Below are 230,686 nucleotides of genomic sequence, written 5' to 3'. Positions count from 1 at the left end.
GTATATGTAAAATACCTTGCGAGTAGGTTCATATAAAATCCGCAGAGTATTCTCATTTTCATTAAAATAATAAAGTGTGAGTTTATTTAAATAAAAGACGTAAGCCAACGCCACCATACTGTTTTCCAGCTTTCAATGTTGTACCCATCCTCGTTTTTAAAGAGAGCATAAAAGGCATATTTTCAATCATTTTTAATCACATCCCCCCTGCTTGTGATGTAAAAACAAATAGTTTTGATTGATGTAATATGAACAAGCTTGAAATGTAAAGAATCTTACGACATTCGGCATTCTTAATTTAATATAAAAAATGATAATTTATCCCTATAAATCAAAGCATTATTAAATTTAGAATACTAAACATGAACACACTTGCACATAATCATTCTAGCTTGCAAACAAATGTGATGCTGTTTTGCTTTCCCTCAAAATCATAATTATTGATATCACTTATAATATTTTGAATGTATATGAATTCATCTCCACAAAACAGATAAAATATACCGTATAATACTTTAATAAGATAATTATAAACATCATTGAAACAGTATTCTTGGTAACATAATATACTAAACATATATTCACTGAATGTGCATCAATTGCGTAGGCTTTACTCATCATGGGTTAATGAAAATGGCTATTAATGAAATTCTTACACTTTTTGGGCTCAAGGTATTGATTTATAATGATAGTTTATAATTTTTCGATTTGAATAAGAACTCTGAGTATTAAGATATTTTTACGCATTCATATTGAATTAATCAAAACTATTTGTTTTTACTTCACAAGAAGGGGGGATGTGAGTAAAAATGATTGAAAATATGCTTTTTATGCTTTCTTTAAAAACGAGGATGGGTACAACATTGAAAGATGGGAAACATAGTATGATGGTATCGGGTTACACATTTTGTTAAGCATAAAGATGATGGCTTTATGAGTTTTATATTATTCATGGGAACTTTTTATTATACATTTACGGGTGCTATTATGGAATCGATTTAGGTCCCTAAAAATATCTTTATCAAAAATTGAAAAATACGTTAATTTATGCGATAAAATTTATACGGTAAATTGTGATAGATTGCTTTTAGGATCTTGACGAATAAATTCAGGAACAATATGATACGCACGGTTTTATGAGATGCATTTGTCTTTGCTTTTGATTAAGGAGCCGATGATGGCGATGGGCGAAAAACCCGTTATAAGCTTCAAGGAGGCTGAAGAGAAAAAGCAAGAAGAGTGTTTTCATTCAGAGGATTTGGAATGTCGTAGTAAGAATTTAAGCGTGGCTTTAATGCACAGGCTTGCACTAAAGAAGCGGCAAGGTAAGGATAAGCGGGAGAAATCACAAGGAAAGATGGCAGATGCTATTAGACTTTCCAGTGAGTTTTTAGCAAGTATTATAGTTGGTGTTGTTTTAGGGGTGGGGTTTGATAAGTTAGTAGATTCATGGCCATGGGGATTGATATTTTTTCTCTTCCTTGGATTTGCTGCTGGTGTATTGAGTATTCTTCGGTCTGTGGGGTATGTTTCCTCCAGCCAATTAGGGAAAAAAGGCGTATTGCGCCAAGATGAACAAAATAAAGGGACCAATGAAAGGTCCGATAAATGAGGTTGAAGTGACAGCGCACGCTCCAGATCCTATTCATCAGTTTGAGGTTTCTCGGCTGATTAAGATTTCCATAGGAAATATGGATTTATCGTTTACGAATGTGTCATTGTTTACAGTTATAACGGTTGTTGTGACGTCTATTTTTCTCTTCATTTCATCCTCAAGTCGTGGATTGGTTCCAACGCGGATGCAGTCTCTTTCAGAAATGGCCTATGAGTTTGTAGCATCAACTCTGCGGGAATCATCTGGCGTGCAGGGAATGCAGTTTTTTCCTTTAGTTTTTTCTTTGTTTACTTTTATTTTGGTTGCTAACTTTATTGGTCTTTTCCCCTATTTTTATACGGTTACATCTCAGATCATGATTACGTTTTCGTTAGCAATGGTGGTGATTTTGACGGTGATTGGGTATGGCTTTTATAAGCATGGGATCAGTTTTTTGAAACTGTTTGTTCCCAGTGGGGTTCCTGTTGTGGTTTTGCCTCTGGTGACAATGATTGAGATTATTTCTTTTCTCTCCCGTCCAATTAGTCTTTCTCTGCGTCTTTTTGCGAATATGCTTGCTGGTCATATTACGCTCAAAGTGTTTTCTGGGTTTGTTGTATCAATGGTTGGGGTAGGGCTTGTAGGTGTTGGTGGTTCGATTTTACCGCTTATTATGACTGTAGCGATTACCGCTCTTGAATTTTTGGTCGCATTTCTTCAAGCTTACGTCTTTACGGTTTTAACTTGTATGTATCTTAATGATGCAATTCATCCAGGACATTAATGGAACTGGCGGTTTTCCGTCGAATAATACAATTTCGCTTTAAAGGAGAATAATATGGAATTAGTGCTTGCAGCAAAATATATTGGCGCTGGTCTTGCTTGTTTTGGTATGGCTGGAACAGCTTTAGGGCTTGGTAATATTTTTGGTAGCTATCTTTCTGGTGCATTACGAAATCCATCAGCAGCAGATAGTCAGTTTGGGCGTCTCGTCTTTGGTTTTGCTGTAACAGAGGCTTTGGGAATTTTTTCATTGCTCATTGCTTTATTACTTCTTTTTGGGGTTTGATCATCATCAAAAGGGTCTATCTGTTCTCTACGTGAGGAGAGATTTACCCTTTTTACTCTTAACCAGAGAGATATTAGTCGGTTATCATCGGTTATAGAGGGCTTTATAAGTTATTTAAAGGATGAAAGAAGATGTTTTTTGCCAGCGCTTATGCACAGAATACTGAAACGTCGATAGAGCATATTAAAAAAGTGGCAGAGAAAGCAGATCGTGTGTTTCCGCCTTTTGATTTTGTACATTTTGGTTCGCATTTTTTCTGGTTGGCAATTTCTTTCGGATTTTTTTATCTTTTTATTTCTCGTGTTATTGCGCCGCGTATTGGTGGTGTTATTGAAACACGTCGAGATCGAATTGCATCTGATTTAGATCAGGCAATGCGTATGAAGCAGGAAGCAGACACTGTTGTTGAAACTTATGAGCGGAAATTAGCAGAAGCGCGTTTAAAAGCTCATGCTATAGCGCAGGCAGCTGGTGAAGAGTTAAAAGGAAAGGTGGAGCTTGAACGGAAGGAAATTGAAGAGAGTTTAGAGAAAAAGCTTGCGGATGCTGAAAAACAGATAGCAAAAATTCGGGATAAAGCGATGCAAAATGTTGGTTCTATCGCTGAAGAAGTATCCATTGAAATTGTGAAAAAATTGATTGATGTCGATATCAGCAAAGAAACTGTTCGTTCAGTTGTTAAAACTGCGGATTATTGAGGAAGGCAAAGATGACGGATACTTTTTGGGCTTTTGTTGGATTAGTTCTTTTTTTGGCTCTTTTAGTCTATTTCAAAATTCCACAGAGGGTTATACATCATCTTGATGCGCGCGCGAAGCGTATTAAAGATGAGCTCGATGAGGCTCTGCGTCTTCGTGAAGAAGCACAGGGAATATTGGCTGAATATCAACGCAAACATGCAGAAGCAGAAAAAGATGCACAAGAAATTATTGCTGCAGCAAAGCATGAAGTTGAATCTGTTATTTCTGAGGCTCGTACAAAAGCAGAAGAATATGTAAAAAACCGCAATAAATTGGCAGAGCAAAAAATCGCTCAGGCAGAAGCAGATGCAATACGCATGGTCTCTTCATCTGCTATCGATTTGGCAATTTCTACGGCGCGTACCCTTATTGCAAGAGAATTAGATTCTAACAAGGCAGATAAACTCATTACAGAGTCTGTTGCGAAAGAATCACTGATCAAAATGAAAACATATCTTAATTAATGGTTTCTTGAAGATAAAGAATTGCTTCTTTAGATGGGTAATTTTTTCAAGATTGAATGCTTTATCTCTTAAATTGTGGTGCGAGGTTCATTTTGTATTGGTTCTGCATTGAGTTTAGAGAGGTGTACTATCGAGCTTAGATTCGTTTTTAATTCTATTCGTGATGATTTATAATACCTATAGAAAGTATCATCATCTTTTTGATTATTAAGTAATAAGTCTGCAGCATTATTGTCTTATTCGCTAAAATTTTGTGGCTACTTTTGTATTTAGCAACTGCTTTTACATTTAGCGTGGTTTATGAGAAACACATTGTTCATTTCTCAAGAGTTTTTATCTGCATATTGATCTCTCTTATGAATACGGTTATTTCTCATAATCGGAGAGTTTAAAGAGAGAGCTTCTTATTTTATTCTATATTCTTATTGAATGTGAAAAATGATAAATTAATATCTTGTTGTGCTGTAAAACACCGTTGTGTAGAGGGGTGATATAAGGCATGAAAATCTTTACATATTGAGTGTTTTAGATATCGTGATCAGTATTCAGGGTAGGGCTTGTCTGTTTCACCTATGAAATGAACCGCATGGTGGTTAGCAGGTGGAACCTGCCGTGAGGAGCTGGGCTGTTGACAGACCAGTAGCTGGTCGGAAACTCCATCCTTTGAGGTGTGGGAGGAGATCAACTTCATGATTTTATCAATTGATAAGATAGTTTAGTTTTAGATGACAAGTTTTGAGAAGCCTGCAACCTCTTGTGTAATAGTGTGAGTACGTTTGAGAAGAGCAAGACGGTTAGCACGAACATTTGGATTTTTATCATTCACCAATACTTTTTCAAAAAATAGATCAATCAATTTTCCAAGTGGCGCTAACGCACTAAGAGCGAGCGATAAATTTGTTGTATTGATGGGGGCAAGAATCTTTCTTTCTACCTCATAGACTGCACGGTAGAGCTGCTTTTCTTCTTCCTCAATAAGGAGTTCAGGATTAATTTCATTCGCTATTGTTGTGCTTTTTTGAAATTCATTTTCAAGAATATTGGCAGTACGTTTTACAGAGGTTGCAAAGCGCATTCCGTCATTTGTATTGATAAAAGCAATAAGCGACTCGACACGACGTGCAACCAATAAAAAATCATCAGAGTCTTTGTTTAAAACTGCTTCAAGGGCATCATAACGAGCACCTTCCTCTTTTAGATAGATCTTCAAACGATCATGAAAAAAGAATAACAGATCTGATAAAATATATTCTGTCTTTTCTGGAAGCAGATTCTGCAATTGAGAATTTTCATCTTTATTTCTTTGTTGTAAAAAAAGATTCGTTGCCAATTGAAACAGTGGCATAAGATTGATTTTACAATCCCGCGAAAGTACAAGCCTAATAATTCCCAGTGCTGCTCGTCTTAACGCATAGGGATCTTTTGAACCCGTTGGCTTTTCATTAATGAGCCAAAAGCCAACGAGCATATCAATTTTGTCGGCTAACATAATTGTTATAGCGAGTGGTTCTTGCGGAAGACGATCTGTTGGTCCTTGAGGTTTATAATGGTCTTCGATTGCGACAGCGACGTGAGGATCTTCCCCTTGAAGAAGGGCATATTTTCGCCCCATTGTTCCTTGCAGTTCAGGAAATTCTCCGACAATTTCTGTTTGTAAATCAGCTTTTGCAAGAACTGCTGCACGTTTCGCTAAGAGAGGATCTGCTTGTATCAAAGGTGCAATTTTTTGTGCGAGTGTAGCGATGCGTTCTACTCTTGCACCTTGTGTACCTAATTTGGCGTGAAAAGTTACATTCAAATGATCAAGTCGCGCCATTCTTTGATCAAGAGGCTTTTTTATATAAAGATCAAATTTTTTTACAGAAGATTCCAATTGTTTAATATCGGGCAAATCACGCTGATCTGTTTTCCAAAAATAGAGTGCATCAGAAAGACGAGCATGGACAACCTTACTATTTCCTTTAGAAATTTCTTTGCCTTCATCATTGGCGAGAATATTAGAAACGAGAATAAAATGATGAGAAAGTTTTATCTTTTCCCCTTGTTTACGGGTGACAAAACATTTTTGATTAGCTCGAATGGTCAAGCGAATAATTTCTGGAGGAATATCAAGGAATGATTTGTCAAAATCACCCATAAGGATAACAGGCCATTCAACAAGGCCAGAAACTTCTTCTAGGAGGGCATTATCTTGAACCAGTTCTAAACCGTTTGCAAAGCAAAGATTTTGAGCATCAGCTAAAATAATATTCTTTCGTCTTTCTGCATCCAGAATGACTTTATGTGTTTCAAGTTGAGTAACATAGTCATCAAAGCGACGCACCTGGAATGGCTTTCCGTCACTTAAGAAACGATGACCATAAGTTAGATTATTGCTCTTAAGAGAACCAATTGTAAACGGAACAACATGTGTTTCGCCAATTTCTGGTCCGAAGATGCAAAGAATATTTTGTAAAGGTCTAATCCACTTCAAAGTACCACTTTGTGCTGAATCTTTTCCCCAACGCATAGATTTAGGCCATGGAAAGTTGCGGATAATATCCGGTAAAATATCGGCAATAATTTCTTCTGCAGCTCGACCTTTTTTAACAATTTTAGCAATATAAAAATGACCTTTTTTATCATCATGTCCAATATGCGCTTCAGAAACATCATTTAATCCTGTTGCACGTAGAAAACCATCAATTACATGCTGTGGTGATTTTATACTGGGACCTTTGCGTTCTTCATGGACATCTTTGGAGCGTATAGAAAGTCCGCGTACGTCCAATGTTAACCGACGAGGTGTCCAATATTCACGAGCGGCTTTATAGGTTAATCCAGCATTCACAAGTTGATCCGTAACAGCTTTTTTAAGATCAGCAGCAGCTTTTCGTTGCATGCGTGCGGGGATTTCTTCACTGAAAAGTTCAAGAAGAAGATCAGACATTAGGCCTCTCCAGTATATATTTGTCCAGCTTCTGTGAGTAAGAAGGCTTCCCCACAACGGCGCGCGAGATTACGAACGCGAAGAATGTAATTTTGTCGTTCGGTTACAGAAATAACGCCACGTGCTTGCAAAAGATTAAAGATATGGCTCGCTTTAATACATTGATCATAGGCAGGAAAAACACAGCGATGGAATACATTTTCTTTATTTGGTTTTCCAGCATCAAGAAGTGCGCTGCATTCGCGTTCTGCATCGATAAAGTGCTGATGGAGCAGTTTTGTATCAGCAAATTCGAAGTTGTAATATGAGTATTCCTGTTCTGCCTGTAAAAAAATATCTCTATAACTTATTTTGTTTTGTCCCTCTAAACCATTAAAGTTAAGGTCATAGACGTTATCAACCCCTTGGATATACATCGCTAGACGCTCAAGACCGTATGTGAGTTCCCCTGAAACTGGAGCGCATTCAATGCCGCACACTTGTTGAAAATAAGTAAATTGAGAGACTTCCATTCCATCGCACCAACATTCCCATCCAAGCCCCCAAGCACCAAGAGTGGGACTTTCCCAATCATCTTCAACAAAGCGAATATCATGCAGTTTTGTATCAAGCCCGATAGCTTGTAGCGACTTTATATAAAGTTCTTGTAGATTGAGCGGAGAGGGTTTGAGAAGCACTTGGAATTGATAATAGTGTTGTAAACGATTTGGATTCTTACCATATCGGCCATCTGTTGGACGTCGAGAGGGTTGGACATAAGCAACTTTCCAAGGGCGTGGCCCTAGAGAGCGTAATGTTGTTGCTGGATGAAAAGTCCCAGCTCCGACTTCCATATCGTAAGGTTGCAAAATTGCACATCCATAGTGTGCCCAATAATTTTGCAAAGTTAAGATTAGTCCCTGAAAAGAACGTTTGGGGTTAAGATGTTCAGGCAGTTTCACGCTTTATACTCTTTATATTGGACTAAACAAAAAAACAAAGTAATTTTAGTTTCTCTATTTATTATTCATGTGGTTTATGGTTAAGCATCGTTTATTGCAAACCAAATTTCAACTTTTCTTGAATTTGTTCAGAATTTTCTGGTTTTCCGTCAATTGCGTGGTTCCATTGAAAGATTGCTTCACGTTTACGTCCAACTTTCCAATAGGCATCCCCTAAATGATCATTCAGTGTTGGGTCTTCAGGTTGTAATCTGACAGCATTTTCTAATATTTGCACTGCTTTATTATATTCTTTTAGTTTATAATAAGCCCACCCTAAAGAATCGAGAATATGACTGTTGTGAGCTTGCAAAGCAGAGGCTTTTTGTAGCATACGGAGCGATTCTTCAAGCTTCTCACCACGTTCCACAAGGGAATAGGCTAAATAATTAAGAACCTGCGGTTGATTTGGGAAAAATTCAAGTGATTTTCGCAAGTCAAGTTCTGCTTTTGGCCACTGTTGTAAACGTTCAAAAGCAATACCACGCTGATAAAAGAGTTTCCAATCGTCTTGTTGAAAGTTTTTTATCTGGGCAATAGCGTGGTCTAGAGTTTTAGTGGCTTCAAGAAATTTATTGTCCTGCATATAGAAAGCAACGAGTGTTATCAAAATGTTACGATCGTTGGGAAATTTTTTATTTAACAATGTAAGTAATTTTATTGCTTCTTTGTAATTATTGTTATTGATAAGTAGGAATGCAAGATGCAGTTGCCCATCTTTATAATAGGGAGATTTGGGGGATAAAGCGCGATAAAGTTTCATTGCTTGATAAGGGTCACCTAATTTAGCAGAAATATGTGCGAGCTGAAACAATGTTGCGTCATTTTGAGGGTATAAAGCGAAAGCTAACTGTTTGAAAATACGTGCAATTCGTCCTGAATTTTTATAGTTTAGGGCAGTTCCAAAATTATATAATACTTCGGCTGCTCCTTGTTGGGGTGTTTTAATAACTCTCTCTAAGAAAGTATTTTTTTCAATTTTTTCTCGAAAGTTTTTAAGGACTTCTCGACCTGACAACATTTGTTCGCCATGCTGGACTGTTTGAAGAGCTTGGTTGCGCATATTACGGCGCAATTGGAATGAGGCATAGGCTATGATAATACGTTCATAGGTATTAGGAGCTATAAGAGTTCCCTGTTTGTTATTCAGTGCTTTAATGAAATATCTTTTTGCATCCTGTGGTCGTTCTGCAAGGTCGTTCATAAGTGCTAAATGATAAGATATAAAAAGGTCATACCAGATAGGACCTTTGAGCTTTTTAAGATCAGCGATTGCTTGAGATTTGTGTCCAGATCCAAATGTAATCCAAGCACTAATTAATTCAGGTATTGGATTATTGGATGTAGGAAGTTCTTTTGATTGCAGAAGAAGCTTGGCATTTTTGTAGTCTTTTTTGATGAGACTTTCTACTGACAACGTTAAGGAAACAAAAGGTGTTATAACATTTTGCTTTTTGAGTTTTTTTGCCTGTTGTACCGCTTCTTTAAAGTTTCCAACAGAGAGCATAGCTTCAAGGAGCTCTTTTTGTGTTTCAACGTTATCGGGTTGATAAACGAGTGCCTGTTTAAAATAATGAATGGCGAGATCTGTTTTATTTTCATGATTTGCAACCCTTCCAGCTAAATAAGCACCTGTAAATGAGTTTGTATGAATTGCAGAGCTTATTTTACTATAGGTGGGGGATGGTATCATCATGATACCCACAATAAAGAGGGTAAAAAGTCGGGATACCGTTGCAGAGCACATGGAGCTAATCCTTTTCAAGATAATCAATTGATGGTGTTGTTTATAGATCATATCTCATTACTTTGTTGAGAAATACTGCGATTCTTGCAAAGAATTCAGTTTACGCGCGCAATACAAAATTCAACAGTCTCAACGAGAGCATTATAAGCAAGATTTTCATTCATGGGAACAAGAGCATCAATTGCATATTTTCCATAGATGCGTGCTTGTTCTATTGTATCTGTGATACTATCATACTTTTCCATTAAGTGTTGTGCGTGTGCGAAGGATTCATCATTATTATTGCCATCTTCAAGTGCCTTTTTCCAGAAATCTTTTTCTAGCATATTCCCACGCTCATATGCGAGAATAACAGGCATTGTGATTTTTCCTTCTCTAAAATCATCCCCTATATTTTTTCCTAAGTTTTGAGCACTACCGCTATAGTCAAGTGCATCATCAATTAATTGGAAAGCTAAACCTAAGGATGTTCCATATTCACGTAATGAAGAACGCTCTTTATTTCCATAGCCAGCAATAATGGGTCCTACTTCAGCGGCTGCTGAAAAAAGTGCTGCTGTTTTTGCATCGATGATTTTGAGATATTCTGAAGGGCTGGTTTTTATATTTTTTGCGGCAGAAAGTTGCATAACTTCTCCTTCAGCAATAATTGCAGCAGCGTTGGCTAGGACAGAGAGCGCTTCTATGGAACCGACATCGACCATCATTTTAAAGGCCTGCCCCAATAGGAAATCACCAACAAGTACACTTGCTTGATTCCCCCAAATCATACGTGCTGTAGATTTTCCACGTCGTAAATTACTTTCATCAATCACATCATCGTGTAGTAATGTTGCTGTATGCATAAATTCAACAGCTGTTGCGAGTTTTATATGCCCGTCACTTTGATAACCGAACATATGAGCAGAAGCGAGCGTAATCATTGGTCGTAACCGCTTTCCCCCTGATGAAATAAGATGGTTAGAAATTTCAGGGATCATCTCAACCTCTGATTTTGCCATAGAGAGAATAAATTGATTTACGCGCTTCATATCTTGTTGAGTAAGATTGATAAGAGATTGAAGAGAAATTTGATTATTTCTTATTTGTTCTGGTTTGATGGCTGCACTCAATGTATTTACTCCTAGAGTATTTCAATGGACATATATAAATTCTATTTTATTGGTTAGCATAAAGGGGGTTTTGTTTTGACTCAAGCCTTTGATGTGGCTTTGAAATGTAAGCTTTGAATGATCTTGTCAAGAAATGTTCTTTAATAAGTGTAATGTTGTTGTTATAAAATGGTAAAAAAAATTAAAATGGTAGCTGAATAGCGAAAGTGCAATTTATACAAGGTGAACATTAGACTTTTAAATGGATAAAGCAACGAATCAGAGTGGTGAAACAATAGACAGTTTTCATCGCGGGAAATTTTATTTGGTTCAACCTCATAAATATGGCCATCGTTCTGGAATGGATGCGATGTTATTAGCTAGTTTGGTTCCAAGTGATTTAAAGGGCAAGGTTGTTGATTTAGGTGCTGGTGCTGGAGCTGCAGGGTTAGCTGTTGCTTCGCGTTGTCTGAAAGTTCATGTTACCTTAGTTGAACGTTCGGCTTTTATGATATCTTATGCTCAAAAAACGCTTATGCTAAAACAAAATAAACAATTTGCTGGCCGCATTTGTTTGCTAGAAGCAGATGTTACTTTCAAGGGGAATGAACGTATAAAAGCAGGTTTGATAGATAATAGCTTTGATTTTGCGATTATGAATCCACCTTTTAATAATCCTACTGATCGCAAGACACCTGATCAACAAAAATCTGAAGCACACGTTATGCCTGAAGCGATGTTTGATAATTGGTTGCGGAGTGCAGCAGCGATTGTCAAGCCAGGTGGATACTTAGGGCTCATTGCACGACCACAATCACTAGTAGATATTTTGCGTGCTTTAGAAGGGCGCTTTGGTGGTATTTGCATCGTTCCTGTGCATGCACGTGCAAAGACAGCAGCAATTCGTCTTTTATTTTACGCAAAACGAGGAAGCAGAGCAGCTTTATCTATTTTACCGGCACTGGTGATACATGAAGATAATGGTCATACTTTTTCACCACGGATTGATGCAATTAATAATGGATATATAAGCTTGTGGGAACTTTTGTAATGGTATCTTGTGTTTTTCAGTTTATTCTTTAAAGTCTACACTTTGTTACTAGGGAGGTTTAGCTTTTGTATGAAATTATATTTCTGGTTGTAATGTGGGGATTGATTGGCGCTTTTGGATGGTATCGCGTTGTTCCTTTTTGTTGTCCTGTCCTCTTTAATTTTTCTTAACTTATAAGGAGATTTTGTTTTGATTGACGTTATCAAGAAACTTGTTCCCCATCGTTTTTCTTCCAATAAATTAGAAATTCCTGTGGTTCGCCTTCAAGGGGCGATTATAGATTCATCAGCATCTATATCTCGTACGCTTTCCCTCAGTAGATGTGCCAGTCTTTTAGAGAAGGCTTTTGCGTACAAAAAAGCACCGGCTATTGCCCTTATTATCAATTCTCCTGGAGGTTCACCTGTACAATCGCGTTTAATCTTCAAGCGTATTCGTGATTTGGCAGAAGAAAAAAATAAAAAGGTTCTTGTATTTATTGAAGATATAGCAGCATCCGGTGGTTATATGATTGCTTGTGCAGGAGATGAAATTTTTGCAGATCCTTCTTCGATTGTTGGTTCCATTGGGGTGGTTTCAGCTTCCTTTGGTTTTCCGGAACTTTTAAAGAAAATTGGTGTGGAACGGCGCGTTTACACAGCAGGAAAGAACAAGGTTACACTAGATCCATTTCAGCCTGAAAAAAAGGCGGATATTGAGCATTTGAAATCTCTCCAACTGGAAGTACATCAAACTTTTATCGATTTAGTTAAAGAGCGGCGTTCTACAAAATTATCAAATGATTTGAATCTCTTTACAGGAATGTTTTGGAGTGGAAAAAAAGGCGTTGAACTTGGTTTGATTGACGGATTGAATGATGTACGTTCTGTTATTAAGGAGCGCTTTGGTAATGATGCAAAACTTCGACTTATTATGCCTCCAAAAAGTTTTTTAAGCCCTAAAACGCCTTCAGGAGTGACTGCTCATACAGTTTATACAGCAGTTGACAGTGCGTTGATGGCAGCAGAAGAGCGGGCACTTTGGCGGCGTTACGGTTTGTGAGGCCAAAAATCATTCGAGAGGAGATTTTATCTAAAAACAGATGATAGAAAAAAAGCTTGAAATGATACGAAAGTTTATTTTGTATAAGCATTCTCCATATTTATTACTTATTTAGAAAACAGTTAAGAATATTTCAAGCTGTTTATAGGGTTTATGCTACAGGTATGAATGAAAGGGGCATATTTATAAAAGAACTCTGTATAGGTTAATATTACGTCATATGATATCACATGTAAAAGCTTCGATCCAAAGACATTCTTATGTATTTACACCCATTAAATTGAATTTGGCTTTGCATGTTGTGGGGCAACGTGCTGATGGTTATCATTTAATAGAAAGTTTGGTTTATTTTAGTCTTAGCGGTGATTGCTTACACTATGCGTCTTGTGAAAGTGACCAGTTTGTTTTAACGGGGCCATTTGCAAAAGGGCTTGTTTCTCATTCAGATAATTTGGTTATTCGTGCACGAGATTTTATGCATAAGACTTTTCCTGAAAGTGCTCAACCTGCGTTTTTTCGACTTGTAAAAACATTACCTGTTGCCTCAGGTATTGGTGGTGGCTCAGGTGATGCTGCTGGGGTTGTAAGCATGTTGTATCAACAGTGGAATCTTGATTGCCCTTATGAAAAATTAGCAAAAATGAGTTTAGTTCTTGGTGCTGATGTACCCATGTGTCTTTTTGCATTAGAATATCAGCAGCCCCTTTTGGTTAAAGGGATTGGTCAAAAGATTATACGATTACAAGAGGCTTGTTCACTGGCAATGGTATTGGTTAATCATGGACAAGAGATTTCAACACAAGCTGTTTTTAAAGCGTTAGAGAAGCGTCATCATCCTTCTTTAAAAATTGATTCAGTCGCTTTAAAGACTGTTGATTCATTGGTTGAGGTTTTACAAGAAACGCGTAATGATCTTTTTTCTCCGGCATTAAAAATGGCACCTCAGTTAGCCGAAGTGTTATCTGTATTAGATGAATGTGGGTCTCTTTTTTCTCGTATGTCTGGAACGGGGGCAACTTGTTTTGGCATTTTTAAAAATCAACAAGCAGCGCAAAAGGCAGCTCTTTTTATCAAATCAATGTACCCAAATTGGTTTGTAAAACCGATCATGACTTTAGGAACTATTTGAGAAATAAAAACTTTTATTTTGTCTTGATTCTACTATACATAATGAAAAGGGTAACTAAAGAAATCTACTTTTTGTTTTTTAAACAAAATGAATACATGCTAGAATAATTTTTTAGAAGAAAAATGGACAATAGGATACTCTTTATCTCATGGTTTGTTTTTATCTTTTGTGTAAGAATTCGCAGAATGTTTGAAAAGCCATTTAAAACTGTAATGCTTGCAAAAAATAAGCAGGTTACAGAAATAAGTGTATATTTGTTGTATTTGTGATTTATCAAAGATGTTTAATTTGCCGCTTCAGCCAAATTTCTTGTGTGAATTGAATTTGCAGAAACAGGGGTTTTTTCATATAGCTGGTGTTGATGAAGTAGGACGAGGACCTCTCGCTGGACCGGTGGTAACGGCAGCAGTTATCTTGGATAAAGGTCATATTCCTGATGGATTAAATGATTCAAAAAAACTTTCTTTTCTTCAACGAAGTAGACTTTATCATGAAATTTTGCAAAGTGCATTGGCGGTTTCAGTTGCTAGTGTTTGCGCTCGTACAATTGATCAATCTAATATTAGACAAGCAACTTTAGAAGCAATGCGTCGCTGTATTAAAGGATTAGCTGTTTCAGCCCACTATGTACTTGTTGATGGACGTGATATTCCCTCTGGGTTGTCTTGTCCCGCAATTGCGTTGATTAAGGGCGATCAGCGTTCGGTTTCAATTGCAGCCGCATCTATTATTGCGAAGGTAACGCGTGACCGGATGATGGAATGTGCAGGACAAGTTTATAAAGGCTATGGTTTAGAGAAGCATGTAGGATATGCAACGTTAGTTCATCGTAGGGCTCTTAATAAATATGGTCCAATCGTAGGATTACATCGTTATAGTTTTGCACCACTAAAAGAACGTTATAGGAATGATGTATCATGACGATTCTACCACTCAATAGCGCTTCAATAAAAGAGGCAATAGCGCTTCTTGAACAAGGGAAGTTAGTAGCGTTACCAACGGAAACTGTTTATGGATTAGCAGGCGATGCGACCAATGGGAGGGCAATTTCTTCTATTTATTCTACAAAGGGTCGTCCGCAAATTAATCCTCTTATTGCGCATGTCAGCGGCATCGAAATGGCGGAACGTTATGTTAAAATCGACTTTCTTTCACGCCAATTAATGGAGGAATTTTGGCCAGGGCCTTTGACATTGGTTTTGCCTTTAAAGGAACAGCATAATATCCATCCTTTAACGACTGCCGGTTTGAATACATTGGCTATTCGTTTTCCAGACAGTCGTTTTGCGGAAGTTGTACAATATTTTGGACGCCCACTTGCTGCTCCTAGTGCGAATCAATCAGGACGTCTTAGTCCTACTTCCGCTGAGGCTGTTTTTGCATCTTTGGGGGAATCTGTTTCTTTGATATTGGATGGAGGATTTTCTAGAATAGGGCTTGAATCAACGATTATTAAGATTTGTGGTGAAAATATTTATCTTTTGCGTCCAGGGGGGCTTGCGGCTGATGAAATTGAAGAAGTTGTGGGGAAGCCTTTAAAACGGATAGATCAAAGGGCGGCAATTGAAGCTCCTGGGATGTTAAAGTCGCATTATGCTCCCAATGCCACGGTTCGTTTGAATGTAGAAAAGGTAGAAAGTGGTGAAGCGCTTTTAGCATTTGGTTCAAAGCGTGTTATGGGGGCTGAAAATGCTGTTTCTATTTTAAACCTTAGCGAAGATGGAAAATTGGAAGAGGCAGCCTCTCATTTATTTCAATATATGAAGGAATTAGATTCATTTAAAGTGAGATGTATCGCAGTAGAACCTATTCCATCATACGGATTAGGGGAGGCTATCAATGATCGTCTTATACGGGCTGCGGCTCCAAAGGAGAAATGAATATGGAGCAGGAATTAATTGAGGGGTTTAGGGAAATTGTTGGAGCCAAGTATGCTATAACAGATCAGACGTTGATTGCACCGTATTTGCTTGAAGAGCGTGGGCTTTTTCATGGAAAAACACCTTTACTTTTACGTCCATCTTCTTGCGCAGAGGTCTCATCGATTATGCAGTTAGCGAGCAAAACGCACACACCGATTGTACCACAGGGGGGGAATACAGGGCTTGTGGGGGGACAGCAACCAGATGAAAGAGGAGAGGGCGTTCTTTTATCCATGGAGCGATTAAATAAGATTAGAGCTATAAATCTTGAAGGAAATTTTGTTGTTGTAGAGGCTGGTGTTATTTTACAGGATTTGCAGAAAAAAGTGGATGAATCAGGTCGTTTTTTCCCTCTTTCTTTGGCATCTGAAGGTTCTTGCCAAGTAGGGGGAAATCTTTCGTCAAACGCTGGAGGGACAGCTGTTTTGGCTTATGGCAATATGCGTGATCTTTGTCTTGGTTTGGAAGTTGTTTTACCGGACGGGCGTATTTTAGATGATTTGCGTTTTGTTAAAAAAGACAATAGCGGTTACGATTTAAAAAATCTTTTTATTGGTGCAGAAGGCACATTGGGTGTTATAACCGCAGCCGTTTTGAAGATTTTTCCAAAAATAAAAGGAAAAGCAGTTGCCTTGGTGGGATTATATAGTCCGGCGAAGGCTTTAGAGTTTTTATCTCTGGCTCAAGAATATGGAGGAGGGATGTTGACAGGTTTTGAGCTTATGTCAAAGCTCAGTTTGCAAATGGCTTTAGATTATAAGATGTGTGAGAAGCCTCCTCTCCAGCAGAAACATGAATGGTATGTATTAATGAACATTTCATCGTTGCAAGGCAATGATGAGGCGTTATCGGTATTGAGTAGTATTTTAGAAGAAGCTTTAAAGAATGCGGTGATAGAAGATGCAGTTATTGCGCAATCTTTAAAACAGCAAGATTTTTTTTGGCAATTGCGAGAAAGTATATCATCGGCACAAAAGTTGGCGGGAGGATCTATTAAGCACGATATTGCAGTACCGCTTGCTTCCATTCCTGATTTTATTGCTGAAGCTGCACTTATTGTTGAAGATATTTCTCCAGGAGCACGGGTGGTTTGTTTTGGACACATGGGTGATGGAAATTTGCATTATAATGTTACACAACCTGTAGGGGCTGATACGACAGTATTTTTGCAGTTATGGTCAACAATGAACCATCACATTCATAGTTTAGTGATGAATTATAAAGGTGCATTTTCTGCTGAGCATGGAATTGGTCAGCTTAAGCGCGAAGAACTTCGTTCTTTTAAATCGCCTGTCGCATTGGATATTATGCAAGGGATTAAAAAAACGCTCGATCCTTTAGGGATAATGAATCCTGGAAAAGTATTATAATTCAAGAATGGTGATCATGCATTTTTGTTTAGATTTTAATAACCAAAAAAGAAACCAGTTGTTTTTTATTCAAACTTTTAATAATCCAATGAGAAAAAGCTGCTAAAGGGTGTATGTTATTTAAGATAAATTGGGATAATGTATATGGCTAATCAATGCTTTAATCAGGCAAAAGCGGTGCTTGAATTTCGGTTAGATCCGTGCCATTTGCCACAAACTACGACATATTTTTCATCCAAAACGGGCAATAAGGTAATTTGTTCGTTAAATGAGCGTGGTGTTTCTTTTAAAACGGATATGCCTTCAAGCTTATCGCATTTAATACCTCCTTACCATTTTCAAGGAATTGCAGCACGTACCGTAAAAACGCGTTCAGGAGAAAGAGCTGTTGCATTAGAATTACTTCATGCAGATGAGGAAGCTTGTATACCGCTTTTGGTTTCCAGAGATTTGAATAATGTTCTTCTGGATTGGCGGTTATGGGCGGATACTTATGGCCTTCCCATGCTTATGATCAATGAAGATAATCGCATTCTGGTTGTAAAAGATCGTTCTGATTTACATCGATTTTTTGGTACAACATCGTATTCTAGACAAAAGCGTTTTTTACTTCGTTATAGCAATCCGTTCGGCTTGCGTTTGGTGATTGCGAATCGAATCGCACTCCAGTGATATTAATATGCATTCATTGTTGTACTACCATCAGCATTTATCTTGTTGTGCCGTAAAACATCGTTGTTTGGGGCGGTAACATAAGGGGTGTAAACTTCACACATGAAGTGTTTTTAGAAGATATGGCGAATATTCTTAAGTTTGCTTGTAGGTCTTTGTGTAAGTGCAGCATATGAGTGGGAAGCAAGAGGACCCCGCTCAATGAGAATCCAGACTTTTACAGACGGGATTTGGTGTGACTTTTGGTTCTTGAAAACAAAGAGGAAGTCAATGATTGTAAATGAGAGTTTTTTGACACCATACATTGGCAGCAGGAATCTATTATGTAAAACGCTTTTTTCGGAGAGGTGAAAACGGCTTTTGTAACAATAGAAACTGTTTTTTGCGGTATAATTTTGGGTTTTTGCCACATTATTAAAACATCAGAAAATTACTGGAAGTGTTTTTAAATTTTTTTTAATAAATCATTTCTCCATTTTGAATGAGAGCTTTGAATATTGCAGAACATTCTTATTTCATCTCTCTTTTATAATCGAAATCATTTAGATAGAAAGGGTTATCGTAATATTGAGAGTTGGAAAATACAAAGATGGTATCGGTTTTTATCTTTATTCCAGAAAGATGGCAGAATGGATTTATACTATTTGCAGGTAGTGTCGTAAAATGGGAGTGATGAGCATGAGAGATATTGTTTAAGAATTTGTATGTGAATAACATAACTATCTTTTTTGGGCATTTTATTTTTCGTAAAAGCGGAATTTCATTAAAAAACGCGATAGATAAAAGAAATGATAGTATATATGTTTTTCTTCAGGATTTTATAAGAAAGAAAGTGTTTATAAAAATGAATGAGAAAATACGTTTAAAGTAAAGATAACAGTAAAATGATCATTTTATATTATATTCTCAGATTCAGAATTTTTTCCTATTTCATCATGAGTAGGTATCCTATTTACAATATTTGATTGTTCAAAGGAAAGCACACTCATTTTTTCAAAATTATGGTCAACGTAAAACAGTGAGAAAATTTGTGTATCATGCTCTTACGTGAAATCATCAAATTGTAAAAAAGAATAGTCAAAGGATTTAGTTTTTTCGCGCAATAGCTCGCCATCCGATATCGCGACGAACAAAACCCTCTGGCCAATCAATATAATCAACGGCTTCATAAGCACGTTTTTGTGCTTGCGTAATCGTTTTTCCTGTTGCTGTTATATTGAGAACACGTCCACCATTTGCAATGAGTTGTCCATTTCGTAATGCTGTACCAGCTTGAAAAACTTTCACATCGGGAAGAGTATCTATTTTATCAACGTTACGAATAACAGTCCCTTTTTGGGGAGAGTCTGGATAACCATTAGCAGCCATAACAACGGTGAGAGCAGTCTTTTCAGACCACTGAAGAGGTTTATTTTCAAGATTTCCTTGAGCTGCGGCAAGAAAAATTGGTAGAATATCATCTTTAAGGCGCATCATTAAAACTTGACATTCAGGATCACCGAATCGTACGTTAAATTCAATTAATTCGGGTCCTTTTTGCGTTATCATCAAGCCGACGAAGAGAATACCTCTAAAGGGGGCGCCCATTTCGTTCATGCTTTTTAAAGCTGGTTCAACAATTTCTTTAAGGGTACGATTCACTATTTCTTGGGTCATGATGGGTGCTGGTGAATAAGCACCCATACCACCGGTATTTGCTCCAGTATCTCCATCTCCTACACGCTTATGATCTTGAGCAGATCCAAAGGGAAGAGCAACTTTACCATCACAAAGGCAGAAGAAGCTTGCTTCTTCACCTTCCAGAAAAGATTCTACAACAATTTTGTTTCCTGCATCCCCAAATGCACTTTTGAAGCAGGCATCAACAGCGTTAAATGCTTCTTCTATAGTTGTTGCAACCACGACACCTTTGCCGGCAGCTAAGCCATCAGCTTTAATAACAATGGGAACACCTTGTTGATGAATGTAGGCTTTGGCTCTAGCGGCATCATTAAAGCATTGGTAACTTGCTGTAGGAATGTTATTCTTATGACATAAATCTTTTGTAAAAGCTTTTGAACCTTCTAGTTGAGCAGCTTTTTGAGTAGGACCAAATACACAGATGTTAGCGCTATTAAGAGAATCTGTTATACCTGCAACCAATGGTGCTTCTGGTCCTACAATCACAAGATCAATAGAATGTGCTTTACAAAAATCAATAATAAGGGGGTGATCATCAATGTCTAAATTAATATTTTCACCAAATTCTGTTGTTGCAGGATTTCCAGGAGCACAATATAACTTTGTTAGCAGTGGTGATGCTGCTATTTTCCATGCTAAAGCATGTTCTCGTCCACCTGAGCCAATAAGAAGAATATTCATTGCTTGCTCCTCTCATAGAAGATGATTAATTTCATCTCCTTCTCATAAGAATGAAATGTCTCTATCGCAAGACTAAAGGTAAATCATTTGATGAAAAAAAATAAAAATATCGCACCTGTTCAGTCCTATAATAGCCAAGGACGGGTTATGGATGCATCTTCCAAACAATGGGTCTATAGTTTACTTCCCTGTTCTTTATGGTTTTATGCGCAATTGGCGCGTTGGGATCGGCCTATCGGATGGCAATTGTTGATGTGGCCTTGTTTTTGGTCAACAACAATGGCTTTTCTCTCTTATGAAATGCATTATGATACTCTTTCATCAATGTTGCTTCATTGGGTTTGGTATCTTTTTCTTTTTTTTCTAGGATCCATCGCTATGCGAGGGGCAGGATGTACTTGGAATGATCTTATTGACCATAAAATCGATTCTCAGGTAGAAAGAACACGTTCTCGCCCATTGCCGACAGGTCATGTGAGTCGGTTTCAAGCAAAAGTTTTTATACTTGTGCAATGTTTGGTTGGTTTAGGCGTTTTATCACAATTTAATAGGTTTAGTTTTTTTCTCGGTATTTCGTCATTGATAGCTGTTGCATTTTATCCTTTTATGAAACGCGTAACATATTGGCCACAGTTTTTTTTAGGCGTTGCATTTAATTGGGGGGCATTAATGGGGTGGGCTGTTGTCTTTGGAAGTTTAAGCTGGTCACCGATTTTGCTTTATGTGGGATCAATCTTGTGGACCATAGGATATGATACAATCTACGCCCATCAAGATAAAGAAGATGACGCTACGGTTGGTGTGCGTTCTACAGCACTTCTCTTCGGTAAAGAAACCAAGCGTGCTTTAGTATTTTTGTATGGTGGTTTTGTACTGTTCGTGAGTTTAGCATTTTATTTAGCTGAAGTCCCTGTTCTCAGTTTTTTTGGGGTTTTTGTGGCAAGTATCCATATGTTTATTCAAATTAAAGTTATTGATATAGATGACAGTGCGCAATGTCTCAGGCTTTTCAAATCTAATTCGCTTATTGGTCTTGTGATTTTTGCTGGTTTAGTATGTGGTGGTATATGGATGATGTTTTATCCTGCAGCTTAACAACAAATTAGATAAAATCATATATTCTGATGATGAGGAGAGGAATGAAAATACAAAGATACTTTCATTAATTTTAAAGTGTATTATTTTTTCATGTTCAAAGCTTTTTGTATTTTATGATTAGTTTTATTCCAGATCTTTCTGGTTTGAAATAATGATTTTTTCAAATTTTATTGAAATAAAAATAGACTTTAGGAGGAATGAACAACTTTTTTAATTGAAAGTGCACTTTCTCTTATCAGAAATTACAAAAGTAAAATCATAATTTTTGCTGAATACCGTGTTTTCTCTTAAAAAAGCTTGTTGCGCATCTATTGTCTTCAAGCAATGCAGTAGGAGATATTATCAACCAACTTTTATAGTGAAAATAAAACTTTTCTATTGAAAGGAAACTAATCATTTTGTTTTAGAAATTTGCAAATAGAAAATAGTCATTGAACCCTTAGGAAGACAAAGTCTTCATAACGATAAAGCTTGAAGGATTAGGGATAAAGTTTTTGTTTTTTCCAATTGCTGTGTTCAACACAATCACGCGTAAAAAGCAGACGATCATGTAAACGAAATGGGCGATCACACCAGAATTCTATAGAAAGGGGTTTAACACGAAAACCAGACCAATAAGGTGGTCGTGGAATATTGCCTACTGCATAACGTGCAGTATATTGAGCAATTGCTTTTTCGAGCACAAAACGATTGTCTAATGGTTGAGATTGTTTAGATGCCCATGCCCCAATTCGACTCCCACGTGGTCGCGATTGGAAATAGGCATCCGCTTCCTGTTGACTTACTTTTTCAACAATGCCTCTAATTCTGACCTGACGACGGAGCGATTTCCAATGAAAACCTAAGGATGCCTTCATTGATTTTAAAATTTCTTGTCCTTTACAGCTTTCATAATTGGTATAGAAGACGAATCCTTGGGGACTGTAGTCTTTGAGGAGAACCATACGAACATTAGGAAGTCCTGTTTCGTCTACTGTTGCGAGTGCCATAGCATTCGGATCATTTATTTCGCTTATTGTTGCCTCTTCAAGCCATTTTGCAAAAAGTTCAAAAGGTTTTTGCATTTGCATAAAATGATCATCTGTTGGGATTTTATCGCTCATAGTGTCTCCAAAAGTCAGCGAGCATGGGTAAGGCATTTTCTTATTTACTTTGTCATCTCGAAGTAAAGTAGCATTTTTTCCTATTTTCAAAAAGTCAATGCTATCGTGTATTTTTATAGTGGTTCCATTATTTTTGTCTTTAGCATAGACGATAATGAGCTATATTAAATAAATATCTCATTTTATCTGGTATTTTAGTTTATTGATAGACATATAAAGAAAGAAGAAATTATTCTCTAGAATAGATTGATAAAGTTATGAGGGATATTGAAAACATATCCGTTGATATTTTGAAAACCAAAAAATTGAAAAGAGGGCAATATGCGTGATCCCTACACGATTCTGGGTGTGGCACGTACCGCAAAATCGCAAGAGATTAAATCAGCATTTAGAAAATTAGCAAAGAAGTATCATCCAGATCACAATAAAGATGATGCAAAGGCTAAAGAAAAGTTTGCTGAAATTAATCAAGCTTATGAAATTATAGGTGATAAAGATAAAAAAGCACAATTTGACCGCGGTGAAATTGATATGGAAGGAAAACCACTTTATCAAGCCTATGGTGCTGGTGAGAATTTTAACAATAAACAAAATCCTTTTTCAGGAAGAGCGAGAGGATTTGATTTTTCCTCTTCAGGTGGTGCAGGTTTTGATGCGAGTGATATTTTTCGCGATCTGTTTGGGGGAGGCGGTAGCTTTTCGAATTCCACACACTATAATCGCCCTCAACAAGGAGCACATATTCGTGCTAATCTTGCCATAACATTAGAGCAGATGGTTGGCGCAGAAAAGGTGGAAGCCGTTTTTCCTAATGGAAAAAAGTTAAAAATTAAACTTCCAGATTATATTGAAGACGGGCAAACTATTCGTTTAAAAGGTCAGGGAGAAGAGGTTCCTCATGGGCAAGCAGGAGATGCATTAATAACCATTCAGATTCAAAAACATCCTCGTTTTCGGGTTGAAGGAAGGGCACTTCATCTTGATTTACCAGTTTCTCTTAAACATGCTGTTTTGGGAGCAAAAGAAGAAGTTGAGACATTGGAGGGACGTGTGGTTTTAACGATTCCTGCTTGGTCAAGTTCTGATCGCGTTTTACGGTTGAAAGGAAAAGGACTTCGTTTAAAAAGTGGTACAAGAGATGATCTTTATGTGCATGTTCGTATTATGTTGCCGGAAGGTAAAAATGTTGCGCTAGAACAGTTTTTGCAAATGCAAAAAGATTAAATTTTAATTTTTTTTATATATAAAGCATAGTTTTTGCTTGATTTTAAACCAATTACTTGAAGAAAAAGTTGACCTGTGTCATAGGCAAATGAATAATATTAATTTTAAGTAACAATGGGGCAGTGCTAATGGCTAAGGGTAATGGTTTATTGTACGGTAAGCGTGGCTTAATTTTAGGGTTGGCCAATAATCGCTCCATCGCTTGGGGAATTGCTAAAGCGGCGAGTAGCGCAGGGGCAGAGCTTGCTTTTACCTATCAGGGTGAAGCCATGAAAAAGCGTGTTGAGCCTTTGGCTGAAGAATTAAAGGGATTTGTTTGTGGACATTGTGATGTTTCTGACAGTGCTTCTATTGATTCAGTCTTTAGAGCCATAGAGAAGAAATGGGGCAAACTCGATTTTTTAGTTCATGCTATTGGTTTTTCTAATAAAGATGAATTAAGTGGTCGTTATGTTGATATCAGCGAATCAAATTTTATGATGACCATGAATATTTCCGTTTATTCCCTAACAGCTCTAACAAAGCGTGCAGAAAAGTTGATGCCGGATGGCGGTTCAATCTTGACACTGACCTATTATGGTGCAGAAAAGGTTGTTCCCAATTATAATGTCATGGGGGTTGCTAAAGCAGCTCTTGAAGCGAGCGTGAAGTATTTAGCGGTAGATTTAGGTCCCAAAAATATTCGTGTTAATGCGATATCTGCTGGACCGATTAAAACGTTAGCAGCTTCAGGTATTGGTGATTTCCGTTATATTTTAAAATGGAATGAATATAATGCTCCATTACGCCGTACAGTAACAATTGAAGAGGTTGGTGATTCTGCTCTTTATTTTCTTTCAGATTTGTCTCGTTCTGTTACTGGTGAAGTTCATCATGTCGATTCGGGTTATAATATCATAGGTATGAAAGCAGTTGATGCACCAGACATTTCTGTCGTTAAAGAATAAAGTTTGGTTTATAGGGTTTTATTGAACAGCGGTAATTTGACCAAATTAAAAGCGGCTGAGAGTATTTTGGAACAAAGAGCTGTCTTGTGTATAACTCAACATATGTTGTCGTTGGCGTATATTTGACAGAGAAACGGATCTTTTTTCATGTCGCATAATACATTTGGTCATTTGTTTCGTGTAACCACATGGGGTGAAAGTCATGGTGCTGCTCTTGGTTGTGTCATTGATGGTTGTCCGCCTGGAATTATTTTTACTCTTGCAGAAGTTCAAGCTTATCTTGACAAACGGAGACCAGGACAATCCGTATATACAACGCAGCGACGCGAATTGGATCAAGTAGAAATTCTTTCAGGAGCTATCGCTCAGGACAATGGGACGGCATTGGTTACAACAGGTACACCAATTTCTCTGTTGATTAGAAATACAGATCAGCGTTCGAAGGATTATAGCTCGATTGCCCATCAATATCGTCCAGGACATGCGGATTATACTTATGATATTAAATATGGCATTCGTGATTTTCGAGGAGGAGGGCGTTCTTCGGCAAGGGAGACAGCAGCACGTGTTGCAGCGGGTGCATTTGCACGTAAAATTGTTCCTGGTTTGGTGGTTCGAGGAGCAGTGATAGCAATTGGTCCTCATAATATTAATCGTGATCGTTGGGATTGGTCAGAGGTTGATAATAATCCTTTTTTTACACCTGACGCAGAGATGGTTCACATTTTTAGTGATTATATCAGTAAACTCCGTAAAGAGGGGACATCTGTTGGTGCGGTTGTTGAGATCGTTGCAGAAAATGTTCCGGCAGGTTTAGGAGCACCTATTTACGCAAAACTGGATCAAGATATTGCATCCTTCCTTATGTCGATTAATGCAGTAAAAGGAGTTGAAATTGGGGATGGTTTTGCGGCAGCCCGCATGAAGGGAGAAGAAAATGCCGATGAAATGCGGATGGGAAATGATGGAAAACCACTTTTTTTATCCAATCATGCTGGTGGTATTTTAGGGGGAATATCGAGTGGACAGCCAATTGTTGCACGTTTTGCTGTCAAGCCTACTTCATCAATTTTAACGCCTCGTCGCTCTATTGATGTTGATGGTCATGATGTAGATGTTATAACGAAGGGACGTCATGATCCATGTGTTGGGATTCGCGCTGTTCCCATTGGTGAAGCGATGGTTGCTTGTGCTATTGCGGACCATTATCTAAGACATCGCGGTCAAGTTGGGTGAGTGAGAAGGTGAATAATGGTGTATGATGAAGAAAAAATTGTTTCTGCACTTAAAGCTTTTGAACGCGGTGAAATTGTTGTGGTGACAGATGATGATGACCGTGAAAACGAAGGTGATTTAACTGTTGCTGCTGTCCATTGTACAGAAGAAAAGATGGCATTCATCATTCGCCACACAACAGGGATTGTTTGTGCACCTATGCCAAAAGAAGAAGCACAACGGTTTCATCTTGCTCCTATGGTGCCAGATAATAATTCAGCACATCGGACTCAGTTTACTGTTACTGTGGATTTTAAACATGGGATAACGACGGGTATCTCCGCACACGACCGCACATTAGCGGTTCGCAATCTTGCTAATCCAAATGCTGGTGCTCACGATTTTATTCGTCCAGGACATATTTTCCCTTTGATTGCGCATGAAGGCGGGGTTCTTATGCGTTCAGGTCACACGGAAGCGGCTGTTGATTTATGTAAATTAGCTGGTTTACCGCCAGTTGGTGTTATTGGTGAGTTGGTCAATGATGATGGCAGTGTTAAACATGGAGATGAAGTTACAAAATTTGCACAAGAACATCGATTGCATATGATAACGGTTGCGGATTTAATCGCTTATCGTCAGCGCAAAGAAATGTTGATCAGGCATGTTGGAGAAATGGCTATTGAAACACCAGTAGGACCTGCTATTGTTCAGAGTTATCAACTCCCTTGGGAAACAGTTCAGCATGTTGCAATCGTTTTTGGTGATCTTGGTGATGGTGAAGATATTCCTGTACGTTTGCATCGTGAAAACATTATGAATGATGTTTTTGGTCAAGCGTCAGATGTTACCGCTATCATGCAGCGTATGATGGAAAAAGAAAAACGGGGTGTTTTTGTTTATTTACGTCAAGGATCAGTTGGTATTGATGAAAAATCAGCTATGAGCATTCAGGAAATGGCAAAAGACGGTTCAGAAAACCATATACAGGCAATTGAACGTGAAGAAGAATGGCGACAAATTGGTTTAGGATCACAAATTTTGAAACATTTAGGAATCAGTTCTGTTATTGTTTACACTTCTAAAGAACGTCATTATTTAGATTTAGAAGGTTTTGGAATTCGTATATCCAGAATAGATATTTTGTGAGGTTCATATGAAAAAAGAAATACAAGAGGGGGATATTACGACCTTAAGTTTTGAGCAAGCGCTGAAGCAACTTGAAGTTATTGTTGAAAATTTGGAACGTGGCGATGTGCCTTTGGAACAATCCATAGATATTTATGAACGTGGTGAAGCGCTTAAAAAACATTGTGAAAAACTCTTGAAAGTTGCTGAAGCTAAAGTTGAAAAAATTCAACTTTCAGAAGGAGGTTCTCCAGAAGGAGTAGAACCACTTGATGCTCAATAATATTAAATATTTTTGGATATTTATTGCGGGATTAAGCAGTGCAATAATCTTATTTATAGAAAGCAAATTTTATTGGTTTCTTTTTTATAAAATAAGTTAAAAATGAGAAAAATCATAAATCATCTCAAATAGAGATTTTTCAGTAAAAAAGATGCAAAACTGTCAATGAAAGAGTAGAGAAGATGTATTTTTATCGTTGCGTTCTCTTAAGTTAAGGTGATAGGAGGGAGTTTTTTTGTCTCATATCTTAACACCATTGCTTGACCGTATTTGTTTCCCGCAAGATTTGCGGGCTTTGCCTGAGTCTGATTTAGTACAGTTGGCTAATGAGTTGCGGGCAGAAACAATTGATGCGGTTTCTGTAACAGGTGGTCATCTTGGGGCAGGACTTGGTGTTGTTGAGCTCACTGTTGCATTACATTATGTTTTTAATACACCAGAGGATAGGATTATTTGGGATGTTGGTCATCAAACCTATCCACATAAGATTTTAACGGGGCGTAGAGAAAAAATACGTACATTACGTCAAGAGGGAGGATTATCAGGTTTCACAAAACGTTCAGAAAGTGTGTATGATCCATTTGGAGCGGGCCATTCGTCTACTTCTATTTCGGCGGGTCTTGGCATGGCGGTAGCGAGTGCTTTGAAGGCAGAGACAAGACGCAATATTATCGCTGTTATTGGTGATGGTGCAATGTCTGCGGGCATGGCTTATGAAGCAATGAATAACGCTGGTGCTTTGGATGCGCGCTTGATTGTTGTTCTTAATGATAACGATATGTCTATTGCACCGCCTACAGGTGCTATGAGTGCACATCTTGCACGACTAGTTTCTCGTCCTGCTTATCGTCATTTGCGTGAACGCGTAAAGATGTTGAGCGAAAAATTGCCAAAGTTTTTTTTGGATAAGGCACGTCGTTCAGAGGAATTTGCGCGTAGTTTTTTGGTTGGGGGAACGTTATTTGATGAGCTTGGCTTTTATTACGTGGGACCCATAGATGGGCACAATTTAGGGCATTTATTACCCGTTTTAAAAAATATTCGTGAATGTCCTAATGGTCCAGTTTTGGTGCATGTCGTCACCCATAAGGGAAAGGGATATCCACCTGCAGAAGCATCTTCTGATAAATATCATGGTGTTAATCGTTTTGATGTTACGACAGGAAAACAGGTTAAAGCATCAAGTAATATTCTACCCTATACCAAGGTATTTTCTGAAGCCTTATCAGAAGAAGCGCGCCATGATGATAAGATTGTGGGCATAACAGCAGCGATGCCAACAGGGACAGGCCTTGATGCTTTTGCAGAAAAATTTCCTGAAAAAATGTTTGATGTTGGTATTGCTGAGCAACATGCCGTAACTTTTGCGGCAGGACTTGCTTGTGAAGGGTATAAGCCTTTTGTTGCAATTTATTCTACTTTTTTACAGCGTGCTTATGATCAAATTATTCATGATGTATCAATTCAAAAATTACCGGTACGTTTTGCTATTGACCGAGCAGGTTTTGTGGGGGCAGATGGTGCAACACATGCTGGAAGTTTTGATATTGTTTTTTTGTCCACTCTTCCTGAGTTTGTTGTTATGGCACCTTCAGATGAGCTTGAATTGATGCATATGGTACGTACAGCTGCAGCCTATGATCAGGGTCCCATTTCTTTTCGTTATCCACGTGGTGAAGGTCTTGGTATAGATTTACCGCAACGTGGTGAGTTATTAGAAATTGGAAAAGGGCGCGTTCTGCGTGAAGGAAATAGGATTGCTTTGGTTTGTTTTGGAACGCGGATGTCAGAAGTGTTGCAAGCTGCTGATGCGTTGGAGGTTGAAGGATTATCTACAACAGTTGCAGATGCACGGTTTGCAAAACCTTTAGATAAGGATTTGATTCGTCGTTTGGCACGTGAGCATGAAGTTTTGGTGACAATTGAAGAAGGTGCAATCGGTGGGTTTGGAGCACACATATTACAATTTTTAGCGCAAGAAGGGCTCTTAGAGCATGGTTTGAAAGTTCGTACACTAAAACTTCCTGATGAATATTTGAGTCATGGTTCACCAGAAAAAGTTCTTTCACGTGTCGGACTTGATGCTATGGGTATTTTAAATACGGTTTTTACTGCTCTGGGACGCGAGATTCGAACGGGATAGAAAATTCAAGTATGAGATGGCTTCCAGAAAAAGGCTCGATATTCTTTTAGTTGAAAGAAACTTTTTTACGACACGTTCACGTGCACGTGATGCAATTATACGCAAAACTGTTAAAGTTAATGGCAAAATAGTTTTTAAAGCTGGGCAAATTGTTTTTGATGATGCAGAAATTTTTGTTTGTGATCCAGCGCAAAATTATGTGTCCCGTGCGGCATTGAAATTGATTTCTGCACTTGATGCATTTCCGATTGTAACCGATAAAGTGACAGCCATTGATGTTGGGGCATCAACAGGTGGTTTTACACAAGTTCTCTTAGAGCGTGGAGCGGCCCATGTCATTGCTGTTGATGTTGGGCATCATCAATTTGATGCACGTTTATTGGGCAACAGGGCTATAACGTTATTAGAAGGCTTAAATGTTAGAGATTTTCAACAGGAACATTTAGGCGGTAGGGAAATTGATCTTATCGTTTCCGACGTCAGCTTTATTTCTCTTAAACTTGCATTGCCTCCCGTTTTATCTTTAGCCAAGAAGGGTGCTCAAGCTGTTTTATTGGTAAAGCCTCAGTTTGAGGTTGGTCGTAAGCACCTTGGAAAGGGAGGAATATTAAATCCATCAAGTGCTAAAAAAACCGCTGAGGCACTTTTTATCTGGTTAGATACTCAAACAGGGTGGCGTGCAAAAGGTTTACTTCCTTCACCCATTACAGGTGGTGATGGCAATGTGGAATATTTACTATTCGGAGAAAAACAAGAGTGAACGATAATGTGATAATCGACTATATTGGAGCAAATGGTTATGGTACTTCCAAGACGTCCCACGGTTTTATTTATGTTCCTTTTACTTTACCGGGAGAGTGTGCTGAAATTACTGTTCATGGAAAATATGCAACATGTATAGCATTAAAAGAAAAATCACCAGAACGTGTTGATGCTCTTTGTCAGCATTTTGGAGAATGTGGAGGGTGTGCTCTTCAGCATTGGCATACTGATGCTTATTGCGTATGGAAACGACAATTAGTTGTTGATGCACTTAAAAAGTATGGACTTAATAATGTTGTTGCGCCTTTAATAGAATGTAAACCCTATAGCCGACGTCGGATGACGTTAACAGCATCCATGACCCCACAGGGGCAAAAAGTTGGTTTTAATCGTTATCTCTCTCATGAGATTATAGCTCTTGAAGAATGTCCAGTGACGCGTTTAGAGATTATGTCTAAACTAGATGATATCAGGTCACTTTGTGCTCTTGTAAGCAATCATGCCAAACGGTTTCATATAACGATAACATCTGTTGAAAACGGTTTAGATATCGCTTTAAGCGGTTGTGTTATACGCGATGAGCGTGTTCGTCAGAAAATGATCAGTGCTGCTCTTTCATATGGGATTATACGTTTATCTGTTGACGGAGAAGTTTTGGTTGAGCAAGAAAAACCATTGGTTTATTTTGGAGATGTCCGTGTTGAATTTCCTTCTGGTGGTTTTCTTCAAGCAACTTGTGAAGCTGAACATATAATGGGCAATATTATTTTGACTCATTTAAAAAAAGCAAAGAATGCTCTTGATTTGTTTTCAGGGGTAGGAACATTTGCCTTGCGTCTGGCAAAAAAGATGAATGTTCATGCAGTAGAAAATAATGAAGATGCATTAAGAAATCTAAATACAGCAGCACGTTTTGCAACTGGTTTAAAAACAGTCACTTGTGAAAAACGTGATCTTTTTCGCCATCCACTTTCTGTAAAGGAACTTGAGTGTTTTGAAAGCGTTGTTTTTGACCCTCCTCGCGCTGGAGCAGAGGAACAAGTACATGAACTGGCAAAGGCAACAATATCACGTGTTGTGGCAATTTCGTGTAATCCCGTTACATTTGCTCGTGATTTATCTTTTCTTGTTGCAGGGGGATATACAGTAGAAAAAATCATACCAATTGATCAATTTTTATGGTCGCCACATGTCGAAGTTGTTGCTGTTTTGAGCAAAAATAAAAAGAAGAAAAGTTGGAAGCTTTAGCCTGAAAGTTTTTTTGACATAGTTCATTTGAGTATTATTATAAAATCTCTCTAAAATTTATCTACAATAATAATCTTTTTCTCGTTGAGTTAACGAGCACTGAATGTAGAAAGTGTTTTTTATTTTAAACTTTTTTATTATGAAACATAAAAGATAGTTGCTCCACTACTCCATACAAAAGACGAATGTATCATAAAGAATGTGTATTTAAGCAAACACCATCGTAATATTGGCCACTTCCTAATGTTGCTATAGCTCTTGGCACTTGAGATGGTTCATTATAGGTATTTTTAGTTCTTTCTTGTACAGTTTTACTCCATGCATTTCCCCCCGCTTGTAACGTACAAACGAATAATCTTAATTGATTCAACAGACACAAATTTAAAATGAGAGAATCTTACGGTGTTCAAGGTTCTAATTTAAATATGAATAACGTTCAATTATCTTTATAAATCAATGTTTGTAGCAAAAATTCATCCTTCACAAGACCATCTTGATAAACGAGAAGGGGCAGTATTGAATATTGGGAAGGAATGAGCAAGCTTACTTCAACGCAGTTCCACCGATTGTCATATTATTAATCCGTAGATGAGGTTGTCCAACACCAACAGGAACGTTTTGTCCTGCTTTTCCGCACATACCAATACCATTATCCAGTTTACTATCATTTCCAATCATTGTGATACGTTTCATAGCATCCGGTCCATTTCCAATAAGAGTTGCGCCTTTAATTGGTGCACCAATTTTACCATTTTCTACTCGGTATGCTTCAGTACACTCAAAGACGAATTTTCCAGAAGTAATATCAACTTGTCCTCCACCAAATGAAACAGCATAGATACCACTTTTAAGTGAAGAAAGGATTTCTTCAGGTGTTTTATCTCCTCCTAGCATGATTGTATTGGTCATTCGTGGCATTGGTGCATAAGCATAAGATTCACGCCGTCCATTTCCAGTTGATTTACCTCCCATAAGCCGTGCATTAAGCCTGTCTTGCATAAAACCAACGAGTTTTCCATCTTCAATGAGAACGTTATATCCTGAAGGCGTCCCCTCATCATCGACAGTGAGAGAGCCACGGCGTTGTGGAATTGTTCCATCATCAACAACTGTAACACCTTTTGCCGCAACTTGTTGTCCTAAAAGTCCAGCAAAAGCAGATGTTTTTTTGCGATTAAAGTCACCTTCCAAACCATGACCTACGGCTTCATGGAGCATAACGCCAGGCCATCCATTGGCTAAGACAACATCAAAAGATCCTGCAGGTGCTGCTTCTGCTTCTAAATTTGTTAAAGCCATACGTAAGGCTTCATCCGCGGCTTCTTTCCAATTGTCTTCACGAATAAATTGGTTAAATGCTTGTCGCCCCCCACATCCATAGAAACCATTTTCACGTCGATTGCCTTCAGCGGCGACCACAGATATAGAAAGTCGTACGAGTGGACGAATATCACGAACCAAATATCCATCTGCACGTAAAATTTCAACATGTTGTAGCGAGCCGGAAAGAGAAACAGTCACTTGATGTAATTTATCATTTTTCGCACGTAAATAGGCATCAATTTTTTGCAAAAGAGCACTTTTTTCTTCAAATGACGGAGCATCAAGGGGATTATGCGGTTGATAAAGTCTCTTGTTTGTTTGTTGAGGTGCTACACTATAAGGTCCAGCATGATTATTATAGGTAACAGCTTTAGCTGCTTCACAAGCACGCTTGAGTGCAGCAGCTGATAATTCATTAGAATGTGCATATCCGGTAGCTTCTCCAGCAACGACACGCAGACCAAACCCCATATCTTGATGGAAAGAGCCGTTTTTAAGCTGTCCATTATCAAATAAAAGAGCTTCGCTTTCTGTATACTCAAGGTAAAGTTCGCCATCATCCGCATGATGAAGCGTTTCCTGTACAAGAGACTGCACTTTAGAGGAAGCAATATCAAAATGATCAATCAGCGATTTCATAAGAATTATCCTATTTTTACGGGGGATGAGAAGATTTTTATTGATCTAAATTAAGGGGCTCTCAAAATATACGATGAGATTTTAATTGTCCAATGTGTGTCGATTTTATTCATGTTGGTAAGGTTGCATAGGCGTCGCTAAGACCCTGAAGGTCAACCAGACCTCCAATTCCTTGCTCTGGAGTTGTGAAGATAAAATAGGTTGCCATTTTTCCTTTTAAAAAGAGTTGTAATATGTCTTCTTTCAGAAAAGCTTCAGCAACACAATTATCACCAAGACAACGACGATATTCCATTCTTCCCATATCTTTATCGTCAATTTTAATGCCAACACCAGGACGTAACTCAACGCGAATCGGAACAAAAACACGCATCAAAGCGCCTTGCTTTTGAGGAAGTTTATAAAAGGTAACGCGGAGGGTAATATCATGACGACCTTGTGTATGGACGTTTTGTACAACTTCACACTGCATATTAGGGGTACCTGGTGGTAGAGCACAAACCTTTGTCCATGCACCATAGGTTTGTGGAGCAGGGACATCTTGTGCATAGGGTGTTTGTGCAAATGCATGACTGATAAAACTACTATAAAGTGTGTAAAGAACAGCACCAATAAAAAAAGTTTTTTTGAGTAATTTATAAAGTATCACAGAAAATCCTATCCGACTCAACACCCAAAACCATGCATAGATTTACATAAAAAAATGAATTCCCCATAAAAAACCATAACACAAAATCAGTATTTACCCAAATATATTAATTCATATGATATATTTTTATGATACATTTGTAATGTGGAGAGAACGTTGATTGAAAAAATGTATTTTTATTGCCAATATTTCCATTTACTTTTAGGGGATACGTGCGAAAGAGATATTTCATATTTTCTCAAAAATACGATTGGTCTTAATTGGTCATTTCCATACGCTAGATAATATTTGTCAGATAATATTGGGTTTGTGAATGACAGAAATGGAAAAGAGCTTTGAGTGGAATGTCAGTTTCAGAAGAGTTATCGGTTGTGAATGGTAAATCAACGCCACCAAAATCCGGTATTGGTGATTACATCACATTATTAAAGCCACGTGTTATGTCTCTTGTGGTCTTTACGGCTCTGGTTGGTTTGCTTGTATCGCCTGTTCCTATCAATCCGTGGTATGGTTTTTTAGCAATTTTATGTATTGCTGCTGGTGGCGGTGGTGCGGGAGCACTGAACATGTGGTATGATGCTGACATTGATGCTGTGATGGAACGGACTAAAAAGCGTCCTATTCCCATGGGTAAAATCAGCTCTCAAAGGGCATTTATTTTTGGCATGGTTCTTTCTATGCTCTCGGTATTGGTTATGGGAAGCTTCATTAATTGGTTTGCGGCATTTTTTCTTGCATTTACGATTTTCTTTTATGTCGTTATCTATACAATTTGGTTAAAGCGTATCACACCACAAAATATTGTTATTGGTGGTGCTTCTGGGGCTTTTCCACCAATGATTGGATGGGCCGTGACAACAGGGACAGTGAGTATTGATAGCTTTTTATTATTTTTAATCATTTTTATGTGGACCCCCCCTCACTTTTGGACTCTTTCTTTATTTTCATCTCTTGATTACGAGGCTGCAGGTATCCCTATGATGCCTAATGTACGAGGTGAACATTCAACAAAAAAACAGATTTTATTTTATGCTATTTTGATGGCATTGTGTGCTGCTGCTCCTTGCTTTACTGGTCTTGGCGGAATTTTTTATGGTATTTTTTCAACAATTTTAAGCATTATCTTTATTTATTTTGCCTATCGTTTGTGGAAAGCTGATACACATAATGAAACTATTTTGATGGCAAAAAAACTATTTTTCTTTTCATTACTTTATTTGGCAGCTATCTTTGGGGTTCTTTTGATTGAATCTCTTGTTTGGTATTTTATCGCTCTTTAGGAGCGTGAAAATATAAAAAACAAATTTTAAAAGAGCTTTCCTACAAGAAGATACTATAAAGTATGTTTTTATGTAAAAGATGGTATTGCACGTTTTTTTGCATTGATTATTCGTGCATAAGGATAAGTTGTTTGATTATGATACTAAAGCTATAGAGATTAAGGATGATTTATGTCTGGACTTCCTCCTTTAACGATACGTCTTTGTGGTCCACGTGGATTTTGTGCAGGGGTTGATCGTGCTATCCAGATTGTTCTTCTTGCATTAAAAAAGTATGGTGTTCCAGTGTATGTTCGTCATGAAATTGTACATAACCGCTATGTGGTTGAGGGATTGCAGCAACGGGGCGCTGTTTTTGTTGAAGAACTTGATGAGATTCCAGAAGAATATCGCACTCAACCGGTTGTTTTTTCTGCCCATGGTGTACCAAAATCTGTATCAAAAGAAGCAAAACGCTATAATTTGTTTTATCTTGATGCAACATGTCCGTTGGTCTCGAAAGTTCACAAACAAGCGATACGGCATCAACGTCACGGTCGTCATGTTATATTGATTGGTCATGCTGGTCATCCTGAGGTGATAGGAACGATGGGACAGCTTGAAGAAGGGGCTGTGACGCTCATTGAAACGATAGAAGATGCTTTGCATTATCAACCAAGGGATCCAGATAAATTAGGATTTGTGACACAAACAACGCTTTCTGTTGAAGATACTGCAGGAATTATCGATATATTACAACAACGTTTTCCTACATTAGCAGCCCCAGCGGCTGAGTCAATTTGCTATGCGACAACGAATCGACAAGATGCGGTTAAAGCCGCGGCAAAAGGGAGTGATTTGTTTTTGATTGTTGGAGCACCAAATTCTTCTAATTCGCGACGTTTAGTCGAGGTTGCTGAAAAGTCTGGTGCGCGACAAGCTATTTTAGTTCAGCGCGCTGATGAAATTAATTTTGAAAACCTAAAAGCTCTTTCTGTTGTCAGTCTTTCAGCAGGGGCTTCCGCTCCTGAAATTATTATTGATGAAATTATTTCAGCATTTCGTGAGCGTTATGATGTCACAATAGAATTGGCTGAAACAGTGGTAGAAACGGAAAAGTTTTTAGTGAGTCGCGAATTACGTGATGTCATTTTAACCTCTCAAGATATGGCTTTTGTTAATGGTCAAGAAAATAGTACAAAAAATGAACATCAAGATACAGACATGTCTAAAATGAAAGCAGAATAATGGCCGTTTATACAGATATTCATCCAAATGATTTAAAAGCGTTTTTAACAGGTTACGCAATAGGGTCGCTTTTGTCTTATCAAGGTATAGAGGAGGGGATTGAAAATTCTAATTTTATGTTAGAGACAACACAAGGACGATTTATTCTAACACTTTATGAAAAGCGTATTTCAAAAGATGATTTACCTTTTTTTTGTAGCTTAATGCAGCATTTAGGACAGCGTGGAATTCCTTGTCCTCAACCTGTTATTCAAAATGATGGCATGATGATCAGTGAACTAGCAGGTCGTCCTGCTGCTATTATTACTTTTCTGGAAGGAGAGTGGATCCGCCAGCCCAATATAGATCATTGTGGTGAAGTGGGGACGGGATTAGCACAATTGCATTTAGCAGGACAGGATTTTACACTCAGTCGTAAAAATACTCTTTCTGTTATGGATTGGCAGCTATTGTGGCAACGTTGTCAAACAAAAGAAGATGCATTATTAAAAGAATTTGGACAAAAAATTGAGTGGGAATTGGTTTTTTTACAAGAAAACTGGCCATTAAATTTACCAACAGGCATTATTCATGCGGATTTATTTAATGATAACGTCTTTTTTGTGAATCATCGTCTTTCTGGGATGATAGATTTCTATTTTGCTTGTAATGACTTTTTTGCTTATGATTTAGCGATCTGTTTAAATGCTTGGTGCTTTGAGCCTGATCATTCCTATAATCTTACCAAAGCACGTAAGTTATTGGAAAATTATCAAAAAATAAGACCATTGATCCCTTTAGAATTGGACAAGATGGTTTTATTAGCTCGTGGTGCATCTCTACGTTTCTTACTCACACGCCTTTATGATTGGTTTAATACACCGCCTCATAGCTTTGTTATTAAGAAAGATCCATGGGAATATTGGCACAAGCTTTGTTTTTTCAGTAATGTAAATTCGCTAAGTGAATTAGGTTTTTAAATTTTATGGCAACTCAACAAAAAGTCGTTGAAATTTATACAGATGGTGCTTGCTCAGGGAATCCTGGAATTGGAGGGTGGGGGGCAATTTTACGCTGGAATGGTCATGAACGCGAGCTTTATGGCGGTAAGGTCCATACGACAAACAATCAAATGGAACTCATGGCGGCAATTTGTGCATTAAAGGCGCTTAAAGAGCCCTGTTTGGTCGACCTTTATACAGACTCAGTTTATGTGCGTAATGGGATATCTAAGTGGATTGAGGATTGGAAAAAGAATAATTGGCGCACCGCATCAAAAAATCCTGTTAAAAATATGGAGCTATGGCAAGCTCTTGAGGATGTTTGTTCTTGTCATACAGTCAGGTGGCACTGGGTAAAAGGGCATGCGGGACATCCAGAAAATGAACGCGCTGATGCACTTGCTCGCAAAGCAATTACGCAATATCGCAACAATGGACATTTTCCAGCATAATTGCTGTTTGAGAGCCTTTCTCTTTTATCACGGAGTTGTAAGAGAGGGGGGCTGCGTATGAAATATGAATGTTCCACTTAAGGCGTGATCTTTAAAAGAAACAGTGTAAAAAATTTTTTGGTTTATTTCTTCTGGTACGAAATAGATCGGAGCACTAAAGAGCGTATATTTCGCGTTATCACTGACTTTTTTTGCTGCTCCAATTTGCATTTCTCCTCCATCTAAAAAGAGAGAGGAAGGAGTTGTTTTGTCGTTATTTTTTATTTTTAGAAGAAGAGTATTGTTATTTTTTTCGGCGCTTATTTTGAGTGTATTCTGCATCATGCGAGGCAAAGAATCTTGGGCATTTTTTAAGAAGGAAAGGGGAAGATGTTTGTTTTTAAGAACAGATGGCGAAAAATCAAAGTTAATAGTCAATGGAAGACAGATTTTATTACATAGTCCGAGAGTGAAAGCCCCACTTAAATTTTTGCTTGAACTAGAAAGATTGAAGGGCAATGTCACTTTATCTTTATAGCCTAATGACCAATCATTTTCTGTTTCAAAAAGCTGTGGCGTCGGATAAAAGATTTCATAAGAAACGTGTTGATTGAAATTAAAAAATGGTGCCATGCCAGAATTACCTGGATTACGCCAGTAAGTTTTCCATCCTGGTTTAAGCACAATTTCAATAATACCTTCTCTTATTCCAGAAAGAGAAGGTTCAGTGATTGCTAATCGGATACGACCACCCTCTGATTCATACCAAGATGTTGCGAAAAGCTGGAGTTTTTGTTCTGTTTGAGCATTTACAGGAATGTTAAGTAATTTTAAAACTAAGAATGTTAAGCATAAAGTAACTAAAAGATTTTTATAAAAGAAAGTTGCGATATTTTGTAAATTTGTAAATATGTGACTTTTTTTCATTGGAGTTTTATTTTCCTAGTGTACTAAATGAACAAACTTTTATCATGTAAATTATGGAGAATAACAGATTAATGAAGCAGTGTAATGGCTTTTTGGGTGGTCAATTACTCATAGCAATGCCTGGAATGAATGACAAACGCTTTATTCGTTCTGTTATTTATATTTGCGCGCATTCTGATGCTGGTGCGATGGGCATTATTCTCAATCAATTACACCATATTGATTTTCCAGAGCTTTTGCTTCACTTAGGAGTAATAGACAGTGGCAAAAAAAAATGTCTTTCTGAACCGATAAAAAATTTTCCAGTTCGCTATGGTGGTCCTGTTGATCCTTCACGTGGTTTTGTCCTTCATTCAGATGATTATGCTTGTGAAGAAACTGTTTTTATTGCAGAGAAGGTCTGTTTTACTGCGACAATTGATATATTAAAAGCGATTAGCTGTGAACAAGGTCCGCAGCATGCACTAGTAGCATTAGGCTATGCTGGATGGAAAGCAGGACAACTTGAGGCTGAAATTTCTACGAATGGTTGGCTAATCAGTTCTACATCACCTAGTTTTCTTTTTGAAAGTGATTTAAGTCGCAAGTATGACGAAAGCTTAACGCGCATGGGGATCAATCCAACCTATCTTGCTTCTGAAATGGGACATGCATAGAGTTTTGTTATTTTCTGAGTTTTTTAACTTTACACGTTATTCTATTCCTTATGTTTTTATTTTATAAGGGAAATAGCTCTGAACGAGAGTGATTAATTCTTCTATGGTAATTGGTTTCGTGACAAGTGTGCTTTGAACATATTTACAGCCTTCTTGACGGAGGAAGATTGCTTCTTTTTCACTTTCTACACCTTCTGCAATAATTTGCAAGTTAAGATCTGTTGCCATATTAATGATAGACTTGAGAACAAGTTTCTTCTTGAGAGAGTCGATTGAGATAAGTGAGCGATCAAGTTTAACCATATCAAATGGATAACGTACAAGATAGGTCAGAGACGAATAACCTGTTCCAAAATTATCGAGTGCGAGATTCATTCCAAGTGTTTTAATTTGTTCAAGAAAGTGCGCTGATTGTTCAGGATTATTTCTTAAGACAAATTCAGATATTTCAATCATTAAGCGTCCTTTGTGGGGCGGATGCCGAAGCAAAGCGGCACGCAATTGACTGATAAAACGAGGATGAATCATTTCTGCGCTTGGTAAATTAATTGAAATAAAGAAAGATTGTTGGGAAAACTTTTCTTGTACATTTATAAGATCGATAATGGCATTATCAATGATAAATTGTGACAAATCCATAACAATTTGTTCATTTTCTACGATTTTTATGAAATCAGAGACATTTAAATTTCCATAAGTGGGATGATGCCATTCTACAATTGTTTCAAAACCAATAATATGTCCGTCTGATAAATTAAGAATAGGATGGTAGAGGATTTTCATCTCATTACGTTTTATTGCATAATGAACATCTTTCTCCAGAGTATTATGTTCGAGACCCAGAGTGCGAAAATTAGGACGAAAAGGTTCAATATGATTTCCACCCATTTGTTTTGCGCGAATCATTGCTAATTCACTATCATTAAAAATATCTTTAGCAGTTGATCGACTTTCACTCCATGTAACCAATCCGATAGAGGTTGAAAGGATTATTTTATTTTCTGAAAGTGAAATAGGTGCTGAAATTGTTTTGTGCAAATGATCTGCAAATGCTGCAATTTTTTGTGGTTCTGTTTCACTGAGTAAAATAATTGCAAAGCGGTCTGCAGAAAGGCGCGATAAGGTATCTTGAAAATTAATGAGACGATTTAAACGACGTGCAATTATAAGAAGTACAGTATCCCCAACAGCGATACCTAATTTGCGATTAATTTGGCGAAAATTATCAAAATCAATCATAAAGACGGTTGGTCTAATTTTGATATTTGCTTTCGCTAAAGAGGTATAATTTTGTAGTCTATCAAAGAAAATTTGTTGGTTAGGAAGTCCGGTTAAGCTGTCGTGGATTGCATCATGCAATAAGCGTTCTTCGGATTTTTTATGGTTAGTAATATTGACAATGGTTCCAATGACACGGGTGATTTTTCCATCTTTTTTCATAGCCGGACGTGCACGAAGAGAAAACCAATGATAATATCCCCCCCCAGAAGAAAGCCGAAAAATTTGATCAATGCGTCCTTTTTTATTTTTAAGAATGATATCCAATACGGCTTGAAAGCGTTCACGATCATCATGGTGCAAGGCTGAAATCCAGTTGCGCATAGGTCCATTGAGGTTATGAATTTCAGTACCAAAAAGGGTTGCCATGTTTGGATGTACAACAATACGGTCACGCTCAATATTCCAATCCCAAATAATATTTCCAGCTCCCTTTGCTGCGAGTACTTGTTGTTCAAGGTCGGAAAATATTCCTTCATGGAAAGCGTCATTAGAAAAAGTTTGTTGCAGGACAGTAAAGCTAATGAGAAGAACAATGAGCACTAATCCCCCCGCTAATGCTGGCTGAATAATATCATTGTTTAAATGTCCAGCTATGCAGGCATAGGCTCCAACACACCAAAAGCTAATGAGCAACCATGTTGGAATCAGCATAATGGCGCGGTCATAGCTTCTGATTGAGAAATAGATGATTAATATTATACCAAGCACAGCGGTAAGACCAAAAGACAAACGCGCAATTCCAGCGGCTCTGATTGGATCATAAATAGCAAAGGCTCCTAGACTGCAAAGGGCAATGGTCCAAGCGATAGCACCATAACTAAAATGATAATGCCAGCGATTAAGGCTGAGGTAGGTAAAAAGAAAAATGAAGAGTGTAGCGGCAAGTGCTACTTCTGTACCAGCACGCCAGATTGGCTGTGTTGTAAGTGTAACTGCAAAGAATTTATTTAAAAAGTTGAAGTCAATACCAATATAAAAAAGCACCGCCCAAGCGACAGCCGCTGTTGCAGGAAATAGTCCTGTCCCACGGACGACGAAGAGAACCGTTAACAAAAGCGCTAAGAGACCTGATATACCAAGAAGAATACCATGATAAAGTGTATAAGAATTAATTGCATCTTTATAAGCTTCAGGTTGCCATAAATAGATTTGCGGTAGATTTGCAGAGTTAAGTTCGGCTACAAATGTAACAACAGCACCAGGATTAAGGGTAATACGAAAGATATCAGAGTTTGCACTCGGTTGACGATCGAGAGAAAAACCTTCACTTGGTGTTATGGATTGAATTCTTGTTGACCCAAGGTCTGGCCAAAAAAATCCAGAACGCGCCATACGGTAATGGGGAGCAACGATGAGACGATCAACTTGTTCATCTGTTGGATTTGCAAGAGAAAAAACGGCCCAATTTCCGGAAAAATTTTCACTTTTTGCCTGCACTTCAATACGCCACACAATACCATCTGGTCCTGGCGCTGTACTTGTTTGAAAGATAGAGTTATTTGTATGGTGAATTTCAATTGCTTTTGAGAGATCAAGAGCAGCATCCTGAGAAGAAATTTTAACTGGTTCAATTGCTTGTGCTGATGTAAGATGGACAAAAGAACTAACGACTACAATGAAAATGATGTCAATTATTTTACGCAAACTCTTCACAATATCCCACTCTCAATATTTTAGGATGTTTAGTTTTCATTTAGATTTTTGAGAAAAAACACCGCCCACCTTTTATAATTTATCTACATAATAGATTGTTATCACTTTTTCTTAAGTTATATGATTTTATATATAAATAAACCACATATCCACTTTCTTCAATGGAACTTGAAGCGAATGGAGTTTTATATTTTAAAAAAACAAAGCTAAACCATGAATTTCTAGATTTCACGGATATATCTTTACTGATTAGAATCTTTATCACATGAAGTATGAATTGGGTAGTTTTGTACACCTTTTTGCCCACTATTTCCAAAACTTATTTAATGAAGAGGGCTTTTGTGGTAAATTTTATGATAAAATATGTTTATGTTATTGTAATGCTGCTTTGATAAAGTAGTTTTTTATTTTAGCTTGTATGAAAGAGTTGACGTTAAATCATCAAAATTCATGAGGGGTCCTACAGGTCCTACAGCGGTTAGTGTTGGAGTCGAATTTGTAAAAAGACGATGCGCTAAATCAGTTAATCTTGTAGGAGTGATGAGATTGAGGCGTTCAATTGTTTCCGATATTGGAATTGGTCGACCATAAAGGAGTATTTGGCGAGCAATGAGATGTGCTTGACTAGAGGGATTTTCCTGTGACATTGTCAGATTTGCACGATATTGCGTTTGTGCTCGTTGCAGTTCGTTGGCGTGAATATTTTTGCTGACCTTGGAAAGTTCATCAAGAATCACAGGAATAAGTTCTTTGAGCCCTTCTTGTCCGGTAGCTGCGTGAACACCAAAAAGCCCAGTATCTGAAAATCCCCAATGAAAAGCATAAATAGAATAGCATAATCCACGTTTCTCTCTTACCTCTTGAAAAAGACGTGAAGACATACCACCACCAAGAATGATTGAAAGAATTTGGGCCGCATAAAAATCACGCGCGTGATAAGCACGCCCTTCAAACCCTAGAACAACTTGTGTATCCATTAAATCGCGATATTCACGAAAGTCGCCACCGACATAATTTGCAAGATTAGTAAGAGGTGCGGTTGAATGGGAGCGAAAAGTACCAAGACGACTTTCAACTTCTCGCAAGAAACTTTCGTGCTTTACAGCTCCTGCAGCAACGACAATCATACGATCTGCACTATATTGTTTATTGATGAAATCATGGAGATCAGTAGATGTAAATGATTGAATAGTTTTAGCGGTTCCTAAAATAGAGCGTCCAAGGGATTGATGACGAAAGGCTGTTTCTGTAAAGTGATCAAAAACAATATCATCAGGAGTGTCATGGGCAGCACCAATTTCCTGAAAGATTACTTGTTTTTCTCGTTCTAGTTCATTGTCGTCAAATTTTGAATGCATTAAAATATCGGCTAAAATGTCTATAGCAAGTGGGATATCGCTTTTAAGTACACGTGCAAAGTAAGCTGTTGTTTCAATACTGGTTGTAGCATTGATTTCACCGCCAACATCTTCAATATCGGTTGCAATTTGAAAAGCGCTACGATTTTCGGTTCCTTTAAAAGCCATATGCTCAAGTAGATGGGCAATACCATGCTGTGTGGAGGTTTCATTGCGTGAGCCCACTTTAACCCATATTCCGAGGGCAACACTATCAATTTGTTGCATTGTATGTGTGGCTATAGTCAAACCATTATTTAGGCGACAGATATCTACATCCATGTATTTACAACTCCATTAAAAAGCTAAATACCTCATTGTTAAGGGCATTAGAATATTCTTGATTTAAATTAATGCTGCTAACTTTAATAAGATGCATGCGATTTTAAAGAAATATAATTTTTTACTATTTTTTCATCATTAGCAAGACTTATAAAGTGTTCTTCGCGTTCCATTACATCATTGAGATGGGGGGGCCATGGGGCATGAAGTCCACAAGCACTTTTGAGAGTATCAGGAAATTTAGCGGGATGAGCCGTGGCAAGGACGATCATTGGAATATGCTGTTTTTTGTTTTCACGCGCTACTTTAAGGGCGACAGCTGTATGTGGATCAATAAGATAGCCACTTTCCTTATAGACACTATCAATTGTTTGTGCTGTTTCATCCATGTTGCTTGTCCCAGCGGAAAATAGGGAACGAATATTTTTGAGATGTTTTTCATCAAGAGAAAAGACCCCCATTTTTTTCAAATTTTCCATTGCATTGCGAATCCACATTGGATCACGATTGCTACTTTCAAAGAGTAAACGTTCAAAATTAGATGAGATTTGAATATCCATAGAAGGTGATGTTGTATGGACGATTGGTTGTGTTTCGTAAGTACCGCTGGTCAATGTACGTGCAAGGATGTCATTATCGTTCGTTGCAATGATCAGTTGAGCAATGGGTAATCCCATACGAGCAGCGACATAACCTGCAAAAATATCACCGAAATTTCCGGTAGGAACAGTAAAGGAAACAGCTCTATCAGGTGCACCTAAGGAAAGAGCGGATGAAAAATAGTAAACAATTTGCGCCATGATACGCGCCCAATTTATAGAATTAACACCTGAAAGCGCTGTTTTTTTACGAAAATTATGATCATTAAACATTGCTTTAACAAGAGCTTGGCAATCATCAAAATTTCCTTCAATGGCAATAGCATGAACATTGGAACATTGATTGGTTGTCATTTGCCGTTGTTGAACAGGTGAGACTCGTCCTTTAGGAAATAAAATAAAAATATCTGAGTGTTCTTTTCCAGCAAAAGCTTGTATTGCAGCCCCCCCTGTATCACCCGATGTTGCAGCAACAATCGTTGCACGTCTATTTTTTTTAGTCAAAATATAATCCATAAGCCGAGAAAGAAACTGCATTGCGACATCTTTAAAAGCTAAAGTAGGTCCGTGAAAGAGTTCAAGGATAAATTCATCTGCTTTAGTTTGTCGTAATGGACAGATTGCTGGATGGTGAAAGGTTGCATAAGATTCAGCGATTATATTTTCAAAGGCTGTATACTCGATTTCGTTATTCACAAAGGGCCAAAGAATAGTTTTAGCAATTGCTGTATAGGATTGTCCACGAAGTGTTCGTAACGCATCAAATGATAATTGCGGAAATTTATCTGGAAGATAAAGTCCACCATCACTCGCCAACCCTGTCATGATAGTTTCCGTAAAGCTTAAAGCAGGAGATTCACCTCTCGTGCTGATATATTTCATAAGTCTTATCCTTTTTTATTTCTGGCAAATTGATGCAGTCATTCATTTCACGTTTTTCATAATATTTAAATTATTAAATGGATAGAAGTTTATTTTCTTCTTTTTAACTCAATAATGAAAAGAAATAGTTTTAAGCATTTTTATTTTTGAGATATAAACGCCACATTTTCACAGAAAATCTGTTATAATCGAAAAATTTCTTTCTATTATAAATTTTACAGCGTGTTTTCACTTATGTACCTTCCTCAATAATGAAATCAAATATATAGAATAGTATTTATTGAATAACTTTTTTGTAAAATTCAATTGTTCATAGTTATTTTATGCTTTTATACTTTATGAAAAATAAATCTTCTAAAATGAATGTTGAGCTGATACATCCCCAGATTCATACTGGAGGATTTATAAGGTAAATTTATGACATTTCGTGCATAAATGTATATTTTAAATAATCTTTGTTGAGTTTAATTGATCATTTTGTATACTAATAGATATTATATTTGTGCTATACATATGGGAACCTAAAGTTTATCCATAGAAAGCATAAAAACAGCCTGCCAAATGATGTGAAGCAGGCTGTAAAATACCCTTATTAAAAATAGAACAAATAACTGAGCAGCTTTGAATTATTTGCCTTTAATTTTTCCTATTGCCCATCCGATTATCGCACTAAATATGGACATAACAGATCCGGTCAAAAATCCAAATCCCAAAGCTCCTATTGTAGAAAAAACTCCTAGAGTAATGGGTTCAAATACTTTTTCATATTTTCCCCCAATGGCAGATTCACTTTTTGTTTTATGAGTGAAACTCGGTACATAAAGAGCAGCTATATTGATCATTTTTGTCTCCCCTTGTTCCATGAAAGAAATAGCTTCCCATGGAGCATCATTTTTCAAATGATTGGCATGAACATTTATAACTTGTGAAAGCAAAAAAGCGACCGCTATAAAAATATTTAATACGTAATTTTTCAATACTTTAATCATCATTTACCTCCAATACTTTTACTGGTGTTTTAGGATAAATTGATACATTGACAGAATTAGTGCCCATTGAAAGAAACAGAAGTATTTAAAGATTTCTTCATGCTTAATGTGATAATTCATTAGTTTTTTATCATTAATAATAGATAAAAACAGAATGTATCTATAGTTTATATTTTATATGAGAAGATCTTATGCTTATAAAATTTCAATTTTAACGAGATTTAAAATAGGATATTATTTTGCTGATTATCCATCCTAAAAACATACCTACCGTACTTGATGCATAACCAAGAGCCATCCCAATACCAAAAGTCCCGAGTGTAAGAGGTTCAACGACTTTTTCAAATTTTCCTTCGATGGTAATTTCATTTTTCATACCACGATTTAGATTTTGTGTATAGAAAGAAACCGTACTGATTGCATCCTTTCTGTTCTGTTCTGTTACAGAAATAAAACTATTCTCACGATGAATATTGTTTTGCAAATAGTTGGCATGTACACTTACAGTCTGTGAAATGTAAAAAGCAGATATTATAAAAATACTTAACATATAATTTTTAAAAAATTTAATCATTCATTTACCTCAAATACTTTATACTATTCAATATATATGTGTAAAATTATATTTTGGATTTTTTGATGTAATTTACAGCATTTATATTTATAGTAATAAAAATATAAGATTCATTATGTAATAAATTTATAATAATTAATAACAACATAATGAAGCTATATATTCTATATTTATACAATAGATTGAATTACTTGAACATCAGTACTATATCCCTTATCCAACTTATTATCGATCCTATAAAACTTATTGTATATCCAGCGAACAATAGTCCCACTCCTACAGTCATGGGTTCAATAACCTTTTCAACTTTTCCTTCAAAGGTTGTCCCATTTTCTGTTCCATAACTTACAGATGGAACATGGAAAGCAGTCATAGAAACTGCGTCAGATTTCACATTCTTTACTTGTTCCATTAGGGCAACAGAAAACTCTTCTTTTGGAGCCTCTTTTTTTAAATAGTTTGCATTAACATTTATGGTTTGTGAAAGAAAAAAAGCGCTTGTTATAAAAATGCTTAAGACATAATTTTTAAATAATTTTACCATAACTTTACCTCAAATATTTTTAATTTAGATATACAATTAAATATACAATATGTGCACATAATTTACTTTATAGATAATAATCTTATGTCATTATGTATTTTTAGTCAATATTAAAAACACATATTAAAAATAAAGCGATAGTTTTTATAAAAATTATTGTAAAAAAGTAACACTGATAATTACAAAAAATATTTTTTAGAATTTATATATGTATTGATATATGTTATTTTATAATTATCATATAGTATTAATATAATTTATAATATTGTAAGACATATTTTAAATATTTCATTATGATATAATTATATAAAATAATACCTAAATATCGTATCTTATTATAAAATAATATTAATATTATTTTTAATAAGTCTTAATAATATAATATAATTAATATAATTGATATTATTTTAATACATTTAGATACAATACAATTTATTAAAATTTTTTATGAAATAAATATATAAATTATATTTTTATTATCTATTTTGTAATAAAAATATATGAAAATGGTGATGTGTTCATGAAGATATTCTTAATAATTAATGTATTAAGGAAAATTCTATAAATTTTATTCGCTATAGGAATGTTATAAATAGTTATTATTATAGAATATGTATTCTGTAGATGGTTTATTCAATAGTTATTTTTAATTATATCATGATAACATAATGCTATTGCTTACTCCTCGCTTAATTATATCTACTTTTATGTTATAGATCCTAAAAGATGTACAGTTCTCTTATAGTGTGAAGTAGAGTGTGAGTTGGATAGAGATAAATGATATTATCTTTCATCTTTTTCACTAAGGTGAACAGCATTACCACGGTGCAAGACAGTGTATAGAAGAATATCAATTCAGACATATTTATGCGTGCCGAAAGACCAGCAAGGGATAATATTTTTCAACATTTTCTTCTATCCAACCTGAAAAGATGTTTTTGTTTTTTAGAAAGAGTATTTTTAAAAAGTTGGATTGTTTTCCAAAAGGTCTGGTTTCATTGCCTATTAAAAAAGTCTATGAAGTGCTCTCAAAAAAATTTGAAGCTTGCTGCTATCTCTTTACGTCATTCAATACTATTTCATATTTATGTGCTTGTTTAAAAAAACTTTCTCAAGGATTTTAAGCCTATTTCATAATGATGCCTTATGATTTTTATAGTATTATAATGATAACCCCCTATAATATAAAAGTCATAGGGCATCACCATCTTTACGTTTATAAAGGAGGAAAATGGCACCATCATACATTTTGCGCGTTCCTCATATTACAACACAGTCTTTGGCACTTGAAATAATTCATTAAGAGGCATTTTAATTCCTTATTTTTCATTGATTCAACATATCCAGATTTGAAATGAGAGCTTCTTAAGATATTTGTTTTTTTAATTTAAATAACGCTAGTTTATTGTTGTAAATCAATATATTGCTTATCAATTGCGTGGTATGGAATTTTTCTATGCAATCACACCCTTTTGTTAGGATGTCTTTTCTTTATCTTTTGTAATTTCAGAGAGGCAGGACTTATTGATGCAGTTTAAATATTGTTTAAACAGCAATATAAATAAACGTTCAACAAGTTTACTAAATTTAGATTAAGGAAGTATAAGCCCTTATAACTCAGCAGGGGTGCTTTTGTTGTTTTCAACAAACTCTTGGTTCCATAGGTTCTGCGAATTTTAATATGTTTCTCCATGATTAAGGCGCACATACCATACAATTTTACTATGACATGTGATTTCTTTGATCAGATGAAGGAGGCATAGCGATTTTCACATCTTATCGGTAGGGAGTTGTGATATTCCTTTTTTGACAAATCTCATAATTTATCAGGATGAGCTGCTGTGGTTGGGACTGGGATATCGGATTTGAGATAGATAAGCAGGGCTTAATTTTTATGAGTTTGCACCCCTGTTTTTTGCTTTTTTTAAAAGCACGTGCAATGGTTAACAGACTTATGATCTCAATGAGGTGCTATATTTTTCTTTCACATTGAGATGCAATTCACCCGTGTCGTGAATTACGCATTTATTGAAGTTATTATAAAAGGAGCAGCGAGAAGAGAAGGACATTTGAATAAAAGTGCTTCTTACAAGAGTTTACAAACTGATATATTCAAGAGATTTCTTATAATAGATCTCGCCATACTGCCATTGCTTCTAAGACTTCTCCTAAATGAGCATGTTTTGCAATAACTGTTTCTGCACCAGCTTCTGCAAGTGCATTAGAGTGGCCAAGATAGCTATGTGATCCTCCCGTAAAGCCGATGACACGCATGCCTGCTGCTTTGGCGGCATGTACACCATGAAGTGAATCTTCTATAACGATAGTGTTTTGGGGCTCTGCCTGTAATTGTTGTGCGGCAAAAAGGAAGACATCAGGGGCCGGTTTCGTTCTTTTTGTTCCAACTTCAGGTGCTGAAAATATTTTACCTCCAAAAAGGTCATAGAGATCAACCGTAGTGAGCATCTCTTTTATATCTACGCTTTTTGCATTAGAGCAGATACAGTAGGGATGACGTGTTTGAATAAGTTCTACTGCTTCTCTTACATCATCAAGAGCACGTAATTCAGTTTTTATTTGTGTACGAAAAATATTTGACATCTGATCTATGAGATGAGCAGAAATTGGTTTTTCTGTTTCCTGTTCAACTTGTTTAAGAATATCACGAAAGATAAGCCCTGCAAAACGTTCACTCAATTCTTCGGGTGAGATTTCATATCCTGTTTGTTTGAGCAATTGAGATCCAATTTTTGCTGCAAGATATTCAGAGTCGACGAGAACTCCGTCACAATCAAAAATAATAAGATCTATTTGAGACATAAAATATTCCTTTACATGTTACGAGATGAACAATTTTTATGAAAACGACATTGAGAGAATCTTATTTCATAAAAATATATTTTGAAAATGATTCTTATTCATTTTACGAAATAAAAGATAGGGGAACAGTATATTGAAAAAAGAAAAATTCATTCAGATGGAAGTTTTTTACTTTAAAAAACAAAAAATAATAATCAATTTTTCGGAACTTTAACGATACGTTTACTCTATTTTGTAAATATGGATTGGTAAAGCGGGCCTATAAACTATTTTGGTTGATTATAGGGCAAATTCAGTTCATTTTGTTGGGTTTTTCATGACAGTTATTCAGCTTCAAAAAGATTTCGTTCGTAATCCCTCCCAGACGCCATGGCGCAATAAAATTTTTAAAGGAGATTGTGTTTCCGTTTTAGAAAAACTTCCAAAACATTCCGTTGATATGATTTTTGCGGATCCACCCTATAATTTGCAATTGGATGGTGCTTTATATCGTCCAGATCATTCGCTTGTTGATGCGGTTGATGATGCATGGGACCAGTTTGAGAGTTTTGCTGCTTATGATGCTTTTACCCGTGCGTGGTTGCTTGCTTGTCGTCGTGTGTTAAAACCTAATGGAACCCTTTGGGTTATCGGATCTTACCATAATATTTTTCGAGTTGGTACGGCATTACAAGATTTAGGTTTTTGGATGCTCAATGATATTATTTGGCGCAAAAATAATCCGATGCCTAATTTCCGAGGGCGACGCTTTCAAAATGCTCATGAGACACTTATTTGGGCTGTGCGAGATCAAAAAGATAAAAAGTATACATTTAATTATGATGCTTTAAAAGCGGCAAATGAAGATCTACAAATGCGTTCAGATTGGCTTTTTCCTCTCTGTACTGGAGCTGAACGTTTAAAGGATGATTCAGGGCGTAAATTACATCCAACACAAAAACCGCAAGCGTTATTAGCGCGTATTATTATGGCTTCTAGTAAACCTGGTGATGTTATTCTTGATCCGTTTTTTGGTTCGGGAACAACAGGTGCTGTTGCCAAGCTTTTAGGGCGTGATTTTGTTGGGGTTGAACGCGAGCAAGATTACATTGATGCGGCATGTGAAAGGATTGCGTCGGTTAAACCTTTAGGACAACCAGAGCTGGCGATTTTAGATAGAAAAAAAGCAGAACCGCGCATAGCATTCAACAGTTTGCTTGAGGCAGGTTTACTTTATCCTGGAGAAGTTCTTTATGATCGGAAAAAGCAAGTATCTGCTATTGTAAGAGCTGATGGTACGATTATGCATGGTGGTGAAGCGGGCTCAATTCACGCAATGGGAAGAAAGGCTCAAGATTCGCAGAGTTGTAATGGTTGGACATTTTGGTATTATGAGGAAAATGGACGGTTAAAGTCCATAGATCATTTAAGAATGATCATACGTTCACAAATGTTAAAAACGGGTGTTTTATGAACTAAGCTGATTGCTTCATTCTATTAATCACCAATGTACCTGATCTCGATTGGGATGGATGCAAGCGCGTTTTATGCTTTTCTTAGATATTTTATATTGAAATACTCACCTCGCTTGTAAGCGGCAAGCGAGTATTTTTCGCTTCTTGTAGAAAAAATTAAAACGAGAAATTTCTACTCTATGTTCTGATTTTAGTTCCAAAATAGTAAAATTTCAATATAATCTTATAAAAATGAAATATCAGAATTAAAAGGTTCATTCAGAAGTTCAAAATTAAGTGCTTTTTTGTACGTGCATCTATAAAGTGCGTAAAATATATTGATTTATCAAGATAATTTAGCGCAACTCATATTGAATTGCCCTCGGAATATCGTCAAACTCTTTTATTTCAAACCTGTTTCATATTGAATCAATAAAAATTACTTACTTGCATGTCATAAGCGGGGTTGGCGTGTGAATAAAAATTGTTAAAGAAAGAACTAAAAGTACCTCTTATGAACCGTTTCAAGTGCCAAGGGTGTCGTAGGGGGTGGGTAAATATAACGATGGTGCCGATTTGCTTCTTCATAAGCGAACAAAGGACAGATCCTGAAATTTAAATCTAAGATTTCTATTCCTTCTTAATTCTCATTGATAGAAAAAATGAGACATTCTACGTGTTTAAATTTTTCTTTGTAAAGATTAAGAAATGGTCATTAGGGATACAAAAGTCTCCATTAGCAAACATGTTTACGAATAAACAAGGTTATTTAAATCTGAAAGAATTGGGAAGTGCTACGGAAATGGCTTTTTTCATAACAGTAGGGAGCGCTTCTTTGGCAAGATGTTGAATGTTGCACCACCAACCATTTTCACAATTCATTTCATGAATATCTTCAGTATAGTAGACATCGAGTTTTAGAGAAAAGTGAGTAAAAACATGCGTAATTTGCCCTTTGAATTGCCAATTGGCAGGAAAGGGGGCGTTTTGGAGCCCATTTTTGTTGTTTATATCAATATTGTTAGGAATTTGGGTCATTCCACCAAGGAGTTTTTGCGTCTGTCGTTTTTCCAAATAAATTTGTTTGTTTTTATTAAGAACCACAAAGGCACTACCTGTTTTTGAAGGGCGTTCTTTTTTAGGGGCTTTAACTGGAAAAGACTCCGGTTGTTGCATCTTTGCCGCTTTGCATAAACTTTGAAGAGGGCAGATATAACAAGATGGTTTGCGTGGAGTACAAATGGTTGCTCCCAAATCCATCATTGCTTGAGCAAAGTCGCCAGGACGATTTAAAGCAGTAATTTTTTGTGTTTTTTCTTTAATTTCAGCTTTTGCTTTTGGTAATATTGAAGCGATAGCAAAAAGGCGCGCTATTACACGTTCGACATTACCATCAACCACTGCCACAGGATGGTTAAAAGCAATTGCGGCAATGGCTGCGGCAGTATACTCTCCAATACCGGCTAGAGTTCGCAATTCTTTTACAGATTGTGGAAATTGTCCTGCGTAGTTTTCAACAAGCTGTCTCGCACATTTTTTAAGATTACGTGCGCGTGAATAGTAACCAAGTCCAGCCCATGCTTTCATAATATCATCTTGTGAGGCTATTGCTAAAGAAGGAAGATCAGGCCAAAATTTCAGAAATTTTTTAAAATAGGGCTTAACCGTTTCAACGGTTGTTTGTTGCAGCATGATTTCAGAAAGCCAAACCTGATAAGGATCAGGACGGATACCTTGTCTTTGCTCTTCGGGGGTAATCCGCCATGGGAGGTTTCTATGATTTTGATCGTACCAAGAAAGGAGGTGCGAAGAAATTTCATACATGATTGTTTTCAAGCATAGAGAGATGTAAAATGCAAAAGAAAAAATATTTATTTTGTAATTCTTTTTTTGCTCTTTTATTGTCGAGACCCTGGTGAGGAGTGGATTTTTATTTTGTTGATATTTTATAAATTAGGGAGACAATTATTTTTAGATAAAACAAATTATTGTAATTAAGTAAACGGTTGAACAATGATCTAAAAATGAGAAAACAACTAAAAAAACGTATCTTTTATTCTCTTTCTGAGACGGTATTCAAAATACTTGATCCCGTTTTGCGCAAACGGACAGGGCTAAATGTAGAGCTTATAGAGCATTGGCCACAAATTGTGGGCCATGATATCAGTGAACATACAATGCCGCTTAAAATTATTTGGAAACGTCGTGCAGATCAAGATGAAGTTTTTCAGCCAGCAACACTTGTTGTCGCATGTGAAGGATTTGCGGCGTTGAAATTAATGCATGAAACAGAGGAATTTCTTCATAAAATTAATGGATTTTTTGGCTATATTGCTATTGATCGCATCAAGATTGAGCAAAGGAGTCTGTCGGTTTTTATGAATCATTTGCCTCTAAAGCCGACTTTGAGTGAACAAGACAAAAAATGCGTGGAGAAAATGCTTGAAGGAATTGAAGATAAAAGCTTACGCCAATCACTTTATAAACTTGGCTGTTGCATTTTCTCGGAAAAAAATAATAAATAGCAAGATATTTTATATATATTTTCTTTAATATATGAGAAAGTATTGGATTCCCATTCGTTTAATAACAACAGAAAAGTATTATTTATGGTAAAATTTCGTTCTTTTTTATCTTTCGGGATAATTTTTCTCTTCATAACGATTGTACAAAATAGTGTAACAGTTGCTTTAGCGCGTGATCTCAAACCAGTGGCAACAGTTGATATGGCTGAGCTTCTCCAATCAAGTAAAGTAAAGGATCGCTTTGAGGGAGAGGCGGATGCACCAGTCATCATTGTTGAGTATGCTTCGTTAACATGTGTTCATTGTGCACATTTTTACAACGATATACTTCCTCAAATTCGTAAAAAATATATCAAAACAGGAAAAGTGAAACTGATTTTCCGAGAATATGCTTTTGATCCTCGGGCAACAGCAGGTTTTATGTTAGCACGGTGTGCACCAGAAGATCGCTATTTCCCTTTGATAGAAGTTTTATTTCAAAAACAAAATGAGTGGGTTTGGGGAAAAGATGCTCTGACACCATTGAAAAAAATTAGCTTAATGGCGGGTTTTTCAGATGAAAGTTTTACTGCGTGTTTGAAAAATCAGACCATTTTAGATGAAGTGAATGCATCTTTTGAGCGTGGTAAAGAACTTGGTGTGACAGCAACGCCTACTTTCTTTATCAATGGTAATAAATATGAAGGTGCTATGAAAGTAGAAGACTTTTTTTCGGTGATTGATAGTTTTCTTAAAAACTGAATCTTAATCTTCTAGAAGATAGATGGTGATGTGGTCATTATCTCGTTTAAGAAGGTTAGGTATTATGCATTTATGAAGCGATCTTTTTTATTTCGCCGATTTTGAATCATTTAAGTTAAGCCTAGGTTGAATGGTGTTTTGATGCTGATATGGGAGGATTTGTACAATGAAAAAATGGGTTTATAGTTTTGGAGATGGAAACGCAGAAGGAAGTGCAAGCGAGCGTAATCTTCTCGGAGGTAAAGGGGCTAATTTAGCAGAAATGAGTAGTCTTGGTTTGCCCGTACCGCCAGGATTTACTCTGACAACAGAAGTTTGTAATTTTTATTACGCACATGACAAATCATACCCAGAAGAGCTACAGGAATCTGTTAAGCAAGCATTAAGACGCGTTGGTGAACAAACAGGACGTGAATTTGGTAATGAGCAAAGACCACTTTTGCTTTCTGTTCGTTCAGGGGCTAGGGCTTCTATGCCAGGAATGATGGATACAGTGCTTAACCTTGGCATGAATGATAAGACTGTAAAAGCTATTGCTTTACAAGCTAATAATGAACGGTTTGCTTATGATAGTTATCGGCGTTTTATCCAAATGTATTCTAACGTTGTTTTGGGGGTAGACCATTCTTATTTTGAAGAGATTCTTGATGAGGTAAAAGAACGCAATGGTTACACTATTGATACAGAAATGACAGCAGATGATTGGAAACATGTTATTGCTTCTTATAAAGCATATATTGAAGAAAAATTAGGAATTCCTTTTCCACAAGATCCTGAACAGCAATTATGGGGGGCAATTGGAGCCGTTTTTTCAAGTTGGATGACAGCACGCGCAGTCACTTATCGTCGTTTACATAGCATTCCTGAAAGTTGGGGAACGGCAGTTAATGTGCAAGCTATGGTTTTCGGCAACATGGGTGAAGATTCGGCAACAGGTGTTGCTTTTACACGCAATCCATCGACAGGAAAAAAAGAACTTTACGGTGAATTTTTAGTTAATGCGCAAGGAGAGGATGTTGTGGCGGGTATTCGAACGCCTCAAAATATTACAGAAAATGCGCGTATTGTTGCTGGTTCAAATAAGCCGTCTTTAGAAAAAATTATGCCTGAGGCTTTTTTGAAGTTATGTCAGATCGCGCAGAAGCTTGAGCAGCATTATCGGGATATGCAAGATCTCGAATTTACCATTGAAAAAGGTAAATTATGGATGCTGCAGACTCGTTCGGGAAAACGTACGGCTCGTGCAGCTCTCAAGATGGCAATTGAAATGGTTGAGGAGGGGTTAATAAGCCGTGAAGAAGCGGTAATGCGTATTGATGCAAAGTCACTTGACCAACTTTTACATCCAACACTTGATCCCAAAGCAGAGCGTTTTGTTATAGGACGTGGTTTACCTGCTTCTCCTGGAGCAGCAACCGGTGAAATTGTTTTTACTTCGGAAGAGGCAGAAACTGTGTCAGCAGAAGGGCGAAAAGTTATTTTGGTCCGTGTGGAAACAAGCCCAGAAGATATTCATGGTATGCATGCTGCAGAAGGAATTTTAACAACGCGTGGCGGCATGACAAGTCACGCTGCTGTTGTTGCGCGGGGAATGGGAAAACCATGTATTTCTGGTGCTGGTAGTGTGCGGATTGATTATAATACAAATACGCTATTTGCTTCAGGAGAAAGCTTTAAAAAAGGCGATGTTATCACGATTGATGGTGGAAGTGGGGAAATTTTCAAAGGGAAAGTTGCAATGTTGCAGCCTAAGCTTTGCGGAGACTTTGCAAAATTAATGGAATGGGCTGATGGGATGCGACGTATAAGAGTTCGCGCCAATGCTGAGACACCGTCTGATGCCCGTATGGGGCGTTCTTTCGGGGCTGAAGGTATTGGTCTTTGCCGTACGGAGCATATGTTTTTTTCTGGAGAACGTATTGTTGCCATGCGTGAAATGATTTTAAGTCATGATGAAAATGGTCGTCGTAAAGCACTAGATAAGCTTTTGCCAATGCAGCGTTCAGATTTTAGTGAATTATTTGAAATTATGTGTGGTTTACCTGTTACCATTCGTTTGTTAGATCCGCCACTCCATGAGTTTTTGCCTAAAACGAAAGCAGAAATTCTTGATGTTGCAACAGCTATGGGGGTTTCTGCTGAAGTGCTGGCTGAACGTGCTCAGCAGTTACACGAATTTAATCCTATGCTTGGATTACGAGGATGCCGTTTAGCTATTACTTATCCTGAAATTGCAGAAATGCAAGCGCGGGCGATTTTTGAAGCAGCAGCAGAAGCTGCCCAAAAATCTGGATCTCCTGTTATGCTTGAAATTATGGTGCCATTGGTTGCGCTTAAATCTGAACTCGATTTTGTAAAAGCGCGTATTGATCAGGTTGCTGAGGAAGTGATGAAAGAAAAGGGAGGTACTATTCAATATATGGTTGGGACGATGATTGAACTTCCAAGGGCAGCGCTTCGAGCAGATGAAATTGCTGAAACTGCTGAATTTTTTTCATTTGGAACAAACGATTTGACACAAACTACTTTTGGGATTTCCCGTGATGATGCTGCTCCTTTTTTGGCAACCTATTTTCAAAAAGGTCTTCTAGAGCAAGATCCTTTCGTATCTATTGACCGTGATGGAGTAGGGGAACTTATTACCATTGCTGCACAGCGTGGACGCTCAAAGCGTGCAAAAATAAAATTGGGAATTTGCGGTGAACATGGAGGCGATCCTGCCTCTATTGCTTTATGTGAAGAAAATAACCTAGATTATGTTTCGTGTTCTCCTTTTCGAGTACCAATTGCTCGTTTAGCAGCAGCTCAGGCCGCAATAGCAAAAAGGATGTAATGGGTTAATATTTTTTTATTTTCTTTAATAAAGGGAATAAAAATGCTTCTAAAATGCACGATAAGTTGTGTTACGCGAAAAAGTGTTTTTTTAGAGGTTTATGAGAGAAAATATAAAGCATGATAGACAAAGATGTATTATTAATACACTTTCAAGTATTGAGGGGCTTCCTCTTTGATAGAGAGCAGCGTGTTATTGTGTGCAGTTAATTTAAACGTTTTCTTTTTAATAGGGTTATGAACTCTCTTCACGCAAAACAGAGCACTCAAAACAAATGCATTTGTTTTGCACATTCATCTGTTGTTTTGAAGAAACATTTCTCAGTGCAAAACTCATTTCATATTGGTATTCGTGGAATGGAATTACGTAAAGTTTCTCGTAAGTTTATACCCTCAGAGTTTATAAAATCCACTGTGCGCTACCATCTTTTACATTTATGAAGGAATATCATAATTATACAAAGAATTGATTTATAATAATAAATTTAATTTCTCATCTTGAATGAGAGCTTTGAATATCATAAGATTCTCTCATTTCAAATTTATTCCATGCTGGATCAGTCAAAATCATTCGCTTTCACATAAGGAATATCGATGTATGCGGGGAAAACATTAAAGAAAAGACTAAACAATGCCTATAATGAACTGTCTCAAGTGCCAAGAGTTGGAGCAACATTAGAGGCAAAGTGGATGGTGCGGGTTTGCTCAAGCGTCAAGATGGTAGCGCACAGTGGGTTTATTATTTATACCATTCACGCATATCATTGTGAAATAGGTTTGGATGCCTTGAGAGTTGTTTCTTTAAAGAAAGCACGTGAATGTGCAACTCAAGTATATTTGGTTTGGGGCGTTCTGTTTTACATGAAGGGACGTGACTTCATTAAAGAAAGTGAGAAAAAAAGCGTGAAGCAATGCGTCATCTCCATTATCTAAAAGAACATTGCTTTAGATGCTTTTGAAAGACGTAAAGCAAAATTAAGAGAAAATGGTAAAGGTGAGAAGTGGTTTCTATTTTTAAAACTTCATATTCTCCCCAAATTAGGCTGCCTCCTCGTTTCAGAGATTAGGCAAACAGAGATACGCAATACCTTTTCTCCCATCTGGCATACCAAAAGCTGCAACAGCAGAAAAAGCACTGAACCACCTTAATATTTGTTTCAAACATACTGCAGCGTTAGGTTTTGATGTTGATTTACAGGCAACAACAAAAGCACATATTTTCTGAGAAAAACAACTCCATAAAATGCAAAATAGACCAGCAATGGATTGGAAAGAGGTTTCCGTCTTTTGTCTAGATACTCAGTCAAACGATAACAATGATACAATTTGGCTTAGCGTTTGCTTATTCTTACAGATGCACGAATTCTTTGCGTTATGTGAAGATCAGATTGATGGGAATATCTGGATAATTCTTGGCTCGAGAATATAAAAGGAAGGCGTGATGCTACAATAGAATTTCGCGTGTCCTTATCATCTGAAGCATTGGAAATTTTAAAATAAACGCGTTTGTTTTCTCGCAATGATTTCTTTTTTCTGCTAGAAGCCTCGATCCCCTTGCCATAAATTGTATGGCTCAATATGTAATATGTAAGAAAACCATTCTGATTGATTGAGTATAAGAGGGCTTGAGATGAAGGAAATTTTTTGTATTCGGAGAGGGTATTCAACAAGAAAATTATCATTATAAATCAAGAGATTGTTTTATAATGTTGATGATTATCTTCAATTTAATAAACCAATTTCACGCATTTTTATTAAAATTGTATGATTAATTTTACCAGTTACAGGAAGATCAAACATTTTTTGAAACTGTTTTAAGGCTTCTATCGTCTTTTGATCTTCTATTCCTGTGACAATAACCTCCTCATGACCAAAAATATGTAAAGCTTTTTGTACCCGTATAATATCTTCAACAGAAGGCTCTAAAACAGCTTCTTTTGAGTGTGTTATATTTCTTTTTGTTTTATTTTCCATTTCTATTTCGCTCTGCTTAATTAATAGCGCAATTTCATCTGTTGTAGGATGAGGTAAAACATTGTTTTGCATTTTCTGAGCAGTTTGTTGTTTCCATAGAGTGATGGCACGGCGTGTTTTAGGTCCTTCCAGTCCATCTAAAGGTCCATCATAAAGTCCTAATTTTGCGAGTTCTTTTTGCTTTTCCAGTATACTTGCTGATTGAGGGGCGAAAGGTAAATTTGTGTAGTGATGACTTTGAGAATGTAGAGAAGTCACACGAGAGAGTTCTTGTGATCTTACTTCTTTTTCGGATAAAGTAGTGCTCTTCCCTATACTTTGAGCGGAGGAAAACTTCATTTGAGTTAAAATATCTTGATGCGTTGTCATTTGCGAAAATAAAGCATTAAATGAAACAAATAAAAAACTAATGGTAAAAAGAACAGATCCAATAAAAAATAAAGTATTTTTTCGCGTATAAAAATAAATACTTTTTACACTCCAAAAAATAAAATGAAAAATTATAAGAAGTAGTGTGATAACCATACTACTATAGTATTTACGGTGTTTTACAGTTTTTTTTCGTGACTTCTTTCGTTTTGTTGTCATTATTTTTATTTTCAGTTGGGTTTATTCTTCATAAAGAAACGAATGTAAATTAATTCTTACTTTTTGCTAAAGAAAAATGCCTTTACATTATTGTTTTTTCCTTTCAAACTCCTCAAATGAATTGATTAATTCTATCAATTTATAAGTTGATCAATCAACAAGAGCTCTTATCAACTTTCATCAATTTCAGATTTTACAAATCTTTAATACGTATAAAGAGAACATCAAATGATTAACGTTCAAGACCATTTTAGTGTTTGCAAACTGCATTATCACATATAATCATCTCAATAATAATATCACGTTATTCTTCATTTTTGGCGCATATGTTTGCTTAATTATTTAAAATCAAGTTAAGAATATTTTCCTATAACGTTAGAAAAATGACAGTCATTATATTCTTTACAATTTACATATATAGAGTTACTTTTCCGTAAATGGTTTGGTGAGAATAATAGTCTCTTAATGTTATTATATTTTAGGGTAAACACCTTCGTATCAATTAAATTGATGTTTACAATGTTATAGAAAAAACTTGCCTTGAGATGGAGTTATAAGAGATGCATCTATTGTTTAATATTTTGATCGAATGTTGATCATGTTTATGATATGCTAATAAAAATTTTATAGATGATAGAGTCAAAATAACAGAGTTGGACTCTATTTAGCTTTTTCAGCTAAGTTTAGAGTGATGAATTATTATTTAAGATAAATATGTATACAAATGGGAAAGAGATTGAACTATCCGTTTAATCTTTATCCTATAGATACATTTTTTGGGGAATAGAAAGTTGCAAATGCGCGTTGTACACTTCCAATCATTATGCACTATTATGATTATGCATCTCACTTTTATACAGCTGCGTTGTATCATATTTATAAGATAGCCAATGATATAGATCTAATAAATGAATACTCTATTTTTTATAAAAAGCTCATTGTATCAATTTTTTATAAAGAAGCAGCGTATAAAAAGCTCCTTTTATTGTATTTACAACTGCGGTACATTGATTGCTCATGATACGTTTTTTAATTAAATTATCATTTTTTTTGTTTTTTGTTTTTGTCATTATTTCATTTTTTGTAGCCAATCCAAGCAATAATCATTCTTCTAGCCCCCAAAATAATGAAACAACAACGAGCGATGTAATTATTGCTTTTAAGGAATCTTTAAATGACCTAGGAACATTTTGTGACCGTAATATAGAAGCCTGCAAAGTAGGAAAGTCCTTTTTAAGTTTACTTGGAGAACGCGCATATTACGGTGCAAGAGCTGCTTATGAGTATTTTGGGCACATATTAGGCAACAAAAATAATACAGAGCCTTCCCCAAACGTTTCTCGCAAAATGGAAGTAAAATAATTCTTACACAACCATACAATGTTATCTTGAAATAAGAAATTTTAACGTTCCTCATGTTATTTGTATTAGGATAATAAATATTTATCTATCCAATAAGTGTATTTAATATGATGATTAAAATGAAACAGGATTAAGATGATGGCGGAAACAATCGATAATATTATAGAAAACTTTTCGCTTCTAGATAATTGGGAAGATCGTTATCGTTATGTAATTGAGCTTGGTTACGAACTTCCACCTTTTCCGGAAAATGCTCGAAATGATGCCCACAAAGTTCGTGGTTGTGTTAGCCAAGTGTGGCTTTTATCTTCACGTAATAATTCAGAAGATCCAATATTAACGTTTCAAGGTGATTCCGATGCCCATATTGTGCGTGGACTCATTTACATTCTTCTTGCTTTTTATTCAGGAAAAAAAGCTTCTGAAATTCGCAATTCTGATGCTCACGGACTTTTTGAAAAACTTGGTTTAAATGAAAATCTTACACCACAACGATCAAATGGTCTGAAATCAATGATCAAACGGATTCGTAACGAAAGTTATATATAACCTCTCCTTTAGAAAGGGCTATACATACCAAGGCTTCACAGGAAACATGTATACTAAAAATCAAATTTACACACGAAACTATTTTTTTGCAAAATATGATTATTTAGTTTTTTTTCGCTTGCTTTTACGTCCAAGACCCATTTCTTTGGCTAAAGCTGATCGTGTTTTTGCATAATTAGGCGCTACCATAGGATAAGAACTGTCCAATTGCCACTTTTCACGATATTCCTCTGGCAGCATTCCATAATGTGTCATGAGATGACGCTTTAAAGATTTAAATTTCTTTCCATCCTCAAGGCAAATGAGATAATCAGGAAATACTGAACGCTTTGGATTAACAGCAGGCCTCTGTTTTTCAATTTCAACTTCTGCTAGCTCTAGATTTCCTGCTTTACGAAAAGCAGCATGGACATCAGCAATTAAACTTGGCACTTCAGTCGGTCGAATAGAATTATTACTCACGTAGGCAGCAACAATATCAGCAACCAATGTAATAACTAAATTGCTTTCAGTCTCTAAGACTGGACGATGTTCCATTCTTGTTTCCTTTAATTTAAAATCGAGTAATTCAAAATCGAGATATAGTGCATATACTCATAATATAAAGATCTCATGCACATGGGTTTCATATTGTACAAAAATCTTTTTTGTCAATTAAATTATTCTATAAAATTGCCAAAACACAAAAAAATCAAATAAATACCTCTTTTTCGTCATAATATACAATAAGAAAAACACCCCCCTTACATGCTAGAAGATAGTTTTATTCTATAACATATCCTACATAATAGCTAATATATCACAAATATAAAAAAATATAGGATAAAATTTATTATTTATTTAGAAAATAAAAATAAAATTGTTAACTATAAAAATACACCATATAAATAATTATTTTAATTTATAAGTTATTAAATTTTAAAAATAAAAATTATTAATATTACAATATAAAATTATTTCATTAAAATGGCGTGGAATATTTTTTATTATTTCATAATATAATGAAAAATCTTTATATATATATCTTTCTATAAAAGTGTTCAGTTATACTGTTTTTTAAAAATCAACTTCTTCTTTTTATAGCATAATTACCTTACCAACCTCTTTTATTATAAAATGGTATTATATTCCTAGAAAACAATAGCAGTGATATGTAATGAATAGAAGGATATTAATTGTAAAATTATCATAGCACTATTTTTGCAAGTGAGTAGGACTTATAGATTTTTACACTTGCATAAATAAGTATGATTCTAACATATAACTGAAGCTATTAACATATTTTAATATAGGATTGTGTATGACTCGCACTTTTGCAATTCCTCCCAAAGCATCTAGAATCACTCATAAGGAAATATATCATGGTATTTTTCGTGATGATCCCTATCATTGGCTACGTGCGTCTAACTGGCAAGATGTTTTTAAAGATCCTAACTGTCTTGACCCCAATATTCGACAGCATCTTGAAAAAGAAAATGCTTATCAATCAGCTCAAATGGCTGATACAAAACCATTACGAGATTTGCTTTTTACAGAAATGAAAAACAGGATCCAAGAGAATGATAGTTCTGTTCCTATAAAACATGGTCCTTTTGCTTACGGATTCTCTTATGTTACCGGAGGCCAACAGCCACATTATTTTCGGACACCAAGGAATGGCGGAGAAAAAAACGTGTACCTTAATGGTGATGTCTTGGCAGAAGGCAAAGAATATTTTAAATTTGGTTCAGTTCAAGAATCTCCTGACCATACACATGTGGTATGGACCTATGATGACAAAGGATCAGAATTCTATACAGCTAAAATTCGTAATTTTGAGACATTGTCTGACTGTACGGACACAATTACTGATACATCTGGTCAAATTGTATGGGATGCTAGGTCTGAAGGTTTTTTCTATACTAAGATGGATAAAAACCACCGACCTTCAGAGCTCTATTATCACCAATTAAACACAGATCAATCACAAGATAAGCTTATTTTTCGTGAAGACAATCCAGGTTTTTTCTTAGATGTAAGCGGTTCTAAGCTTAATGATGTTATTTATATTAATATTCATGATCATGAAACATCCGAGATCTGGCTAATTCCTGCTGAGGCGCCTTTTACTGTTCCCCAATGTGTACGGAAACGACAACAAGGTATTGAATATTCACTTACAGAGGGTGGTGATGTCTTTTATATTCTAACCAATTTAGATAATGCAAAAGATTTCAAAATTATGGTAGCGCCATATACATCTCCACAATCAGAAAATTGGTCTGAGTTTGTCCCACATCAGCTTGGGTGCCTAATATTATCCCATGATGCTTATCAAGATTTTCTTGTCTGGATCGAACGTTTTGAGGGGCTTCCACGTATAAAAGTAATGGAACGTACCACTAAACAAGTTAATTCCATCGCTTTTACTGAAGAGGCTTATTCTTTAGGTCTGCAAGGAGTTGCAGAATATAACAGTCCAACTATTCGTTTTTCCTATTCGTCTATGACAACACCTGATCAAGTGTTTGATTATGAGATGAAAAGTTGTAAACGAATGCTTTTAAAAACGCAAATAATTCCCTCTGGGCATAATAAAGATGCATATGTAACACGACGGATTATAGCAATAGCAGACGATGGTGAGAAGATTCCTATTTCACTTTTTTACCACAAAAACACTCCCCTTGATGGTGGTGCGCCTTGTCTGCTTTACGGTTATGGTGCTTATGGGATTTCTATTCCTGCCAGTTTCAATAGTAATGTACTTTCTCTAGTAAACAGAGGTTTTATTTACGCTATTGCTCATATTCGCGGAGGAAAAGAAAAGGGAGTAGAGTGGTATGAGAAAGGAAAACATCTCTTTAAGCACAATACATTTACAGATTTTATTGCTTGTGGGCGTTACCTTGTAAACAATAAATTCACTTCTCACGACCGGCTGATTGCCCATGGTGGTTCAGCAGGGGGGATGTTGATGGGAGCCATTGCCAATATAGCTCCCCAGGATTTTGCTGGGATCGTAGCGAATGTGCCTTTTGTTGATGTCTTAGCGACAATGTTAGATGCTTCATTGCCACTCACACCTCCAGAATGGGGCGAATGGGGGAACCCTCTTGAATCAGAAGAAGATTATAAGCTTATTGCTTCCTATTCCCCTTACGATAATGTCAAAGCTCAAAACTATCCCCCTATACTTGTGATGGCAGGATTAACAGATCCTCGTGTAACTTACTGGGAGCCTGCAAAATGGGTGGCAAAATTACGAGACCTAAAAACAGACGATAATGCAGTTTTATTACGTATTAATATGGATTCAGGGCACGCTGGTGCAGCTGGACGTTTTTCAAAGCTAGAAGAAGTTGCCTATATCTATGCATATATTCTAAAGATAGCAGGAAAAGACTTTTGCTAATCCATAATACTTCTGTATGAAAGTCTCCGATAATTTATTGGATTATAGAGACTTTCATACACTAAAAAGTTATCTAGATAGTTTAAAATTCACATTCTTCATAAAGTTCTAAAACATAGTCCCAATTAATTAAATGGTCTACAAAGGATTCGAGGTACTTCGGTCGAGCATTGCGATAATCAATGTAATAGGAATGTTCCCACACATCGACACCCAAAATAGGGCGAGCATTGTGCACTAAGGGATTTTCACCATTAGGGGTTTTCATAATTTCAAGCTTGCCATCTTTAACAGCAACCCACGTCCATCCAGAACCAAATTGGGCACTAGCAGCAGCAATAAAATCAGCGCGGAATTTGTCATAACCACCTAGATCAGCGTCAATAGCTTTTGCTAACTTTTCAGGAAGTTTTTGGCCACCACCATTTTTTTTCATCCAAAGCCAAAAGTGGTTATGATTGTAATACTGCGCTGCATTATTAAACAAACCAATATTTTTTCCAAAACTTTTTTTAACAATATCTTCAAGGCTTTCATTTTCTAAGCCTAACTCTTTCACAAAATTATTGGTGTTGGTAAGATAAGCAAGGTGATGCTTATCATGATGATATTCAAGCGTTTCGCGTGACATATAAGGCGAAAGGGCATCGTAATCATAAGGCAACGGGGGCAATTCAAAAGCCATTTAAAAATCTCCTCGATTCTAATTGTTAAGCTTATTTCATAAGCCTAATTTGCCATTTACCGAATTTAAAAGCAAATGTTGAATACCTAGTTTGTATGAAATAGTTTTAATGTCTCTCTTTTTGTAAAAGAAGCTTTTAGGAAATGTATATTCATCAATCAAAAAGGGTATTGGTCTACATAAAGATTGCTTCTGAAGATTTTTTACATCTATGAGCGGGTAATGAATATCATTATCTTTTGAATAAAAAGTAAATGGAAATAGCTATTATTCCTTGTTTTTGTATATCTATTTTTTCAAATACCATATAAAATGTTTTTAATTTTTGCAAAACTCTTCCAGTTTATTGGTGTATCATAATGTTTTCAACAGAATATTAAGTGTTATTTTTTAGGAAATATTTTTCAATGTGCTTGATTTTATTTTATGGTGCTACCCATGAATAATATAATGTAAAAATTAGTGGACATTACCATCTTTATGCTTAATGCAAGAGCACAGCAACACTATCATACACTTACCGGTTGCCAATGTGGTGACAGCTTTTTTCTTAAATTGAGCAAGATGAGATTTTAATATATCAAGAAAAGTAAATCATATGCAAATTTATTAGATACATGAGTAAACTGAAAGATTTTCATGTTCTGTTCCTAAGACCTCAATACAAAGAGCAAAATAATTGGTGGATAAATGGTTGCTACTTATGTTAAAATCACAATTGTATATCAGTTTCTGCTACGAATTTGTATCGATGGCAATGCCATACAAGACTCAGAAATTTTATGATAAAAAAGTAAGGTCTTTGATTTTCAGATATTGCGTCCAATCACAGGAATCGCTATAAGGTGCAGGAGTCGCTATAAAGCGTGTTTTTTTGGGGTATAGCCAAGCGGTAAGGCACCGGTTTTTGGTACCGGCATTCCCTGGTTCGAATCCAGGTACCCCAGCCAGCCTTTAGTGAAATGAATCAATCATAAACTTGAGAAATCATAGACTTGAGAGTGGATTAAACCTCTTATATTATCTTTAGCCATTCATATCGGATTGGTCAGAGGGGAAATACGCGTTTGTAGCGGAGTGGCTCTTACTATAACTATAGTCAAAATAGTTATTTTAGGGATTTTTCTTTATAAGAGTGGGGCTTAAATGATTTATGCGCACTTGCTTTAGAAAAACTATTTGGCTGGATTTTGCGCTCTATAACAACACCAGCGTGCGATTTTTCTTATTCCACCATCTTCATTACGTCGTACAGCATAACAATAACGCTGATCAGGAAATATATTTCGTTGCATATCACGTACAATATGAGCAGTATGGCCATAAGGTGCTACACAATCAATAAACCATACGTATTTTCCATTTTGCCAATTGGCATCGGGTAAAAATTCTCCCTTTTCAAGCATAGATTGATGATTTTTCTCATCTAAAAAAGCCCAGGTGATAAAGGCGCAAAATTCTCCACGTTCATTTTTATAGAGCTTGTATTGCCCAGTCTGTAAAGCTGGACCTAAGTTTCGGTCTATATCCCAAATTCGCCAGCGGCGGTATAAGGGAGATGTAAGCATTAAAACAACCATGGCACCCAAAGCCGTAAGAGGATCTATGAGTGATGGTGATGGATTTTCATTTACAGACATTATCTTTCCTTTAGGGACTGTTCTAAAATTTTGGTGATAGGTTCAAAGAAATAAGAAATGAGACGCCGTTTTGAGGTAATGACATCCGTTGTTACAGTCATGCCAGGGATAAATTTAAATTGTTTGTTATTCAAAGTGATATGATCTTGGTCAATTTTGATTAAAACAGCGTAGACACCATTAATTTCTTTATTATAGCGTGCTGTAGCGCCTACATTAACGACTGAGCCGTGGATAACACCGAAACGTTCAGGCGGAAAGGCAGAAAACTTGATGTAAGCACGTTGGCCCTTTTCTAAAAAACCAATATCTCGATTATCAAAAAATGCTTCAATAATGAGACCGCCCGCACCAGGGACAATGCGCATGAGAGTTTTACCAGCCTCTACAAAGCCGCCCAAAGTATGGATACTTAAATCATCGATACGTCCATCAACAGGTGCATAAAGTGATAAGTGGTCAAGATGGTATTGAGTGCTATCAAGCTTTGCTTTTAATCCTTGAAGATTCAGTTCTGTTTCACGCGAAAGTTGCCGATAGCGGGCGATTTCATCGGAAATGAGACTTTTCCGTTGTTGGCGGAGGGTATTTATTTCGGCGGCATTTTCTTCCAAACGTCTTTGATTGGTTAAAATTTCATGCTCGACATTTTTAAAGTCATGTAAACGCTCTAAGTAAACGGCTTGGCTAATGACTTTTGTTTCCATCAGGCTTTTTGCAGCTTTTAATTTTTCTTGGCTTAATTGACGATCATCTTCCAACCTATCTAATTGCGCATGTTGTGTTGCACCGCTGCGCTCGACGCGGTCCGCTTGTGCTTTTAGCGCTCTTAATTTATCTTGGAGAGATTGAAGGGTAGCGCTAATGAGTTTTTCACCTTCTATTCTTGCAGTCGTGTTGCCAGAAGGAGGAGCTGGCAGATAGGCAAGCCCTTTGGTCACAAAATCTTTATCCAAAGGATCACTTTCATGCAAAGCTGTTAAAATAGCTGTTGCGATTTGTGCTTGAAGAGTTTGTTGCGCGATATCTGCTTGAACACGTGCGCACTCATTGAGGGCTTCACGGGGATCTAATTGAATAAGGAGATCCCCTTGATGAACAAATTGCCCTTCTTTTACAAGGATTTTTTCAATGCGTCCTGTATTTTGCGCTTGGACAAGCTGAACATAGGTGGTGGGAATAACACTTCCTTGCCCCCGTGCAACAATCTCTGTTTTTGCGATAAAGCTGCCGATCACAATAAAGAGAAATAAAGCAATCAAAACAGCAACCACCATATGAAGCGTTGGTGACAAAGGGCGCAAATAGGGAGCTTTATCTGCCATTTTTTGCCTCCAAATCAGTAAAGTTTAAGACGGTTGCATGCTGAGGAAAGAGGTCACTTTTGTGGGTAATAACAAGAACAATACGATCTTGTGAAAGTTTATATAAATGCTCAACAATTTGTGCACTGACAGCGTCATCCAATGCGGAAGTAGGTTCATCCAAAATAAGAAGGCTTGGGTTTATCAGAAAGAAACAAGCCAAAGCCAAGCGTTGGCGCTGACCACCTGATAAAAAACCACCTTGCTCTCCTACTTGAGTATGGAGTCCTAGAGGCAACTGAGCAATCAAATCATGGCAAGCACTAATATATAGTGCAGCGTCAATTTCATCTTTAGTGGCATCTGGTTTTGCAAGAAGCATATTCTCAAGAATGGTTCCGGAAAAAAGGCAAGGATTTTGAGGAAAATACGCGATAGTTTCACGCACGCTACGGACATCAAAATTCTGTAAAGGTTGGGCGTTAATCAATATCTTTCCGCTTGTTGGGGGGTAGAGTCCACAAAGGAGCTTCGCCAAGGTTGTTTTTCCGCACCCTGAAGGACCAAGTAACATAATTGGTTGCCCAGGTTGTAAACAGATATCAAGATGATTGATAATGGACTTATCTCCATAAGAAAAACAGAGATCGTTGGCTTCAAGATGAGGAGGAGCACTGAGTTGAAGAGGCGGCTTTTCTTCTTCCCATTCTGGAGGGGAGTTAAGAATATCGCCCAAACGAAGACGAGAGATTTTCAAATGCTGCCATTCTTCCCATAGGGATGCAAGGCTTAAGATAGGACCAGAAACATTGCCTGCAAGAAGATGAAAGGCAATAAGTTGCCCTAGCGTAATCTGGTTTTGAAGAACTGCTTGAGCACCAAAAAAGATAATAAAAATAGTGAAAAGATCACCAAAAATATGGCTCATGGCTCCATTGAGAAGATGCAATTTACTGGTTGTAAGGCTTTGATCCAGACTACGTGCTAGAGTTTCTTGCATGCGTACCGTATGAGCAGCTTCTTTTACGTGTGCTTTAATGGCTTCAAGATTGGTAAAACTTTCAATAAGGCGCGATTTATGGACAGCTTGCAGAGTGAAAGAACGGCGTAATTGGCGGCGCAAGAAGGGACCGACCAACGCTAAAGAACCCATTTGTAAAGGTAAAATGATAAGGACAATGAAGGTCAGTTTCGGACTAATGGAAAAGAGTGCAACAATATAAATAATGGCAAAGAGAACATTTAGCACAGTTGTGGTGATGGTTCCTGTTAAAAAACCGCGAATTGTATCAACCTCTCCAATACGTGAAAACAATTCTCCCACTTGCCAACGGCGTAAAGTGGGCAAAGAGAGACTTAAAAGATGGGTATAAATGCGCCGTCCAAATTCTAACGTAAGCCGATTGGCTAAATAGGCACCTAAGTAACCTGAAAGAGTGCTAAGAGCTGCGCTAAACAGCATGATAGCAACCATCAAGACAACGATAGCATAGAGACTTTCAATACGCTGAAAAGGGAGAATACGGTCGATAATCGCTTGAAAAATAAAAGGATTTACCAAGCCCAACAAACGCAAAACAACAGCAACGCAACTGAGTTCGATGACATAATAAATATATTTCTTTGTTGTTCTTGTAAACCAAGAGAAGGCTACAGGTTTTTCTTGTGAATGACTCATTTGAATTTATGATTTTGTTTAAGAGAAAGAGTGATGGATGCCGCATATTTTAACATTATTGTAAATAGTATTATTACTCAACAAAATATACATTTTGTATGAATATAATATAAACATAATGTATTTATTATTTATACAGTATTTTTATTGTTATTTATACAAATTATATTTACTTATTATAAAGTAAGCAGTAGATAATTTCTCACTGCATCATTACGATACAGTATTTTAAATATATATAATGGATAATAAAAAGGGTAGTTCAAGCTCATCGCATGATTCAAGTAGTAGTTCACATCCAAAAAGTTGGCTTTTTCCAGAAGAAGATGATTGTAGCGCAGGTGCTCATTCCCAAGCAGCAGGTGCAGTTGGCATCGTAGGAGAATTAATAGGAGGTATTGCTGGTGCAGTTGGAGGTCTTTTTTCTGGACCGGGAGGTGTTGGTTCTGGCTTTGTCAATGGAGCAATAGGAGGTGGACTAGCAGGAGTTGGTGACGCTGTGGTAGATAAATACAATAAATGCTATACGGCACCAAGTTGTTAAACAAGCGATTATGTTGAAGCAGCTGCCATACACGGAGGCATAGGAGCAGCAAGTGGTGCATTATTGGGTCCGGAAGTAGCACTAGCAGGCGGATTAGGAGGAGCTGCTAACGGTTTGATAGATAAGTACAATGAATGCCATCCGAATCCAAGTTGTGAGGCAGGCGATTATGTCGAATCAGCAGCCATAAAGGGAGGCGCAGGAGCATTAATTGGTTTATTAAGTGGTCCGGAAGAAGCAGTCGCAGGCGGAGTAATGGGAGCTGTTAGCGGTTTGATAGATAAGTACAATCAATGTCATCCGTAAAGTGGAGGGACATTGTTTCTAATTTATTTAGAAAATAGCTAGTAAGATATTTCTGAGATCAGTGATATTGTAAACATACTTTAAAGCTATGGCTAAACTGATTTCAGGGATATTTTTGTGTGTAATAATAGATATTTTATTTTGGATTTTTTTGTTATGAATACTTTTACTGGCTCCTTATTGGCAACGTTTATATGTGGATTTTTAATGTTCTCTTACAATAGATTTAAAGGTGAGAACTTGAGTATAAAAAGGACAATATTATCAACAATTATGTTTTTTATATTATATTATGCTGGAAATTTATTAGTTAAATATATGGGAATTTTATAAATATTGTTTATATATAAAATTATACTTAATTAAGTTAAGTTTATTATTTGAATTATACTTTCTATATATATTAAAGACTTCATAAAGTAGATGAAATTTCAGTCTGGATTTTTTGTTATGCATACTTTTACTAGCTCCTTAGTGACAGCAATTGGATTTGGACTTGCATGTTTTCTTACAATAGATTTAAAGGTGAGAACTGGAGTATAAAAAGGACAACATTATCAACAGTTAGGTTTTTTATATTATATTATGCTGCAAATTTATTAATTGAATATATGGGAATTTTAAAATAATATAAAATAAAGTTGTTATCAGTATTTTATTATTTATTATAATTTATATATTTTTACAAATTATAGTTTATTTTTTGCTAAATAGCATGCTCATCACATAATTCAATTAGTAACTCACATCCAAAAAGTTGACTTTTTCCAGAAGAAGATGATTGTAGCGCAGGCGCTCATTCCCAAGCAGCAAGCGCAGGCGGCATCGTAGGAGCATTAGTAGGAGGTGTTGCTGGTGTGCAGTCGGAGGTTCTATTGCTAAACTAGGAGGTGCAGGTGCTGGCTTTGTGAGTGGAGCAGTAGTAGGTGGACTAGAAGATCTGGTGACGCCATGGTAGATAAATACAATCAATGCCATCCGAATCCAAGTTGTGAAGTAGGCGATTATGTTGAATCAGCGGTCATAAAGGGAGGCACAGGAGCATTAATTGGTTTATTAAGTGGTGTCCGGAAGGAGCAGCCGCAGGCGGAGTAATGGGAGCTGTTAACGGTTTAAAAGATAAGTACAATCAATGCCATCCGTAAAATGGAGGGAGGCTGTTTCTAATTTATTTAGAAAATAGCTAGTAAGATATTTCTGAGATCAGTGATATTGTAAACATACTTTAAAGCTATGGCTAAACTGATTTCAGGGATATTTTTGTGTGTGATAATAGATATTTTATTTCGGATGTTTATTATGTATATTGGTGATAATATTATTTCACTATTAATGAGTAATGTTTTTGATGTGTTGTATTCAATATTTATTTTTATATTTTTATTTGCATTAATTTATAGATACAGTGGTGACAGTTGGAAAAATAGTATAAAGGAATCGCTTAAGACATTTGGTTTGTTCTTTTTGTTCTTTTTAGTATTTTTTTTATTTATTTTTCTTTTAAATATATTAGATATTAGTATTTATATTTAACTTATTATAAAAAACAACTTTCATTTAAATAAGTTTATATTATTTTTAATTATATATATTATGTTTTGACTTTCTTATTATGTATAATTTAAAAATTTTTTCTTATATAATTAGATTAAGAAGTTGAAAAGAATATAAAATTAGATTTATTTGAGTTAAGTTTATTATTTATAGCATTCTAAATTTCTATCTATATCTCTCTATATATAAAATCATTCGTAAAATAGATAAATTATTTTAAATTAAAATATTATTATATATGATATGTTTTTTATCAGGTTAAATAAGATTTATTTTTAGTATTTGTTTTATATCTATGTAGACTTTTTACATTTCAGAAAATGAGCTGACTTAGTTAAAAAGAGATAGAAAAAGCAACATTCTATACGAAAATTCTATTTTTTGTTATAGATTGTTTGCATATCTATAAATTTATGTAGCTATAAGTTTATAATCAAATTTGCTAAGTTTATTTTTTTTACAGAGTTTTTTCTTAAAAAGCACGAATTGTATTAATCTTTCCAATACGTGAAAACAGTTCTCCCATTTGCTAATGGCGTAAAACAGGCAGGAGAGCCTTAAAAGATGGGTGTAAACGCGTCGTCCAAATTCTAGCGTAAGCCGATTGGCTAAATAAGCCCCTAAGTAGCTTGATAGAGTGCTAATAGCCGTGCTAAACTGCATGCTAACCATCTTAATTGTATCGTTCTGATATGTTTTTTTACAAAATATAAAGGGGGATTTATATGTTTGGTTCATTTAGTTCTATTTTTTCTAATGGTTGGTCTTATGTTTCTAATACGTGGTCAAATATTTCATCAATGAATTTTTCAAGCAGTGAATCACGACCTGGGTGTACTGTTGGAGATTATCTCTCAGCAGGATTTTCAATGGGACGTAGGGGATAGAATATGGGAGTGGTAATTGGTGGAGTTATGGGGGGGGACAGTTGGAGGACCAATAGGCGCTGTGTAAGGTCTAATGTTAGGAGGAAGAGTTGGCTCTGCAGTAGGATTTGGTACAGGTTTGGGATATACAGCCTATGAATGTTATCGCTAATATAAAAATTAGCAGATATTTCTAAAATGAACAAGCTTGTAGGCATAATTATGTGTCTACAAACTTGACTGGAAGGTTTAGGTGCATAATTTTACAAAATTATATATTTATTTTGGATTTTTTTTATGAATGAGCTTATTAGTATTATTGTAGAATTATTATTTTCTATAGGTGCTTTATTTATATTTTTCTATACATTGTTTTCATATTATAAATCTAAAGGTTATAGTAAAAAAGAAATTTGGAAAAAAATTTTGTTAAGAATATTTTTGTTCTTTATATTATTTTCTATGACATTTTTTATTTATATACGTTATTTCTATGAACAATGATTATTCATTATTAATTTATAATTATAGATTAATTTGGAAATTTTATTTGTTATCTATATTTTTAATATATTTTATGAATTATTTTTTGCATTTTTTGTTTAATTATATTTATTTAAATTGTATTATGTATCTAAGGTATGTAATGAAAAAAATATTAAAATTAAATCATTAATTAATAATAAATTCGTTTTTTATATTATTTTAAATTATTAATTTTTATATGAAATAATATATATTAATGTTTATTGTTTTTATATGTTTTTAATTTGGATTTTTTATGATTGATATTATTCGTATTATTTCAGAATTATTATCTTCTACATGTTTTTTCTTTATATTTTTCTATTCCATGTTTTTACATTATAAATTTAAAGGTTATAGTAACAAAGAAATCGTGAAAAAAATTTTTTTCACGACATTTTTTTTCATTATATTTACTATATTACTTTCTATAACAGTTTTTATTTGTATACGTTATTTATATGAAAAATGATTTTTATAATAATTTATAATATTAAACTTTAAAAAATATTTACTGATTACATTTAGACAGAGACTTTAATATTATTATCAATATTTCTGTTTTTTTATTTCCTATTTTTTTAATCTTTTTCATTATTTCAAGAATGGTTAGGTTTAAGAATATTATCTTTTGTATAAGAATTTTTAGTTTATAGTTTTTGAAAAGTGATTATTTCCTTATATATCATAATTTATTGAAAAATAAGCTGATTTACTAATATAACTTACTATACTTCTAGTTTCTACTCATCATCTTGAGAAAGAGGAAGTGACGAGATTTCTGTATCAAGCGCATCCATAAAATCGATAATAAAAGCAGCATTGGTTCCCAAATCTCTTGGCAAATAACGAGAAGCAGAACGCATATCAACAAAAGTTGTATCCCCTTCATTCGTTAAACGAATAACAATATCTGAAATAAAGCCAAGGTAAAAAGTTTTGGCCATTGTTTCAATATAAAGCGCATCTTCTTCACCTTTAAACTTTTTTTGAGCTACAACAGGCCAATCATAGGCTTCTAAAACATTGAGAACAGATTCGCGAATACGGTCAGGTGATCCATCATAACGGCGCCCTGACATTTCTGGCCATTGTGAGATCTGTAATGTTGCTTGTTCAGTCAAAACACTTTTGAGCGGTAAAGCATCGCTGGGACGTATTGTGCGAAAAAAAGCCGGTGGTCTTTGTGTATCGGTAGAAATATCGTAAAGAGCTGGTAAGGTAAACCAAAGTCCAAAAAAGAGCATCAATGGTGTCGCAGTTATTAATGAATAAATGATCCCTTTTAAAGCTTTCATTCCCCCTAGAGCACCATAGACCCACAAACTATGAAGTGCTTTAAGAGCCAGAAAAAGAGAAATAATTACACAGCCAGTAGAGATACCTATCAAGATTATGAAGTCGCTTACGTTAAGTACGGAAAAACGTTGTAAAATGACCGAAAATAATAAAATAAAGAAGGCTAAACCACCAAATCGAGGGGACCATACTGCTGCTCTTGAAACGAACCGAACATATCTCTTCTTCATGAAGTTTTTCCCCTCAATTGTAAACTATAAGCCAAGTTTTTTCAGAGTGCTATCTTACAAAAAGCTTCTGCTCATAAACCAAAAATAAAGCACTTATTTTTGAGGTCAAGGATGCGTAATGTCTTATAAGTTTCCAGCGGTTATTTTAGCACTTCATTGAAGGTAAACAATATTTCTTCTATAATTTATCATGTCATTGATGCGAATTTTATGGGAATTTTTGTAAATAAAAAGAAGTAAACTCAAATAACAAGTTCTACGGTTGTTAGCAGCATATATTTTTAGAACTTTACTCTTGATTTTTCTCTTCTAATGGCGGGGAGTTTTTTCTGTCAGATAATGCGTCTCAAATAGGATATGATTATGTGCAATAGAGATTTCATTCTACCTCAATAAAAAATTTAGGGATCTACAATCAGATAAATCTGAATTCGAATATTTGATTAATAGAGAAAAAAGATAACCATTTTGATAGGCTTCATGTATTTTGTACAGAAAGTAAGGTATTGTACAAATGAGAGGTTAGTCCGTTTTTATTCATAAAATATGCGACAGGTCGCAGATGAAAGAAAAGCTTCACTTTCTTTTTTTGCAAGGGAAGAAGGGACAAAAATACGTAAAATAACAAACCCTTCATTCAAATTTTTAGCAACCAAAACTGAATTGGCATTTTTTTTAGGTTTTGATTTTTTGAGTTCTATGATTTGTATTGGTTTTCCAATGATAAGATCAAGTGTCGCATCAGGGGCTGTTCGGTCATTAAGGCTATAGAAAATAATTCCGTCGTGTGTGTAGGCTGCTAGTGACCAAAATTGTCGTGTTTTCAAAGCTTTTAAATGAACAGGTCCATTTTCAAGATTAAATCTGCAGACTTTAAGAAGAAAGAGTGGATCAGCAGATTGCTGAATAGGATTATTGGGCGTAAAATCGACAAATTGATAAGAGGTTCCAGATTTTTTTAGTGCTGTCCATATATTATCTTGTGCCCAATAGGGGATCAGAAAGAGAACGCAAATATGAACGATAATAGCGCCAATGATTGCAAGAAGTGCGGTATAAATAAATCTAATCACAATTTATTTGTCCTGATGGAATTTGTTCTATAGAGGGCATTGTGAGCTTTTGTAATGCCGTTGCTGAGATGATTGGAGTATCGTATAAAGTAAGAATAAGCCCGAATTCTTTTTGACTAATTGTTGCAAGCCAATTACCGGTTTGCGGTGTGGGTGAAATATTGATGCGCAATGAGCCATCATGCTCATAGATAATATTGTTAGTGTGAAGTTCAAAAGGTATTTCTTTGGATGAAGTATAGGGTTTAAGGGATTTGTCAGCTGTATAAAGGGTAAAAAGACGGGTTTCAGGGATGGTGCCTTTGAGCAAATAATGACAGTGATGATGAAGTGGACGCCCTTGGTTATCTTGCCAAATCTGGAATTGAATACCTTCAGTTCGTCCGAGTGAAACTATGCCTTGTTTAGCGGTGCGGGCGCGGGTATAAGGATCCATATTGGCAGTTCCCATTTGTGGATAAGCACTCCATTTTCCAATTCTAAAGCGTCCAAAATGAGGAAAGGAATTGAGCACATAATCGACACTCAGTTTTCCACATAAAATGGAAAAAGCGAAGATAAAAAAGAAAATGGTGATATTAAAAAACATCAGTGAATATCTTGAATTCAAAATGTTGAATCTCCAGTTGTTTTCATCTTCAAAGAAATTGCAGATGGTTTTTTCAGATCTTTGTTAATCAATCGCACGATATTTAATGTTTCAGGAGAAAGCGTAGAGGGTATTGGGGAAGGAACTTCAGAATCTACACGGGAAGAAAGTACTGGAGGCTGATAAGGAAGGAGAGAATCTTTAACACCATAGAGCTGTTTGAGCATAATATTTTGATGCGCAGCAAGCATGATACGATGCCATATCATGGCAGGAACGCCACCCCCAAAAGCACGATTCATCGGTGAAAAATTATCATTTCCCATCCATACCGCTCCCGTATAATTTCCCGTAAAGCCAACAAACCAAGCATCACGATAAGATTGTGATGTTCCAGTTTTCCCAGCGACAAGAGTCATGGGCAACGCAGCACGCTTACCAGATCCTCGTGTTGTGACACCCACCATCATTTGATTCATATAAGCTGCTGATTGTTCACTCAGAACTCGGTGTAGTTTTTTTCCGTTATGTTCGAAATCCCACACAACACGATCATCAATTGTTTTGATTTGCGTAAACCCATGACGATTACCCGCTATTCCTCCATTGGCAAAGACATTAAAGCCTGTAGCTTGATCCATGGGGGTCATGTTGGAAGTGCCAAGAACCATCGTTTTGTGTGATAAAATATGCGCGTTAATCCCCATATTCTTGATGAGATCTATGATAGGTTGGGTATCGCGGTTAAGATATTGGTAGGTGAGATAAACAGGGACTGTATTAATGGAAAAGGCTAAAGCTGTTGCTAAATCAATTTTCCCCAAATAACGACCAGAATTATTTTTGGGTGTCCAACCTCCCCAATTGATGGGAGCATCTAGAACGATTGTTGAGGGTGATAATCCATGTTCCATTGCGGCTGCATAAACATAAGGTTTGAATGAAGAACCAGGTTGTCGACCGCCCTGTGTTGCTCTGTTAAATTGGCTCTTTTTGTAATCTAGTCCTCCAACAATTGCACATACCGCACCGTTATTATCGAGTATAACGGTGGCTGCTTGTGTTACACGATATTGTTGACCATATTGATGTAAATGATAGGCAATTGATTCTTCTGCTGCTTTTTGAATATTCGGATCAAGGGTTGTTTGAATAATTAAACTATGGCTTGGAAGTTGATTGCGCATTTTTTTGACTTCCTCGAATGCCCAATCAAGAAAATAATCTGGCTGATTATTTTCTATTTGGGGAAGTGCCTTAGCAGGGTGGCGATGCGCATTGATAATCTGGCTTTTTGTCATAAAGCCACTATTAACAAGATTAGAAAGGACGACATTGGCACGTGTTTGAGCAGCAAAGAGATGACTATGGGGGGCATATTTTGTTGGAGCTTTAAAGAGTCCTGCTAACATAGCAGATTCACTCAAAGATACATGACGGATATCTTTTCCAAAATAAAATTTTGCAGCGGCTGCAATACCAAAATTGTTTCCTCCCATATAGGCTCGGTCAAGATAAAGTTGCAAAATCTGCTTTTTACTAAAATTTGCTTCTAGCCAAAGAGCAAGATAAGCTTCTTTGATTTTACGTGTTATGGTTCTCTCGTTTGTTAAGAATAAATTTTTAGCCAATTGTTGTGTGAGAGTTGAACCACCTTGCACCACCCCTTTAGCTTGAATATTTTGTGAAATTGCCCGTGTAAGTCCTTGAAAATCAACGCCCCAATGATCAAAAAAACGACGGTCTTCTGTGGCAAGAACGGCTTTAATAACAGTGTCAGGCATTTCTTCAACAGGGACAGAAATAGCCGGCATTGCACCACGGTGTCCAATTGGATTTCCATAGAGATCGAGAAAAAGAATGGAAAAGTTTTTAGGAGAAGACCAATCTGTTTTGGTAAGTTCAAAAACAGAAATGCCCAAAATGGTGAAAAGAGTAAATCCCATCAACCCTAATGTTAGTATTTCATCGAGAACTTCAACAATAAAACGTTTCCATCCTTGAAGATGAAAATTTTGTGAGACGATTTTTGCCTTTTTCCAGAAAAAACTGTTAGCAGAACGAATGTGATAAAGCGCTGTGTCTAATCGTGCGTCTAATTCAATGAGAGCAGGACTATGAAATGGCTTACGGTGTTGCCCTTTCTTTTTTTTAAAAAAATCAAACATTTAAAGAGAGCCTATGGCAAAGCAATACAACCAAACAAATCTACAATAAGTATATGGAGTAGAAGTATTTTTTTTCTATAGTTATAACAGAGAAAGAATTTGTTTTAGAATTATGCATTTTTTGTAAGATATTATATTAATATTTTATTATTTTATTGAATAAATTTTATTATCATTATTAAAAATATTTTTTTTATTTTTTAAAAATTTGGAGTAATGTTAATATGTTCTTCTGTAAGATAAATGATAAATTGTTTCCGTTTGTGATTTTTTAATCGACCAAAAAAAAACATTATTTCTTTTATTCTTCAGAAGGAAGAATAATAAGTTATTAAAGTATCTATGATGAAAAAAGTTTTTTTAGTTGTAATGTTAGCATCTTTTTTAGGAGCAGATTCTGTTCGAGCAGCTGATTGCGCTGAGGTTGGGAAGAAGGTTGCAATTCAGGAGAAGGGGGTTCTCGTCCGTTCAAAACTGGTTGTTGAGGATGGAAGGGATATGTGTGCAATTGTGGTTGTTGTGCCAGCCCGTAATGGTGAGAAATTGCGCCGTGTTGAGGTTGTGGTTCCTGCCGATTAGTATTAGATGTTGTCATGCGTATTTTAATTGCTGAAGATGATCGGAATCTTCACCATCAATTAGCAGAAGCTGTAAAGCATGCAGGATATGTTTTTGATAGTGCTTTCGATGGTGAAGAGGCTTATTTTTTAGGCAGTACAGAGTCTTATGACGCAGTGATCCTTGATATAGGCTTACCGTCTATTGATGGTATTCGTGTTGTTGAAAAGTGGCGTCAAGAAGGGTACTCCATGCCTGTTTTAATACTAACGGCGCGAGATCGTTGGTCTGATAAGGTGCTTGGTATTGATGCAGGGGCTGACGATTATGTTGTGAAGCCATTTCATTTGGAGGAAGTAATGGCGCGCTTACGGGCATTAATTCGTCGCGCTACCGGACATGCGACAAGTGCATTATGTTGTGGAAATGTTTTATTGGATACGAAGACGTCTCGTGTTTTTGTGGATGGTCAATTGATTAAACTAACATCTTATGAATTTAGACTTCTTTCGTATCTCATGCATCATTGTGACAGGGTTATTTCAAGAACGGAGCTTACCGAACATCTTTATGATCAGGATTTTGATAAGGACTCGAATACGGTGGAAGTCTTTGTAGGTCGGTTACGGAAAAAGCTTGGAGTAGATTTTATTGAGACTATTCGAGGAATGGGATATCGCGTCAGAACGCCAGGTGATAAATGAATATTTTCAAGGAGGATAATTGGTTTGGGAAGCTATTTTTTGTCATTACGCGGTCTCTCAGTTTACGTGTTATGATTTTATCAACATTATGGGTTGTGATTTCTCTTTTATCGATTTCTGCAGTGAGTATTTTATTTTATAAACGTTCAACTGAACAAAGCTTAGAGCGTATCCTTTCTGCTCAACTTTACAGTCTTATTGCAACAGTCATGGTTTCACCGGAAGGCATTTTGAAAGGAGGGGCTGAGATTGATGATATTCGTTATTCTGATCCAACAACGGGATGGTATTGGGAAGTTGTTGCGATATCCCATAATTTAAAAGGAAGATTGACATCTCCCTCATTGGGAACAGGAAAGATATTTACCCCAAGCGAAGTCGATATACCTTTTGATAATAAATTTTTTCGCTCTTATCGGATCAAGGGAAACGATGGCCAAAAGCTACAAGTGATTGAGAGTGATGTTGTTCTTGATAATAAAAATCATATTGCACGTTTTCGGCTTGTTGGGAATATCGATGAAGCCCATGCCCAAGTAAAGGAATTTAAGCAAACTTTGCAAATTTTTCTTTGGAGTTTTGGTATTGGGAGTGTTCTTATTAATATTGCTATTATTTTCTTTAGTTTTCAACCGTTGAAGCTTATTCGACGTGCATTGAATGATATTCGCGAAGGAAGAGTTCATTATGTGAATACGGATTTAGTCAGTGAAGTGATGCCGCTTGTACAAGAGATGAATGCTCTCATTAATAATAATCAGCGTATTATTGAGCGATTTCGCACACAGGTTGGTAATCTCGCGCATTCATTGAAGACGCCTCTATCCGTGATTATGAATGAGACCGATAAGATGCACGGAGAAAAGGCGTGTCTGTTGAGAGAGCAAACGCAAATTATGCGTGCTCAAATCAATCATTATCTTCAGCGGGCGCGGATTGCAGCACAATGCGATAGTATTATCTATCATACATCTGTTCGCAGTGTGATTGATCGTTTAGTGCGGGTTATGAAAAAGCTTAATCCTGAAAAAAAAATTGAATTTATTATGGATGTTGATGATATTGTTTTTTCTGGAGAGAAGGAAGATCTAGAAGAAATTATAGGAAATTTGATTGAAAATGCTACTCAGTGGTCTCGCACAAAGGTGTTGATCTCTTGTTGTATAGAAGAAAATGTTGAAGAAGAGAAATATTTCAGTATCCTTGTTGAAGATGATGGTCCTGGTTTAACAGAAGATAAAATTGATGAAGCATTAAAAAGAGGCCGGCGGTTTGATGAAAGTAAACCGGGGACAGGTTTAGGGTTAGCAATTGTTTCAGATATGGTCAATGAATATGGCGGCAATCTCTTTTTATCGCGTTCTGATTTGGGTGGGTTGTATGCAAAAGTTTTATTACCCAAGATAGGAGAATAACATATTTTTTCCTCTATCAGAAAACATCTATAAGGTGTGTAAAGCAATATTTTCAGACAATACAAAAAGGTAAGGAGGCATTTCAGAAGATCTGTATTTATAATCAAAATAGAAAATAAAGCCTTGTTTTTGTTTTCTTGATAGAGGTGATCTATATGAGAGAAATGAACAATATATTTTATATAAGTTTATAATGTACTCCATGAAAAAATGATTTTTATCATTTAGCATCACTCTTCTTATGAAGAGGATAAAAGGTAAGCGAGAGATTCTCTGTTGGTATTGGAAAAAAGTGATATGCTCTTATTCATTTTTGCAGCATTTTTTCTGGCTTTTCTGGCAAGTGTTCTTTTTCTTTCACTCCGTTTTGACGATAGGATAAAGAAAGAAGGAAAAGTTCAAACCATGGATGGTGATAGAAGTCATAGGCATACGATTGAGTGTAACAAGCTTTATATGCATTATAAAAAAAGGAATATTCTTAAGGCCTTAAGTGTTTTATTTGTTCTTCTCATCACATGGAGTATTTATGGGCTGACAGGTAATCCGGAAGTGAAAAGCTATTTTTTTAGCGAATTAATGGATAAAGATCCTAAAATTCTAAGTCAGCAAGAAAAGCTTGTTCGCTTACAAGTGCTGTTTTTCCGATCACCTCGTGATGGCAAGCTCGCAGATGCGTTAGCAGTAGGGTATCTTGAAGAGCGCCATTTTCAAGAGGCGGTCAATGCTTATTTAGATGCACTTCGTTTGAATGGAGAGACAGCTCCAAGGCTTGTAGGATATGGTTTAGCATTGGTTGGTTATGAAGGAGGCATGATAACGCAAGAAGCACAAAATGCTTTTCAAAAAGCAGCGGATTTAGCGCCAACAGATTTTTATCCACGTTTATTGTTGGCTGATGCATTGCATCAAGCAGGAAAAACTGCGCAGGCAGTGCAATTTTTACAAAGCTTTCTTGACACAATGCCTGAAAATTTTTCAGGACGATCACGTGTTGAAAAAATGATGATTCAGTTACGTGATTTATCGAGTGGGCCATACAAAGAAAAGGAATAGGCGTCAATTGAGATGAGAAAATAAAAGAGAAAAGCTGTTTAGGAAGATAAAAGAGGGGGCATTCTAGAAGAGAAAGGTATGTGTAGAGACGATTAAAGAACAGAAATGAAGAATGGAAAGAGCGCAATATAAGTGGTTATATATTAAATAAAAATTGGTGAAAAAAGTAAGAAAGCTATTGGTAAGCTTATTAGCAAAGATGAGAGATTGGATAAAAAGTTGCACCTATGTAGAAGATGTGCAAAGCTCTTAAAAAATAAAATATTGATACTTAATTATAACGTATTTAAAATTTTTTCGCAGAGTGTCTATGAACAATCAATCTTTAAAAAGTTCTACTTCGTTGAAGGTTATTTTAGAGCAGCGAAAAAAAAAGCGCTTACTGATCATATTATTATGTTGTTTGGTTATGACAATTGCAGCAAGTCTCATAGTGTATGCAATGCGTCATGCGGTCAGTTTTTTTAGAATGCCCTCTGAAATTACAAGAGAAGATATTTTAACGGGGCGCCCTTTGCGTTTGGGTGGCTTTGTTGAAAAGGGAACTGTTCAATATGTTGGAGAGAGAGGCGTTGTTTTTTTTGTAACGGATAACAAAAAACATGAAAAAGTAGTTTTCAATGGTGCCTTACCGGATCTTTTTCGTGAAGGTCAGGGGGTGATCGTAGAAGGGCATTTCGATAAACAGGGCTTTTTTATTGGGATGCGTATTTTAGCAAAACATGATGAAACTTATATGCCTAAAGAAACAGCTGATCGTTTGAAAAAACATTACATTATGGAGAAATAATTCGATTGTGCTTGTCGAACTGGGTCATATTTTTTTAGCTGCAGCATTTTCAGTAAGCTTATTAGGGGCATTTTTACCTGCTTTAGGTTTTTGGTGGAGAGAGCGTTTGTTAATGCAAACAGTTGTTCCTCTAACATATATCACTTTTACATTACTGCTTTTATCTTTTTTAGTGATAATTTATGCTTATGTCGTATCTGATTTTTCTGTTTTGAACGTTGTTGAGAATTCTCATTCAGAAAAACCGATGCTCTATAAAATTACAGGTGTTTGGGGCAACCACGAAGGCTCTATGTTGTTATGGGTTTTAAGTCTTGCTTTTTTTAGTGCATTGATGGCTTTTTTTAACCAACATTTGCCAGAAGATTTTAAGACGCTTGTTTTAATTTGCCAAAGTTGGATTACAACTGCTTTTCTTTTATTTATTATTTTTGTATCCAATCCATTTTTACGCGTAAATCCACCAGCATTGCAGGGAAATGGTCTCAATCCTCTTTTACAAGATATCGCATTAGCAATGCATCCACCGCTACTTTACTTAGGGTATGTCGGTTTTTCACTTTGTTTTTCTTTTGCCGTTGCGGCATTGATTATGGGACATGTTGATAGAATTTGGGCGCGTGGGATTCGTCCGTGGCTTTTACTTTCTTGGTGTTTTTTGACATTGGGTATTATGGTTGGCTCTTATTGGGCTTATTATGAGCTAGGATGGGGGGGCTACTGGTTTTGGGATCCTGTTGAAAATGTTTCGTTTATGCCTTGGCTTTCAGGAACAGCTCTTTTACATTCTATTCTCGTTCTCGAAAAACGAGAAATATTAAAAAGTTGGACTTTATTTTTGGCGCTGCTAACTTTTTCTCTTTCTTTAATGGGAACTTTTCTTGTTCGTTCGGGACTTTTAGTTTCTGTTCATAGCTTTGCTATTGATCCAGCACGGGGGCAGGCAATTCTTGCACTTTTATTTTTCTTTACGGGAGTGTCTTTTCTTCTTTTTGCTTTGCGTATCCCTATTTTTAAAACAGAAAGATTTTTTCAACCAATTTCGCGTGAAGGATTTATTGTTTTAAATAACTTGTTATTCATAACAATAACAGCAACCGTATTGATTGGTACGCTCTATCCTTATTTTATTGAGATATTCACAGGGCAAAAAATTTCTGTAGGAGCTGCTTTTTTTAATCTTACCTGTGGACCGCTCATGCTTTTGCTGTTGTTGTTTGTTCCATTTGGGTCAATGATGGCATGGAAACGTGGTGATTTTCTCGCAGTTTTTGAACGGTTGTGGTTTGTTTTTGTATTGGTTAGTATCGTCTGTTTTATAACATTTTACGCGACATCGTTGCATGATATTTTTGCAGTTTTAGGCATTGGGCTTTCAGCATTTGTTTTTTTAGGCAGTTTAGCAAATCTGTGGGGAAAGAGTGGATATGGCAAGACAAATTTTTCAGTATGCGTGAAGAGATTTTTGCGATTGCCATGGTCTGTTTTTGGTGCTGCAATGGCACATATGGGATTAGGCGTTACATTATTTGGCATTGTTTGTGTGGCCAATTTGGGGCAAGAACGTATTTTAACCATGAATATAGGAGATAGGGTGACAATAGCGGATAAAACTCTTTATTTTGATGCAGTGCATGATGGTGTTGGTTCAAATTATTCGGCAATGGAGTTTTATTTTAAAGTATATGAAAATAAAAATATTGTTGGTTATGTAACAGCCTCAAAGCGATTTTATTCAAGTCAAAATACATCAACAACGGAAGTTGGTCTTCAAAATCATGGCTTATCGCAGCTCTATATTGTACCGGGACATATCGATAATCGGGGTCTTGTTGTGCACATATGGTGGAAGCCTTATGTAATATGTATTTGGTTAGGGGCTTTCATAATGGCTATGGGAGGATGTCTTTCTCTTCTGGGGTATTGGTTTCGCATTGGCGTGTACCACAGGGTGCTGCGTGCTTTAAATTTGGGGAGAAGACATTGAGATGAAAAAATTTTATTGGATTTTATTTTTTTTAATGACAGCGTATCCTTTTCGATTAGCTACAGCAGTAGAGCCAGATGAGATTTTAAAGGATACAATTCTTGAATCGCGCGCACGAGATATTTCATCGCATTTACGTTGTCCTGTTTGCCAAAATCAATCAATTGATGATTCAGATGCTTCTCTGGCACGTGATTTACGGCTTTTCATTCGGGAAAGATTAAAAATGGGTTATAGTAATCAGCAAGTTATTGACTTTCTTGTTGAACGATATGGTGAATTTATTCTCTTGAAACCACCATTGAATAAAACAACTTGGTTTTTATGGTTCTCGCCTTTGATAATTATTATCATTGGTGTCAGTGTCATATTTTTCCAATTAAGACGGTATAATCGTGAAAAAATAATGGATTATGTGAATGAAAAAGAACAATCAAAAATGCCATTGCATTAAAAATGATGTACATATAAATAAAAAATTCAGATTATCTGCAATGAACATTCAACCTTATTGTATTATATTGGGGAATACTGAAACCTTACAAAATTTTAATAATTTAGACACAAAACGGTAAGGTCTGGTATTTTATAAGTTATCAAAATTGGGATAAAGGAATGATTGAATAGGAGCATAGAATAAATGTTAAAAAAAACATTCTTTAAAACATTTGTTGCAGTAAGTTTTTCCGCAGTATTGGAGAGTGCACTGTTTTTTAGTGGATGTACATCAAGCTTGTGGACGACAAAAGCTCATGCAAGTTCTGTATTGACTTCGTTAATACCACAACAGGGATTTGCAGATATCGTTGCTCAAGTGAAGCCGGCAGTTGTTGCAGTACAAGTAAAGAGCAATAAAAAGAAAAAAGATTGGTTCTTTAGCAACTTTTTTAGTGGTCCGGGTATTGATCAATTACCAGATCAACACCCTTTGAAAAGGCTTTTTAAAGAGTTTTATGATCTTGATAAACCTAAAAATAATTTTCCCAATCATTCGCAGCGACTCCGCCCTGTCGCTTTTGGATCGGGTTTTTTTATTTCGTCTGATGGTTACATTGTGACCAATGATCATGTAATTTCAGAGGGAACAAGTTATTCTGTTGTTCTTGATGATGGTACAAAATTGAATGCAAAGCTCATTGGGAAAGACCCCAAAACCGACCTTGCCGTACTAAAAGTAAATGATAACAGGAAATTTTCCTATGTTGATTTTGGAGATGATTCAAAGCTTCGTGTTGGAGATTGGGTTGTTGCCATTGGAAATCCATTTGACCTTGGTGGAACTGTAACAGCAGGGATTGTTTCAGCGCGCGGACGTGATATTGGCACGGGTGTCTATGATGATTTTATTCAGATTGATGCTGCTGTTAATAGAGGAAACTCTGGTGGACCAACCTTTGATCTTAATGGAAAAGTTGTTGGGGTTAATACAGCAATTTTTTCTCCTTCTGGAGGAAACGTTGGGATAGCTTTTGCTATTCCGGCAACGACTGTCAAACAGGTTGTACAGCAACTTATCGAAAAAGGTTCAGTTCAGCGTGGTTGGTTAGGCGTTCAGATTCAGCCGGTAACAAAGGAGATTTCTGATTCAATAGGTCTAAAAGAAGCAAAAGGCGCTTTGGTTACTGATCCGTTAAAAGGACCAGCAGAAAAGGCTGGTATTAAGGCTGGTGATGTCATTATTTCAGTGAATAATGAAAAGGTTGCCGATGCGCGTGAGTTAGCGAGACGTATTGCAAATATTAAACCAGGAGAAACGGTTGATATAGGGATTTGGAGATCAGGTAAAGAGAAGAATATCAAAGTCAAACTTGCTTCAATGTCTGAAGATGAAAGTAAGGAAGAGGGTTCAAAATATTCAAGTGGACGCGGTGATTTAGATGAAACATTGGAAGATTATGGTTTGATTGTTATTCCTTCTGATGATGGTGTAGGGTTGGTTGTAACCGATGTAGATTCCGATTCAGATGCAGCAGATAAAGGGATACGCCCTGGTGATATCATTGTGACAGTGAATAATAAACCGGTTAAACGAGTCTCTGATATTATTAGCACAATCGAAAATGCTCAGCAGTTAGGACGAAAAGCTATACTCTTACAAGTGCGAACAAATGATCAAAATCGTTTTGTTGCTCTTCCAATTTTCAAAAAATAAAGCTTTGGTTTTAGGACAAATGTTTATTAAAATTTGTCCTAAAACACACTAAAATAATGGAGATGCGTTTTATGAAGATACTCGTTATTGAAGATGATCATGAGACGGGGCGTTATCTCGAAAAAGCTTTTTTAGAAGTAGGGCATTCTGTTGATATTGCTTATGATGGAGATACGGGATATACTCTAGCGACCACGGAAAATTATGACGTTATGGTTATTGATCGAATGCTTTTGCATCGCGATGGTCTTTCTATTATTGCTGAATTGCGTGCTAAAGGCAATGAAACACCGGTTCTTATTCTGTCGGCATTAGGGCAAGTTAATGATCGTGTCACGGGGTTGCGTGCAGGGGGAGATGATTATTTGACAAAGCCTTATGCTTTTTCTGAACTTCTTGCGCGTGTTGAAGTGTTACAACGGCGGAAGAATCCTAAAGAAGCAGAAACTGTTTATTGCGTAAGTAATCTCGAGCTTGATCGGTTGGCACATACAGTAAAACGGGGAGATAGAAACATCCTATTGCAACCGCGAGAGTTTCGTTTACTTGAATATTTAATGCGATATGCGGGGCAAGTTGTTACACGCACTATGCTTTTGGAAAATGTTTGGGATTACCATTTTGATCCACAAACAAATGTTATTGATGTTCATATATCCCGTTTGAGAGCCAAAATTGAAAAAGATTTTGATGTTCCACTTCTCCATACCGTACGTGGAGCTGGATATATGCTGAAAGCGCCAGATAATAAAGCATGAATCGTTTGATTAATATAATGCGCACGACAGCGTTAAGGCTTTCAGCACTTTATATTTTATTGTTTGGATTGGTAGCAACAGGGCTTTCTATTTATATGACAGCCTTTTCTGTTTCATTGTTAACAAAGCAAACTGAAAAGGCTTTACATGAAGAATTAAAGTATATTGAAAATGCTTATAATTATGGGGGGCTATCTTTATTAATGCGCACTATTAATTATCGTTCAAGACAACCAGGTGCATTTCTTTATCTTGTCACGGATCCTATGGGGCGTATTTTAGCAGGAAATGTCGCACGTATTGAATTAGGCCTTTTGAATCAGAGCGGTTTTATTTCTACCTCTTTTTTGTATTCCCGTTTTGGAGAACCTGGCAAAACAAGTGAACATCGCGCTTTGGCAGTTGTTGTTGATTTGCCTAATGCTATGAAGATTCTTATCGGACGCGATTTGGATGAGCCAGAACGTTTTGCGGCGGTTATTCATAAAGCTGTAATCATTGCACTTGCTGCAATGGTTGGGGGGGCTTTACTCATATGGTTTTTTGTTGGCAGGAGGGCTTTACAAAGGATTGATCACGTAACGGCTGCATCACAGCGTTTGATGAATGGTGATTTCAGTGGGCGTTTACCTGTTTCTGGAGTAGGGGATGAGTTTGATCGACTGTCAACTAATCTTAATGTTATGTTAGATCGCATTGAAGAGTTAAATATTGGTTTGCGTCAAGTATCAGATAATATTGCTCATGATCTAAAAACACCGTTAACACGCCTTAGAAATCGTGCTGAAGAGGCGCTTTCAGGAAATAAAACAAAGCTTGAATATCGTCAGGTACTTGATAGTGTTATTGCTGAATCAGATCAACTTATTCGTACATTTAATGCAATTTTAATGATTTCACGCATTGAAGCGAGCAGTGCAATTGAGCATCTTGAGATGATGAATATGAAATTGATCCTTGAAGATGCTATTGAACTTTACGAACCTTTTGCTGAAGAGTCAGGTGTTTTACTTCAGTTGGGGGATATATTTGATAAAGAGCTTAAATTGAATCGTGAGCTTGTTGCGCAATCAATTTTTAATCTTATAGATAATGCGATTAAATATGCGCCTAAAGGTGGAAGGAAAGCAAAAGTTTGCTTATCAATGGAATATCGTGATGAACATTTATTAGTTGTTGTGAGCGACAATGGACCAGGAATAGCAGAGGATAAACGTGAAAAAGTAACAGAACGATTTGTTCGTCTTGAAGAAAGTCGTACACAAGCTGGTTTTGGGATTGGTTTAAGTATAGCAAAAGCAGTTATGAAGCTTCATGGCGGTGAATTGTTACTTGAAGATGCAAATCCAGGGCTCAGGGCTGTTTTGTTATTTCCTTAAAGATATTTTTCTTCATTTTTCTCTTTTCATATGTAACAACTATTTTAAAAGTATAATGCAATAGAAAGGAAGAAAAAATGCTTTTCAAGGGAGCACAGACGAAACAAGCTTTTTTAAAAACACAGCTTCTTTCTTTATGTCCTCTCGATAAAAGTAGTTCCCAATGGCTAAAAGATATGGAAGAACAAGCAAGGAAAGAAGGTTTAGAACCGCTTGTTTCCATCATTTCAGAGAGTGGAACGCAGATTGATTTTATCAGTTCGGTTATGACCTTATCTCCTTTTTTGCGTGAGGTTTTAATTGCCAATCCATCATATCTTAGTACTTTATTAAACGTTGATATAGAAACAAGACTGAGCGAAATTATAGATGATATTACGGTTATTGATCAGGATGAAACTATAAATGAAACTTCATTAATGGCTGCTTTAAGGCGCAAAAAACGAGAAGCGCATATTCTCATTGCTTTAGCTGATTTGGGTGGTGTTTTTACTTACGAAGTTTCATGTGCTTGGTTGACACGTTTGGGTGAAGCAGCATTAGGTGTAGCATTGCGTTTTCTCTTAAGAGAAGCACATGATCATGGTAAGATTAATTTGCTAAGCCGCGAAAATCCAGAAAAAGACTGTGGTTTAATTATTTTAGGGATGGGAAAATTAGGAGCAGGGGAACTTAATTATTCTTCTGATATTGATCTTATTGTTTTTATTGATGAAACATCATCTCATATTGGTAATCTTTCTGAAAGTGTCGACATATTTTCTAAAATGGTACGTCGATTAATCCGTATCATTCAAGAACGTACTGCGGAAGGGTATGTTTTTCGTCTTGATTTTCGGCTTCGTCCAGATCCAGGATCAACCCCTTTGGCCTTACCAGTAAGGACTGCATTGCGTTATTACGAAGGGCGTGGGCAAAATTGGGAACGAGCAGCCATGATTAAAGCACGTCCAGTTGCTGGCGATAAGAGGGCGGGTTTTAACTTTCTCAAAGAGCTTTTTCCCTATGTGTGGCGGAAGTATTTAGATTATGCTGCTATTGCTGATATTCATTCGATCAAACGTCAAATTCATGCGCATAAAAGTTATGGTCAAATTGCAGCTTATGGCCATAATATAAAGTTAGGTCGTGGGGGTATTCGTGAGATTGAGTTTTTTGTTCAGACACAACAACTTATTGCTGGTGGGCGTTTTCCTCAATTGCGTGGACGTCAGACGGTTGCAATGTTGGCAGAACTTCATGCGCTTGGTTGGATTAGTGAGAAAACGAGAGATAGTCTTATAAAAAGTTATGCTTTTCTGCGAAATGTGGAACATCGTATTCAGATGCTTGCAGATGAACAAACGCATCTTCTCCCAAATGATATTACTCAATTCACGAGTGTTGCCTATTTAATGGGCTATCACGATAGGAGCAGTTTTATTGACGATTTATTAAAAACACTTCATGTTGTTGAAAAGCATTATGCAGCACTGTTTGAGAATGAGCAAGAACTTGGTTTAGAAATTGGTAATTTAGTTTTTACAGGTGAAGAAGATGATCCAGAGACATTAATAACGTTAAGCCGTTTAGGCTTTGAAAGAGCAAGTGATATTTGTCGTATTATGCGCACCCTTCACTGTGGTCGTTATAAAGCAACGCAATCAGCTGAAGCACGCGAGAGATTAACGGAATTAACACCTGCTCTTTTGAAAGCTTTTGGCGCGACAAAGCGAGCTGATGAGGCGATGTTGCGTTTTGATAGTTTTTTACAGGGCTTACCCTCAGGAATTCAACTTTTTAGTCTTTTGCAATCTAATCCCTCTCTTTTGGATATGCTTGTCCTTATTATGGGGGCTGCTCCACGTCTTGCAGAAATTATTGCACGCAGGTCCCATGTTTTTGATGGAATGTTAGATCCGAATATTCTTTCAGAATTACCGACCAAAATGTACTTAGAAAAACGGCTTGAATATTTTCTTGAAAATGTTCTTTCTTATGAGGAAATTCTTGACCATTTAAGAATTTTTGCAGATGAACAACGTTTTTTGATTGGTATTCGAATTTTGAATGGTACAATTACAGGAGAAAGAGCGGGTTTTGCTTTTACTGCGCTTGCTGATCTTATGATTACAAAAACATTTGCTACCGTTCAAGAGGAATTTTCTCGTCTTCATGGTCGTATTAAAGGGGGGCGTGTTGGCATATTGGGTATGGGGAAGCTTGGAAGTCGCGAATTAACGGCAGATTCTGATGTTGACCTCGTTTTGCTTTATGAACACGATGATGATGCAGAAATATCTGATGGAGAAAAGCCTCTTTATATCTCTCAATATTATACGCGTTTAGCACAGCGCCTCGTTTCTGCTTTATCCACTCTTACAAGCCAAGGTGTTCTTTATGTCGTTGATTTAAGATTACGGCCATTAGGCAATAAAGGACCTATTGCTGTTTCTTTTCCATTTTTTAAAAAGTATTATCGCCAAGAAGCATGGATATGGGAATATCTTGCTTTAACAAGGGCTAGAGGCATTGCAGGAGATCCTGATTTTTTACAAAAGCTAGAAAATGAAGTGTGTGCAATTATTGCTATTTCTCGTGATAAGAAGGAAGTTGCAAAAGAAGTATGTGAAATGCGTTCCTTGATTGCAAAAGAAAAGCCGCCAAAAAATCAATGGGATTTAAAAACGATGTCTGGTGGCATTATGGATTTGGAGTTTATTGCTCAATTTTCTCTTATTACGCATGTCATTGAGTTTCACATTGGAGAGACGACAGCAGATATTTTAGATAATTTACCAAATAGTTTTCTTAATCAGTCATGTGTTGCTGATTTACATTATGCCTATGGTCTCTATACAAATTTGAGTCAAATTATACGACTTTGCTTAAATGATTCTCTTGATCCCAATGATATGCCAGCTGGATTAAGTGATCTTTTGTTAAAGAGTGTTGGGGAACCTGATTTGCTTCGTGTTGAAAAATTAATTGCAGAAACTGGGCAATTAGTCTGTTCAGTTTTTACGAAAGTCATGAAACATTAAATGTATTTTATAATGCTTTTATGAAATTATTGAATGCGATTATTAGATAAAATCATAAAAATATATTATAGAAGCTTAAAAATTATTAATTCCATTTTTATATATTAATTTTGATATTTTATGTCATATAGGTTTGAGAGATCTAGAGAGTAAAAACCATTCTCTACTTATTTCCTCAAGTGTCATGAAAGAGTTTCTCTATCAAAAAAGTCATTCTAGGTGTTATCCTTTATACAAAAAGAAATAAGTACTAGATTTTAGCGAATGATGTTGCTCATGTATATGATACAAGAATATGGATCAGTTATAAATCAGTAGTATTATATTAGATATAATTATCAAGTTAGAGATATTAAACACAATAATATATTCAATAATGTTTTTATAATATTAGATTTATATAAAATATTATAGAGGTAGTGGATATATATTATTTATTATTATACAAATATATTGAAGTAAATATGATAAAAAGTTTTATTGATTATATATCTTATTTTTTAAACAAAATTGATATTGGAGTTGTTTATATTATTATGGATAATAATAAAATATCCATCTATGAAAGCTATTATAAAGTAATAATTTAAGAAAATTATAAATAAATTTTTTAAATTATTTATAATAATTATGTATTAAAAAATAATTTTATTTTTAAATAGGAGTTTAAAGTTTTTAACTGTGTCATTTTTGCTATAGATTTTTTGCAAAAAATGTGAAACGATTTACTATTATTTATGTATCACATTAGCTTTTAGGGGAGCAATTATGATTACAAAGTATTTAATCTCAACATCTATATTTTCTTTAATTTCAATTTCTATCGTACAGGCGGCGGATAGCGTTATTCCTGAACAGCCTGTTCCTGTTATTGCAGCGCCTTCTTTTTCTTGGACAGGATTTTATCTTGGAGGGCAGATTGGAAACTTTTCAGGCAAAACGACTGCAAGTTATTTAAAAAAAGAGACAGGGATATGGAATCCAGTTGGAAAAGAGAATTTGCCTAAACTTTCTGGTTTTATCGGGGGCGTTTATGCAGGTTCCAATATTGATATCGATAATGGTTTTATTATAGGTATTGATACGGATGTTATGTGGTCTAATAAAAAAAGTACGAAGGATATTCCTCTACAAAAAAATCAAACTGAAGGAATAGCAAAATCTTTAGAAAGAACAGGTCACGCAAGCGATTCTCATGAGGAGGAATCTCCAGCGTTGCCTATTGAGGCTATACAGCATACTTTAAAACAAAAATGGTCTGGTGCTACGCGAGTGAAAGTTGGTTTTGCACTTGAACGTATGATGCCTTATGTTTCTGGAGGAATTGCTTATACGCAGCTTCAGAATATTTTTGCGGCAGTAGCTGATAGCAAAAATGGAGAAGTTGATTTTTCTGATTGGTTGCATGATGAAAAAAAGACCATGATTGGTTATACCCTTGGAGGTGGTATTGATTTTGCAATGACTGATAATATTATTGTACGTGCAGAATATCGTTATTCAGATTTTGGCAAAAAGAAATTCATACAGGATAAATTTGAAATGGGCTACAAGACAAACGATTTCCGTGTGGGTGTAGCTTATAAATTTTAATTTTTTGCAGAATTAAACACTTCAAAAGTCTCATTTTCGAATGAGGCTTTTGTTTTTCAGATATGTTCTAGTAAATATCCTTTACTCAAAAAAGCTACTATTTTATTCGAACAATACTTTGATTTGTAAATATAAATTACTTTTTGTCATGTTGAGTCAGAGACCCAAGTGTCATAAGATTTTCTCATTTTTAACCTATACCATATTGAACCAATCAAAACCATGTCTTTTGCACACCAAAAAGAGGGAGATTCGTGAGATAAAAACATTCAAGAAAGAATAAAAATGCTTCTTATGAACCATATTAAGTGCTAAAAACTTTCGCTACATTAGGGGGTGGCGAAGTATGAGATTTGATACGAGCTTGCTTTTCCATAAACGTGAAGATGGTGTTGCTAAATGGACTTAACATTACATCATTCATAGGTGCCGTCGGGAAATGGGTTTGGGTGCTTTAAAAGATGCTTTTTTAAACCAACATGTGAATTGGCAAGCTAATGGCATTTTATTTTATTTGAAAGATTTCTCATACAATCAACTTTTCTGTTTTGCGGTATCGTAAAATATTTTATTTAATAACAAAAAGCTCGCAAAAAATTCTAAAGAACATAAAATTACATCCACAATGTAACTCAATAATAAAATAATTATAAAGAGTATTATAAAGTGATTTATAGGAAAAAATAGATGAAAAATTAGGAATTTATTAAGACATAAAAAATATTATTACCTATGTTTTTTATCGAAACATAATCTATTATTTTTCCTAATTTTTTAATGTACGATAATAAATTTTGAGTGAAATAGTAATGGATCATTTCAAATCTATTTACGATAAATCAATCAACATCATTTGTTTATGAATCACAAGTATATTGGGTTATTTAAATTATATAATTTAGTTATTATTTGGCTTTTTTAGCCATTGATTTTCAGGCATAGAAGCTGAATGAGCTTCTCTATTATTCTATAAAATATCATCATTGTAATAATATAAGGATTTTACGCATTAGATGCTTTTGGAGGAGTGGATGATGAAATTCAAAGCAGGGTTTATGTGTAGAGCTTTGTGAAGTAAATCACATGTGCGATTAGCAGCTGGAACCCTTGAGACCAGAAGCCGAATTATTTATAAATCAGATGTGGTAGAATTTTCGTCCTTTAGGGCGGGAAGGAAGAAAACCAAAACCGATAAGTTTGTAAAAAGCTAGTCACATAAGTGGGGCTGCAGATGGAACTGTCTGAGAAAAATTGATCTATTGACAGAGAAGGTGAAACTTTATCTTTTAAGGAGAAAAAGGAAATAAGAATTATGATTTCCAAAGGGATATGAAATAAAAATATTTTCATTTTTGGTTGTTTGGGCAACTATGAAGGTGTTTAAAGATTAATTGTTTCAGTACATGCAATCTCGTTTTTGGGGTTGATAATGCTATAACGTTGTAATTGGCAATGCCATTGATTTTGTAAGCGTTCAATGGAAAATAAATTAAAACCTGCGGGCGGTTTTTTATCTCCAAAAGCTTGTGATGCGGAAGGAACACCAACAATAGGAATTTTTTTAATTGGTCCTTCAATGTAATTCAATGTGGGTAAATGAGTATGTCCGTGAAGAATAAGCTCACAACCGTGGTATTTCATAACGTCTAGAAAACGTTTTATATCCCGTAGTTTTTTATGCCAAGACGTTGCCTTTGGAAAGGGGGGGTGGTGAATCATGACGACACGAAAAAGGTTGCGCTGTGCTGCTTCCTTTAAAAAGAGCGGTAAAGTTTGCGCTTGCATTTTACCAAAATAACCGGAAGCTTGAAAAGGCAATGTCGCAATGGCTGAAGAAGCTGCTATGATGGCAACATCTTTACGAATGCGCATATAAGGAAAGAGGCTTTTTTGAGGGATGTCACCTGTAATCCAAGGTTTAAAAAGAGTGCATGCTTTTTGTAAAGCGCCGCGGACATAGGCATCATGATTTCCAAATGTCAAAGAAATATCTTGGGGTTGTCCTAAGTTAAGGAGCCAACGATACGCTTGTTCAAATTCCTTATCGAGAGCAAGATTGACAAGATCACCAGAGATCACCAGGTGATCAGGCTTTGTTTTTTTCAAGGCATCCATTAAAGTTTCTAAGACATTTGTTGCCATCTGACTCTTACGTTTTTTTTGCCAGTTCAGATAACCGGTAAGACGCTTCCCAGAAAGTTCAAAAAGGGAAGGTTGCGGGAGAGGGGAAAGATGTACATCCGATATATGGGCAAGATAAAACATAAAAGCTCGTAGAGTATTAAAAACGATTTAAAGAATAAACATAAGATAACTTAGTGTTTAAAGGCAAGAAAGATGGTAAAATGAAAATTAGCTTGCAAAAAAGAATGTCTCAAGCGGAATTTTCCAAATAGAATATCCCTAATAAAATATCATTGTGTCGTACATTCACATATTTGTAAAAAACATTTCTCAATGCGTTTGAGCTAATTTCAAGACGGTACTCGATATTATAATGGAAAGCTTCTGTGAACTATATAGGGCTTACTGTACACTACCATCTCTACGCTTATACAAGGTGCAAATAAAAAACATCATACTATTTTCCCCCAATTTTATGAAAATTCTTGCTTTGCTTTAAGAGGATTTATAAGAGGTATTTCACTCTTTTCTTCAATGGTTTCTATCCATACAGCATTTCTTCTAATAATACGCAAGAGAATGTTTTTTATTATTTTAATATGAGGATATTGGAAATAAGGAGAATTCCACTGTATTTTGAGTTATAAATCAATACGTTATATAATTATAAAAGACAAGTAAATACGTAAAAGGATAAGCTAAATTTAAAAACTATTATACTAAATTTCAGATTTTTTAACGGCCTTCACGATACCACATGCTGCTCAACAGTAAAAGGCAGGCAAGCAGTGCAAAAAAGCCAGAAAATATCGAAAAATAAAAGGTATTGATTAAACGGGTTTCGGTTGCTTCTTTCAGAACAATTGAATGTGCTGGGGAAGAGGACGGACTTTTTTTTGATTGAATCAGCTTGAATGGAGGAAGATGAAAATTTTCTTTTCCCTCAGAGTGTAAACGTCCGATGTAGCCACCAGTGTGCTTAATAATGGGGGCCAGTTTTTCTTGTGTTGAAGTCAAGTCAAACAACTCAAGATTATCGAGCATCCCTACAGAAGAAAGTATTGTTAAATCGCCATTTTTAATGGTAAAAACTCCTGTCTCATCAGTGGTCACAGTTGCAGTAAAAAGTCCTTCTTGTTCTTTGGTGAGAGTAATATTTTCTTTTTTTCCAGAGGGAAAGATTATTTCGACGGGCTCTGGATGCTCTTTGAGGGTTTGGCGGCGAATTGTTAAATGATGATTGCTGCTGGTTGCACTTAATTTTTCTTCTTCAAGTTCTGGTTCTTTCATAAGCCAATGGGCAATTCGTCGATAAAGAGCAGCATAAGGACCTCCGCCTTCGAAACCTCTAGCCCAAAGCCAACTTTCATCGGAAAGCAACATGCCTACACGCCCTTTATCAACATGGGAGAGAATTAAAAGTGGTTGTTCATTGGCTCCTTTCATGAGGGCGATTCCGTTATTTATATTTTGAATAGCAATTTGTCGCAACCATTGTCCCCATTGAGAAGCTGGAAGGTTAAGTGTTGCAAGACCCCTTGTGACAGGATGGCGCTCACCTTCTTTGGTTAATGTGGGGCGAAAAGGTTTTTCAATAATAGTTCCATTGGGCAATGCCGGTAGAATGCTTATTAAAGGTGTTTTCGCAAGTGAGTTTTTTTGGGTAAATTCAGGTCCTGTTACCATCAACAATGCACCCCCCTTTTGTACATATTGGGCGATATAATCATAATAGATTAAGGGGAGAACAGTAGAGTGCTGGTAGCCATCAAGGATGATGAGATCAAAGTTATTAATTTCTTCAACAAAGAGTTTTCTTGTGGGAAAGACCACTAAGGATAATTGGCTTGAGGGCGTATTATCTGCTTTGGTGGGGGGACGCAAAATAGTAAAGTGAACAAGATCAATATTGGAGTCACCTTTCAAAAGGTCTCGCCATGTCCGTTCTCCATTATAAGGAGCACCTGAAATAAGAAGAACGCGTAAATTTTCTCTGATTCCTTCAATAATTGTTATAGCGCGGTTATTTTCAAAGCTTAGTTCACCTTTGTATGGATCAGTTATAACTTGGATAATATTTTTTTCAGCATGAGGAAGAGTAATTTCAGTTTGAAAAATCACGCCAGGAGTTACAGAATAATGGCCAATGTCTTGTCCATTGACGCTTAGTGTAATATTTGCTTTCTGTGGTATTGTTTTTTTGGCGGGGCCTTTATCTTCTACCAAAATGGAGAGCGTTTGTGGTTTGTTGACAAGGGCAAAGCGTGGAGGAGAAATAAACTTGATTTGGCGATCAAATTCATCTGAGTATCCTGTAATCAAAGCATTGAGAGGTGCTTCATGATGAAGATCTGATAGGTCAGGGATGTCATGCACTTGTCCATCAGTGATAAAAATGGTTCCTGCATAACGAGAGAGTGGTACATCAGATACTGCTTGTGTTAAAGTCTCAAACAAATTCGTTGAGGGCGCATACTGATTATCAGCAAGTTTTCCAGCTTCAATAAAACGTGGTTCAAATTGTGGATAATGCGCCAATACTTGAGTTAATTGCGCGCGCGCTTCATCACTGTCGTTTGTACGTGTTCCAAATGTTTGGCTTTTGCTGCGGTCAATAATAATTCCCACTGTGCTTTTCAGTGGTTCGCGCTGTTCTTTTATGATCATTGGATTAAGCAAAGCAAGGATGAGGGCGCTTAATGCCATCAGACGAAATATAGAACCTTGACGTTGCGTAACAAGACCAACAACGACAAAAAGAAAGGATATTCCGCTTAAGAGCAGAATCCAAAAGAGTGGTAAGAAAGGCTGAAAAGTGAAAAGTGGTATCATTGCCTTCTTTCTCTTTTAAAGCGTTCCAAGAGCGCAGGAACATGAACTTGGTCCGCTTTATAGTTTCCTGTAAGCACATAAAGAACAATATTTAAACCTGCGCGAAATGCCCATAGACGTTGCATTGGATCATTGGGAACAAGGGGATATTTCCATGTTCCTTTTTCATCGAGTGCCCAAGCACCGGCAAAGTTATTTGCGGTGATGAGAAGAGAACTTACGTTATCACCACTGGCAAGAGAATTTTTATTTTTTTTGTTTGTTGATGAGGATTCAACCCATAAAGGTGAACCACGGTAGAGACCAGGAAAATCTGGCATAATATAAAAGGAACGTGCAACAACGTGATCGGTTGATGCTGGCTCAATGGATGGAATATTTAATCCTTTTAAGATGGTTCGTAATCTTTGCGTTTCTGGAGTGGCATCTCCTTCAAGATTAAGATTGCTCTTTATCTGATCGCGTGTGTCAAATAAAATTGTTCCCCCATGTTTCATAAAATTATTTATTTTTTCAAGGCTTTTGGGAGTTGGTATAGGACTCTCAACATCAATTGGCCAGTAAATAAGAGGATAAAAGGAGAGTTCATCTTTATCGAGATCAAGTGCTGTAACAGAGCCAGGGGAAAGCATTGTGCGCTCTGCAATAAATTGGCTTAAGGCTTCTAGACCACTTTTACTCGTTGTATCAATTTCACGATTGTTGGTTATAACGTAGGCAAGATGTGTTGCACCAGCGGCTTGTACACTATCATGATGATTTTCTGTCGTTTGTGCATGAAGAATTGGAGCATATGCAAACAAGGCAATAAGAATTATGAGAGGGAGGAAAAACATATTATGCCGTTTATTGAAAGAAAAAATACCTCCCATCCATAAAATGAGAAAATTATCAAAGGCGAATAATAAGATGGCTAATCCTAAAAGTGGACCGGTAAGATTTTTTTCTTTTGTATCGTAAGATAAAGGACTCTTGTTAAGAGAAGGTGGCAATGATGATTGTTTCATCAAGCGCGATGAATGAGTTAAGAGATTAAGCGCATAAAAATTGTTTTTGACACCATAAAGTCCTGGTGGGGTATGATAGGAAGGACGGGGTGGATTTTGAGCATCAAAGACCAGTGGAACAATATCAGAGGATGGTACTTGTAATTGTCCGTCAACGGCTATAGTTCGCCAAGGGTTTTGTACCACTGTTCTTTTTTCTCTGTGTGTTAGGTTTGTGTTTTCGTTAGAACCTAATGTGATTAATTTTTGCAGCATTTGTGCAAAAAAGCCAGAAAGAGGAAGATTAGACCATGTTGGGTCAGGAGCAACATGAATGAGAATGAGGGTTCCTTTACCACGTTTTGCTGCGGTAATAAGAGGAGTTCCATCCGAAAGGCTAAGCCACGTTTTTTCAAAAAGATCTGGGGTTGGTTCTGCGAGGATTTGGCGAGAGACAGTAACATCTCCTGGAAAGGGAAGACCAAAGAAAAAGCTATTTTTTGCAAAAGGTGCAAGCTTTTGTGGTTTTGTCCAAGACATAATACTTCCAAGGGAACGTTGGCCTGGGCGCAGTGGTATCGGAAGAAGGTTATCGTAATGTTCTGCGCTACTGAGTTTTTCTCCTGCAAAGCGGATGAGTGTTCCCCCTTTATTCACAAAATCAGAAAGTTTTTTTTCTGCATTTTCGGGCATGTTAACAATGTCACCCATAATAAAAACAGATGGATTTTGTTTAAGCAAATGATCAATATCCGTTGAAAGTTCTCTTCCACCGGCTGTTATAAGCTGTGTATGACCTTGTAAGGCTTTAATAATGTAATAAAATGGAGCAAGTAAAGGCTGTGCCATTTCATTGGTATCGGGTGAGAGAAGAGCAACACGGCTTATCCTGTTATGGCTGTCTACCAAGAAGGTTGCAGCAGCATGGTTTTGATTGTTTATTTTTATCCAAGCGATATCATTGCGTAGTTCAAGTGGTACATTAAAAGGAACAAGTACTGTTGTTTCTCCTTCAGAGAAATTGTTCGTAAATTGACCGAGAAGTTGATTATTTGAATCGTAAAGGCTGAGTATAGCGGGAGTATTACTGTGTGTTGTTGAGCGGATAATACGCGCGCCCATGTTTCCATTGTTATTTTCTATGGATGTTATGCCGGTTAAATCGGAAATATCAGTCAAATACCACAAGAAGTTTCTAGGTTTTAGTTCTTCAAGAAGAGCAAAAGCTTGCTCATCTTCATTTGTTTGTAATCCATCACTTAAATAAGCAATATCAAGAGGTTTTCCTTTGGTTATTTCGCTGAGTTTTTTGAAGGCATGCACACGGTTGACAGGCCAAGGACGCGGTTGCAAATGCATTAAATGCTGTTTTATAATCTTGGCTGGTTGGGGCTCTATATTGGAGATATCATGTTCAGCCGTTGCAACAAGATAAATATCTTTTTGCTGTTTTTCTGCCTGTGCAAGGAGTATTTCAGCGATAGAGATGCGTTTTTTCCATTCTTTTACAGAAACCCAACCATTATCAATAATGAGTGCAAGGGGTTGAGACCCAGAAAGGCTTATTGGTTTTTGATTCCAAGTGGGGCGTGCTAGAGCTATGATAACAAGTGCCGCTATGGTTAAACGCAACAAGAGCAACCACCAAGGTGTATGTTTTGCTGTTTCTTGTTGATGAGTTGGTTTGGGTAAGAAGCGAAAAGGGGGAAAAAGCTCTTTACGCGGAGATGGAGGAGTTATCCGCAATAGCCACCAAATGACCGGTAGGAACAAAAGCCCTAGTAACAGAAAGGGAGCAGCAAAACTCAAAGTGCCCTCCTTTTTTGCAATGGAGAGTCGCTCATTGTATTTGCGAGATGAAAAATGGTCTCTGTTAAAGGTTGATCCGTTGTACTAACGTGATAAGACCATCCTTGGCGTGCGCAAAAATTTACCAATTCTTGTCGCCTTGCGTGATATAGTTTACAATAGCTCTTACGAAGATCTTCTGCTTTAGTGGAAACATGTTTCTCTTTCGTTTCAGGATCCAAAAATGCTGTGTGACCTGTGTAGGGGAAGCTTTCTTCTGCGGGATCAGAAATTTCAATTAAATGAGCTGTCACCTGTTTTGTAGTTAAAACGGTTAAATGTTGGATGATTTTTTCAGGATAGTCGAGAAAATCACTCATTATAACGACATGTGAAAAGCGTGTAATCGTTGAAAAATCCGGAAATGAATTTTCATCTGAATGATTTTCTAAAGCAAAGGCTATTCGTTCTACGACATTGGATGTCATTGTGGGGGACATTAAGTTGGGAATAGCAATATGTTCGCCACTGCGTGCAAGAAGGGATGCCAAGGTAAGGGTAAGAAGAGTGGCATGATTACCTTTAGAGATTTTAGAAAAGCGCGAACAGTAATGCATTGATGCGCTCTGATCAGGACAAAGCCAAACGGTTTGTGTCATTTGCCATTCATGTTCACGGAGATATGTATTTTCATCACGCGCTGAGCGACGCCAGTCAATGCGGCTAATGGATTCTCCTTCCATATAGGGACGAAATTGCCAAAAGTTTTCCCCATTACCGCTTTTACGTTGTCTATGCCATCCGGTTATCAATGTATTAGCGATATGACGCGCTTGTAAAAGGAAATATGGCATTTTGCCAGTATCCTTATGCAGTTCATTTGCCAGCGACAATGGAGGCTTTTGTAAAACTTTTTTGCCAAGAGCCATTCAAAGAGCATCTTTCACAAGGTTATTAATAATATCTTTTACGGTTATATCTTCAGCACGGGCAGAAAAATTAAGAGCCATGCGGTGTTGTAATACGGGATAGGCCAATGCTTCAACATCATCAAGTGAAGGAGCTAAGCGTCCATAATAAAGAGCACGAGCGCGAACACAAAGTGAAAGGGCTTGTGATGCCCGTGGACCAGGTCCCCAAGAAACATAAGTATTAGCAAGGCTATTGTCTTTATGAGGGCGAGATGAGCGGACAATTTTTAAAATAGCTTCAATCACATTTTCTGAAAGAGGCATTTTGCGAACGATATTTTGAATTTTTTGCAATTTTTTGCCGGATAAAATTGGTTTTGCATTTGATTTTTTTTCTTTTGTTGTTTCTAAAATAATCCGTCGCTCTGTTGTGAGGTCAGGATAGTCAATATCGATTTGCATCAAAAAGCGATCCAGTTGTGCTTCAGGAAGTGGATAGGTCCCTTCTTGTTCGAGAGGATTTTGCGTTGCAAGAACATGAAAAGGTTGTGGCAAATCATAACGGGTACCTGCGACAGTAACATGATATTCTTGCATAGCTTGTAAAAGGGCTGACTGTGTCCGTGGGGAAGCACGATTGATTTCATCGGCCATGAGAAGTTGCGTGAAAATAGGACCTTGAATGTATCGAAAAGAACGTTTACCGTCTTTATTGGAATCCATAATTTCAGAACCAATAATATCCGATGGCATTAAGTCAGGAGTGAATTGGATGCGTTTTTCATCAAGCCCTAAGACTGTTCCCAATGTTTCAACAAGACGTGTTTTTGCAAGTCCTGGAGCACCGACAAGAAGGGCGTGACCACCAGCAAAAATAGCGATTAAAGCATATTCGATTACCTGATTTTGCCCAAAAATAACTTTGTCAATTTCTTTTTGTAAAATATCCAACTCTTTGTGTGCCGTATCAATATCATCAATAATGACTTGAGCTTCATGATTGATATTGACCTTTTTTATAGAATTGGATGATGGATCATGTTGACTCATATTTCTTCCTTAAGGCGTTTGTCGCAAAAATGGTAATTTTCTCTGCATGATAATGGATATCTTATTGTTTGTAACAGAAAATGAGAAGAAATGAAGTATCATATGCCGTTTTTTTTCATATTCATATAGAAGAGAAAAGTTTCTTTGGAAGAATAGACGTGCTTTATAAGGGATGTCTTAAAAAAATTGTTTTATGAAGAGAGTTTTTTAAAGCAATGAAGACAACTTTTTTGAAAGGTTAAAGTGTGAATATAAGACAGAACTTCAAACAGGTTGCGTGGTTACAACAAAGTGATATCCAAACACTTCTTCGTGTTTTGTCTGTGGAGGGGGAAGAGGCGCGTATTGTAGGGGGAGCAGTACGCAATCAACTGCTAGGGCAGCCTATTAGTGATATTGATATTGCCACAACCTGCTTGCCGCAACAGATTATCGCACGTGTAGAAGCAGCAGGATTTAAAGCTATTCCTACAGGGATTGCGTTTGGTACAATAACAGTAGTTGCTCATTCATGTTCTTATGAGGTTACAACGCTTCGCTGCGATATTGAAACGGATGGTCGTCATGCAAAAGTGGCATTTGGTCGTGATTGGAAAAAAGATGCTGAACGGCGAGATTTTACGATAAATGCGCTTTATTGTGATGCTGCTGGCAACCTTTATGATGATGTGGGAGGTTTGAGTGATATTGCTAGCCGAACAGTTCGTTTTATTGGGGTTGCAGAAGATCGTATTGGCGAAGATTATTTGCGTATTTTACGGTTTTTTCGCTTTTTTGCGTGGTATGGAGCAGGGCGACCTGATGTGCAAGGATTGAAGGCATGTGTTCGTTTAAAACACGGTTTAAAAAAACTTTCTTCTGAACGTATTTGGGTAGAAATGAAAAAGCTTCTTGCGGCGTTTGATCCAACGCGTGCTCTTTTATGGATGCGACAAAGCAGAATTTTGGCACTCATTTTCCCTGAAACAGAACGATGGGGTATTGATGCAATTCACGCATTGGTGAAGACAGAACAGGCTCTTGGTTGGAAAGTTGATCCATTGTTACGGCTAGAAAGCCTTCTTCCTCCTGATCCCATGCGTCTTCATGAAATGGCACAGCGCTTGCGTTTTTCTCTTAAGGAAACAACGCGATTAAAAGAATGGGCAGAGTTAGAAATAATAAACCAAAACTGTTCTGATCATTTTGTGCAAAAACTGATTTATTTTCATGGACGACAGCCAGTTTTAGATCAATTATCGTTGTCTGTCGCTGCATCACATCTTGATCATCTGGAAAAAAGTGATGCTTTGCAAAAAGCAGAGGGTTATATTAAGCTTTATCAACTTGCCAAAAAATGGCAAATTCCAACTTTTCCTATTAATGGTAACGATTTAATAAAAAAAGGTTTTACGAAAGGTATACTTTTAGGAAAAAAGCTTAAAGAGCTAGAAATGATATGGATTGAAAGCGGATTTTTAATGGATCGTCATGCACTATTAGAAAAAATTGATTTATAATATTTCTGTTTATAAACCCACTGTTTTTTATATTTTTTAAGTCAACATATTAATTTATAATAATCACTATTCATGTGAAAGAAGAGTCCACAATATTGTAAGGTTATTTCAAACCTGTTCATATTACATCAATCAAAATTATTGCCTTACACGTCACAAGTGAGGAAAAATGATTACAGAGGGGGAAAATGTCTCTTATAAACCATCTCAAAGATAAGGATTCTCGAAAATGAGAACGAATAAAGAGAATAGTGATAGCGGTTTGCACCTTGTATGACCATAAAGAGGGGGATGTTCACTGGATTTTTACTATGAGGAGTATTTAATCATTCATAGGTGGTGATATGAGGTGATATGAAATGGATGTGATGGGCACTAAGAAATGTTTATTTTACAAGCACTTAATTGTTTGAAAATGATAGGCATTATACACTCTAACTGTTCTTTATATGTTGTATTATTGTTTTTCGTGATAATTTATATTTTTATAAAATACATTTTCTTTCATAATAACCAATTTGGCGCAATGCTTCTCCTGTTGTTATAGCCACGCTCATGGCGAGATTGAGAGAGCGTGCCTGTGGTTGCATGGGAATTTTCAGTGTGTAATCGGCCGTTTCATGAACATAATCGGGAACTCCAGCTGATTCCCGACCAAAAAGTAAAACATCATTTCTTTGATAGCATATCTGCGTATAGCATGTTTTTGCTTTTGTACTTAAAAGCAACAGGCGGCGGTTAAAGTGTTTCATGGAGCTTATAAAATGTTGCCAATCAATGTGTCGTTCTAAGGAAGCATATTCGAGATAATCCAATCCTGCGCGTTTGAGATTACGATCCGACAGATTAAAGCCTGCAGGTTCAATAATGTGCACATGTAAACCAAAGCAAGCGCTAAGACGTAAAATCGTTCCAGTATTACCAGCAATATCAGGTTGGAAAAGAGCTATATGAAGTGTCATGTTCTCTGTAATATGATTTTTCTTTCGACTTTGTAAAGAAATACCACAATTTATTCGAAAAATATGCTTTGAGAAATACATGTTTTTTACGGTTAATTTTTATTCCCTTTAAATTTCAGGGAAAAAGTTATGTATACAGATCTGTTTGGGATAAGAGAGAAGCTCCCTATTCGGGACTTCATTTTATTGAGTGATCCATGAATGGATTGGCTCATTATGTTGAAAAGTGGGATATTTAATGAGGTTAGATCATCCATTTTAATTAAAATCAACAAAATATGCTTTTTATGCAAAAACAGAAGCTTATGCAAAAACAGAAGCGAAAAAAATACTCATACAACCAGTTGGAATTGAGAGAGGGAGAGATGCTGTAAATGTGTTAAAGAAATAACCGATAAGCTCAACTTGTTTACTGAGATATGGTCATAATAAGACTATCTTTCTTTAGAAGTGTTTATTTACATGCTATCTCTGATTTTCACGGGCGGGAGAGTAATTTTGATTGAATTAATATGAATAGGTTGGAAATGAAAAAACCTTACGGTGTTTCAGGATTTCATTCACTCTGTAAAATGATGAATTATCATTATAAAACAGTTTTTTGTATAAACCATACAAATGGCAGGAGTTTTTACGGGGATGTTTTTATGATTGAGGTAACTGAGTGATCAAGCATTGTACAATGGGAGAGGGTATGGTAGAAAGGATGTTTTAGCAAAGTGTCTCTTTAAGTTAAGGCCATGGGTGAGCAAACGAGGCGGGATTTTCTGTTTTTGGTAACAGCTGTTGCAGGAGCAGTTGGAATGGGAGCGGTTATGTGGCCTTTTATCCGTCAGTTGCGTCCAGATGAAGCTGTTTTGGCATCTTCCTCTGTTGAGGTTGATCTTTCTGGTATTGAAGAGGGGATGTCGATAACGGTAAAGTGGCGAGGACAGCCTGTTGTTATTCGAAATCGTACGGCAAAAGAAATTGCTGATGCGCGCGCTACTGAATTGAGACTTCTAAAAGATCGTCAAGCGCGCAATCCTAATCTTGAAGGTGAAAAGGAAGCAACAGATTTTGCGCGTTCAGCAGGTAAAGGACGTGAAAATTGGCTTATTGTTATTAATCTTTGTACGCATCTAGGCTGTGTAACACTTGGGCAATCGGGTAAATTTGGAGGGTGGTTGTGTCCCTGTCATGGGTCTGTTTATGATACAGCTGGAAGAGTGCGTTCGGGTCCAGCTAACTATAATTTGGCTATTCCTCCTTACCAATTTCTTTCTGATACTTTGCTCAAAATAGGATAAGGTTATGACAAGGTTTTCTCCTTATTGTCCTAAAAATGCACTTGCTCGTTGGTTTGATAAGCGTTTTCCTCTTCCTCGTTTTTTTTATAATGCATTTGTGATTTTTCCTGTTCCGCGTAATCTTAATTACTTTTACACATTTGGCGGTATTTTAACCATTATGCTTTTATCACAGCTATTGACAGGTATTGTCTTGGCTATGCATTATGTTCCGGATATTCATTTGGCTTTTGAAACTAGTGAACGATTTCGGCGTGAAGGGCAGTTTGGTTGGCTTTTTCGTCCATGGCATTGTGTAGGCTCTTCGTTTTTTTTTATTGCTGTTTATATCCATTTGGCACGTGGACTTTATTATGGTTCTTATAAAAATATGCGAGAAATGGTATGGGTTACAGGTATTTTTATTTATATCATCATGATGGCAATAGCGTTTTTTGGTTATGTGCTTGTTTGGGGGATGATGTCTATTTCAGCTGCTTCAGTGATTGCAGGGCTTTTCAAAACGATTCCTTTAGTGGGGTCTTGGTTGCATGAGACACTTCTTGGTGGTTATGTCGTAGGACAACCAACGTTGAATCGTTTTTATGTTTTCCATTATGTTTTATCATTTGTTTTGCTTCTTTTTGTGGGGCTTCATATTTGGGCAATTCATTGTGTTGGGCAAGGAAATCCAACGGGTCTTGCTATACAGTCAGATAAGGAAACGGTTCCATTTTCGCCTTATGCACTGATCAAAGATATTTTTGCTATTACTGTTTTTCTCATCTTCTTTGCCTGGTTTTTGTTTTATATGCCCGATTATATGGGGCAGGTTGAAAATTATAGTGTGGCAGATCCTTTAAAGGCACCTCTTCGTGTAGTTCCAGAATGGTATTTTTTGCCTTTTTATGCGATGCTTCGTGCTATAACTTTTGATATTGGTATTTTCTCTTCAAACTTTGTTGGCTTTGTTTTATTCGTCAGTTCGATTTGCATTTTAATTTTTGTGCCATGGTTGGACCGCTCTAAAATATGTTCAGCAAGATATCGACCTGTTTATAAAATTTTCTTTTGGGCGTTGGTTATTGATGTCGTTTTTCTTGGTTGGTTGGGGTCAAGAGAAATAAGTGACAAAATTCTTTTATGGACACAATTGGCTACGGTTTATTATTTTATATTTTTTTTGGTTATTTTGCCGATTTTGCCAGCGTTTGAAAAAAATTATTCTCTTCCTTCTTCAATTATGCAAGATTTAAAACAGAAAAAAAAGAGACTATGGTAAATGTTTTTGTCGGGCTGGTTGTTATTGTTGCTATGAGTTTTTCTGCTCAGAGTTTAGCGGGTGATGCCTCTGATCAGGAAGAGGGATTTATTTCTTTTCCTTTACAGGTTCCTAAAAAACAAGAATGGAGTTTTTCAGGTCCATTTGGGTTCTACGATAAGGCGCAATTGAGGCGCGGATTAAAGGTTTATAAACAAGTTTGTTCCAGCTGCCATGGGCTAAAATATGTGGCTTTTCGCAATTTAAAAGCTCTTGGGTATGATCAAGAACAGATTAAAGTTTTGGCGGGGCAGTATGAAGTGCGTGATGGTCCTAATCGAGAAGGAAAATTTTTTAAACGTGCTGGGGTTGCAACGGATTATTTTCCTTCTCCCTTTGCGTATGAAGAAGAAGCAAGACAGGTTTTGAATGGTGCTTATCCTCCAGATTTGTCATTGATGGCACGTGCACGTGGTGTATCTTTGCCTTTTCCTGCTTTAATTACGGATGTTTTGACTCATTATGATACGGCTGGTCCAGATTATATTACAGCTCTTTTAACAGGATATCAGGAAGCGCCGAAGAAGGTAAAAGTTGCTGATGGTTATTGGTATAATCCTTATTTTATTGCCAGTAATTTTTTAACTATGGCACCTCCTTTGAGTGATGGTGTAGTTGCTTATGAAGATGGAACCCCAGAAACCGTTGAACATTACGCTCGTGATGTTTCTGCTTTTTTGATGTGGTCTGCTGATCCTCATATGGAAATTCGTAAAAAAACCGGTTTTCGTGTTATTTTATTTTTAATCATTTTTGCAGGGCTTGTTTATATTTTAAAAGGTCGTATTTGGCGTAGTTTAGAAGAAGAGTTTGAGAAAGAAACAAAAGACGAAATAAAGAAAAAAGGATAAGGCGACTGGTTTTGAAAGAGTATAAAAAGCATAAGGAACAAATCTGTTTATAATGCATTGAGGTTTTATAAAGTAAAAGCAAAGTAAAAACGGAGATGTTAAAATGAAAAAAATTTCATGTACTACTCTTATGTCAATTTTGATGATTTCTAGTACTTATGCGCAGTCTTTTGAAGGACCTTCTAAACCTGAAATGATTTCTTCGACAGGTATTGTACAGGTAGGGATAAATAATTCTGTGCGTTATGTAACACCTTTAGCAACGGATTTTGTTGCTTCTAGCCTTATAGGTGCTAAGGTATATAATATAGAAGATGAAAATATTGGTGAAGTAAAAGATATTATTTTACGTGAAAATAATATTGCGGGATTTGTTGTTGCAGTTGGTGGTTTCCTTGGTATAGGGGAGAGTTATGTGGTCGTTTCTCCAGAAACAATCCAGATGACAAATGATTATGGTAAGTGGAAACTTATTACAAATGCGACAAAAGATTCTTTAAAGGACGCTCCAACATTTAAATACGAAGGGCGTTGGACGCGCTAATTTTATATTTCCATTCTTGAATGGATAAAACAGTTGCTGTCACAATAATGGTAGCACCTGTTTTTTGTTCAGGAGACCTTTAGGAACTTTTGCGGTAAGCTCTCATGAACTTAATACAAAATTTTCAAAATAAACTATTAAGATAGAGTGAAGATTTAAGTATTATGTTTAAATAACATGATATCGCCATCTTGCACAATGTATTCTTTTCCTTCATCGCGGACTTTTCCTGCTTCTTTTGTACCGCTTTCTCCACCCAGAGCAATATAGTCATTGTAGCTGATGGTTTGTGCACGAATGAAGCCGCGCTCAAAATCTGAGTGAATAACGCCAGCTGCTTGGGGAGCTTTGGTACCACGCGCAATTGTCCATGCTCGCGTTTCCTTAGGCCCACAGGTGAAGTAAGTAATGAGATCAAGTAAATGATAACCAGCGCGAATAAGGCGATTTAAACTTGGTTCAAAGAGTCCTAGAGCATTGAGATATTCTGAGGCTTCAGCATCACTCAGTTGCGTGATTTCCGCTTCGATAGAAGCCGAAATGATAATACTTTGCGCATTTTGCTCTGTTGCCATTTTTTCAACTGTTTGGGTAAAACTATTGCCATGAGCGGCGTCATTTTCGCTTACGTTGCAAACATAAAGTACAGGTTTGGAGGTTAAAAGATTTAAACTTTTAAGAATGTTCTTTTCATCAGAAGAGATATCTTTGAGTAATAAGCGGACAGGGTTTCCCTGTTGCAGTATGTTTAATGCTTTTTCCATAATGGGTAGAATTGTAAGGGCTTCTTTATCTTTTCCAGTTGCTCGTTTACGGATTTGTACGATTCTTCTCTCAAGACTTTCAAGATCTGCAAGCATAAGTTCGGTTTCAACCGTTGTTGCATCACTAACAGGATCAATACGTCCTTCTACGTGGGTAATATCTTCGTTTTGAAAACAGCGTAAAACGTGGACAATGGCATCGACTTCACGAATATTGGCTAAAAATTTATTCCCTAAACCTTCGCCTTTTGAGGCTCCTCGTACCAACCCCGCAATATCAACGAAGTTAATGCGTGTAGGAATCGTTTCTTTTGAACCAGCAATTGATGCAATTTTTTCCATTCGTAAATCTGGAACAGCAACTTCACCGGTATTGGGTTCAATAGTACAAAAAGGATAATTGGCAGCCTGTGCAGTGGCTGTTTTTGTTAATGCATTAAAAAGAGTTGATTTCCCGACATTAGGTAATCCGACAATACCGCATTTAAAGCCCATGAGAGTCTTTCTTTTCTACTGATTTTATGGTTAAGATAAAGCTTCCTTTTTATAGCATATTTTCAGAAGAGTTATAGTCTTTGTATTGCAATAAATGAGAAAAAAGTCTACAATAACAGATAATCTACTTTTTTATCTTTTAAAATTCTTCTTATCTTAATGCTCTCCTTAGTTACAAGGATAAGAAAACTTCGAATTAATGTTAATATTGTGCTAAGTTTTTCATGGTATGCAAATCTGCATAAATAATTAATCGGAGAAAATAGAAGAGTGTTATCTCGTTGTACCTTTTTAATTTTAGCACTTTTAGCTTTGGCTGGGTGTGCTACACATCCGTCAGATATATCGTCGATTCCTGTTCAACAAATTCGATACATTCCACCAGAGATACAGGCTTTGTACGGTCCTATAACGAATGAGGCTTATTTGTTACCTGCTGTTGATCTTGCGACAATTGATCCAAAGTTTTGGCGACAAGAAGTGCTTTATTATACATCTTATCCCCCTGGAACATTGGTTATAGATACGGAAGAATGTTTTCTTTACCTTATTGGTGAAAATGGGAAGGCTTTACGTTATGGGATTGGAGTCGGTAAAGAAGGCCTAGCATTTGAAGGTGAAGGGGTTGTACAGCGCAAGCGTCGGTGGCCTAATTGGGCTCCTACTGCAGCAATGATGGCTCGAGAGCCAGAACGTTATGGTCATTTAGGGAAAGGAATGCCTCCAGGTCCTGATAATCCATTGGGCGCACGGGCACTCTATCTTTTCAAAAATGGAAAAGATACACTTTTCCGTATTCATGGCTCACATGAATCTTGGTCAATTGGGCGTGCTATTTCAAGTGGGTGTATCCGTTTGCTCAATCAAGATATTATTGATCTTTATAATCGTGTTCCCGTTGGTTCGCGTGTTGTGGTGTTGCAAAACAATAGGAGTAACCCTACAGTTTACAGTCAACAATTAAATGGCTACGATCCACTACAATCAACCATTCAGCCGGATGATTTTTAATTTTAGGGAGAAGATTGGAGAGGACCATTGAGTATTTTGGTTTGCTGTTCAATCTTCTCTTTTTCCAAAAAAAGAGTATAGATCTCTTCTCTGTTTCAAAAGATATGTACAAATATCATTGTTCTATTTGCTAGCTTTCATATTTTCCCAACAGGTTTTGCCTTTGACGAAATTTATAAGAGGCATTTTTCTTTCTTTTTTCAAAAGTTTTTATCCATATATCCTCCAACTTGTGAGGTGTAAGCCAATGGTTTTTATGGTTTCATTATTAATAGATTTAAAATAAATCTTGTGATATTTGGCATTTCTATTCAAGAATATAAAACAATTAATTTTTATAAATCAATAAGTTATATGTATAGGTCTCTATAGAGAAGGGTTGTTTTTTTGTTGATGAGAGAAATAAGCTGTTAGGGTCAGTTCTTATTTTTTATTGTTTGTGAAATTTCATTTATAAAGAGAGATTTGTCATCTTTTATGAGAAGAGCAGTATTTTTTGCAATTGCCTCTAAGAGAGGGGGAAGCCATTCTTGATCAGATTTGGTAAAATTTCCTAGAACATGCTGATGAACAAGTTCTTTGCTTCCAGGATGACCAATTCCTATGCGTATACGGCAATAATTAGTACCACAATGGGTATCAATAGATTTAATACCATTATGTCCATTATTTCCTCCACCAATTTTTACACGGACCTTCCCCGGAGGCAGGTCTAACTCATCATAAATGATGATCAAATTCTTCAAATCTAATTTATAAAATCGCAAAGCTTCACCGATCGCTTGACCAGAGTAATTCATAAAAGTTTGCGGTTTTATAAGAAAAATTTTCTCATTATCTATGAAACCATTGGAGATTTCTGCTTGAAACTTTTTCGACCATGGAGAAAAAGAAAAAGATTGGTAAATGGCATCAACAGCCATAAAACCGATATTATGGCGGTTATTTTGATATTGTAAACCAGGATTGCCAAGACCAGCAATAAGCCACATGTGTATCTTCAGTCAAAGTATGAGTAAGGGTAATGTCTCATAAATTAAGGCGGAAAAAATTTCCGCCTGTTGAGTTTTATGAAGTTTGCTTGTCTTCATCATCATTTTCTTGTTCAGAGGTTTCATCGCTGACATCCATGCCAGCAGGAGCTGCAATGGTTGCAATGGTAAAATCTCGATCTTGGATGATGGGAGTCACACCTTTGGGCAGTTGCACTGCTGAAATGTGAATAGAATCACCGATAGAGTAGCTGGAGAGATCAATTTCAATAGCTTCAGGAATAGCACTTGCTGGAGCTGTACATTCAATTTCGTGCCGAACAATATTGAGGACACCACCCTTTTTAAGTCCAGGTGCCGTATCTTCATTGAGGAAGTGGACAGGAATATTCACTTCTACAACGGATTTTGCTGAAATGCGTAAGAAATCTACATGGAGGGGAAAGTCACGCACGGGATCTAATTGATAATCTTTTGGCAAAACCATAATTTTTTGCTTGTCAAGAATAATCGTTGCAATGGTGGTACGAAAGCCACCAGCGTGAATTTTATAGAAAATTTCTTTATAGGGAACTGTTATTGCCAAAGGAGGTTGTTTTTCACCATAAATGACAGCAGGAATAAGACCGTTTCGGCGAAGTTCACGGGAGGACCCCTTACCAACCCGCTCGCGTTTTTCGGCCTTAAGAGTGTAGCTTTTGCTCATAATTTAAGTCCTTTTTACATGATTGGAGATCCTTCAAAAACAATAACAGTTTTTGCATGGATATGAAGATATGCGCTGATAAGCAGCGATTGCTCCATTCTGCGTTGCCTCCAAGGGTGTCTACGCAGAAGTCTGTTCTATAATTCAAACTATTCATAGATGCAAGAGTTGTGGGAAAAATCGATGATTTCTATCGTTAAAAAAGAGGAAATGTTACACATTATGGTACGGGATGGAGAATCAACCAATATGCGCTGATATGTTCAAAATCAAACACTGGAGATGTTATGAAGGTTGAGATTGCCTTGGGTGAGATATCAGAGAGTCGTGCTTTGCATAAATCGATGCCAGCACTTCTTGATTTGGAAGAGTTATTGGCAACACGTCTTCTTGTTCAAGGTAATTCTGGTTCAGGTAAATCACATCTTTTACGCCGTCTTCTAGAGCAAAGTGCTCAGTGGGTCCAGCATTGTGTGATTGATCCAGAAGGTGATTTTGTAACTTTGGCAGACAAATTTGGTCATGTTATTGTAGAGGCTCAACGGAGCGAATTAGAATTGACGCGTATTGCGCATCGCATTCGACAACATCGGGTTTCTGTAGTATTTAATCTTGAAGGTTTGGATACTGAACAACAGATGCGTGCTGTGGGTGCTTTCCTTGGGGCACTGTTTGATGTGGAACGTGATTATTGGTATCCTATGCTTGTCGTTGTTGATGAAGCACAATTGTTTGCTCCAACTGCTGCAGGAGAAGTTTCTGATGAAGCACGTAAAATTTCACTGAGTGCTATGACTAATCTTATGTGTCGGGGGCGCAAACGTGGTCTTGCTGGCGTTATTGCGACACAACGTTTGGCTAAGCTGGCCAAAAATGTTGCTGCTGAAGCTTCAAACTTTTTAATAGGGCGGACTTTTTTAGATATTGATATGGTGCGCGCTGCTGATCTTTTGGGAATGGAGCGTCGCCAAGCAGAAATGTTTAGAGATCTTGAGCGGGGAAATTTTATCGCTTTAGGTCCCGCTTTATCACGACGTCCCTTACCAATCATTATCGGTTCTGTTGAAACTTTGGCACGCTCTTCTAGTCCTAAATTAATGCCACTTCCAACAGAGCGGGATGATGTGCAAGAGCTCGTTTTTACTGCTCCACCAGAGGAAATTTTAACGCCATTTAAACTAACACGAGAGCCGATGAGGGAAAAATCAATGCACGAGATGTTAGAGGAGGTGGTACATAAAAAACAAGAGGTGTTGGAAGAAAATCTGAGTTTATTTCCTGAACTTTCTGATGTTGAGCGTAATAGTCAAGCAGAACATGTTATTCAGGAAATTCTTGAGGATTCTGAATCTTTTTATCGCTCAACAGCGGTGCTTTATCAAGATTTTTCGGTTCGTTGCCGTATCCATGGTATGTCAAAGGTTCCTTTTAATCTTTCGCAATTTCGGCGTAAATTGGCTATTGCACAAGCTTTTGTTGATGAACAAACGGCTGTCAGTGAACGTTGGAAACATATTTTGCAGATATCAGAAAGTTTAGAAGATGAGGTTCAAGGAGTCTTCTTGAATGTGGCACAGGCCGCATTGGGCGGAAAGCCTTGTCCATCCGATGCATTTTTAGCACGTCTTTATGGGACTCATTCTTTAAGCCGCGTCCGTCGGCTTTTAACCTACTTTGAAGAACGCGGTCTCATTGTTATTCATACGCATTTTAGTGGCCAACGCATTGTTGCATTTCCTGATCTTGGTGTTGAAACAGCACCAGGAGATCCCAAGGAACCACTTTAACCAAATAAACTTGAAACGGATTGTTCTGCTGCTGTCCTTGCTATTGCTTCTCCAATGAGATCGGCAATGGGTAAAACACGAATATTATGTGCTTCCTCAATAACTTGTGTTGGCATGATTGAATCTGTAATAACCAGTTCCTTCATTTCTGAATTGGTAATTCGTTCGATTGCATTACCAGAAAGAACGCCGTGCGTGATATAAGCTGTGACACTATTGGCACCATGTTTAAGCAAAGCACTTGCAGCATTGCATAAAGTTCCACCTGAATCAACAATATCATCAAGCAAAAGACAATCTTTTCCCGATACATCTCCAATAATATTCATCACCTCTGATTCACCGGGGCGTTCGCGACGTTTATCTACAATAGCGAGCAAACTGTTCAAGCGCTTGGCAAGCGAGCGAGCACGGACTACACCACCCACATCAGGTGAAACAACAATAACATTTTCAAGAGAATAATTCACTTTGACATCGCGAGAAATGACAGGAACAGCATAGAGATTATCTGTAGGGATATCAAAAAAACCTTGAATTTGTCCTGCATGAAGATCCAATGTTAAAACGCGATGAGCGCCTGCTTCAGTAATGAGATTGGCAACAAGTTTTGCTGAAATGGGGGTCCGTGGTCCAGGTTTTCGATCTTGGCGGGCGTAGCCAAAATAGGGTATTACCGCTGTAATACGACGCGCAGAAGAACGACGAAGGGCATCAATCATGATGAGCAATTCCATCAAATGATCATTTGCGGGATAGGATGTGGATTGCAAAACAAAAACATCTTGTCCACGTACATTTTCGTGTAATTCTACGAAAATTTCTTGATCAGCAAAACGCTTTACAGTTGCCTTGCCTAAGGGAATGTTCAAATAATTTGTAACATCTTCAGCTAGGCGTGGATTAGAATTTCCGCAGAAAAGTTTCATAGTAGAACCTCTGAATAATTATGGTGAGAATGCGAAACGGTTTTTAATTTCTTTTTATTAAATTGCAAGAAAACAATTACAAAACCATTACAATTTTATTGATTATTGTTAAAGATCTATACGATGTGTTTTCTTTTTTCAAAAATTTTTGTTTTTTGTAGAGTTTATTCTTGAAGTCGTAAGAAAAACAAAGGATGTGATTTATTTGCACGGTGGGTATCTGTGATAGAGAAAAACTTATTCATTTATCTGTTTTGATTATTGGCTAATGAGATTGCTTACAGAGTTTTGTTACAAAATCTCATTTAAATGCATATACTCTTTTATTTTAAAAATGAGATAATTCATAGCACGATGCATTTTATTGCATAATTTAAAAATATTTTTCATCTCTATATATTATTCGTTTTAAATATACTCTTGCCTATCATGATGCGTGTCATGTTTTTTATTTCTGTTGGTATCTTTAGGTGTTTTCTAAAACGATGTGTTGTTATTTGTAGATATCGTGAAGGCAGTGAAGATATTTTTAATCATCCAATTTAGTTTTTTCTATAATGAATTGATATAGAAAACATCTCCAATGATATTTTATGTTTAAATAATTCCTTGTTAAAGGACATTATAAGCAAACATTGAAAAGAAGTGTGCGCTTATGGAGTAACAAGCCGGCACCATCATTATATTTTCCTGCTCCCAATATTGCGACAGATCTTGCATTAAGACGGTTCATAAGAGCCATTTTAGTCCTTTCTTATATAAATTTTATCCACACGCTAATCCCGCTTGTAACGTGCAAGCGAATAGTTTTGATTGATTCAAGATAAGCAGGTTTGAAATGAAAGAATCTTACGATATTCGGGTCTCTCATTCAACATACAAAATAGTAAATTATTATTATCAATCAAAGTCTTGTAGTTTTTATTTCTCATCACTACAGTTTTTATACCTTGTGGAGCCAATAAGAATTTTTATGAAAAAAACATAGTACAAAAGAGCTTATTTATTTTTTATTGGCGTTATTTTGTTTGCAGGTTTGATCTTTTTTTGAGACAAAAATACTTATTTTAGCATAATAGCAGAAATTTGCCGTCCGTAATCGGGTTCGTTGCGGTGTATTGCACGGCGATAGGAGAAAAAACGCTGTTCATCTTGATAGGTACAAAGCTCTACACAAGAAGCATTAACACCTGCTTCTTTGAGTTGGTTTATAATAAATGCCCATAGATTAAAATAAAAGCGATTTATTTTCTCTGTTTTTAAAAAATATTTTTGGTATTTGCTGTGGTAATCAATAAATTGGTCGTAAAATTCGTTTGTTACTTCATAGTGATAAGGGCCAATACAAGGTCCAAGGACTGCTGTTATTGATTGTCTTTTGGCTCCTTGTTTTTCCATAACAGCAATTGTTTTCTCGATAATTCCATTTAAGCTTCCACGCCAGCCAGCATGAGTTGCAGCGATGACTCCAGCTTGTGGATCAGCAAACAGAATGGGTCCACAATCTGCTGTAAGAACCCCAATAACGAGTCCTGGTGTGGTCGTAACAAGAGCATCAGCTTTAGGAGGTTTACCGATAATTGCTTGATGAGCTACAACAACGTTACAGGAGTGTATTTGATTGACCGTGACTAAATTTTGCGTTTCAATAGAAAAATAATTGGCGATCAAAAGACGATTCTGTACGATATGTTCAGCTTGATCATTTGAACCTTTCCCAACATTAAGACTATGATAAAGATTTTTTGAAAAACCACCTTGACGTGTAAAAAATCCATGTTTTATTCCATGGGTGTGTAAAGTAGAAAGATTTTTTGCAAGAATGGGATGAGGGATAGATTTCATAAAAGTTCCTTATGGAGATTATTTAAAGTGAGGATGGAGATGTTCATATTTGTCAATGAATATTTCAGATAATGATGTGTTTATTGACAAAAGCGCCGATCATTAAAATTGGGGAGGTATGGAGATATTTTTATCACTGAAATGTAAAACTTTAAATAATTTTCCCATCTGATTTGGACCAGCGAGCCGTTCAATGTCTTGGCGGATTTTGTCTTGCAAAGGAGCACTTTTGCCAACTCCAAGCTGTTTTGCGCGCTCCAGTAGCCCCATTTTAAAAAGAAACTCTCCTTGCTCTAAGATTTCAGCAAAACAGCCCTGTTCAAGAGCTATGTTTTTTAAAAAAGAAAAATCAACATGGGATGTTAAATCATGTTCACCAGGGGCATCAAAAACATCACGAAATCTATGTTTTGAGAGTGCTTGCAAGGTATCGCCAAAGGCAAGCTCACAAGCACCATAGTCGATAAGTAAAGCAGAACCTGTCACTTGCACTAAATGGTGGCTGATTTGTTGCATGAATTGATGCCGTAAGGGGGCATGTTCAAAAATTGTTCCGTCAGGCACTTTAGAACAATAGATTTGTAGACAAGAAGAGGGAAGTTTATGCGGGGCAGCAATAAAGATAAAATCTCCATTTTGATTGACTGTAATGCGGCGCTCTTTCCATTCTCCATTGATTTTAATATATTGGTTGATAGGGAGTGTATCGAGAAATTCATTAGCAATGAGGAAGAGAGGTTTTGAAGGAATTTGATTAAAATTTTCAATGCTATGGATTTGTTTTTGATAAGAGCAAAGGCGCTTTTTTTGTTCTTTTGCAAGTTTTTTGCTTATTTCGATCAGAAAAATTTCAGCAGCATTAAATGCCGTTTGAGAGAGCTTTTGGATGGTTCGCAAAATGTCATCCATCAAAGTTCCTCGTCCTGGACCTATTTCAGCGAGAATAAAAGGGTGAGGACACCCTTGAGCTTTCCAGCTCGCAAGAGTCCAAATGCCAATCATTTCTCCAAATAATTGGCTTATTTCAGGTGCTGTAATGAAATCACCAGCACGTCCGAAAGGTGTTTGTATTTGATAATAACCAAATTGAGGATCTGTAAGTGCCAACGTCATATATTGGCTAACAGTGATTGGTCCATTAAGGACAATAATTTCTTTAATTTTTTCTTTGAGATTGGCCATTTTCTGTCGGCTTATATTTAAAGGCGTGGAGAAGAAGATAAAACCCTACAAGAAGCATGGGAAGAGATAAAGCCATGCCATAGGTAAAACCAGTAGAATGGAAAAGAGTCGAAAACCATTCTGGATCTTCTTGAGGCGCACGGTAAACTTCAGAAATGCTGCGTGTTACTGCGTAGCCTATAATAAATGTTCCTGATACAGTACCGGGACGTTTTAATGCTTTGAACCCAAAAATAAGAAGACACAGGATGATGAAGAGAAGAAATCCTTCCATAAATGCTTCGTAAAGCTGGCTTGGATGGCGCGGTAAATAGTAAGGATCGAGAGGAAAACAAACAGCCCAAGGACGTGTAGTAATATTGCCCCATAATTCTTGGTTGATGAAGTTGCAGATTCGTACAACGCCGATACCAATAGGAGCACCTGCCGCAATGATATCAAACATGGCTCGTATGTTAATATGATTTTTACGGGCAAACCAGATCATAGCAATGATAATACCAATAAGTCCGCCATGAAAGGACATTCCCCCATCCCATACGGCAATAATAGCACTTGGATGGTTAAAATAGTAAATGGGATCCCATACAAGAACTTGTCCTAAACGCCCTCCGACAACAACACTTATGGCAGACCATACAACAAAATCTCCGATCTTTTCTTTATCCATAGGAGGATAGTTTCTATACCATAGAGATGTTTTTTTTAATAATTTTTGCGCATACCACCAAGCAAAAAGAATACCCAGCACGTAACCAAGTCCATACCAATGAAGTGTTATGGGACCTAGCTGGATAATAACAGGGTCAAGAAAAGACGGAAAAGCAATGGCAGGACAAGACAAATTGTTCATGAGTTAAGCATCTTACATTATACGAGATGAATATGAAGTGACTCTAATGATCAGAAATGACAGATGAATGCACAATGGTCAAGTCAGGAGAGAGGCAAGTTAGAAAGGGCAATAGATTTCCACTAGTTTATCGTGGTAAAAAAATATGGTGATAAAAGGAATATAAAAAAAATTAAACAAAATCGTTATGAAAGATCTGCACAGGAGGGTGAAAATAGGGTAAAAGGAACAAATTACAGTATCTAAATGTTATGAGAATACGCTATAATGCGTGCGTTAATAATTAAAATTTAAGGAAAAATGTTATGCGTAATGGATCAAACCGTATTCTTGATGAATTAGCGAAATTAGCAACAGATGCTGCTGACGTTGCGCAAGGTATACGGCGTGAAGCTGGAACAGCTTTTCGTGTGCAGGCTGAAAAGATAGCAAACAAACTTGATCTTGTTTCACGCGAAGAATTTGAGACTTTTAAGGAGCTGGTGCTAAAAATCCATGCTGATAATGCTGATTTGAAAAGGCGCCTTGATGATTTAGAAAAAAATGCAGACACAAAAAAAGTAAAATAGTTTTTCTAAAAAAGAATTTTTTAAAAATATCCCCAATTTTTCAATGTGATGCATGAAACTAAAAAATGCTTAATCTTGAGTCTATTAGAGAGAAGCGTTTATTTATTTTTGATTTTTTTTGGGTAAAAATACATTTTTTTGAATCAGGGGGGCTGGCGCTATCAAATTGTATCAATACACTGAAAAAACTTGATGATTCGTTTCATGATTATCAGGTTTCCCTAAAGAGCGCGATTGTGTTCTAGGTGTTTGTGTTTTGTTGATGTTTTTAATGTGTATTTGTTTGGTGTAAGAGGTTTGATTGTAGCAAATATTGTTACAATTTAAGCGGTTTATATTCTGTTGACAATGTTTTAAGATGATTGAGGATTGTGATGAGGCTTGCATTTTGCGCCACAGAAAGAAAAGAGCATCCTGTTGATTTTATTGAACAGATTGCTTGTGAATATGATTGGTCGTTTGAGCGAGATGCGCAAGATGAAATTAGCGTTTGTGTGGAAGGAAAACGGGCCAATTATCGTCTTGCTTTTTCATGGATAGAAGAGCATGAGGCACTTCATTTGGCTTGTTCATTTGATCTTTCTATTGAACATGCCCGAACAGCCGAAATACAGCGCTTATTGCTAGCAATTAATGAAAAATTGTTGTTGGGACATTTTGATTATTGGCAAAGAAATAACTCGGTTATTTATCGGCAAGGTCTTCTTTTGGCTGGTGGGGCGCATCCATCCCATATACAAGTTGAAACATTATTGATACATGCACTTAAAGCCTGTGAAAGCCATTATGTTGCATTTCAGATGGTGGCTTTATCGGGAGAAAGCGCTTACAAGGCATTGCAATACACTTTGTTTGAAACTGTAGGGAATGCCTAAAACATCAAGTTTGTTATTTTTTACAGACTGTTTACTGAAATATGATTCATCGGGGGATATCAAGAATAGCGCGCAATCCCCCGAGTGGGCTCTCGTCTAATTGTATATTGCCACCATGGCTGCGTGCTATGTCTTGGGCAATAGAAAGACCAAGTCCTGTTCCACTTGCATCTTGATTTCGTGCTTTATCAATTCTGAAAAATGGCTTAAAAACTTCTGCACGCATATTTTTATGAATTCCAGGTCCATCATCGTCGATTATCAATATAAAAGATTCTTGTTGAGAATTGGCTGTTAGTTTAACGGTCGTGCTGTGACAAAATGCATTTGATACAAGATTGCTAACCAAGCGTGTGAAAGCACGGGGACGTACTTGTATCTCTGTAGGTCCTTCAATGGTGTAAGAAAATTGACGTTTGTGTAGATGAGCATCGGTGGAGAATTTTTGCATAAGAGCATTTAAATCAAAAGTCTTGACACTTTCACTTCCTTCTCCACGGGCAAAGGCAAGATAATCTTCTAACATATTTTGCATATCACTTACATCTTGCTCAAGCGGTTTAATATCAAAGCCAGTATTTGCTAATGCTAACTGAAGTTTAAAACGTGTAAGAATGGTTCTTAAATCATGACTTACTCCTGAGAGCATCATGGTGCGTTGTTCTATTTGGCGTTCAATACGTTCTCGCATACGTAAAAAAGCGATGCCTGCACGACGGACTTCATCAGCTCCTTGTGGTTGAAATCCTTTTGGTAAGGGACGACCTCGCCCAAAACTTTCAGCCGCTTCAGCGAGTTGTTGAATTGGTTTTATTTGGTTGCGTAAGAAATAAATTGCTATCAACAATAAAACAAGAGCTGTTCCTACCATCCAGCTTAAAAAAATAGAGGTATTGGAAGCATAGGCTTGGCTGCGCGGAGCGAAGACACGCAAGATGTTGTGGCCAAGGTGGATACGGATTTCAACAAGATCAGAATCTCCTACGGTATCGATCCAGAAGGGACGGTTAATTTGTCGGGTGATTTCTTCGCTTAAAAAATAATCAAGAATTGCAAAAAATGGCTTAGGTCCTGGTGGGGGTAAGGGGGCAGGAGAGAGAATAGAAATGTTTAATCCCATACGTTGTTGTGCAATACGCTTGATATCTTCATAGTTATCTTGTTGTGGATATGTTTCAATAATATCAATAATGGCTGAAATATCATGCACGACAGCAGTTGAAAGACGCTCGGTTACCATTTGCCAATGACGTTCCATAAAGACGTAAGCAATGACCGTTTGCAGAAGCACCATGGGAGCAATAATAATGATCAAAGAACGAGCATAAAGCCGTTTAGGCATTTTTTTCGTTAGCCATCGAAAAAAAAATCTTAAAGGTTTGAACATTCTTGTGCCTATTCAATTGAGAGTTTATACCCTATTCCTCGCACAGTTTGGAGCCATATAGGAAGAGCTGGATTTTTTTCGATCTTACGGCGAAGGCGGTTGATTTGTACATCAATGGCACGTTCACTTATATTGCTGTCATCGGTCGCGAATTTATGGCGCGGAATTGTATCGCCTGCATTTTCGGCAAAAATGATCATCATTTCTTGTTCTTTATCGGTTAATTTAATAATTTCTCCTCTTTTTTTGAGTTCGCGCCGTGAAATTGAAAATATATAAGGACCAAAAATGATTTGCTCAATTTTAGGTTGGCTAAGGGGAAAACCACGTCGTAAAATGGCGTTGATGCGAAGGAGAAGTTCACGAGGGTCAAACGGCTTAGCCAGATAATCATCTGCCCCTGCTTCTAATCCACGGATACGATTGTCTATTTCTGATAAAGCTGTTAACATGAAAATAGGGACATCTTTTGTTTGGCGGAGTGAATGAGTGAGATCAATACCGTTTTCGCCAGGCATCATGACATCAACAATAAGAAGATCAAAATCTAAACTTGCTAACAGTCGTCTTGCTTCATTCGCATTGGCTGAAACTGAAACACGAAATCCATTTTTAATGAGAAACTGAAATAAAAGATTGCGAATACGCGTATCGTCATCAATCACAAGAAGGTGAGGGGCATCGTCACACAAAACTTGAACGTGATTGCTCATTCTTAAAAAAACCTTGATAAAAATTTAGTTTACACAAAGTGCAAGTTTACATAAGTTGTATAAAGCTGTCGAGCAGCACCTTTACCTTAAAGGAGAGAAAGTTTTATTTATAAATTGAAAAAAGTTATTTTTGAAAAGGATATGATGGGTAGTCTTAATATACATATTATTCCAGTTACGACATTCCAACAAAATTGCACTTTGCTTTTTGATAGTGAATGTAAAACGGGGGTTCTCGTTGATCCTGGTGGTGATTGGCCGCGGATTCAAGACGTAATCGAAAAGAATGGTGTTATCGTTGAGGCTATTTGGATAACACATGGTCATTTTGATCATGTAGGAGCAGCAATGCAAGTGAAAGAAGCGCTTAATGTAAAAATTATCGGTTCACATCGCGATGATAAGCCTGTGATGGATGCCGTGAGCGAAAGCGCAAAAAATTATGGCATCACTGATGCTTGCATTTGTATTCCTGATCGATGGTTAGAAGATGGTGAGTGCGTTCATTTTGCTGGACATGTGTTTAAGGTTTTTCATACACCAGGGCATTCTCCTGGTCATGTTATTTATTTCAATGAAAAAGAGCGCTTAGCCCTCTTGGGTGATGTTCTTTTTCGTGGCTCTATTGGACGTACGGACTTCCCCTTCTGTTCCCATGAAAAATTGATGCAATCTCTTAGAGAAAAAGTTTTACCTTTAGGCAACGATGTTCGTTTCATCTGTGGGCATGGTCCCAAAAGTAGCATAGGCTATGAGCGCCAAAATAATCCTTTTCTTCAAGATTTTAATATATGAGCAAACAAAAAAAACGCTTTGAAGCGTTTTTTTGCCATTTAAAACTTTTTAGTAGGGCAGAACAGAAGTTAATTTATTGGGGCATAACAAAGGTGTTCGACGCCTTTACGGTCTCGGAAAGTTCCTGTTTTAGGGTTGAAGGAACGGTATTTTTTCTTGCAATAGTTAAGCCAATCAGATTCTAATGATTGTTGTACTGGCTCATATTCCACCGTTTGCGGAGCTTCATAAATTATCTGTTCTTGTGGAACCTGTTGATATACAATTTGATGCTGTGGTGCGGTTTGATAAACAACTTGTGGCTGTTCTGTTTTTTTAAAAATTTTGCCGAGAAGTGCACCTGCTGCAAGAGCAAGAATGCCCATTGCTAAAGCTTCTCCTGAGTTATTTATATTAATACTACTGTGTTTTGTCTTTTTGCGCTCGACATAATGATATGTCTTGTGTTCAACATGATGGTGTTGTTGTGCTCCCCATTTATGGCTAACATAATGACGCTTGTGGGGATTATCAAAAGAGTGATGTTCACTATGAGAAAAATGGGAGCTAAAATTGTGAGACGGTAAACCAGCCTCCCTTCTCATATCATAGTTATGATACCATGCCATATCCGCAAGCGTTGGATCTAATGGCATCAAAACGGTTACAGTAGACATTGCTGATAATACCGCTAACCTGATCACTTTTTTCATAATGATGCTCCTTGTGTCAATTCGTATTTTTCACATCCTACACGTTTCAAACTGAATAGAGACTGAACAATTTTGGACTTTATTGTGACAAAAAAATAAAAATTCATTTAGTTAAAACTATTATCAATACAATAAAATAAAATCATGACAGAATTTTGATTTCAATTAATGTACTCTTCTTAAGCTTAATTAAGCAGCTTGTATTTAGAGCACCAGATTTTTTACTATTGGTTATAAATTATTTATTGATGAGTACTTTTTTATTGCTTGATACAATATGAATTGAACAATAGGTGTATGAATAAAAGTTATCGTTTTTTATTATAGGCTTATGGTGCTAAGATAGAACCTTATTTCACCTTATTTGTGTGATTGAATACAGTCCTGTTTCACTACTCTCTTGTGAGGCTAAATATTGAGTTCGATATCATATTATAACTGTATAAATATAATATATTGCGGAAACTTTTTTTGATATATGGGAAGCATTCTTGTTGGGATATGGCTGTTAGTTTGACAGTATTGGCATGACAAAATGCATTTGACACAAGATTGCTGATGAGACGCGTGAAGGCACGTGGGCGTGCCTGTATTTGTGTAGGGCTTTCAATGGTGTAGGAAAATTGACGTTTGTGAAGATGTGCATCGGTAGAGAATTTTTGCATAAGAGCATTTAAATCAAAAGTTTTAACACACTCACTTTCTTCACTACGGGCAAAAGAAAGGTAATCTTCTAACATGTTTTGCATGTCGCTCACATTTTGCTCAAGCGGCTTGATATCAAAGTCAGTATTTGCTAATGTTAGCTGAAGTTTAAAACGGGTGAGAATGGTTCTTAAATCATGGCTTACATCCGCAAGCATCATGGGGCGTTGTTCGATATATTTAGAAGATGGTGAGTGTGTGTATTTTGCTGGACATGAGTTTAGGGTTTTGCATACACTGGGGCATTCCCTTGGTCATGTTATTTATTTCAATGAGAAAGAGCGCTTAGCCTTCTTGGGTGTTGTTCTCTTTCGTGGTTCTATTGGACGTACGGACTTCCCCTTCTGTTCTTATGAAAAATTGATGAAATCCCTTCGAGAAAAAGTTTTACCCTTAGGCGATGATGTTTGTTTTATCTGTGGGCATGATCCCAAAAGTAGTATAGACTATGAGCGCCAAAATAATACTTTTCTTCAAGATTTTAATATATGAGAAAACAAAAAAACGCTTTGAAGCGTTTTTTTTGCCATTTAAAACTTTTTTAGTAGGACGCAACAGAAGTTAATTTATTGGGGCATAACAAATGTGTTCCAAACCATTACGGTCTCGAAAGGTCCCTGTTTTAGGGTTAAAGGAACGGTATTTTTTCTTGCAATAGTTAAGCCAATCAGATTCTAATGATTGCTGGAATGGCTCATATGCCACCGTTTGCTGCACTTGATAAACCCTTTGATTTTGTGGAACTTTTTGATAAATTACCTGACTTTGTGGTACTATTTGATAAACCACTTGTGGCTGTTCTGGTTTTTTTAAAATTGTACCAAGAATTGTACCTGTTGCAAGACCAAGAATGCCCACCGCTAAAGCATCTCCTGAGTTGTCTATATGAATATTACTGTGTTTTGTCTTTTTGCGCTCGACGTAATGATATGTTTTGTTTTCAACATGATGATAATGGTGGTGGTGGTGATGATGGTGTTGTTGTTGTTGTTCCGTCTTACTATGTTTGGCTACAGACCTTTCATGTTTGGCTTTAAATCTTCTCTTGTTGTCATCAGAACTCTTGTGGAAATCATCAACAAACTTTTGGAAATCATCAGAAAAAAAGCCACGTTTTTTATCAGAACAATGGGAGTGAGAAAAACCGCAAGGCAGAATATCAGCTCTCTTCCTTATTTCCCTTATCGCATCATCTGTTTCTTTACGCATCTTCCTCATCATATCATCTATTTCTCTCGAGATAGAGTCACTACGATTCCATGCCATATCCGCAAGCGTTGCATTTAGCGGCATCAAAATGGTCACAGTTGACATTGCTGATAATACCGCTAACCTGATCACTTTTTTCATAATGATGCTCCTTGTGTTAATTCGTATTTTTCACATCCTACACGTTTCAAACTGAATAGAGCCTGAACAATTTTGGACTTTATTGTGACAAAACAAATAAATAAGCCATTTAGTAAAAGCTATCATAGATACTGACAAAATTTTGATTTCAATTTAATGTATTTAATTGATAAGATTGTATTGGTAGTAGATGATTTTTACTATGTTGTATAAAGTATTTATTTGGGAATAATTTGTTCCTATCAATTAATTTAATATAATTTAATAACTATTTTATAAATAAAGCCTATAGTTTTATCACTATATAATTATGATTAATATTAAATTATATATTATAGTATAATTGTATAAATATAATATATTTGTAGTAATATTTTGTTTCATGGGAGATATTTTTTAAAATTTGTCTGCATTTATTTATATTTTAGAAGTTTTTACAGTTTTAAAGATTTTTATAATAAGGTTGAACAAGAAAGATTTTTTAAAAAGTCAATAAGTTTAGGCATTTTTTGTAAAATATCCTCTCTTATGTTGTCTTAGAAAAATTGGAATATTTTTAATATTTGCTGTTATCTATTTTTAGGGCAATACTGTTTGCTCTTCATCGATAGTCAGTTTTTTAGAAGAGCTAAAGATTAGTTTTGGCGGTGTGAAATTTCTTGCTCCTTCATTGATTGCGTTTTTTTCGCTTTATTGTTGCTTGATTAGGGGTGTTTTTACGAGATTTTCCTTTTTGATTTTCCAAAATACCAGTGTCCATGGTTGGTCCCATGTGTGCAAGGTCTGGTTTGGAGAAAAGACTTGGTTGTAACACGGGCTCTTGGGGGGATTGTTCTCTATGATGTGTTAAGGGATTCTCCGCGAGTTCTAGTTCTATCTTTTGTAATTGTTTGATTTCATCGCGAAGGCGTGCTGCTTCTTCAAAATTAAGATCAGCAGCTGCTTCATGCATTAATTTTTCGAGGTGTTTAATATGAGATGCTAAATTGTTGCCAACCATATTTTTTTTCTCGATGACATCAGGGATATTTGTACGAATATGGTTGTTTTCATAGCCTGAATTGAGAATATCTCCGATATTTTTTTTGATACTTTTCGGTGTGATATGGTGTTCTTCATTATAGGCTATTTGTTTTTGTCGACGTCTTTGTGTCTCTTGTAAGGCTCGTTTTATGGAACCAGTGATCGTATCTGCATAGAGGATAACACGGCCATCTACGTTACGTGCAGCACGTCCGATTGTTTGTATGAGGGAAGTTTCAGAGCGCAAAAAGCCCTCTTTATCGGCATCTAGAATGGCAACAAAACCACATTCTGGAATATCTAAGCCTTCTCGGAGCAAGTTAATACCGATGAGGACATCAAAGGTGCCAAGCCGAAGATCGCGTAGAATTTCAATGCGTTCTAATGTATCAATGTCGGAATGCATATAGCGTACACGAATACCTTGTTCGTGGAGATATTCAGTTAAGTTTTCGGCCATACGCTTTGTGAGAACTGTCACCAATGTACGGTAGCCCTTTTGAATTGTTTTCCGAATTTCATTCACAACATCATCGACTTGAGTGCGTGCTGGACGAATTTCTGTTTCTGGATCGACAAGCCCTGTTGGGCGAATGATTTGTTCAGCAAAAATACCATGGGATTGTTCTATTTCCCAGCGTCCAGGTGTTGCGGAGACAGCAATTGTTTGTGGGCGCATGGCATCCCATTCTTCAAAGCGCAAAGGACGGTTGTCCATACAGGAAGGGAGGCGAAAACCATATTCTGCTAAAGTTGCTTTTCTGCGAAAATCACCTCGGTACATACCACTAATTTGGGGAATGGTTACATGGCTTTCATCGATAAAAACAAGAGAATTGAGTGGAATATATTCGAATAAAGTTGGGGGTGGTTCACCGGGATTTCGTCCTGTTAAATAACGTGAATAATTTTCAATTCCCGGACATGAACCGGTGGTTTCCAACATTTCCAAATCAAAAACTGTACGTTGTTCTAAACGTTGTGCTTCTAAAAGACGCCCAGCTTCGTTCAATTCATCGAGGCGTTGAACGAGTTCCATTTTGATAGATTTCATCGCTTGGTTAAGTGTTGGGCGTGGTATTACGTAGTGTGAGTTGGCATAAATTTTAATTGATTGAAGATCGCCTGTTTTTTGTCCGGTGAGAGGATCAAATTCCGTAATTGTTTCCACTTCATCGCCAAAGAGCGAAATACGCCAAGCACGATCTTCGAGGTGGGCAGGGAAAATTTCGATTGTATCTCCTCGTACACGAAAGGAACCACGAACGAAGTTGATATCTTGTCGATAATACTGTTGAGAGACTAAATCAGCCAAGAGTTTTCGTTGATTGAGTTTGTCCCCTTTTTCTATTTCGAAGGTCATGGCCGTATAGGTTTCTACGGAACCAATTCCGTAGATGCAGGAGACAGATGCGACGATAATAACATCATCACGCTCTAAGACGGCGCGTGTTGCAGCATGACGCATCCGGTCGATTTGTTCATTAATAGAGGACTCTTTTTCAATATAAGTGTCAGAGCGTGCAACATAGGCTTCTGGTTGATAATAGTCATAATAAGAAACAAAATATTCGACAGCATTGTGAGGAAAAAAGCTTTTAAATTCTCCATAAAGCTGTGCCGCTAAAGTTTTATTTGGAGCTAAAATCAGAGCTGGACGCTGTGTTTTTTCAATGATATTGGCCATTGTATAGGTTTTTCCTGAGCCGGTAACACCCAAAAGCACTTGTGTACGTTCATCTTTTTGAATTCCCTCAACCAGAGTTTTAATGGCTTGAGGTTGATCTCCCGCTGGTTTAAAAGATGTTTCGAGTTGAAATGGAATACCACCTTCAGATTTTTCAGGACGAATAGGGCGGTGAGGTGTCCATAATGCACCATTCTTAAAAAGAGGATTACCTGAAGCAATGAGAGCAGAAAGAGCTTCTACTGTTGCAGTAACACCATTTTTCATTGTTGTATCCTTTGATAGAAGCGTGCTGGTGATTTTAAAGAAAATACTAATTTTTACAATTTCATTACAACAACAGCAAAACATTATTGAACAGATTTGTTTTGGTTTATTGGAGCTTTCATTAGGATCTTGATCAAGTTTTTTCTATGAGACAAATTCTTCGAAGTATTTCTTTGGAGGGAGCATATTTGTGGTTGTTCATAGACACTATTGCATTTTTTCCATGATGATATTCAAGAGGGCATAAGTTATTATGGCTGTTATGGAGAATAATCGGTACGTTTGGGCACTAAAGGCATTGTGTATGTGTGATAAAGATCATTTCCATCTTTAAATGAAAGATAACGAGATGACACCCAACCCATTTGAGCGTTATATCGGATATGGCACCAGTTTCCTTCACAGTTTTTGACAAAGATCAATTCCCCCGCAGAGATTAAGCCACAAAGCGCATACTGAGTGCTGGGGCCTGCTCTAAAATTAAGATTTCTCGTAACAAAGGCCTCTGCTGCCTCGGATATCGTTGTAGTTAAAAAGAAAGGAACAAACATAAAAAAAATTATGATTTTTTTCATTTTACTGCAAAGAACTTCTTTAGTAATTTTCTATCCTTCTCTCTTCGTATCACATATGATTTCTTTTGCCAGACTATGATAAAACAGAAAAAAATACAATTCTTTCTTCTTTAGGAGACTCAGCAGTAGAGTGAATTTTAATATTTTAAACACCAAAATGAGATGTTTTAAACACTATTGGTGCATGTTTTGTTCCCTTTATTTATTTTTATATGGAAAACAGAGAGACTGTACTATATAATGAAAAAGATCGTAGTTTTCGGATTCCAAAAGTAATTTTGGAAGCCGTTTTTTGTATTTTTATTAAACTTTCCGTGTAATAGAAAGGGACGGATTATGGAAAAAGTTCCGATGACTACAGCTGGTTTTGAAAGTCTTAAAGAAGAGTTGCGTTGGCGTCAACAACAGGAGCGTCCGCGGATTATTGAAGCAATTTCTGAGGCGCGAGCACATGGTGATTTGTCAGAAAATGCCGAGTATCATGCAGCTAAAGAAGCGCAAAGTCTTAATGAGGGGCGTATAAATGAGCTTGAAGATTATATCGCACGAGCAGAAGTGATAGATGTCTCGCGTCTTTCAGGTGACAAAATAAAATTTGGCGCAACCATTAAACTCTTGGATGAGGATACTGAAGAAAAAAAGGTGTATCAGATTGTAGGGGATCAAGAAGCTGATGTAAAAATTGGTAAAATCTCTATTTCTTCACCTATCGCACGTGCACTCATTGGCAAGCAAGAGGGTGACGTAATTGAGGTGAATGCGCCCGGTGGTGCGCATAATTACGAAATCATTGAGGTTCAGTACATCTAAACTATGTCTAAATTATTATGCGTATCTCTTTGGAAGAAACTGAGGTTATTGCGCCTCATTTAAAAAAGCGTTTGTCGGGAGTGACATCTACGATTATTCAGCTTATTCCACTACAGCGCGAACAGGGGGTGCGTATATCTACTTTGGGATTTGGATTACCACAAAACTTGCCTGCTCTTACCTTTAGGGACCTTTTCGGACTTTGGAAAAGTCCGAAAGGGAAATCATTTCGTATTTGGCATGCACGACGCAATATTGAGATGCTTTGTGGGATCTTTTTACGCGATATCTTGCGAATGAAGCTGAGGCTTATATTCACATCGGCTTCACAACGCCATCATAAGCCTTTTACCAAATGGTTGATTCGCCGTATGGATAGAGTTATTGCTACCAGTACGCATACGGGTGCTTATCTAGAAGTGCCTCACAAGGTTATTATGCATGGGGTGGATGTAAGGCGTTTTACGCCACCACAGACTCTTAATGATTACTTTTCTTCAACAGGATTTCCAGGAAAATATGCGGTAGGATGTTTTGGACGTGTGCGTAGCTCAAAGGGAACAGATTTATTTGTTGATGCTATGATAGCATTATTGCCCCACTATCCTGAGTGGACAGCACTTATTGCTGGTCGTACGACAGAACAACATTATCATTTTGAAAAAGAATTACGCCAAAAGATTGCTAAGGCTGATCTGAATGATCGCATTATTTTTCTTGGTGAGATTCTGGATACACCTTTATGGTATCGTCGTTTATCACTTTATGTGGCACCTTCTCGTACAGAAGGTTTCGGTTTAACACCATTAGAGGCAATGGCATCACAGGTTGCGGTTGTAACGAGTGATGCGGGAGCTTATAAAGAGTTGGTAGTAGCAGAAACAGGAACGGTTGTAAAAGCAGGAGATGGTTCGGCTTTAACGGCAGCGATTGAACTTTATTTTTCTGATGTAGAAAAAACATTAGCAGCCGGAAAGAAAGCTTTAACCCATGTTCGTACTCACTTTCCTTTGGAAAAGGAGGCAATTGAGATTGGAAGTATTTACAAAGAACTGTTTGCGGAAAAAATACTTTAAAATATATTATATCAAAAATCTTCTTGAGGAATGATAAAAAGTGTTTCCTTTAAAGGTTTTTTATGATCATCAAGAAAACATCTCAATTATATAAGTGTTATTTCAAAAAATTTATCATGTCTTTCATATAACGCTATAAGAAGTTCTCAAAGTTTGGGATCAAAGATTAAAAAATCTATAGGTTTGAGAGCGATATATGGCTTATGACAAAGCATACGAGGAGAGAGAAGAATTATTTTAATTCCAGCAATATTTTAGAATGAGAAAATAATACTTTAACTTTTAAAGTCTAGAGATTTATGCACTATCTTAACGCTGTCATGCTAATATTATTACGTTTTGTAAGACTTAAATATAGAGCAAAAAAATTCTTATCTTAAATGAGAGAAAATTTTTGAGGTTTTCTCTAGTATTTTCATGGATAAAATAGTTGTACATATTTTCGGGTAGTAGAAATTCATAAACAAAATGTGCTTTGATTAATATATTGATATCATATAAATAATTTATCTTTGCAATTTGAATAAGAACTTTCAATATCGTATGATTCTTCCATGTCAAATCTGTTTATAGTAAATCAATAAAAACTATACATTTGCACGTCACAATTGGAAGAAAGCATGTGGCGGATAAAAACTATTTAAGAAAGGTGTAAAGAGATTTCTTATAAATTGTCTGAAATGCAGTCTGTTGCACATTAACAGCAGAAAAATAATATGATGGTGCTAATTGTATCTTATGTTGTGGTTTCGGTATGCACTTTATTATTTAAGTAAAAATGATGGGACCAATTAGATCTTATACCTTTCATAAGAATTGTTGTGAAATGAATAAGATGAGTATTGTGAGATGTTTTTTAACAAGCTCGTAAATTTGTAATAGAATGCATTCTATTTTCCATAAAGATGTTGTTCTATTAAAGAGAAAAAACACTTTTATCAGCAAATATTCATATTTTTGCATGAGGGATTATTCGTAAAAAAGAATGTTCTATGCGTCCACTTTATTTGATAAAGAAGATCAATAAAGTGAAGTTTTATATGTTATGGCTTTGAGAGTATTGGTATTTGATTGTTTTTGTTGAATTATTTTTATATCATTGATATGATGTTTTGTATGAAATTTTAGGAAATCTTCAGTAGATTGGGTGAGGGGTGAATATTATGACGCATACTGTTCTCGCCTTTTTATCTTGTAAATTTTTTATCATGGTAGCATAAAATACTCTATGCATTAGAATTGTTCACGCCAGAAAGCGGGAATAAAAAGGACGAATATTGTTATGATTTCAAGGCGTCCAGCTAACATTAGAAAACTTAAAATCCATAAAGCATTATCATTGATTGTAGAGAAATTACCTGCAGGGCCAATGATATCTCCAAAGCCTGGACCAACATTTGAAAGTGCGGTTAAGACACCTGTAAAGGAAGAGGTAAAGTCAAGACCGGTTGTAAGCAAAAGTGCAGTGCCGATAACAAGGCAGAACATATAAAGACATACAAAAAATAAAACGGCTTGAGCAACATCGTTTGATATATTTGAGTGATCATAGCGAGCTTTTACGACAACATTAGGAGAAAGAAGTTTTTGTATATTTGTTTGTGTAATACGCCAAAGAATAATAAGGCGATTGATTTTCATACCACCAGAAGTAGAACCAGCACACCCACCTGTAAAAGAAACAATAAAGAAAATTCCAAGCGCAAAGGGGCCCCAAAGTTGATAATCTTCAGCACTGTAACCTGTGGTACTAATAATGGATGAAAGGTGAAAAATGGCATCAAGAAAAACCAAATGGAAAGCGCGATGATCATGAAACCGTAGCCACACTGCTAAAGCAAAGCTGAAAAGGAGAACGATATGGAGAAAAACAATTACTTGTGGATCAAGGAAGCGTTTGGAGTGTCCAGGAAGAACTAATTTAACATAAAGGACGAAGGGTAAAGCAGAAAGCAACATGAAGATTGTTGAGATAATTAAGATAGCTGGTGTATTAGAAAAATAGCCAAAAGAAGCATCGTGAGTCGAAAAACCAGCAGTTGCTACTGTACTCATTGCATGGTTAATGGCATCAAATAAATTCATGCCTGCAGCAAAATAAGAAAGCATACAAGCCAATGTGAGACCAACATAAGCTATGATAATTCCATTAGCAATTTGGTTGATGCGAGGCAATATTTTTTCAGATTTATCAGATGATTCCATATGAAAAAGTCGTACTCCCCCCACACGCAGTGAAGGCAAAATCAAGAGGGCTAAACCGATAAAACCGATGCCTCCAATCCAGCATATGATAGAACGCCATAACAAAATACTTCGCGACAAATTATCAAGACCCGAAAGGACTGTAGAGCCTGTTGTTGTAATTCCAGAGACAGATTCAAAGATGGCACCTGCTAGAGAAATGGGTAGAGGGGAAAGATAAAGAGGTAAGGCACCCACGATGCTTCCTGTGAGCCAAAGACAAACAGTGAGCATAAAACCAAGGCGTGCTGAAAAACGACAAGTAGCCCCCTTAGTTGCTAAAAGAATCAGCGTTGCTAACATGGTGATTATGACACAAGAATAGAGAAAGTTTATCCAATTATGGTTGTTATCGTGCAAATCCACAAAAATTGGCAAAAGCATTGCTCCTCCCATGATTAAGGCAAAACGTGCACAGACATTGATAATAAATTGAAAAATGATCGTTCCCTATCTTTGTATCTCTTTTTATTATGGTTTTGTGCTCATAAGAAGTTACATTTTTCTCTTTATAGGATAAAGATTACCCCTTACATTAGCGCGCCTTGATGAATTGGTAATCAGACCTTTTCATAAAACTTGAAAAGAAGTATACATAACATAATTAGGGCTCTTGAAAAATATTTTTTTAAAAGGCTGCATTCCGTTATCATTTATAGAATAATTAATTTATAATAAAGTGAAGGGGATTTAATGGTACAATCTCATATTCGTCTGCTGATTATTGGCTCAGGTCCGGCTGGTTATACAGCGGCGATCTATGCAGCAAGAGCAATGCTTAAGCCGGTTTTGGTGACGGGCTTGCAGCAGGGTGGGCAATTAACAATTACAACTGATGTTGAGAATTATCCAGGTTTTGCAGATCCCATTCAAGGACCATGGTTGATGGAGCAAATGGCAAAACAAGCTGAGAATATGGGGACAAAAATTGTCTATGATACAATTATAAAGGCTGATTTGTTGAAGTATCCTTTTGTTTTATATGGGGATTCAGGAACACAATATTCTTGTGATGCACTGATTGTTGCAACAGGAGCTCAAGCACGCTGGCTTGGTTTGGAAAGTGAAAAAACCTTTATGGGTGGTGGTGTTTCTGCTTGTGCGACATGTGATGGATTTTTTTACCGTGATAAGGACGTTATTGTTGTGGGAGGAGGTAATACGGCTGTTGAAGAAGCGCTTTATTTATCACATGTAGCAAAAAGTGTAAGCGTGGTTCACAGGCGGGGGCAGTTTCGGGCAGAAAAAATTTTGCAAGATAGGTTGCTAGCTTGTAATAATGTACGTGTTCTTTGGGATCATGTGGTCGAAGAAATTTTGGGGCTACCCGCTCAAGATTCAATGGGCGCTGTTGTAACAGGGGCACGTCTGAAAAATGTTAAGACAGGTCACGAGATGAAAGTGAATGCAGAGGGCATATTTATTGCCATTGGGCATGATCCTGCTGTTTCTCTGTTTGAAGGACAGCTGAAACAAAAACAAAGTGGCTATTTATGGACAGCACCGGACTCAACAGCAACAAGTATTGCTGGTGTTTTTGCTGCTGGGGATGTGACAGATGAAACATTCCGCCAAGCTGTAACAGCTGCGGGAAGAGGATGTATGGCAGCGTTGGAAGCAGAACGATTTTTGGATATACTCAAGCGTTAGTCACCCATTGAGAACATAGAGAATATAGAGGTAAAATTAATTGTGGCGCCACCGTTGGATTGGGATAAGTTAAGGGTTTTTCACGCTGCAGCAGAAGCGGGATCTTTTACGCATGCTGCTCAAAAACTTCATTTATCTCAATCAGCCGTTTCACGACAGGTTTCGGCTTTAGAACAAGAGGTTGGGGTATCCTTATTTCAACGTCATGCGCGTGGTTTGATTCTTACAGAACAAGGAGAAACTCTTTATCGTACAGCTCATGATGTTTTGATGAAGCTTGAAAGTGTGCGTTTGCAATTAAGTGAAAGCTATGCAAAACCAACGGGGCACTTGCGTGTGACCTCGACCTTTGGAATGGGGGCAGGGTGGATTGCAGAGCGTATGCCAGAATTTCTTAGTCTTTATCCTGATATGCAGGTTCAGCTTTTGCTTTCCGATGAAGAGCTTGATTTGACAATGTGTCATGCAGACTGTGCTGTTCGCTTACATCCACCCCAACAACCTGATCTTATACAAAGAAAACTCTTTACAATTCATATGCATGTTTATGCTTCGGAAAAGTATATTGCAAACTGTGGGAAGCCAGAAACATTGTCTGAGCTCGATAACCACCGCATTATTTCGTTCGGTGAACCTGTTCCACCTTATTTATCTGGTTTAAATTGGCTAGAAAAAGCTGGTAGAAATGATGGATCATTGCGCGTTTCAATCCTACAAATCAACAATATCATCTCAATAAAGAATGCGCTTATGCGTGATCTTGGGATTGCTGTGCTTCCTGATTATATCGTCAATAATGATGAACGATTAGTGCGTCTTTTTCCTGATATGGTTGATATTCCTTCTTTTGATACTTTTTTTTGTTATCCTTATAATTTAAAGAATTTGGCAAAGCTGAATGCTTTTCGAGATTATATTTTTTTAAAAGCCCGTCAATGGTCTTTTTAATGTTAAGGCTTTAATTTATAAGGAGGAATTAACTGTTTTACAACTTGAACGGGAGTCTCCCGTAATATTCTTTCATTTCAAATTTGCTTATATCGAATCAATTAAACCATTCGCTGCATGCGACAAATGGAGAGAGTCCGTCCGTATGGAATAAACATTTTTGAAGAAAGGGATAAAATGTCTTTTATGAACGTTCTCAAATGTAAAGGCTGTCACAATATTGGAAACGAGACAATCATATAATAGTGTAGCTTACATTTTTTATATTTAATGAAAGAGAATGCTACACGATTGAGAAAAATTTAAAGCTATGTGTTTATTGCATAGCAGATACGCTTAAGTCTTTATTGTGCTTTTTCTTATAAAATGACATAGAATGCTATCTCTTGATTATGTTGCCTCCCATTGCATTTTCTTGAGTGTTCCCTTACGAAGATCTGTCAGATTGATTTAATCTCTGAGGATTTTCCAAATTTGCCGGGCATTTGTCCGGCTTTTTTTTATTTTTAGAAGAGCCCCTAGAAATTGCATACAGGGGAAGATGATAAGGAAAAAATTTTAAAACTTATGGATATTCAATAATTTTTTTTAAGTATACTAGAGTTCAATGAGGAATTTGAGAGAGATTTGTTCTATTACGCCATAAACATTGTCTTTAGGACCTGATATAAGGTATGTAAATTTTTATATATGAAGCGCTTTTTATGAGAATGTGAGGTGAATATTTAAGATAGGGACTCGTAAATCCCATGAAGTAAATCAAGTGATTAGTAGGTAGAACCATTAAGAGAGATTAGACTATCTATACAACGGCAGGAGGTAGATTCTTCTTCGTTTTAGGGTGAAGAGGAAGGCGAAAAATAGAAAATGTTTAATTGTAAGGGCCACTTAATTATAAGAGCGATTATGTTTAAAAATACTAGGTCTTCTTTAGAGTTATCAATTAAATAGAAAAGAAAAAATTTATCAATTCACACGCTTCTTTAAGCGATATTTTTCAGTGTGCGCAAATTTATTTCAAAACAGTATACGTGAAGAGTATATGATTTATTTTTTACAACTATTGTTACACTCATGAAGAAGCATGTTTGGTATTATTATTTATCAGCGTTCAATAGTTGCGTAATTCTTGCATTTGAGATACGGAGTTATTTTTACTCTTTTTAAAGTGTTTTTATCCACACACCAACTCTGCTTGTGATATGCAAGAACACGATTTGATTGGTCTTAGATGAACAGATTTGAAATAAGAGAATCTCTCTAGGAGAGATAATTCAAGTAACGAATTATTATAATTAATTATCTCTTTATATATCACTTATTATAACTTAACGTAATTATAAAATACAGTATGATTTGTATTCGACTTGGAGAAAATAAAAAGATGCAAAATTTAAATCAGTTCATCCCATAGGAGGATAAAAGACTTCAACAGATTTTCAGGTTTTGGGGAAAATATTATATAATATAAACTCTGCTGGAGATGTTTTGGTGGATAATCTGTCATGTGATGTATGTGTTCAAAAACTGTAAAAAACAATTAAAATTTTTATGTATCAAGATACCAATTTTCTACAAATTCCCTTTGTATCTGGAAAAAACATTGATTATGATTCAACTAAAATTCGTTAGGAGGATGCTCTTACCTATAAATTAAAATAAATGGATTTATAACATTTGAGGCTCATCTAAAATTCAGTTTTTGATCGCACATTTATAACAACAGAGTATAATGCATCGTACTTCCTAATGAGGGGAGTAAATAAATCAACTTTTAAGTTCAGATTATTCCTAATAAGCTCGAAATTTTTGTTCTTGGTAAAGGAAGCCCCAAATAGGTTTTTCATCTCTTATGACAATAGATCGATTTACTTATTGGGTAGTTGAATTTTTTTGATTTTTACTTGCCGCCTCCATTTTTGTACTGTGTTTATTAACGGATGTTTTTGCTGAATCGATTGGCTTGTCCCATGATACAGTTTCCAATATTTTCCCAGATATACTGACATTCGGCAGAAAAACAATCACAAGAAATGATGTTAAAAACTTTAAATTAAACTGTTGCAAAAGCGCTGGATACGTAAGCAAGCTTCTTCAAGAAGTTTTTCTGATGTTGCATAAGAAATACGAAAAGTTAATCCAAGTCCAAAAGCAGACCCTTGGACGACAGCAACAGCCTCTGTTTCTAGAAGCGCTATGACAAAGTCTTCATCATTCATAATACATTGACCGTTAGGTGTTTTCTTACCAATAAGTCCTTTGCAAGAAGGATAAACATAAAAAGCACCTTCGGGTGTTGGACAGTGAATGCCAGGAGCTTGGTTTAACATGGAAACAACGAGATCACGGCGTGCTTGAAAAATACTTTTATTTTTAGTGATAAAGTCTTGTGGTCCATTGAGAGCTTCAACTGCAGCCCATTGTGAAATAACACTCGTGCCAGATGTTTGCTGGCCTTGAATGGTATCCATAGCTTTAATGAGTTCTTGTGGTCCGCCTGCATAACCGATTCTCCAGCCCGTCATCGCATAGGCTTTAGAAACACCATTCATTGTGAGTGTGCGATCATAAAGCGCTGGTTCTACTTGAGCTGGAGTAACAAAGGTAAAACCCTCATACGTGAGATGTTCATATATATCGTCAGTGAGAATATATACATGAGGATATTTTACTAAAACATCGGTGAGTTTTTTCAGTTCATTATATGTATAAGCGGCACCTGATGGATTTGAAGGAGAGTTAAAGATAAACCATTTGGTTTTTGGGGTAATGGCAGCTTCTAGCTCTTGTGGTTGGAGTTTATAAGAAAATTCCGCTTTTGTTTCTAAAAAGACAGGCGTACCATCGTTAAGTGTGACCATTTCTGGATAACTAACCCAATAAGGAGATGGAATGATGACTTCATCTCCTTTATTTAAAGTTGCCATAAATGCATTAAAGAGAATTTGTTTTCCACCAGTACCAACAATAATTTGTTCTGGTTGGTAAAGAAGGTTATTTTCTCTTTTAAATTTTGCAGAAATTGCTTGGCGCAATTCTGGAATTCCAGATATGGGAGGGTATTTTGTTTCTCCCCTTCGAATAGCTTCAATAGCCGCGTTTTTGATGTTGTCTGGGGTATCAAAGTCTGGCTCTCCAGCACTTAAAGCAATAACATTGCGCCCTAATGTTTTTAAATAGCGAGCCTTTTGGGAAGCCGCAATTGTTGCAGAAGGTTTGATACAAGACAGCTTGTCGGCAATAAAAGCCATAATTTAAAATCCTTATATTATATCAAATGATTATTGCTTTAAGAATATTTTATAAGAGATTATATTGTATGCAATAAAAAACTTCCACAATACTCTTACATAGGCTTTATATTCTTCTTTTTTGAGATTTTTGCAAGGTCATTTCTTCTTAGGTTTTATGAAAGATTTAGAGGAAAGATAGAGGAGGTTTGATAAATTGTGCAAAGGAGACAAGAAGTCTTTTATTTTAACAAGATAAAATTATGCTTTATACAAAATAAAAAAATCTTCGCCTATAACGACGAAGATTTTTAAATAAAATATTGCAGAATTTAACTTTTAAAGGGCTGCAAGGTTGCCAGCGGCAAATTTTCCTGAACGACGATCTTGAAGAACATCATAAGAAATTTTTTGCCCTTCATTAAGATTACTTAGACCAGAACGCTCAACGGCGGAAATGTGTACAAATACATCTGCACTTCCATCACTAGGTTGAATGAATCCAAAACCTTTTGTTGTATTAAACCACTTAACTGTTCCTGTAGACATAGGAAACTCCTTAGATATATAATTATATTGTGTACTGAAGCTATAATTCTTCAATACGGTTTTAGATCGAAATTAGGTGGGAGAAGTTTCGTCAAAAGTGCAGAAAGCACAGGAAAGAAAGTCACGTAACCGAAAATTCGATAAAACTCATATAAGAGCCTTTATAATAAAAAGCAAGCTTTAATTGCTATTTTTGTACAAAGAAAAAATCGGGAAAGAGTATCAAAAGGCGTATGCTTTTCTGCATAGCAAGAACTTTAACTGAAATAACTTTGCAAGGAACGCACTTCAAGGCGCTTTTTCTTGATTGCTTTGATCGCTTCTACGACGGCTTCGGCTCCCGCTATTGTTGTATAATAGGGAACATTTTGCATGAGTGCTGCATAGCGTAATGATTTGGAATCTGAGATGGCACTGGCAGTGCTGGTTGTATTAAAAATCAATTGAATTTGGCGATTACGAATCGCATCTTCAATATGTGGGTGCCCCTCTAAAACTTTGTTGATTTTTTTTGCTTCAACATGATGTTCGGTGAGAAACTTTTGTGTTCCACTTGTGGCAACAATAGAAAAGCCAAGCTCTGTTAAACGTTTTATAGGATTTAAGATGCGCTTTTTATCTTCATCTCTTACAGAAACGAATAAAGTTCCCTCCTTAGGGAGTTTTACACCAGCCCCAAGCTGCGCTTTAGCAAAAGCAAGCGCAAACTCATAGTCAAGTCCCATAACTTCACCGGTTGAGCGCATTTCTGGACCAAGAAGTGTATCAACACCTGAAAAACGAGCAAAAGGAAACACTGCTTCTTTGACGGCAATATGTTGTTTTTTCTGCGAAGAAGGTAATCCACCATAAGCTTGAAGAGCATCGTGAAGCGTTTCTCCTGCCATAATACGTGCAGCCATTTTAGCAATAGGACGACCAATCGTTTTTGCAACAAATGGAATAGTACGTGAAGCACGAGGATTGACTTCTAAGACATAAATGGTGTCATCTTTAATGGCATATTGTACATTCATTAAGCCTCGAACATGAAGTGCTTGTGCTAATGCTTTGGTTTGACGCTCTAATTCAGCGACTATTTTATTTGAGAGCGTATGGACTGGTAAAGAACATGCTGAATCACCAGAGTGGATACCAGCTTCTTCAATATGTTCCATAATACCAACGATTAGTGTTTCGTTGCCATCACAGAGACAGTCAACATCTACTTCAATTGCTTCTGTTAAATAGGTATCAAAGAGAAGTGGATTTTTACCAAGCAATATATTGATTTGTTCTGTTTTGTCATTGGGATAACGGGCTTTAATCTCTTCTGGTACTAATTCAGGAACACTTTCAAGCAAATAATTTTGCAAGCTACGCTCATCGCGAATAATTTGCATAGCACGTCCTCCTAAAACATAAGAGGGACGTACAACCAATGGGAATCCTAGTTCATGGGCAATGAGTCGCGCTTGTTCGATAGAGTGAGCAATAGCATTTTGAGGTTGTGTTAAATTAAGTTTAAATAACAGTTTTTGAAAGCGATTTCTATCTTCTGCTAAATCGATGGCGTCAGGTGAAGTGCCTAGGATGGGGATGTTGTGTTTTTCTAGAGCGCTTGCCAATTTCAAGGGTGTTTGTCCGCCAAATTGGACGATGACTCCAACCAACTCGCCTTTTTCTTGTTCTGCTTCTAAAATAGCGATAACATCTTCTGTTGTTAAAGATTCAAAATAAAGGCGATCAGAGGTGTCATAGTCGGTTGAAACTGTTTCAGGATTGCAGTTAATCATAATAGCTTCAAAGCCTGCATCACGTAGTGCAAAAGCAGCATGACAGCAACAGTAATCAAATTCAATACCTTGCCCAATGCGGTTTGGTCCACCGCCTAAAATAGCAATTTTTTTTCGTGCAGAAATGTATGCTTCTGAGTGTTCTACACCTGCAAAGGGAATTTCATATGTTGAATACATATAGGCTGTAGGAGAAGAAAATTCAGCCGCACAAGTGTCAATCCTTTTAAAGACTTGTTTAACATTCAGTGATTTGCGCAAAGCTGCAATGTCATCAGGCTCTTGTCCGGTAAGGGTGGCTAATCGTGCATCTGAAAAGCCCATAGCTTTTAACATACGTAGGTTATTTGCGTCTTGGGGTAATCCATGGATGCGGATACGTTGTTCCATTTCAATGATGGAGGCTATTTGTTCTAAAAACCACGGGTCAATTTTGCTGATTTGGTGAATTTCATTTAAAGATAAGCCAGCGCGCATGGCTTGGGCAATGTAGCGCAGACGATCAGGGCTTGGTATTGCAATGGCTGAGCGTATAGAATTTTTTTCATCACCTTCAGCATGTTCAGGGATTATAATTTCATCAAGACCAGTGAGTCCTGTTTCAAGCCCACGGAGTGCTTTTTGCAACGATTCTTGAAAAGTACGTCCAATTGCCATGACTTCTCCTACAGATTTCATCGCAGTCGTGAGGACAGGTAATGAACCAGGAAATTTTTCGAAAGCAAAACGAGGAATTTTGGTCACAATATAGTCAATAGAAGGCTCAAATGATGCTGGTGTTGCACCATCTGTTATATCATTTTTTAATTCATCAAGTGTGTAACCAACAGCCAGTTTAGCTGCTACCTTGGCAATGGGAAAACCTGTTGCTTTTGAGGCAAGCGCTGAAGAGCGAGAAACACGCGGATTCATTTCAATAACAATGAGGCGCCCATTTTCAGGATTGACAGCAAACTGTACATTGGATCCACCCGTTTCAACACCAATTTCACGCAAGACAGCAATCGAGGCATTGCGCATACATTGATACTCTTTATCGGTTAAGGTAAGAGCAGGTGCTACAGTGATAGAATCACCGGTATGAATCCCCATTGGGTCAATGTTTTCAATAGAACAAACAATGATACAGTTGTCGTTCTTATCACGAACAACTTCCATCTCATATTCTTTCCACCCTAAAACACTTTCTTCAATCAATACTTCTGTTGTCGGTGAAGCTTCAAGACCACGTTCAATAATTTCATAAAATTCAGAGCGGTTGTAAGCGATTCCACCGCCAGTCCCACCAAGGGTGAATGAAGGGCGAATAATAGCTGGAAGCCCAACAATATCAAGAGCTTGAACTGCTTTTGCTGTTGCATGGGCAATATAATGTTGTTTGCGATCAGCTTCGGTATATCGCCAGTTGCGCTCAAGTTCTTCAAGTGCTTTGTCAAGCGCAGCACCAGAAAGTTTTTCTTTAAGTTCAGTACGCGTTTTTGCGTGCTGTCGACGATTTTCTTCTTTCAGTTCTGTTGCATTGGCTAACATAGAACGTGGTGTTTCCAAACCAATTTTTGTCATCGCTTGGCGAAATAAAGCACGGTCTTCTGCTTTATCAATAGCATCGGCATTGGCTCCTATCATTTCAACATTATAGCGGTCTAAAACACCCATACGTTTTAATGATAAAGCGGTGTTGAGGGCAGTTTGTCCTCCCATAGTGGGTAAAAGGGCATCGGGACGTTCATGGGCAATAATTTTGGCAACGATTTCAGGAGTAATGGGTTCTATATAAGTTGCATCAGCTAGATTTGGATCTGTCATAATTGTAGCAGGATTAGAATTGACCAAAATAATTCGGTAACCCTCTTCTTTTAATGCTTTACAAGCTTGTGTACCTGAATAGTCAAATTCGCATGCCTGACCAATGATAATAGGTCCTGCTCCTATGATAAGAATGGATTTTATATCTGTACGTTTGGGCATGGCTTTTTCCTATAACAAATATCCGTGCATGATTGTGGCAGGCAAAATATTTCCGTTTTGAGGCTACAGTCATTTTATAAGTTAAGTGACAAAGAAAGTAAGCACTAAAATGTCTTTTCCCTGCTTTTTTTCATCAAATTGAAGATAAAATTCTTTTTTTGTTTGAGTCATCCAATCAGTATATAAAAAGTATGACATTTGATAAAAAGTAGTAGTTTTCCAAAAAACGAGAATATTCAAGTATACTGTGGGAAATGAAATATAAGCCATTATTTATGGTTCAATAGAGTTTCGTAAAATGAAATGGAAATCTTATCTTGTTATCCCGTAAAATACTAACATTTAGAGAGGTGGTATAGAGCATGAAAATTACATATTAGTTGTTTTGGTTGGAGTATGTGATAAAATTTAGTGTAGGATTTGTTTGTAGACTTATGAACTGAATCCTATAAAATAGTTGCGGTTGGGATATATTAAACAAAAAGTTAGATTGTTGATAAATCAACTCTGGTTGAAGACTTGATTCTTTAGGCTAGAAAGAAAGTCAATCTATGTATGATTCCATTCCATAAAAGAGTATATTTTAATACAATGACTAAGCAGATAGTTTCAAGATGATCTTGTTTGGTTTTATAAAGTGATTAAAAATATCCTCCCTTTACTTTATGTATAATGTTCAAAACTTTTAAAAATATAAAGAAAATGAAAATGCTAAATATTTCCCAAACGAGAATATTTTGTCTAGAAGATGTCTCAATAGGAAAGCTTTTGGTGGTTAAGTCTAAAAAAGGAATTTGTTATATAGCGTTAGGAGATACTACAGAGCAATTATTACAAGAGTTTACGGTACGCTTTGGTGATGCACAACAAGTTGTGGGTGATAATACATTTAAGAGAGAAGTTGCTCATATTATAGCCATGATAGAAACGCCCAGGTTGGTAAAAAAATATAATTTTCTCTTAGATATAAATGGTACATTTTTTCAACGACAAGTATGGGCGGCACTATGTGATATACCATGTGGTGAAACAATTTCATATGAGATATTAGCATGCCGTATTGGTATGCCAAATGCTTTTCGTGCCGTTGCTAGTGCTTGTGCACGTAACGAATTGGCGATCATCATTCCTTGTCATCGTGTTGTGCGTAAAAATGGTTTTATTTCAGGGTATCGCTGGGGGGGCAAACGGAAAAAGATTTTGTTACAAAGAGAACAAAATGAAGGATAAAAAACGAATTTAACTTTGTGTGATGGGCATTATAATGGTTACTGTTGTTCCTTTCATTTCTTTTGAAGTAATTTCAAGTTTTCCTTTGTGTAGTTCTAACAGAGAGCGTGAAATGGCTAACCCAAGACCTGAGCCCGTATGAGATTTAGTAAGTTGATTTTCAACTTGTTCAAAGGGTTGTCCAAGTTTTTTAATTGCTGATTGTGGAATACCAACACCTGTATCTGTAATTTTAAAAATAAGATTATTTTTTTTCTTGAAAGCGCAGACATCAATATTTCCGCCAGAAGGAGTAAATTTAACGGCATTAGAGATGAGATTAAGGAAAATCTGTTTCATTGCACGACCATCAACTTCAGCATGAAGTTCTGGGGTAATGTTTGTTGTAACAGCAATATTTTTTTCTTGAGCCTGAGGCGTTAGTGTTCGTACTGCTTCACTAATGATGGGTTCAAGATCGGTATTTTTACAATCAAGCGTAAATCTTCCAGCTTCGATTTTTGACATATCAAGGATGTCATTGATAAGGGTTAGAAGATGAGTTCCTGAATTATAAATATCATGCATATATTCCTTATAGCGTTGTGAACCAAGAGGACCAAAGGTTGATTGTAACATGATATCTGAAAAGCCGAGAATAGCATTCAGTGGAGTGCGCAATTCATGAGACATATTGGCTAAAAATTCTGATTTAGCCTTATTGGCACTTTCGGCGCGTTCTTTTTCTGCTTTCAGACTTTTATTAAGTTTTTCAACTTCTGTTGCGCGTTGTTGAGCACTTCCTCTCGCACGTTTGAGTTCTTGAATGAAAGAAAAAAGACGCCTTTCGCTGTCTTCAAATTTTTCCTGTTGTTGTTTAAGTTCAGAAATGTCAGTCCCGATACAAACCAGTCCTCCGTCTTGGGTTCGACGTTCATTAATTTTGAGCCAAAAACCATCTGCAGTTTGGCGAATACTGGTTAAATTACCCGTACCATCATCTTTAAGGGGATATTCACTAAGAGCAGGACGGGTCATGGCTTCGACGGTTGCACGTTGGATACCTGATTGTAGAATTTGTTTAGGAATAGCGGCATATTCACAAAATTTGCTGTTGGACATGACCAAACGTCCCTCAGCATCCCACAAGACAAAAGATTCTGAAATGTTTTCAATCGCATCACGAATACGAAGGTCGGCTTGAGCTGTTTGTTCAGCCAATTGCTGCTGTTCACTAATGTCGAAAGAAATACCAACCAAATGGGGTTCTTCTTCTTCAGTAACTTCGGCGCGCAGTCGCATCCATACATAATGACCATCAGCATGACGCATGGGAACATTGATATCAATATGCTTTTTTTTGCCTCCCATTAATTCTTGAGCAAGATCAAAAAAGTTGGCATCATTTGGATTGATAATGGTGCTAATTTGGGAAATTGAGAGCAATGCATCTTGAGGGACATAGCCGAGCATTTCATACATTGCTCGTGACCAGTAGACGCGTCCGCTTACCATATTCCAATCCCATAGTCCACAACGCCCACGCATCATTGCCATATCAATACGGTTTTGAATTTTTTCTGAAATAAGATCAGTCTTACGTGCTCGTAAAAGTTGATTGTAATAAGCATAAAGAAGAGCAAGAATAATACCACTCGTTCCGATGAATAGAGTTATATTAAGCGAAAAAAATTTGCGCCATTCCATAGCGCTATTTTGCATCTTTTCGCTAATGAATACGCCATATTGTCCATTTTCTGTTTGGTGAAATGAAGCAAGAGCAGGGGTATCTTTGCCTATTGTGATTTTCATAACTCCAGCGTGTTGTCCAAGAGATTGTAAAGCAATGCTGTCAGAGATAAAATCTTGCAAAGGTTTTCCTAGGATGATCTCTGAACTGGATGAAGCCAAGACATTGCCTTTTTCATCAACGATGGCGATGAGAGTGCTGGGATTAATAAGATCTTGATTACGAAAAGTGGAGAGGATATCTTGCAAATGACTATGAGAAAGGGCAGAGCTTTTTTCTTTCTGAGAAACGGCCAATAAGTCATGATCAATTGTATTGGTAATATGAGAAGCTAAGAGAATGATGGTCGAACGTGTGCTTTTATCAATTGTGTTGCGCCAATCATAGATTGATACAAAACGAATTACAGCAAGCGCAATAAGAAATGCCACAATGACAAATGGAAGTGAGCGTCGCAACCAAGGTTCAATAAAGAGAAGCTTTTGATAGGTAGAGCCAGAAAACAGATGAATACGCTTTGTCTGCGCTTTATGGCTTTGAGCGCTCGATTTTGAATCAGCATATATCTCCGTTGGCGCATTATATGCGTCCAATTTAGCCATCTCTTGTTCCTTTAATTCCGGAATAATGTGATTTAAAAACTGCTTCGATATTCATTAATAACCCCATGAGAGTGCAATGAATCAAAACAGGAGTCTTCTGTCCAGTCTTTTTTTTAAAAAAAGTATTTTACTTTTATGAATTTGGAATATGAAAAGGAAAAGGCATTTTAAACATGGCCTATAAACAGGCTTAGATTGCCTGTTTATAGGTTTAATGATGATCAAAGTAGCTTGTAGAGTTTATTTTTAAAAATATTATAGTATATTGATTTAAAATGTTTTTTTGTTTCAAGTGAGTAGACGATTGATGATATCAGAAACATCGCTTGATAATTTTGGTGCGGCAGCAATCGTTTTTAATGCCGTTTCAAGTTTTTGTTGCCGAATGGGTTCTAATTGTCGCCAAGAGCGCAAAGTTGTTAATAATCGTGAAGCAAGCTGTGGATTTTTTTTGTCAATTTCTAAAATGATTTGGCAAAGAAAATCATAGGAGGCACCATCAACTCTGTTAAAGCCTGTTAGGTTGTTAGAGGCAAAGATACCGATCAGAGATCGTACACGATTAGGATTATCCTTTGAAAATAGCGGGTGTTGCATGAGCTTTTGAACATTTTCGAGTGTTGATGTGCCAGCAACCATTGCTTGAATAGAAAACCATTTATCCATAACCAAAGGGTCATGTCGATAGCGGTTTTCAAAATCATTTAAGGCATTTTGTGCCTGCTCACTTTCATTAAAACGCTTCACGAGAACAGCAATACTCGCCATTCGGTCAGTCATATTATCAGCTGTTGCATACTGTGTCGCCGCACGATTTGGATTGTTCTCAGAAATGGAAAGATAATCCAATAGTATGTTCTTGAATGCTCGCTTTCCGGCTTGTACAGTGTCTGGTGAATAGGGTTCTTGGGTTTGCATTTGTTCATAAAATTTTGTTAAGAGTTTTTGATGTGTTTGTGCAAGTGAAGCGAGAAACTGATTGCGCACGTAATGAATACGATCTGGATCAATATTTTTACCGATTGTATGAGCAAGCTCAACTTCACTAGGTAAATTTAAACAGAAGGCACGAAATTCAGGCTCTAAGGTTTCATCTGTTATGATTGTTTCAATCAGGTTTAGCAAAGCAGAGGAGATTGTTTCTTTTGCTGCTTGTGTTTTATCTTGAATGCTTTGAAGCAAAGCTTGCGTCATTAAATGATTAAGAGATTGCCAGCGATTAAGGTGATTGTCATCATGTTGTGCAAGAAAAATAAGTTCACTTTCATTAAATGGCGTGTGTAGAATGATTGGTGCAGAAAAGTCTCGCAGCAGTGATAAAACGGGTTTTTCACGCAGTCCTTTTAATGTAAACGTTTGGCTTTCCTTGGATAAAAGCATAACGTCTGATTGAATATCTGTATCCGCTTCATAAGCGAGGTTTTCTCCGTTAGGTCCTAATAAGCCAAATGCGATAGGGATAAGCATGGGCTTTTTTGTTTTTTGTTGTGGGGTTGCGGGAATATGTTGCTTTGTATGAATTGTTAAAACACCATCGCTATAATGACTATCGATTTCTACATTGGGTGTTCCTGCTTGTTCGTACCACAACATGAATTGGGAGAAGTCTTGACCAGATACTTCAGCAAAACAGGTAATAAAATCTTCAATTGTACAAGCTTGTCCATCATGACGTTGAAAATAAAGATCAGTGCCTTTACGAAACAGAGTAGGACCTAAAATAGTTCGTATCATGCGAACAACTTCAGCACCTTTTTCATAAACAGTTGTGGTGTAAAAATTATTAATTTGGCTATATTGACGAGGACGTACAGGATGCGCAAGAGGTCCTGCGTCTTCTGTAAATTGCGTCGCTTTTAATGCTTTTACATTTTCAATTCGCTGTAGGCTGCGTATATTTTGATCTGATGAAAATTCCTGATCACGATAAACAGTGAATCCTTCTTTTAAACAGAGTTGAAACCAATCGCGACAGGTAACACGATTACCGCTCCAATTATGGAAATATTCATGGGCAATGACACGTTCAACATTTCTATAATCCTGATCGGTTGCTGTTTCAGGATCGACAAGAACATATTTATCATTAAAAACGTTAAGGCCTTTGTTTTCCATTGCTCCCATGTTAAAGTCGGACACAGCAACAATATTGAAAACATCAAGATCATATTCGCGTCCGAAACATTGTTCATCCCAACGCATGGAACGTTTAAGAGCATCCATTGCATAGGTTGCGCGTTCGGTTTTTCCTTTTTCTACATAGATACCAAGCTCGATACGTCGTCCAGATACAGTTGTAAAATGGTCTTCTAACTTATCAAGATCTCCACCTACTAAAGCAAAGAGATAAGATGGCTTGGGATAAGGATCTTCCCAAATAGCAAAATGACGATTATTCTCTAAAGTTCCTGTTCCCACGAGATTACCGTTTGAAAGCAAGATTGGGATTGTTTTGGAATCTGCTTCAATTTTTACTCTATAGGTAGAAAGAACATCTGGGCGGTCGTAAAAATAAGTGATACGACGAAAACCTTCCGATTCGCATTGTGAGCAATAAACACCATTTGAAAGATAAAGCCCCATAAGTTGGCGGTTGCTTTCAGGATTCAGTTCCGTAACCAATTTTAATGTAAAAGGAGCCGTTGGTGGCGTTGTAATCTCTAAACGTGAAGGCGTCACTCTATAAGTGTTTGGGGCTAATATCTCATCATTAATAGAAACGGAAATTAAAGTAAGATCATCACCAGAAAGAACGAGAGGTGTTAATTCTTTTGTATCGTGACGGGGCTCAATAAACAATATGGCTGTAACATAGGTTTTTGTTGGTGCCAATTGGAAAGAAAGGTGTGTTTTAGGGATAGCGTAAGGAGTTGGTTGGTAATCTTCCAAACGATAAATAGATGTTATTGGCTGTTTCATAGTTTTTTCCCATTAGTATTTTAAGAGTTAAAGAAGGGTGTTTTAATTTTAGAAGCAAGATAGGATTAAAGAATTACAAAAGGCTGTCGAGGCGATTTTTTACTTCTAAGAAGTCTATCCATGTAAGCTTCTTTTGACTAGGGGTTCTAAGAAGGTAAGCTGGATGAAAAGTTGGCATAACAGGTATTTTTATATTATCTTCGCTTTCATAGATATGCCATTTCCCTCTTGTTCGGATAATCCCATTTTGAGATCCAGTAAGAAATTGTGCAGCAACGCCTCCCAGTGCTATAAGAACACGAGGACGTGCTAAATAAATGTGCCGTTCAATAAAAGGGCGGCACAAGGCAACTTCTCTTGGTGTTGGTGTACGATTTCCTGGTGGACGCCAAGGAATAGTGTTGGCAATGTAAACATTATTTCTTGCTAAGCCAATTGATGCGAGAATTTTATTAAGTAACATCCCTGCTTTTCCCACAAAAGGAATTCCTTGTATATCCTCTTCTCGTCCTGGTGCTTCACCTATGAGCATTAGGGGACTTCCTGCTGTTCCATCTGAAAAACAGGTATTTTTTGCTGTCAATTTTAGTGAACAGCCATTAAATGCAAGGAGGGCAGATTTTAATTCATCAAGTGTCTTTGCACTTTTTGCACTCTCTATAGCAGCGGATTCGTTTTGTATAGGACTAGAATTATACAGTGGATGATTATCTAATTTTACGCTTGGAGATGTTTTGGCAGATGTTTGTTGATTACCAGAAATGTTAACAACAGGCGTTAATTTTCTCTCTGAACAAGCAGACTGCTTAAAACGATCAATAGGGAAGTCTGTCAGAACGGCATCCGCACCACTTTCTTTATAAAAGTTTAAGAGTTCTTCATAGGAAATCGAGTACGGCGTTTGATTTAACATTTTACTTTTTCTAATGATCTAGGCACTATAGATCAAACAAAATTATCCTTCAAGTTTTATAAACGTATTCGCTAGCCATTAATGTATAAGAATGCTGATAGGATTCTCTCTTTTCACAAAAAAGGCAAATCGTAAAATGCGAGTTTTCGCGATTATATGCATCTTTAAATGTATAATTTGTTTAAATTGCGCTATTTCAACTTTTTAAACAAAATAAACTCACTCATAATAAAAGAATTTTTTACTGAATGCAAGTGGCGTGATAATATTTTTTATCATTATATTCTATATTTAATACTTAGTGAAAGTGAATTTTGTATTATTTTATTTAAAAAATTAAGTATAATTTTTTATTATTATATTTATTTAATAGCTTTTATTAAATAAATTAAATATATTAATTGAAATATATAATTATTACTTTTATATGAGAAAACACTAAGACGTTACAAACAGTTTTCACAATGGGTTAAAAGCAATGTGTGGATATATTCTTTTGCTTTTTTTACAGCTGAAATGAGAGGTTCATTGAGTGCCAAATGCGCTGCAATAGCGCTTGATAGAATGCAACCTGTTCCACGCATTGTTCCTTTTAAACGTGGAGTAGAAATATTGATGACTTCAATTTTGTCAATGAAGCTATCAATTGCAAGAGGACCCTCCGCATGTCCGCCTTTTACTAAGATAGAGCGAGCTCCCAATGACAAAAGTTTTTTTGCTTGTTGTATTGCTTGCTTATCATTAGATGCCAATGGACTTTGGCTAAGAAGAGCGAGTTCTTCTCTATTCGGTGTTAAAAGATCAACATGAGGAAGCAGTTTATCGATCATAGTGTCGATGATTGTTTCTGTTATTAGTTTTCCTCCTGATGAAGCGACAAGTACAGGGTCCAAAACAACTGGAACATGGGGATAGTCTTTGAGTACGTTACAGATTGCTGCTATAATTGCTTTTGTCCCCGTCATACCAATTTTTATTGCGCTTATTGGATTTGCTTCTAGAGCAGCACGCATTTGCGCAGCGACGAGGTCTCCACACATTGGAATGATTTCGACAACGCGATTATCATCTTGTACGTTAACACAAGTAATTGCTAAATTTGCTTTTATTTGAAAATGTGCAGAGGTTTCTATATCACGAACAATACCGGCACCTCCTGTTGGATCAGTGCCTGCAACAATAAGAATGGAAGGTATCAACGCCATTTTTGTGTCACTTTTATCCACTGCTGTACACGCTCTTCAGGTTTTTTATGGAGGATAATATCAGTCACAACAGCAGCACTATTTGCTCCTGCATTTAAAACACTAACTGCACGTTCTGGTGTTAACCCACCAATACCCACTAAAGGTAAAGCACCAATCCGTTTTCTCCATTGTTTGATTTTCTCTAGTCCTTGTGGCATCCATTTCATTTTTTTTAAGATTGTCGGATAAATAGGACCAAGTGCAATATACTCAGGATTAGCAGAGAGTGCGATATCCAATTCATGTTCATCATGTGTACTAAGACCAACTTTTATACCACTTTTACGAATTGCGTGAAGATCAGCATTGCTCAGGTCTTCTTGTCCCAGATGAATAAAATTACACTTTTCATCAATTGCTATTTCCCAATGATCATTAATAATTAATTGTGTTCCCAATTTATTGCATATGTTTTTTGCACGCTTAATATGTTGACGGATTATTTGTTGATTTTCATGTTTCATACGCAATTGTACGAGCTTGATACCAAGAGGAAGCAAACGTTCAATCCAATCAGCGTTATCAACGATGAGGTAAAAAGGATCCAGTTTCATGAAAATACCGCTTTTCCAATGATTGGTGTTGAAGGGACTGCTACATTGCGTGCTTCGATCATGCCAGCTTTATACCCCATACGCCCTGCCTGAATAGCTTTGGAAAAGGCCTCAGCCATCAAAACAGGATCAGCTGCTTTAGCAACTGCGGTATTAAGCAGTACTGCATCATAACCTAGTTCCATCGCAATGGCGGCATGGGATGGGCGTCCAATGCCGGCATCAATAACAAGAGTAGCATCAGGAAGGTAAGCACGGATAGAACGCAATCCATCAGTATTATGAGGTCCTTTGGCAGAACCAATAGGAGCACACCAAGGCATAATAACACGGCAACCAATGTCGAAAAGTTTTTCAGCAACAATGAGATCATCCGTTGTATAGGCAAAAATTTTGAAACCTTCATTGTTTAAAATTTGAGCAGCTTCGATTAAGGAAAAAATATTTGGCTGTAAGGTGTCTGAATTACCGATAATTTCGAGTTTAATCCAAGCTGTTTTAAAAAGATCTCTTGCTAATTGCGCTGTGGTTACGGCCTCTTTAACAGTATAACAACCAGCAGTATTAGGAAGCACTGTTACCCCAAGATCTTGAAGAAATTGCCAAAACTGCCCTCCTTGTTTTCCACCTGCGCTTTCTCGACGTAATGAAACGGTTACAATTTCTGTATTGGATTTATGAATAGCATCACGAAGGATGACAGGAGAAGGATATTGCGCTGTACCTAACATAAGACGAGAGGTGAATTGTCGTCCATAAAGATTCAACATAATTAACCACCTTGCATTGGGCTTAAAATTTCCACTTTATCTCCTTCATGCAAAATAAATTGGTCTCGCGCATCTACAGGAACAACTTCAGCATTAACAGCAGTTGCTAGCCAATTTCCTTCATACCCCAATTCCACAAGCAAGAGACTAAGAAAAGGAGCTTCTGTTTGAAGTGTTTCACCATTAACAAATATTTGCATGCTTTATTCCAATGCCAATTTCACTGCTCGTTTTGCCATTTCTGGAGACAAAAGAAAACCATGTCTATAAAATCCATTAATAGAGATATGGTTACCATATTTGCATACAGAAGGGAAGTTATCAGGATAAGCTGGACGAATACCAATGCCGGATTCAACAATTTCTGCTTCGGCAAAAGCAGGGTGCAATGTATAGGCCGCGTTGAGCAATTCCATCATTGATCTTACAGAGATTGCACCATCAAAGTCACTTTCAATCATCGTTGCGCCAATCATGAAAATATCATTCTGTCGTGGAACAACATAAAGTGGAAATCGTGGATGAAGAAGACGAATTGGGCGGGAAATTTTAATTTCTGTACTCCGCAAGAGTAGCATTTCACCACGTACACCCCGTATATTTTTATCTTTTCCTAAACGTCCTATTCCTGTCGCATCAATAACAATATCAAAATTTTTTTCAGCCTTCTCTACATCAACAAAACAGGCTCCATTGTTGAGAAGCTTTTCTTTTAAAGCCATAAGTGCTTTGCGAGGATCAATATGGGCTTCATTTTCATAAAAGAGTGCACAGTTAAAACGTTCCGCAAGATCTGGTTCAAGATGAGCTATTTCTGTATTATCTATGGTTTTGTGATTATGCGTACGCATAAAAAATCGTTCAAGCTCTCCTCTATCTCGTGTAGGTGCAACTACTAAAGTGCCTTTTTGTATGACAAGGTTGGGGAGCGTTTTACGCCACCATTGTATAGCTTGTACACCAAGATCTTCAACAATCTGTTCCGCATTTTCTCTTTCACAGTAAGGTGCGAGCATTCCTCCTGCATACCAACTAGCACTTCCTATAGGTGAATGAGGGGGGGCTGATACAGTAACAGAAGCACCTTTTTGCTGTAACATAAAGGCAACTGTTAAGCCGCCTACACCTGCACCTTTGATAAGAATGTTCTTCAACTGTTTACTTTCTTTTTTTGAGGAGGAACAATTTCCATATAAAGATCACCACTTTCTTGATATTTTTCAGCCATAGCAATCATACCTTCACCTTTTGTTTTTTTGAGTGCTGCAGCATCACGAATATCATGGGAAATACGCATAGAACAGAATTTTGGTCCACACATGGAACAAAAATGCACCAATTTATGGGCATCTTTAGGCATTGTCTCATCATGAAAGGCACAGGCTGTTTCTGGATCAAGAGAAAGGTTAAATTGATCATGCCATCTAAAATCAAATCGTGCACGCGAAAGAGCATTATCGCGCAATTGTGCTCTCGGCAAACCTTTGGCAAGGTCTGCGGCATGAGCAGCAATTTTATAAGTAATCACACCAGTTTTTACGTCATTCCTATCGGGGAGTCCTAGGTGTTCTTTAGGTGTTACATAACACAACATAGCAGTTCCAAACCATCCAATCATAGCGGCACCAATTGCTGATGTAATATGATCATAACCCGGAGCAATGTCCGTTGTAAGAGGTCCTAAAGTATAAAAAGGCGCCTCATGACAAAGATCTAATTGTTGCTCCATATTTTCTTTAATTTTGTGCATTGGGACATGCCCAGGGCCTTCAATCATAACTTGTACATCTTTTTTCCAAGCAACTTTTGTCAATTCTCCCAAGGTTTTAAGCTCTGCAAATTGGGCCTCGTCATTGGCATCGGCAATAGAGCCAGGACGCAATCCATCCCCCAATGAAAGAGAGATGTCATACGTGCGTGCAATATCACAAATTTCATCAAAATGTTCATAGAGAAAACTTTCTTTATGATGATGCAAACACCATTTTGCCATAATAGAACCACCTCGTGAAACAATACCTGTTACCCGATCAACGGTCAAAGGGATAAAAGGTAGTCTTAATCCTGCATGAATGGTAAAATAATCAACACCTTGTTCTGCTTGCTCAATAAGGGTATCACGAAAAATATCCCATGTTAAGTTTTCGGCAATACCCTGTACTTTTTCGAGTGCTTGATAAAGAGGAACTGTTCCGATGGGCACAGGAGAATTTCGGATAATCCATTCACGAATATTGTGAATATTTCGTCCTGTAGAAAGATCCATAACTGTATCTGCTCCCCAGCGAATGGCCCAAACCATTTTATCAACTTCTTCTTCCATAGATGAAGTTACTGCTGAATTTCCAATATTGGCATTAATTTTAACACGAAAATTACGTCCAATAATCATAGGTTCGCACTCTGGATGATTAATGTTTTGTGGAATAATGGCGCGTCCACAAGCAATTTCATTGCGAACAAATTCCGCAGTATAAGTTTCAGGTATTGATCCAGAAAATGTTTCATTTGATGGTACATTTTGCCGCTCTTCTACTGCTAATCCTTCATTTTCTCGTATAGCCACATATTCCATTTCTTCGGTAATAATGCCTGCGCGTGCGTAAGCCATTTGTGTAATTGCTTTGCCATTTTTTGCTCGTAAAATAGAACGTTTTTGCTTAAAGGCTGGTGTAAGGTTTTTATCAGAAGTCAATCCATTATCTTCAGGTTTAACTAATCGTGCAGGATAAGTTTCAGTATCATCCCGCTTAGAGAGCCAAGGCAAGCTAATTGCTGGAAGGCCTTTTGTAATATCAATGATCATATCTTTATCTGTGTAGGGGCCAGAAGTATCGTAGACGTTTAAAGGTTTTTCACCACTGCCATCAGCCAGTGAAATTTCACGCAATGGTACGCGCACATCAGAAAAGAGAAGGCTCTGTTGATAAATTTTGCGTGAAGCGGGAAAGGGGTTACAACTAATTGATGAAATACTTTTTGGCACAAACTTTTTCCTTCTAAACACATAGTTTAAAAACTAAGGCGTGATGTTAATGGAGATATATTTAAATGATTAATAATGTATCTTGAATGAAGAGATGCTTATAATATTTTATAGTAAGTTATCTTCAATAAAGCTTAAGAAGATTTACTTTGAAAAGATCAACGCAATATCTTTGAAATAATACTTGCACTCCCCCACGTAAACACTTTTGCCAGAATACACATGATTGGCTTAAATACTGACATTGTCAATCACAAAGATATATTTTTAACGATTTTTCTACATTCGTTAGAAATAAAAGCAGATACTATGAAATAACCAGTGATAATATTAAAATCTTTTTATAAAGAAATGATGAGGATAAAATTTATAGCTAAAGCCAGAGGGTATATGCTGCGCAATTCCATTAATTTTTATTCTTTTGCTTTTATATAGCTTTTTTACTAAGCTAGTCACTCATCTTCATGACAATAGCACCCTTTTTATAAAGTGTCATGTCATGATGCTTTTGTTTCTGAAATCATGACAGATTATTACATATCCTTTAAATTGATGTTTATTGTACGTATTTAGAATATAAAATAAAACTTTCTTATTTTTTCATAGATGTGTTCAATTAAGATATAATTATAAATAAGAAAATGATGGATATACTCTATTTACCATTTTACATGATCAATAATAAAAAGTTTAATAACGTCTATATTTAATAAAGATGAGTTTTATTTTTTATGAATAAAATATAAGGTATTTTTATATAAAAAATCACGACATATAGATTATTTTATTGATAATAAAACAAATCGTATTTTATAAATTCTTATAGTTTAAATATATATGAAATTACAGAAAAATTCTTTATTCGTAAAGGCAGTGTGAGTATGGTTTTTTATATAAGGAATAAAATATGTCAAATATAGCGGACAATGAGGTAAAAATGACCTCACAAATTGCTGGTATCAAATGGAGTGAAGGCGCGCTTCAAATAAAACTATACCTCTTAAAAAAACACAATGTTGAAAGTTTCTGAAAAAGAAGGTAAGAAGTGTGGGAATGATGGCTTAATCTCTTATATAAAACAGTAAGCTATTCAATTTTCATAATTTTATTTATCATTATTGAGAGATCTTTTTCTTCTTCTAAGAGGAAATAATGGTGGTATAGATATTGTAAGCACGGTTGAGATTTTTTCTATAAAAGCTGATGATGTAACAAAGTAAAATATTAAGAAAGCCTACTTAAATTTTTAAATCATGATTACAATGAAGTTCGATGATATGATGTATTTTGCTCTGTTGTTTTAGCCAGTACAGAATTTGTTATCAAAACAGTAAATCTTTACTCTTATCTTTCCACAAGGAGAGAGAAAGCTAATAATTGCGAGGGCATGTTCAGAAGGATTTATTGTTCTTGCAAAAAGAATCAATATATAATAGAATATTACATGTGAGTAATCGCATTAGGTGGGGGAGGACAATGGGTGCTTACAGCCCTTTAAAGGTGAAAATGGCGCGCATTTTATAGGGGGTAAGGGCTATTTTTTAATTCAAGTAAAAGAAATTGATATTCATCAGATCTGATGAGGGTTTGTGATATTTCTTTAGTATTTAAAGTATTTCATTTCTAGTTCAATTAAGGTGTAAAAAAACTGTCATAGTGAATGTATTTCCTATGGTGCATTAAGATTGAACAGAAGCTTGTTTAAAAAATGTTGGTATTGATCGAGTAAAACAATTTCAGGAATAAATTGAATAAAATAGAGCCTTTCAAGGTATTTGCATATGAATAAAAACATAATGATGCATACAAAGAATTTGAAGTTAACTTTTAGAATTTTAAGATAAATGGAAGTCAAAAGAGAGAGATTCTTTGTTTAAAATATAGAGTATAAAATATCGACGAAATAGATTTAAGCTATTGAAAAAAATAAAAAAGAGAATGTTTAAATCAGAAACTTTTTATGCGGATGATAAATTATTATATTCAATAACAGTTCTATGAAATCCATAGTAGGGGGAATTTTGAACAGTATTTATAAATTTTGCAATGAGATGCAAGATATTGAAAATATAACTGTATAACAACAGCACAACAACAAAACAAGATATTAAGTAACCTCAGACGAGGTGCTATATTACACATTAGAATTGGTTGCATTAATGCTGATGTTATGAAGAAGGTCTGATGAATTTAGGTTATTAAATTGGAAGGAGGGAGGAGAGATAAAATGTGTAAATACGGATGGTGCAGTGGTTATGATGTAGCAATAAAAAGTGGCAGCGCATTCTAGTGCACAGAATGAGAAATTGTTAGAAAAATTATGAAAATAATGGGGGATTGAAAATGTCTAATATTTACGATTGGTCGCTAAAGGCTGATGAAAATGCTCATTCAGATAGTATCATTAATTGGGCAGAAGGTCAGCCGCCTAGTTCTGTTAATGATAGTGCTCGAGCGATGATGCAGCGCGTACGAGAATATCTTGCAGATAATGGTGGATCTATTGACTCAAGCTTTATGGTAAATGCGGAAGATAAAACAACATTAATTACCTTAAAGACAGTTTCACCGATAAAGAAATACAACAATGATATCATCATACGTTTTAAAGCTCGTGGCATGAATATTGGCACGACGACAATAACTGTTAATAATATAGGAGAAAAGCTTATCTATAAAGCCACTGATGTGGGGGTTATCCCCTTAGAAGGGGGAGAACTGCAAAGAGGTGGCATTTATGAAATGGTATATAATAATGGTGTTTTAATAAAAGAGCATGAAGGGTGGTATTTATTAAATCCTACATCACCAAAAATAGAAAATTTTCCTGCTGGATTCATTGCAACATTTGCTATGCAAAGTGTGCCAAATGGTTGGCTTTTATGTGATGGTCAGTCCTATAAGTGTGAGGATTATCCGCAGTTATTCAAGGCAATAGGTGATAAATGGGGGAAAAACAGCTATGGAACTTTTAAAGTTCCTGATTTTAGAGGTATGTTTTTACGCGGCTTTGATGATGGCCGTGGTTTAGATGGTGGTAGAAAATTTGCAGATAAACAACAAGATAGCATAAAATCGCATACGCATATTGGAACCATTGAAGAATCAGGCGAGCATGCACACAATTTTGAGTACCAAGGGGTAGGATGGCCAACTGGTGATATTGGAAGACTACCGAATCATTATACTTATAATGCGACCCTGAAAGGGAGAACAGCTTCTGCTGGTGCACATACACACAAGGTAACTCTTTCTCATACGGGTGAGGCAGAAACGCGCCCTGTTAATGCAACTGTTGTCTATGCTATAAAATCATGAGTATGGTCGGTTCATAAATAATCTATACACCTTGGTAATTTTGTTAACGCGGAGCAATTCCGCGTTATTTTTTATGTATGTGAAGAGGAAATCTGTACTCTTAATGCGATACTTGAGGGAGTTAAAAAATAATTTTAAATTTGCCATTAAATGATCTGGAGATATATCTTTGTATCAGCGAATTGATCTCATAAAGAGATTTCTCATCTCTTTATCAATTTTATTTCTTTGCAATGCTATGATGTAGGTTATATTTGTAAATGGTATACTCCTTGAGTGAAATTATCGTTATACTTTCTTTTCATCCCTATATTACGCATTGTTTTTGCGTTAAGGGGACGACAAGAAGCGTTATTGAATTTATTTTAAATATTTTATTCAATAGTTTAATTCTTTTGATGTACCAATAAACAATTTTTCTAATAGAGGAAGAAAAATAAAAATATGATTATATTTAATGTTTTTATTGACTACAGAGATAGATAAAGAATCAATATAAAAAAAGATAAAGAAAAAGCATATATGTTATGAGAAAAAATAACGCCGTTAAAGCAACAAATAAATCTTTTACAGATTGTCAAGAGGTACTTAATTTTTATCTAGTCCCTAGAAAATATAAAGAATCCATATAATTATTATGACAAAGGTATTTGTATGTATTTCTGGATCATTTTTATTAAAGACAAGAGTGATAGAAAGAGCGAGGAAAATACATATTTATGTCATATAAACTTGCATTATATAAAAGTATGATAGCAAAACAAAATCTCAAATATTTTTAGTGCGTAAAATCTTGAAAGATTTTAAATAGATAGTTTTTTCCAAAAATATCTTTGATGTGAGCGGAAGACGTTAAATGATAGAAAGGAGTTCATTAAAAATAAAATAGAATCTTGAATATTTGCGTACTTTATTGTGCTAAGTACATTAATTTTTAGATTGAAGCTGACTGCTTTAGGATCTAAATTCATAAGAGGATGCTGTTTGAGGGAGTATAAAAGGGATATCTTCTTTAGGTAATTCAGAAACGTTTAAGGAACAATGATAAACATCGCGTAGATTTTGTGTTGTCAAAACATTAGTCGCATTTCCTTCGCAATAAATCTCTCCTTCCTTTAGCAAGATCATGCTATCTGCATAATGTGCTGCGAGATTGAGATCATGAAGAACAGCGAGAACGCCGCCACCAGAATGGGTAAATTGTTTAGCGATATCCATAACGATAATTTGATGTTGAATATCAAGGCTAGCAATAGGTTCATCTAATATCATCCAACGAGGAATTCCATTATAAATGGGTTTCCAGATTTGGCAAAGAACACGAGCAAGTTGTACGCGCGCTTGTTCTCCACCTGATAATTGGTGATAATATAGGTTACCATAATCAGAAAGGTCAACGCGATCTAAAGCTTTCTGGATAAGATTTTGTAACTCGGTTTTGGCAATGGTGAGTTGGTTTACAGAAAGGCCAAGTCTTACAACTTCATGGACTAAGAATGGAAAGACAAGCGTTGTTGATTGTGGGAGCACAGCGCGCATTTTTGCCATTTCATAAGTTTTTGTTTGGCGCACATCATAACCATTTAAGGTTATTTTCCCACTGTAAGGAATTTCCCCACTCAGTGCTTTGACAAAAGTACTTTTTCCCGATCCATTAGGACCAATTATGATGGTAAAAGCACCACTTTTAGCTTGAAGATTAATGTGATTGAGAATCTGTTTTTTTCCGCGCTGAACGCAAATATTTGTTGCTTCAATCATGAAAAGGCAGTCCCTCGTTTGCATATAAGGATCCACAGGAAGAAGGGGGCACCAAAAAGCGCTGTTACAATTCCAATTGGTAATTCCGCGGGGGCAACAATTAAACGTGCAAACGTATCAGCAAAAATAAGTAAAGATGCTCCCAAGAGAGCAGAGTAAGGAATAAGATAGCGGTGATCAGGACCAATGATCTGACGTAAAATATGAGGAACAATAATACCAATAAAACCAATACCACCACTGACAGCAACTGCACTACCACACATAAGAGCAACGAGGGGAATTGCAATATTCTTAACGCGTTGAATATGGAAACCGATATGGCCAGCAACAGCTTCTCCAAGCGCAAGAGCATTAAGTGCTCGTGATAAAAAGGGAGAAAAAAGAAGACCAATAAAAATGAAAGGGAGAACGAGCCATACTTTCCACCATGTCGCGCCCGCAAGAGAGCCAAGACTCCAAAAAGTGATATCGCGTAATTGTTGGTCATTTGCAATAAAAATCAATGTTCCAACAACTGCACCGCTTAATGCACCAAGAGCAATACCGGCAAGTAGCATAGTTGCAATAGAGGTAAAGTTATGATGCGTCGCTATTATGTAGAGAACAATCGTTGATAAAAGTCCACCCAAAAAAGCACCCATGATAACTTTGTAAGGCTCTAGAAAAGGCGCAAATGAAACAGGAAAAGCAAAACCTAAAACAATTGCTAAAACGGCACCAAGACCAGCTCCTGCTGATACACCTATAATTCCAGGATCTGCAAGAGGATTACGGAAAAGTCCTTGCATCATAACACCAGAGACAGCCAAAGCAGCCCCGATCAATAATCCTAGGATAACACGAGGAAGCCTTATATCGATAAATATAAGATAATCACGTGTTTTACTACTTACAGAAAATTTTTGCGTAAACATGATATTAAGAAAATCAAAGAAAGAAGTATTTGAAGCACCATTTAAAAGTCCGCCCAAAATACTCAAGATGAGGAACATTATTAGACCTAATAAGAGTATTGTTCTCAAATTTTTACGATTCATTTTTTTATTTTTTTTTGTTTCAGATGCATAAACCATAGATGGATTCTCTACCAATTTTATCCGTTTTTACTATTTTAGTTTGCACCATAAAGCATATGAATAAGTTCTCTTGATGCGTCTGCAGTACGTGGACCAAATCCTAAAAGGTACATAGCATCCATTTGTTTAATAGCATGATTTTTTGCTGCAGTTGTTGCTTGGATAGCTGGTATAGCTAAAACCTTTTCAAGATTAATGGATTTCTCACCGTGTTTTATAAGTAAAATAACATCAGGATTCGCTTTCAATAACGCTTCGTTATTGAGAAGTTTATAGCCTTTATAATCAGTAATAGCATTGATCCCACCTGAAAGTTTTATGATACCATCTGCTGCTGTATCTGTTCCAGATGCCATAACGCGCCCATTTTGTACCGACAAAATAAAAAGGACACGCTTTGGTTTCGTTACTTTTGCCAAAAGAGCATCATTATCTACAAAATCACGGCTCACTTTTTGAATTAATACAGCAGCTTGTGCTTCACGATGGATGGCTTTTCCAACAAGACGAATTTTTTCTATCACACTTTCTCGAGAATAATTTTCTGGTATGATCACGATAGGAATTGATGTTTTTTTGAGAATTTCAATTGTTGAAGCAGGACCGCTTCCTTCAACGAGTAAGATACCTTCTGGAGCAAGAGATAAAACACCTTCAGGTGAAAGAGCACGCATATAACCAAGCACAGGAAGTTTGAGGGCTTCTTTTGGATAAACGCTTGTACTATCACGGGCAACAAGTTGATCTTGCGCTCCTAATGCATAAACAATTTCCGTAAGAGAGCCGCCAATAGAGACAATTCGCGCATTTTCAGAAAAATATGTGGTAGGTTCAGCGATGGCGCGCTGAGAAAAGAAGCTAAAAGAAAGAAGTATAAAAAGAAGAAAAAACCTTAATTGTCTGCACAAAAGAAGAGTCAGCATATTGTATCTTTCTAAGCGACAACTGATTCTTGATATGGAGGAAGAGACTTCAATAAAGAACGCCAATCCTCACGCTCTTTTTGACCCTCTTTGCGCATGCCAAAGAACTGAACAATCATTTCATCATTTTTATCGAAAACTTCAAGTGAACTGACATAACCATCACTGATAGGCTTGCGAACATGCCATACACTAGCAATCCCAGATGTGAGTAAATGGAGATCAAACTTTGGATCAAGAACATTAAGCCAAGGCCCCATTTGCTTAATATTTTTTACAGTCCCACTAAAAATTTGAACACATCCCTTATTACCAACAAAGCACATAATTGGCAGTTCTTGTCGTGCGACTTGGTTAAGCATCATTTCAACAGCTTCTACTTGTAATTCATCCGCAAATTCACTGCCAACATATTTTACAGCATGATGTCGATTAATCTTAAATTCGGAAATAATTTTATGAAGTTGGTGTACATCTGTCATTTTCCGCCAACGATCCCGAAAACTCTCAATATCCAATTCTGTTATGTCACACTGGGCTGGGAGAGAAACGGGAATAATGTTAAGAACAGGAGACTGATCTTCAAGAAGGAGCTTTTCAACAAGTTTATTCCATTCTTCCATATTTGTCATATCTTTAGAATAGATTTTTAGAATAGCAACGCCATGATGATCAAAGAATTGTAGACTTTTTGTAGGTTTTCCAAGAACAATGACATCATACTCAAAACCGAACTTCCATCGTTTTGCAAAAATACGTAAATCAATTTCACCAAGTGTTATAGGAACATGTTGGTTTTGAACAATTTTTTCAAAACACCCTGTTATTTCGTGAACGGCATGTTCATTGCGCGTTAATGCCATGACTGTTCCAAGCCGAGGAGCATTTTCTAAGAGAGTAGCAACATCAATTTGTAGCCTTTTTGCTTTTCCAATTGTACAATAGGCTGCAAGAAGTTCCGCTTCAGATATACCAATAGAAACCGCAAAATCACGGTTTCGCATTTCTTTTTTTTCTTCACGCAAACGAATAATCATTTCAGCTGTATGTGCCATGGATTTTACCTTATGTTACTGACCCAAGAACTAACTTTTAAATTTTATAATCCCTAGGCAATAGATTGAACTCTTAAAGAGTTCAATCTATCACAAAATATGCCTCTATCACCAATAGCAAAACAGTCAAAAAATGATAAAATAGAAAGAATTAAAATCGCTCTATCAAACCTTTATAATTTTAAAGATATTTGAAAATAGAAACACAAATAATTTATCCTTTTATCGATATGATTTTCTATTGACCTAATAGTTAATAGAAGCGATTAGAACTTTTGTACGAACGACACCTTAAAGTTACGACCAGGCTGGCTATAATAATCCTTCGGTGTTGAACTTTTACCAGAAGGAAGACTCGACGCATTCCAATATTTTGTATTGAAAAGATTATAAACACCAGCTCTTAGAACAGGTCCCGTTTCACCGAATGGCTTCCACCACCCTGTCATATCAACGACATGATACCCTGGAATTTTTTGGTAGTCAGATCCCTTAGCGACTTTGTCACGTTTGGCTGCCAAAGTAAAGATAATATCGCTTCCCCAAATCTCTTTTGCATATCCTAATCCGATAACGGCTTTCAAAGGGGGAATTGAGTTAAGGTATTCATTTTTATCAAGGTCTTTTCCTTGGGAGTAAGCAAAAGCAACATTGCTATGAAAACCATTTTTAAGAACTAAATGCGCTTTTGTTTCAAAACCAAAAATTTGTACGCGCGAACGATTCATGTAATGCCGACGCGCAAACCTAAATTCTTCTGAGGGCCCTCTATCCTCGGTATCTATGAAATTCTTATATTGATTGATAAAGGCATTGAAAGAACCACCGAAATTTACATTTCCATACCGAAGACCAACATCATACCCATTGCTTGTCTCTGGTTGAAGATCAGGATTTCCTTTCACATAATAAGCAGAAGGTTTGATATAAGAGACGTAAAGTTCCGAAACACGTGGTGCACGAAAAGCTTGTGCCCACTGAGCATAGAGCGTTATTTGATTCCGAATATCCCATTCCATGCGCAATTTAGGAGAAAAGCGCGATCCAGCCCTTTCCGGAGGGAATCTATCAGAAATTAGTGCTTCTTCATAAGCAGATGTTTTTTGAGGAACATATTTGTACCAATCATACCGAATTCCTGGTGTTACACGAAAACGATTATCAACCGAACCAATTTCATCTTCAAAAACAAAACCTAAATTGTAACCATTGGTGTCTGGTGAATCCGACCGATTAGCAGGAACAAAAAGACATCCTCGAGCGTATTCTTTTACATGACAATTGTCTTTACCTAACAAATAGTGATGAAATTTAGATGACGAAACATTAGTTGCAAACTTTAACGTATGGTTTATAGTGCCAAAGTCCATTTCTTTAAGTGCATCAGCATTGAAGCCATAATTGATATTACGCAAGAAATTATCTCTTAAATAATCTCCTTTGGGGGCTGAAACACGAACGCCAGTCATAACGTAACGACTTGATTGCCTTTGCCAATAAAGTACCCCATTAAACGCATCAAGAACCGCATCACCATTACCATTATAATTATAAGAAAGAGAAAACCGCTCACGAAGCTTATTATCCCGCTCATAAACGGAACCTGGAGCATATCTTTTAGACGCATTTAATTCATGTGTGTTACTCTTATGACCAAAACGCTCTGCGGTAAAACCAAGCCGGTGATTATCACTCAAATATTGATGAATTTTAAAAAGCAAGTTATTTTTATCAAAGTTTGAAGGGTTTTTACGTGTACGTTCTTCATATCCTCCCACCGTTCCCATATTTTTTCGCTCATGACCATTTACATATGATCCTTGGAAAAGCAAAAATGTCTGGTAATTACGTACAGCAAAAGCTTGATCGATGCGCCAGCTGTTATCAACAGAGTGATAACCACCTTTTATAAGGCTTCCCCAATTCTTTCCTTCCACAATAAGGTCTTCAGGATTAAGGGTACGCAATGCAATGATTCCCCCTAAGGCGCCAGAACCATAAAGACTAGAATCTGATCCTTGAATAGTATCAAACGTAGAAAGAGCATTGAAGTCAAAAGTTGTGTTTCCACCTCCACCACGGAATATATCATTAAACCATGGAAGAGAAATACCATCCATTGTCGTAAGAACACGATTTGCATCTAAGCCACGAACAACAAAACTGTTATTTTCTGAATTATAGGATACGGAAGGATTAAGACGATTAACGTCATAAACATCACTTATTTGTTTTTCATCAATATTTTTATCGGTTTTACGATCAGTTAGAATGGTTATTGAATTTGAAGTATCCTCTATCTTTTTTCCTTTAATAAGGATTGGTTTAAGCTCAGTTACAACATTCTTCTCGCTATTTTGTGCAAAAACAAATGAAGGTATACAGACTGACAGCGCACCTAAAATCATGCAGCTTTTATGGATATTTTCTCGTCTTATTCGCATAACACATTATAACCTTTTTTTAAACATCCCCTCTCTCAGTTTAAAGTTTTACCTATAAAAATGCTTGATTTAACCCTATCATAAATTAGCCAACCAAGCAGGAATGATTTAAAAAGATAAAATCATAGTAGAGACCATATTAAACATGATAAAATCAGTCAAGAAAAAAGTTGCAATTTCAAAATAGCCTGTTTTAATGAGATGAAATACTCAATAATTGCACTTCAGAGAAAGTGCGGCGGAAGAAACTATGAGCTTTACAAATATGAGGCAGTTATCAATTCTTTGGATTGGTGCATTTGTTGGCGCTCTTTCTTTGCATATAGCATTGGGAGCACAGTTTTATTTTCGAAATACTGGTGTGAATAATGGTATGCTCCCGTCAACGGTTATGCTAACTCTTGCCCAAGAGGCTCTATATCTTGATGTTGATATAGATTCGTCGAATCCAGATCGTGATATAGATTTATCAAGTGTCAGCACAGAACCAGAACGATTGCAGCCAGATCTTGTAGAGCAAGAGCCAGAGATATTGGAAACAGTGGAGGAAGGTCAACCGGAAGATCTCCAACATACTGTAGAAAAAGATGATTTTGCAGTAAAATCTCTGGAAGAATCTCTTCCTCAGAAAGTAGAAGATACAATATTAAAAAAAAAAGCGATACCGGTACCAAAAGCAGTTGTGAAACTGCCGTCTGCAAAGGCTATGCGTTCATCTACCGCTAGACAGAGCGGCAGGACAGCTGCGCTTGAAGATATATTGTTAATGGAGTGGTTAGCAAAGGTACAGTCACAATTAGAAAAGCAAAAAAATTATGTTGTGGGACAGCGTACCAGTTGGGTAAAAGGAACGGTTAAGTTAGAATTTAAGGTGCATAAGCAGGGGAATATTTTTGCTAGCCGTGTTGTCACTTCTGCTGGAGATCCAGAACTTGATCGATTAGCTATGGCAGCACTTCAACGCGTTGGTTCTTTTCCTCCCCCTCCACCATCAAAAGTGAATAAAACAATCAGAGTATCTTTGATATTTAGCTAATTTTTATGGAGGCTATTCGGATAATATATTGATTTATAATGATTTGTTTATCATTTAAATGAAAGAGCTAAGATAGTTTTTCTAAATCTTTTTGACATTTAAGCAATCAAAATCATTCGTTTAACTTATGACACAAGTAGGGAGCATGGGCATAAAAACTTAAAAAACAGTGAACATACCTCTTATGAATACTCTAAATGAAAGAGTTGTTACGACATTGGGAGTTAGGGGATGAGAGGGCTATAGCTTTTATGAAGTAAAGGTAATGGGCTTATCTAATAGATTTTTATACCATTTATAATAGGATATTTAAAAGCATAATGCATTGATTTATAAAGATAATTATCGTTGTCCATATTGAATTTAGAACCTTGAGTTGCATCAGATTCTCTCATTTCAAATCTGTGTATGTTGAATCAATATCACTTTCTTGCACATCACAAGTGGGAGTGAGTATGGGGATAAAACTGTATACGAAAGGACTAAAAATGGTTCTTATGAATCGTCTTAATGTCAATATGTTGTCGCAACACCCACGATCTGGCAAAGTGTGTGATAGTACCGGCTTGCTTTTCCATAAGCATAAAGATGGAGGTGCTCAATGAATTTACCATTATACCATTTACGAGCGCTAGCGTGAAAGAGGCTTGGGTGCCTTGAGAGATGTTTCTTTAAAACAAGCGCATGAAACTGTAACCCAATGACGTTCTGTTTTACGTGAAGGGCGTTCGCCCATTAAAAGACTCTTCAACTATACCATTATGAAATAGACTTAGAAACCTTTAAATTAAAACAAAAACATAAATAAGAAACACATACGATTTGGGCTTTAGGATGTTCTGTTTTGTGTGAAGGATGGCAGCTCATATGTAAAAATGAGAAAAACGAAAGGCAATACTTAAATCTTCATTTTTTTAAAGATCTTGTTATCGACATGTTCGAAAGTCGTAAAGCCGAACGTAAGGAGAAGGGCAAGAAGCTATTTTTACCTTTAAGGTTTTCTAGCTCAATGAGTCTGTTTTTCTGCTCCAGAAGATATACACAATAATGCGCCCCTATTGGGTATAGAAATATTGTAAGCAGAAAAAACACCCTCAAAACATGCCATTTTAAAATATTTGAATGTTGATTAAATAAGCAATAATAAAAGGATGCGTTATTCGTTTTAGTCTTTTTACATTGATAAGCTCTATAATATTATCGTTTATGTGTTGAGAGGGATTAAATGATTTATACAACATTATGATTTATAATAAATAATTTATTATTTTGTATTTGAAATTCGAGCCTCGAATAGCTTAGAATTTTTCCATTTCAACTCTACTGATACTGAATCAATTAAAATCACTTACTTGCACGTCAAGAGTGAGGCTATAGGTGGATACTCTTTAGGGAGGAATAAAAATGCCTCTTAAGAACGCAATACTATTTGGAAAGTTAAGGCAAATTATTTTTATCGACCAGAAAGTAGGTCGGTTTTTATATCTATTTTCCCAGTGAGTCTCGCTTTGTAAACACCGTAATTTTCCATGACACACATCACGTAATTCCGTGTTTCTGTATAAGGGATACGTTCAATCCAATCGATGACGTTATTGAGAGGTTGTCCTCGAGGATCGCCATAGCGCTTGATCCATTCATTGACACGGCGGGGGCCCGCATTATAGCCAATAAGAGTTAGTATATAGGATCCATTAAAACGTTCCAATTGTTCATTGAGAAAATGGGCGCCTAATGTCACATTATAACGCGCATCACTGCTAAATCTTTTAGGAGACCATGCGATTGAGTATTTTTTTGCTAGTGCTTCTGCAGTTGTAGGAAGCAATTGGAGTATCCCTTGTGCACCTGCTTGTGATATGGCTGTTGGATTAAATTCGCTTTCTTTGTGTGCAATGGCATAGATAAGCGATTTTTCTTCTACAGAAATATGAGCAGAGTCTGGTATAGCTCCCAGAGGATGAGAGAGTGCTCCAACATTTTTTCCTAGGAAAGCAGCCATTTTTCCGATTCTGAGGCTGGTATAATAGTCACCATTTTTTTCTGCCATAACAGCCAGAAGAGCTAATTCACCGGGGCTTTCTATTTTTTTTCCGAGTTCTCTATAAAAAACTTTAGCAAACTCAGCATATCCAGCTTCTTCAAGACGTTGAATTGCTTTGATCGCTTTTCGTGCACTAAAATGTTGTCGCTCAGCGATTGTTGGTTTAGGAAAAGAGATATTAATTTTTTTTTGGTTGAGTCGCGCAGCGGCTAATTGACCATAATACGTTGCGCCAAAATGAGCGGCGCGATGAAAGTACAGCTGGGCATTTTTATGTTCTCCTAGCGTTTCTGCTGTTCGTCCCATCCAGTAATATCCACGTGATGCAGCAAAAGGTAAAGAGGAGAGTTGAGGAATGCGTGAAAAATGTTGCATTGCCAACTTAGGGTTATGAAGAAACCGTAGTGCATACCATCCTGCGTGAAATTCAGCATCGACGGCTAATGCAGATGTCATACCAGTGTGCCTTGCAACGAGTTGATAAGCTATTTGGGGTTTGTTTAAATCAAGCATTTCACGAGAAAGGGCGCGTTGCTCTTTCCACAATGATTGAGGGTTCATAAGATGGAATGCATCTTGTGATGTTTTCATCATGAGTGTTGCGGCTGCATCATATTGTTCTGTTCGCCGCAGATGGCGCATTCGAGCAAACTGGAAGAGAGGATCTTTTTTCCATACTCTTTCTAAAGCTTTTAATTTTTGTGTTGCGCTAGGATCATTTTTTTCAACCGCTACAAAAGCATCAAAAAGAGATTGAGCATGGGCTAATTTTGCAACGCGTGCCGCTGAATCAAAACGATGTGCATACAACATAAACTGCATGCGTTTTAAATGATCAATAGGTTTTAAGGCAGCACTTGCATTTTTAAGAACAAATACTTCTTCTTGTGCATTAAGCCGTGTTTTATGCCACCATGGTGCAATAATGTGTTGAGCACGGGTGATTTGTCCTGTTGCAATGAGTGCTTTAGCAAAGAGAGCCATGCCTTGTGCTGTAAGGGGGGGATGATGAGAAAATTTTTGGATAATGGCGTGTGTGATATTGGTTTCGTTAAGAAAAGCACGTTCAGCATTGCGTTGCATCGTTTCTATACCAGGCCATCCTTTTAGCATGTTAATTGCATTAGATATTTCAGAGCTTGGTATATTATTTTGCTTTGATAGTCCTAGCGCCCATGTCAAAATATAACGATCAAGGCTATGTTTTTCCATTGAATTACGAAGATTTATTGTTTTTGCAATATTGTTGTTTGCTAGTGCATCTAATCCAGCTTTTAGTTGTTTGAGTGTCGCAGTATTGTGCGATGTCGTGTGTCTCTGTTGAAGAGGTTCTTGAGCTTCTTGTTTTATGGCAATGGGGGTAGGACGTGTCGAAGGGATTGGTACTTTCCCATGTAAAAGCGGTGTTTGTGCAAGTGCACTTGAAAATAAAATTCTTATTGCCAGTATAAGTGCAGTAAAGGTTGATACGAAAAGAGAGGTGGAAAATACACGCATAGAGAAAAGACCTTGAGACCTTGCTTTTTGTAAAAAAAAACTTAAGGTTTTTTAGAACATAAGCGTGAAAAACGCGTTAATATAGACGGTTTGTTTTAAAGAAATGTTCAACATTTAAGGAGGTCCATTTTCATCTTATGAGGGCTTTTTTTGAAATTCATCTTGCTTCAATGATAGAGCAAGATTATGCTCTATTTAAAATTTATAAAAGGCGATTATTAAAAAAATAAAAGCGAATATTATAGGGAGTTTATTATGCTCAAGGGAGCTGTAACTGCGCTTATCACCCCGTTTGATAACAAGGGCGCAATTGATGAGAAGGCATTTTGTGATTTTGTTGAATGGCAGATTACACAAGGGATTAATGGTGTAAGCCCTGTTGGGACAACAGGTGAATCAGCAACTTTAAGTCATGAAGAACATAGGCGAATTATAGAATTGTGTGTCAAGCAGGTCGCAAAGCGTGTTCCTGTTATTGCGGGAGCGGGATCAAATAGCACAAGTGAGGCTATAGAGCTTGCACAATATGCAGAAAAGGCTGGTGCAGATGCAGTTTTGGTTGTCACTCCTTATTACAACAAACCAAATCAATTTGGTTTATACAAGCATTTTTCTTCTATTGCCAAAGCTGTTTCTATTCCGATTATAATTTATAATATCCCTGGTCGTTCTATTATCGATATGGCCGTGGAAACGATGAGAGATCTTTATCAAGATTTTAAAAATATCGTTGGTGTTAAGGATGCGACGAGCAGAATTGAGCGCGTTAGTGAGCAACGTGAAAAGTGTGGCAAGGATTTTATGCAGCTTTCCGGTGATGATTGTACAGCGTTAGGATTTAATGCACATGGAGGTATGGGGTGTATTTCGGTTTCCTCGAATGTTGCTCCAAAGCTTTGTGCAGAGCTTCAAGCTGCGTGTTTTCGTGGTGATTATAAAACAGCACGAGAATTAAATGATCGCCTCATGCCTCTCAATCGTGCTGTGTTTATTGAACCTAGCCCAGCAGGGATTAAATATGCTGCTACAAAATTGGGGCTTTGTGGTGAGACTGTACGTTCTCCGATTGTTCCATTAACAGAGAGCACAAAGAAGGTTATTGATGTAGCCCTCAGCCATGCTGGTCTTTTAAAAGCATAAAATGATATTGAAAAAGTCATGAATAAAAAAAAGAACGCGCCCGTACGGAAAATAATTGCTGACAATCGTAAAGCACGTTTTAATTTTGAAATCCTTAATAATCTCGAGGCTGGTCTTGTCCTTCAGGGAGCGGAAGTGAAGTCCTTACGTTCCAATCATGCCAATATTGCTGAAAGCTATGCGAGTTTTGAGAATGGGGAATTATGGTTAGTAAACAGCTATATTCCTGAATATACGCAGGCTAATCGTTTTAATCATGAACCACGACGTTTGCGCAAATTATTACTTTCAAAACGTGAGATGGCACGTTTTTTTAATGCAACGTCTCGTGAAGGAATGACACTTGTTCCTCTCAAACTTTATTTTAATGAACGAGGGCGCGTTAAGTTGGAGATCGCTCTAGCGCGAGGGAAAAAGCTTCATGATAAGCGCGAAACGGAAAAAAAACGCGATTGGGGACGTGAAAAAGCAAGACTTTTAAAAAGATATGGATGATGAGGTAGGATTTGGATATCCTGTATTGAGAATGTTTCTAAAACAGTTTTAGCATTGATCTAAGTATGTTTTTACTGCTTGAAAAATTTGGTGAAACATAGCGTCTGTTAAGCGGCCAGTATTCGTATTATAACGAGAACAGTGATAGCTTGAAAAGATGCGTAATCTACCGATATTATTGATTTCGCCATGTCCAAAAGGGTGAGCTAAAACTTTTGCATTAAGGGCACGTATTGTTGAATGGTGCGCAATGGTGCCTAAAGTAATAACAGCTTTAAGTTTGGGAAGATTTGTTAAAAGAGGTGAGAAGAAATAGCGGCACGTGTTAATTTCTGCACCGGTGGGTTTATTTTCTGGTGGAACACAACGAACAGAGTTAACAATTGCTGCATCAATAAGTTCAAGAGTATCGTCTGCTCTTTCTTCAAAGGTTCCTTGGGCAAAACCAAACTTTTTTAAAGTTGAATAAAGTAAGTGCCCAGCATAATCACCAGTAAATGGACGTCCAGTTCGATTTGCGCCGCGTAATCCAGGGGCAAGCCCAACAATAAGAAGGCGTGTTGTGTCTGGCCCTTTATAAGGAAAGAATGGGCGCACCGGTGCATTATACCAACTTGGTTCTTTTACACGCCAGCCAGCGATAAATTGATGAAGCCTAGGACATAAATTGCAATTTGGGGGTGGTTCTGGGCAAAGCGATGTTAATTGGCTATTCATGGTGTTAGGCATCAATCGTTTTTCTATTTTTTTTGAGTCTTTTATAGCGTATATGACGGGTTATGGTTTGATAAACAATCTATAATGAATATAAATAAACTTTTTTAGAAGAAAGTTTAATATAAACTTATTGCTCATTATTATGTAAAAAGAGGCAATATTTTCAGTAATTTATTCAATGAATAAGAGTATAATCCATATGATATTCAAAGAAAAAATTTTGTCTTTAATAAATCTATTATTATAAAAAGTGTGCATAAAACTGTTGTTATTGCGAAGGATTTTTAAGAGTTGGTATTCTTTTTAAAAGGGTAAGGATTCTAGAGAGGTATTTTGTCAAGAAACCCCTTCTTTTGTTTGGCTCTAATCTATTGGAATACTTTTTAGAGCAGTTTTGGTATCGGGTATGAATACGCTATATATTTTGTATAAAGTTTCCAAGAATTTACTTAAAGTAAGTTCTTTAAGCAAAAAATATGAAAGTCTGTGTTGTTTTCCTTGTGTTTTATTTTGATTATTGTATATACTCTATACCCACTATGAAGTTTTTTAATCTTTAAGAAAGAGGCATAAATGGCCCGCGTAACAGTAGAAGATTGTATTGATAAAGTTGATAACCGCTTTGAATTGGTACTTTTAGCAGGTCATCGGGCGCGTCAGATTTCACAAGGGGCGCAGATTACGGTTGATCGTGATAATGATAAAAATCCTGTTGTTGCTTTGCGTGAAATAGCAGAAGAAACGTTGTCGCCTGCTGATTTAAAAGAAGATCTTATTCATTCTCTGCAAAAGCATGTGGAAGTAGATGAACCAGAAATGGCAAATGAATTTATTACCCATTCAAGTGAAGCCGAAAGTGTTTTTAATATATCATCGCAAGAAGAAGGCACTTCATTTGATCATATGTCAGAAGAAGAGCTTTTAGCGGGTATTGAAGGTTTGGTTGTTCCAGAAAAAAGTGACGATTATTAATTGCGGTAATTTATATTACAGGAATAAATAGACCTTATCATTTAAGAGTAGTTATTTTTCTTGTCTTTATTGATAAGATATTCATGTTCAATAAGGATTCGGGGTATGAAAAGATAAAGGATATGCTCGTATGATGCGTCAGTGTGAGCTTGTTGGGCGTGTTAAACGTTACAAGTCTGACGTAGATGAAGCTCTTTTAAATAGAGCCTATGATTATGCAATGAGAAAGCATGCACATCAAAAGCGTGCTTCAGGTGATCTTTATTTTTCTCATCCTTTGGAAGTTGCTGCTATTTTAACGGATATGCGGTTGGATGAGGCAACGATTGCTGTTGCTCTTTTGCACGATACAATTGAAGATACAAGCGCTACACGAGCAGAAATTGATCAGCTTTTTGGTTCTGAAATTGGGAAGTTGGTTGAAGGGCTTACGAAGCTTAATAAGCTTGATCTTGTATCAAAGAAAGCTGTACAGGCAGAAAATCTTCGTAAACTTCTTATTGCTATTTCTGATGATGTTCGTGTTCTTTTAGTCAAACTTGCTGACCGTCTTCATAATATGCGTACCCTTGGTGTTATGCGTGATGATAAGCGTCGACGAATTGCTGAAGAGACGATGGATATTTATGCGCCACTTGCGGGCCGTATGGGTATGCAAGATATGCGCGAGGAATTAGAGGATCTTTCTTTCTTTTATTTAAATCCAGAAGGTCACCGTACGATTACCCATCGACTTTCTGAGTTATTGAAACACAATCGTGATTTGCTTTCCACAATTGAAAATGAATTGACAAAACTTTTTTTGGAAAATGGCATTAAAGCAGATGTTAAAAGCCGTCAGAAAAAATCTTATTCAGTTTTTCGCAAAATGGAAAGTAAAGCACTCTCTTTTGAACAGTTATCAGATATTTTTGGATTTCGTGTAATTGTTGAAACAGTCAATGATTGTTATCGTGCTCTTGGTGTCATTCACACGACATGGCCGATGGTTCCTGGTCGTTTTAAAGATTATATCTCTATACCAAAACAAAATGATTATCGTTCTATTCATACAACAATTGTGGGGCCTTCGAGACAACGCGTTGAATTGCAAATTAGAACGGCTGCTATGGATGAAGTTGCTGAATATGGGGTTGCTGCTCATTCCATATATAAAGAGCATGGTTCTAATTATTCGACTTCAAAGTTGTCAAGCGAAACGAATGCCTATGCATGGTTGCGTCAAACGATACAATCTTTGTCTGATGGAGATAATCCGGAAGAGTTTTTAGAACATACAAAACTGGAGCTTTTTCAAGATCAAGTTTTTTGTTTTACGCCAAAAGGTCGATTAATTGCTTTTCCTAAGGGAGCTACGCCTATTGATTTTGCTTATGCTGTCCATACAGATATTGGTGATTCTTGTGTGGGCGTGAAAATCAATGGTCGTATTATGCCTTTAATGACCAAATTAAAAAATGGTGATGAGGTTGATATTATTCGCTCACATGCTCAAATTCCACCAGCTGCATGGGAATTCCTTGTTGTTACAGGTAAAGCACGTTCAGCTATTCGACGAGCAAGTCGTGCAGCGGTACGTAAGCAATATTCGGGTCTAGGATATCGTATTCTTGAGCGTTCATTTGAATATATGGGAAAAAAATTTTCAAAAGACGTTTTGAAGAAAGTTTTATCACGTTTAGCACGTAAAGATGTCGAGGATGTATTGGCTGCTGTGGGGCGTGGTGAGCTGTTTTCCGCTGATGTGATTAAAGCGGTTTATCCTGATTATCAAGATCACCGTGTAGTACAAAAGTCCTCTTTTAAGCCTGGGGAAGAGGGGTGGTTTAATATTGAAAATGCTCAAGGGATGATTTTTAAAGTCCCAGAAAATGAAAAGGATGAAATGATTGAGAATCATCAATCTAAAGCATTACCTATTCGGGGAACCCGTGGAGATATACCCGTACGCTTTTCACCTGAAGGAGCAGTGCCTGGAGATCGGATTGTTGGTATTATGCAGCCAGGGGCTGGGATCATTATTTATCCGATACAGTCTTCGGCTTTGATGGCATATGATGATCAGCCAGAACGGTGGATTGATGTCCGCTGGGATATTGATGCCCAAATGAATGAACGTTTCCCTGCACGGATGAATATTTTGGTTGTAAATAGTCCTGGTTCTTTGGCTGAAATTACGCAAATAATTTCTGCTAACGATGCCAATATCCAGAATTTATCTTGTATCCGTATAGCACCAGATTTTACGGAAATTATGATTGATTTGGAAGTTTGGGATTTAAAACATTTGAATCGTATTTTTTCTCAGTTAAAAAAGGCAGGTTCAGTAAGTACAGTACGGCGGGTTCATGGATAAAAAGAAAGATTTTGCAATGAATACACAAGATGTCATTGATATTTTTAAAAAAGCAGATGCTATTCTAGAGGGGCATTTTATTTTAACATCGGGGCGCCATAGTGCGACTTATATGCAAAAGGCGAAAGTATTCATGCATGCTAATTTGACGGAAAAGTTATGTCGTGGATTGGCTGAAAAAATCAAAAATTCTATCGAGGGAAAAATTGATTATGTGGTTGGTCCTGCAATTGGCGGCCTTATTCCTTCGTATGAGACTTCACGTCACCTTGGAGTTCCTTCTCTTTGGGTAGAGCGTGTAAATGGCGTCTTTGAATTGCGTCGTTTTGAAATCAAGAAGGGCGCACGGGTTGTTATCGTCGAAGATATTGTGACAACGGGTCTTTCCATTCGTGAGACTGTTGAAGCGCTCGTTACAGTAGGAGCAGAGGTACTGGCAAGTGCATGTATTCTTGATCGTTCTGGCGGGAAAGTCAATGTTGGAGTTCCATTGATTGCGCTTGCTAAATACGAGATTGCCTCTTATGCTAGTGATAAACTTCCTGCAGCCCTTTCTGTTCTTCCAGCAATTAAACCAGGCAGTCGAAATATTTAATTGTCTTGCTATTTTTTTTGTGCAAAAGATTAAAAAGATTAATTTGGATGATATAAATTATTTTATCATCAAAAGATGTAATTGAGAGTCATATGCTTTTTCGTCGTCGAGAACCAATAGATTTTGTGACGCGTATTCGACTTTGGTTATGGCCGCGTCGTTCATTTTCTCGCTCATTATGCTACATACATAAACGTATTTTGCGTATATCAGCAACACCGCATGAAGTTGCATTAGGGGTTGCTGTTGGCGTTTTTTTAGCGTGTTCCCCTTTCTTTGGGCTGCATATTATTTTGGCAATATTTTTTTCTTGGCTTTTGCGTGCAAACTTTGCTGCCGCAATCATTGGGACGATTTTTTCTAATCCACTCACATTTTTATTGATTGTCATGGCTGATTATAAAGTAGGGTATTTTTGTTTATCACTTTTTAGCGATGTCAAAGAGATTTCTCTTTCGCAAATACGTGCTCTGTTTAATGGTTTGACATTATCAAATCTCTCTCTCCTTTTTAAAGGCGCATGGGACACAATTATGAGTCCTATGATTTTAGGGGGAACTCTTTTAGGTATTGTTTTGGGTGGTTTATCTTATATAGGTGTTTACAGAGCAACGGTTCGTTTTAAACAAAAGCGATATCAGAAGATTATAAAAAAGCGCGTTTAAAGGAGCATTCATCGTAGGACAGATCGGGTAATATCTTATGATTGTTGGTCTTGGAAATGATCTTATTGATATACGACGTATTGAGAGGATGTTGGTTCGTTATGGTGAGCGTTTTATCCAACGTATTTTTACGGATATTGAAAGGACTAGATCCGAAAATCTTAAAAAAAGTTCTTCTTCTTATGCAAAAAGATTTGCTGCGAAAGAAGCATGTGCTAAAGCCTTAGGAACGGGAATCGCTTATGGTATCAATTGGAAAGACATGGGGGTAGTTAATTTGCCGTCTGGAAAACCAACAATGCAATTAACAAATCGTGCGCAAGTGCAACTTCAAAAGTTATTACCTCCTCATCATGATGCAATTATTCATCTTAGCATAACAGATGATTTTCCTTGGGCGCAGGCGTTTGTTATTATCGAAGCACTTCCACGTGGATAGATAGCGTGAGAGATTGTGCTTTTGTTATTTGAATATTATGATAAAAAAGTTATATCTGAGATGAGAAGGCAGTTGGTGATGATCCAAAAAGAGAACGTGCATAAAAAAGAAAAAAAAGGTGGAATTCTTGAATTTATCTCTGTTTTAATACAGGCTTTGCTTTTAGCAGCGTTTATTCGAGCAATTTTTTTTCAGCCTTTTAGTATTCCTTCCGGTTCAATGCGTCCTACTTTGCTTGTGGGGGATTATCTGTTTGTTTCTAAGTATGCATATGGGTATTCTCGTTTTTCCCTCCCCTTTTCTCCTCCTATTTTTTCCGGACGTATTTGGGCATCTCAACCTCAACGTGGAGATGTTGTCGTTTTTCGCTTACCAAGTAATCCGAAGATTGATTATATAAAGCGCGTTGTTGGGCTACCAGGTGATCGTATACAAGTTCGTCAAAGTGTTCTTTATATTAATGATGAGGCTGTTTCGCGTCACTTTATGGGAGAGATTGATAATTCTGATATAACAGAAGTGAACTATCCTGTTAAGGTTTATCGCGAGACAATGCCTAATGGTGTTAGCTATGATACACTTGATTTAGCTTTCATCCCAAAAGTTGACGATACAGAAGTCTTTGAAGTTCCTCAAGGACATTATTTTATGATGGGAGATAACCGCGACAATTCAGATGATAGTCGTTTGGATGTAGGCTATGTTCCAGAAGAAAATCTTATTGGTCGCGCGAGCGTGATTTTCTTTTCTATCAGTAATGGTTCAAGTGGTTGGCAGATTTGGCGTTGGCCATTTGATGTGCGTTGGAAGCGTTTGTTTTCTTTCATAAATACGGTTCATGATTTGCCGCTTATCAAGCAAGGAAACAACGATGAAACGTCTAATGATTGATCGGCTTGTCAAGCTGACGGGACATCATTTTAAAGATGAAGAGAGATTAAAGAAGGCATTAACACACTCGAGTGTACAAGATTCGGAACAGGGGAATTATGAACGGCTAGAATTCCTAGGGGATCGGGTTTTAGGGCTTTTGATTGCAGAAATGCTGTATCAACTTTTTCCTCAGGCAAGTGAAGGTGAATTATCAGTCCGTTTGAATCATTTGGTCAATGCACAGACGTGTGCTGATATTGCACGCGAAATGAAGCTTTCTGACATGATCCACGTTGGTTTTGAGATGAAAAATTTCGAAGGGCGTCGACTCATCAATATGCATGCAGATGTCGTGGAAGCTTTAATTGCTGTGATATATCTCGATGGAGGATTGGAAAGCGTTCGCCCTTTTATTCAAAAATATTGGCAAAGTCGGGCAAAGAAAATGGATGCTGGTCGACGTGATGCCAAGACAGAATTACAGGAATGGGCGCATATCCAAGGCAATGCACAACCACATTATCAGGTTATAAAACGTTCAGGTCCAGATCACGATCCTGTTTTTATGGTAGAGGTAAATATTGCTGGTTTTGCTTCAGAGATTGGGCAGGGAAGTTCCAAAAGATATGCTGAAAGAATGGCAGCTGAAAAAATTTTGCGACGAGAGGGTGTCTGGAAAACAGTAGGAAAAAATGATCATGAGTGACGTTATGGAAACGCGTTCTGGATTTGTTGTGCTTATTGGGATGCCTAATGCTGGGAAATCGACATTGGTTAATCAATTGGTTGGAACAAAGGTTTCAATTGTAACGCATAAGGTCCAAACAACGCGCACTTTGATCCGCGGTATTATCATTCATGACGATGTGCAAATTGTATTGGTCGATACACCAGGTGTTTTTCGTCCCAACAAGCGGTTAGAACGGGCTATGGTATCTGCTGCTTGGGGAGGCGCTAAAAGCGCCGATGTCTTGCTCGTTTTAATTGATGCTCAAAGTGGCATTTCGGATGAAGTTTATATGATGTTAGATATTGTAAAAAATATGAAACAGGAAAAAATTCTTGTTCTTAATAAGATTGATACAGTTGTTAAATCATCTCTTCTAGCGTTAACTGCTAAAATAAATGAACGTGTGAAGTTTGCACAAACATTTATGATTTCTGCTCTAAACGGTTCTGGCTGCAAGGATTTACTTCATACGTTGAGTAACATGATGCAGGAGGGGCCATGGTATTATCCGGAAGATCAGATTTCAGATATGCCCATGCGTCATCTTGCCGCTGAAATTACGCGGGAAAAACTTTTTCTTCGTCTTCATGATGAACTTCCTTATTCCTCAACGGTTGAAACAGAAAGCTGGGAAGAGCGTTCAGATGGTTCTGTTAAAATTAATCAAGTTATTTATATCGAGCGTGAGAGTCAGAAAAAAATTGTTTTAGGAGCAAAAGGCGATACAATTAAAGCGATTGGTCAAGCCGCTCGTAAGGAACTCATGGAAATTATGGATCAAAAAGTTCATCTTTTTCTTTTTGTGAAAGTGCGTGACAATTGGGACGCCGATCCAGAACGTTATCACGAAATGGGATTGGGTTTTTTAAAATAAGATTTTTAAAAATAATTTAAATAAAATGAAGTGGAAAGAGCAAGGCGTTATTCTTGGTACCCGTCAATATGGTGAGAAAAGTGTTATTCTTGAAATTATGACACGTGAACGTGGTCGTTATATGGGAGTGGTAAAAGGGGGACGTTCGCGTCGTATGGCCGCTCTTCTTCAACCTGGAAATTTTGTTGAGGCTGAATGGTGGGCGCGTTTAGAAGAACATTTGGGGCTTTTTCGGCTTGAAGCTCTTGATTTGCATGCAGCTCGATTAATTTGTTTACCAGAAGCGCTTTATGCTTTGCAATTGATAGCTTTTCATTTACGGCTTCTTCCCGAGCGTGATCCCCATCCCATTTTATATGATATTTTACACATTTTTATGCGGAACTTTGATGAACCATTTATCAATGCGGAATTGCTGGTACGTTTTGAAATGCGGCTTCTTGAAGAACTTGGTTTTGGTCTTGATTTATCTTGTTGTGCTGCAACAGGTCGTCAGGAAAGGCTTTATTATGTATCGCCAAAGTCTGGACGGGCTGTTTGTGAAGAAGCAGGGGAACCTTGGAAAAAAAAGCTCCTCATTCTCCCACAGTTTCTTGTGAAAAGAGCAACCCGTCCTGCTGATTTTAGTGACATAATCAATGGTTTTATACTAACTGGATTTTTTCTTATGCGTCATGTTTGGGAGCCACGAGATATAAAGCAGCCATCAGTACGCATGAATTTGATACAATTGTTTAAGCGCCGATTTGGTATGTAAGCGTTAATTTGTTGATCTGATGATAATTGAATGGGAAAATGAGAATTTTAAAGACAATTGCTGAGGTTCGCCAATATACTTCAGAGGAACGACGTTTAGGTTTTTCGATTGGTTTTGTTCCAACAATGGGGGCATTGCATGATGGTCATCTTGCATTAGTACAGTATGCAAGAGCAATGTGTGATCGCGTAGTGGTTTCTATTTTTGTCAATCCAAAGCAATTTGGACCTCATGAAGATTTTTCTCAATATCCAAGAGATTTGAAGGGCGATTGTGCTTTGTTAAAAGAAGCAGGTGTTGAATGTGTTTTTGCTCCTTCTGTCGATGAAATGTGGCCACTGGGAAATGAGACAATTGTGAAGGTGGAAAAATTATCACGTATTTTGATAGGAAAATTACGTCCAGGGCATTTTTGTGGTGTAACGAGTGTTGTTGCTAAGCTTTTTAACATTGTCCAACCAGATAAGGCTTTTTTTGGGGAAAAGGATTTTCAACAAATTTTAATTATTCGGCGTATGGTTGAAGATTTGGCTTTTCCTATTGAGATTGTTGGAGTTCCTATTTTACGTGAAGCAGATGGAGTTGCGCACTCTTCACGCAATCAGTTTTTAACATTAGAAGATCGTAAAGCTGCCAAAATTATTCCTAAAAGTGGAAAAGCTGCTGAAAAGCTTTACCATGAAGGTGAACGGTCGGTTGATAAATTATGCAAAACTGTTCGTGATATTTTACAACAAGAAACGCGTGCAATCATTGAAGCAATAGATTTACGGGATATGGAAACTTTATGCGTGATCAAAGGAACATTGAATAAACCGGCGGTTTTACTCCTTACTGTCCGCTTTGGTGAGGTAAGACTTATTGATCAATATATATTGCAAGAGAAGGGTGGAAAATGAGTGTACATAAAACCGTAAAGCGTATGACATCTTCCGAAATACGTGCAAGAAAGGGACAACAGCCAATTGTTTCTTTAACAGCTTATCAAGCTTATACTGCGCGGATTGCTGATCCATATTGCGATATCCTTTTGGTTGGTGATAGCGTTGGGATGGTTGTGTATGGGTTTGAGACAACGCTTCCTGTTAATTTAGATATGATGATTTCACACGGGAAAGCCGTGGTGCGTGGATCTCAAAAAGCTCTTGTTGTTATTGATATGCCTTTTGGGTCTTATGAGGAAAGTCCAGAGCAAGCTTTTTTAAATGCATCGCGCATTCTTGCACAAACGGGGTGTGGTGCAGTTAAGCTTGAAGGTGGCGTTTATATAGCCGAAACAATAGATTTTTTGTGTAAACGTGGCATTCCAGTGATGGGGCATATCGGTCTTACACCCCAAGCAATGAATCGTTTTGGTGGTTTTAAAACACAAGGACGCAAGGAGAATGATTGGCAAAGAATTGAAGCAGATGGAGCAGCGATTGAAGAGGCTGGTGCTTTTGCTGTTGTTTTAGAAGCAATGGTTGAACCTTTAGCGGTGAAACTGACAGATAAACTTTCTATCCCTACGATTGGTATAGGGGCGTCCAATCAATGTGATGGGCAAGTATTGGTTATGGAAGATATGTTAGGTTATGGTGCCCATGTGCCAAAATTTGTTCGTCGTTATGGAAATCTTGAACAAGCCATGGAAATTGCAATCAAGAATTATGCAGAGGATGTTACCTCCCGTGCTTTTCCAGCGGATAATGAGGTTTATAAACTAAAATAAATTTCAGTTTAAGATCAGCAGTTTGAAAAGAGAACATTTGTTGTTTTGATAATGAATGTCATTATTTCATGTATTTTGTATGCAGTTTGAACTGTGATTTTTTCCATTTCTTTAATGAAGTCACGCTCTTCATGCAAAACAGAGCGCCATTGGGTCGCTAATTCAGGTGCTTTTTTAAAGAAAGCTTTCTAAGGCACCCAATCCTATTTCGCGACGGCGTTCGTGAATAGTATAGTGGTAACTCCCTTATGAAATGTATAAAATTTATAGAGCACTTCCGTCTTTACGCTTCATAAGAGAGCAAGCCGGTATCATCACACACTTTTCCAATTTTCAATGCTGCGACAGCGCTTAGCACTTGAGATGGTTCATAAGAAGCATTTTAACTCTTTCTTTAAAAAATTTTACTCACACGCCAGCCCCGCTTGTGGTGTGCAAGAGAATGATTTTGATTGATCCAATATAAACAGATTTGAAATGAGTGAAGCTTACGATATTAGGAGCTCTCATTCAAAATGAAAAAACAATGAATTATTATTATAAGTCAGTGTGATGAGTCTGTAATGACAAGGAATCAACAATGCGAAGGGGCTATAATCTTTGGACATCCAAGTCATTAAAGCGCGTTAAAAATGCGTTTTCAATGTGTTGGGTAGAATAGGAGGATAAATTCAGATCATCGGGTAAAATATTATTGGGAGAGCCAAAATAGCGAAGGGCTTCTTCTGTATTAAATCCAGCAAGCGTAATCGATTCATAATATGCAGCGATACGGTCGGCTTGTTTAATTTTTTTTAAAAGTTTTTGAGAAAGATCAACGGGAAGAGAAAAGCGCATGTGGATAGCATCTTGGATGCGCTTTTCAACGCGTTCATATTGTTTTCCTATGACAGCTTTAAAAGGGGAAATCATATCGCCGATGACATATTCTGGAGCATCATGAAGAAGGGCATAAAGACATTCATTGCTTCCCGATTGTGGAAAAAGTTTTTGAAATATTTGTTCAACCAAAAGTGAGTGTTGTGCAACAGAATAGGCGTGTTCTCCTCGTGTTTGACCGTTCCAACGTGCTACACGAGCAAGTCCATGGGCAATATCTTCAATTTCAACATCAAAAGGAGAAGGGTTGAGAAGATCAAGTCGCCTTCCAGAAAGCATTCTTTGCCAAGCACGTGCTTCTCCATTTTTTAATAATTCAGCTTTAGCCATGCGTATTTTCTACAGTATTTTCAGGAAAGGTAAAATTCATATTTTCAGCAATATTTATGGTGATAGGAATGTTTTTTACAGTAAAGGGGATGTTATGATCCATAGCATCTTTTACGTGGTCAATACGCAGTAAAGCAAGAGCTTCATTGTCTACACATGTTCCCAAGGATCCAAATACTTTTGTTCCTGCTTCAATGCTAGATTGAGGGGACAATTCATGCTGGCCTTTTACAATTAAAATACGGCGACGTGCTGCTTGGCGGTGGTGCATTCGTGAAACAACTTCTTGTCCAATATAACACCCTTTGTTGAATGCAAGTCCATTTATTTGATCGTAATTAATATCATGAGGAAAGACTTTACCAACTTCATAATCTTGACCACTTTCTGCAATTGCATAACGGATACGCAATTGATTCCACATGTTATGATATTCTGAAGCCAAAAAAGATGTTTTGCCATAGATTCGTATTATTTTTTCTTTTTCTGGGAATCGTTTATCAACAAAACTTGAATCAAAATTTAAAGTATCTGATTCATTTTTCCAAGAAACTGTAACAACTTCTTGGAATGGTTGTGTAATTTCTATTTTTTTACGCAGTTTATAAAGCAACAGACGCTTGTAGAGTATATCAGCTAAAGGCATGATAATATCAATCAAATAACCATCTTCTTTTTTGCCAATAAGAAAATCAGCAAGAACCTTTCCTTGAGGGGATAAGAGGGCTCCAGGGAAAATTTCTTGCGGGTTGATTTTTTTTACATCTGTTGTGATTAGGGATTGCAGAAAATCTGTTGCTTCTTCGCCTGTAATTTGAATAATTGCGCGATTTTTTAAGCAAATGGCATTTTGTTTTTCAATCATGGTTCTTGCCTTTCTGCTCAAAGTTACATAATCGATAAGAGAGGAATATGTAAGGAGCGTGGCTATGTTTAAAACATTTGATACAATTTTTAAAGGTGCAACACTTGTGAATCATGATGGAAGAAGCAAACGTGATATTGGTGTTACAAATGGCCGTATTGCTGAAATTGGCGACCTTACATGTGCATCGGCAGGTGAGGTGATTGATTGTACGGGGCTTCATATTTTACCGGGAATTATTGATAGCCAAGTACATTTTCGCGAGCCAGGTAATGAATATAAGGAGGATTTGGAAAGTGGCTCGTATTCTGCTGTGTTAGGGGGGGTGACAGCAGTTTTTGAAATGCCTAATACCAATCCATTGACAACATCAGAAGCTACATTAAGCGATAAGGTTAAACGCGCATTTCATCGAATGCATTGTGATTTTGCATTTTGGGTTGGAGGAACGCGTGAAAATGCTCATGAATTGTCTGAATTAGAAAGACTTCCTGGTGCAGCTGGAATTAAAGTCTTTATGGGGTCTTCTACGGGTGATCTTTTGGTCGATGATGATGAAAGTGTACGCCTTATTTTGAAGAATATACGCCGTCGTGCGGCTTTTCATTCTGAAGATGAGGCGAGGCTCAAAGAGCGTAAAATACTGCGTATTGAAGGGGATGCATCATCACATCCGATTTGGCGTGATGAAGTTGCGGCATTAAAATGTACGCAGCGTTTGGTAAAAATTGCTCATGAGACGAAGGCTCGGATTCATGTGTTACATCTTTCGACAGAAGAAGAAATTGATTTTCTAAAAAAACATAAGGATGTTGCAACAATTGAAGTGACACAACACCATTTGACGCTCACGGCTGATGATTATAAGCAATTTGGTACATTAATTCAGATGAATCCGCCTATTCGTGAGCCGCGCCACCGTGAAGCTCTTTGGTACGGTGTTCAACAGGGGATTATTGATGTTTTAGGCTCAGATCATGCGCCTCATACTTTGGAAGAAAAGCTTCAATCTTATCCTTCTTCACCTTCAGGAATGACAGGGGTGCAAACAACAGCAGCAATTATGTTGACACATGTGAATGCAGGAAAGATATCTCTTGAGCGTTTTGTTGATCTCACGTCACATGGCCCTAGTCGTATTTTTGGTATAAGCTGTAAAGGACGCCTTGCTGTTGGATACGATGCTGATTTAACAATTGTTGATCTTAAGCGAGAAGAAATTATTACGAATGGCTTAATTGGTTCGCGTGCCGGTTGGACACCTTATGATGGTAAAAAGGTTAAAGGTTGGCCTGTTGGGACCATTATCCGTGGTATGCGTGTGATGTGGGAAGGTGAAATTGTTACTTCTTCACAAGGAGAGCCTGTTAAATTTATAGAAACTTTAGTGTAAACAGATTAAACTTTATAGGTTTTATTTTAGTACTTTTAGTTTAAGTAATAACATGGGTGAGAAGTCAAGAAGAATCTGTTCAACAAGAACCCAACCTATTGATAAACAAGCTCTGAGGGTGGGCAGGAAGCCAAAGAACGATTTTGTTCAGGGGAAAGATGCTCACAAGAATAAAAACGTGTCGAGGAATTATTTTTCAAAAACTTCTCTATTTTCAGAGTAGATTTACAGCTCCCCTCATTTGTGAGAGAACATGGTTGATATTGCTGAAATTGAAGAAGACACTTTTTGTATAGATTAATTATTTATAATGCATGAGGAGGTTTTCGGATAAAGTTCTTCCTTCCTCAACGTATCTTTGATTGGCTTCAATTGCTGCTTGTGTACAATGATGATAATTTTCTGAGAAAGCACGGTATGCTTCATTAAACGCTTCATAAAAATAAGCGCGTCTTTGTGGGATAGGCTTTTCTGCTTCAATCAATGCGTTCATGTAGTCATACCATTGGTTTGTTGGAGTCTCGCAAAGATTTTGAAGAGAATGCAGAGATCCCAAAATTTCCGCTAGTCGGAGTAATTTTTTCTCATAAGGTGGAGATTGTTGCGCAAAGGTTGGCATTGAACTTACAATGAATATTAAAATAATGATGTTCATCAATCTATTACGCATTATTGTTATTGTTTTCCTTGAATAAAACTCTGTACAAATAAAATAATTGTGTCATGAAAACGATGTCAAAAAATAGGGTTAATTGTTACATTATTCTCACTTACTTATAAAATATAGGGCGTAAGAGACAGTAAGGAAACCATAATGAAATATTGAAAATACTGACGGAGTTTTTTGTAGTGAAAAATTTAAGATTTGCTTCCTGCAATCTATTTTTCACATAAATTTATAGTGTAACGCCTATAGAATTTTTTAAAGCTCGTTTTCTTCAAGGAGAGAAAAAATCTCTATCTACAGAATGCTTTTGTCTAATCAAATAAAATAGATTGTTTTTACGATCAATGATGGATACAGCCGTGAATACAATGGGAAAATGATAAGAAAAATTTACTATAAGATAAAAGTTCTAGCCTAAACCGCATAATGCGATAATTTGAGGTAAGATACATTTAAAAAGAGCGGTGCGTGGTATCGTTCATGGAGCCAATGATGAAAGAGTTGCGATTTTATAATACGCTAACACGTAAAAAAGAAAATTTTACACCAATAGATGCGACAAGAGTACGTCTTTATGTTTGTGGACCGACAGTTTATGATTATGCACATATAGGAAATGCACGCCCTGTCATTGTTTTTGATATTTTATTTCGTTTATTGCGTCATGTTTATGGCAATGAGCATGTTCTATATGCACGTAATATTACAGATGTTGATGATAAAATTAATGCACGAGCAGCTTGCGAATATCCAAACTTGTCACTGAATGACGCTATTCGTCAATTAACAGAACGTACATATTCTCAGTTTCAACAAGATACAATAGCACTCGGTTGTCTATTGCCAACCAGTCAGCCGCGCGCAACCGAGCATTTAGAGGAGATGCGCTCTTTAATTGAAAGGTTGCTTGAAAAGGGGCACGCTTATGAAGCGGAAAATCATATATTATTTTCTGTAAGTAGTATAAAAAATCCTCCCCATTATGGGGCATTTGCAAATCGTTCTTTAGATGAAATGAGGGCGGGGGCACGTATTGATGTTGCTGCTTATAAAAGGGAAGAGATGGATTTTGTTTTATGGAAGCCTTCTGAGGAAGGAGAACCAGGTTGGAAATCACCGGGCGGAATTCCTGTTTTAGGTCGTCCAGGTTGGCATATTGAATGTTCTGCAATGTCAATGGCAAAGTTATTAGCGCCCTATGGTGGTGGTTTAACTTGTGATGATCCGACCGCCAATATTTTTGATATCCATGGTGGTGGACTTGATTTAATTTTTCCTCATCATGAAAATGAGATTGCACAAAGTTGTTCAGCTTTTGGGACGGAGCGAATGGCTAATTTTTGGATGCATAACGGCTTTTTACAAGTTGAAGGTAAAAAGATGTCGAAAAGCTTTGGCAATTTCATAACTATTCGTTCTGTTTTAGAGAATAATTTTTTGGAGTTTAATGGTATTTTATCCGATGAAATGAAGCAAAATTGGGCTGGTTTGTCTGCGCGTTTTTCGATGTTGCAAACACATTATCGTGAACCATTAAATTGGACAGCACAGCGTTTAATACAATCGAGCAGCGAACTGTATCGTTGGTATGAATTGCTTCGCAGCAAAAAGAGTGAGATGAAAAACAATGAAGTAGTTGATGATACTTTGATAGATGCACTTAGTGATGATCTTAATACTCCAAAAGCACTGACTCTTTTGCGAAAATTTTATAAAGAAGGAGATGCTTTGGCTCTTGTTAATGGGATGAATTTATTAGGACTGTTACGAAAAGAATGGATTAAAGAAATAGACTGCCCATTATTTACAAGAAAAACTTTTCTTGATTCAAAATTTATTGATCAGCGCATTGCCGAAAGACTACAGCTTATCCATAATAAAGAGTGGGAAGCTGCGGATATAATTCGTGATGAGCTTGCAGCTGAGGGGGTTCTTTTAAAAGATAGTAAGGATCCGCAGAGTGGTAAGCGCATAACCGTGTGGGAAATAAAGCGACACTAATGTCTCTATTCCAGCAGCTCTCATGAAAAAGGAGAATATGATGGAATTTTTATATCATTATGGGTATGTCGCACTAAAATTAGTTGTAGGCCTTATCGCTTTCCTCTTGATTTTAAGAACCACAGGTCGTGGTAGTCTTAGTCAAATGACGCCAGTTGATTTGGTAAGTAATTTTGTGATGGGAAGTATCATTGGAGGCGTTATTTATAGTCCGGATGTTAGCAGTATTCAATTATTGATCGTCTTATTTATTTGGCAGACTTTGGTCACCACTCTTAATTTTCTGATGCGCTATTCAGTTTTTTTTCGTCGTCTCATTGCAGGACGTCATATTGCATTGGTTTTAGACGGAGTATTTCAAGTGGATAAGATTAAAAACTTAGGTATCAGTGTGAATGATCTGATTACAATGTTGCGTATTAAAGGCTGTAGTTTACACGAAGCTGCTTTCGTTCGTTTAGAAACCAATGGCGATTGTTCCGTTATTAAAAAGGAAGAAGGAAAGAAGTCTATCATTTTAATACAAAATGGCGAAATTCTTGATAAGGGGCTGAAAGAGATTGGTAAAACAAAAAAGTGGCTTCATGCAGAACTGAAAAAAAAGCATGTAAAAGTTGAAAGTTTATTTGCAGCAGAGTGGTATGAGAATACAGACCCAAATAATAAATTATATAGTGGATTATTTCTTGTTCCTCTTTCAAAAACAGTCTAACTTCAAACAACGAGTAGGTATAGCTTATTGGAAGCATAATGAAGAGATGAACCTATAAACAACCACAGGGGGGTGTTTTGCCTTTTTCGTGTGGATGATAGAGAAGTAAGGGCTTTATGAAACGTAATGAAATAACAAAAACTGTATCATCAGATACGGGGAAAACTCTGCGCACACTTTACAATTTATGGCCTTATATGTGGCCAGTAGATCGGCGTGATCTAAAAATGCGTGTGCTATGGGCAATATTTTATCTTGTTTTGGCCAAGTTCGTTCTCATATCTGTACCGTATTTCTTTAAATATTCTACGAATGTGCTTGATGCTAGCTTTCAGTTACCTGAATGGTTTCCATCCAATTGGATTATTCCCATCATGCTCGTTTTGGCGTACAATGTTGCACGTATTATGCAGGCTGGATTAAATCAATTACGCGATTCTCTTTTTGCCACTGTTGGTCAATATGCTGTTCGTCAATTAGCTTATAAAACCTTTGTACATATTCATGAATTATCTTTGCGATTTCATTTGGAACGCCGAACTGGTGGGCTTTCTCGCGTGATTGAGCGTGGTACAAAAGGAATTGAAGCTATCGTAAGATTTTCAATTCTCAATACAATACCGACAGTTTTAGAATTTATATTAACAGCACTTGTATTTTACATAAGTTATGGGTGGTATTATCTTCTCAGCGTTGTTGTAACGGTTGGGTTATATACCTTGTTTACCATTAAGGCGAGTGATTGGCGCATTCGTATTCGGCAACAAATGAATACAGCGGATACTGAGGCGAATACGCGCGCTGTTGATTCTCTCTTGAATTTTGAAACGGTCAAGTATTTTAGCAATGAAACTCTAGAAGCTGATCGTTTCAATGCTTCTATGGTATGTTATGAAAAAGCCGCAACAAAGATTTGGACATCATTAAGCTGGCTTAATTTTGGTCAGGCTCTTATCTTTGGTATTGGAATGACGATCATAATGCTGATGTCAGCTTATGAAGTTTATTATAAGACACAAACTTTAGGAGACTTTGTTTTTATTAATGCACTTTTAATGCAACTTTCTATTCCACTGAATTTTATTGGTTCAATTTATCGTGATGTTCGGCAAGGTTTAACGGATATTGAAGCGATGTTTGATCTTTTAGATGTTCAACAGGAGATTGTTGATAAATCGGACGCCAAACCGTTAGAGATAAGCGATGGAACCATTCGTTTTCATCAGGTAAAGTTTTCCTATGATTCGACGCGTCAGATTCTTAGAGATATTGATTTTGAAGTTTCTGGAGGAAAAACAGTCGCTATTGTTGGTCCATCGGGTGCAGGGAAATCAACTATTTCTCGGTTGCTTTTTCGGTTTTATGATGTTGATTCGGGCTCTATTACAATTGACGGGCAGGATATTCGTGATGTAACACAAAAAAGTTTGCGCGAAGCGATAGGCATGGTACCACAAGATACGGTGTTATTTAATGATACAATTGCCTATAATATTTGCTATGGGCGTCCAAGTGCTACAGATGAAGAGATGCGCAAAGCTGCTGAAATGGCACAGATCTCAAAATTTATTGAGATATTACCAGAAGGTTTTCAATCTATGGTAGGAGAGCGTGGTCTCAAATTATCAGGTGGTGAAAAACAACGTGTGGCTATTGCACGGACACTCTTAAAAGCCCCCCCACTTCTTATTCTAGATGAAGCAACAGCGGCTCTTGATACGGCGACAGAACAGGAAATTCAACAAGCATTGGATATTGTAAGCCGTGGACGTACAACATTGATTATTGCTCACCGTCTTTCTACGGTTATCAATGCTGATGAAATTTTGGTTCTTAAAAGTGGTCGTATTATTGAAAATGGGACACATACAGAGCTTTTACGCAAGAAAGGTCTCTATGCTTCAATGTGGAATAAGCAGCTTGAAGCATCGCAAGCTGAAGAAAAATTACGTCAAATGCGTGAAGAAGATGAGACGAGTGTTGTTAATCGTAAAAAATAAATAGAGCAAAATGTAATCTATATCTTTATATGGAGTGATTGATTAAATACATAAAAAGACACAAGAGGAACAAAAAGCTTTGTTGCTTGTTTAAGTTTACGATGAATAGGAAATTATATGAGTATTCTGCAATCTTTCCATAATAGCTTTGTACCGGTTCATAAAGAAGGTTATCCTTTTATTGTAGCGTTTTTTGTTATTTCGCTCATTCTTGGTTGGATATGGAGTCCGTTTTTTTGGTTTGGTCTCGTTCTCACGGTGTGGTGTATATACTTTTTCCGTGATCCAGATCGTGTGATCCCTTTGAATTCAAATTGGGTGATGTCGCCTGCTGATGGGCGTATTTCATGTGTGGAATCATGTGTTCCACCTGAAGAATTAGGTTTAGGGAAAGATGAAATGATCCGTATTTCTATTTTTATGGATGTTTTTTCATGCCATATTAATCGTATTCCTATCAGTGGTACAGTAGAGTCTATCGTTTATCATCCAGGTCGATTTACCAATGCTGACTTTGATAAAGCTAGTCAGTTTAATGAGCGTAATGGGGTGGTAATTGATAGCAAACATGGTAAAATTGGTGTCGTACAAATAGCGGGAATGGTTGCGCGCCGGATTGTTTGCTGGTCAAAAGAAAACGATGCCGTTATGACTGGTGAGCGATTTGGATTGATTCGTTTTGGTTCTCGCCTTGATATTTATATACCAATTGAAATGAAATTGCGTGTTGCAGTTGGACAGACAGCAATTGCTGGAGAGACGGTTTTGGGTTCTTTTGATGATAAGAATGCCATAACGGATTTCAGATATGATTAGGAAACACAATGAAAAATTTTTCACCGTTTTCTTCATTCAATCCTGAGGGGCAACATGATGATGTTGCAAATCGGAGGCGTTCACCTATCCCAATGCGGTATGTCATTCCCAATATTATTACTATTTTAGCAATTTGCGCAGGGATGAACAGTATTCGTTTGGCTTTTGAGCATCGCTATGAGGCTGCTATTTTAATGGTGCTTTTCGCTGCAATTTTAGATGGTGCTGATGGTCGCATTGCGCGTTTAATAGATGGTAGCTCATCTTTTGGGGCACAGATGGATTCTCTTGCTGATGTTATAAATTTTGGTGTTACTCCTGCCCTTATTGTTTATTCCTTTATCTTAAATCAAGCGTATCACATTGGTTGGGTTGCAGCCCTTGTTTATTGTGTTGCTTGTTGTTTGCGATTAGCACGTTTTAATGTGATGTTAGATAATCCCAATATACCTAAGTGGCAGAAAAGTTATTTTGTTGGTGTTCCAGCACCAGCAGGAGCGTTATTACTTTTATTACCTACGTATTTAGGTGCTCTTGGTTTGGTACCTAATTGGGGGTGGGCATTATTTTTTAGTCTTTATACTGTAATTATTGCTTTTCTTTTGATTAGTCGTTTACCGGTATGGAATGCAAAAACAATTGATCAAAATTTAAGGCGTGATATCGTTATACCGTGCATGTTGGTCATTGTTATTTATGTCGGTTTTCTTGCGACTTACACGTGGAAAACTTTATTGATTACGGCTATTAGCTATATGATTTTTCTCCCCTGTAGTTTTGTTGCTTATAATAAACGTTCGGCTTTAGAAGAGAAAGAGGCTGACGCTAAAGCTATCCAAGAATCATAAAATGTTACATTTTTTTGAGTAGCAAAGAAAAGAGAGAGATCCAAACTATTTACCTCTCAGATGCGATCAATCAGGTATATGATAATCTACAAACCGATTTTTACGGACATTAAAGAGTTTTCCAGTTTCTTTTAAATCAGGTGATAACAAATGGATTATCTTTTTTGCAATCTCTTGTGGTGAAGGGAGAGTTTGTGGATCTTCACCGGGCATAGCTTCAGCGCGCATGGCAGTGCGTGTGGCACCAGGGTTGACACAATTAATCTTAATAGGGGTTTGTTTGAGTTCTTCTGCCCAACAGCGGGCAATCACCTCTAGAGCCGCTTTAGAGGCTGCATAAGCTCCCCAGAAAGGGCGCGCAGCATGCGCAACGGTTGAGGATAACAGGATGGCTCGTCCAGCGTCAGATTCACGTAATAAAGGCTCAACGGCTTTCATTAAGCGCCATTGGCTGAAAAGATTTATTTGAAAAACATCTTCAAATACTGTGTTTTCAATATGTGCTATTGGTGAGAGTGTTCCAAGAATTCCTGCGTTTGCGACGATAATATCAAGTTTTTTCCAGCGTTTGGCAATTGAGATAGCAAGAGCATCGATGTTTTCCATATGATGCAAGTCAAGGGGAACAAGGGTTGCATGAGCCCCTTTTTTTCGGATTTGATTATCTAATTCAGTAAGTCCACTGACTGTTCGTGCAAGAGCAATAATATGAGCGCCGCGTGCAGCAAGCTCGAGTGCCAAATAATAGCCAATTCCTCTTGAGGCACCCGTAATAAGTGCAACACGCCCATGGAGACTAAAGTCATATTTTGCCATCGTTAATCTTTTGTTTTAAGAACAGATGATTGATGAATTTTGGAGAGGTTTTCTTGATCAACCAGATGAGTAGGGTAATATCCAGTAAAATAATGATCAGTAAATTGTGGATCAGCATTATTTCGTTTTTCGCCTGCTACAGCAAGATACAACCCATCCGTTGAAAGAAATTCTAATGAATCTGCTCCAATAAAATCACACATAGATTTTAAATCTGGATATTGATTTGCTAAAAGGCTTTCAACTTTAGGTGTATCAATGCCATAAAAATCCGGATAGAAAATCATAGGACTAGAAACGCGCATATGCACTTCTTTTGCTCCGGCATCGCGGAGCATTCGCACAATTTTGAGGGATGTTGTTCCACGGACAATAGAGTCATCAACCAAAATAACACGTTTTCCTTTAATCACAGGACGGTTTGCAGAATGTTTTAACTTGACGCCAAAAGCGCGAATTTGTTGTGTTGGTTCGATAAAAGTCCGTCCAACATAATGATTACGAATAATACCAAGCTCAAAGGGAATTCCAATTTCTTGTGCATAGCCGATTGCAGCGGGTGTTCCTCCATCAGGAACAGGGACCACAACATCACCCTTACAAGGAGCTTCCTGTGCTAAACGAATCCCCATATTTTTGCGTGTTGTATAAACACTACGTCCTCCAACGATTGAGTCAGGACGGGCAAAATAAACATATTCAAACAAGCAAAGTTTTTCTGGTTTTGTATTTTCTGGTTTTATAATTTTTTTAGTAATTTCCCCATTTTTTTGTATTTCACATATGATAATTTCCCCATTTTTAACATCACGGACATATTTTGCTCCAATAATATCAAGAGCACAAGTTTCAGAACAAAAGATAGGCTTACCATCAAGTTCCCCCATCACGAGGGGTCTAATTCCTGTTGGATCGCGTGCAGCAATAAGCTTTGTACGTGTGAGTGCTAACATAGCATAGCCACCTTCTACTTGCCGAATCGCATCAACAAAACGATCAGAGGACGATTCATAACGTGAGCGGGCAATAAGATGGAGAAAAACTTCTGAATCTGATGTTGATTGACAGATGGCACCAGAAGCGATGAGTTCTCGGCGCAATGTAAGACCATTGGTAAGATTACCATTATGCGCAATAGCAATACCTCCAACTTTCAATTCAGCAAAAAGGGGTTGAACATTGCGTAATGCCACTTCTCCAGTTGTTGAATAACGGGTATGTCCAATAGCACGATTTCCTGGTAAGCGCGCAAGTGTTGCAGGGTTTGTATAGTGATCGCCAACAAGACCTAAATGCTTTTCTTGATGAAACATTTTATTATGGTAAGAAACAATCCCAGCTGCTTCTTGCCCACGATGCTGAAGTGCGTGGAGTCCAAGAGCTGTTAATGTTGCGGCATCTTCATGCCCAAGAATACCAAAAACTCCACATTCTTCATGAAGGGTATCATCATCTAATGAAAATTCTTGACAGAAAACATCGCTTTTTATCATCATATTCTTTCAGTTGTGATATGGAGGAATCATTAATATCACATTTTACATCATTTAGTTTTCTTTCCTCATGAAAAACTATTCTCTATTTTTTGAAAATTATCTTTTCATGAGAGTGTTGCTCATACGTATGTTTATTGCTGTCTTTAAACAAATTTTCCGTCTTTTCGAGAACAGATCCAATATCTTTGGGGAGTATTTCCCAAACTTTTTGTCCCAATGAATCTAAAATAGGTCTTGTTTTTGCATTTTTTAACCAATTCGCTTGAAGCTCGGGTTTAATCAGTGCATTAATCAGCAACATACCGATGACCATGATAAGTAAACCACGAAGTGCTCCAAAAATAAAACCAATAGCACGGTCAAGAATACCAATTCGACTATCAATAATAAAATCAGAGATCTTCATTGTAATAATTGAAGTAATAATGAGAACAATAATAAAAATTGTGACCAATGTTGTGATCAATGCAATCATTTTATTAGAGAGATATTGTTCAAAGAAAGGTAAGACAGGTTTGAATAAAAACAGTGTCGTAACAGCTGCAACTGCCCAAGAAATCAACGATAACACTTCACGTGAAAATCCTCGAAGCATAGCGAGAAAAGCGGACAACAGGATGATTACTACGACAATTCCATCAAGGATTGTTATGATCATTTGTTTGTTCCTTATACATAAAGTTGTGTTCTTTTAAGTCTGTGTGAAAATATATTTTTTGTTATGCCATTTTTTGTTCTTATAGCAAGGATCTTTTGTATTTTATAGAGTTTTTTCTATATTATCATATCTGTGGTACAGATCATTTTTTACTTACAGTAAGAGTAGCAACGAGTTCGGGAAGGTCGGAGAAAGTTTTTTGTTGAAAGTTGAGCGAATTCATCATTTCGGTTGTTGTTGTGGGGTGAAAGGCTCCCTGAAAGCCGAGTTTTTTTGCTTCATTGATGCGCTGTGCTGAATGTGCAACAGCGCGGGTAGCTCCTGAAAGACTGACTTCACCAAAATATACATAATTTGTTGGCAAAGGAATATTAGCAAGAGAGGATACCAAAGCAGCGGCTACAGCTAAATCAGCAGCGGGTTCTGATATGCGATATCCACCTGCCACGTTCAGATAGACATCATGCTGTCCAAAACGAATGCCACAATGGGCCTCTAAAACGGCAAGAATCATAGAAAGACGATTTCCATCCCATCCGACAACTGCACGTCTTGGTGTCCCAAGGGAAGAAGGAGCAACAAGCGCTTGAATTTCTACTAATATTGGGCGTGTTCCTTCCATGCCGGCGAAAACAGCAGCGCCTGGTGCTTTTTCATTACGTTCTCCTAAGAACAATTCGGATGGATTTATCACTTCGCGTAATCCTTTATCAGACATTTCAAAGACACCAATTTCATCTGTTGGCCCGAAGCGATTTTTTACAGTTCTAAGAATGCGATAATGATGTCCACCTTCACCCTCAAAATAGAGAACGCCATCAACCATATGTTCAACGACTCTAGGACCAGCAATTTGCCCATCTTTTGTAACATGACCAACAAGAACAACAGCAGCTCCTGTTTTCTTGGCAAAGCGGATCATTGCTTGAGCGCCAATACGTACTTGTGTGACAGTGCCAGGTGCTGAATCTGCTGTATCTGACCATAGAGTTTGAATCGAATCGATAATCACCATATCAAGGTTTTTATGTTCGCTTAAGGTTGCCAGAATATCTTCTACATTGGTTTCAGCGGCAAGTTTTACTTCTGTATTGTTCGCTCCAAGCCTCTGTGCACGCAGACAAATTTGCGCAATAGCCTCTTCACCTGAGACATAGATGACATGATGTCCTTTGCGGGATAAAGCAGCAGCTGTTTGTGTCAGCAATGTTGATTTTCCAATACCAGGATCACCACCAACAAGGAGTGCTGATCCACGGACAAAGCCCCCACCGGTAACACGATCAAGTTCCGCAATACCAGAATGAATACGTGGAGCATCTTGGATATCTCCAGAAAGAGATGTAAGGGCAACGATGCGTCCTTTACGCGTATTCTGCTTAGGACCACTTCCTATGCCGCCATTTATATTTTCTTCAACAAGAGAATTCCATTCTCCACAGGCGCTACATTTCCCTGCCCAACGAGAATGGATGGTTCCGCAATTTTGACAGATAAATTGAATACGCTTGCGTGCCATGGTGGTTTAGCCAATTTGCTCTGGAAGATAATTGCTATCAGCCAAATCACTAAAGCGTGTGAAGTCAGATTGAAAGGCAAGGGGAACGATTCCTGTCGGCCCATGGCGATGTTTTGCAATAATAACATCAGCTTTTCCAAAAGCTTTGTCCATTATTTCTAGCCATTTCATATGTTCAAAGCTACCGAACTTTGGTTCTTCATTTTTAAGGTAATATTCTTCACGATAGACAAATAAAACGATGTCGGCATCTTGCTCAATAGAACCAAATCCACCTAAATCTAAAAGTTTTGGGCGTTTATCTGTTCTGTTTTCAACTTGATGTGAAAGTTGTGAAAGAGCAATAATAGGGATATTTAATTCTTTAGCTAAGGCTTTTAATTCTGCAGTGATTTCTTGAATACGATATTCAGATGTGTATTTTAAATCACTTGTCATGAGTTGGATATAATCAATAATTAAGACATCCAAACCATGTTTTTGCTTGAGACGCCGAGCACGGGCAGCCAGTTGTGAAACTGATATTCCTCCAGTTTGATCAATATAAAGGGGTGCCTTTTGGAGCTGATTTACCGTACGAATAATTTTTGAAAATTGTTCATCTGAAATATGACCACGTCGAATATCAGAAGAAGAGACTTCCGTTTGTTCAGAAATAATACGTGTTGCAAGCTGCTCTGAGGACATTTCAAGTGAGAAGAATCCTACAACGCTGCCTTCATTTTCTTGGATATTACCATTATGATTATAAGCATTGGCAATATTAAAGGCAATATTGGTAGCAAGTGAAGTTTTACCCATACCAGGGCGCCCTGCAAGGATAATTAAATCGGATGGTTGTAATCCTCCCATTTTTTCATCAAGTGTTTGAATATGAGTCGCTATCCCTAATATTTGCGAAGAGCGCTTTTTTGCAGCACCTGCTATATCAATAACTCTTTTGATAGCTTCATCAAGACTGTCAAATCCACTATCGCAGTCTTCTTTTTTTTCTAGCATAATTATACATTTTCCTTTTGTTAGATATCAGTTTTTATGCAATTTTATATCAAGAATATTTTGCATGTTATAGAATTTTCTCTGTGCTGTAGTATTTAAAACACTGCTTGTTTTTTATATTGCGGTAATTAGGGTAATTTTTCAGATAGATTAGAAAATATTTTTGTTAAAAGGTTAGAGATTGTCCTATAAAGAGGAAATTTTCTGATATTTTACATAATAGCCAGTCTTGCACAACATCAGCAATTATTTTTGAATTTAAAAACAAGAAAATGAGTGTCTTGTGAGAAGGAGTTTTTTTAAAGAAGGAACAATATAGAAAGATTTAGATTAGCTACAGATTTTGGATATATGTATCCTATTTGCAACGCTAAAAAGATGTATTATCTTTTCATATTATTAAGATTAATATTATTCAAGAGCTTTTTAGATAGCAAATAATGACGGCCAAAATCATCCATTTTCCTGCCCAACGAGAATGGATGGTTCTGCAATTTTGACAGATAAATTGAATACGGTTCCGTACCATGGTGGTTTAGCCAATTTGCTCTGGAAGATAATTGCTATCAGCCAAATCACTAAAGCGTGTGAAGTCAGATTGAAAGGCAAGAGACACGATTCCTGTTGGTCCATGACGTTGTTTTGCAACAATGACATCAGCTTTTCCCATAATTTTATCCATTTCATCTTGCCATTTTTGATGTTCCAAAGTGCCTAATTTGGGCTCTTCATTTTTGAAATAATATTCTTCACGATAGACAAACAGAACGATGTCGGCATCTTGCTCAATAGAACCAGATTCACGTAAATCTGAAAGTTGTGGACGTTTATCTGTTCTATTTTCGACTTGGCGTGAAAGTTGTGACAGAGCAATAATAGGAATATTCAATTCTTTAGCTAAGGCTTTGAGTCCTGTCGTAATTTCTGTAATCTCTTGAACACGGTTTTCAGATGAACGTTTTGATTTACTTGTCATGAGTTGGATATAATCGATAATTAAAATATCCAAACCATGTTGCCGCTTGAGACGCCGTGCACGGGCAGCCAGTTGCGTAATTGATATTCCTCCAGTTTGATCGATATAAAGCGGTGCCTTTTGGAGCTGGTTCACGGCACGAATAATTTTTGAAAATTGTTCATCTGAAATATTACCACGTCGAATATCAGAAGAAGAGACTTCTGTTTGTTCAGAAATAATACGTGTTGCAAGCTGTTCAGAGGACATTTCAAGTGAGAAAAACCCTACAATGCCGCCTTCATTTTCTTGGATATTGCCATTATGATTATAAGCATTGGCAATATTAAAGGCAATATTGGTAGCCAGTGAGGTTTTACCCATACCAGGGCGGCCCGCAAGGATAATTAAGTCGGATGGTTGTAATCCTCCCATTTTTTCATCAAGTGTTTTAATATGGGTGGCTATCCCTGATAATTGTGAAGAGCGCTTTTTCGCAGCACTTGCCATATCGATAGCTTTTTTAATAGCCTCATTAAAATTTTCAAATCCACCTCCATATTTCCCTTTTTCTGCTAGCTCAAATAACTGATTTTCAACAGTTTCAATTTGTTGGGTAGGCGTGAGTTCTACAGGAGCATCAAAGGCTGTATTGACAACTTGAGTTCCAAGGTTAATCAAAGACCGGCGGATAAAAAGATCGTAAATGACGCGTCCATAATCTTCAGCGTTAATAATAGTGACTGCCTCAGTGGCTAAGCGAACAACATATTGGTATACGGTAATATCTCCAATTTTTTCTTCCATTTGAATATAGGGCTTGATTGTAACTGGATCTACAAGTTTTCCTGTTTTAATAAGGTGAGATAAAACATGATAAATTTTTTGATGCAATGGTTCAAAAAAATGTTCTGGTTTTAGAAAATCTGAAACGCGGTCAAGAGAATCATTGTTGATAAAGATAGCACCAAGCAATGCCTGTTCCGCTTCAATATTATGCGGAAGTTGTCGAAAAGAAGGGGAATCTTCTTTTTTTGAAGAGCTGACATTAACAACACTAATTTCTTCCATAATATTTTTCCACTAAAATTCCAAGTCTAGCGACTTTAGGCGATAAATTGAAAGCCGTATAGTAAAAGAATAGAGCTACAAATCTTCATTTTAAGTTAAAAGCATATAATTTTTGAAACTCCCTTTGAATGGTTCATTTATCATGAGTGCATGAGTAATATCTATTTCTTATGTTTTAATTTTTAATATGTGATTCTTTAAATGGTCGTTTTGATATTCTCAATTTAAGTATTTTTAAGCTACGTAATCTTAAAATTCCAATATAGGTGTAAGTAGAATGACTTTTCTATAATTGAAATTATTTCAGATAATGTAAGGATATAATCAACTTACCACTCATGTAAATTTTATCCTTAAGGGTAGAACTTTAAATCATTTTTGCTTCTATATTGGAAAATAAGGAGCATTTATTCTGATTGATATGATCATTTCTGGCGTGCAATGCCTTTATATAACATGCCTATAATTTTTGCATAAAAATTAGATTCTTTATGTATGACAGTCATAAAATACTCAGTTTTAAGAAGTGAGTATTTTATGATCAAATATTAAATGGAATAAAAACACAAAACAGAGAGCAAAAATAGTAATTAAGCTTCTTGATGAGGATTATTTATATCGTTGTCATTAATTTCCTCTGCCAATAATTCTTCCTGCTTTTCTTCTGATATTTTTTCTTGAATATTATATATTTCTTTAGTGGAAATGAGAGTTTCACCTTCTGCTTGGCGTTGTGCTTCACTGGCGGAACGTGCAACGTTAATAACCACAGAAATTTGAACCTCTGGATGTAAACTAAGAGTGATAGTGTAAAGCCCTATCATTTTTATTGGATGATTAAGTTCGATTTGATTTCTTCCAATAGAAAAGCCTTCATCTGTTATGATTTCAGCAATATCACGTGTTGATACAGAACCATAAAGTTGTCCCGTTTCACCAGCAGAACGAACAACAATGAATGATTGTCCATCAAGTTTTTCAGCAATTTTTTGCGCTTCGCTTTTGCGCTCAAGATTACGTGCTTCAAGTTGCGCACGTTGTACCTCAAAATGTTTTTTATTAGCTTCATTTGCGCGTAAAGCTTTCCCTTGAGGTAAGAGAAAATTACGTGCATAACCATCTTTCACTGAGACAATATCACCCATCTGACCAAGACGAGGAATGCGCTCAAGTAGAATAATATCCATAGTTTTTCCTTTCGAACAAATAAATTTAGTGAAGTTTTTTACGTGATTGAATGTTGTATTGAATAGCAGCCCAAATGCCCATCAAAAGCATCATGAAAGAAATAGGTGGAGAAAAAACAACAGTTAAAATAGCAATATAAACAAGAGAAAGTATAATAATCCGACCGTTTACCCCTTTTGTAATATTGTGAAGATATGCTAGACCACTAATTGATATAATGACAGTATAAGCAGAGCTAAAGACACGTGTACCCAAATTAAAAGAAGTGCTTAATTCAACCATTGACGCGATGGAAACAACAATGAAAATGACAATTCCAGAAATTGGAAGGCGAAGCATTTTGCTCCAATCATCGCGAGGTCTTTTCAGCCACTTCATATATTGGGCTATTATCATTGAAAAATAAAGATTACCGATGAGAAAAATCAAACTATAAACTGTCAGAGCGATAGCTGCTAAGGTTGCAGCATGCGCCATTAAAAAATCACTAACAGTAAGGATATTAGCTTCTTTTAATGACTGCGATTGTTGTAGGGTTTGTACGATATTTTCAGTGATTGTTTTTGCAATGAGAGGGGTGTCTGGACGGGATTTTACATAGAGTCCAATGAAGGTTACTATCAGAGCAATAAAGTTGGTTAAATGAAAAATAACGGATGATAATGGGTACCATATCAGTGTGTTTTCTTTTTGCGCTGGTCGTGCAAGTCCAAGAAGCCAAGAGGCATAAACAGCGGGAAGAAAAGATAACAACATAAGACCAAGAGCAATATAGATATTAGCGGTTACGACAAGAACAACAGTAGCACTTATTAAGGCAACAAAGCTGGCAAATGTTCCTTGACCGAACGCAACAATAAAAATTGGCAATGAGAGAAAGCAGCCAAGAAAAAGAGAAAAAGAGGGCGCGATATTTGCAACGCTGATGATGGCCATTCCTACTACAACAGCAAATAATCCCGCCAAAACGCCGGTTAATATCTTATAAGTACGATTTTTTTTCATTTATTGCTGTCCTGCTTTCTGCAGTTAGAGGTATATCAATACCCCAACTTTGATATTTTACAGCTTAATCTAATACACAATAAGCCATTTTTCTAAATCATACAAGAAAGGCAACTGGAGAGATTCTCCAGTTGCTAGAATGTATTATAGTTTACTTTATAACGTACGGAAGTAAGCCTAAAAAGCGAGCACGTTTGATAGCGTTAGCTAATTCACGCTGTCTTTTTTGACTAACAGCTGTAATCCGTGAAGGAACAATTTTTCCACGTTCAGAGATATAACGTTGTAACAATTTGATATCTTTATAATCAATTTTCGGTGCATTAATTCCTGAAAAAGGACATGTTTTGCGACGGCGATGAAAGGGGCGACGTGCAGAGTTTTGATTAGTATCAGTCATCATTCTACCCCTTCTATAGCATTTTCACGTTGACGACGCGGGGAACGAGAACGCTCCTCATCATGACCAATGTGGCTATTGCGATCAAGATGTGAGAGCATAGCAGATTTTTCTTTTTCATGTTTTTCTACACGAATGGTCATGTAACGCAAAACATCCTCATTGATGCGCATCTGACGCTCCATTTCAGCAATTGCTGTAGCTGGTGCATCAATATTGACCAGTACATAATAAGCCTTACGGTTTTTTCGAATACGGTAAGCAAGAGGACGAAGTCCCCAATTTTCTACACGCCCAACTTTTCCACCCTGCGCTTCAATGACACCTTTGTAGAGACTCAAAAGTTCATCAACTTGTTGCGGTGCAATGTCTTGTCGAGCAAGGAACATATGTTCATAAAGAGCCATTGTTTTGCCTTTCTTCAATTAAATTCCACCGGTTTTAGCGCAAAGCCTCTGCGACTTGTCTTTTTTGGAAACCCAAAGAAGAAAGGACGCGTTTACAATTCGAGACATCTCAGAGCGGAGACACGGGAGGTCGGAAACATTGTATTTCCTACTGATTTCACAGCCCTCCGTTCAACCTCCAGCTAAAGTGCCGGCAACGAATACTCCATATTTACAGGTTATCTTTAAAAATAGCAAGTTTACGCACATAAAAAAATTGATTTATTAAATCTTGATATATTTTCCTCTTCTACAAAGAGATAGTTCTGTAACACTATAAAAATAAGGAGAAAAAAATGGACTTTTTAAACCAGATTGATGTTTCACTCTTTGAAATGTTTGTTGGCAATCATCAATCTTGGTCGATTTTAGTTTTGTTTAGTATTTTTTGTGCAAAGTTTTTAATTTACATCATTCCTATTCATCTTTTTGCGTTGTGGTTTTGTGGTAGAGAAAGGGAACGATGTGTCGTGTTAAGCATTTGCATGAGCATTTGTACTTCTCTTTTCATAGGCTATCTTATTTCTCTTTTTTACTTTCATCCACGCCCATTCGTTGTAGGGCTGACAACATCCCTGATTCAACATCGTGCAACGGCTTCTTTTCCTAGTAATCATGCCTTGACCATTGCATCTTATACAGCTAACTTTTATTTTTACCGATACAAAGTGGCTTTTAGATTTGCTGTGGTGTTTTTATTCTTAATCTGTTGGGCGCGCATCTTTGTGGGTGTACATTACCCTTTTGATATTTTAGCAGGTGTAGTTTTAGGAAGTTTTATAAGTTTGAGTATTATTCAGTTTATAGCACCATATTTTCCTAAGTTTTTATATCAAATTCCACCCTTAAAATATAATTTTAAGAGAGATATTCGTTCTAAATAAAGGACTGTGTCTTGATTTGTGTGGATGAATAAGGTCAAAAGAAAATAATTTAATTGCACAATTTAGGAGTTGATTAATGGGTGCAGCTTTTATTTTTCCAGGGCAGGGGAGCCAAATCGTTGGTATGGGGAAAGCGCTTACAGAGCAATTTGTTGCGGCGCGGATGGTTTTCGAGGAAGTTGATGATGCGTTGGGTGAGAAATTATCAGAGATCATTTTTGAAGGACCAGCAGATGTTTTAACGTTAACAGCAAATGCACAACCAGCATTAATGGCTGTATCCATGGCTGTCATTCGTGTGATGGAACAATTAGGGTTTCATATAGAAAAAAAAGTAAAGTTTGTTGCTGGCCATTCTTTAGGAGAATATTCTGCGCTTTGTGCTGTTGGTACGTTTAGTCTCACAGATACGGCAAGGCTTTTGCGTATTCGTGGCAATGCCATGCAGGCTGCTGTTGCGGTTGGTGAAGGTTCTATGGCAGCACTTATCGGTTTGGAAGAGCAAGTTGTGGAAGAAATTTGCCAAAATGTTTCTGGAGAAGGACTATGCCAGATTGCCAATGATAATGGTGGTGGGCAAATTGTTATTTCAGGTCAAGCAACAGCAATTGAGACAGCGGTAAAGATTGCATCAACAAAAGGTGCAAAACGTGCACTTCTTCTTCCGGTTTCTGCACCTTTTCATTCGTCTTTAATGCAGCCTGCGGCTGATGCCATGAAGAAAGCGCTTTTGACTGTTAACAAAATGCCCCCTATTGTTCCCTTGATTGCCAATGTTTCTGTTGCCCCAGAAAGTGATCCAGAACGTATTGCTACTCTTCTTGTTGAACAAGTGACTGGGAGGGTGCGATGGCGTGAAACAATAGAATGGATTGCTGCGAATGAGATTGATACGCTTTTTGAAGTTGGTTCTGGAAAAGTATTAACAGGTTTAACGCGTCGTATTAACAGAGATATAAAGGGGGTAACAATTGGAACAGTTGATGAAATAGAATCAGCGCTAGGAATGCTTGGCGTTTAATCTGTAGGAGTTAAAAATGTTTAAATTAACAGGACGTAAGGCTCTTGTAACGGGGGCATCAGGAGGAATTGGTGAGGCCATAGCACGTTGCTTCCATGCACAAGGAGCCATTGTTGGACTTCATGGAACACGTGAAGAGAAGCTTAGAGAAGTGGCGGCAGAATTAGGACAGAACGTTTTTGTCTTTCCCGCTAATCTTTCTGAACGCCAATCAATTAAACAGTTGGCTGAAGCTGCAGAAAGAGAAATGAATGGTGTCGATATTTTGGTTAACAATGCGGGAATCACCAGAGATGGTCTTTTTGTGCGTATGCAAGATAAGGACTGGGATAATGTTTTAGAAGTTAACCTAACAGCTGCTTCTCTTTTGACACGTGAATTAACACATTCTATGATGCGTCGCCGTTATGGCAGGATTATTAACATCACATCTATTGTTGGTGTTGTGGGAAATCCTGGACAAACAAATTATTGTGCTGCAAAAGCAGGCTTGATAGGTTTTACTAAAGCATTAGCACAAGAAATTGCTTCACGAAACATCACTGTCAATTGTATTGCTCCAGGATTTATTAAATCTGCAATGACAGATAAGCTTAACGAAAAGCAAAAAGAACATATCATGGCTGCGATTCCAATGAAGCGTATGGGGAGTGGACAAGAAATAGCCGCTGCAGCTATTTATTTAGCGAGCGATGAAGCTGCCTATATGACAGGTCAAACACTTCATATCAATGGTGGAATGGCAATGATTTAAGTATTTTCTTGTATTCCACATTGATTTATAAGCTATATTATTTTAGATAGTAGCGATTGAAATGGAAAGATATATCTATTTCTTTAAAATGGTCGTTGATCAATTGATATCAGAATGTCAGATTGGTTCATTTTGTAGGGGATATCCACAGGATGTTTTAAATTATTGCTAAAATCTTTTAAAGTAATGCATCTATTGCTTGATTAGATGAGCCGATATAGTTAACCAAATTATAGGAAAATATAAATTCGAGGATTTCAACATGAGTGATACAGTAGAGCGCGTTAAGAAAATTATTGTGGAACATCTTGGGGTTAATGCAGATAAAGTCGTAGAAAATGCAAGCTTTATCGATGATTTAGGGGCTGATAGCCTTGATACGGTTGAACTCGTTATGGCTTTTGAAGAAGAGTTTGGTGTAGAAATCCCAGATGAAGTTGCGGAAACGATTTTCACCGTTGGTGATGCAGTCAAGTTCATTGATAAAGCTTCTGCATGATGACTAAAGGGCAAAGGCGTAAATTGCTTTTGCCTGTATTCTTCGAAGCTCTTTTGAAAAAAGAGCTTTAAGAGGTGAAGTTTAGTGCAAGGTTAGAAGTTATGAGACGTGTTGTTGTTACTGGTTTAGGATTGGTATCTCCATTAGCCGGTAATGTTGAATATAGTTGGAAACGGCTTATTGAAGGAAGAAGTGGTATTCGACGTATTACTGAATTTGATGTGTCAGATTTGCCATGCCAGATTGCTGCGCGTATCCCCTTAGGGGATGGAAAAGAGGGGTCCTATAATGCTGATTTGTATATGGAACCTAAAGAGCAACGTAAGGTTGATGCATTTATTGTTTATGCAATGGCTGCTGCTAACCAAGCGCTTACAGATGCCGAATGGTTTCCTAAGAGTGATGAAGATCAGATTTGTACAGGTGTATTAATTGGTTCGGGTATAGGGGGAATTGAGGGCATTGTTGAAGCTGGTTATACGATTCGTGATAAAGGTCCCCGTCGTCTTTCTCCTTTTTTTATTCCGGGCCGTTTGATTAATCTTGCTTCTGGTTATGTGTCTATTCAATATGGTTTACGTGGTCCTAATCATTCGGTTGTAACGGCTTGTTCGACAGGAGCGCATGCGATTGGTGATGCAGCACGTTTGATTATGTTCGGTGATGCGGATGTCATGGTCGCAGGGGGAGCAGAATCTCCGATAAATCGGATATCCCTTGCAGGTTTTTCTGCTTGTAGAGCTCTTTCTACTTGTCGTAATGATGATCCTGAACGAGCGTCACGTCCTTATGATGCAGATCGTGATGGTTTTGTGATGGGGGAAGGTGCGGCGGTTGTTGTTTTAGAAGAGCTAGAACATGCAAAAAAACGAGGGGCACGTATTTATGCTGAGGTTATCGGCTATGGTTTATCTGGTGATGCTTACCACATTACAGCGCCTTCAGAAAGTGGTGAAGGTGCGCAGCGTAGTATGATGGCTGCTCTTAAGCGTGCACAAGTGAATGTGAATGAACTTGATTATATTAATGCTCATGGTACATCAACGATGGCAGATTCCATAGAGTTAGCAGCTGTTGAACGTGTTTTAGGGAATTATGCATCACAAATTTCTATGTCATCAACGAAGTCATCTATCGGGCATTTACTTGGTGCTGCCGGTGCTGCTGAGGCTATTTTTTGTGTTTTAGCCATCCGAGATAATATAGCTCCAGCGACACTTAATCTTGACAATCCATCGGTTGAAACGAAAATTGATCTTGTCCCATACAAACCGCGTGAACGAAAGATTGACACGGTTCTTTCCAATTCTTTTGGATTTGGTGGAACAAACGCATCTTTGGTAATGCAACGTTTTAGAGGGTAATAAGTATTTTCATTTAATTTCTTATTCTGAGTTTTTTACTTTATTATAAGGTGAATGAGAAGTAATAATATTGTATTTAATCGCTATTGAGGGTTTATGTCCGACGTGAAAAATGAAAAATCACTAAAGGACATAAGTGATTCCTTTTCGAATCATTTAGCAGATAGTCATGACATGTTAGCACATAAAAAGCGAAAGAAATCATCTATCGTACGTAATCCATTGGTTGTTCTCGGCCATTTTTTTCTCATGCTGATTGTGGTTATACTTTTGGGCATAAGTATTCCTCTTTATATTGGAAAAAGTATTTTTGAAGAAAAGGGAAAAATTGAGGAAGAACAAATTGTTCTTATCCATCCTGGTACAGGAATTCGTAAAATTGCTTCATTACTAGAAAAACGTGGTTTCATTCGATCATCAGATATTTTTGTTTATGGGGTTGGTTATCACCAAAAAACAACGCATTTGAAGGCTGGAGAATATTTGATTCCGGCTCATGCTTCGATGCAGGATATTATGGATATTCTTGTGAAAGGAAAATCTATTGAGTATACATTTACAGTACCTGAAGGTTTAACGGTTCAGCAAGTTTTCGATCGATTAGCTGCGAATGAAATTTTGATTGGAGACCTTCCAAAAAATTTGCCTCCAGAGGGCTATTTAATGGCGGATACTGTTCGCTTTATTCGGGGGACAACGCGTAAAGAGATTGTAAACAGATTGCGTGAAGGACAGACAAAATTAATTCATGCTATATGGGCTACGCGTTCACCTGATTTACCCATTAAATCGATTGATGAATTTGTTATATTAGCCTCAATTGTTGAGAAAGAAACGGGAATTGCAGCAGAAAGACCAATGGTTGCTGCAGTATTTTATAATCGCCTTACAAAGCATATGCGTCTTCAATCTGATCCAACAGTAATTTATGGTCTCTTTGGAGGAAAAGGAAAACCATCCGGTCGTGCAATTTATCGTTCAGATCTTGAGAAGGAAACACCTTATAATACTTATAAGATTAATGGTTTGCCTCCAACAGCTATTGCAAATCCAGGTCGAGATTCCTTGAAAGCGGTGGCACATCCACCAAGCAGTGATGCACTTTATTTTGTTGCGGATGGTTCAGGTGGGCATGTTTTTTCTCGAACCTTAGAGGAACATAATATGAATGTTCGTAAGTGGCGAGAATTTAAGGCAAGAAATTAATTTATAATGATAATGTATCTGTTTGCATCGTAAAATGAAAATCCAAAGTATAGTAAAATTTTTTATAAGAATTATAAAAATCATTTTCTTGTATGCTACAAAAGAGGTTAGCGTATGGATAAAAATATTTAAGAAAGAAGTAAATATACTGCTAATAAATTATTTTAATGGAAGAACAAGATAACATTGAGATCTAGCTGCTAAAGCAAATACCATTGGTTGAGAGAAACATTGAGGTAATGTATTATTTAAATTTTGAAGAAAAATTTATGAACAAAGTAGAGTGGTGTGATGACAGCCTTTGAAAGTAAATTCAGTGCCATAAAAACAAATCAACGCCGCGGTTTTTTATTTATTCTCTCTTCACCTTCAGGCGCTGGTAAATCAACAATTTCTCGATTACTTCTAAAAGATGGACAATTAGAGCTTTCGGTAAGTGTAACTACAAGGAAGAGGCGTCACAGTGAAGTGGATGGACTTCATTATCACTTTATTTCAAAGGAAGAGTTTGAATATAAGCGTGATAGAGATGAATTGATTGAATGGGCAGAAGTTCACGGGAATTATTATGGCACTTTACGTGAAACTGTTGAAAAAACATTGAATACCGGCCGTGATATGCTATTTGATATTGATTATCAGGGTACTAAGCAGCTGCAAAAAAAAATGCTAGGAGACACTGTATCTGTTTTTATTCTTCCACCATCAATGAAAGAGCTTGTTTCGCGTTTACATCGTCGAGCCGAAGATAGTCAAGATATCATCAATTTACGATTGGAAAATGCACGAACGGAATTGAAGCATTGGCATTCTTATGATTATGTTGTGATTAACGAAGATTTAGATCAATCTTTATCTTTTATTAAGTCGATTTATTTAGCTGAAACCAAAAAACGCGAGCGCTGTTCTTATCTTGCCTCTTTTGTTGATGGGCTTATTGCTGAAAAGATCGATAAATGCCTTTATTAAAAAAGAATGCAAAACAAAAAGTGCATTTTTTAGAGCACTAGATGCGCTAAAGTTACAAATTCAGAAACCGAGAGTGTTTCAGCACGGCGTCTTCCATCAATTCCAGCTTTTTCTAACAGCTCTTCACCTCCAAGTGTTTTGAGATTTTGACGAAGCATTTTTCGTCTGTGTCCAAAAGCAGTTTTTGTAACGAGGCTTAGTTTTTGTGCAGAGCAGGCAAGAGGTCGGGGGCGCGGAATAATATGAACAACGGAAGAGGTTACTTTGGGCGTTGGTATAAAGGCTTGAGGAGGAACATCAAAAGCAATTTTAGCAACGGTACGCCAGCCAGCTAAAACACTAAGGCGTCCATAGTGAGCAGATTGAGGTTGAGCCGTAATCCGTTTGGCAACTTCACGTTGGAACATCAATGTCATTGACTCATAAAAAGGAGGCCATGGTTCAGACAAAAGCCAATTTAATAAGAGTTGTGTTCCAATATTATAGGGAAGGTTTGCAATAATGCGTGGTTTTTCTAGGCTTGTTTCAAAGAGTTTTGAGAAATCTTGCTTCAGAGCATCATTACAAATAAGTTTTAATTTTTGAGGATAGTGTTTTTCTATTTCTAAGAGAGCCGGTATACAACGCTCATCGCGTTCTATTGCTATTACAATGGCACCCTTTGCCAGCAAGGCACGTGTGAGACCTCCAGGACCAGGCCCAACTTCAATAACAGGTTTTCCTTCTATATTTCCTGCTTGATGAGCAATTTTAGAGGTTAAATTAAGATCAAAAAGGAAATTTTGCCCCAAAGATTTATGTGCTTGTAATCCATATATATCAATAACCTCACGCAGAGGAGGAAGATTATCTATTGGCATGGGTTCAAACTATTTTTTGCAAGTTGATTTGCAAGTTTAAGAGCAGCAATAAAGCTTTCGGGAGAGGCTATCCCTTTATCAGCAATGTCAAAAGCAGTCCCGTGATCTGGAGACGTACGAATAAAAGGTAAACCTAATGTAACATTAACGGTGGTATCAAAGTCTAATGTTTTAACAGGAATAAGGGCTTGATCATGATACATACAAATGGCAACGTCATATGCCTTTCTTGCGCATTCATGGAACATTGTGTCGGCAGGCAGCGGGCCTGCAATATTGAGTCCTTTCTTTTTAAGATATTCAATAGCAGGAGTGATAACTTTAATATCTTCTTTTCCCATTGCTCCTCCTTCTCCAGCATGAGGATTAAGACCAGCAACAGCTAGTCGGGGTGATGTTATTTTAAACCGCGTTTTTAAGTCATATTCAGTAGTAAGTACCGTTTGAATAATTAAATCACGGGTAAGCTGTGAAGGAACATCTTTGAATGGAATATGAACAGTAATTGGTACCGTTTTTAATCGAGGTCCTGCTAACATCATAACGGGATGATAACATTTATGAAAAGCTTTATATGCCAAATCGGCTAAAAATTCTGTATGACCTGGAAATTGAAAACCAGCATCATAAAGATTTTTTTTTGCAATAGGACAAGTGATTAGTGCACATGCATGGCCACTTTGAATCAATTGAACACTGCGTTTAATCGCTTCAATGATTCCAGCAGCATTATACGATGAAGGTATACCTAATTGATTACTTTGTTTGTTTTTTAACGGTATGATAGGAAGAGCGTTTTGAAAGTTTTTTACGGGATTACTGATTAAAACAGATTCCATTTCAGCATCAATCTGTAAAAAACGAGCGCGCGAACGAATCACATCTTGATCAGCGAGAAGCACAAAAGGCGGAACTTGGCGCTTAACACGCAAATTCCATGCTTTTAGTGCTATTTCAGGACCAATTCCGGCAGGATCACCACCGCTAACAACAAGAATAGCCATTATGAATTTTGAATACGCGCCACTCGCCGCAATTCTTCTAAATATTTCTCGCTTAATTCCTCAAGTTTTTGCGGGCTTCTTTTTTTACTATCTTGAAGAGAAAAGATCAGTCGAGCGACATAATCATCAGAAACTCTCTTTATTTTGCAGACAGCAATTGCTTCGATTCCATCAGATGTTTCTTGTAATTTTGTCATTTTTCCAGCAGGTGTTGCAAGAATAGCTTGTTCCCATGCACTGGGGAGTTGGGGCTCCAGAAACTTTCCTAAGTGACGGATAGTAACGTCTAAAATACCTTTTGCTTGATTGTGAGCATTTGCACATCCACGGAAATGTGCGCGAAAATTGCTTGCTTCTCTTTGACGTTTTTCAAAGATTTCTGAACGACGATGTGCAGGAATGACAAAAACAATTCTCTGTAATGTATATTCGTTGGTTGAAGGTTTTACACCACCATTTTTTAATATTCTGCGTACAGCTTCTTGTTCAGTAATCATACCAGTTTCAGATTGATAGCGTGCGTTAATAAGACGTCCCCATCCTATTTGTCCACGGATGTAATCTTTAAAGTGTTGTACAGTGATATCACTTTGGATCAGAATCTGGTTGAGCTGATCAATCGTCATATTATTTTGTGTTGCAAAATTCTCAAAAGCTTTATCAACTTCATCATTGCTTACTTCAACATTGCGGCGTTTTATTTCAATATCTTTCAGCTTTTCGTCGATAAGCTCTTTTTTAGCTTGTGCCACCAAATTGCCTTGCTTTTGTTGCAATCTCAGAAAAGCAAGGCGCCTTTGTATGTCATAATTTGTGATGGGGTTTCCATTAACTGTAACAACAATAGCAGTCTGTGCAAAGACCGTTGGAATCAAAAATTCATTTACTAGCAGGCTGCTTGCGCTCAAAGACGCAATACAAAATAAAGCAAGAGTACGCTTTTTCAATTTATTCATATAAATAAGCTTCCGCATTGTTTATTAATTCTTCATCAACAATTTAAAATATACGTTTTCTTTCATAAAAACAATGATAAGTTAAAGTACTTATACATTCTCTTTATAAATTTGAATCTATCTTTTTTCCGATATCTGCAATTGTACGCAGTGAAAAAGAGAAATTGAAGTTTTGCAAGGGTGTTTTTCTCCCTGGATCTGTTACTTGTTGATAACCAAATGTTAGCCCGAAACATTCATCTGTATAATTCAGGCTAATTCCTCGCTTTATAAATATACCAGATACTAAATCATAACCGGCATTGCTATTAATGGACCAATAATCTGCTAATTTAAGTCCCGCTTGAAAAGAAATTTCTTGGCGCTCTTTTGGATATTCATAAGATGGTTGGCTTGCGATATAAGCATATTCTATAGAAGTCCAAAAAATTTTCCATTTTTGTGATGCTTCAATTTCACCACGGCGGATTTTTCCTGTTTTCTTGTCAAAGCGCCCACGCGTTTCTAAGGAAAAACCACTTTTATGAGTCGCACCAAACATTGCAACATAGTCTGAACGTTTTGCCTCTAAGCTAGAATGAGTGCCTACATTGACAAAGTCTTTTTCTGCAAAAGAATTCTTTCCTGCCAGATGAAAGGATTGTCCAATGAGACCATAAAGAGACCAATTGTCATTAAAGCTTCCAGAGTATCTTAGACCTATATTGGCTCTTGTGCCACCTTCTACACGATCATAACCAGAAAATTTATCCCGTTGAAAGAGAGTGGTTGCATCAAATACAAAGCTTTGAGCATCTTCGTTAGGAGTTTGTCCGATATATTGTTCATTATTGCGTATAAAAATTTGTGCGGTTGGTTCTATAATATGTTTAGAATGATCAGCTGTAATGAGGAAAGGATAGCGTAGTTCTAACCCTGCTGTTGCCATGCCACGAATTGCTGAACCACGAACTTCGGATAACACAGTGTTTTTTATAGAAGAATCATGATTTTCACGTACATTGGTTGTAATGATATCAGCCCGTAGAGAGAGAAGAGGGGTTAAGATGAGTCCATTGTGTGTGTTGAAGCGCTTTTTCCACTGAAGCTCGTTTGTGAAACGCAAACTATTTCCAGCCATACCAGAAAGTCTTACTATGTTGAGAGGATTTCCGTTCCGGTCGGGTGAATTGAAGTCAGCATGACGACGATAAATTGATTGCATATTACTATGGAAGGTCAGTTCTCCATTATAAATGGGTTCATCTGGCGTGAAAGTATAATCGATGCGTGGTAGAACCCATGCTTGCCGAGAGTGACGTTCATAATGATAATCATTCAATAACGAATCTTGAACTTTAAAATGATAAAAACGCATATCAAAATGGTTTTTTCCTGCAAGACCATTCAGATAGATCTGAGAAAGTTGTGTGGGATTGTTATAGTTTTCAAGTTTATAGGCACGACTAAAATGCCGATCTGATTGTGCAAGAATATCCCATCCATAAGTCCAGTGTGAATTAATACGAAAATCCCCCTTTGTCGCCAGCATATAACGGTTTTTATGTTGGGCATCAATCGTATCATTATCAAATCTATGCGGTTTCATTTGATATATATGAGCAAAGCGAATGTTATAACGGCCCGTTTTTAAACGTTGACGCCATTCCCCTTCGGTTAAAAGCCCTTGTTGGGTATAAACCGTAAAAGAAAGTGTGAAATCGTAATGAGGAGCGAGATTCCAGAAATAAGAACTCTTTATCCCCATGCCGAGATCATTGGTATAAAAAAAATGAGGAGTAAGCAGACCGCTAGCACGTCTGACCGTTGGATCATAAAGTTCAAAATTTGGAAATTTTATAATCGGTACGCCCAAAATTTCAAAACTGCTATTTTCAAACCGAATTTTTTTGACGTTATTATTCCATATGATCTTTCTTGCTTTAATTTTCCACAGGACGTCTCTATCTGGTTTGTAAGAGCAAGGTTCACAGGCTGTATACGTTGCATTTTCAAAAACTGTTATTTGATTGTTTTTACGTGTAGCATTTTGGGCTGCAAAGTGAACATTATTGGCTGTATCAATACGTAAGGCGTTTACAAAACCCTGGCCAAGATCTTTGGTCATATCAATTTGATTGGAATAAATTTTATTACCATCTTTTTGAGTAATTTCAACATTCCCTTGTGCTATAAGCCGTCCTGTTTTTTGATTGTAAATGATTTTTTGAGCGATAACTTTATTGCCATCATATTCGATTTGGACATTACCTTGTGCAGAAACAGTGTTTTCATCACGATTGTAGATGAGTTCATCCGCAGAGAGCAAAAGAGGACTTTCCGGATTTTGAATGCGACTTTGAGAGGGAGACATAAGGCTTTGAGCGTGCGCATAATAAACCAGAGTTCCCCCTAAAATAATCCCCATAACACTTTTAAAAGCGAGAGCACTTAATTTTGTTAAAATGATTTTCTTACCTGTTAATGCTTTCACTTAGCTATCCTCTTTATGAAGTAAAAAAGAGATTCCCAAGAATAAAGCAATAACAACAGGTGTCCAAGCTGCAATAACTGGTGGAATATATCCAGCATTACCAAAAGCCTGAATGAGTACGGAAATAACATAAAGCATAAACCCAGCTATGACACCACCAAGAATCAACGTTCTAGATTGCCCAAAACGTGTAAAATTTAAAGATACAGTTGCTGCAATGAGAGTCATTGCCACTAGCAATGCTGGTAATGCGATCAAAGATTGTAAATACATATCAAAATTATGAGCAGAATAGCCAAATGAACGTGCAATCATAATTTTTTGTGGCAATTGGTAAAATGAAATAGTTGCGGGATTCACTAAACGTTCCGTTAAAAATTCAGGTTTTAGATTGGTTTTTATTTGCAATACGGTAAATTTTTCAGGTGGATGTCCTATTTTATAGATTGTTCCATTTGTTAATAGCCAAGCGCCATTGGTTAATGTTGCTTTTGGGGCGTTAATCCAATTTTTTACGGTTGCGTTGTCATTGTATTGTACAAAGGTTGCATCGAGAAGAGAAAGTCCTTGATCAGTGATAAATTTAGCACCAATGGTTGTTCTGCCTAAATTTGTACGCTGGGTTAACCAGTGAATACGTGTATTATGAAGAGGTGTTAGTATATTATTATTGCGCCATTCAGTCATCATTTTTTCTGATTGAGAAAATCCCCATGCTGCGAGTGGATTAATGAGAAGAATTGAAAATAATCCCAAAAGCAAAGCTCCCAAACAAGCTGGCATAAGAAATTGCCATGCAGAAACACCGATTGAACGAGTTATCACAAGTTCAAGTTTTTTGTTAAGCGAGATAAGTGTTGCCATTGCAGAAAAGAGTGCAATAAAAGGGATAAGTTGTTGCATGATAAAAGGGATACGTAAAACAGAGAGCAGAAATGCATTTTTTGCTGTATAGTGCGGAAGGGAGGATAGCTTACTGGAATTTTCTGTAAAATCGATTAAAAGAGCAAGAACAAAAATGCTCCCCCAGAAATAACAAGTTATTTTAAGGTAACGTATAAAAAAATATCGTCCAAGTGTCCACCCAATCATGATATTTTATCCGAGGAATCTTGAGATTGTGGATGTTCAAATTTATTCATTACTTTTTGAAAAACGATTTGCAGTACCTCATTAACTTTTGTGGGAAGTCCAATTTTATGATTCGTTAAAAGCATAAAAAAGACAAATATACTTGTTCCTATGGGTGTAATATAAAGGAGCGGAACGTATGCAAGATCATTCTTTGCTTTTTCGGCGAAAAAATATCCTATCCAATATACCACCAAAGAAAGGGCAATGGCCGAGAGATTTGCGGAATGACGAGCTTGTCGATGGGAGCCTACATCTCCTGCCGCTGCTAATGCAATAAGTGAAAAAACAATAGGGTAGAGCCATTGTGTTAGTCTGCGGTGAAACTCAGCTCTATATTGGAGCGGTTTTCGTTGATAGTAAGGATCTTTTGGGTCAGGATTTTGTAAATAAGAAAGAGACCGATCTTTTGGATAAAGAGTAGGTGTTTTATCACTGGGGATAAACTCCCCTAGGCTAAAGGTATATGAGCTAAATTGAACGATTGAAACGCTGTTATTTTGATGATTGACTCTTTCTATTTCACCGTTATTGAGGATTAAAAAACGACCATTTTGATTGTTTACAATTGATGCTTTTGTTGCATAATAAAAAAGGTTAGTCTTAGGATCACGCTGGTCGGCAATGAAAAGACGTTCAAAGGTTCCGTTTGGATTCCGTTCGCCAATTTCTATGTAAAGGTTATTGGCAAGTTTTTGAAAGCTCCCTTCACTGATGAAAAGACTAATAAGATCAAAATGGGCACTTGCTAGCATTTGTCGCATCTGAAGACGTGCTTGAGGAACAACAAAATTGGCTATAGAAAAGGAGATACATGATGCAACAATAGCAAGAAGAAGAATAGGTTTCCAAACAGTACTTTTAGGAAAACCAGAGGCATTGATAACAGCAAGTTCAGAGTCTTGATTCATTGCTGAAAGGATGGTTGTAATTGCGATTACTAATGCAAATGGAATGACCAGAAAAACAACAGAAGGAACCAATGAGAGTGAAAATTGTAAAACTGTGAGGAGTGTTTGTTTACTTGTTGTAAGAAAGTTTATTCGTGCAAGAATTTGTACTGTCCAACTAACACCCACTGCTGCAATCATGACAGAGCTAAATAAAACAAAGACACGTTTCAGGATGTAGAACTCAATAATACGCATAAACTTGGAGAACACCCTCAGTCTTTAATTTGATAGTAAATATTTTATACTGTTTTCGGTTAAAATGTAATAAAATTAAAAAAAACTTCCATGAAATGCACATTTTTACCAAATAAATAATATAAAATTGCCTATTAAGTTTTCTCTATTTTTCCATATATTATATTTTATTTCCAACTATAGTCTACCTAGAATATAGGAGATAGCTTAAAAACTTTCTTATTAATGTGTAAATAACAATTTTTTGTCTTTTAAAAACATGTGCAAAAAGAGAATGCATCTTAATCGAAAAACAGGTTTATATCTTGAACCGTTTCCTTTGTATTAGGGACATAGAAGTTTTTTAAAGACGTTAGCTTTTTTATAAAGAATGATGAGGGCTTAAGAGGTTGGACATTTTATTCTATCATTTGACGCAGTCAACGCTGAAAGATATTTTGCCGACGCTTGTGGAGCGTGCATTGGCTCGTTTTGGAAAAGTAACAATACAATGTGTGAGTAAAGAACAACGCGATTTTATGGATACACATTTATGGGTTTATGCAGATGAATCCTTTATTGGACATGGAACTGAGTGTGATCAATATTCAAACTTTCAGCCTGTATTTCTTACGACAGGACAAGAAAATCCGAATGATTCAAAGATTCGTTTTCTCATAGAGGGCGCTGTTTGTTCGGATATTGATGCTTATCAACGGCTTGTCGTGATATTTGATGGTGAAAGTGAGGAGCAGTTGAATCTCGTTCGTGCACAGTGGAAAAAATATAAAATGGAAAATCATAATTTAACGTATTGGCAACAGACTGAAGATCATCGTTGGGAAAAACAAATTTAATGCGTTTCGTGTCTGTTGTTCTGATTTTTATAGGAGTGGTAGGAATAGTAAATCCAGCACTTTTTATTGCGCAAGGATCAGGGGGAGGGCGTTGGGTTTTTATTGTGGTTTTTCTTTTAGGCATGCTAAATATATGGACTATAATTAAAAAAATGAAATGCCATGATGATGATTGATCGGATTTTGCTTGTTTTATGGGGTGTGATGTTAGCTTTTTTTTGCGTTTCGTGGTTGGGGACAACGCATATCTTATCAGAAATATTTACTGTTGCTTATATAAGCAATATTGCAGATTTTTTATTTTTCTTTTTGAGTGCATTGTTTGCGGGAATATTGTGGTGGAAGATACCTCAACCCATGTCTTTAAAAATGAAACTGGCAGCATTTTCGCTGCCAGTCCTTATTTTATTCTTCGTTATTATATTTTAGTTGGATATTTCATCCTCTGTAAATCCGACGAAGCAAATCAGTGAAATAAAAGAAGCAAAAAGCAAATAGTAGCCGAGATAAGACGTATCGAAATGTTGTACCAGATATTCTGCAATATAAGGTGCAAGAGATGCTCCTACGATAGCAGATAAATTGAAAGTGATAGAAGAACCAGTATAACGAATTGCTGTTGGGTACGGTGAAGCCAAAACAGCACCAAGAGGACTGTATATCATTCCCATGAGAGACAAGCCAATGACAGACATTGCAAGGACTCCCATAACTCCAGAATTTAAGAAATAAGGAATTGCGAAAGAATACATACCGGTGATGATTGTAATCCAAATCATCAAAGTTCTACGTCTAATACGATCAGCGAGTTTCCCAGTGATGACAGTAAAAATTCCACAGAAAACAGCACCGACAATTTCGACTTGAAGAGCTTGATGAAATGGCAATTGCAAATGGTTTGTTGAATAGCTTAACAAATATGTCGTGACCAAGTAAAATAAAACAAAAGTTGCCATACCAGAAAATATTCCAAGAAATAGGATTCGTGGACATTTTAAAAAGACATCTATGATAGGCACTTTGACATGTTCTTTACTTTCAAGAGTTTTTTTGAATTGCACAGTTTCATTGATTGAAAGACGAACCCATAATCCTATAATCATAAAAACAACTGAAGCAATAAAAGGAATGCGCCATCCCCAAGCTAAAAGTTCAGCGCGATCAAGAAAATGCAGCAGACCCAAATAAACAGCAATAGATAAAAACAAACCGATTGAAACGCCCAATTGGGGGAACATCGCATACCAGCCGCGCTTTTCTGGAGGGGCATTTTCTGTTGCGAGCAAAACAGCGCCTCCCCATTCTCCTCCTAATCCCATTCCCTGTCCAATACGGCATAAGGTTAACAGGAAAGGGGCAAACCACCCAGCCATTTCATAAGTAGGAAGAAAACCAATAATGACTGTTGAAAGTCCCATGGTGAGAAGAGAAGCGATAAGTGTTGCTTTTCTTCCAATTTTATCTCCAAAATGTCCAAAAACAACTGATCCAAAGGGGCGAGCAAAAAAGGCTGCTCCAAAGATCAGGAAAGATTGTAAAATGGCAACCTGATCATTTTGTGTTGGAAAAAACACATGAGGAAATATGAGAGCTGCGGCAGTGCCAAAGACATAGAAATCAAAGAATTCAACTGTTGGGCCAATAAGGCTTGCAAACAAAATGCGACGAGGGGAATTTCTGTTGTTTTTATCTTGCATTTCTAAGTTTGTAGACATGAATAGAATGTCCCTTTCAGTGTATGACAAATCAAATGACGAATTAACTAACTATAGTTATAAAAATTTCAAATCAGTGTCGAGTCAATATTATGACGTTTCCTCTATATTAGGACAATGAGTATAGACTGATGAGCATGAATTAAGTGTTCTATAGATTATACAAATTGAATAGAATAAAGGCACTGCTTTAAATGCTGTAGAAGATGGAAATACGTAGCCATAAACGCTGTTCTCATTCACATTGCTGTTTCCTTTAAAGTTCAATGCTGTTTTTATCTCTTGAGGGATCAGCCTTATTTGTAGATCAGTGTTTATTGTCTCAAAAATATTTTCATGGATGTAATTATAACACTTTTTAGGTGTATATAAAAACGAATTAAATCTTTTGGTTGTGCATATATTTTAAAACACATGGTGTATATTTGATCTGTCAAAGCTTAATTTATCGAATGCTTCGTTATCTTAAAAGACATGAGGGTGAGCAACATTGTGTTGTTTTGGTCTGTGCATTTTTTTCTAAATGGGGGATTTAATTTGGAATGATGGAGTGTGAATAATGCAACGCAAATTGAAATTAAGTTTTTGTGCATTAATGACCAGTGGTTTTTTTGTCAAGATTGCGAGTGCAGATGGAGTAGCGACACCAAAAGAAAAGTTATTAACACCAGTAGATATCAGTGAACATCTAGAAGAGACAAGAACATCGTTATCAAAAGTGAGGGGATTAAAAGAAAAAAAGTGGGGATCAAAAAGGATAGAGAATAAACAGACAGTAGAAGGAAGTAAGTCTTCAGAAGAGGAAAGGAAGGGATTAGAAAACCTATTCTTTGAAGTTCTCACAAATTCAATAATAAGCGATGATTCTATTGTCTATATTACTAAACGTGACTCTGAAGGTTTTGAAATAAATAGCTTTAACTATGAAGAAGCAGGCTATTCCATCAATAATACGGTTCAAGAAGGTGGAAAACTCTACATTGATGCAGCAAGTGTTAGCAGGGATACGACAATTGAGAGTGGTGGTATTGAATTCGTCCAAAATCTGAGCAGTTCGGAATATGCCACTGTAAAAAAAGGGGGTAAACAAATTGTTGAGAGTGGTGCAAATGCTGAGGGAGCTAAAATCTATGGTGGTGAGCAGATTATTTTTGGTAAGGGGATCCTTGGGGATGGTTTGTCGCGTAAAGATAAGGAAAGTAGTGCTTATAGCACTGAAATTTATGCGGCAGATGGAATGTTAGGAATACAAAGTGTCTATAGTGGGGGGATGGCTGTTGACACAAAGATTATGAAAGGTGGTGTCCAGAATCTTGATGGTAAAGAGAATTTTCATAATAGCTTCTCAGAAGATGCTGATACAGCCGATATAGAAAATGAAGATTTTACAATTAATGAAGGGGCTTTTGCACTGAGTACCGAACTTTTTAAAAATGGTATGCAGAATATCTTTGCAGGAGGGAATGCGAGTGAAGTTACTTTATACGGTAGAGCTATTCAGAATATATATGATTCCGGATATGCGGATAATCTAACCATTAATCATCAAGCACAATCATGGGGTTTGGCTGGTGCGATATTAGGTGAAAATACAAATGTTCATGATTTTGGTAGTCTTTATCTTTATTCTGGGAATGGTGAAGCTGTTACGGAAGTAGAAAATCTTAATTTAAATGGAGAAGATAGCAAACTATACATTATTGCTCCTGAAGATAATGACAAAAAACCTCACGTTAATATCCAGAATTTAAAAGGAAATGGGAGAGTTATTTTTACGTCTTTAGGGACTAATAAGCATTACTCTAAGCTTAATATTGATGATCTTTCAGGTTCTTTACATTTTGATTTTAATGTCAACTTTGCCAAGCATCTTAGTGATTATCTTGTCATTAAAGAAAGTGGTTCAGGTTATCACACAATAAGTGTGGCTGATTCTGGGCGTGAAATTACAAATTCTTCTTATAAAAAGCTTAAATTAATTACTGATCGTAGTGGAAATGCTCATTTTACTCTGACAAACACTTTTGGTGAAAAAATCGGAACTGTTGATGCCGGAACCTATCGGTATAGTTTGAAACATAGAAACAATAAGGGTACTGGTAAAATTTGGTACTTAGATGCAAACCACACCATTGATGAGACAACTTCTCAAGTTTTTGATAGTGTATTGAAACCATATACTGGTTCATCAAGTGATTTACTCACAGAACTCACAATTGATCAAGGAACAACTGTTTCTATTGCGGATCCTAGCTTTGACACGAGCAGCAAGGAAGTTGATAGCAATGGAGAAACTTCGATTAGTAATACAGTTAAAGACGGTGGAAAGATCTCCGTTTATCACGGTGGTTTTAGCTTGTATACGACAATTCAAATAGGCGGCACTGAGCTTATTAAAACACAAGGTCTTTCACAGGATACTATTGTTTATAAAGGGGGGCAACAAAAGGTTGAAGATGGGGGGAAAGTTGAAGGGGCTAAAATTTACGGTGGTGAGCAGTTTGTTTCAGGAAAGTCTGATATCAAAGGGGAGATGGTAAGGAGTAGCGCCCATGACACTATCGTTTCTGGTGAGAATGGAGTGCGAGGATACCAGAATGTGTATGATGGTGGAGAGGTTTTTAGTACAAAGATCATGGAAGGAGGGGTACAAAATCTTTATGTGGAAGAAGATCTAGACCATTATAGTAGTTTTGCATTTGATACGAGGGTCTTTTCTGGTGGAGAGCAACACATTTTAGCAGGGGGAATCGCGATTGGTGTTCTTTTAGAAGGGACTGCTTTTCAGGTAATAGATTTAGGAGGTTATGTAAAAGATTTAACCATTAAGGATCAAGCACAATCGTGGTTACATGGTGGCGCAACATTGGAAGGAAAGACAACGGTTAATGATTCTGGACGAATTTATCTTTATGCTGGTGCAGAGCAATCTCGTACTGAAGTAGAAAAAATTGTGTTAAATGGCAGAGATACAAAATTGTACGCGATTTCTTCCAAGATGGATGGTGAAAGCTCTTTGATTGAGAACCTGAGTGGTGATGGCAGTGTTATTTTTACTTCTACCGTGTTTAATCCACATTACTCTAAACTTGAGATCAAAGATCTTTCAGGGAGTTTACATTTTAAGTTGCATACTAATTTTGCAGAACAGCGCGGTGATTATCTTCTGATAAAAAAAGGAGAAGGTCATCACACCATAAGCGTTATCGATTCTGGTGTTGAAATGACCAATTCTCTTCTACAAAATCAGAACTTAATTTTGGAGCTTGATTTAATTCATGATCAAAGCGGAAATGCGCATTTTACTCTGACAGATTTTTCTGGTGAAGAGACGAGTACGATTGATGGTGGAGCCTACATGTATGGCTTAAAAACAAAAGATGATAATGGGGGAAAAACTTGGTATTTGGCTACGCCACAAATAATTTCTGCTCCTGTAATCCCTTCACCTCACGCGGAGTTACCTATAGATAAGCTTCCTGAAAAAGAAGAAAATATGACATCGTCAAAAGATTTTAGTATCTCTGATGTAATTGATTACAGTATTGGCGAAGGAGGAGGAATTCTACAAAGCTCTTTGCTCGGTGATAATAACGTAGTTTATGTCTCTGATGATGGAGAGCAAGGTGTTCTTAAGAAGTCTATTAATAATACAATTCAGGGATCAGGAAGACTTTATGTTCAAGCTGGTGGTTTCAGTAAGAATACGACAATTGAAAATGGTGGTGCTGAGATTATAGGGGAACAAGGGATTTCAGAATCTACGATTATTTACGAGGGTGGAAAACAAAAAGTGGAGGGAGGAGGATCTGCATTGAGAGCTGAAATTTATGGTGGGGAGCAGCTTGTTTTCGGAGATGGGTACGTGAACGGTGGGATTGTTGGGAGCAGTGCTTATGATACGACAATTTATGGTCAAGGTGACACACTGGGACAGCAGAACGTATACGATGATGGTATGGCTGTGGGAACAAAAGTGATGAGTGGAGGAATACAAACTCTTGCTAAATGGTTTCCTGATGATGATAACTTTGCAGAAAAAGATGGCGGTTTGGCCATAAATACTGAAGTCTTTTCAGAGGGTATGCAGCGTGTTTTCGCAGGAGGTGAAGCACATACAGCCATTTTACGCACTGGTGGTGTTCAAGAAGTCTATGCAGGTGGAATTGTAAAGGATCTAACGATTGAAGGTAATGCCAATTCATGGGTTTCTCCTGGTGCAATATTAAGAGGAGAAATAAGAGTTCAGGATTTTGGGGGACTCCATCTTTATGCTGGAGATGATGGTCAACAAACTATAGTAGAAAACATTGAATTAAATGGAGAAGACGCTCAATTATATTCTGTTGCTTGTGGGTTTGACGACAAAAGTACACGCATTCAGCAGTTAAACGGTGTAGGAAAAGTTATTTTTACCTCTTTTGAAGATAATTTATATTACTCTCAGCTTTATATTGATAATCTAGCAGGGAGTCTACATTTTGACTTTAATGTTAGTCTTGCAGAAGAAAAAGGTGATTACCTCTTTATTGAGAATGGGAGTGGTTTTCACACAATAAGTGTCGTAGATTCTGGTATTGAAATTGTTGATCCTTCTTCAGCAAGACTTGATTTAATTTTTGATCAAAGTGGCGGCGCATCTTTTACTCTACAAAGTTTTTCTGGCGCAAAAACTATAATGGTTGATGGGGGAACTTATACTTATGGCTTAAAACACAAAAATATTGAGAATGAAGAGGGAAAAATTTGGTATTTGACTGCAGTTTACATGGATAATGCGCCACGCAGAAGCAGAATTCCGCAGCATTTAAGTCAAAAACAACAGGTTTCTTCTCTTTCAACGATTATAGCACCACAAGAGCATGCTATTAAATTGCCACGTCCAAGAGAAAACCACAGAAACTTGAGTCAAAAATCTTCAGCTTCTGTTTCTCCAATTGTTTCATCTCTGGGAGGTCAAATGATTGAAGGTGCCCCTCCATCAAGTTCTCATCCTCTTTCTGATGAAAAGCAACAAGCTGCTGTTTTAACATCTTCACCATCTTTAGCTGATCAGATGACTTTG

182 protein-coding genes, 1 tRNA gene and 5 pseudogenes are annotated in these 230,686 nt (G+C 36.9%); 99 read left to right on the top strand and 89 right to left on the bottom strand.

Going from position 1 to position 230,686, the window contains the following annotated elements:
* Window positions 1-1,177: 1,177 nt before the first annotated feature.
* The 5 genes from ACFIM1_RS02140 (at window position 1,178) to ACFIM1_RS02120 (ending at window position 3,867) form a co-directional block, all read left to right on the top strand.
* Complete coding sequence (locus ACFIM1_RS02140) at window positions 1,178-1,612, top strand: AtpZ/AtpI family protein (RefSeq protein ID WP_375608580.1); 435 nt, start codon at window positions 1,178-1,180, stop codon at window positions 1,610-1,612.
* 7 nt (window positions 1,613-1,619) lie between these two features.
* Window positions 1,620-2,378, top strand: coding sequence for a F0F1 ATP synthase subunit A (locus ACFIM1_RS02135; protein WP_375608581.1), 759 nt, complete (start codon window positions 1,620-1,622; stop codon window positions 2,376-2,378).
* 54 nt (window positions 2,379-2,432) lie between these two features.
* Window positions 2,433-2,663, top strand: coding sequence for a F0F1 ATP synthase subunit C (locus ACFIM1_RS02130; protein WP_004860748.1), 231 nt, complete (start codon window positions 2,433-2,435; stop codon window positions 2,661-2,663).
* 131 nt (window positions 2,664-2,794) lie between these two features.
* Window positions 2,795-3,361, top strand: a complete 567-nt coding sequence (locus ACFIM1_RS02125) for a F0F1 ATP synthase subunit B (RefSeq protein ID WP_375608574.1) — start codon at window positions 2,795-2,797, stop codon at window positions 3,359-3,361.
* Window positions 3,362-3,372: 11 nt separating this feature from the next.
* Window positions 3,373-3,867: a F0F1 ATP synthase subunit B gene (locus tag ACFIM1_RS02120; RefSeq protein ID WP_375608575.1), complete on the top strand. Its 495-nt coding sequence runs from the start codon at window positions 3,373-3,375 to the stop codon at window positions 3,865-3,867.
* A 721-nt stretch (window positions 3,868-4,588) separates the two neighbouring features.
* On the opposite strand, the gene glyS is transcribed toward ACFIM1_RS02120, so the two are convergent.
* The 4 genes from glyS to ACFIM1_RS02100 all read right to left on the bottom strand — a co-directional run bounded on the left by glyS (window position 4,589) and on the right by ACFIM1_RS02100 (window position 10,635).
* Window positions 4,589-6,796, bottom strand: coding sequence for a glycine--tRNA ligase subunit beta (gene glyS / locus ACFIM1_RS02115; RefSeq protein WP_375609075.1), 2,208 nt, complete (start codon window positions 6,794-6,796; stop codon window positions 4,589-4,591).
* A complete protein-coding gene (locus tag ACFIM1_RS02110) occupies window positions 6,796-7,737 on the bottom strand; it encodes a glycine--tRNA ligase subunit alpha (protein ID WP_375609076.1) in 942 nt (313 codons plus the stop codon). Before ACFIM1_RS02110 ends, glyS begins: the two co-directional genes overlap by 1 nt.
* A 91-nt stretch (window positions 7,738-7,828) precedes the next feature.
* A complete protein-coding gene (locus ACFIM1_RS02105; protein ID WP_375609077.1) occupies window positions 7,829-9,523 on the bottom strand; it encodes a tetratricopeptide repeat protein in 1,695 nt (564 codons plus the stop codon).
* Between the two features lie 95 nt (window positions 9,524-9,618).
* Entirely contained in the window at window positions 9,619-10,635 is a 1,017-nt protein-coding gene (locus ACFIM1_RS02100) for a polyprenyl synthetase family protein (protein WP_375609078.1), read from the bottom strand.
* Window positions 10,636-10,876: 241 nt separating this feature from the next.
* On the opposite strand from ACFIM1_RS02100, the gene ACFIM1_RS02095 reads away from it, so the two are divergent.
* The 7 genes from ACFIM1_RS02095 to ACFIM1_RS02065 all read left to right on the top strand — a co-directional run bounded on the left by ACFIM1_RS02095 (window position 10,877) and on the right by ACFIM1_RS02065 (window position 17,799).
* Window positions 10,877-11,665 carry a tRNA1(Val) (adenine(37)-N6)-methyltransferase gene (locus ACFIM1_RS02095; RefSeq protein WP_375609079.1) on the top strand — a complete coding sequence of 263 codons (789 nt, stop codon included), beginning with the start codon at window positions 10,877-10,879 and terminating at the stop codon, window positions 11,663-11,665.
* 189 nt (window positions 11,666-11,854) lie between these two features.
* Window positions 11,855-12,706: a S49 family peptidase gene (locus ACFIM1_RS02090; RefSeq protein ID WP_375609080.1), complete on the top strand. Its 852-nt coding sequence runs from the start codon at window positions 11,855-11,857 to the stop codon at window positions 12,704-12,706.
* A gap of 220 nt (window positions 12,707-12,926) precedes the next feature.
* Window positions 12,927-13,835 carry a 4-(cytidine 5'-diphospho)-2-C-methyl-D-erythritol kinase gene (locus tag ACFIM1_RS02085; RefSeq protein ID WP_375606425.1) on the top strand — a complete coding sequence of 303 codons (909 nt, stop codon included), beginning with the start codon at window positions 12,927-12,929 and terminating at the stop codon, window positions 13,833-13,835.
* A gap of 279 nt (window positions 13,836-14,114) precedes the next feature.
* On the top strand, window positions 14,115-14,756 hold the full coding sequence (locus tag ACFIM1_RS02080) for a ribonuclease HII (RefSeq protein WP_375609081.1): 642 nt from the start codon (window positions 14,115-14,117) through the stop codon (window positions 14,754-14,756).
* Complete coding sequence (locus ACFIM1_RS02075; protein WP_375607815.1) at window positions 14,753-15,715, top strand: L-threonylcarbamoyladenylate synthase; 963 nt, start codon at window positions 14,753-14,755, stop codon at window positions 15,713-15,715. Before ACFIM1_RS02080 ends, ACFIM1_RS02075 begins: the two co-directional genes overlap by 4 nt.
* Window positions 15,716-15,717: 2 nt before the next feature.
* Window positions 15,718-17,127, top strand: a complete 1,410-nt coding sequence (locus tag ACFIM1_RS02070; protein ID WP_375606422.1) for an FAD-binding oxidoreductase — start codon at window positions 15,718-15,720, stop codon at window positions 17,125-17,127.
* Window positions 17,128-17,271: 144 nt separating this feature from the next.
* Window positions 17,272-17,799, top strand: coding sequence for a DUF6101 family protein (locus ACFIM1_RS02065; RefSeq protein WP_375609082.1), 528 nt, complete (start codon window positions 17,272-17,274; stop codon window positions 17,797-17,799).
* A gap of 1,086 nt (window positions 17,800-18,885) precedes the next feature.
* On the opposite strand, the gene purD is transcribed toward ACFIM1_RS02065, so the two are convergent.
* Window positions 18,886-20,160, bottom strand: a complete 1,275-nt coding sequence (gene purD, locus ACFIM1_RS02060; protein WP_375606420.1) for a phosphoribosylamine--glycine ligase — start codon at window positions 20,158-20,160, stop codon at window positions 18,886-18,888.
* Between the two features lie 90 nt (window positions 20,161-20,250).
* Between purD and ubiA the strand changes: the two genes are divergently transcribed.
* The gene (ubiA, locus tag ACFIM1_RS02055; protein ID WP_375606419.1) at window positions 20,251-21,255 is read left to right on the top strand and encodes a 4-hydroxybenzoate octaprenyltransferase; all 1,005 of its coding nucleotides are present in this window, start codon (window positions 20,251-20,253) and stop codon (window positions 21,253-21,255) included.
* 482 nt (window positions 21,256-21,737) lie between these two features.
* Here ubiA and pdxH read toward each other — a convergent pair whose 3' ends face one another.
* Window positions 21,738-22,361: a pyridoxamine 5'-phosphate oxidase gene (gene pdxH, locus ACFIM1_RS02050; RefSeq protein WP_375609083.1), complete on the bottom strand. Its 624-nt coding sequence runs from the start codon at window positions 22,359-22,361 to the stop codon at window positions 21,738-21,740.
* A gap of 321 nt (window positions 22,362-22,682) precedes the next feature.
* Here pdxH and ACFIM1_RS02045 point away from each other — a divergent pair, with 321 nt between their 5' ends.
* The 8 genes from ACFIM1_RS02045 to ACFIM1_RS02010 all read left to right on the top strand — a co-directional run bounded on the left by ACFIM1_RS02045 (window position 22,683) and on the right by ACFIM1_RS02010 (window position 31,311).
* Window positions 22,683-23,585 (top strand): DnaJ C-terminal domain-containing protein, encoded by a 903-nt coding sequence (locus ACFIM1_RS02045; RefSeq protein ID WP_375606417.1) that lies wholly within the window; start codon window positions 22,683-22,685, stop codon window positions 23,583-23,585.
* 128 nt (window positions 23,586-23,713) lie between these two features.
* Window positions 23,714-24,532, top strand: coding sequence for an enoyl-ACP reductase FabI (gene fabI / locus ACFIM1_RS02040; protein ID WP_375606416.1), 819 nt, complete (start codon window positions 23,714-23,716; stop codon window positions 24,530-24,532).
* 147 nt (window positions 24,533-24,679) lie between these two features.
* Complete coding sequence (aroC, locus tag ACFIM1_RS02035) at window positions 24,680-25,768, top strand: chorismate synthase (RefSeq protein WP_375614429.1); 1,089 nt, start codon at window positions 24,680-24,682, stop codon at window positions 25,766-25,768.
* Between the two features lie 15 nt (window positions 25,769-25,783).
* Window positions 25,784-26,896, top strand: coding sequence for a 3,4-dihydroxy-2-butanone-4-phosphate synthase (gene ribB / locus ACFIM1_RS02030; RefSeq protein WP_375694476.1), 1,113 nt, complete (start codon window positions 25,784-25,786; stop codon window positions 26,894-26,896).
* Window positions 26,897-26,903: 7 nt separating this feature from the next.
* Window positions 26,904-27,158, top strand: coding sequence for an exodeoxyribonuclease VII small subunit (locus ACFIM1_RS02025; RefSeq protein ID WP_375606413.1), 255 nt, complete (start codon window positions 26,904-26,906; stop codon window positions 27,156-27,158).
* 235 nt (window positions 27,159-27,393) lie between these two features.
* On the top strand, window positions 27,394-29,301 hold the full coding sequence (dxs, locus tag ACFIM1_RS02020) for a 1-deoxy-D-xylulose-5-phosphate synthase (protein WP_375694475.1): 1,908 nt from the start codon (window positions 27,394-27,396) through the stop codon (window positions 29,299-29,301).
* A 16-nt stretch (window positions 29,302-29,317) separates the two neighbouring features.
* Entirely contained in the window at window positions 29,318-30,061 is a 744-nt protein-coding gene (locus tag ACFIM1_RS02015; RefSeq protein WP_375606411.1) for a TlyA family RNA methyltransferase, read from the top strand.
* Window positions 30,058-31,311, top strand: a complete 1,254-nt coding sequence (locus ACFIM1_RS02010; protein ID WP_375694474.1) for a class I SAM-dependent RNA methyltransferase — start codon at window positions 30,058-30,060, stop codon at window positions 31,309-31,311. The genes ACFIM1_RS02015 and ACFIM1_RS02010 overlap by 4 nt, the downstream gene beginning before the upstream one ends.
* Before the next feature lie 543 nt (window positions 31,312-31,854).
* Here the strand turns inward: ACFIM1_RS02010 and tldD are convergent.
* Window positions 31,855-33,273 carry a metalloprotease TldD gene (gene tldD / locus ACFIM1_RS02005; RefSeq protein WP_375606409.1) on the bottom strand — a complete coding sequence of 473 codons (1,419 nt, stop codon included), beginning with the start codon at window positions 33,271-33,273 and terminating at the stop codon, window positions 31,855-31,857.
* Window positions 33,274-33,382: 109 nt separating this feature from the next.
* Window positions 33,383-33,922: an invasion associated locus B family protein gene (locus tag ACFIM1_RS02000; RefSeq protein WP_375606408.1), complete on the bottom strand. Its 540-nt coding sequence runs from the start codon at window positions 33,920-33,922 to the stop codon at window positions 33,383-33,385.
* A gap of 344 nt (window positions 33,923-34,266) precedes the next feature.
* Here ACFIM1_RS02000 and cyoE point away from each other — a divergent pair, with 344 nt between their 5' ends.
* From cyoE to rnhA, 4 genes are all read left to right on the top strand, one after another.
* Window positions 34,267-35,202 (top strand): heme o synthase, encoded by a 936-nt coding sequence (cyoE, locus tag ACFIM1_RS01995; protein ID WP_375609158.1) that lies wholly within the window; start codon window positions 34,267-34,269, stop codon window positions 35,200-35,202.
* Between the two features lie 171 nt (window positions 35,203-35,373).
* Window positions 35,374-36,429, top strand: coding sequence for a 4-hydroxy-3-methylbut-2-enyl diphosphate reductase (gene ispH, locus ACFIM1_RS01990; RefSeq protein WP_375609088.1), 1,056 nt, complete (start codon window positions 35,374-35,376; stop codon window positions 36,427-36,429).
* Window positions 36,429-37,388: a homoserine kinase gene (locus tag ACFIM1_RS01985; protein WP_375609089.1), complete on the top strand. Its 960-nt coding sequence runs from the start codon at window positions 36,429-36,431 to the stop codon at window positions 37,386-37,388. The genes ispH and ACFIM1_RS01985 overlap by 1 nt, the downstream gene beginning before the upstream one ends.
* Before the next feature lie 5 nt (window positions 37,389-37,393).
* Window positions 37,394-37,861 (top strand): ribonuclease HI, encoded by a 468-nt coding sequence (gene rnhA / locus ACFIM1_RS01980; RefSeq protein ID WP_375607806.1) that lies wholly within the window; start codon window positions 37,394-37,396, stop codon window positions 37,859-37,861.
* 27 nt (window positions 37,862-37,888) lie between these two features.
* Here the strand turns inward: rnhA and ACFIM1_RS01975 are convergent, their stop codons facing one another.
* Entirely contained in the window at window positions 37,889-38,767 is an 879-nt protein-coding gene (locus ACFIM1_RS01975; protein ID WP_375609090.1) for a protein-disulfide reductase DsbD domain-containing protein, read from the bottom strand.
* Window positions 38,768-38,838: 71 nt separating this feature from the next.
* Between ACFIM1_RS01975 and ACFIM1_RS01970 the strand changes: the two genes are divergently transcribed.
* The gene (locus ACFIM1_RS01970; protein ID WP_375609091.1) at window positions 38,839-39,423 is read left to right on the top strand and encodes a YqgE/AlgH family protein; all 585 of its coding nucleotides are present in this window, start codon (window positions 38,839-38,841) and stop codon (window positions 39,421-39,423) included.
* 48 nt (window positions 39,424-39,471) lie between these two features.
* Here the strand turns inward: ACFIM1_RS01970 and ACFIM1_RS01965 are convergent, their stop codons facing one another.
* The 7 genes from ACFIM1_RS01965 to ACFIM1_RS01935 form a co-directional block, all read right to left on the bottom strand.
* Window positions 39,472-42,357 (bottom strand): EAL domain-containing protein, encoded by a 2,886-nt coding sequence (locus ACFIM1_RS01965; RefSeq protein ID WP_375609092.1) that lies wholly within the window; start codon window positions 42,355-42,357, stop codon window positions 39,472-39,474.
* A gap of 404 nt (window positions 42,358-42,761) precedes the next feature.
* On the bottom strand, window positions 42,762-44,036 hold the full coding sequence (locus ACFIM1_RS01960; protein WP_375609093.1) for a M16 family metallopeptidase: 1,275 nt from the start codon (window positions 44,034-44,036) through the stop codon (window positions 42,762-42,764).
* Window positions 44,037-44,119: 83 nt separating this feature from the next.
* Complete coding sequence (gene thrC, locus ACFIM1_RS01955; RefSeq protein ID WP_375609094.1) at window positions 44,120-45,517, bottom strand: threonine synthase; 1,398 nt, start codon at window positions 45,515-45,517, stop codon at window positions 44,120-44,122.
* A gap of 626 nt (window positions 45,518-46,143) precedes the next feature.
* Window positions 46,144-46,506: a hypothetical protein gene (locus ACFIM1_RS01950; protein ID WP_375609159.1), complete on the bottom strand. Its 363-nt coding sequence runs from the start codon at window positions 46,504-46,506 to the stop codon at window positions 46,144-46,146.
* 211 nt (window positions 46,507-46,717) lie between these two features.
* Window positions 46,718-47,080 (bottom strand): hypothetical protein, encoded by a 363-nt coding sequence (locus tag ACFIM1_RS01945; RefSeq protein ID WP_375607800.1) that lies wholly within the window; start codon window positions 47,078-47,080, stop codon window positions 46,718-46,720.
* A 187-nt stretch (window positions 47,081-47,267) separates the two neighbouring features.
* Window positions 47,268-47,624, bottom strand: a complete 357-nt coding sequence (locus tag ACFIM1_RS01940) for a hypothetical protein (RefSeq protein ID WP_375609095.1) — start codon at window positions 47,622-47,624, stop codon at window positions 47,268-47,270.
* Window positions 47,625-49,748: 2,124 nt separating this feature from the next.
* On the bottom strand, window positions 49,749-50,444 hold the full coding sequence (locus tag ACFIM1_RS01935; protein ID WP_375609096.1) for an HAD family hydrolase: 696 nt from the start codon (window positions 50,442-50,444) through the stop codon (window positions 49,749-49,751).
* A 316-nt stretch (window positions 50,445-50,760) separates the two neighbouring features.
* Between ACFIM1_RS01935 and ACFIM1_RS01930 the strand changes: the two genes are divergently transcribed.
* Window positions 50,761-51,897, top strand: coding sequence for a site-specific DNA-methyltransferase (locus ACFIM1_RS01930; RefSeq protein WP_375609097.1), 1,137 nt, complete (start codon window positions 50,761-50,763; stop codon window positions 51,895-51,897).
* 745 nt (window positions 51,898-52,642) lie between these two features.
* On the opposite strand, the gene mutY is transcribed toward ACFIM1_RS01930, so the two are convergent.
* On the bottom strand, window positions 52,643-53,701 hold the full coding sequence (gene mutY / locus ACFIM1_RS01925) for an A/G-specific adenine glycosylase (RefSeq protein ID WP_375607797.1): 1,059 nt from the start codon (window positions 53,699-53,701) through the stop codon (window positions 52,643-52,645).
* 200 nt (window positions 53,702-53,901) lie between these two features.
* Between mutY and ACFIM1_RS01920 the strand changes: the two genes are divergently transcribed.
* The 4 genes and pseudogenes from ACFIM1_RS01920 to ACFIM1_RS01905 all read left to right on the top strand — a co-directional run.
* The gene (locus ACFIM1_RS01920) at window positions 53,902-54,402 is read left to right on the top strand and encodes a DUF721 domain-containing protein (protein ID WP_375609098.1); all 501 of its coding nucleotides are present in this window, start codon (window positions 53,902-53,904) and stop codon (window positions 54,400-54,402) included.
* Between the two features lie 84 nt (window positions 54,403-54,486).
* Window positions 54,487-55,143 carry a DsbA family protein gene (locus ACFIM1_RS01915; RefSeq protein ID WP_375606390.1) on the top strand — a complete coding sequence of 219 codons (657 nt, stop codon included), beginning with the start codon at window positions 54,487-54,489 and terminating at the stop codon, window positions 55,141-55,143.
* Between the two features lie 166 nt (window positions 55,144-55,309).
* Complete coding sequence (ppdK, locus tag ACFIM1_RS01910; RefSeq protein WP_375609099.1) at window positions 55,310-57,976, top strand: pyruvate, phosphate dikinase; 2,667 nt, start codon at window positions 55,310-55,312, stop codon at window positions 57,974-57,976.
* A 673-nt stretch (window positions 57,977-58,649) separates the two neighbouring features.
* A pseudogene (locus ACFIM1_RS01905) lies at window positions 58,650-59,558 on the top strand (tyrosine-type recombinase/integrase); the annotation flags it as partial.
* 139 nt (window positions 59,559-59,697) lie between these two features.
* Here the strand turns inward: ACFIM1_RS01905 and ACFIM1_RS01900 are convergent.
* The gene (locus tag ACFIM1_RS01900; protein WP_375607794.1) at window positions 59,698-60,537 is read right to left on the bottom strand and encodes a peptidoglycan-binding domain-containing protein; all 840 of its coding nucleotides are present in this window, start codon (window positions 60,535-60,537) and stop codon (window positions 59,698-59,700) included.
* A gap of 1,017 nt (window positions 60,538-61,554) precedes the next feature.
* Between ACFIM1_RS01900 and ACFIM1_RS01895 the strand changes: the two genes are divergently transcribed.
* Together ACFIM1_RS01895 and ACFIM1_RS01890 are read left to right on the top strand one after the other, a co-directional pair.
* Complete coding sequence (locus ACFIM1_RS01895) at window positions 61,555-61,899, top strand: DUF5330 domain-containing protein (protein WP_375607793.1); 345 nt, start codon at window positions 61,555-61,557, stop codon at window positions 61,897-61,899.
* Window positions 61,900-62,037: 138 nt separating this feature from the next.
* Window positions 62,038-62,448: a SufE family protein gene (locus ACFIM1_RS01890; RefSeq protein WP_375607835.1), complete on the top strand. Its 411-nt coding sequence runs from the start codon at window positions 62,038-62,040 to the stop codon at window positions 62,446-62,448.
* A 99-nt stretch (window positions 62,449-62,547) separates the two neighbouring features.
* Here the strand turns inward: ACFIM1_RS01890 and ACFIM1_RS01885 are convergent, their stop codons facing one another.
* Window positions 62,548-62,985, bottom strand: coding sequence for a MucR family transcriptional regulator (locus ACFIM1_RS01885; RefSeq protein WP_375607792.1), 438 nt, complete (start codon window positions 62,983-62,985; stop codon window positions 62,548-62,550).
* A gap of 763 nt (window positions 62,986-63,748) precedes the next feature.
* On the opposite strand from ACFIM1_RS01885, the gene ACFIM1_RS01880 reads away from it, so the two are divergent.
* Entirely contained in the window at window positions 63,749-65,842 is a 2,094-nt protein-coding gene (locus tag ACFIM1_RS01880) for a S9 family peptidase (RefSeq protein WP_375609100.1), read from the top strand.
* 82 nt (window positions 65,843-65,924) lie between these two features.
* Here the strand turns inward: ACFIM1_RS01880 and ACFIM1_RS01875 are convergent, their stop codons facing one another.
* Complete coding sequence (locus ACFIM1_RS01875; protein ID WP_375606385.1) at window positions 65,925-66,527, bottom strand: superoxide dismutase; 603 nt, start codon at window positions 66,525-66,527, stop codon at window positions 65,925-65,927.
* 875 nt (window positions 66,528-67,402) lie between these two features.
* Between ACFIM1_RS01875 and ACFIM1_RS01870 the strand changes: the two genes are divergently transcribed.
* Window positions 67,403-67,477: transfer RNA gene (locus tag ACFIM1_RS01870), tRNA-Gln, on the top strand.
* Between the two features lie 225 nt (window positions 67,478-67,702).
* Here the strand turns inward: ACFIM1_RS01870 and ACFIM1_RS01865 are convergent.
* The 3 genes from ACFIM1_RS01865 to ACFIM1_RS01855 are packed head-to-tail and all read right to left on the bottom strand — an operon-like array spanning window position 67,703 to window position 71,149.
* A complete protein-coding gene (locus tag ACFIM1_RS01865) occupies window positions 67,703-68,167 on the bottom strand; it encodes a toxin-activating lysine-acyltransferase (RefSeq protein ID WP_375607790.1) in 465 nt (154 codons plus the stop codon).
* Entirely contained in the window at window positions 68,167-69,492 is a 1,326-nt protein-coding gene (locus tag ACFIM1_RS01860) for an HlyD family type I secretion periplasmic adaptor subunit (RefSeq protein WP_375609101.1), read from the bottom strand. The genes ACFIM1_RS01865 and ACFIM1_RS01860 overlap by 1 nt, the downstream gene beginning before the upstream one ends.
* Window positions 69,482-71,149 carry a peptidase domain-containing ABC transporter gene (locus ACFIM1_RS01855; RefSeq protein WP_375609102.1) on the bottom strand — a complete coding sequence of 556 codons (1,668 nt, stop codon included), beginning with the start codon at window positions 71,147-71,149 and terminating at the stop codon, window positions 69,482-69,484. The genes ACFIM1_RS01860 and ACFIM1_RS01855 overlap by 11 nt, the downstream gene beginning before the upstream one ends.
* 241 nt (window positions 71,150-71,390) lie before the next feature.
* On the opposite strand from ACFIM1_RS01855, the gene ACFIM1_RS01850 reads away from it, so the two are divergent.
* On the top strand, window positions 71,391-71,693 hold the full coding sequence (locus ACFIM1_RS01850) for a hypothetical protein (protein ID WP_375609103.1): 303 nt from the start codon (window positions 71,391-71,393) through the stop codon (window positions 71,691-71,693).
* Between the two features lie 8 nt (window positions 71,694-71,701).
* On the opposite strand, the gene ACFIM1_RS01845 is transcribed toward ACFIM1_RS01850, so the two are convergent.
* Together ACFIM1_RS01845 and ACFIM1_RS01840 are read right to left on the bottom strand one after the other, a co-directional pair.
* Complete coding sequence (locus ACFIM1_RS01845) at window positions 71,702-71,824, bottom strand: hypothetical protein (RefSeq protein ID WP_375609104.1); 123 nt, start codon at window positions 71,822-71,824, stop codon at window positions 71,702-71,704.
* A gap of 36 nt (window positions 71,825-71,860) precedes the next feature.
* The gene (locus ACFIM1_RS01840; protein WP_375609105.1) at window positions 71,861-71,983 is read right to left on the bottom strand and encodes a hypothetical protein; all 123 of its coding nucleotides are present in this window, start codon (window positions 71,981-71,983) and stop codon (window positions 71,861-71,863) included.
* A gap of 2,295 nt (window positions 71,984-74,278) precedes the next feature.
* On the opposite strand from ACFIM1_RS01840, the gene ACFIM1_RS01835 reads away from it, so the two are divergent.
* Window positions 74,279-74,440: a hypothetical protein gene (locus ACFIM1_RS01835; RefSeq protein ID WP_375607786.1), complete on the top strand. Its 162-nt coding sequence runs from the start codon at window positions 74,279-74,281 to the stop codon at window positions 74,438-74,440.
* A gap of 1,247 nt (window positions 74,441-75,687) precedes the next feature.
* Here ACFIM1_RS01835 and ACFIM1_RS01830 read toward each other — a convergent pair.
* The 4 genes from ACFIM1_RS01830 to ACFIM1_RS01815 form a co-directional block, all read right to left on the bottom strand.
* Window positions 75,688-76,473 (bottom strand): DUF1499 domain-containing protein, encoded by a 786-nt coding sequence (locus ACFIM1_RS01830; RefSeq protein WP_375606376.1) that lies wholly within the window; start codon window positions 76,471-76,473, stop codon window positions 75,688-75,690.
* A 533-nt stretch (window positions 76,474-77,006) separates the two neighbouring features.
* Entirely contained in the window at window positions 77,007-77,546 is a 540-nt protein-coding gene (locus ACFIM1_RS01825) for a hypothetical protein (RefSeq protein ID WP_375606375.1), read from the bottom strand.
* Entirely contained in the window at window positions 77,539-78,135 is a 597-nt protein-coding gene (locus ACFIM1_RS01820; protein ID WP_375606374.1) for a DUF1214 domain-containing protein, read from the bottom strand. The genes ACFIM1_RS01825 and ACFIM1_RS01820 overlap by 8 nt, the downstream gene beginning before the upstream one ends.
* Before the next feature lie 17 nt (window positions 78,136-78,152).
* Window positions 78,153-80,303 (bottom strand): transglycosylase domain-containing protein, encoded by a 2,151-nt coding sequence (locus ACFIM1_RS01815; protein WP_375607784.1) that lies wholly within the window; start codon window positions 80,301-80,303, stop codon window positions 78,153-78,155.
* A gap of 342 nt (window positions 80,304-80,645) precedes the next feature.
* Here ACFIM1_RS01815 and ACFIM1_RS01810 point away from each other — a divergent pair, with 342 nt between their 5' ends.
* From ACFIM1_RS01810 to ACFIM1_RS01755, 12 genes are all read left to right on the top strand, one after another.
* Complete coding sequence (locus tag ACFIM1_RS01810) at window positions 80,646-80,882, top strand: hypothetical protein (protein WP_375607783.1); 237 nt, start codon at window positions 80,646-80,648, stop codon at window positions 80,880-80,882.
* A gap of 14 nt (window positions 80,883-80,896) precedes the next feature.
* Window positions 80,897-81,565, top strand: coding sequence for a response regulator transcription factor (locus ACFIM1_RS01805; protein ID WP_375607782.1), 669 nt, complete (start codon window positions 80,897-80,899; stop codon window positions 81,563-81,565).
* Complete coding sequence (locus tag ACFIM1_RS01800; RefSeq protein WP_375607781.1) at window positions 81,562-82,980, top strand: ATP-binding protein; 1,419 nt, start codon at window positions 81,562-81,564, stop codon at window positions 82,978-82,980. Before ACFIM1_RS01805 ends, ACFIM1_RS01800 begins: the two co-directional genes overlap by 4 nt.
* A 297-nt stretch (window positions 82,981-83,277) precedes the next feature.
* Window positions 83,278-84,036 (top strand): tetratricopeptide repeat protein, encoded by a 759-nt coding sequence (locus tag ACFIM1_RS01795; RefSeq protein WP_375607780.1) that lies wholly within the window; start codon window positions 83,278-83,280, stop codon window positions 84,034-84,036.
* Between the two features lie 310 nt (window positions 84,037-84,346).
* Window positions 84,347-84,826, top strand: coding sequence for a cytochrome c maturation protein CcmE (gene ccmE / locus ACFIM1_RS01790; RefSeq protein ID WP_375606368.1), 480 nt, complete (start codon window positions 84,347-84,349; stop codon window positions 84,824-84,826).
* A gap of 7 nt (window positions 84,827-84,833) precedes the next feature.
* Window positions 84,834-86,813, top strand: coding sequence for a heme lyase CcmF/NrfE family subunit (locus ACFIM1_RS01785; RefSeq protein WP_375609106.1), 1,980 nt, complete (start codon window positions 84,834-84,836; stop codon window positions 86,811-86,813).
* Window position 86,814: 1 nt separating this feature from the next.
* On the top strand, window positions 86,815-87,267 hold the full coding sequence (locus ACFIM1_RS01780; protein WP_375609107.1) for a cytochrome c-type biogenesis protein CcmH: 453 nt from the start codon (window positions 86,815-86,817) through the stop codon (window positions 87,265-87,267).
* 186 nt (window positions 87,268-87,453) lie between these two features.
* Window positions 87,454-88,965, top strand: a complete 1,512-nt coding sequence (locus ACFIM1_RS01775) for a Do family serine endopeptidase (RefSeq protein WP_375607777.1) — start codon at window positions 87,454-87,456, stop codon at window positions 88,963-88,965.
* Between the two features lie 71 nt (window positions 88,966-89,036).
* Window positions 89,037-89,723 carry a winged helix-turn-helix domain-containing protein gene (locus tag ACFIM1_RS01770; RefSeq protein WP_375609108.1) on the top strand — a complete coding sequence of 229 codons (687 nt, stop codon included), beginning with the start codon at window positions 89,037-89,039 and terminating at the stop codon, window positions 89,721-89,723.
* Entirely contained in the window at window positions 89,720-91,102 is a 1,383-nt protein-coding gene (locus ACFIM1_RS01765; protein WP_375607775.1) for a sensor histidine kinase, read from the top strand. The genes ACFIM1_RS01770 and ACFIM1_RS01765 overlap by 4 nt, the downstream gene beginning before the upstream one ends.
* A gap of 77 nt (window positions 91,103-91,179) precedes the next feature.
* Complete coding sequence (locus ACFIM1_RS01760; RefSeq protein ID WP_375609109.1) at window positions 91,180-94,125, top strand: bifunctional [glutamine synthetase] adenylyltransferase/[glutamine synthetase]-adenylyl-L-tyrosine phosphorylase; 2,946 nt, start codon at window positions 91,180-91,182, stop codon at window positions 94,123-94,125.
* 768 nt (window positions 94,126-94,893) lie between these two features.
* Window positions 94,894-95,718 carry an outer membrane protein gene (locus ACFIM1_RS01755; protein WP_375607773.1) on the top strand — a complete coding sequence of 275 codons (825 nt, stop codon included), beginning with the start codon at window positions 94,894-94,896 and terminating at the stop codon, window positions 95,716-95,718.
* A 1,380-nt stretch (window positions 95,719-97,098) separates the two neighbouring features.
* On the opposite strand, the gene ACFIM1_RS01750 is transcribed toward ACFIM1_RS01755, so the two are convergent.
* The 5 genes from ACFIM1_RS01750 to ACFIM1_RS01730 all read right to left on the bottom strand — a co-directional run bounded on the left by ACFIM1_RS01750 (window position 97,099) and on the right by ACFIM1_RS01730 (window position 105,409).
* A complete protein-coding gene (locus ACFIM1_RS01750; protein WP_375609110.1) occupies window positions 97,099-97,983 on the bottom strand; it encodes a metallophosphoesterase family protein in 885 nt (294 codons plus the stop codon).
* A 594-nt stretch (window positions 97,984-98,577) separates the two neighbouring features.
* Window positions 98,578-100,674, bottom strand: a complete 2,097-nt coding sequence (locus ACFIM1_RS01745) for a glutamine amidotransferase (protein ID WP_375609111.1) — start codon at window positions 100,672-100,674, stop codon at window positions 98,578-98,580.
* Window positions 100,671-103,469 (bottom strand): DUF4159 domain-containing protein, encoded by a 2,799-nt coding sequence (locus ACFIM1_RS01740; RefSeq protein ID WP_375609112.1) that lies wholly within the window; start codon window positions 103,467-103,469, stop codon window positions 100,671-100,673. Before ACFIM1_RS01740 ends, ACFIM1_RS01745 begins: the two co-directional genes overlap by 4 nt.
* A complete protein-coding gene (locus ACFIM1_RS01735) occupies window positions 103,466-104,377 on the bottom strand; it encodes a DUF58 domain-containing protein (RefSeq protein WP_375606358.1) in 912 nt (303 codons plus the stop codon). Before ACFIM1_RS01735 ends, ACFIM1_RS01740 begins: the two co-directional genes overlap by 4 nt.
* A complete protein-coding gene (locus tag ACFIM1_RS01730; RefSeq protein ID WP_375609113.1) occupies window positions 104,378-105,409 on the bottom strand; it encodes an AAA family ATPase in 1,032 nt (343 codons plus the stop codon).
* A gap of 245 nt (window positions 105,410-105,654) precedes the next feature.
* Here ACFIM1_RS01730 and ACFIM1_RS01725 point away from each other — a divergent pair, with 245 nt between their 5' ends.
* Window positions 105,655-106,908, top strand: coding sequence for a CCA tRNA nucleotidyltransferase (locus ACFIM1_RS01725; protein WP_375607768.1), 1,254 nt, complete (start codon window positions 105,655-105,657; stop codon window positions 106,906-106,908).
* 485 nt (window positions 106,909-107,393) lie between these two features.
* On the opposite strand, the gene ACFIM1_RS01720 is transcribed toward ACFIM1_RS01725, so the two are convergent.
* Window positions 107,394-107,870: a tRNA (cytidine(34)-2'-O)-methyltransferase gene (locus ACFIM1_RS01720; protein WP_375606355.1), complete on the bottom strand. Its 477-nt coding sequence runs from the start codon at window positions 107,868-107,870 to the stop codon at window positions 107,394-107,396.
* Window positions 107,871-108,610: 740 nt separating this feature from the next.
* On the opposite strand from ACFIM1_RS01720, the gene petA reads away from it, so the two are divergent.
* The 4 genes from petA to ACFIM1_RS01700 all read left to right on the top strand — a co-directional run bounded on the left by petA (window position 108,611) and on the right by ACFIM1_RS01700 (window position 111,854).
* Entirely contained in the window at window positions 108,611-109,159 is a 549-nt protein-coding gene (petA, locus tag ACFIM1_RS01715; protein WP_375606354.1) for a ubiquinol-cytochrome c reductase iron-sulfur subunit, read from the top strand.
* Between the two features lie 4 nt (window positions 109,160-109,163).
* On the top strand, window positions 109,164-110,420 hold the full coding sequence (locus tag ACFIM1_RS01710; protein WP_375606353.1) for a cytochrome bc complex cytochrome b subunit: 1,257 nt from the start codon (window positions 109,164-109,166) through the stop codon (window positions 110,418-110,420).
* The gene (locus ACFIM1_RS01705) at window positions 110,414-111,310 is read left to right on the top strand and encodes a cytochrome c1 (protein WP_375606352.1); all 897 of its coding nucleotides are present in this window, start codon (window positions 110,414-110,416) and stop codon (window positions 111,308-111,310) included. Before ACFIM1_RS01710 ends, ACFIM1_RS01705 begins: the two co-directional genes overlap by 7 nt.
* A 103-nt stretch (window positions 111,311-111,413) precedes the next feature.
* Window positions 111,414-111,854, top strand: coding sequence for a PRC-barrel domain-containing protein (locus ACFIM1_RS01700; protein WP_375606351.1), 441 nt, complete (start codon window positions 111,414-111,416; stop codon window positions 111,852-111,854).
* 155 nt (window positions 111,855-112,009) lie between these two features.
* Here ACFIM1_RS01700 and ychF read toward each other — a convergent pair whose 3' ends face one another.
* Window positions 112,010-113,113, bottom strand: a complete 1,104-nt coding sequence (ychF, locus tag ACFIM1_RS01695) for a redox-regulated ATPase YchF (protein ID WP_375609114.1) — start codon at window positions 113,111-113,113, stop codon at window positions 112,010-112,012.
* Window positions 113,114-113,383: 270 nt separating this feature from the next.
* Between ychF and ACFIM1_RS01690 the strand changes: the two genes are divergently transcribed.
* On the top strand, window positions 113,384-114,124 hold the full coding sequence (locus ACFIM1_RS01690) for a L,D-transpeptidase (RefSeq protein ID WP_375609115.1): 741 nt from the start codon (window positions 113,384-113,386) through the stop codon (window positions 114,122-114,124).
* A 416-nt stretch (window positions 114,125-114,540) separates the two neighbouring features.
* Here ACFIM1_RS01690 and pth read toward each other — a convergent pair whose 3' ends face one another.
* Entirely contained in the window at window positions 114,541-115,116 is a 576-nt protein-coding gene (pth, locus tag ACFIM1_RS01685; RefSeq protein WP_375609116.1) for an aminoacyl-tRNA hydrolase, read from the bottom strand.
* A gap of 76 nt (window positions 115,117-115,192) precedes the next feature.
* Window positions 115,193-115,822, bottom strand: a complete 630-nt coding sequence (locus ACFIM1_RS01680) for a 50S ribosomal protein L25/general stress protein Ctc (protein ID WP_375607761.1) — start codon at window positions 115,820-115,822, stop codon at window positions 115,193-115,195.
* Window positions 115,823-116,109: 287 nt separating this feature from the next.
* Between ACFIM1_RS01680 and ACFIM1_RS01675 the strand changes: the two genes are divergently transcribed.
* Window positions 116,110-117,609, top strand: coding sequence for a helicase HerA domain-containing protein (locus tag ACFIM1_RS01675; RefSeq protein WP_375609117.1), 1,500 nt, complete (start codon window positions 116,110-116,112; stop codon window positions 117,607-117,609).
* Here the strand turns inward: ACFIM1_RS01675 and ACFIM1_RS01670 are convergent.
* The 4 genes from ACFIM1_RS01670 to lgt form a co-directional block, all read right to left on the bottom strand.
* Window positions 117,606-118,538 (bottom strand): ribose-phosphate pyrophosphokinase, encoded by a 933-nt coding sequence (locus tag ACFIM1_RS01670; protein ID WP_375607759.1) that lies wholly within the window; start codon window positions 118,536-118,538, stop codon window positions 117,606-117,608. The two genes, ACFIM1_RS01675 and ACFIM1_RS01670, sit on opposite strands and share 4 nt — an antisense overlap.
* Window positions 118,539-119,600: 1,062 nt before the next feature.
* Entirely contained in the window at window positions 119,601-120,383 is a 783-nt protein-coding gene (pgeF, locus tag ACFIM1_RS01665; RefSeq protein WP_375609118.1) for a peptidoglycan editing factor PgeF, read from the bottom strand.
* A gap of 102 nt (window positions 120,384-120,485) precedes the next feature.
* A complete protein-coding gene (locus ACFIM1_RS01660; protein WP_375609119.1) occupies window positions 120,486-121,565 on the bottom strand; it encodes a class I SAM-dependent methyltransferase in 1,080 nt (359 codons plus the stop codon).
* Window positions 121,540-122,418: a prolipoprotein diacylglyceryl transferase gene (lgt, locus tag ACFIM1_RS01655; protein WP_375609120.1), complete on the bottom strand. Its 879-nt coding sequence runs from the start codon at window positions 122,416-122,418 to the stop codon at window positions 121,540-121,542. The genes ACFIM1_RS01660 and lgt overlap by 26 nt, the downstream gene beginning before the upstream one ends.
* A gap of 305 nt (window positions 122,419-122,723) precedes the next feature.
* Between lgt and ACFIM1_RS01650 the strand changes: the two genes are divergently transcribed.
* Together ACFIM1_RS01650 and ACFIM1_RS01645 are read left to right on the top strand one after the other, a co-directional pair.
* Window positions 122,724-122,987 carry an accessory factor UbiK family protein gene (locus tag ACFIM1_RS01650; protein WP_375607756.1) on the top strand — a complete coding sequence of 88 codons (264 nt, stop codon included), beginning with the start codon at window positions 122,724-122,726 and terminating at the stop codon, window positions 122,985-122,987.
* Window positions 122,988-123,361: 374 nt separating this feature from the next.
* Window positions 123,362-123,862 (top strand): YbjN domain-containing protein, encoded by a 501-nt coding sequence (locus tag ACFIM1_RS01645; protein ID WP_375607755.1) that lies wholly within the window; start codon window positions 123,362-123,364, stop codon window positions 123,860-123,862.
* A 46-nt stretch (window positions 123,863-123,908) separates the two neighbouring features.
* On the opposite strand, the gene ACFIM1_RS01640 is transcribed toward ACFIM1_RS01645, so the two are convergent.
* Window positions 123,909-125,249, bottom strand: coding sequence for an ATP-binding protein (locus ACFIM1_RS01640; RefSeq protein ID WP_375607754.1), 1,341 nt, complete (start codon window positions 125,247-125,249; stop codon window positions 123,909-123,911).
* Between the two features lie 8 nt (window positions 125,250-125,257).
* On the bottom strand, window positions 125,258-125,962 hold the full coding sequence (locus ACFIM1_RS01635; RefSeq protein ID WP_375606339.1) for a response regulator: 705 nt from the start codon (window positions 125,960-125,962) through the stop codon (window positions 125,258-125,260).
* A gap of 144 nt (window positions 125,963-126,106) precedes the next feature.
* On the opposite strand from ACFIM1_RS01635, the gene ACFIM1_RS01630 reads away from it, so the two are divergent.
* Entirely contained in the window at window positions 126,107-126,757 is a 651-nt protein-coding gene (locus tag ACFIM1_RS01630) for an MBL fold metallo-hydrolase (protein WP_375606477.1), read from the top strand.
* Between the two features lie 68 nt (window positions 126,758-126,825).
* Here ACFIM1_RS01630 and ACFIM1_RS01625 read toward each other — a convergent pair whose 3' ends face one another.
* Window positions 126,826-127,449: a BA14K family protein gene (locus ACFIM1_RS01625; RefSeq protein ID WP_375606338.1), complete on the bottom strand. Its 624-nt coding sequence runs from the start codon at window positions 127,447-127,449 to the stop codon at window positions 126,826-126,828.
* Between the two features lie 482 nt (window positions 127,450-127,931).
* Window positions 127,932-128,336: pseudogene (locus tag ACFIM1_RS01620) on the bottom strand (sensor histidine kinase); the annotation flags it as partial.
* On the opposite strand from ACFIM1_RS01620, the pseudogene ACFIM1_RS01615 reads away from it, so the two are divergent.
* Window positions 128,332-128,646: pseudogene (locus ACFIM1_RS01615) on the top strand (MBL fold metallo-hydrolase); the annotation flags it as partial. The pseudogenes ACFIM1_RS01620 and ACFIM1_RS01615 sit on opposite strands and share 5 nt — an antisense overlap.
* A 69-nt stretch (window positions 128,647-128,715) precedes the next feature.
* Here ACFIM1_RS01615 and ACFIM1_RS01610 read toward each other — a convergent pair.
* The 3 genes from ACFIM1_RS01610 to ACFIM1_RS01600 form a co-directional block, all read right to left on the bottom strand.
* On the bottom strand, window positions 128,716-129,504 hold the full coding sequence (locus ACFIM1_RS01610; protein ID WP_375606337.1) for a BA14K family protein: 789 nt from the start codon (window positions 129,502-129,504) through the stop codon (window positions 128,716-128,718).
* 667 nt (window positions 129,505-130,171) lie between these two features.
* Window positions 130,172-132,481 carry an excinuclease ABC subunit UvrB gene (uvrB, locus tag ACFIM1_RS01605; protein WP_375609121.1) on the bottom strand — a complete coding sequence of 770 codons (2,310 nt, stop codon included), beginning with the start codon at window positions 132,479-132,481 and terminating at the stop codon, window positions 130,172-130,174.
* 260 nt (window positions 132,482-132,741) lie between these two features.
* Window positions 132,742-133,056 (bottom strand): SH3 domain-containing protein, encoded by a 315-nt coding sequence (locus tag ACFIM1_RS01600; protein ID WP_375609122.1) that lies wholly within the window; start codon window positions 133,054-133,056, stop codon window positions 132,742-132,744.
* Window positions 133,057-133,392: 336 nt separating this feature from the next.
* Between ACFIM1_RS01600 and greA the strand changes: the two genes are divergently transcribed.
* Together greA and ACFIM1_RS01590 are read left to right on the top strand one after the other, a co-directional pair.
* Complete coding sequence (gene greA, locus ACFIM1_RS01595) at window positions 133,393-133,866, top strand: transcription elongation factor GreA (protein ID WP_375609123.1); 474 nt, start codon at window positions 133,393-133,395, stop codon at window positions 133,864-133,866.
* 17 nt (window positions 133,867-133,883) lie between these two features.
* Window positions 133,884-134,942, top strand: coding sequence for a glycosyltransferase family 4 protein (locus tag ACFIM1_RS01590; protein ID WP_375607748.1), 1,059 nt, complete (start codon window positions 133,884-133,886; stop codon window positions 134,940-134,942).
* A gap of 1,233 nt (window positions 134,943-136,175) precedes the next feature.
* Here the strand turns inward: ACFIM1_RS01590 and ACFIM1_RS01585 are convergent.
* Window positions 136,176-137,570, bottom strand: coding sequence for a TrkH family potassium uptake protein (locus tag ACFIM1_RS01585; RefSeq protein WP_375609124.1), 1,395 nt, complete (start codon window positions 137,568-137,570; stop codon window positions 136,176-136,178).
* Between the two features lie 309 nt (window positions 137,571-137,879).
* On the opposite strand from ACFIM1_RS01585, the gene trxB reads away from it, so the two are divergent.
* Together trxB and ACFIM1_RS01575 are read left to right on the top strand one after the other, a co-directional pair.
* Complete coding sequence (gene trxB / locus ACFIM1_RS01580; protein WP_375609125.1) at window positions 137,880-138,836, top strand: thioredoxin-disulfide reductase; 957 nt, start codon at window positions 137,880-137,882, stop codon at window positions 138,834-138,836.
* Window positions 138,837-138,878: 42 nt separating this feature from the next.
* Window positions 138,879-139,784, top strand: coding sequence for a LysR family transcriptional regulator (locus tag ACFIM1_RS01575; protein WP_375609126.1), 906 nt, complete (start codon window positions 138,879-138,881; stop codon window positions 139,782-139,784).
* 2,048 nt (window positions 139,785-141,832) lie between these two features.
* Here ACFIM1_RS01575 and ACFIM1_RS01570 read toward each other — a convergent pair.
* The 3 genes from ACFIM1_RS01570 to carB all read right to left on the bottom strand — a co-directional run bounded on the left by ACFIM1_RS01570 (window position 141,833) and on the right by carB (window position 147,306).
* Complete coding sequence (locus ACFIM1_RS01570; RefSeq protein WP_375609127.1) at window positions 141,833-143,035, bottom strand: pyridoxal phosphate-dependent aminotransferase; 1,203 nt, start codon at window positions 143,033-143,035, stop codon at window positions 141,833-141,835.
* A 318-nt stretch (window positions 143,036-143,353) separates the two neighbouring features.
* Entirely contained in the window at window positions 143,354-143,563 is a 210-nt protein-coding gene (locus ACFIM1_RS01565; protein ID WP_100128310.1) for a cold-shock protein, read from the bottom strand.
* A gap of 257 nt (window positions 143,564-143,820) precedes the next feature.
* On the bottom strand, window positions 143,821-147,306 hold the full coding sequence (gene carB / locus ACFIM1_RS01560) for a carbamoyl-phosphate synthase large subunit (protein WP_375609128.1): 3,486 nt from the start codon (window positions 147,304-147,306) through the stop codon (window positions 143,821-143,823).
* Between the two features lie 708 nt (window positions 147,307-148,014).
* Between carB and ACFIM1_RS01555 the strand changes: the two genes are divergently transcribed.
* The gene (locus ACFIM1_RS01555) at window positions 148,015-148,536 is read left to right on the top strand and encodes a methylated-DNA--[protein]-cysteine S-methyltransferase (RefSeq protein ID WP_375609129.1); all 522 of its coding nucleotides are present in this window, start codon (window positions 148,015-148,017) and stop codon (window positions 148,534-148,536) included.
* 9 nt (window positions 148,537-148,545) lie between these two features.
* Here the strand turns inward: ACFIM1_RS01555 and ACFIM1_RS01550 are convergent, their stop codons facing one another.
* The 9 genes from ACFIM1_RS01550 to thiC form a co-directional block, all read right to left on the bottom strand.
* Window positions 148,546-150,867, bottom strand: a complete 2,322-nt coding sequence (locus tag ACFIM1_RS01550; RefSeq protein ID WP_375607742.1) for an ATP-binding protein — start codon at window positions 150,865-150,867, stop codon at window positions 148,546-148,548.
* A gap of 288 nt (window positions 150,868-151,155) precedes the next feature.
* The gene (gene pepN, locus ACFIM1_RS01545; RefSeq protein ID WP_375609130.1) at window positions 151,156-153,786 is read right to left on the bottom strand and encodes an aminopeptidase N; all 2,631 of its coding nucleotides are present in this window, start codon (window positions 153,784-153,786) and stop codon (window positions 151,156-151,158) included.
* Between the two features lie 73 nt (window positions 153,787-153,859).
* Window positions 153,860-154,699 carry a uracil-DNA glycosylase family protein gene (locus tag ACFIM1_RS01540; RefSeq protein WP_375609131.1) on the bottom strand — a complete coding sequence of 280 codons (840 nt, stop codon included), beginning with the start codon at window positions 154,697-154,699 and terminating at the stop codon, window positions 153,860-153,862.
* A gap of 446 nt (window positions 154,700-155,145) precedes the next feature.
* Complete coding sequence (locus ACFIM1_RS01535) at window positions 155,146-155,904, bottom strand: hydroxymethylpyrimidine/phosphomethylpyrimidine kinase (RefSeq protein ID WP_375606476.1); 759 nt, start codon at window positions 155,902-155,904, stop codon at window positions 155,146-155,148.
* Entirely contained in the window at window positions 155,895-156,500 is a 606-nt protein-coding gene (locus tag ACFIM1_RS01530) for a thiamine phosphate synthase (protein ID WP_375606323.1), read from the bottom strand. Before ACFIM1_RS01530 ends, ACFIM1_RS01535 begins: the two co-directional genes overlap by 10 nt.
* Window positions 156,497-157,270, bottom strand: coding sequence for a thiazole synthase (locus tag ACFIM1_RS01525; protein WP_375606322.1), 774 nt, complete (start codon window positions 157,268-157,270; stop codon window positions 156,497-156,499). Before ACFIM1_RS01525 ends, ACFIM1_RS01530 begins: the two co-directional genes overlap by 4 nt.
* A gap of 2 nt (window positions 157,271-157,272) precedes the next feature.
* Complete coding sequence (gene thiS, locus ACFIM1_RS01520) at window positions 157,273-157,470, bottom strand: sulfur carrier protein ThiS (protein WP_375606321.1); 198 nt, start codon at window positions 157,468-157,470, stop codon at window positions 157,273-157,275.
* A 3-nt stretch (window positions 157,471-157,473) separates the two neighbouring features.
* Window positions 157,474-158,424: an FAD-dependent oxidoreductase gene (locus ACFIM1_RS01515; protein ID WP_375606320.1), complete on the bottom strand. Its 951-nt coding sequence runs from the start codon at window positions 158,422-158,424 to the stop codon at window positions 157,474-157,476.
* Entirely contained in the window at window positions 158,421-160,256 is a 1,836-nt protein-coding gene (gene thiC / locus ACFIM1_RS01510) for a phosphomethylpyrimidine synthase ThiC (protein ID WP_375609132.1), read from the bottom strand. Before thiC ends, ACFIM1_RS01515 begins: the two co-directional genes overlap by 4 nt.
* Before the next feature lie 907 nt (window positions 160,257-161,163).
* On the opposite strand from thiC, the gene ACFIM1_RS01505 reads away from it, so the two are divergent.
* Both ACFIM1_RS01505 and ACFIM1_RS01500 read left to right on the top strand, forming a co-directional pair.
* Window positions 161,164-161,286 (top strand): hypothetical protein, encoded by a 123-nt coding sequence (locus tag ACFIM1_RS01505; RefSeq protein WP_375694473.1) that lies wholly within the window; start codon window positions 161,164-161,166, stop codon window positions 161,284-161,286.
* 1,313 nt (window positions 161,287-162,599) lie between these two features.
* Window positions 162,600-163,574, top strand: coding sequence for a phage tail protein (locus ACFIM1_RS01500; RefSeq protein WP_375607734.1), 975 nt, complete (start codon window positions 162,600-162,602; stop codon window positions 163,572-163,574).
* A gap of 954 nt (window positions 163,575-164,528) precedes the next feature.
* Here ACFIM1_RS01500 and ACFIM1_RS01495 read toward each other — a convergent pair.
* The 5 genes from ACFIM1_RS01495 to ACFIM1_RS01475 form a co-directional block, all read right to left on the bottom strand.
* Complete coding sequence (locus ACFIM1_RS01495) at window positions 164,529-165,335, bottom strand: heme ABC transporter ATP-binding protein (protein WP_375607733.1); 807 nt, start codon at window positions 165,333-165,335, stop codon at window positions 164,529-164,531.
* Window positions 165,332-166,411 carry a FecCD family ABC transporter permease gene (locus tag ACFIM1_RS01490; protein WP_375609133.1) on the bottom strand — a complete coding sequence of 360 codons (1,080 nt, stop codon included), beginning with the start codon at window positions 166,409-166,411 and terminating at the stop codon, window positions 165,332-165,334. Before ACFIM1_RS01490 ends, ACFIM1_RS01495 begins: the two co-directional genes overlap by 4 nt.
* A gap of 38 nt (window positions 166,412-166,449) precedes the next feature.
* Entirely contained in the window at window positions 166,450-167,337 is an 888-nt protein-coding gene (locus ACFIM1_RS01485) for a hemin ABC transporter substrate-binding protein (protein WP_375607731.1), read from the bottom strand.
* An 11-nt stretch (window positions 167,338-167,348) separates the two neighbouring features.
* Window positions 167,349-168,392 carry a hemin-degrading factor gene (locus tag ACFIM1_RS01480; RefSeq protein ID WP_375609134.1) on the bottom strand — a complete coding sequence of 348 codons (1,044 nt, stop codon included), beginning with the start codon at window positions 168,390-168,392 and terminating at the stop codon, window positions 167,349-167,351.
* Window positions 168,393-168,658: 266 nt separating this feature from the next.
* Window positions 168,659-170,836, bottom strand: a complete 2,178-nt coding sequence (locus ACFIM1_RS01475) for a TonB-dependent hemoglobin/transferrin/lactoferrin family receptor (RefSeq protein ID WP_375607729.1) — start codon at window positions 170,834-170,836, stop codon at window positions 168,659-168,661.
* A 250-nt stretch (window positions 170,837-171,086) separates the two neighbouring features.
* Between ACFIM1_RS01475 and ACFIM1_RS01470 the strand changes: the two genes are divergently transcribed.
* A complete protein-coding gene (locus ACFIM1_RS01470) occupies window positions 171,087-171,872 on the top strand; it encodes an energy transducer TonB (protein WP_375607728.1) in 786 nt (261 codons plus the stop codon).
* 488 nt (window positions 171,873-172,360) lie between these two features.
* Window positions 172,361-172,573 (top strand): annotated as a pseudogene (locus ACFIM1_RS01465) (integrase); the annotation flags it as partial.
* Between the two features lie 752 nt (window positions 172,574-173,325).
* Here ACFIM1_RS01465 and ACFIM1_RS01460 read toward each other — a convergent pair.
* Window positions 173,326-175,413 (bottom strand): lytic transglycosylase domain-containing protein, encoded by a 2,088-nt coding sequence (locus ACFIM1_RS01460; protein WP_375609135.1) that lies wholly within the window; start codon window positions 175,411-175,413, stop codon window positions 173,326-173,328.
* 255 nt (window positions 175,414-175,668) lie between these two features.
* Here ACFIM1_RS01460 and dapA point away from each other — a divergent pair, with 255 nt between their 5' ends.
* Both dapA and smpB read left to right on the top strand, forming a co-directional pair.
* Window positions 175,669-176,553: a 4-hydroxy-tetrahydrodipicolinate synthase gene (dapA, locus tag ACFIM1_RS01455; RefSeq protein WP_375607726.1), complete on the top strand. Its 885-nt coding sequence runs from the start codon at window positions 175,669-175,671 to the stop codon at window positions 176,551-176,553.
* An 18-nt stretch (window positions 176,554-176,571) separates the two neighbouring features.
* Complete coding sequence (gene smpB / locus ACFIM1_RS01450) at window positions 176,572-177,048, top strand: SsrA-binding protein SmpB (RefSeq protein ID WP_012231306.1); 477 nt, start codon at window positions 176,572-176,574, stop codon at window positions 177,046-177,048.
* A 48-nt stretch (window positions 177,049-177,096) separates the two neighbouring features.
* Here smpB and ACFIM1_RS01445 read toward each other — a convergent pair whose 3' ends face one another.
* Entirely contained in the window at window positions 177,097-177,765 is a 669-nt protein-coding gene (locus tag ACFIM1_RS01445; RefSeq protein ID WP_375606474.1) for a uracil-DNA glycosylase, read from the bottom strand.
* 573 nt (window positions 177,766-178,338) lie between these two features.
* On the opposite strand from ACFIM1_RS01445, the gene rpoZ reads away from it, so the two are divergent.
* The 11 genes from rpoZ (at window position 178,339) to panB (ending at window position 187,737) form a co-directional block, all read left to right on the top strand.
* Window positions 178,339-178,737: a DNA-directed RNA polymerase subunit omega gene (gene rpoZ / locus ACFIM1_RS01440; RefSeq protein WP_375607725.1), complete on the top strand. Its 399-nt coding sequence runs from the start codon at window positions 178,339-178,341 to the stop codon at window positions 178,735-178,737.
* A gap of 130 nt (window positions 178,738-178,867) precedes the next feature.
* Window positions 178,868-181,093: a RelA/SpoT family protein gene (locus tag ACFIM1_RS01435; protein WP_375607724.1), complete on the top strand. Its 2,226-nt coding sequence runs from the start codon at window positions 178,868-178,870 to the stop codon at window positions 181,091-181,093.
* 16 nt (window positions 181,094-181,109) lie between these two features.
* Window positions 181,110-181,688, top strand: a complete 579-nt coding sequence (gene pyrE, locus ACFIM1_RS01430; protein WP_375609160.1) for an orotate phosphoribosyltransferase — start codon at window positions 181,110-181,112, stop codon at window positions 181,686-181,688.
* Window positions 181,689-181,780: 92 nt separating this feature from the next.
* Window positions 181,781-182,353, top strand: a complete 573-nt coding sequence (locus tag ACFIM1_RS01425; RefSeq protein ID WP_375609136.1) for a DUF2062 domain-containing protein — start codon at window positions 181,781-181,783, stop codon at window positions 182,351-182,353.
* Between the two features lie 37 nt (window positions 182,354-182,390).
* Window positions 182,391-182,792, top strand: a complete 402-nt coding sequence (gene acpS / locus ACFIM1_RS01420) for a holo-ACP synthase (RefSeq protein ID WP_375609137.1) — start codon at window positions 182,391-182,393, stop codon at window positions 182,790-182,792.
* Between the two features lie 78 nt (window positions 182,793-182,870).
* Entirely contained in the window at window positions 182,871-183,683 is an 813-nt protein-coding gene (lepB, locus tag ACFIM1_RS01415) for a signal peptidase I (RefSeq protein WP_375609138.1), read from the top strand.
* The gene (gene rnc / locus ACFIM1_RS01410) at window positions 183,664-184,371 is read left to right on the top strand and encodes a ribonuclease III (protein WP_375609139.1); all 708 of its coding nucleotides are present in this window, start codon (window positions 183,664-183,666) and stop codon (window positions 184,369-184,371) included. The genes lepB and rnc overlap by 20 nt, the downstream gene beginning before the upstream one ends.
* Window positions 184,364-185,269, top strand: coding sequence for a GTPase Era (gene era / locus ACFIM1_RS01405; protein ID WP_375609140.1), 906 nt, complete (start codon window positions 184,364-184,366; stop codon window positions 185,267-185,269). The genes rnc and era overlap by 8 nt, the downstream gene beginning before the upstream one ends.
* A gap of 25 nt (window positions 185,270-185,294) precedes the next feature.
* On the top strand, window positions 185,295-186,026 hold the full coding sequence (recO, locus tag ACFIM1_RS01400; protein WP_375609141.1) for a DNA repair protein RecO: 732 nt from the start codon (window positions 185,295-185,297) through the stop codon (window positions 186,024-186,026).
* A 38-nt stretch (window positions 186,027-186,064) separates the two neighbouring features.
* Window positions 186,065-186,925 carry a pantoate--beta-alanine ligase gene (panC, locus tag ACFIM1_RS01395; protein ID WP_375606304.1) on the top strand — a complete coding sequence of 287 codons (861 nt, stop codon included), beginning with the start codon at window positions 186,065-186,067 and terminating at the stop codon, window positions 186,923-186,925.
* A complete protein-coding gene (gene panB, locus ACFIM1_RS01390; protein ID WP_375606303.1) occupies window positions 186,922-187,737 on the top strand; it encodes a 3-methyl-2-oxobutanoate hydroxymethyltransferase in 816 nt (271 codons plus the stop codon). The genes panC and panB overlap by 4 nt, the downstream gene beginning before the upstream one ends.
* Window positions 187,738-188,328: 591 nt before the next feature.
* On the opposite strand, the gene ACFIM1_RS01385 is transcribed toward panB, so the two are convergent.
* Window positions 188,329-188,946 carry a YfbR-like 5'-deoxynucleotidase gene (locus ACFIM1_RS01385; RefSeq protein ID WP_375606302.1) on the bottom strand — a complete coding sequence of 206 codons (618 nt, stop codon included), beginning with the start codon at window positions 188,944-188,946 and terminating at the stop codon, window positions 188,329-188,331.
* Window positions 188,939-189,811, bottom strand: coding sequence for a YgfZ/GcvT domain-containing protein (locus ACFIM1_RS01380; protein WP_375609142.1), 873 nt, complete (start codon window positions 189,809-189,811; stop codon window positions 188,939-188,941). The genes ACFIM1_RS01385 and ACFIM1_RS01380 overlap by 8 nt, the downstream gene beginning before the upstream one ends.
* Before the next feature lie 64 nt (window positions 189,812-189,875).
* Between ACFIM1_RS01380 and ACFIM1_RS01375 the strand changes: the two genes are divergently transcribed.
* Window positions 189,876-191,204, top strand: a complete 1,329-nt coding sequence (locus tag ACFIM1_RS01375; RefSeq protein WP_375606300.1) for a dihydroorotase — start codon at window positions 189,876-189,878, stop codon at window positions 191,202-191,204.
* A 301-nt stretch (window positions 191,205-191,505) separates the two neighbouring features.
* Here the strand turns inward: ACFIM1_RS01375 and ACFIM1_RS01370 are convergent, their stop codons facing one another.
* Window positions 191,506-191,874 carry a TIGR02301 family protein gene (locus ACFIM1_RS01370; RefSeq protein ID WP_375606299.1) on the bottom strand — a complete coding sequence of 123 codons (369 nt, stop codon included), beginning with the start codon at window positions 191,872-191,874 and terminating at the stop codon, window positions 191,506-191,508.
* A gap of 489 nt (window positions 191,875-192,363) precedes the next feature.
* On the opposite strand from ACFIM1_RS01370, the gene cysS reads away from it, so the two are divergent.
* The 5 genes from cysS to pssA all read left to right on the top strand — a co-directional run bounded on the left by cysS (window position 192,364) and on the right by pssA (window position 198,248).
* Window positions 192,364-193,872 carry a cysteine--tRNA ligase gene (gene cysS / locus ACFIM1_RS01365; RefSeq protein WP_375609161.1) on the top strand — a complete coding sequence of 503 codons (1,509 nt, stop codon included), beginning with the start codon at window positions 192,364-192,366 and terminating at the stop codon, window positions 193,870-193,872.
* Between the two features lie 40 nt (window positions 193,873-193,912).
* Complete coding sequence (locus ACFIM1_RS01360) at window positions 193,913-194,584, top strand: DUF421 domain-containing protein (RefSeq protein WP_375609162.1); 672 nt, start codon at window positions 193,913-193,915, stop codon at window positions 194,582-194,584.
* Between the two features lie 116 nt (window positions 194,585-194,700).
* A complete protein-coding gene (locus tag ACFIM1_RS01355; protein ID WP_375609143.1) occupies window positions 194,701-196,584 on the top strand; it encodes an ABCB family ABC transporter ATP-binding protein/permease in 1,884 nt (627 codons plus the stop codon).
* Window positions 196,585-196,701: 117 nt separating this feature from the next.
* A complete protein-coding gene (locus ACFIM1_RS01350; RefSeq protein WP_375606297.1) occupies window positions 196,702-197,400 on the top strand; it encodes a phosphatidylserine decarboxylase in 699 nt (232 codons plus the stop codon).
* 8 nt (window positions 197,401-197,408) lie between these two features.
* A complete protein-coding gene (pssA, locus tag ACFIM1_RS01345) occupies window positions 197,409-198,248 on the top strand; it encodes a CDP-diacylglycerol--serine O-phosphatidyltransferase (protein ID WP_375606296.1) in 840 nt (279 codons plus the stop codon).
* Window positions 198,249-198,314: 66 nt separating this feature from the next.
* Here the strand turns inward: pssA and ACFIM1_RS01340 are convergent, their stop codons facing one another.
* From ACFIM1_RS01340 to rpsF, 10 genes and pseudogenes are all read right to left on the bottom strand, one after another.
* Window positions 198,315-199,064 carry an SDR family NAD(P)-dependent oxidoreductase gene (locus tag ACFIM1_RS01340; protein WP_375609144.1) on the bottom strand — a complete coding sequence of 250 codons (750 nt, stop codon included), beginning with the start codon at window positions 199,062-199,064 and terminating at the stop codon, window positions 198,315-198,317.
* 2 nt (window positions 199,065-199,066) lie between these two features.
* Window positions 199,067-200,560, bottom strand: a complete 1,494-nt coding sequence (gene purF, locus ACFIM1_RS01335) for an amidophosphoribosyltransferase (protein ID WP_375609145.1) — start codon at window positions 200,558-200,560, stop codon at window positions 199,067-199,069.
* Window positions 200,561-200,642: 82 nt separating this feature from the next.
* Window positions 200,643-201,218 (bottom strand): CvpA family protein, encoded by a 576-nt coding sequence (locus ACFIM1_RS01330; RefSeq protein WP_375609146.1) that lies wholly within the window; start codon window positions 201,216-201,218, stop codon window positions 200,643-200,645.
* Window positions 201,219-201,360: 142 nt separating this feature from the next.
* Entirely contained in the window at window positions 201,361-202,737 is a 1,377-nt protein-coding gene (gene radA, locus ACFIM1_RS01325) for a DNA repair protein RadA (protein ID WP_375609147.1), read from the bottom strand.
* Between the two features lie 6 nt (window positions 202,738-202,743).
* Window positions 202,744-203,733, bottom strand: a pseudogene (locus tag ACFIM1_RS01320) (DnaB-like helicase C-terminal domain-containing protein); the annotation flags it as partial.
* A gap of 538 nt (window positions 203,734-204,271) precedes the next feature.
* The gene (locus ACFIM1_RS01315) at window positions 204,272-205,762 is read right to left on the bottom strand and encodes a replicative DNA helicase (RefSeq protein ID WP_375609148.1); all 1,491 of its coding nucleotides are present in this window, start codon (window positions 205,760-205,762) and stop codon (window positions 204,272-204,274) included.
* A 590-nt stretch (window positions 205,763-206,352) separates the two neighbouring features.
* Entirely contained in the window at window positions 206,353-206,949 is a 597-nt protein-coding gene (rplI, locus tag ACFIM1_RS01310; protein WP_375609149.1) for a 50S ribosomal protein L9, read from the bottom strand.
* A gap of 25 nt (window positions 206,950-206,974) precedes the next feature.
* Entirely contained in the window at window positions 206,975-207,955 is a 981-nt protein-coding gene (locus ACFIM1_RS01305) for a hypothetical protein (protein WP_375609150.1), read from the bottom strand.
* Window positions 207,956-208,106: 151 nt separating this feature from the next.
* On the bottom strand, window positions 208,107-208,355 hold the full coding sequence (gene rpsR / locus ACFIM1_RS01300) for a 30S ribosomal protein S18 (protein ID WP_375607832.1): 249 nt from the start codon (window positions 208,353-208,355) through the stop codon (window positions 208,107-208,109).
* Window positions 208,355-208,762: a 30S ribosomal protein S6 gene (gene rpsF, locus ACFIM1_RS01295; protein ID WP_375606290.1), complete on the bottom strand. Its 408-nt coding sequence runs from the start codon at window positions 208,760-208,762 to the stop codon at window positions 208,355-208,357. Before rpsF ends, rpsR begins: the two co-directional genes overlap by 1 nt.
* A 335-nt stretch (window positions 208,763-209,097) precedes the next feature.
* On the opposite strand from rpsF, the gene ACFIM1_RS01290 reads away from it, so the two are divergent.
* From ACFIM1_RS01290 to gmk, 7 genes are all read left to right on the top strand, one after another.
* On the top strand, window positions 209,098-209,685 hold the full coding sequence (locus ACFIM1_RS01290; protein ID WP_375607705.1) for an undecaprenyl-diphosphatase: 588 nt from the start codon (window positions 209,098-209,100) through the stop codon (window positions 209,683-209,685).
* Between the two features lie 76 nt (window positions 209,686-209,761).
* The gene (gene fabD / locus ACFIM1_RS01285; protein WP_375609151.1) at window positions 209,762-210,706 is read left to right on the top strand and encodes an ACP S-malonyltransferase; all 945 of its coding nucleotides are present in this window, start codon (window positions 209,762-209,764) and stop codon (window positions 210,704-210,706) included.
* A 16-nt stretch (window positions 210,707-210,722) separates the two neighbouring features.
* Window positions 210,723-211,460 (top strand): 3-oxoacyl-[acyl-carrier-protein] reductase, encoded by a 738-nt coding sequence (gene fabG, locus ACFIM1_RS01280; protein ID WP_375609152.1) that lies wholly within the window; start codon window positions 210,723-210,725, stop codon window positions 211,458-211,460.
* A gap of 262 nt (window positions 211,461-211,722) precedes the next feature.
* Window positions 211,723-211,959 carry an acyl carrier protein gene (locus tag ACFIM1_RS01275; protein ID WP_183193698.1) on the top strand — a complete coding sequence of 79 codons (237 nt, stop codon included), beginning with the start codon at window positions 211,723-211,725 and terminating at the stop codon, window positions 211,957-211,959.
* A 101-nt stretch (window positions 211,960-212,060) separates the two neighbouring features.
* A complete protein-coding gene (fabF, locus tag ACFIM1_RS01270) occupies window positions 212,061-213,323 on the top strand; it encodes a beta-ketoacyl-ACP synthase II (RefSeq protein ID WP_375607831.1) in 1,263 nt (420 codons plus the stop codon).
* 96 nt (window positions 213,324-213,419) lie between these two features.
* Window positions 213,420-214,529: an endolytic transglycosylase MltG gene (gene mltG, locus ACFIM1_RS01265; RefSeq protein ID WP_375607702.1), complete on the top strand. Its 1,110-nt coding sequence runs from the start codon at window positions 213,420-213,422 to the stop codon at window positions 214,527-214,529.
* 291 nt (window positions 214,530-214,820) lie between these two features.
* Window positions 214,821-215,498 (top strand): guanylate kinase, encoded by a 678-nt coding sequence (gene gmk / locus ACFIM1_RS01260; RefSeq protein WP_375607701.1) that lies wholly within the window; start codon window positions 214,821-214,823, stop codon window positions 215,496-215,498.
* Between the two features lie 29 nt (window positions 215,499-215,527).
* Here the strand turns inward: gmk and rsmA are convergent, their stop codons facing one another.
* The 6 genes from rsmA to lptF all read right to left on the bottom strand — a co-directional run bounded on the left by rsmA (window position 215,528) and on the right by lptF (window position 223,070).
* Window positions 215,528-216,358: a 16S rRNA (adenine(1518)-N(6)/adenine(1519)-N(6))-dimethyltransferase RsmA gene (rsmA, locus tag ACFIM1_RS01255; protein ID WP_375609153.1), complete on the bottom strand. Its 831-nt coding sequence runs from the start codon at window positions 216,356-216,358 to the stop codon at window positions 215,528-215,530.
* Entirely contained in the window at window positions 216,349-217,362 is a 1,014-nt protein-coding gene (gene pdxA, locus ACFIM1_RS01250) for a 4-hydroxythreonine-4-phosphate dehydrogenase PdxA (RefSeq protein WP_375609154.1), read from the bottom strand. Before pdxA ends, rsmA begins: the two co-directional genes overlap by 10 nt.
* Window positions 217,362-218,318: a SurA N-terminal domain-containing protein gene (locus ACFIM1_RS01245; RefSeq protein ID WP_375609155.1), complete on the bottom strand. Its 957-nt coding sequence runs from the start codon at window positions 218,316-218,318 to the stop codon at window positions 217,362-217,364. The genes pdxA and ACFIM1_RS01245 overlap by 1 nt, the downstream gene beginning before the upstream one ends.
* 103 nt (window positions 218,319-218,421) lie before the next feature.
* Window positions 218,422-220,791 carry an LPS-assembly protein LptD gene (locus ACFIM1_RS01240; protein WP_375609156.1) on the bottom strand — a complete coding sequence of 790 codons (2,370 nt, stop codon included), beginning with the start codon at window positions 220,789-220,791 and terminating at the stop codon, window positions 218,422-218,424.
* Window positions 220,792-221,883: an LPS export ABC transporter permease LptG gene (gene lptG, locus ACFIM1_RS01235; RefSeq protein ID WP_375607697.1), complete on the bottom strand. Its 1,092-nt coding sequence runs from the start codon at window positions 221,881-221,883 to the stop codon at window positions 220,792-220,794.
* A complete protein-coding gene (gene lptF / locus ACFIM1_RS01230) occupies window positions 221,880-223,070 on the bottom strand; it encodes an LPS export ABC transporter permease LptF (RefSeq protein ID WP_375607696.1) in 1,191 nt (396 codons plus the stop codon). Before lptF ends, lptG begins: the two co-directional genes overlap by 4 nt.
* Window positions 223,071-223,459: 389 nt before the next feature.
* On the opposite strand from lptF, the gene ACFIM1_RS01225 reads away from it, so the two are divergent.
* From ACFIM1_RS01225 to ACFIM1_RS01215, 3 genes are read left to right on the top strand one after another with little or no spacing between them, the layout of a single operon-like run.
* Window positions 223,460-223,906: a DNA polymerase III subunit chi gene (locus ACFIM1_RS01225; protein ID WP_375607695.1), complete on the top strand. Its 447-nt coding sequence runs from the start codon at window positions 223,460-223,462 to the stop codon at window positions 223,904-223,906.
* Between the two features lie 8 nt (window positions 223,907-223,914).
* Window positions 223,915-224,082: a hypothetical protein gene (locus ACFIM1_RS01220; RefSeq protein WP_375617355.1), complete on the top strand. Its 168-nt coding sequence runs from the start codon at window positions 223,915-223,917 to the stop codon at window positions 224,080-224,082.
* Window positions 224,072-224,335, top strand: coding sequence for a hypothetical protein (locus ACFIM1_RS01215; RefSeq protein ID WP_375607830.1), 264 nt, complete (start codon window positions 224,072-224,074; stop codon window positions 224,333-224,335). Before ACFIM1_RS01220 ends, ACFIM1_RS01215 begins: the two co-directional genes overlap by 11 nt.
* Here the strand turns inward: ACFIM1_RS01215 and ACFIM1_RS01210 are convergent.
* On the bottom strand, window positions 224,332-225,621 hold the full coding sequence (locus tag ACFIM1_RS01210; protein ID WP_375606276.1) for an MFS transporter: 1,290 nt from the start codon (window positions 225,619-225,621) through the stop codon (window positions 224,332-224,334). The genes ACFIM1_RS01215 and ACFIM1_RS01210 overlap by 4 nt on opposite strands.
* A gap of 559 nt (window positions 225,622-226,180) precedes the next feature.
* Between ACFIM1_RS01210 and ACFIM1_RS01205 the strand changes: the two genes are divergently transcribed.
* The coding region (locus ACFIM1_RS01205) for a pertactin-like passenger domain-containing protein (RefSeq protein WP_375609157.1) at window positions 226,181-230,686 on the top strand (4,506 nt) is incomplete at its 3' end.

This window comes from Bartonella sp. AC158YNML, from assembly GCF_042196725.1.
Lineage (GTDB): Bacteria > Pseudomonadota > Alphaproteobacteria > Rhizobiales > Rhizobiaceae > Bartonella.
This window is presented reverse-complemented; position numbering and strand designations above follow the sequence as displayed.

What these genes read in the sequence shown, in the direction of transcription:
- ACFIM1_RS02140 (WP_375608580.1), top strand. Translation starts at nt 1,178, where the DNA reads ATGGCGATGGGCGAAAAACCCGTTATAAGCTTCAAGGAGGCTGAAGAG.
- ACFIM1_RS02130 (WP_004860748.1), top strand. Translation starts at nt 2,433, where the DNA reads ATGGAATTAGTGCTTGCAGCAAAATATATTGGCGCTGGTCTTGCTTGT.
- ACFIM1_RS02125 (WP_375608574.1), top strand. Translation starts at nt 2,795, where the DNA reads ATGTTTTTTGCCAGCGCTTATGCACAGAATACTGAAACGTCGATAGAG.
- ACFIM1_RS02120 (WP_375608575.1), top strand. Translation starts at nt 3,373, where the DNA reads ATGACGGATACTTTTTGGGCTTTTGTTGGATTAGTTCTTTTTTTGGCT.
- glyS (WP_375609075.1), bottom strand. Translation starts at nt 6,796, where the DNA reads ATGTCTGATCTTCTTCTTGAACTTTTCAGTGAAGAAATCCCCGCACGC.
- ACFIM1_RS02105 (WP_375609077.1), bottom strand. Translation starts at nt 9,523, where the DNA reads ATGTGCTCTGCAACGGTATCCCGACTTTTTACCCTCTTTATTGTGGGT.
- ACFIM1_RS02095 (WP_375609079.1), top strand. Translation starts at nt 10,877, where the DNA reads ATGGATAAAGCAACGAATCAGAGTGGTGAAACAATAGACAGTTTTCAT.
- ACFIM1_RS02085 (WP_375606425.1), top strand. Translation starts at nt 12,927, where the DNA reads ATGATATCACATGTAAAAGCTTCGATCCAAAGACATTCTTATGTATTT.
- ACFIM1_RS02080 (WP_375609081.1), top strand. Translation starts at nt 14,115, where the DNA reads ATGTTTAATTTGCCGCTTCAGCCAAATTTCTTGTGTGAATTGAATTTG.
- ACFIM1_RS02075 (WP_375607815.1), top strand. Translation starts at nt 14,753, where the DNA reads ATGACGATTCTACCACTCAATAGCGCTTCAATAAAAGAGGCAATAGCG.
- ACFIM1_RS02070 (WP_375606422.1), top strand. Translation starts at nt 15,718, where the DNA reads ATGGAGCAGGAATTAATTGAGGGGTTTAGGGAAATTGTTGGAGCCAAG.
- ACFIM1_RS02065 (WP_375609082.1), top strand. Translation starts at nt 17,272, where the DNA reads ATGGCTAATCAATGCTTTAATCAGGCAAAAGCGGTGCTTGAATTTCGG.
- purD (WP_375606420.1), bottom strand. Translation starts at nt 20,160, where the DNA reads ATGAATATTCTTCTTATTGGCTCAGGTGGACGAGAACATGCTTTAGCA.
- ubiA (WP_375606419.1), top strand. Translation starts at nt 20,251, where the DNA reads ATGAAAAAAAATAAAAATATCGCACCTGTTCAGTCCTATAATAGCCAA.
- pdxH (WP_375609083.1), bottom strand. Translation starts at nt 22,361, where the DNA reads ATGAGCGATAAAATCCCAACAGATGATCATTTTATGCAAATGCAAAAA.
- ACFIM1_RS02045 (WP_375606417.1), top strand. Translation starts at nt 22,683, where the DNA reads ATGCGTGATCCCTACACGATTCTGGGTGTGGCACGTACCGCAAAATCG.
- fabI (WP_375606416.1), top strand. Translation starts at nt 23,714, where the DNA reads ATGGCTAAGGGTAATGGTTTATTGTACGGTAAGCGTGGCTTAATTTTA.
- aroC (WP_375614429.1), top strand. Translation starts at nt 24,680, where the DNA reads ATGTCGCATAATACATTTGGTCATTTGTTTCGTGTAACCACATGGGGT.
- ribB (WP_375694476.1), top strand. Translation starts at nt 25,784, where the DNA reads ATGGTGTATGATGAAGAAAAAATTGTTTCTGCACTTAAAGCTTTTGAA.
- ACFIM1_RS02025 (WP_375606413.1), top strand. Translation starts at nt 26,904, where the DNA reads ATGAAAAAAGAAATACAAGAGGGGGATATTACGACCTTAAGTTTTGAG.
- ACFIM1_RS02015 (WP_375606411.1), top strand. Translation starts at nt 29,318, where the DNA reads ATGGCTTCCAGAAAAAGGCTCGATATTCTTTTAGTTGAAAGAAACTTT.
- tldD (WP_375606409.1), bottom strand. Translation starts at nt 33,273, where the DNA reads ATGAAATCGCTGATTGATCATTTTGATATTGCTTCCTCTAAAGTGCAG.
- cyoE (WP_375609158.1), top strand. Translation starts at nt 34,267, where the DNA reads ATGTCAGTTTCAGAAGAGTTATCGGTTGTGAATGGTAAATCAACGCCA.
- ispH (WP_375609088.1), top strand. Translation starts at nt 35,374, where the DNA reads ATGTCTGGACTTCCTCCTTTAACGATACGTCTTTGTGGTCCACGTGGA.
- ACFIM1_RS01985 (WP_375609089.1), top strand. Translation starts at nt 36,429, where the DNA reads ATGGCCGTTTATACAGATATTCATCCAAATGATTTAAAAGCGTTTTTA.
- rnhA (WP_375607806.1), top strand. Translation starts at nt 37,394, where the DNA reads ATGGCAACTCAACAAAAAGTCGTTGAAATTTATACAGATGGTGCTTGC.
- ACFIM1_RS01975 (WP_375609090.1), bottom strand. Translation starts at nt 38,767, where the DNA reads ATGAAAAAAAGTCACATATTTACAAATTTACAAAATATCGCAACTTTC.
- ACFIM1_RS01970 (WP_375609091.1), top strand. Translation starts at nt 38,839, where the DNA reads ATGAAGCAGTGTAATGGCTTTTTGGGTGGTCAATTACTCATAGCAATG.
- ACFIM1_RS01960 (WP_375609093.1), bottom strand. Translation starts at nt 44,036, where the DNA reads ATGGATGTAGATATCTGTCGCCTAAATAATGGTTTGACTATAGCCACA.
- thrC (WP_375609094.1), bottom strand. Translation starts at nt 45,517, where the DNA reads ATGAAATATATCAGCACGAGAGGTGAATCTCCTGCTTTAAGCTTTACG.
- ACFIM1_RS01950 (WP_375609159.1), bottom strand. Translation starts at nt 46,506, where the DNA reads ATGATTAAAGTATTGAAAAATTACGTATTAAATATTTTTATAGCGGTC.
- ACFIM1_RS01945 (WP_375607800.1), bottom strand. Translation starts at nt 47,080, where the DNA reads ATGATTAAATTTTTTAAAAATTATATGTTAAGTATTTTTATAATATCT.
- ACFIM1_RS01940 (WP_375609095.1), bottom strand. Translation starts at nt 47,624, where the DNA reads ATGGTAAAATTATTTAAAAATTATGTCTTAAGCATTTTTATAACAAGC.
- ACFIM1_RS01935 (WP_375609096.1), bottom strand. Translation starts at nt 50,444, where the DNA reads ATGTCTCAAATAGATCTTATTATTTTTGATTGTGACGGAGTTCTCGTC.
- ACFIM1_RS01930 (WP_375609097.1), top strand. Translation starts at nt 50,761, where the DNA reads ATGACAGTTATTCAGCTTCAAAAAGATTTCGTTCGTAATCCCTCCCAG.
- mutY (WP_375607797.1), bottom strand. Translation starts at nt 53,701, where the DNA reads ATGTATGAAATTTCTTCGCACCTCCTTTCTTGGTACGATCAAAATCAT.
- ACFIM1_RS01920 (WP_375609098.1), top strand. Translation starts at nt 53,902, where the DNA reads ATGAGAAAACAACTAAAAAAACGTATCTTTTATTCTCTTTCTGAGACG.
- ACFIM1_RS01915 (WP_375606390.1), top strand. Translation starts at nt 54,487, where the DNA reads ATGGTAAAATTTCGTTCTTTTTTATCTTTCGGGATAATTTTTCTCTTC.
- ppdK (WP_375609099.1), top strand. Translation starts at nt 55,310, where the DNA reads ATGAAAAAATGGGTTTATAGTTTTGGAGATGGAAACGCAGAAGGAAGT.
- ACFIM1_RS01900 (WP_375607794.1), bottom strand. Translation starts at nt 60,537, where the DNA reads ATGACAACAAAACGAAAGAAGTCACGAAAAAAAACTGTAAAACACCGT.
- ACFIM1_RS01895 (WP_375607793.1), top strand. Translation starts at nt 61,555, where the DNA reads ATGATACGTTTTTTAATTAAATTATCATTTTTTTTGTTTTTTGTTTTT.
- ACFIM1_RS01890 (WP_375607835.1), top strand. Translation starts at nt 62,038, where the DNA reads ATGGCGGAAACAATCGATAATATTATAGAAAACTTTTCGCTTCTAGAT.
- ACFIM1_RS01885 (WP_375607792.1), bottom strand. Translation starts at nt 62,985, where the DNA reads ATGGAACATCGTCCAGTCTTAGAGACTGAAAGCAATTTAGTTATTACA.
- ACFIM1_RS01880 (WP_375609100.1), top strand. Translation starts at nt 63,749, where the DNA reads ATGACTCGCACTTTTGCAATTCCTCCCAAAGCATCTAGAATCACTCAT.
- ACFIM1_RS01875 (WP_375606385.1), bottom strand. Translation starts at nt 66,527, where the DNA reads ATGGCTTTTGAATTGCCCCCGTTGCCTTATGATTACGATGCCCTTTCG.
- ACFIM1_RS01865 (WP_375607790.1), bottom strand. Translation starts at nt 68,167, where the DNA reads ATGTCTGTAAATGAAAATCCATCACCATCACTCATAGATCCTCTTACG.
- ACFIM1_RS01860 (WP_375609101.1), bottom strand. Translation starts at nt 69,492, where the DNA reads ATGGCAGATAAAGCTCCCTATTTGCGCCCTTTGTCACCAACGCTTCAT.
- ACFIM1_RS01855 (WP_375609102.1), bottom strand. Translation starts at nt 71,149, where the DNA reads ATGAGTCATTCACAAGAAAAACCTGTAGCCTTCTCTTGGTTTACAAGA.
- ACFIM1_RS01850 (WP_375609103.1), top strand. Translation starts at nt 71,391, where the DNA reads ATGGATAATAAAAAGGGTAGTTCAAGCTCATCGCATGATTCAAGTAGT.
- ACFIM1_RS01835 (WP_375607786.1), top strand. Translation starts at nt 74,279, where the DNA reads ATGTTTGGTTCATTTAGTTCTATTTTTTCTAATGGTTGGTCTTATGTT.
- ACFIM1_RS01830 (WP_375606376.1), bottom strand. Translation starts at nt 76,473, where the DNA reads ATGAAGAAGAGATATGTTCGGTTCGTTTCAAGAGCAGCAGTATGGTCC.
- ACFIM1_RS01820 (WP_375606374.1), bottom strand. Translation starts at nt 78,135, where the DNA reads ATGTTTTTTAATATCACCATTTTCTTTTTTATCTTCGCTTTTTCCATT.
- ACFIM1_RS01815 (WP_375607784.1), bottom strand. Translation starts at nt 80,303, where the DNA reads ATGTTTGATTTTTTTAAAAAAAAGAAAGGGCAACACCGTAAGCCATTT.
- ACFIM1_RS01810 (WP_375607783.1), top strand. Translation starts at nt 80,646, where the DNA reads ATGATGAAAAAAGTTTTTTTAGTTGTAATGTTAGCATCTTTTTTAGGA.
- ACFIM1_RS01805 (WP_375607782.1), top strand. Translation starts at nt 80,897, where the DNA reads ATGCGTATTTTAATTGCTGAAGATGATCGGAATCTTCACCATCAATTA.
- ACFIM1_RS01800 (WP_375607781.1), top strand. Translation starts at nt 81,562, where the DNA reads ATGAATATTTTCAAGGAGGATAATTGGTTTGGGAAGCTATTTTTTGTC.
- ACFIM1_RS01795 (WP_375607780.1), top strand. Translation starts at nt 83,278, where the DNA reads ATGCTCTTATTCATTTTTGCAGCATTTTTTCTGGCTTTTCTGGCAAGT.
- ccmE (WP_375606368.1), top strand. Translation starts at nt 84,347, where the DNA reads ATGAACAATCAATCTTTAAAAAGTTCTACTTCGTTGAAGGTTATTTTA.
- ACFIM1_RS01780 (WP_375609107.1), top strand. Translation starts at nt 86,815, where the DNA reads ATGAAAAAATTTTATTGGATTTTATTTTTTTTAATGACAGCGTATCCT.
- ACFIM1_RS01775 (WP_375607777.1), top strand. Translation starts at nt 87,454, where the DNA reads ATGTTAAAAAAAACATTCTTTAAAACATTTGTTGCAGTAAGTTTTTCC.
- ACFIM1_RS01770 (WP_375609108.1), top strand. Translation starts at nt 89,037, where the DNA reads ATGAAGATACTCGTTATTGAAGATGATCATGAGACGGGGCGTTATCTC.
- ACFIM1_RS01765 (WP_375607775.1), top strand. Translation starts at nt 89,720, where the DNA reads ATGAATCGTTTGATTAATATAATGCGCACGACAGCGTTAAGGCTTTCA.
- ACFIM1_RS01760 (WP_375609109.1), top strand. Translation starts at nt 91,180, where the DNA reads ATGCTTTTCAAGGGAGCACAGACGAAACAAGCTTTTTTAAAAACACAG.
- ACFIM1_RS01755 (WP_375607773.1), top strand. Translation starts at nt 94,894, where the DNA reads ATGATTACAAAGTATTTAATCTCAACATCTATATTTTCTTTAATTTCA.
- ACFIM1_RS01750 (WP_375609110.1), bottom strand. Translation starts at nt 97,983, where the DNA reads ATGTTTTATCTTGCCCATATATCGGATGTACATCTTTCCCCTCTCCCG.
- ACFIM1_RS01745 (WP_375609111.1), bottom strand. Translation starts at nt 100,674, where the DNA reads ATGATACCACTTTTCACTTTTCAGCCTTTCTTACCACTCTTTTGGATT.
- ACFIM1_RS01735 (WP_375606358.1), bottom strand. Translation starts at nt 104,377, where the DNA reads ATGGCTCTTGGCAAAAAAGTTTTACAAAAGCCTCCATTGTCGCTGGCA.
- ACFIM1_RS01730 (WP_375609113.1), bottom strand. Translation starts at nt 105,409, where the DNA reads ATGAGTCAACATGATCCATCATCCAATTCTATAAAAAAGGTCAATATC.
- ACFIM1_RS01720 (WP_375606355.1), bottom strand. Translation starts at nt 107,870, where the DNA reads ATGACACTTCATATAGCTCTTTTCCAACCTGATATTGCTGGTAATACT.
- petA (WP_375606354.1), top strand. Translation starts at nt 108,611, where the DNA reads ATGGGTGAGCAAACGAGGCGGGATTTTCTGTTTTTGGTAACAGCTGTT.
- ACFIM1_RS01710 (WP_375606353.1), top strand. Translation starts at nt 109,164, where the DNA reads ATGACAAGGTTTTCTCCTTATTGTCCTAAAAATGCACTTGCTCGTTGG.
- ACFIM1_RS01705 (WP_375606352.1), top strand. Translation starts at nt 110,414, where the DNA reads ATGGTAAATGTTTTTGTCGGGCTGGTTGTTATTGTTGCTATGAGTTTT.
- ACFIM1_RS01700 (WP_375606351.1), top strand. Translation starts at nt 111,414, where the DNA reads ATGAAAAAAATTTCATGTACTACTCTTATGTCAATTTTGATGATTTCT.
- ychF (WP_375609114.1), bottom strand. Translation starts at nt 113,113, where the DNA reads ATGGGCTTTAAATGCGGTATTGTCGGATTACCTAATGTCGGGAAATCA.
- pth (WP_375609116.1), bottom strand. Translation starts at nt 115,116, where the DNA reads ATGTGGCTTATTGCTGGTCTTGGCAATCCTGGTTTACAATATCAAAAT.
- ACFIM1_RS01680 (WP_375607761.1), bottom strand. Translation starts at nt 115,822, where the DNA reads ATGAGCAAAAGCTACACTCTTAAGGCCGAAAAACGCGAGCGGGTTGGT.
- ACFIM1_RS01675 (WP_375609117.1), top strand. Translation starts at nt 116,110, where the DNA reads ATGAAGGTTGAGATTGCCTTGGGTGAGATATCAGAGAGTCGTGCTTTG.
- ACFIM1_RS01670 (WP_375607759.1), bottom strand. Translation starts at nt 118,538, where the DNA reads ATGAAACTTTTCTGCGGAAATTCTAATCCACGCCTAGCTGAAGATGTT.
- pgeF (WP_375609118.1), bottom strand. Translation starts at nt 120,383, where the DNA reads ATGAAATCTATCCCTCATCCCATTCTTGCAAAAAATCTTTCTACTTTA.
- ACFIM1_RS01660 (WP_375609119.1), bottom strand. Translation starts at nt 121,565, where the DNA reads ATGGCCAATCTCAAAGAAAAAATTAAAGAAATTATTGTCCTTAATGGA.
- lgt (WP_375609120.1), bottom strand. Translation starts at nt 122,418, where the DNA reads ATGAACAATTTGTCTTGTCCTGCCATTGCTTTTCCGTCTTTTCTTGAC.
- ACFIM1_RS01650 (WP_375607756.1), top strand. Translation starts at nt 122,724, where the DNA reads ATGCGTAATGGATCAAACCGTATTCTTGATGAATTAGCGAAATTAGCA.
- ACFIM1_RS01645 (WP_375607755.1), top strand. Translation starts at nt 123,362, where the DNA reads ATGAGGCTTGCATTTTGCGCCACAGAAAGAAAAGAGCATCCTGTTGAT.
- ACFIM1_RS01640 (WP_375607754.1), bottom strand. Translation starts at nt 125,249, where the DNA reads ATGTTCAAACCTTTAAGATTTTTTTTTCGATGGCTAACGAAAAAAATG.
- ACFIM1_RS01635 (WP_375606339.1), bottom strand. Translation starts at nt 125,962, where the DNA reads ATGAGCAATCACGTTCAAGTTTTGTGTGACGATGCCCCTCACCTTCTT.
- ACFIM1_RS01630 (WP_375606477.1), top strand. Translation starts at nt 126,107, where the DNA reads ATGGGTAGTCTTAATATACATATTATTCCAGTTACGACATTCCAACAA.
- ACFIM1_RS01625 (WP_375606338.1), bottom strand. Translation starts at nt 127,449, where the DNA reads ATGAAAAAAGTGATCAGGTTAGCGGTATTATCAGCAATGTCTACTGTA.
- ACFIM1_RS01610 (WP_375606337.1), bottom strand. Translation starts at nt 129,504, where the DNA reads ATGAAAAAAGTGATCAGGTTAGCGGTATTATCAGCAATGTCAACTGTG.
- uvrB (WP_375609121.1), bottom strand. Translation starts at nt 132,481, where the DNA reads ATGAAAAATGGTGTTACTGCAACAGTAGAAGCTCTTTCTGCTCTCATT.
- ACFIM1_RS01600 (WP_375609122.1), bottom strand. Translation starts at nt 133,056, where the DNA reads ATGAAAAAAATCATAATTTTTTTTATGTTTGTTCCTTTCTTTTTAACT.
- greA (WP_375609123.1), top strand. Translation starts at nt 133,393, where the DNA reads ATGGAAAAAGTTCCGATGACTACAGCTGGTTTTGAAAGTCTTAAAGAA.
- ACFIM1_RS01590 (WP_375607748.1), top strand. Translation starts at nt 133,884, where the DNA reads ATGCGTATCTCTTTGGAAGAAACTGAGGTTATTGCGCCTCATTTAAAA.
- ACFIM1_RS01585 (WP_375609124.1), bottom strand. Translation starts at nt 137,570, where the DNA reads ATGCTTTTGCCAATTTTTGTGGATTTGCACGATAACAACCATAATTGG.
- trxB (WP_375609125.1), top strand. Translation starts at nt 137,880, where the DNA reads ATGGTACAATCTCATATTCGTCTGCTGATTATTGGCTCAGGTCCGGCT.
- ACFIM1_RS01570 (WP_375609127.1), bottom strand. Translation starts at nt 143,035, where the DNA reads ATGGCTTTTATTGCCGACAAGCTGTCTTGTATCAAACCTTCTGCAACA.
- ACFIM1_RS01565 (WP_100128310.1), bottom strand. Translation starts at nt 143,563, where the DNA reads ATGTCTACAGGAACAGTTAAGTGGTTTAATACAACAAAAGGTTTTGGA.
- carB (WP_375609128.1), bottom strand. Translation starts at nt 147,306, where the DNA reads ATGCCCAAACGTACAGATATAAAATCCATTCTTATCATAGGAGCAGGA.
- ACFIM1_RS01555 (WP_375609129.1), top strand. Translation starts at nt 148,015, where the DNA reads ATGCTAAATATTTCCCAAACGAGAATATTTTGTCTAGAAGATGTCTCA.
- ACFIM1_RS01550 (WP_375607742.1), bottom strand. Translation starts at nt 150,867, where the DNA reads ATGGCTAAATTGGACGCATATAATGCGCCAACGGAGATATATGCTGAT.
- pepN (WP_375609130.1), bottom strand. Translation starts at nt 153,786, where the DNA reads ATGAAACAGCCAATAACATCTATTTATCGTTTGGAAGATTACCAACCA.
- ACFIM1_RS01540 (WP_375609131.1), bottom strand. Translation starts at nt 154,699, where the DNA reads ATGTTAAATCAAACGCCGTACTCGATTTCCTATGAAGAACTCTTAAAC.
- ACFIM1_RS01535 (WP_375606476.1), bottom strand. Translation starts at nt 155,904, where the DNA reads ATGGCGTTGATACCTTCCATTCTTATTGTTGCAGGCACTGATCCAACA.
- ACFIM1_RS01530 (WP_375606323.1), bottom strand. Translation starts at nt 156,500, where the DNA reads ATGAAACTGGATCCTTTTTACCTCATCGTTGATAACGCTGATTGGATT.
- ACFIM1_RS01525 (WP_375606322.1), bottom strand. Translation starts at nt 157,270, where the DNA reads ATGTTGAATCTTTATGGACGACAATTCACCTCTCGTCTTATGTTAGGT.
- thiS (WP_375606321.1), bottom strand. Translation starts at nt 157,470, where the DNA reads ATGCAAATATTTGTTAATGGTGAAACACTTCAAACAGAAGCTCCTTTT.
- ACFIM1_RS01505 (WP_375694473.1), top strand. Translation starts at nt 161,164, where the DNA reads ATGTCAAATATAGCGGACAATGAGGTAAAAATGACCTCACAAATTGCT.
- ACFIM1_RS01500 (WP_375607734.1), top strand. Translation starts at nt 162,600, where the DNA reads ATGTCTAATATTTACGATTGGTCGCTAAAGGCTGATGAAAATGCTCAT.
- ACFIM1_RS01495 (WP_375607733.1), bottom strand. Translation starts at nt 165,335, where the DNA reads ATGATTGAAGCAACAAATATTTGCGTTCAGCGCGGAAAAAAACAGATT.
- ACFIM1_RS01490 (WP_375609133.1), bottom strand. Translation starts at nt 166,411, where the DNA reads ATGGTTTATGCATCTGAAACAAAAAAAAATAAAAAAATGAATCGTAAA.
- ACFIM1_RS01485 (WP_375607731.1), bottom strand. Translation starts at nt 167,337, where the DNA reads ATGCTGACTCTTCTTTTGTGCAGACAATTAAGGTTTTTTCTTCTTTTT.
- ACFIM1_RS01480 (WP_375609134.1), bottom strand. Translation starts at nt 168,392, where the DNA reads ATGGCACATACAGCTGAAATGATTATTCGTTTGCGTGAAGAAAAAAAA.
- ACFIM1_RS01475 (WP_375607729.1), bottom strand. Translation starts at nt 170,836, where the DNA reads ATGCGAATAAGACGAGAAAATATCCATAAAAGCTGCATGATTTTAGGT.
- ACFIM1_RS01470 (WP_375607728.1), top strand. Translation starts at nt 171,087, where the DNA reads ATGAGCTTTACAAATATGAGGCAGTTATCAATTCTTTGGATTGGTGCA.
- ACFIM1_RS01460 (WP_375609135.1), bottom strand. Translation starts at nt 175,413, where the DNA reads ATGCGTGTATTTTCCACCTCTCTTTTCGTATCAACCTTTACTGCACTT.
- dapA (WP_375607726.1), top strand. Translation starts at nt 175,669, where the DNA reads ATGCTCAAGGGAGCTGTAACTGCGCTTATCACCCCGTTTGATAACAAG.
- smpB (WP_012231306.1), top strand. Translation starts at nt 176,572, where the DNA reads ATGAATAAAAAAAAGAACGCGCCCGTACGGAAAATAATTGCTGACAAT.
- ACFIM1_RS01445 (WP_375606474.1), bottom strand. Translation starts at nt 177,765, where the DNA reads ATGAATAGCCAATTAACATCGCTTTGCCCAGAACCACCCCCAAATTGC.
- rpoZ (WP_375607725.1), top strand. Translation starts at nt 178,339, where the DNA reads ATGGCCCGCGTAACAGTAGAAGATTGTATTGATAAAGTTGATAACCGC.
- ACFIM1_RS01435 (WP_375607724.1), top strand. Translation starts at nt 178,868, where the DNA reads ATGATGCGTCAGTGTGAGCTTGTTGGGCGTGTTAAACGTTACAAGTCT.
- pyrE (WP_375609160.1), top strand. Translation starts at nt 181,110, where the DNA reads ATGAATACACAAGATGTCATTGATATTTTTAAAAAAGCAGATGCTATT.
- ACFIM1_RS01425 (WP_375609136.1), top strand. Translation starts at nt 181,781, where the DNA reads ATGCTTTTTCGTCGTCGAGAACCAATAGATTTTGTGACGCGTATTCGA.
- acpS (WP_375609137.1), top strand. Translation starts at nt 182,391, where the DNA reads ATGATTGTTGGTCTTGGAAATGATCTTATTGATATACGACGTATTGAG.
- lepB (WP_375609138.1), top strand. Translation starts at nt 182,871, where the DNA reads ATGATCCAAAAAGAGAACGTGCATAAAAAAGAAAAAAAAGGTGGAATT.
- rnc (WP_375609139.1), top strand. Translation starts at nt 183,664, where the DNA reads ATGAAACGTCTAATGATTGATCGGCTTGTCAAGCTGACGGGACATCAT.
- era (WP_375609140.1), top strand. Translation starts at nt 184,364, where the DNA reads ATGAGTGACGTTATGGAAACGCGTTCTGGATTTGTTGTGCTTATTGGG.
- recO (WP_375609141.1), top strand. Translation starts at nt 185,295, where the DNA reads ATGAAGTGGAAAGAGCAAGGCGTTATTCTTGGTACCCGTCAATATGGT.
- panC (WP_375606304.1), top strand. Translation starts at nt 186,065, where the DNA reads ATGAGAATTTTAAAGACAATTGCTGAGGTTCGCCAATATACTTCAGAG.
- panB (WP_375606303.1), top strand. Translation starts at nt 186,922, where the DNA reads ATGAGTGTACATAAAACCGTAAAGCGTATGACATCTTCCGAAATACGT.
- ACFIM1_RS01385 (WP_375606302.1), bottom strand. Translation starts at nt 188,946, where the DNA reads ATGGCTAAAGCTGAATTATTAAAAAATGGAGAAGCACGTGCTTGGCAA.
- ACFIM1_RS01380 (WP_375609142.1), bottom strand. Translation starts at nt 189,811, where the DNA reads ATGATTGAAAAACAAAATGCCATTTGCTTAAAAAATCGCGCAATTATT.
- ACFIM1_RS01375 (WP_375606300.1), top strand. Translation starts at nt 189,876, where the DNA reads ATGTTTAAAACATTTGATACAATTTTTAAAGGTGCAACACTTGTGAAT.
- ACFIM1_RS01370 (WP_375606299.1), bottom strand. Translation starts at nt 191,874, where the DNA reads ATGCGTAATAGATTGATGAACATCATTATTTTAATATTCATTGTAAGT.
- cysS (WP_375609161.1), top strand. Translation starts at nt 192,364, where the DNA reads ATGAAAGAGTTGCGATTTTATAATACGCTAACACGTAAAAAAGAAAAT.
- ACFIM1_RS01360 (WP_375609162.1), top strand. Translation starts at nt 193,913, where the DNA reads ATGGAATTTTTATATCATTATGGGTATGTCGCACTAAAATTAGTTGTA.
- ACFIM1_RS01355 (WP_375609143.1), top strand. Translation starts at nt 194,701, where the DNA reads ATGAAACGTAATGAAATAACAAAAACTGTATCATCAGATACGGGGAAA.
- ACFIM1_RS01350 (WP_375606297.1), top strand. Translation starts at nt 196,702, where the DNA reads ATGAGTATTCTGCAATCTTTCCATAATAGCTTTGTACCGGTTCATAAA.
- pssA (WP_375606296.1), top strand. Translation starts at nt 197,409, where the DNA reads ATGAAAAATTTTTCACCGTTTTCTTCATTCAATCCTGAGGGGCAACAT.
- ACFIM1_RS01340 (WP_375609144.1), bottom strand. Translation starts at nt 199,064, where the DNA reads ATGGCAAAATATGACTTTAGTCTCCATGGGCGTGTTGCACTTATTACG.
- purF (WP_375609145.1), bottom strand. Translation starts at nt 200,560, where the DNA reads ATGATGATAAAAAGCGATGTTTTCTGTCAAGAATTTTCATTAGATGAT.
- ACFIM1_RS01330 (WP_375609146.1), bottom strand. Translation starts at nt 201,218, where the DNA reads ATGATCATAACAATCCTTGATGGAATTGTCGTAGTAATCATCCTGTTG.
- radA (WP_375609147.1), bottom strand. Translation starts at nt 202,737, where the DNA reads ATGGCACGCAAGCGTATTCAATTTATCTGTCAAAATTGCGGAACCATC.
- ACFIM1_RS01315 (WP_375609148.1), bottom strand. Translation starts at nt 205,762, where the DNA reads ATGGAAGAAATTAGTGTTGTTAATGTCAGCTCTTCAAAAAAAGAAGAT.
- rplI (WP_375609149.1), bottom strand. Translation starts at nt 206,949, where the DNA reads ATGGATATTATTCTACTTGAGCGCATTCCTCGTCTTGGTCAGATGGGT.
- ACFIM1_RS01305 (WP_375609150.1), bottom strand. Translation starts at nt 207,955, where the DNA reads ATGAAAAAAAATCGTACTTATAAGATATTAACCGGCGTTTTGGCGGGA.
- rpsR (WP_375607832.1), bottom strand. Translation starts at nt 208,355, where the DNA reads ATGACTGATACTAATCAAAACTCTGCACGTCGCCCCTTTCATCGCCGT.
- rpsF (WP_375606290.1), bottom strand. Translation starts at nt 208,762, where the DNA reads ATGGCTCTTTATGAACATATGTTCCTTGCTCGACAAGACATTGCACCG.
- ACFIM1_RS01290 (WP_375607705.1), top strand. Translation starts at nt 209,098, where the DNA reads ATGGACTTTTTAAACCAGATTGATGTTTCACTCTTTGAAATGTTTGTT.
- fabD (WP_375609151.1), top strand. Translation starts at nt 209,762, where the DNA reads ATGGGTGCAGCTTTTATTTTTCCAGGGCAGGGGAGCCAAATCGTTGGT.
- fabG (WP_375609152.1), top strand. Translation starts at nt 210,723, where the DNA reads ATGTTTAAATTAACAGGACGTAAGGCTCTTGTAACGGGGGCATCAGGA.
- ACFIM1_RS01275 (WP_183193698.1), top strand. Translation starts at nt 211,723, where the DNA reads ATGAGTGATACAGTAGAGCGCGTTAAGAAAATTATTGTGGAACATCTT.
- fabF (WP_375607831.1), top strand. Translation starts at nt 212,061, where the DNA reads ATGAGACGTGTTGTTGTTACTGGTTTAGGATTGGTATCTCCATTAGCC.
- mltG (WP_375607702.1), top strand. Translation starts at nt 213,420, where the DNA reads ATGTCCGACGTGAAAAATGAAAAATCACTAAAGGACATAAGTGATTCC.
- gmk (WP_375607701.1), top strand. Translation starts at nt 214,821, where the DNA reads ATGACAGCCTTTGAAAGTAAATTCAGTGCCATAAAAACAAATCAACGC.
- rsmA (WP_375609153.1), bottom strand. Translation starts at nt 216,358, where the DNA reads ATGCCAATAGATAATCTTCCTCCTCTGCGTGAGGTTATTGATATATAT.
- pdxA (WP_375609154.1), bottom strand. Translation starts at nt 217,362, where the DNA reads ATGGCTATTCTTGTTGTTAGCGGTGGTGATCCTGCCGGAATTGGTCCT.
- ACFIM1_RS01245 (WP_375609155.1), bottom strand. Translation starts at nt 218,318, where the DNA reads ATGAATAAATTGAAAAAGCGTACTCTTGCTTTATTTTGTATTGCGTCT.
- lptG (WP_375607697.1), bottom strand. Translation starts at nt 221,883, where the DNA reads ATGATTGGGTGGACACTTGGACGATATTTTTTTATACGTTACCTTAAA.
- lptF (WP_375607696.1), bottom strand. Translation starts at nt 223,070, where the DNA reads ATGCGTATTATTGAGTTCTACATCCTGAAACGTGTCTTTGTTTTATTT.
- ACFIM1_RS01215 (WP_375607830.1), top strand. Translation starts at nt 224,072, where the DNA reads ATGATGATTGATCGGATTTTGCTTGTTTTATGGGGTGTGATGTTAGCT.
- ACFIM1_RS01210 (WP_375606276.1), bottom strand. Translation starts at nt 225,621, where the DNA reads ATGTCTACAAACTTAGAAATGCAAGATAAAAACAACAGAAATTCCCCT.